At 63.9% G+C, this 228,826-nt stretch carries 207 protein-coding genes, 4 tRNA genes and 1 riboswitch (1 of these 212 only partly in view); of the genes, 135 read left to right on the forward strand and 76 right to left on the reverse strand.

Annotated features, from left to right (window positions below; all coding sequences use genetic code 11):
• The 3 genes from C163_RS05205 to C163_RS05215 form a co-directional block, all read right to left on the reverse strand.
• Positions 1-66, reverse strand: the beginning of a protein-coding gene (locus C163_RS05205) for an MFS transporter (RefSeq protein ID WP_025337910.1). 1,236 nt of this gene lie to the left of the window's left edge; 66 of the gene's 1,302 nt are visible here — the first part of the coding sequence; its start codon is at positions 64-66; its stop codon lies beyond the left edge, outside the window.
• A 275-nt stretch (positions 67-341) separates the two neighbouring features.
• Positions 342-1,547, reverse strand: coding sequence for a transporter associated domain-containing protein (locus C163_RS05210; RefSeq protein WP_025337911.1), 1,206 nt, complete (start codon positions 1,545-1,547; stop codon positions 342-344).
• A gap of 9 nt (positions 1,548-1,556) precedes the next feature.
• Positions 1,557-2,366: an inner membrane protein YpjD gene (locus C163_RS05215; protein ID WP_025337912.1), complete on the reverse strand. Its 810-nt coding sequence runs from the start codon at positions 2,364-2,366 to the stop codon at positions 1,557-1,559.
• 324 nt (positions 2,367-2,690) lie between these two features.
• Here C163_RS05215 and ffh point away from each other — a divergent pair, with 324 nt between their 5' ends.
• The 12 genes from ffh to C163_RS05275 all read left to right on the forward strand — a co-directional run bounded on the left by ffh (position 2,691) and on the right by C163_RS05275 (position 12,652).
• Positions 2,691-4,067 carry a signal recognition particle protein gene (gene ffh, locus C163_RS05220; RefSeq protein WP_013971189.1) on the forward strand — a complete coding sequence of 459 codons (1,377 nt, stop codon included), beginning with the start codon at positions 2,691-2,693 and terminating at the stop codon, positions 4,065-4,067.
• Between the two features lie 259 nt (positions 4,068-4,326).
• Positions 4,327-4,578: a 30S ribosomal protein S16 gene (gene rpsP, locus C163_RS05225; RefSeq protein WP_003259424.1), complete on the forward strand. Its 252-nt coding sequence runs from the start codon at positions 4,327-4,329 to the stop codon at positions 4,576-4,578.
• A 5-nt stretch (positions 4,579-4,583) separates the two neighbouring features.
• Positions 4,584-5,120 carry a ribosome maturation factor RimM gene (gene rimM / locus C163_RS05230; protein ID WP_025337913.1) on the forward strand — a complete coding sequence of 179 codons (537 nt, stop codon included), beginning with the start codon at positions 4,584-4,586 and terminating at the stop codon, positions 5,118-5,120.
• A 3-nt stretch (positions 5,121-5,123) separates the two neighbouring features.
• Positions 5,124-5,876, forward strand: coding sequence for a tRNA (guanosine(37)-N1)-methyltransferase TrmD (gene trmD / locus C163_RS05235; RefSeq protein WP_003252146.1), 753 nt, complete (start codon positions 5,124-5,126; stop codon positions 5,874-5,876).
• Positions 5,877-5,918: 42 nt separating this feature from the next.
• Complete coding sequence (gene rplS, locus C163_RS05240; protein ID WP_003252148.1) at positions 5,919-6,269, forward strand: 50S ribosomal protein L19; 351 nt, start codon at positions 5,919-5,921, stop codon at positions 6,267-6,269.
• 94 nt (positions 6,270-6,363) lie between these two features.
• Positions 6,364-6,771 carry an acyl-CoA thioesterase gene (locus C163_RS05245; RefSeq protein ID WP_025337914.1) on the forward strand — a complete coding sequence of 136 codons (408 nt, stop codon included), beginning with the start codon at positions 6,364-6,366 and terminating at the stop codon, positions 6,769-6,771.
• A 234-nt stretch (positions 6,772-7,005) separates the two neighbouring features.
• Entirely contained in the window at positions 7,006-7,902 is an 897-nt protein-coding gene (gene xerD, locus C163_RS05250) for a site-specific tyrosine recombinase XerD (protein WP_025337915.1), read from the forward strand.
• A gap of 153 nt (positions 7,903-8,055) precedes the next feature.
• Positions 8,056-8,799 (forward strand): thioredoxin fold domain-containing protein, encoded by a 744-nt coding sequence (locus C163_RS05255; protein WP_025337916.1) that lies wholly within the window; start codon positions 8,056-8,058, stop codon positions 8,797-8,799.
• A gap of 83 nt (positions 8,800-8,882) precedes the next feature.
• On the forward strand, positions 8,883-10,187 hold the full coding sequence (locus tag C163_RS05260; protein ID WP_025337917.1) for a homoserine dehydrogenase: 1,305 nt from the start codon (positions 8,883-8,885) through the stop codon (positions 10,185-10,187).
• Positions 10,188-10,245: 58 nt separating this feature from the next.
• Positions 10,246-11,655, forward strand: coding sequence for a threonine synthase (gene thrC / locus C163_RS05265; RefSeq protein WP_010952565.1), 1,410 nt, complete (start codon positions 10,246-10,248; stop codon positions 11,653-11,655).
• A 216-nt stretch (positions 11,656-11,871) separates the two neighbouring features.
• Complete coding sequence (locus C163_RS05270; protein ID WP_025337918.1) at positions 11,872-12,291, forward strand: response regulator; 420 nt, start codon at positions 11,872-11,874, stop codon at positions 12,289-12,291.
• 79 nt (positions 12,292-12,370) lie between these two features.
• Positions 12,371-12,652, forward strand: a complete 282-nt coding sequence (locus C163_RS05275; protein WP_025337919.1) for a DUF3509 domain-containing protein — start codon at positions 12,371-12,373, stop codon at positions 12,650-12,652.
• Positions 12,653-12,938: 286 nt separating this feature from the next.
• Here the strand turns inward: C163_RS05275 and C163_RS05280 are convergent, their stop codons facing one another.
• Both C163_RS05280 and C163_RS05285 read right to left on the reverse strand, forming a co-directional pair.
• Positions 12,939-13,814, reverse strand: coding sequence for a TIGR02285 family protein (locus tag C163_RS05280; protein ID WP_025337920.1), 876 nt, complete (start codon positions 13,812-13,814; stop codon positions 12,939-12,941).
• Between the two features lie 20 nt (positions 13,815-13,834).
• Entirely contained in the window at positions 13,835-15,034 is a 1,200-nt protein-coding gene (locus tag C163_RS05285) for a CaiB/BaiF CoA-transferase family protein (protein WP_025337921.1), read from the reverse strand.
• Positions 15,035-15,167: 133 nt separating this feature from the next.
• Here C163_RS05285 and C163_RS05290 point away from each other — a divergent pair, with 133 nt between their 5' ends.
• Both C163_RS05290 and recJ read left to right on the forward strand, forming a co-directional pair.
• A complete protein-coding gene (locus tag C163_RS05290) occupies positions 15,168-15,710 on the forward strand; it encodes a YaeQ family protein (protein WP_013971198.1) in 543 nt (180 codons plus the stop codon).
• Positions 15,711-15,718: 8 nt separating this feature from the next.
• The gene (gene recJ, locus C163_RS05295) at positions 15,719-17,428 is read left to right on the forward strand and encodes a single-stranded-DNA-specific exonuclease RecJ (RefSeq protein ID WP_025337922.1); all 1,710 of its coding nucleotides are present in this window, start codon (positions 15,719-15,721) and stop codon (positions 17,426-17,428) included.
• A gap of 329 nt (positions 17,429-17,757) precedes the next feature.
• On the opposite strand, the gene C163_RS05300 is transcribed toward recJ, so the two are convergent.
• Positions 17,758-18,021, reverse strand: a complete 264-nt coding sequence (locus tag C163_RS05300; protein ID WP_025337923.1) for a DUF3077 domain-containing protein — start codon at positions 18,019-18,021, stop codon at positions 17,758-17,760.
• 812 nt (positions 18,022-18,833) lie between these two features.
• Here C163_RS05300 and C163_RS05305 point away from each other — a divergent pair.
• A complete protein-coding gene (locus tag C163_RS05305; protein ID WP_025337924.1) occupies positions 18,834-19,940 on the forward strand; it encodes an NADH:flavin oxidoreductase/NADH oxidase in 1,107 nt (368 codons plus the stop codon).
• A 364-nt stretch (positions 19,941-20,304) separates the two neighbouring features.
• Here the strand turns inward: C163_RS05305 and C163_RS05310 are convergent, their stop codons facing one another.
• The 5 genes from C163_RS05310 to ydcS all read right to left on the reverse strand — a co-directional run bounded on the left by C163_RS05310 (position 20,305) and on the right by ydcS (position 25,789).
• A complete protein-coding gene (locus C163_RS05310) occupies positions 20,305-21,729 on the reverse strand; it encodes a gamma-aminobutyraldehyde dehydrogenase (protein WP_025337925.1) in 1,425 nt (474 codons plus the stop codon).
• Between the two features lie 17 nt (positions 21,730-21,746).
• Positions 21,747-22,553: an ABC transporter permease gene (locus C163_RS05315; RefSeq protein WP_025337926.1), complete on the reverse strand. Its 807-nt coding sequence runs from the start codon at positions 22,551-22,553 to the stop codon at positions 21,747-21,749.
• Positions 22,543-23,454 carry an ABC transporter permease gene (locus tag C163_RS05320; protein WP_025337927.1) on the reverse strand — a complete coding sequence of 304 codons (912 nt, stop codon included), beginning with the start codon at positions 23,452-23,454 and terminating at the stop codon, positions 22,543-22,545. The genes C163_RS05315 and C163_RS05320 overlap by 11 nt, the downstream gene beginning before the upstream one ends.
• Position 23,455: 1 nt before the next feature.
• A complete protein-coding gene (locus tag C163_RS05325; protein ID WP_025337928.1) occupies positions 23,456-24,487 on the reverse strand; it encodes an ABC transporter ATP-binding protein in 1,032 nt (343 codons plus the stop codon).
• A gap of 150 nt (positions 24,488-24,637) precedes the next feature.
• A complete protein-coding gene (gene ydcS, locus C163_RS05330; RefSeq protein WP_025337929.1) occupies positions 24,638-25,789 on the reverse strand; it encodes a putative ABC transporter substrate-binding protein YdcS in 1,152 nt (383 codons plus the stop codon).
• A 216-nt stretch (positions 25,790-26,005) separates the two neighbouring features.
• Here ydcS and C163_RS05335 point away from each other — a divergent pair, with 216 nt between their 5' ends.
• The 15 genes from C163_RS05335 (at position 26,006) to C163_RS05405 (ending at position 42,436) form a co-directional block, all read left to right on the forward strand.
• Positions 26,006-26,698, forward strand: coding sequence for a tellurite resistance TerB family protein (locus C163_RS05335; RefSeq protein WP_013971209.1), 693 nt, complete (start codon positions 26,006-26,008; stop codon positions 26,696-26,698).
• A 256-nt stretch (positions 26,699-26,954) separates the two neighbouring features.
• Positions 26,955-28,577 carry a methyl-accepting chemotaxis protein gene (locus C163_RS05340; RefSeq protein WP_025337930.1) on the forward strand — a complete coding sequence of 541 codons (1,623 nt, stop codon included), beginning with the start codon at positions 26,955-26,957 and terminating at the stop codon, positions 28,575-28,577.
• Between the two features lie 5 nt (positions 28,578-28,582).
• Positions 28,583-29,089 (forward strand): chemotaxis protein CheW, encoded by a 507-nt coding sequence (locus C163_RS05345; protein ID WP_025337931.1) that lies wholly within the window; start codon positions 28,583-28,585, stop codon positions 29,087-29,089.
• A complete protein-coding gene (locus C163_RS05350) occupies positions 29,086-30,363 on the forward strand; it encodes a protein-glutamate O-methyltransferase CheR (protein WP_025337932.1) in 1,278 nt (425 codons plus the stop codon). The genes C163_RS05345 and C163_RS05350 overlap by 4 nt, the downstream gene beginning before the upstream one ends.
• Positions 30,360-31,022, forward strand: a complete 663-nt coding sequence (locus tag C163_RS05355) for a chemotaxis protein CheW (RefSeq protein ID WP_025337933.1) — start codon at positions 30,360-30,362, stop codon at positions 31,020-31,022. Before C163_RS05350 ends, C163_RS05355 begins: the two co-directional genes overlap by 4 nt.
• Positions 31,019-33,322 carry a hybrid sensor histidine kinase/response regulator gene (locus tag C163_RS05360; RefSeq protein WP_025337934.1) on the forward strand — a complete coding sequence of 768 codons (2,304 nt, stop codon included), beginning with the start codon at positions 31,019-31,021 and terminating at the stop codon, positions 33,320-33,322. Before C163_RS05355 ends, C163_RS05360 begins: the two co-directional genes overlap by 4 nt.
• Positions 33,319-34,332 (forward strand): Wsp signal transduction system protein-glutamate methylesterase WspF, encoded by a 1,014-nt coding sequence (gene wspF / locus C163_RS05365; RefSeq protein ID WP_025337935.1) that lies wholly within the window; start codon positions 33,319-33,321, stop codon positions 34,330-34,332. Before C163_RS05360 ends, wspF begins: the two co-directional genes overlap by 4 nt.
• A 51-nt stretch (positions 34,333-34,383) precedes the next feature.
• On the forward strand, positions 34,384-35,388 hold the full coding sequence (wspR, locus tag C163_RS05370) for a Wsp signal transduction system regulator diguanylate cyclase WspR (protein ID WP_025337936.1): 1,005 nt from the start codon (positions 34,384-34,386) through the stop codon (positions 35,386-35,388).
• Positions 35,389-35,625: 237 nt separating this feature from the next.
• Positions 35,626-36,721 (forward strand): peptide chain release factor 2 gene (gene prfB / locus C163_RS27040; protein WP_108480361.1). Its coding sequence is split into 2 segments (ribosomal slippage): positions 35,626-35,697 and positions 35,699-36,721, totalling 1,095 coding nucleotides; the frame shifts between segments, so codons are not numbered across the junction.
• Positions 36,722-36,814: 93 nt separating this feature from the next.
• Positions 36,815-38,317: a lysine--tRNA ligase gene (lysS, locus tag C163_RS05380; protein ID WP_013971217.1), complete on the forward strand. Its 1,503-nt coding sequence runs from the start codon at positions 36,815-36,817 to the stop codon at positions 38,315-38,317.
• Between the two features lie 205 nt (positions 38,318-38,522).
• Positions 38,523-39,227, forward strand: a complete 705-nt coding sequence (locus tag C163_RS05385) for a TetR/AcrR family transcriptional regulator (protein WP_025337938.1) — start codon at positions 38,523-38,525, stop codon at positions 39,225-39,227.
• Between the two features lie 29 nt (positions 39,228-39,256).
• Positions 39,257-39,805 (forward strand): hypothetical protein, encoded by a 549-nt coding sequence (locus C163_RS05390; RefSeq protein ID WP_003258915.1) that lies wholly within the window; start codon positions 39,257-39,259, stop codon positions 39,803-39,805.
• Positions 39,806-39,940: 135 nt separating this feature from the next.
• The gene (locus C163_RS05395; RefSeq protein ID WP_025337939.1) at positions 39,941-41,218 is read left to right on the forward strand and encodes a flavohemoglobin expression-modulating QEGLA motif protein; all 1,278 of its coding nucleotides are present in this window, start codon (positions 39,941-39,943) and stop codon (positions 41,216-41,218) included.
• Complete coding sequence (locus C163_RS05400) at positions 41,190-42,113, forward strand: alpha/beta hydrolase (protein WP_025337940.1); 924 nt, start codon at positions 41,190-41,192, stop codon at positions 42,111-42,113. Before C163_RS05395 ends, C163_RS05400 begins: the two co-directional genes overlap by 29 nt.
• A complete protein-coding gene (locus C163_RS05405) occupies positions 42,110-42,436 on the forward strand; it encodes a hypothetical protein (protein ID WP_025337941.1) in 327 nt (108 codons plus the stop codon). Before C163_RS05400 ends, C163_RS05405 begins: the two co-directional genes overlap by 4 nt.
• Positions 42,437-42,518: 82 nt before the next feature.
• Here C163_RS05405 and C163_RS05410 read toward each other — a convergent pair whose 3' ends face one another.
• From C163_RS05410 to C163_RS05425, 4 genes are all read right to left on the reverse strand, one after another.
• Positions 42,519-43,481 carry an IS110 family transposase gene (locus C163_RS05410; protein ID WP_025337484.1) on the reverse strand — a complete coding sequence of 321 codons (963 nt, stop codon included), beginning with the start codon at positions 43,479-43,481 and terminating at the stop codon, positions 42,519-42,521.
• Positions 43,482-43,769: 288 nt separating this feature from the next.
• Positions 43,770-44,561 carry an OmpA family protein gene (locus tag C163_RS05415; RefSeq protein WP_025337942.1) on the reverse strand — a complete coding sequence of 264 codons (792 nt, stop codon included), beginning with the start codon at positions 44,559-44,561 and terminating at the stop codon, positions 43,770-43,772.
• 50 nt (positions 44,562-44,611) lie between these two features.
• Positions 44,612-45,025, reverse strand: coding sequence for a DUF4398 domain-containing protein (locus C163_RS05420; protein ID WP_003258911.1), 414 nt, complete (start codon positions 45,023-45,025; stop codon positions 44,612-44,614).
• A 451-nt stretch (positions 45,026-45,476) separates the two neighbouring features.
• The gene (locus tag C163_RS05425) at positions 45,477-45,818 is read right to left on the reverse strand and encodes a pilin assembly protein (protein WP_025337943.1); all 342 of its coding nucleotides are present in this window, start codon (positions 45,816-45,818) and stop codon (positions 45,477-45,479) included.
• Positions 45,819-46,100: 282 nt separating this feature from the next.
• On the opposite strand from C163_RS05425, the gene ppc reads away from it, so the two are divergent.
• The 7 genes from ppc (at position 46,101) to C163_RS05460 (ending at position 53,459) form a co-directional block, all read left to right on the forward strand.
• Positions 46,101-48,728, forward strand: a complete 2,628-nt coding sequence (ppc, locus tag C163_RS05430; RefSeq protein WP_025337944.1) for a phosphoenolpyruvate carboxylase — start codon at positions 46,101-46,103, stop codon at positions 48,726-48,728.
• Positions 48,729-48,985: 257 nt separating this feature from the next.
• Entirely contained in the window at positions 48,986-49,636 is a 651-nt protein-coding gene (adk, locus tag C163_RS05435; RefSeq protein ID WP_003259830.1) for an adenylate kinase, read from the forward strand.
• Between the two features lie 305 nt (positions 49,637-49,941).
• Positions 49,942-50,616 (forward strand): tRNA (adenosine(37)-N6)-threonylcarbamoyltransferase complex dimerization subunit type 1 TsaB, encoded by a 675-nt coding sequence (gene tsaB, locus C163_RS05440; RefSeq protein WP_025337945.1) that lies wholly within the window; start codon positions 49,942-49,944, stop codon positions 50,614-50,616.
• A 131-nt stretch (positions 50,617-50,747) separates the two neighbouring features.
• Entirely contained in the window at positions 50,748-51,038 is a 291-nt protein-coding gene (locus C163_RS05445; protein ID WP_025337946.1) for a hypothetical protein, read from the forward strand.
• Positions 51,039-51,041: 3 nt separating this feature from the next.
• Positions 51,042-51,911, forward strand: coding sequence for a DUF72 domain-containing protein (locus C163_RS05450; protein WP_025337947.1), 870 nt, complete (start codon positions 51,042-51,044; stop codon positions 51,909-51,911).
• Positions 51,912-51,939: 28 nt separating this feature from the next.
• The gene (locus tag C163_RS05455; RefSeq protein ID WP_025337948.1) at positions 51,940-52,770 is read left to right on the forward strand and encodes an oxaloacetate decarboxylase; all 831 of its coding nucleotides are present in this window, start codon (positions 51,940-51,942) and stop codon (positions 52,768-52,770) included.
• Positions 52,770-53,459 carry an extensin family protein gene (locus C163_RS05460; RefSeq protein ID WP_025337949.1) on the forward strand — a complete coding sequence of 230 codons (690 nt, stop codon included), beginning with the start codon at positions 52,770-52,772 and terminating at the stop codon, positions 53,457-53,459. Before C163_RS05455 ends, C163_RS05460 begins: the two co-directional genes overlap by 1 nt.
• 12 nt (positions 53,460-53,471) lie before the next feature.
• Here the strand turns inward: C163_RS05460 and C163_RS05465 are convergent, their stop codons facing one another.
• Complete coding sequence (locus C163_RS05465; RefSeq protein WP_025337950.1) at positions 53,472-54,092, reverse strand: hypothetical protein; 621 nt, start codon at positions 54,090-54,092, stop codon at positions 53,472-53,474.
• Between the two features lie 103 nt (positions 54,093-54,195).
• Between C163_RS05465 and C163_RS05470 the strand changes: the two genes are divergently transcribed.
• Complete coding sequence (locus C163_RS05470) at positions 54,196-54,972, forward strand: class I SAM-dependent methyltransferase (protein ID WP_025337951.1); 777 nt, start codon at positions 54,196-54,198, stop codon at positions 54,970-54,972.
• 129 nt (positions 54,973-55,101) lie between these two features.
• Here the strand turns inward: C163_RS05470 and C163_RS05475 are convergent, their stop codons facing one another.
• Positions 55,102-55,743 (reverse strand): TetR/AcrR family transcriptional regulator, encoded by a 642-nt coding sequence (locus C163_RS05475; RefSeq protein WP_025337952.1) that lies wholly within the window; start codon positions 55,741-55,743, stop codon positions 55,102-55,104.
• A gap of 428 nt (positions 55,744-56,171) precedes the next feature.
• On the opposite strand from C163_RS05475, the gene C163_RS05480 reads away from it, so the two are divergent.
• Positions 56,172-56,888: a LuxR C-terminal-related transcriptional regulator gene (locus C163_RS05480; RefSeq protein WP_025337953.1), complete on the forward strand. Its 717-nt coding sequence runs from the start codon at positions 56,172-56,174 to the stop codon at positions 56,886-56,888.
• Between the two features lie 189 nt (positions 56,889-57,077).
• Here the strand turns inward: C163_RS05480 and C163_RS05485 are convergent, their stop codons facing one another.
• A complete protein-coding gene (locus tag C163_RS05485; protein WP_025337954.1) occupies positions 57,078-63,497 on the reverse strand; it encodes a DUF5801 repeats-in-toxin domain-containing protein in 6,420 nt (2,139 codons plus the stop codon).
• 285 nt (positions 63,498-63,782) lie between these two features.
• Here C163_RS05485 and C163_RS05490 point away from each other — a divergent pair, with 285 nt between their 5' ends.
• Together C163_RS05490 and C163_RS05495 are read left to right on the forward strand one after the other, a co-directional pair.
• Entirely contained in the window at positions 63,783-64,883 is a 1,101-nt protein-coding gene (locus tag C163_RS05490; RefSeq protein WP_025337955.1) for an efflux RND transporter periplasmic adaptor subunit, read from the forward strand.
• Positions 64,884-64,889: 6 nt separating this feature from the next.
• Complete coding sequence (locus C163_RS05495) at positions 64,890-67,955, forward strand: efflux RND transporter permease subunit (RefSeq protein WP_025337956.1); 3,066 nt, start codon at positions 64,890-64,892, stop codon at positions 67,953-67,955.
• A gap of 129 nt (positions 67,956-68,084) precedes the next feature.
• On the opposite strand, the gene C163_RS05500 is transcribed toward C163_RS05495, so the two are convergent.
• The 5 genes from C163_RS05500 to plsB form a co-directional block, all read right to left on the reverse strand.
• The gene (locus tag C163_RS05500; RefSeq protein WP_025337957.1) at positions 68,085-68,774 is read right to left on the reverse strand and encodes a DUF4197 domain-containing protein; all 690 of its coding nucleotides are present in this window, start codon (positions 68,772-68,774) and stop codon (positions 68,085-68,087) included.
• A 33-nt stretch (positions 68,775-68,807) separates the two neighbouring features.
• Positions 68,808-69,206, reverse strand: coding sequence for a YbaY family lipoprotein (locus C163_RS05505; protein ID WP_025337958.1), 399 nt, complete (start codon positions 69,204-69,206; stop codon positions 68,808-68,810).
• Positions 69,207-69,327: 121 nt separating this feature from the next.
• On the reverse strand, positions 69,328-70,041 hold the full coding sequence (locus C163_RS05510) for a hypothetical protein (RefSeq protein ID WP_025337959.1): 714 nt from the start codon (positions 70,039-70,041) through the stop codon (positions 69,328-69,330).
• Positions 70,042-70,081: 40 nt separating this feature from the next.
• Positions 70,082-70,456 carry a YbaY family lipoprotein gene (locus C163_RS05515; RefSeq protein WP_025337960.1) on the reverse strand — a complete coding sequence of 125 codons (375 nt, stop codon included), beginning with the start codon at positions 70,454-70,456 and terminating at the stop codon, positions 70,082-70,084.
• Positions 70,457-70,537: 81 nt separating this feature from the next.
• Positions 70,538-73,024, reverse strand: a complete 2,487-nt coding sequence (gene plsB / locus C163_RS05520) for a glycerol-3-phosphate 1-O-acyltransferase PlsB (protein WP_025337961.1) — start codon at positions 73,022-73,024, stop codon at positions 70,538-70,540.
• Between the two features lie 231 nt (positions 73,025-73,255).
• Between plsB and C163_RS05525 the strand changes: the two genes are divergently transcribed.
• On the forward strand, positions 73,256-73,465 hold the full coding sequence (locus tag C163_RS05525) for a cold-shock protein (RefSeq protein WP_003252255.1): 210 nt from the start codon (positions 73,256-73,258) through the stop codon (positions 73,463-73,465).
• A gap of 153 nt (positions 73,466-73,618) precedes the next feature.
• Here the strand turns inward: C163_RS05525 and C163_RS05530 are convergent, their stop codons facing one another.
• The 4 genes from C163_RS05530 to C163_RS05545 form a co-directional block, all read right to left on the reverse strand.
• Positions 73,619-73,999 carry a hypothetical protein gene (locus C163_RS05530; protein ID WP_025337962.1) on the reverse strand — a complete coding sequence of 127 codons (381 nt, stop codon included), beginning with the start codon at positions 73,997-73,999 and terminating at the stop codon, positions 73,619-73,621.
• Positions 74,000-74,016: 17 nt separating this feature from the next.
• Positions 74,017-74,829 carry a putative RNA methyltransferase gene (locus C163_RS05535; RefSeq protein ID WP_025337963.1) on the reverse strand — a complete coding sequence of 271 codons (813 nt, stop codon included), beginning with the start codon at positions 74,827-74,829 and terminating at the stop codon, positions 74,017-74,019.
• Positions 74,829-75,980 (reverse strand): succinyl-diaminopimelate desuccinylase, encoded by a 1,152-nt coding sequence (dapE, locus tag C163_RS05540; RefSeq protein WP_025337964.1) that lies wholly within the window; start codon positions 75,978-75,980, stop codon positions 74,829-74,831. Before dapE ends, C163_RS05535 begins: the two co-directional genes overlap by 1 nt.
• Before the next feature lie 200 nt (positions 75,981-76,180).
• Positions 76,181-78,772: a glycosyltransferase gene (locus tag C163_RS05545; protein ID WP_025337965.1), complete on the reverse strand. Its 2,592-nt coding sequence runs from the start codon at positions 78,770-78,772 to the stop codon at positions 76,181-76,183.
• 119 nt (positions 78,773-78,891) lie between these two features.
• On the opposite strand from C163_RS05545, the gene tcdA reads away from it, so the two are divergent.
• Positions 78,892-79,701 (forward strand): tRNA cyclic N6-threonylcarbamoyladenosine(37) synthase TcdA, encoded by an 810-nt coding sequence (gene tcdA / locus C163_RS05550; RefSeq protein ID WP_167506581.1) that lies wholly within the window; start codon positions 78,892-78,894, stop codon positions 79,699-79,701.
• A gap of 212 nt (positions 79,702-79,913) precedes the next feature.
• On the opposite strand, the gene C163_RS05555 is transcribed toward tcdA, so the two are convergent.
• From C163_RS05555 to C163_RS05570, 4 genes are all read right to left on the reverse strand, one after another.
• Positions 79,914-80,324, reverse strand: a complete 411-nt coding sequence (locus C163_RS05555) for a SufE family protein (RefSeq protein WP_025337967.1) — start codon at positions 80,322-80,324, stop codon at positions 79,914-79,916.
• Entirely contained in the window at positions 80,321-81,526 is a 1,206-nt protein-coding gene (locus tag C163_RS05560) for a cysteine desulfurase (RefSeq protein ID WP_025337968.1), read from the reverse strand. The genes C163_RS05555 and C163_RS05560 overlap by 4 nt, the downstream gene beginning before the upstream one ends.
• A gap of 120 nt (positions 81,527-81,646) precedes the next feature.
• Positions 81,647-82,681, reverse strand: coding sequence for a 2,3,4,5-tetrahydropyridine-2,6-dicarboxylate N-succinyltransferase (dapD, locus tag C163_RS05565; protein WP_025337969.1), 1,035 nt, complete (start codon positions 82,679-82,681; stop codon positions 81,647-81,649).
• A 31-nt stretch (positions 82,682-82,712) separates the two neighbouring features.
• Positions 82,713-83,060 (reverse strand): ArsC family reductase, encoded by a 348-nt coding sequence (locus C163_RS05570; protein ID WP_025337970.1) that lies wholly within the window; start codon positions 83,058-83,060, stop codon positions 82,713-82,715.
• A gap of 562 nt (positions 83,061-83,622) precedes the next feature.
• Between C163_RS05570 and C163_RS05575 the strand changes: the two genes are divergently transcribed.
• A complete protein-coding gene (locus C163_RS05575) occupies positions 83,623-85,269 on the forward strand; it encodes a Na+/H+ antiporter (RefSeq protein WP_013971247.1) in 1,647 nt (548 codons plus the stop codon).
• A 118-nt stretch (positions 85,270-85,387) separates the two neighbouring features.
• Here the strand turns inward: C163_RS05575 and dapC are convergent, their stop codons facing one another.
• The 3 genes from dapC to map (C163_RS05590) are packed head-to-tail and all read right to left on the reverse strand — an operon-like array spanning position 85,388 to position 90,139.
• Complete coding sequence (dapC, locus tag C163_RS05580) at positions 85,388-86,581, reverse strand: succinyldiaminopimelate transaminase (RefSeq protein ID WP_025337971.1); 1,194 nt, start codon at positions 86,579-86,581, stop codon at positions 85,388-85,390.
• 30 nt (positions 86,582-86,611) lie between these two features.
• Positions 86,612-89,314, reverse strand: coding sequence for a [protein-PII] uridylyltransferase (locus C163_RS05585; protein WP_025337972.1), 2,703 nt, complete (start codon positions 89,312-89,314; stop codon positions 86,612-86,614).
• Between the two features lie 42 nt (positions 89,315-89,356).
• Positions 89,357-90,139, reverse strand: coding sequence for a type I methionyl aminopeptidase (map, locus tag C163_RS05590; protein ID WP_025337973.1), 783 nt, complete (start codon positions 90,137-90,139; stop codon positions 89,357-89,359).
• Positions 90,140-90,485: 346 nt separating this feature from the next.
• On the opposite strand from map (C163_RS05590), the gene rpsB reads away from it, so the two are divergent.
• From rpsB to ispD, 23 genes are all read left to right on the forward strand, one after another.
• Complete coding sequence (gene rpsB, locus C163_RS05595; protein ID WP_003252287.1) at positions 90,486-91,223, forward strand: 30S ribosomal protein S2; 738 nt, start codon at positions 90,486-90,488, stop codon at positions 91,221-91,223.
• Between the two features lie 186 nt (positions 91,224-91,409).
• Entirely contained in the window at positions 91,410-92,273 is an 864-nt protein-coding gene (tsf, locus tag C163_RS05600; RefSeq protein WP_013971250.1) for a translation elongation factor Ts, read from the forward strand.
• A gap of 180 nt (positions 92,274-92,453) precedes the next feature.
• A complete protein-coding gene (gene pyrH, locus C163_RS05605; protein ID WP_003252294.1) occupies positions 92,454-93,197 on the forward strand; it encodes a UMP kinase in 744 nt (247 codons plus the stop codon).
• Positions 93,194-93,751 carry a ribosome recycling factor gene (gene frr / locus C163_RS05610; protein WP_025337974.1) on the forward strand — a complete coding sequence of 186 codons (558 nt, stop codon included), beginning with the start codon at positions 93,194-93,196 and terminating at the stop codon, positions 93,749-93,751. The genes pyrH and frr overlap by 4 nt, the downstream gene beginning before the upstream one ends.
• Positions 93,752-93,766: 15 nt before the next feature.
• Positions 93,767-94,522 carry a polyprenyl diphosphate synthase gene (uppS, locus tag C163_RS05615; protein ID WP_015269194.1) on the forward strand — a complete coding sequence of 252 codons (756 nt, stop codon included), beginning with the start codon at positions 93,767-93,769 and terminating at the stop codon, positions 94,520-94,522.
• A complete protein-coding gene (locus C163_RS05620) occupies positions 94,522-95,337 on the forward strand; it encodes a phosphatidate cytidylyltransferase (protein ID WP_025337975.1) in 816 nt (271 codons plus the stop codon). Before uppS ends, C163_RS05620 begins: the two co-directional genes overlap by 1 nt.
• The gene (gene ispC / locus C163_RS05625; protein WP_025337976.1) at positions 95,334-96,524 is read left to right on the forward strand and encodes a 1-deoxy-D-xylulose-5-phosphate reductoisomerase; all 1,191 of its coding nucleotides are present in this window, start codon (positions 95,334-95,336) and stop codon (positions 96,522-96,524) included. Before C163_RS05620 ends, ispC begins: the two co-directional genes overlap by 4 nt.
• A 71-nt stretch (positions 96,525-96,595) precedes the next feature.
• Positions 96,596-97,948: an RIP metalloprotease RseP gene (rseP, locus tag C163_RS05630; RefSeq protein ID WP_025337977.1), complete on the forward strand. Its 1,353-nt coding sequence runs from the start codon at positions 96,596-96,598 to the stop codon at positions 97,946-97,948.
• A gap of 74 nt (positions 97,949-98,022) precedes the next feature.
• Positions 98,023-100,383 carry an outer membrane protein assembly factor BamA gene (gene bamA / locus C163_RS05635; RefSeq protein ID WP_025337978.1) on the forward strand — a complete coding sequence of 787 codons (2,361 nt, stop codon included), beginning with the start codon at positions 98,023-98,025 and terminating at the stop codon, positions 100,381-100,383.
• A 44-nt stretch (positions 100,384-100,427) separates the two neighbouring features.
• Positions 100,428-100,931 (forward strand): OmpH family outer membrane protein, encoded by a 504-nt coding sequence (locus tag C163_RS05640; RefSeq protein WP_015269197.1) that lies wholly within the window; start codon positions 100,428-100,430, stop codon positions 100,929-100,931.
• A 1-nt stretch (position 100,932) separates the two neighbouring features.
• A complete protein-coding gene (gene lpxD / locus C163_RS05645) occupies positions 100,933-101,988 on the forward strand; it encodes a UDP-3-O-(3-hydroxymyristoyl)glucosamine N-acyltransferase (RefSeq protein ID WP_025337979.1) in 1,056 nt (351 codons plus the stop codon).
• 114 nt (positions 101,989-102,102) lie between these two features.
• Positions 102,103-102,543, forward strand: coding sequence for a 3-hydroxyacyl-ACP dehydratase FabZ (fabZ, locus tag C163_RS05650; protein ID WP_004375427.1), 441 nt, complete (start codon positions 102,103-102,105; stop codon positions 102,541-102,543).
• Complete coding sequence (gene lpxA / locus C163_RS05655) at positions 102,540-103,316, forward strand: acyl-ACP--UDP-N-acetylglucosamine O-acyltransferase (protein WP_025337980.1); 777 nt, start codon at positions 102,540-102,542, stop codon at positions 103,314-103,316. Before fabZ ends, lpxA begins: the two co-directional genes overlap by 4 nt.
• A gap of 1 nt (position 103,317) precedes the next feature.
• Positions 103,318-104,445: a lipid-A-disaccharide synthase gene (gene lpxB / locus C163_RS05660; RefSeq protein ID WP_025337981.1), complete on the forward strand. Its 1,128-nt coding sequence runs from the start codon at positions 103,318-103,320 to the stop codon at positions 104,443-104,445.
• 1 nt (position 104,446) lies between these two features.
• Positions 104,447-105,070, forward strand: a complete 624-nt coding sequence (rnhB, locus tag C163_RS05665) for a ribonuclease HII (protein WP_013971261.1) — start codon at positions 104,447-104,449, stop codon at positions 105,068-105,070.
• 175 nt (positions 105,071-105,245) lie between these two features.
• On the forward strand, positions 105,246-108,770 hold the full coding sequence (gene dnaE, locus C163_RS05670) for a DNA polymerase III subunit alpha (protein ID WP_025337982.1): 3,525 nt from the start codon (positions 105,246-105,248) through the stop codon (positions 108,768-108,770).
• Between the two features lie 106 nt (positions 108,771-108,876).
• A complete protein-coding gene (accA, locus tag C163_RS05675; protein ID WP_015269200.1) occupies positions 108,877-109,824 on the forward strand; it encodes an acetyl-CoA carboxylase carboxyl transferase subunit alpha in 948 nt (315 codons plus the stop codon).
• Between the two features lie 139 nt (positions 109,825-109,963).
• Positions 109,964-111,247 carry a tRNA lysidine(34) synthetase TilS gene (gene tilS / locus C163_RS05680; RefSeq protein ID WP_025337983.1) on the forward strand — a complete coding sequence of 428 codons (1,284 nt, stop codon included), beginning with the start codon at positions 109,964-109,966 and terminating at the stop codon, positions 111,245-111,247.
• Positions 111,248-111,516: 269 nt separating this feature from the next.
• Positions 111,517-113,145 (forward strand): CTP synthase, encoded by a 1,629-nt coding sequence (locus C163_RS05685; protein WP_025337984.1) that lies wholly within the window; start codon positions 111,517-111,519, stop codon positions 113,143-113,145.
• A 3-nt stretch (positions 113,146-113,148) separates the two neighbouring features.
• Positions 113,149-113,994 (forward strand): 3-deoxy-8-phosphooctulonate synthase, encoded by an 846-nt coding sequence (gene kdsA, locus C163_RS05690; protein WP_025337985.1) that lies wholly within the window; start codon positions 113,149-113,151, stop codon positions 113,992-113,994.
• A gap of 153 nt (positions 113,995-114,147) precedes the next feature.
• Positions 114,148-115,437: a phosphopyruvate hydratase gene (gene eno, locus C163_RS05695; RefSeq protein ID WP_025337986.1), complete on the forward strand. Its 1,290-nt coding sequence runs from the start codon at positions 114,148-114,150 to the stop codon at positions 115,435-115,437.
• Positions 115,438-115,605: 168 nt separating this feature from the next.
• Positions 115,606-115,887, forward strand: coding sequence for a cell division protein FtsB (gene ftsB, locus C163_RS05700; protein WP_004375443.1), 282 nt, complete (start codon positions 115,606-115,608; stop codon positions 115,885-115,887).
• On the forward strand, positions 115,884-116,591 hold the full coding sequence (gene ispD / locus C163_RS05705; RefSeq protein ID WP_025337987.1) for a 2-C-methyl-D-erythritol 4-phosphate cytidylyltransferase: 708 nt from the start codon (positions 115,884-115,886) through the stop codon (positions 116,589-116,591). Before ftsB ends, ispD begins: the two co-directional genes overlap by 4 nt.
• A 131-nt stretch (positions 116,592-116,722) precedes the next feature.
• Here ispD and C163_RS05710 read toward each other — a convergent pair whose 3' ends face one another.
• Positions 116,723-117,619 carry a LysR substrate-binding domain-containing protein gene (locus tag C163_RS05710; protein WP_025337988.1) on the reverse strand — a complete coding sequence of 299 codons (897 nt, stop codon included), beginning with the start codon at positions 117,617-117,619 and terminating at the stop codon, positions 116,723-116,725.
• Positions 117,620-117,726: 107 nt separating this feature from the next.
• Here C163_RS05710 and C163_RS05715 point away from each other — a divergent pair, with 107 nt between their 5' ends.
• From C163_RS05715 to rpoS, 8 genes are all read left to right on the forward strand, one after another.
• Positions 117,727-118,839, forward strand: coding sequence for an S-(hydroxymethyl)glutathione dehydrogenase/class III alcohol dehydrogenase (locus C163_RS05715; protein ID WP_016712915.1), 1,113 nt, complete (start codon positions 117,727-117,729; stop codon positions 118,837-118,839).
• 8 nt (positions 118,840-118,847) lie between these two features.
• Positions 118,848-119,702 carry an S-formylglutathione hydrolase gene (fghA, locus tag C163_RS05720; RefSeq protein WP_025337989.1) on the forward strand — a complete coding sequence of 285 codons (855 nt, stop codon included), beginning with the start codon at positions 118,848-118,850 and terminating at the stop codon, positions 119,700-119,702.
• Between the two features lie 371 nt (positions 119,703-120,073).
• Positions 120,074-120,547 (forward strand): 2-C-methyl-D-erythritol 2,4-cyclodiphosphate synthase, encoded by a 474-nt coding sequence (gene ispF, locus C163_RS05725; protein ID WP_015269207.1) that lies wholly within the window; start codon positions 120,074-120,076, stop codon positions 120,545-120,547.
• On the forward strand, positions 120,544-121,602 hold the full coding sequence (truD, locus tag C163_RS05730) for a tRNA pseudouridine(13) synthase TruD (protein WP_025337990.1): 1,059 nt from the start codon (positions 120,544-120,546) through the stop codon (positions 121,600-121,602). Before ispF ends, truD begins: the two co-directional genes overlap by 4 nt.
• Positions 121,590-122,339, forward strand: a complete 750-nt coding sequence (gene surE, locus C163_RS05735; protein WP_025337991.1) for a 5'/3'-nucleotidase SurE — start codon at positions 121,590-121,592, stop codon at positions 122,337-122,339. The genes truD and surE overlap by 13 nt, the downstream gene beginning before the upstream one ends.
• A gap of 35 nt (positions 122,340-122,374) precedes the next feature.
• Positions 122,375-123,013: a protein-L-isoaspartate(D-aspartate) O-methyltransferase gene (locus C163_RS05740; RefSeq protein ID WP_015269209.1), complete on the forward strand. Its 639-nt coding sequence runs from the start codon at positions 122,375-122,377 to the stop codon at positions 123,011-123,013.
• Positions 123,014-123,233: 220 nt separating this feature from the next.
• Positions 123,234-124,091 carry a peptidoglycan DD-metalloendopeptidase family protein gene (locus tag C163_RS05745; RefSeq protein WP_025337992.1) on the forward strand — a complete coding sequence of 286 codons (858 nt, stop codon included), beginning with the start codon at positions 123,234-123,236 and terminating at the stop codon, positions 124,089-124,091.
• A gap of 108 nt (positions 124,092-124,199) precedes the next feature.
• Positions 124,200-125,207, forward strand: a complete 1,008-nt coding sequence (gene rpoS, locus C163_RS05750; RefSeq protein ID WP_013971277.1) for an RNA polymerase sigma factor RpoS — start codon at positions 124,200-124,202, stop codon at positions 125,205-125,207.
• A 585-nt stretch (positions 125,208-125,792) separates the two neighbouring features.
• Here the strand turns inward: rpoS and fdxA are convergent.
• Both fdxA and mutS read right to left on the reverse strand, forming a co-directional pair.
• Positions 125,793-126,116, reverse strand: coding sequence for a ferredoxin FdxA (fdxA, locus tag C163_RS05755; RefSeq protein WP_004375459.1), 324 nt, complete (start codon positions 126,114-126,116; stop codon positions 125,793-125,795).
• A gap of 140 nt (positions 126,117-126,256) precedes the next feature.
• Positions 126,257-128,830 (reverse strand): DNA mismatch repair protein MutS, encoded by a 2,574-nt coding sequence (gene mutS / locus C163_RS05760; RefSeq protein ID WP_025337993.1) that lies wholly within the window; start codon positions 128,828-128,830, stop codon positions 126,257-126,259.
• Between the two features lie 301 nt (positions 128,831-129,131).
• On the opposite strand from mutS, the gene C163_RS05765 reads away from it, so the two are divergent.
• The 4 genes from C163_RS05765 to recX all read left to right on the forward strand — a co-directional run bounded on the left by C163_RS05765 (position 129,132) and on the right by recX (position 132,053).
• Positions 129,132-129,785 (forward strand): hypothetical protein, encoded by a 654-nt coding sequence (locus C163_RS05765; RefSeq protein WP_025337994.1) that lies wholly within the window; start codon positions 129,132-129,134, stop codon positions 129,783-129,785.
• Positions 129,786-129,907: 122 nt separating this feature from the next.
• Positions 129,908-130,390 (forward strand): CinA family protein, encoded by a 483-nt coding sequence (locus C163_RS05770; protein WP_025337995.1) that lies wholly within the window; start codon positions 129,908-129,910, stop codon positions 130,388-130,390.
• A gap of 103 nt (positions 130,391-130,493) precedes the next feature.
• Positions 130,494-131,561, forward strand: coding sequence for a recombinase RecA (gene recA, locus C163_RS05775; RefSeq protein ID WP_015269214.1), 1,068 nt, complete (start codon positions 130,494-130,496; stop codon positions 131,559-131,561).
• Between the two features lie 21 nt (positions 131,562-131,582).
• Entirely contained in the window at positions 131,583-132,053 is a 471-nt protein-coding gene (recX, locus tag C163_RS05780) for a recombination regulator RecX (RefSeq protein ID WP_025337996.1), read from the forward strand.
• A 214-nt stretch (positions 132,054-132,267) separates the two neighbouring features.
• Here the strand turns inward: recX and C163_RS05785 are convergent, their stop codons facing one another.
• The gene (locus tag C163_RS05785) at positions 132,268-133,386 is read right to left on the reverse strand and encodes an LOG family protein (protein WP_025337997.1); all 1,119 of its coding nucleotides are present in this window, start codon (positions 133,384-133,386) and stop codon (positions 132,268-132,270) included.
• Positions 133,387-133,547: 161 nt separating this feature from the next.
• On the opposite strand from C163_RS05785, the gene C163_RS05790 reads away from it, so the two are divergent.
• Positions 133,548-133,757, forward strand: coding sequence for a hypothetical protein (locus tag C163_RS05790; RefSeq protein WP_025337998.1), 210 nt, complete (start codon positions 133,548-133,550; stop codon positions 133,755-133,757).
• 15 nt (positions 133,758-133,772) lie between these two features.
• Here the strand turns inward: C163_RS05790 and C163_RS05795 are convergent, their stop codons facing one another.
• A complete protein-coding gene (locus C163_RS05795) occupies positions 133,773-134,192 on the reverse strand; it encodes a quorum-sensing-regulated virulence factor family protein (protein ID WP_013971343.1) in 420 nt (139 codons plus the stop codon).
• Between the two features lie 222 nt (positions 134,193-134,414).
• Between C163_RS05795 and C163_RS05800 the strand changes: the two genes are divergently transcribed.
• The 3 genes from C163_RS05800 to C163_RS05810 all read left to right on the forward strand — a co-directional run bounded on the left by C163_RS05800 (position 134,415) and on the right by C163_RS05810 (position 136,293).
• Positions 134,415-135,125 carry a tRNA-uridine aminocarboxypropyltransferase gene (locus C163_RS05800; RefSeq protein WP_025337999.1) on the forward strand — a complete coding sequence of 237 codons (711 nt, stop codon included), beginning with the start codon at positions 134,415-134,417 and terminating at the stop codon, positions 135,123-135,125.
• Positions 135,126-135,203: 78 nt separating this feature from the next.
• Positions 135,204-135,854 carry a response regulator transcription factor ErdR gene (gene erdR / locus C163_RS05805; RefSeq protein ID WP_025338000.1) on the forward strand — a complete coding sequence of 217 codons (651 nt, stop codon included), beginning with the start codon at positions 135,204-135,206 and terminating at the stop codon, positions 135,852-135,854.
• Between the two features lie 73 nt (positions 135,855-135,927).
• A complete protein-coding gene (locus tag C163_RS05810) occupies positions 135,928-136,293 on the forward strand; it encodes a diacylglycerol kinase (RefSeq protein ID WP_025338001.1) in 366 nt (121 codons plus the stop codon).
• Here the strand turns inward: C163_RS05810 and finR are convergent.
• On the reverse strand, positions 136,290-137,216 hold the full coding sequence (finR, locus tag C163_RS05815) for a LysR family transcriptional regulator FinR (RefSeq protein WP_004375481.1): 927 nt from the start codon (positions 137,214-137,216) through the stop codon (positions 136,290-136,292). The genes C163_RS05810 and finR overlap by 4 nt on opposite strands.
• A gap of 121 nt (positions 137,217-137,337) precedes the next feature.
• Between finR and fpr the strand changes: the two genes are divergently transcribed.
• The gene (gene fpr / locus C163_RS05820; protein WP_004375483.1) at positions 137,338-138,117 is read left to right on the forward strand and encodes a ferredoxin-NADP reductase; all 780 of its coding nucleotides are present in this window, start codon (positions 137,338-137,340) and stop codon (positions 138,115-138,117) included.
• A 187-nt stretch (positions 138,118-138,304) separates the two neighbouring features.
• On the opposite strand, the gene C163_RS05825 is transcribed toward fpr, so the two are convergent.
• Together C163_RS05825 and C163_RS05830 are read right to left on the reverse strand one after the other, a co-directional pair.
• Entirely contained in the window at positions 138,305-138,799 is a 495-nt protein-coding gene (locus C163_RS05825; protein WP_025338002.1) for a SprT family zinc-dependent metalloprotease, read from the reverse strand.
• Positions 138,800-138,930: 131 nt separating this feature from the next.
• The gene (locus C163_RS05830; protein WP_012270925.1) at positions 138,931-139,530 is read right to left on the reverse strand and encodes a Yip1 family protein; all 600 of its coding nucleotides are present in this window, start codon (positions 139,528-139,530) and stop codon (positions 138,931-138,933) included.
• Positions 139,531-139,792: 262 nt separating this feature from the next.
• On the opposite strand from C163_RS05830, the gene ttcA reads away from it, so the two are divergent.
• Both ttcA and C163_RS05840 read left to right on the forward strand, forming a co-directional pair.
• A complete protein-coding gene (ttcA, locus tag C163_RS05835) occupies positions 139,793-140,617 on the forward strand; it encodes a tRNA 2-thiocytidine(32) synthetase TtcA (protein WP_012270926.1) in 825 nt (274 codons plus the stop codon).
• 4 nt (positions 140,618-140,621) lie between these two features.
• Positions 140,622-141,293, forward strand: a complete 672-nt coding sequence (locus tag C163_RS05840) for a DNA-3-methyladenine glycosylase I (RefSeq protein WP_025338003.1) — start codon at positions 140,622-140,624, stop codon at positions 141,291-141,293.
• A 102-nt stretch (positions 141,294-141,395) separates the two neighbouring features.
• On the opposite strand, the gene C163_RS05845 is transcribed toward C163_RS05840, so the two are convergent.
• The 3 genes from C163_RS05845 to arsC are packed head-to-tail and all read right to left on the reverse strand — an operon-like array spanning position 141,396 to position 142,757.
• Positions 141,396-141,809 carry a DUF2069 domain-containing protein gene (locus C163_RS05845; protein ID WP_025338004.1) on the reverse strand — a complete coding sequence of 138 codons (414 nt, stop codon included), beginning with the start codon at positions 141,807-141,809 and terminating at the stop codon, positions 141,396-141,398.
• Complete coding sequence (gene wrbA / locus C163_RS05850) at positions 141,802-142,407, reverse strand: NAD(P)H:quinone oxidoreductase (protein WP_025338005.1); 606 nt, start codon at positions 142,405-142,407, stop codon at positions 141,802-141,804. The genes C163_RS05845 and wrbA overlap by 8 nt, the downstream gene beginning before the upstream one ends.
• The gene (gene arsC, locus C163_RS05855) at positions 142,404-142,757 is read right to left on the reverse strand and encodes an arsenate reductase (glutaredoxin) (RefSeq protein ID WP_025338006.1); all 354 of its coding nucleotides are present in this window, start codon (positions 142,755-142,757) and stop codon (positions 142,404-142,406) included. Before arsC ends, wrbA begins: the two co-directional genes overlap by 4 nt.
• Positions 142,758-142,842: 85 nt before the next feature.
• On the opposite strand from arsC, the gene C163_RS05860 reads away from it, so the two are divergent.
• Entirely contained in the window at positions 142,843-143,307 is a 465-nt protein-coding gene (locus C163_RS05860; protein ID WP_015269224.1) for a TlpA disulfide reductase family protein, read from the forward strand.
• A gap of 118 nt (positions 143,308-143,425) precedes the next feature.
• Here C163_RS05860 and C163_RS05865 read toward each other — a convergent pair whose 3' ends face one another.
• The 4 genes from C163_RS05865 to C163_RS05880 form a co-directional block, all read right to left on the reverse strand.
• Complete coding sequence (locus C163_RS05865) at positions 143,426-143,830, reverse strand: META domain-containing protein (protein ID WP_004375489.1); 405 nt, start codon at positions 143,828-143,830, stop codon at positions 143,426-143,428.
• Positions 143,827-144,264, reverse strand: a complete 438-nt coding sequence (locus tag C163_RS05870) for a hypothetical protein (RefSeq protein WP_013971353.1) — start codon at positions 144,262-144,264, stop codon at positions 143,827-143,829. Before C163_RS05870 ends, C163_RS05865 begins: the two co-directional genes overlap by 4 nt.
• Before the next feature lie 31 nt (positions 144,265-144,295).
• Complete coding sequence (locus tag C163_RS05875; protein ID WP_025338007.1) at positions 144,296-145,285, reverse strand: 2-hydroxyacid dehydrogenase; 990 nt, start codon at positions 145,283-145,285, stop codon at positions 144,296-144,298.
• 196 nt (positions 145,286-145,481) lie between these two features.
• A complete protein-coding gene (locus C163_RS05880) occupies positions 145,482-148,238 on the reverse strand; it encodes a response regulator (RefSeq protein WP_025338008.1) in 2,757 nt (918 codons plus the stop codon).
• A gap of 193 nt (positions 148,239-148,431) precedes the next feature.
• Here C163_RS05880 and C163_RS05885 point away from each other — a divergent pair, with 193 nt between their 5' ends.
• The 7 genes from C163_RS05885 (at position 148,432) to C163_RS05915 (ending at position 156,894) form a co-directional block, all read left to right on the forward strand.
• Positions 148,432-149,151, forward strand: coding sequence for a response regulator transcription factor (locus C163_RS05885; RefSeq protein ID WP_025338009.1), 720 nt, complete (start codon positions 148,432-148,434; stop codon positions 149,149-149,151).
• 3 nt (positions 149,152-149,154) lie between these two features.
• Complete coding sequence (locus tag C163_RS05890; RefSeq protein ID WP_025338010.1) at positions 149,155-150,537, forward strand: sensor histidine kinase; 1,383 nt, start codon at positions 149,155-149,157, stop codon at positions 150,535-150,537.
• Between the two features lie 237 nt (positions 150,538-150,774).
• Positions 150,775-151,674, forward strand: a complete 900-nt coding sequence (cysM, locus tag C163_RS05895; protein ID WP_025338011.1) for a cysteine synthase CysM — start codon at positions 150,775-150,777, stop codon at positions 151,672-151,674.
• Complete coding sequence (gene rlmD / locus C163_RS05900) at positions 151,675-153,033, forward strand: 23S rRNA (uracil(1939)-C(5))-methyltransferase RlmD (RefSeq protein ID WP_025338012.1); 1,359 nt, start codon at positions 151,675-151,677, stop codon at positions 153,031-153,033.
• 96 nt (positions 153,034-153,129) lie between these two features.
• The gene (relA, locus tag C163_RS05905) at positions 153,130-155,370 is read left to right on the forward strand and encodes a GTP diphosphokinase (protein WP_015269231.1); all 2,241 of its coding nucleotides are present in this window, start codon (positions 153,130-153,132) and stop codon (positions 155,368-155,370) included.
• A gap of 124 nt (positions 155,371-155,494) precedes the next feature.
• Positions 155,495-156,328: a nucleoside triphosphate pyrophosphohydrolase gene (mazG, locus tag C163_RS05910; protein WP_025338013.1), complete on the forward strand. Its 834-nt coding sequence runs from the start codon at positions 155,495-155,497 to the stop codon at positions 156,326-156,328.
• Positions 156,329-156,354: 26 nt separating this feature from the next.
• Entirely contained in the window at positions 156,355-156,894 is a 540-nt protein-coding gene (locus C163_RS05915; RefSeq protein ID WP_025338014.1) for a DUF2058 domain-containing protein, read from the forward strand.
• A gap of 45 nt (positions 156,895-156,939) precedes the next feature.
• Here the strand turns inward: C163_RS05915 and C163_RS05920 are convergent, their stop codons facing one another.
• The 4 genes from C163_RS05920 to purM all read right to left on the reverse strand — a co-directional run bounded on the left by C163_RS05920 (position 156,940) and on the right by purM (position 159,875).
• Positions 156,940-157,122: a hypothetical protein gene (locus C163_RS05920; protein WP_003257734.1), complete on the reverse strand. Its 183-nt coding sequence runs from the start codon at positions 157,120-157,122 to the stop codon at positions 156,940-156,942.
• A gap of 322 nt (positions 157,123-157,444) precedes the next feature.
• Positions 157,445-158,155, reverse strand: a complete 711-nt coding sequence (locus tag C163_RS05925; protein ID WP_025338015.1) for a DUF3108 domain-containing protein — start codon at positions 158,153-158,155, stop codon at positions 157,445-157,447.
• An 8-nt stretch (positions 158,156-158,163) separates the two neighbouring features.
• Positions 158,164-158,817, reverse strand: a complete 654-nt coding sequence (purN, locus tag C163_RS05930) for a phosphoribosylglycinamide formyltransferase (RefSeq protein WP_025338016.1) — start codon at positions 158,815-158,817, stop codon at positions 158,164-158,166.
• The gene (gene purM / locus C163_RS05935; protein WP_025338017.1) at positions 158,817-159,875 is read right to left on the reverse strand and encodes a phosphoribosylformylglycinamidine cyclo-ligase; all 1,059 of its coding nucleotides are present in this window, start codon (positions 159,873-159,875) and stop codon (positions 158,817-158,819) included. Before purM ends, purN begins: the two co-directional genes overlap by 1 nt.
• 617 nt (positions 159,876-160,492) lie before the next feature.
• Between purM and C163_RS05940 the strand changes: the two genes are divergently transcribed.
• From C163_RS05940 to C163_RS05960, 5 genes are all read left to right on the forward strand, one after another.
• Positions 160,493-161,560: a DUF2066 domain-containing protein gene (locus tag C163_RS05940; protein WP_025338018.1), complete on the forward strand. Its 1,068-nt coding sequence runs from the start codon at positions 160,493-160,495 to the stop codon at positions 161,558-161,560.
• Between the two features lie 12 nt (positions 161,561-161,572).
• Positions 161,573-162,646 carry an AI-2E family transporter gene (locus C163_RS05945; RefSeq protein ID WP_025338019.1) on the forward strand — a complete coding sequence of 358 codons (1,074 nt, stop codon included), beginning with the start codon at positions 161,573-161,575 and terminating at the stop codon, positions 162,644-162,646.
• Between the two features lie 289 nt (positions 162,647-162,935).
• The gene (gene hda / locus C163_RS05950; RefSeq protein ID WP_013971369.1) at positions 162,936-163,643 is read left to right on the forward strand and encodes a DnaA regulatory inactivator Hda; all 708 of its coding nucleotides are present in this window, start codon (positions 162,936-162,938) and stop codon (positions 163,641-163,643) included.
• A 125-nt stretch (positions 163,644-163,768) separates the two neighbouring features.
• Positions 163,769-164,422, forward strand: a complete 654-nt coding sequence (locus tag C163_RS05955; protein WP_025338020.1) for a C40 family peptidase — start codon at positions 163,769-163,771, stop codon at positions 164,420-164,422.
• Positions 164,423-164,561: 139 nt separating this feature from the next.
• On the forward strand, positions 164,562-165,095 hold the full coding sequence (locus C163_RS05960; protein ID WP_013971371.1) for a C40 family peptidase: 534 nt from the start codon (positions 164,562-164,564) through the stop codon (positions 165,093-165,095).
• Here the strand turns inward: C163_RS05960 and C163_RS05965 are convergent.
• Together C163_RS05965 and C163_RS05970 are read right to left on the reverse strand one after the other, a co-directional pair.
• Positions 165,061-166,407, reverse strand: coding sequence for a sorbosone dehydrogenase family protein (locus C163_RS05965; RefSeq protein WP_025338021.1), 1,347 nt, complete (start codon positions 166,405-166,407; stop codon positions 165,061-165,063). The two genes, C163_RS05960 and C163_RS05965, sit on opposite strands and share 35 nt — an antisense overlap.
• Before the next feature lie 951 nt (positions 166,408-167,358).
• Complete coding sequence (locus tag C163_RS05970; RefSeq protein WP_025338022.1) at positions 167,359-167,937, reverse strand: hypothetical protein; 579 nt, start codon at positions 167,935-167,937, stop codon at positions 167,359-167,361.
• A 167-nt stretch (positions 167,938-168,104) separates the two neighbouring features.
• A riboswitch (cobalamin riboswitch) is annotated at positions 168,105-168,325 on the forward strand.
• A 119-nt stretch (positions 168,326-168,444) separates the two neighbouring features.
• On the opposite strand from C163_RS05970, the gene cobO reads away from it, so the two are divergent.
• The 15 genes from cobO to C163_RS06045 all read left to right on the forward strand — a co-directional run bounded on the left by cobO (position 168,445) and on the right by C163_RS06045 (position 181,309).
• Entirely contained in the window at positions 168,445-169,056 is a 612-nt protein-coding gene (gene cobO, locus C163_RS05975; RefSeq protein WP_013971375.1) for a cob(I)yrinic acid a,c-diamide adenosyltransferase, read from the forward strand.
• A complete protein-coding gene (locus C163_RS05980) occupies positions 169,053-170,348 on the forward strand; it encodes a cobyrinate a,c-diamide synthase (RefSeq protein WP_025338023.1) in 1,296 nt (431 codons plus the stop codon). Before cobO ends, C163_RS05980 begins: the two co-directional genes overlap by 4 nt.
• Entirely contained in the window at positions 170,345-170,995 is a 651-nt protein-coding gene (gene bluB, locus C163_RS05985) for a 5,6-dimethylbenzimidazole synthase (protein ID WP_025338024.1), read from the forward strand. Before C163_RS05980 ends, bluB begins: the two co-directional genes overlap by 4 nt.
• Positions 170,992-171,900 (forward strand): adenosylcobinamide-phosphate synthase CbiB, encoded by a 909-nt coding sequence (gene cbiB / locus C163_RS05990; RefSeq protein WP_015269245.1) that lies wholly within the window; start codon positions 170,992-170,994, stop codon positions 171,898-171,900. The genes bluB and cbiB overlap by 4 nt, the downstream gene beginning before the upstream one ends.
• Positions 171,893-172,885, forward strand: coding sequence for a threonine-phosphate decarboxylase CobD (cobD, locus tag C163_RS05995; RefSeq protein ID WP_025338025.1), 993 nt, complete (start codon positions 171,893-171,895; stop codon positions 172,883-172,885). Before cbiB ends, cobD begins: the two co-directional genes overlap by 8 nt.
• Positions 172,882-174,336: a cobyric acid synthase gene (locus tag C163_RS06000; RefSeq protein WP_025338026.1), complete on the forward strand. Its 1,455-nt coding sequence runs from the start codon at positions 172,882-172,884 to the stop codon at positions 174,334-174,336. The genes cobD and C163_RS06000 overlap by 4 nt, the downstream gene beginning before the upstream one ends.
• A gap of 1 nt (position 174,337) precedes the next feature.
• Entirely contained in the window at positions 174,338-174,859 is a 522-nt protein-coding gene (gene cobU / locus C163_RS06005; RefSeq protein ID WP_013971381.1) for a bifunctional adenosylcobinamide kinase/adenosylcobinamide-phosphate guanylyltransferase, read from the forward strand.
• Positions 174,856-175,911: a nicotinate-nucleotide--dimethylbenzimidazole phosphoribosyltransferase gene (cobT, locus tag C163_RS06010; protein ID WP_025338027.1), complete on the forward strand. Its 1,056-nt coding sequence runs from the start codon at positions 174,856-174,858 to the stop codon at positions 175,909-175,911. The genes cobU and cobT overlap by 4 nt, the downstream gene beginning before the upstream one ends.
• Entirely contained in the window at positions 175,908-176,474 is a 567-nt protein-coding gene (locus C163_RS06015; protein WP_025338028.1) for a histidine phosphatase family protein, read from the forward strand. The genes cobT and C163_RS06015 overlap by 4 nt, the downstream gene beginning before the upstream one ends.
• Position 176,475: 1 nt before the next feature.
• Positions 176,476-177,198, forward strand: a complete 723-nt coding sequence (locus C163_RS06020) for an adenosylcobinamide-GDP ribazoletransferase (RefSeq protein WP_025338029.1) — start codon at positions 176,476-176,478, stop codon at positions 177,196-177,198.
• 343 nt (positions 177,199-177,541) lie between these two features.
• Positions 177,542-178,660 (forward strand): glycoside hydrolase family 5 protein, encoded by a 1,119-nt coding sequence (locus C163_RS06030; protein WP_177325777.1) that lies wholly within the window; start codon positions 177,542-177,544, stop codon positions 178,658-178,660.
• A gap of 262 nt (positions 178,661-178,922) precedes the next feature.
• Positions 178,923-179,327 carry a MarR family winged helix-turn-helix transcriptional regulator gene (locus C163_RS06035; RefSeq protein ID WP_025338032.1) on the forward strand — a complete coding sequence of 135 codons (405 nt, stop codon included), beginning with the start codon at positions 178,923-178,925 and terminating at the stop codon, positions 179,325-179,327.
• 63 nt (positions 179,328-179,390) lie between these two features.
• Complete coding sequence (locus C163_RS06040; protein WP_025338033.1) at positions 179,391-180,593, forward strand: MFS transporter; 1,203 nt, start codon at positions 179,391-179,393, stop codon at positions 180,591-180,593.
• Positions 180,590-180,712 carry a hypothetical protein gene (locus tag C163_RS27450; RefSeq protein WP_256220389.1) on the forward strand — a complete coding sequence of 41 codons (123 nt, stop codon included), beginning with the start codon at positions 180,590-180,592 and terminating at the stop codon, positions 180,710-180,712. Before C163_RS06040 ends, C163_RS27450 begins: the two co-directional genes overlap by 4 nt.
• 45 nt (positions 180,713-180,757) lie before the next feature.
• Positions 180,758-181,309 carry a glutathione peroxidase gene (locus tag C163_RS06045; protein WP_025338034.1) on the forward strand — a complete coding sequence of 184 codons (552 nt, stop codon included), beginning with the start codon at positions 180,758-180,760 and terminating at the stop codon, positions 181,307-181,309.
• A gap of 336 nt (positions 181,310-181,645) precedes the next feature.
• Here the strand turns inward: C163_RS06045 and C163_RS06050 are convergent, their stop codons facing one another.
• A complete protein-coding gene (locus tag C163_RS06050) occupies positions 181,646-182,821 on the reverse strand; it encodes an integrase core domain-containing protein (RefSeq protein ID WP_025338036.1) in 1,176 nt (391 codons plus the stop codon).
• Between the two features lie 465 nt (positions 182,822-183,286).
• Here C163_RS06050 and C163_RS06055 point away from each other — a divergent pair, with 465 nt between their 5' ends.
• On the forward strand, positions 183,287-184,462 hold the full coding sequence (locus C163_RS06055) for an integrase core domain-containing protein (RefSeq protein WP_025338036.1): 1,176 nt from the start codon (positions 183,287-183,289) through the stop codon (positions 184,460-184,462).
• A 154-nt stretch (positions 184,463-184,616) separates the two neighbouring features.
• The gene (locus tag C163_RS06060) at positions 184,617-184,817 is read left to right on the forward strand and encodes a hypothetical protein (RefSeq protein WP_025338037.1); all 201 of its coding nucleotides are present in this window, start codon (positions 184,617-184,619) and stop codon (positions 184,815-184,817) included.
• Here the strand turns inward: C163_RS06060 and C163_RS06065 are convergent.
• A complete protein-coding gene (locus C163_RS06065; protein ID WP_025338038.1) occupies positions 184,798-185,058 on the reverse strand; it encodes a DUF2798 domain-containing protein in 261 nt (86 codons plus the stop codon). The two genes, C163_RS06060 and C163_RS06065, sit on opposite strands and share 20 nt — an antisense overlap.
• Before the next feature lie 114 nt (positions 185,059-185,172).
• Here C163_RS06065 and C163_RS06070 point away from each other — a divergent pair, with 114 nt between their 5' ends.
• Complete coding sequence (locus C163_RS06070; RefSeq protein ID WP_025338039.1) at positions 185,173-186,102, forward strand: LysR family transcriptional regulator; 930 nt, start codon at positions 185,173-185,175, stop codon at positions 186,100-186,102.
• Positions 186,103-186,144: 42 nt separating this feature from the next.
• On the opposite strand, the gene C163_RS06075 is transcribed toward C163_RS06070, so the two are convergent.
• From C163_RS06075 to C163_RS06085, 3 genes are all read right to left on the reverse strand, one after another.
• Entirely contained in the window at positions 186,145-187,410 is a 1,266-nt protein-coding gene (locus tag C163_RS06075; RefSeq protein ID WP_025338040.1) for an OmpP1/FadL family transporter, read from the reverse strand.
• Between the two features lie 147 nt (positions 187,411-187,557).
• Positions 187,558-188,040 (reverse strand): hypothetical protein, encoded by a 483-nt coding sequence (locus tag C163_RS06080; protein WP_025338041.1) that lies wholly within the window; start codon positions 188,038-188,040, stop codon positions 187,558-187,560.
• Between the two features lie 249 nt (positions 188,041-188,289).
• Positions 188,290-188,514 (reverse strand): hypothetical protein, encoded by a 225-nt coding sequence (locus C163_RS06085; protein WP_003257337.1) that lies wholly within the window; start codon positions 188,512-188,514, stop codon positions 188,290-188,292.
• Between the two features lie 951 nt (positions 188,515-189,465).
• On the opposite strand from C163_RS06085, the gene C163_RS06090 reads away from it, so the two are divergent.
• Together C163_RS06090 and rmuC are read left to right on the forward strand one after the other, a co-directional pair.
• On the forward strand, positions 189,466-189,885 hold the full coding sequence (locus C163_RS06090) for a tetratricopeptide repeat protein (RefSeq protein ID WP_025338042.1): 420 nt from the start codon (positions 189,466-189,468) through the stop codon (positions 189,883-189,885).
• A gap of 292 nt (positions 189,886-190,177) precedes the next feature.
• Positions 190,178-191,551: a DNA recombination protein RmuC gene (gene rmuC / locus C163_RS06095; RefSeq protein ID WP_162276782.1), complete on the forward strand. Its 1,374-nt coding sequence runs from the start codon at positions 190,178-190,180 to the stop codon at positions 191,549-191,551.
• Here the strand turns inward: rmuC and C163_RS06100 are convergent.
• Complete coding sequence (locus C163_RS06100; protein WP_025338044.1) at positions 191,523-194,999, reverse strand: hybrid sensor histidine kinase/response regulator; 3,477 nt, start codon at positions 194,997-194,999, stop codon at positions 191,523-191,525. The two genes, rmuC and C163_RS06100, sit on opposite strands and share 29 nt — an antisense overlap.
• 226 nt (positions 195,000-195,225) lie before the next feature.
• Positions 195,226-196,404 (reverse strand): MFS transporter, encoded by a 1,179-nt coding sequence (locus tag C163_RS06105; protein ID WP_025338045.1) that lies wholly within the window; start codon positions 196,402-196,404, stop codon positions 195,226-195,228.
• A gap of 260 nt (positions 196,405-196,664) precedes the next feature.
• Here C163_RS06105 and C163_RS06110 point away from each other — a divergent pair, with 260 nt between their 5' ends.
• Complete coding sequence (locus tag C163_RS06110) at positions 196,665-198,542, forward strand: MFS transporter (protein ID WP_025338046.1); 1,878 nt, start codon at positions 196,665-196,667, stop codon at positions 198,540-198,542.
• Positions 198,543-198,551: 9 nt separating this feature from the next.
• On the opposite strand, the gene sugE is transcribed toward C163_RS06110, so the two are convergent.
• The 3 genes from sugE to rdgC all read right to left on the reverse strand — a co-directional run bounded on the left by sugE (position 198,552) and on the right by rdgC (position 201,173).
• Complete coding sequence (sugE, locus tag C163_RS06115; protein WP_025338047.1) at positions 198,552-198,869, reverse strand: quaternary ammonium compound efflux SMR transporter SugE; 318 nt, start codon at positions 198,867-198,869, stop codon at positions 198,552-198,554.
• A gap of 230 nt (positions 198,870-199,099) precedes the next feature.
• The gene (locus tag C163_RS06120; RefSeq protein ID WP_025338048.1) at positions 199,100-200,065 is read right to left on the reverse strand and encodes a bile acid:sodium symporter family protein; all 966 of its coding nucleotides are present in this window, start codon (positions 200,063-200,065) and stop codon (positions 199,100-199,102) included.
• Positions 200,066-200,252: 187 nt separating this feature from the next.
• The gene (gene rdgC / locus C163_RS06125; protein WP_013971401.1) at positions 200,253-201,173 is read right to left on the reverse strand and encodes a recombination-associated protein RdgC; all 921 of its coding nucleotides are present in this window, start codon (positions 201,171-201,173) and stop codon (positions 200,253-200,255) included.
• A gap of 217 nt (positions 201,174-201,390) precedes the next feature.
• Between rdgC and C163_RS06130 the strand changes: the two genes are divergently transcribed.
• The 4 genes from C163_RS06130 (at position 201,391) to C163_RS06145 (ending at position 201,893) form a co-directional block, all read left to right on the forward strand.
• Positions 201,391-201,466 (forward strand) — tRNA-Val (locus C163_RS06130).
• A gap of 13 nt (positions 201,467-201,479) precedes the next feature.
• Positions 201,480-201,556, forward strand: a tRNA-Asp gene (locus C163_RS06135).
• Between the two features lie 171 nt (positions 201,557-201,727).
• A tRNA-Val gene (locus tag C163_RS06140) sits at positions 201,728-201,803 on the forward strand.
• A gap of 13 nt (positions 201,804-201,816) precedes the next feature.
• Positions 201,817-201,893: transfer RNA gene (locus C163_RS06145), tRNA-Asp, on the forward strand.
• Between the two features lie 237 nt (positions 201,894-202,130).
• Here C163_RS06145 and map (C163_RS06150) read toward each other — a convergent pair.
• Positions 202,131-202,979 carry a type I methionyl aminopeptidase gene (map, locus tag C163_RS06150; RefSeq protein ID WP_081742236.1) on the reverse strand — a complete coding sequence of 283 codons (849 nt, stop codon included), beginning with the start codon at positions 202,977-202,979 and terminating at the stop codon, positions 202,131-202,133.
• Positions 202,980-203,245: 266 nt separating this feature from the next.
• Here map (C163_RS06150) and C163_RS06155 point away from each other — a divergent pair, with 266 nt between their 5' ends.
• The 9 genes from C163_RS06155 (at position 203,246) to C163_RS06195 (ending at position 215,363) form a co-directional block, all read left to right on the forward strand.
• Positions 203,246-207,271, forward strand: a complete 4,026-nt coding sequence (locus C163_RS06155) for a bifunctional nitrate reductase/sulfite reductase flavoprotein subunit alpha (RefSeq protein WP_025338050.1) — start codon at positions 203,246-203,248, stop codon at positions 207,269-207,271.
• Between the two features lie 305 nt (positions 207,272-207,576).
• Positions 207,577-210,129, forward strand: coding sequence for a nitrite reductase large subunit NirB (gene nirB / locus C163_RS06160; RefSeq protein ID WP_025338051.1), 2,553 nt, complete (start codon positions 207,577-207,579; stop codon positions 210,127-210,129).
• Entirely contained in the window at positions 210,129-210,491 is a 363-nt protein-coding gene (nirD, locus tag C163_RS06165) for a nitrite reductase small subunit NirD (protein ID WP_025338052.1), read from the forward strand. Before nirB ends, nirD begins: the two co-directional genes overlap by 1 nt.
• Before the next feature lie 287 nt (positions 210,492-210,778).
• Entirely contained in the window at positions 210,779-211,720 is a 942-nt protein-coding gene (locus C163_RS25975) for an RHS repeat-associated core domain-containing protein (RefSeq protein WP_177325754.1), read from the forward strand.
• Between the two features lie 48 nt (positions 211,721-211,768).
• Positions 211,769-212,701, forward strand: coding sequence for a pca operon transcription factor PcaQ (gene pcaQ, locus C163_RS06175; protein WP_025338054.1), 933 nt, complete (start codon positions 211,769-211,771; stop codon positions 212,699-212,701).
• Positions 212,702-213,049: 348 nt separating this feature from the next.
• Positions 213,050-213,814 carry an FKBP-type peptidyl-prolyl cis-trans isomerase gene (locus tag C163_RS06180; RefSeq protein WP_003257347.1) on the forward strand — a complete coding sequence of 255 codons (765 nt, stop codon included), beginning with the start codon at positions 213,050-213,052 and terminating at the stop codon, positions 213,812-213,814.
• Between the two features lie 293 nt (positions 213,815-214,107).
• Entirely contained in the window at positions 214,108-214,548 is a 441-nt protein-coding gene (locus tag C163_RS06185; protein WP_015269270.1) for a YkvA family protein, read from the forward strand.
• A gap of 111 nt (positions 214,549-214,659) precedes the next feature.
• Positions 214,660-214,998: a helix-turn-helix transcriptional regulator gene (locus C163_RS06190; RefSeq protein WP_025338055.1), complete on the forward strand. Its 339-nt coding sequence runs from the start codon at positions 214,660-214,662 to the stop codon at positions 214,996-214,998.
• Positions 214,995-215,363 carry a hypothetical protein gene (locus C163_RS06195; protein ID WP_013971408.1) on the forward strand — a complete coding sequence of 123 codons (369 nt, stop codon included), beginning with the start codon at positions 214,995-214,997 and terminating at the stop codon, positions 215,361-215,363. Before C163_RS06190 ends, C163_RS06195 begins: the two co-directional genes overlap by 4 nt.
• A 150-nt stretch (positions 215,364-215,513) precedes the next feature.
• Here the strand turns inward: C163_RS06195 and C163_RS06200 are convergent, their stop codons facing one another.
• A complete protein-coding gene (locus C163_RS06200; protein ID WP_025338056.1) occupies positions 215,514-216,482 on the reverse strand; it encodes an EAL domain-containing protein in 969 nt (322 codons plus the stop codon).
• Between the two features lie 118 nt (positions 216,483-216,600).
• The gene (locus tag C163_RS06205; RefSeq protein ID WP_025338057.1) at positions 216,601-218,682 is read right to left on the reverse strand and encodes a carboxy terminal-processing peptidase; all 2,082 of its coding nucleotides are present in this window, start codon (positions 218,680-218,682) and stop codon (positions 216,601-216,603) included.
• Between the two features lie 143 nt (positions 218,683-218,825).
• Between C163_RS06205 and C163_RS06210 the strand changes: the two genes are divergently transcribed.
• Positions 218,826-219,788 (forward strand): NAD(P)H-quinone oxidoreductase, encoded by a 963-nt coding sequence (locus tag C163_RS06210; protein WP_025338058.1) that lies wholly within the window; start codon positions 218,826-218,828, stop codon positions 219,786-219,788.
• A gap of 117 nt (positions 219,789-219,905) precedes the next feature.
• Here C163_RS06210 and C163_RS06215 read toward each other — a convergent pair whose 3' ends face one another.
• The 6 genes from C163_RS06215 to C163_RS06240 form a co-directional block, all read right to left on the reverse strand.
• The gene (locus C163_RS06215) at positions 219,906-220,559 is read right to left on the reverse strand and encodes an HAD family phosphatase (protein ID WP_025338059.1); all 654 of its coding nucleotides are present in this window, start codon (positions 220,557-220,559) and stop codon (positions 219,906-219,908) included.
• A gap of 14 nt (positions 220,560-220,573) precedes the next feature.
• Positions 220,574-221,563 carry an ABC transporter ATP-binding protein gene (locus C163_RS06220; RefSeq protein WP_025338060.1) on the reverse strand — a complete coding sequence of 330 codons (990 nt, stop codon included), beginning with the start codon at positions 221,561-221,563 and terminating at the stop codon, positions 220,574-220,576.
• Between the two features lies 1 nt (position 221,564).
• On the reverse strand, positions 221,565-222,359 hold the full coding sequence (locus tag C163_RS06225) for an ABC transporter permease (protein ID WP_013971414.1): 795 nt from the start codon (positions 222,357-222,359) through the stop codon (positions 221,565-221,567).
• Positions 222,349-223,200 (reverse strand): ABC transporter permease subunit, encoded by an 852-nt coding sequence (locus tag C163_RS06230; protein ID WP_025338061.1) that lies wholly within the window; start codon positions 223,198-223,200, stop codon positions 222,349-222,351. The genes C163_RS06225 and C163_RS06230 overlap by 11 nt, the downstream gene beginning before the upstream one ends.
• Positions 223,197-224,003 carry an alkaline phosphatase family protein gene (locus C163_RS06235; protein ID WP_025338062.1) on the reverse strand — a complete coding sequence of 269 codons (807 nt, stop codon included), beginning with the start codon at positions 224,001-224,003 and terminating at the stop codon, positions 223,197-223,199. The genes C163_RS06230 and C163_RS06235 overlap by 4 nt, the downstream gene beginning before the upstream one ends.
• A 147-nt stretch (positions 224,004-224,150) precedes the next feature.
• Positions 224,151-225,215, reverse strand: a complete 1,065-nt coding sequence (locus C163_RS06240; RefSeq protein WP_025338063.1) for an ABC transporter substrate-binding protein — start codon at positions 225,213-225,215, stop codon at positions 224,151-224,153.
• Positions 225,216-225,532: 317 nt separating this feature from the next.
• Between C163_RS06240 and phnR the strand changes: the two genes are divergently transcribed.
• A complete protein-coding gene (phnR, locus tag C163_RS06245) occupies positions 225,533-226,246 on the forward strand; it encodes a phosphonate utilization transcriptional regulator PhnR (protein ID WP_025338064.1) in 714 nt (237 codons plus the stop codon).
• 111 nt (positions 226,247-226,357) lie between these two features.
• Here the strand turns inward: phnR and C163_RS06250 are convergent, their stop codons facing one another.
• Positions 226,358-228,514: a mechanosensitive ion channel family protein gene (locus C163_RS06250; protein ID WP_025338065.1), complete on the reverse strand. Its 2,157-nt coding sequence runs from the start codon at positions 228,512-228,514 to the stop codon at positions 226,358-226,360.
• A gap of 44 nt (positions 228,515-228,558) precedes the next feature.
• Positions 228,559-228,726, reverse strand: coding sequence for a hypothetical protein (locus tag C163_RS27285; protein WP_170929313.1), 168 nt, complete (start codon positions 228,724-228,726; stop codon positions 228,559-228,561).
• Between the last annotated feature and the right edge of the window lie 100 nt (positions 228,727-228,826).

Below are 228,826 nucleotides of genomic sequence, written 5' to 3' on the forward strand. Positions count from 1 at the left end.
GGCTACCCGCGCGGGCGAGTTGACCGGTGCGGCAGGCGCTTCGGCATAGGTGCTGCTGGTTGTCATTGAATAGGTCCCTGACAGTCTGGTCCGGCTCCATTGGGATAAGCCCCGCGGCGTGCAATGCAAAAGGGCAGGCACGGTGGCGCGGGCGCCGGAGCGTTTTGTTGTTGTGTGCGCCCGACTGACGATAGCCCAAGGGGGATAGGGGCGGGGGCGGGCACTGTTCGGGGTGTTGAAGCAGGACCGCAGGGCGTGTCAGTGGGGCGGACTGGCCGTGGAGCGCCGGGTGCGGGTAGCAGGCGGGACGGCGGGGCTGGGTAAGCGTGACCCGAGTATAGCTATCGGGTCACGGTCCACACCAGTACCTTGCTGGCACAATTGTCCTCTGTTTCAAGGATTTCCAGGCGATAGCGGCCGATCTTCAGGCAAACGGCGCTTTCCGGGATGCTTTCCAGCGCTTCGGTGACCAGCCCGTTGAGGGTCTTCGGCCCGCCGTCGCAGGGCAGGTGCCAGCCCAGGCTGCGGTTGATCTCGCGCAGCGAAGCGGTGCCGTCGATGACGAAGGTGCCATCGGGCTGCGGGTGCACGTGAGGGTTGTCCAGGCTGTGTTCATCCTCGAACTCGCCAACGATCTCCTCGAGGATGTCTTCCAGGGTGACGATGCCCAGCACTTCGCCGTACTCGTCCACCACCACACCCATGCGGCGCTGCTGTTTGTGGAAGTTCAGCAGCTGCATTTGCAGGGGCGTGCTCTCGGGCACGAAATAGGGCTCGTAGCAGGCGCCGAGCAGCATCTCCAAGGTCAGCTCGGCCTTGGGCAGCAGGTGGCTGATCAGCTTGGTATTGAGGATTGCTTCAACCTGGTTGATGTCGCTGTGGTACACCGGCAGGCGGGTGTGGCGGCTGACGATCAGTTGCTCGATGATGCGCTCGATCGGCTCGTCGAGGCTGATGCCGTCCACTTCGTTGCGCGGTACCAGGATGTCGTTGACGGTCATCTTGTCCAGTGACTGCAGGCCGTCGAGCAGGCCGTGGCGCGGTGCTTCGTGTTCCTCATCCTCGTCGAACTCGTCGGCTTCCTGCGGGTGCAAGGCAACGGCCGTGGGTTGTACACGGAACGGACGCAGGATCAGCTTGGCAATGCCATCCAGCAGGTAGGCCAGCGGTTGCAGCAGGGTTAGGGGTACTTTCAGCAGGCTGGTGCCGAGGCTGACGAACGCCTGCGGGTTGCGCCGGGCCAGGCGCCGCGGCAGGTATTCGGCAAACACCAGCAGGACGAGGGTGGCGGCCAACCCGGCCAGCCAGAAGCCGTGCTCGCCGCTATGGCGCTGGCCAACCAAGCAGGCCAGGCCCAGCACCAGCAGCTTGCCCAGGCTGGCGCACAGCACCAGGGCCTGGGCCGGCAGCACGGGCTGGCCATCCTCGCCGGTGCGCAGCGCGCCATTGAGTTGCAGGCGGGCGGCATCCACCGCGGTGAACAGCGCCGACCACAACAGCGCCAGTGCCAGGGTGCCGAATAGCGGTGCGTACGGCAGGGTATCCATGGGCGGCCGTCAGATATGCAGGATGAATTCGCGAACCAGCTTGCTGCCGAAATAGGCCAGCATCAGCAGGCAGAAACCGGCCAGCGTCCAGCGGATGGCCTTGTGGCCACGCCAGCCCAGGCGGGTGCGGCCCCACAGCAGCACGCTGAACACCACCCAGGCGACACAGGCCAGCAGGGTCTTGTGTGCCAGGTGCTGGGCGAACAGGTTGTCGAGGAACAGCCAGCCGGAGATCAGCGACAGCGACAGCAGGCACCAGCCGGCCCAGAGGAAGCCGAACAGCAGGCTTTCCATGGTTTGCAGCGGCGGGAAGTTGCGGATCAGCCCGGACGGGTGCTTGTTCTTCAGCTGGCGGTCCTGCAGCAGCAACAGCAGTGCCTGGAACACCGCGATGGTGAACAGCCCGTAGGCCAGGATCGACAGCAGGATATGCGCGAGGATGCCCGGCTCTTCGTTGACCAGCGGCACCGTGCCGGGGGGCGCGAACTGGGCCAGCAGCGCGGTCACCGCGCCCAGCGGGAACAGCAGCACCAGCAGGTTTTCCACGGGTATGCGCAAGCAGGCCAGCAGAGTCAGGGCGATGACCGCCACGGCGATCAGGCTGGCGGCACTGAAGAAGTCCAGGCTCAGGCCCAGCGGGGTGATCAGCTGGAAGAACAGCGCACCGGCCTGGGCGAGTACCGCGAAGGCACCCAGCAGGGCAAGCAGGCGCTTGTCGGCCTTGCGGTTCTGGGCAAGGTAAGAGCCCTGGTAGATTGCCGCAGCTATATATAGGCCGGCGGCGATCAGGTTGGGGATGAGGCTGGGTGAGGAGAACATAAGTCCTGGTTGGCGAGCCTTAAAGAGACGGAGTTTGGCATAGATCCCGCCGCTCTAGGAAGACTGCACGCTTGTGTCGGGGCATTCGCGGGCACGCCCGCTCCCACAGGGATCGCGCCGCTCTTCAGGGTGGTGGTGTACCTGTGGGAGCGGGCTTGCCCGCGAAGAGGCCGGCACAGCCACCGAATATCTACCAGGCCGCCAGCAAGGTGTGCGCCGCCGCCGCACTTCGCTATAATCGCCGCCTTGCTGTGCCCGGCGGGTATGCATTCCCCCCTGGGCGCCTGACAAACCTCGGCTTTTACTGGGCCTGAAAGGATCACCATGTTCGAAAACCTGACCGACCGCCTGTCACAGACGCTGCGCCATGTCACCGGCAAGGCCAAGCTGACCGAAGACAACATCAAGGACACGCTGCGCGAAGTGCGCATGGCCCTGCTCGAGGCCGACGTTGCCCTGCCGGTGGTCAAGGATTTCGTCAACAGCGTCAAGGACCGTGCAGTCGGCACCGAAGTGTCGCGCAGCCTGACCCCGGGCCAGGCGTTCGTGAAGATCGTCCAGGCCGAACTGGAAAGCCTGATGGGCGCGGCCAACGAAGACCTCGCGCTGAACGCCGCCCCGCCCGCCGTGGTGCTGATGGCCGGCCTGCAGGGCGCCGGTAAGACCACCACCGCCGGCAAGCTGGCGCGCTTCCTCAAGGAGCGCAAGAAGAAGAGCGTGATGGTGGTGTCCGCCGACGTCTACCGCCCGGCGGCGATCAAGCAGCTGGAAACCCTGGCCAACGACATCGGCGTCACCTTCTTCCCGTCCGACATCAGCCAGAAGCCGGTGGCCATCGCCGAAGCGGCCATCCGCGAAGCCAAGCTGAAGTTCATCGACGTGGTCATCGTCGACACCGCCGGCCGTCTGCACATCGACGCCGACATGATGGACGAGATCAAGGCGCTGCATGCCGCGGTCAAGCCGATCGAGACCCTGTTCGTGGTCGACGCCATGACCGGCCAGGACGCCGCCAACACCGCCAAGGCCTTTGGCGAGGCGCTGCCGCTGACCGGCGTGGTGCTGACCAAGGTCGACGGTGACGCCCGTGGCGGTGCCGCGCTGTCGGTGCGTGCCATCACCGGCAAGCCGATCAAGTTCATCGGTATGGGCGAGAAGACCGAAGCCCTCGAACCGTTCCACCCCGACCGCGTCGCCTCGCGCATCCTCGGCATGGGTGACGTGCTCAGCCTGATCGAGCAGGCCGAGCAGAACATCGACAAGGCCAAGGCCGACAAGCTGGCCAAGAAGCTGAAGAAGGGCAAGGGCTTCGACCTCGAAGACTTCCGCGACCAGCTGCAGCAGATGAAGAACATGGGCGGCCTCGGTGGCCTGATGGACAAGCTGCCGAGCATCGGCGGGGTCAACCTGTCGCAGATGGGCAACGCCCAGGGCGCCGCCGAGAAGCAGTTCAAGCAGATGGAAGCGATCATCAACTCCATGACCCCGGCCGAGCGCCGTGATCCGGAGCTGATCAGCGGCTCGCGCAAGCGCCGTATCGCCATCGGTTCCGGCACCCAGGTGCAGGACGTCGGCCGCCTGATCAAGCAGCACAAGCAAATGCAGAAGATGATGAAGAAATTCTCCGCCAAGGGCGGCATGGCCAAGATGATGCGCGGCCTGGGCGGGATGCTGCCGGGCGGCGGCATGCCGAAGCTGTAACCCCTATTCCGGGGGCTTGCCGTTTGTCCGGCAGGCGCCCAGAACCCCCGCCGTGGCGGGGCAATGGCCGCGGATTTCGCGGCTCAACCGGCAGATCTGGACGGCAGGGCAGGGCCTTGCCGAAAAAGTCATTTGCAAATGTCCGTGTATTCCCCGAGAATATGCGGCCTTTTGGGCACCCGTGTGCCTATTTGGCATTCAGATTTGCAGTACCAGCTGCTGTATCAACTGCAGCACCGACTATAGGAACGATGTTCACATGGTAACCATTCGTCTGGCCCGTGGCGGCTCGAAAAAGCGCCCATTCTACCACCTGACCGTGACCAACTCGCGTAACGCCCGTGACGGCCGTTTCGTTGAGCGCGTAGGTTTCTTCAACCCGATCGCTGCTGGCGCCGAAGTCAAGCTGTCGGTCAACCAAGAGCGCGTCAACTACTGGCTGAGCCAGGGTGCACAGCCGTCTGAGCGCGTTGCTCAGCTGCTGAAGGACGCTGCCAAGGCTGCTGCCTGAGTAGTATGAACGCGACGCCAGAAAAGGCTGACGACCTCATCGTCGTTGGCAAGATTTTTTCGGTTCACGGCGTTCGCGGCGAGGTGAAGGTGTATTCCTTTACCGATCCGATTGAAAACCTGTTGGATTATCCGCGCTGGACGCTTCGGCACGAAGGCAAGGTAAAGCAGGTCGAGCTGGTCAACGGTCGTGGCTCCCAGAAGGGCCTGGTCGTGAAACTGAAAGGCCTCGATGATCGTGATGAAGCCCGTCTTCTGAGCGGTTACGAAATCTGCATTCCGCGGAGCCTTTTGCCCAACCTGGCTGCTGACGAGTACTACTGGTACCAGTTGGTCGGCCTCAAGGTCATCAACCAGGACGAACAACTGTTCGGCAAGGTCGATCACCTGTTGGAGACCGGTGCGAACGATGTAATGGTGGTCAAGCCCTGCGCAGGCAGCCTGGATGATCGCGAGCGTCTGTTGCCCTATACGGCGCAATGCGTGCTCGACATCGACCTGGAAGCAGGCGTGATGCGGGTTGAATGGGACGCGGACTTCTAAACGATGGGTAACCTTCGCGTAGACGTCATCACGTTGTTCCCCGAGATGTTCTCGGCCATCACGGAGTACGGCATTACCAGCCGCGCGGTGAAACAGGGGTTGCTTCAGGTGACTTGCTGGAACCCGCGGGACTACACCACAGATCGTCACCACACGGTGGATGATCGGCCGTTTGGCGGTGGTCCGGGCATGGTGATGAAAATCAAGCCTCTGGAAGACGCCCTGGTTAGCGCCAGGCAAGCGACCGGAGCAGCGGCGAAGGTGATCTACCTTTCGCCACAAGGCCGCAAGCTGACTCAGCAGGCGGTCAAAGGCCTGGCCGAACAGGAATCGTTGATCCTGATCGCCGGTCGTTATGAAGGCATCGACGAGCGCTTTATCGAGGCTCATGTCGATGAGGAGTGGTCGATTGGCGACTATGTGCTTTCCGGTGGCGAGCTGCCGGCCATGGTACTGATCGATGCGGTTACACGGCTGCTGCCCGGAGCTTTAGGGCATGTGGACTCGGCGGAAGAAGATTCCTTCACCGACGGTCTGCTCGATTGCCCGCACTACACCCGGCCTGAGGTGTATGCGGATCAGCGTGTTCCCGACGTGTTGCTAAGTGGCAACCATGCACACATCCGGCGTTGGAGAATGAAGCAGTCCCTTGGTAGGACCTTCGAACGACGCGCCGATCTTCTGGAAAGTCGCTCGCTTTCTGGAGAAGAGAAGAAGCTGCTCGAGGAATATCTCCGCGAGCGGGACGATAGTTAAACGTATCGATGGTGGATCACGTATCCATCTTAGGAGCACAGCATGACCAACAAGATCATCCAGCAGCTCGAAGCCGAGCAGATGAGCAAGGAAATCCCGACCTTCGCACCAGGCGACACCGTTGTCGTTCAGGTTAAAGTGAAGGAAGGTGAGCGTTCCCGTCTGCAGGCGTTCGAAGGCGTCGTTATCGCCAAGCGTAACCGCGGTCTGAACAGCGCCTTCACCGTGCGCAAGATCTCCAGCGGCGTTGGCGTAGAGCGTACCTTCCAGACCTACAGCCCGCAAATCGACAGCCTGGCCGTGAAACGTCGTGGTGACGTGCGTAAAGCCAAGCTGTACTACCTGCGCGACCTGTCCGGCAAAGCCGCTCGCATCAAGGAAAAACTGTCCTGAGTGCAGTTTGCCCGGTGGCCAAGGCCGCCTAGCGAGAAAAAAGCAGCCTTCGGGCTGCTTTTTTGCGTTTTGAACCCCCGAAGATGTGATTGCCATGACTACCCGAGACCAGGAAATCCTGCGCCGCACCGAGCTGTCGGTGACCCGCGTGACCAAGGCGGTGTTTCCCAACACCACCAACCACCACAACACCCTGTTCGGCGGCACCGCCCTGGCCTGGATGGACGAAGTGTCGTTCATCGCCGCCACGCGCTTCTGCCGCCTGCCGCTGGTGACGGTGTCCACTGACCGCATCGACTTCAAGCATCCGATCCCGGCGGGCTCGATCGTCGAGTTGGTGGGGTCGGTCATCAAGGTGGGTAATACCAGCTTGCAGGTGCAGGTGGATGTGTTCGTCGAGAACATGTACCTGGACGGGCGCGAGCGAGCGATTCATGGGGTGTTCAGCTTCGTCGCCATCGACGAGGACAAGCGGCCGGTGCCGGTTTTGCCCCAGGCTTGAGCCCATTCTGGGCCTGACGCGGTCCCTGTAGGAGCGGCCTTGTGTCGCGATGGGCTGCGCAGCAGCCCCAGGATTTCAGCAGGGCTGTACCATCTTGGGGCTGCTGTGCAGCCCATCGCGACGCAAGGCCGCTCCTACAAGGCCTGCGTCAGCTGCCCAAGCCCCTGATTGGGCACGACAACTTGTCAGCTGCTGTGAAACACTAGCCCCACCTCCAACACCCAGCAGCCCCGAATGCCCGCCCTAGACCACCCCCTGATCGACCAGTTCCTCGACGCCCTGTGGCTTGAAAAGGGCCTGTCCGACAACACCCGCATGTCCTACCGCAGCGACCTGGCTCTGTTCAACGGCTGGCTGCAGGAGCACAGCGTCAGCTTGCCCGACGCCGGCCGCGACCTGATTCTCGACCACCTGGCCTGGCGCCTCGACCAGGGCTACAAGCCGCGCTCCACGGCACGCTTCCTGTCCGGCCTGCGCGGCTTCTTCCGCTACCTGTTGCGGGAAAAGCTGGTGGCCATCGACCCGACTCTGCAAGTCGACATGCCGCAATTGGGCAAGCCGCTGCCCAAGTCGTTGTCCGAAGCCGACGTCGAAGCCTTGTTGCAGGCCCCGGACCTGGGCGAAGCCATCGGCCAGCGTGACCGCGCCATGCTCGAAGTGCTTTACGCCTGTGGCCTGCGGGTCACCGAACTGGTCAGCCTGGCCCTCGACCAGGTCAACCTGCGCCAGGGCGTGCTGCGGGTGATGGGCAAGGGCAGCAAGGAGCGCCTGGTGCCCATGGGCGAAGAGGCGGTGGTGTGGCTGCAACGCTACCTGCGCGATGGCCGCGCCGAACTGCTCAATGGCCGCCCCAGCGATGTCTTGTTCCCCAGCCAGCGTGGCGAGCAGATGACCCGCCAGACCTTCTGGCATCGCATCAAGCACCATGCCCGGGTCGCCGGCATCGACAAACCGCTGTCGCCGCACACCCTGCGCCATGCCTTCGCTACTCATCTGCTCAACCATGGCGCCGACCTGCGCGTGGTGCAGATGCTGCTGGGCCACAGTGATCTGTCGACCACGCAGATCTACACCCATGTCGCCAAGGCCCGCCTGCAGCAATTGCACGCCCAGCACCACCCGCGTGGATGAATGTTTTTCATGTTCCGCCGACCGGTCCTTGCAAGGCCCTTCACCGGCGGTGTGATGTGGTAGGCTTGGGCGGTTTGCACCAAGGGCCGCACGGTCACCGCGTATTTTCCGCAGGTGGCGCCCTCCGGCCCCTGTCCGCCTTCAGGAGTTCCCATGCGCGTGACCCAGTTTTTCGCCGCCGCCGCGTTGGCGCTGGCCAGTACCTTTGCCGTTGCTGCGGCAACCGACAGCAATGCCACCGCCGAGCAGGCCATCCGTAAGTCGTTGCAGAACCTCGAGCTGGAAGTGCCCGTCGAAAGCGTGGCCAGCAGCCCGGTCAGTGGCCTGTATGAAGTCAAGCTGCAGGGCGGCCGCGTGCTGTATGCCAGCGGCGACGGCCAGTTCGTGATGCAGGGCTACCTGTTCCAGATCCAGGACGGCAAGCCGGTCAACCTCACCGAGAAGACCGAGCGCCTGGGCATTGCCAAGCTCATCAACGGCATTCCAGCCGCCGAGATGGTGGTTTATCCTGCCAAGGGCGAGACCAAGTCGCACATCACGGTATTCACCGACACCACCTGCCCGTACTGCCACAAGCTGCACGCCGAGGTGCCCGAGCTCAACCGCCGCGGTATCGAAGTGCGCTATGTCGCCTTCCCGCGTCAGGGTCTCGGTTCGCCGGGTGACCAGCAGTTGCAGGCCGTCTGGTGTTCAAGCGACCGCCGTGCGGCGATGGACAAGATGGTCGAGGGTGAGGAAATCAAGGCCGCCAAGTGCGCCAACCCGGTCAGCAAGCAGTTCCAGCTGGGCCAGTCGATCGGCGTCAACGGCACGCCGGCGATCGTCCTTGAAAGCGGCCAGGTCATTCCGGGCTACCAGCCGGCACCGCAGGTCGCCAAGCTGGCACTGGCCAAGTAATCCAATTCAGTACGCCGTCGTCATGGGGTGACGGCATGTTTCACGGTCGGCATAGGTGTCGGCCGTTCAATGGGGAGTTCACAGTGAAACCGGTCAAAGTAGGCATCTGTGGGTTGGGGACCGTCGGTGGCGGAACCTTCAATGTACTTCAGCGCAACGCCGAGGAGATCGCCCGCCGTGCCGGGCGCGGTATTGAAGTGGCACAGATTGCCATGCGCTCGCAGAACCCGAACTGCCAGATTACCGGTACCCCCATTACCGCTGATGTGTTCGAAGTTGCGAGCAACCCGGAGATCGACATTGTCATCGAGCTGATCGGTGGCTACACCGTGGCCCGCGAACTGGTGCTCAAGGCCATCGAAAACGGCAAGCACGTGGTCACCGCCAACAAGGCGCTGATTGCCGTGCACGGCAATGAAATCTTCGCCAAGGCCCGCGAGAAGGGCGTGATCGTCGCCTTCGAAGCGGCCGTGGCCGGTGGCATCCCGGTGATCAAGGCCATCCGCGAAGGCCTGTCGGCCAACCACATCAACTGGCTGGCCGGCATCATCAACGGCACCGGCAACTTCATCCTCACCGAAATGCGTGAGAAGGGCCGCGCCTTCCCGGACGTGCTGGCCGAAGCCCAGGCGCTGGGTTACGCCGAAGCGGACCCGACTTTCGACGTTGAAGGCATCGATGCCGCGCACAAGCTGACCATCCTGGCTTCGATCGCTTTCGGCATCCCGCTGCAATTCGACAAGGCCTACACCGAAGGCATCCCCCAGCTGACCACTGCTGACGTGAATTATGCCGAGGCCCTGGGCTACCGCATCAAGCACCTGGGTGTGGCCCGCCGCACTGCCGAAGGTATCGAGCTGCGCGTACACCCGACGCTGATCCCGGCCGACCGCCTGATCGCCAACGTCAACGGTGTGATGAACGCCGTCATGGTCAATGGCGACGCCGCCGGTTCCACCCTGTACTACGGTGCCGGTGCCGGCATGGAGCCTACCGCTTCGTCGGTGGTCGGCGATCTGGTCGATGTGGTCCGTGCCATGACCTCCGACCCGGAAAACCGCGTGCCGCACCTGGCCTTCCAGCCGGATTCGCTGTCGGCCCACCCGATCCTGCCGATCGAAGCCTGCGAAAGCGCCTACTACTTGCGCATCCAGGCCAAGGATCACCCGGGCGTACTGGCCCAGGTGGCCAGCATCCTCTCGGAGCGTGGCATCAACATCGAGTCGATCATGCAGAAGGAAGCCGAGGAACAGGACGGCCTGGTGCCGATGATCCTGCTGACCCATCGCGTGGTCGAGCAGCGTATCAACGACGCCATCGTCGCCCTGGAAGCCCTGCAGGACGTGGTCGGCAAGGTCGTGCGCATTCGCGTCGAGCAGCTCAACTAACAATAGTGCCGGCGGGCCGCCAGTGCGGCCCCGGCCCCAGCATCGAAGGTTTGCACCCATGCGCTATATCAGTACCCGCGGCCAGGCTCCGGCCCTCAATTTCGAAGACGTCCTGCTGGCTGGCCTGGCCAGCGACGGCGGCCTGTACGTCCCGGAAAACCTGCCACGCTTCACCCAGGAAGAAATCGCCTCGTGGGCCGGCCTGCCGTACCACGAACTTGCCTTCCGGGTGATGCGCCCGTTCGTCGAAGGCAGCATCGCCGACGCCGACTTCAAGAAGATCCTCGAAGAAACCTACGGCGAGTTCGCCCACGCCGCGGTTGCCCCGCTGCGTCAGCTGAACAGCAACGAGTGGGTGCTGGAGCTGTTCCACGGCCCGACCCTGGCGTTCAAGGACTTCGCCCTGCAACTGCTCGGCCGCCTGCTGGACCACGTGCTGGCCAAGCGCAACGAGCGCGTGGTGATCATTGGCGCCACCAGCGGTGACACCGGTTCCGCCGCCATCGAAGGTTGCCGCCGTTGCGACAACGTCGACATCTTCATCCTGCACCCGCACCAGCGCGTGTCGGAAGTGCAGCGCCGGCAGATGACCACCATCTTCGGCGACAACATCCACAACATCGCCATCGAAGGCAACTTCGACGACTGCCAGGAAATGGTCAAGGCCAGCTTCGCCGACCAGTCGTTCCTCAAGGGCACCCGCCTGGTTGCGGTCAACTCGATCAACTGGGCGCGGATCATGGCCCAGATCGTCTACTATTTCCACGCGGCCCTGCAGCTGGGTGGCCCGGCGCGTTCCGTGGCGTTCTCGGTGCCGACCGGCAACTTCGGCGACATCTTCGCCGGCTACCTGGCACGTAACATGGGCCTGCCGGTCAGCCAGCTGATCGTCGCCACCAACCGCAACGACATCCTGCACCGCTTCATGAGCGGCAACCAGTACGTCAAGGAAACCCTGCACGCGACCCTGTCGCCGTCGATGGACATCATGGTCTCGTCCAACTTCGAGCGCCTGCTGTTCGACCTGCACGGCCGCAACGGCGGCGCCATTGCCGAACTGATGGCCAACTTCAAGCAAGGTGGCGGCTTCAGCGTCGAGCAAGACCGCTGGACCGAAGCGCGCAAGCTGTTCGACTCGCTGGCAGTGAGTGACGAGCAGACCTGCGAAACCATCGCCGAAGTGTTCGCCGCTACCGGCGAAGTGCTCGACCCGCACACCGCAATCGGCGTCAAGGCCGCCCGCGAGTGCCGCCGCAGCCTGGACACGCCGATGGTGGTGCTGGGTACCGCGCACCCGGTCAAGTTCCCGGAAGCGGTGGAGAAGGCCGGTGTTGGCAAGGCGCTGGAGCTGCCGGCGCACCTCAGCGACCTGTTCAGCCGTGAAGAGCGTTGCACGGTGCTGGCCAATGACCTGAAGGCTGTGCAGGGCTTTGTCAGCCAGCATGGTAACCGCGGCAAGCCGCTGTAACGGCGTTGCTTTCCGGGGCTGCTACGCAGCCCTTTCGCGACACAAGGCCGCTCCTACAGGAGAATCGTGTTCCCCTGTAGGAGCGGCCTTGTGTCGCGATGGGCCGCAAAGCGGCCCCAAAATCTAGGCCTTTTCCCACATCTCCATCAGAAACTTCCTATTCGGCCCGCCCAGCGCAAAGCCTAAATTAGCCGGTCCTCCCATCAGGAGCGGCTCATGCACCAGCCCTACGTGTTGATCCACCAGGCTCGCCCATCCCATCAGATCCTCCTGCACCAGGCCCTCAATGCCCAAGGCATGTTCCATGTGCGCATCAGCGAAACCAGCGCAGACCTCGACGCCTGCCTGAACGCCAATCACCGCCCCGATCTGTTGATCCTTGACCACGCCATGCCAACCCGGGCCGGCCTTGCCTTGCTCGAACACCAGCACCGAACCCGCGCTTTGCTGTTCGTCGGCCAGGCTACCCCCAAGCGCCACAACCTTGCCCAAGAGGCCAGAAACCGGGGCCTGTGGGTGCTCGCCGAACTGCCCTGGCCGCTGTCGATGCCAAGCCTGCAGCGTGCCCTGCAAGCACTGCAGGCGCGCCCGTGGCGGCGTATTCAAACTGTCACGTCCGCCCCGCATGCTCACTGAAGCAGCCGCGGTGTAACGAACTTTCCGCTGCGTCTGTTGGTCAGTTCCTCTATATCCCACCACGCAGCGAGTGATCCGGATGGAAAGAATCTGCAGACTGCTCAACGAAGCCCTGACCCCCTATCAGACCCACCTCGGCGTCGCCGATGCCCAGGGTAATCGCCAATTGACCATTCACGACCGCCTCGCCGGCATCACCCTGCGGCGCACGGTGAGCGAGCGCCAGTTGCAGGAACAAAGCCTGTTGATCGACCTGGTGGATGGCCTGCACCGCGACCTGCAGATCGCCGAAGGGCGTTTGCAGCCCTGTGTGATCGCGGCATTGCAGCAGCGCCAGCAACCCCATGGAACCTTTGCCTGAGTGGTTTATCAGACACTGTAGGGGCAGCCGAGCCAGTGCTTTGCTCCGGCGCTGGCAAGGCTGTCACGGGAAGCCCCCAAGGGCTTTCGCTTGGCCCCGGGCGTGTTTCCCCAGCGCCCGGGGTTTCTTTTTTTGGGGGGACAGGCACATATCCTTGTAGGAGCGGCCTTGTGTCGCGACGGGCCGCAAAGCGGCCCCGGCAATCTTCGCGGCGAAGCTGAAAATGTGGGGCCGCTACGCGCCCCATCGCGACACAAGGCCGCTCCTACAGGGGCCGATCGGGCAGCTAGTGGTCTTCGAAGAAGCGCTTGCTCTCTTCCAGGTAGCTTTCCTGCAACGCCGGGTCCAGCCAGCGTGCATACAACCCCGGCAACACATCCCGGCGCAAGGCAGGCAGCAGTTGGTCGATGTGCGCAATCGCTTCACGCCCCAGCTCGCTGTTCGAACAACCTACATGCAGAAACTGGTAGCGGTTCACCCCTTGCACAGGATGAAACCGGTAGTCAGCCAGTGCCCCGCCTTGCTGCTCCACCAGGTAGCGCACTTCGGGCCAGTAACCGAGCACCATGCGCAGGCGCCCGAGCTGTTGCATCTGTAGCAGGTTGGCGGTGGCGTCGTTGCCGTAGTGGCGGCTGAACGCGGTGTCGGGCAACTGGCGCAGGATGGCGTCGATCTGCGTGCCATAGCTGCGCTCGGCGACAACCCCCAGCTTCAGCGGGGTCTTGCTCAGCAGGCCATGCAGGTCTACCTCCTGGCCGTCGAGGTAAGGCGCCACCAGCGCCTCGCTGTCCTTGCGCAGCACCAGGCCGCCACTGAGCACGCCCAGGGAAGGCACGGAAAACCTCACATATTCGGCGCGTTCCGGCGTCCACAGCAGGGTCGGGTCGCAGGTGAAGCTTTTCGGGTCCTGCAGCATCTGGATGCCGCGGGCGCGGTTGACCCGCACGATGCTGTGGTCGTACTCGGGCATCTGCCTGATCAGCAGGGGCAACAGCTGGTCGATCACCCCTTGGCCTTTCTCCGGCCCTTCCAGAATGGTGAACGGCGGCAGGTCGCGCACCAGCCAGAAGAGGCGCTCCTTGGCACTGGCAGGCTGCAACAGCAATGCGGGCAGCAGCCCGCACAGCAGGGCCAGGTGGCGTAGGCAACGGGCAGCGCGCATGGACCAGGGCCGCGCCAGGGTCAGACCGTGCCTGCTTCGCGCAGGCTGGCGATGGCCGCCGCGTCGTAGCCCAGGCTGCCGAGCAGTGCCTCGGTGTGTTCGCCCAGCGCCGGGCCTACCCACTCGGTGGAGCCGGGGGTCTCCGACAGCTTGGGCACGATGCCCGGCATGCGGAATGGCTTGCCGTCCGGCAGCTTGGCCTGCAGGAACATTTCGCGTGCCAGGTACTGCGGGTCGTTGAACATGTCCTCCGCCGAATAGATGCGGCTGGCCGGCACTTCGGCGGTGTTCAGCACCTGTATCAGTTGCTCCAGCGGCAGGCTGTTGGCCCAGCGGTCGATTACCCCGTACAGCTCGTCACGGCGCAGGTCGCGGCCATCGTTGGTGGCCAGGGTCGGGTCGTCGGCCAGGTCGGTGCGGCCAATGGCCTGCATGAAGCGCTTGAAGATCGCATCGCCGTTGGCGCCGATCTGCACATGCTTGCCGTCGGCGCTGGTGTGAATGGAGGAGGGCGTGATGCCGGGCATGATGTTGCCGGTGCGTTCGCGGATAAAGCCGAACACATCGAACTCCGGGACCATGCTTTCCATCATGGCGAAGATCGCTTCGTACAGGGCCACGTCCACCACCTGGCCCTGGCCGCCGTTGACTTCACGGTGTCGCAGCGCCATCAGTGCGCCGATCACCCCCCACAGGGCAGCAATCGAGTCACCGATGGAAATGCCCGTGCGCACCGGTGGGCGGTCGTCGAAGCCGGTGATGTAGCGCAGGCCGCCCATCGACTCGCCCACGGCGCCGAAGCCCGGCTGGTCCTTCATCGGCCCGGTCTGGCCGAAGCCCGACAGGCGCACCATTACCAGGCGCGGGTTGAGCGCGTGCAGCACGTCCCAGCCCAGGCCGAGTTTTTCCAGCACGCCCGGGCGGAAGTTCTCGATCAGGATGTCGGCGTCGGCCAGCAGGCGCTTGAGAATCTCGCGGCCCTCTGGGTGCTTGAGGTTGAGGGTGAGCGACTGCTTGTTGCGGGCCTGCACGAACCACCACAGCGAGGTGCCCTCGTACAGCTTGCGCCATTTGCGCAACGGGTCGCCGCCATCGGGCGATTCGACCTTGACCACCTCGGCGCCGAATTCGGCACAGATGCGCGAGGCGAACGGGCCAGCGATGAGGGTACCGAGTTCGACAACTTTGAGACCGGCGAGGGGTTTGCTGGGCGTAGTCATGGGGCATCCGTGGCAGCTGGGCAGATGCGTGGTTTTATCATAGGTCCGAAGCGGCAGATACTGCTGCGGGGCAACGAAGGGCAGTATCGGTTAGACTGTGTCACTTTTTCTCTGCGCAAGAAGCCCGTCGACCATGGCCCAGCCGTCCACCACCTACAAATTCGAACTGAACCTGACCGACCTCGACCGCGGCGTGTACGAAAACGTCCGTCAGACCATCGCCCGCCACCCTTCGGAAACCGAAGAGCGCATGGCCGTACGCCTGCTGGCCTACGCCCTGTGGTACAACGAGAACCTGTCGTTCGGCCGTGGCCTGTCCGATGTGGACGAAGCGGCGCTGTGGGAAAAGAGCCTGGACGATCGCATCCTGCACTGGATCGAAGTGGGCCAGCCGGACGCCGACCGATTGACCTGGTGCTCGCGCCGCACCGAGCGTACCAGCCTGCTGGCCTACGGCAGCCTGCGCGTATGGCAGAACAAGGTGGTGGACGCGGTCAAGGGTTTGAAGAACCTGAGCATCGCCGCGGTGCCGCAGGAGGTGCTGGAAACCCTCGCCACCGACATGCCCCGCACCATCAAGTGGGACGTGATGATCAGCGAAGGCACCTTGTTTGTCACCGACGACCGTGGCCAGCACGAAGTGCAGCTGGAGTGGCTGCTTGGTGAGCGCGGCTGAAGCACCCCATGCGTATCGAACCTCGCCCGCTGCCGCCGACCCTGCCATTCCTGGGTAACCTGCCACCCTTGCTGACCCGCCTGTACGCTGCGCGCGGCGTGCAGAGCGAGGCCGAGCTGGACAAAAGCCTCGCGCGCCTGCTGCCGTACCAGCAGCTCAAGGGCATCGAGGCCGGCGTGGACCTACTGGTCGAGGCTATCGACCAGCGCCAGCGCATCCTCATCGTCGGCGACTTCGATGCCGACGGCGCCACTGCCAGTACTGTCGGCGTGCTGGGCCTGCGCCTGCTGGGCGCGGCCCATGTCGACTACCTCGTGCCCAACCGCTTCGAATACGGTTACGGCCTGACCCCGGAAATCGTCGAGGTGGCGCTGCAACGCCAGCCGCAGCTGCTGATCACCGTGGACAACGGTATTTCCAGCGTCGACGGTGTGGCAGCCGCCAAGGCCGCCGGGCTCAAGGTGCTGGTCACCGACCACCACCTGCCCGGTGCGGAGTTGCCCGACGCCGACGCCATCATCAACCCCAACCAGCCGGGCTGCAGTTTCCCGAGCAAGGCGCTGGCCGGGGTAGGGGTGATCTTCTACGTGCTGATGGCCCTGCGTGCGCGCCTGCGCAGCCTGGGGTGCTACGAAACGCAGCCGCAGCCGAACATCGGCGAATTGCTCGACCTGGTTGCCCTGGGCAGCGTCGCCGACGTGGTGCCATTGGATGCCAACAACCGCATCCTGGTGCACCAGGGCCTCGAGCGCATTCGCGCCGGCCGCGCCCGGCCGGGGCTCAAGGCCATTCTTGAAGTGGCCCGTCGCGATCACCGGCGCATCACCTCGACCGACCTTGGCTTCATCCTTGGCCCGCGGCTGAACGCTGCCGGGCGCCTGGACGACATGAGCCTGGGCATCGAATGCCTGCTGTGTGAAGACGCGGCCCTGGCCCAGGACATGGCCCAGCAGCTGGACGACCTGAACCAGGACCGCAAGTCGATCGAACAGGGCATGCAGCGCGAGGCCCTGGCCCAGCTCAAGGACCTGCCTGTCGAGTCGATGCCATATGGCCTGTGCCTGTTCGATGCCGACTGGCACCAGGGGGTGATCGGTATTCTGGCTTCGCGCCTGAAGGAGCGTTACCACCGGCCGACCATCGCTTTCGCCGACGCTGGCGAGGGCATGCTCAAAGGGTCGGCGCGTTCGGTGCCTGGGTTCCATATTCGCGATGCGCTGGATGCCGTGGCGGCGCGCCACCCGCAACTGATCAGCAAGTTCGGCGGCCACGCGATGGCGGCGGGGTTGTCGTTGCCTGAGGCCAATTTCCCGGCATTTGCCGAGGCGTTCAACGAAGAAGTGCGACGCCAGCTGCGCGAAGAGGACCTGACCGGTCGGCTGTTGTCCGACGGCAGCCTGGCGGTGGAGGAGTTCCACCTCGACCTGGCCAAGGCCCTGCGCCATGCCGGGCCCTGGGGGCAGCACTTCCCCGAGCCGCTGTTCCATGGCGTGTTCCAGCTGGTGGAGCAGCGCGTGGTGGGCGAGCGGCACCTGAAAGTGGTGCTCAAGAGCGAGTGCGGCTCGGTGCGGCTGGACGGCATTGCCTTTGGCATTGACCGCGAAGTGTGGCCGAACCCGACGGTGCGTTGGGTCGAGTTGGCGTACAAGCTGGATGTGAACGAGTTTCGTGGCAATGAAAGTGTGCAGTTGATGATTGCCCACATGGAGCCGCGCTGACTGCAAGTACTGCGGCTTCCGCAACTCTGTAGGTATGGCACAAGGCCTTGATGCCAGGTGAAGATCCCTGTGGGAGCGGGCATGCCCGCGAACACCGGCGAAGCCGGTGCCATCCACCGAGTCGCCTTCTTCGCGGGCACGCCCGCTCCCACAGGGCCTGCGGCGGGCTTGAGACTTGCGCTGTACCTGTAGGAGCGGGCATGCCCGCGAACACCGGCAGAGCCGGTGCCAGCCACCGAGTCGCTTGCTTCGCGGGCACGCCCGCTCCCACAATGCTCTGCGGCGGGCTTGCGAATGTGCTCTAGGTACGATCGATGATCACATCAAACTCAGCGCGCCATACCTAACTCGGCATCATCCATCAGCGCCTTGGCCATTGCACTGAGATAGTGCGCAGCCCAGATCATCATGGGCTTCTCATCCATCAGCCCGACGATGGTCAACTCCCGCACATAGCCCATCAATTCCGAAGCCTGATCACGGGCGTCTCGGCACGGAATACCCGCTTCGATGCGAAATAATGGGTGGGTCTGGTTTTCACCCTGAAAGAAAGTGGTCTTGCCGACGGTGAACTGGGTGTCTTCTGTAGTCATTTTTCTAGCAATTCCTTGAAGGTTAAAGGAGTTGCCACCGCCGTTTCCACACGAAGGGCGGCAACTGTATGCAGGGTGGAAAACCGGCCTTCAAGGAACCCGGTAGGCCAAAAGGCCTCCCGCACACAGCTGCCATTACGACAGGAACTTGAAGGTTGACCGGGTTTCCACACCCGCATCGCTGGATTTCAGCGACCTGAAAAGACTAAGTGGCAGTGTTTCCAGGAACAATCAGACGCCTGTCGACAGAACATGTAGGGTATTTCCTCAGGCTAGGTATCACCAGATCCGACTCGTAGGGGATATCTGAAATGCCTGTCAGAGGGCTTGCCTGTAGCGGCGGTCAGGGCTGCCAGGTGCCTGCCTTGAGAGTGATGTCGCCTAGGAGATCGAGCGCCGCCCGCGCGGCGCTTCGCGGGGCAAGCCCGCTCCCACATTTGTTGCAACGTGCCAAACCTGTCAGGCCATGGTTGCCCGCTTTGTTGGCCTGAGGATGTCTCCCCGTTGGCGCGGCTGCCGCCCCACATGTCTTTAGTCATGCGCCAAGGCTGACGACCATGGCCTTGCAGGCATGGCCACGTTGCAACAAATGTGGGAGCGGGCTTGCCCCGCGAAGCGCCGCGCGGGCGGCGCTCGATCTCATAGGCGCCACCACTCTCGATCCACCCCCCCCTCGCACCCCACCCGAAATCCCATGGAACCTCCCCCCCAACCATTCTGGTCTAGTCTGAAGTTATGACCGGACCTGGGCCAGGGACGTGCAATTGAGTGTCCGGGCCGGATCACCATTGGAGTCCTTGGGAGGTGCCCTCATGAGCCTGCTGCTCGAGCCTTACACCCTGCGTCAGCTGACCCTGCCCAACCGCATCGCCGTTTCGCCGATGTGCCAGTATTCCGCCGTCGATGGCCTGGCCAACGATTGGCACCTCGTCCATTTAGGCAGCCGCGCCGTGGGTGGCGCTGGCCTGGTAATCACTGAAGCCGTGGCGGTGACCGCCGATGGCCGCATCACCGCTGAAGACCTCGGCCTGTGGGACGACGCTCAGATCGCCCCGCTGCAACGCATCACCCGTTTCATCACCGCCCAGGGGGGCGTGCCCGGTATCCAGCTGGCTCACGCCGGACGCAAGGCCAGCACCTATCGCCCGTGGCTGGGCAAGCAAGGCAGCGTCAAGCTCGAAGAGGGCGGCTGGCAGCCGGTGGGCCCGTCGAAAATCGCCTTCGACCCGCAGCACACCGCGCCGCGGGAATTGAACAAGGATGAAATCGAGCAGGTGATCGCCGCCTTCGTCGCCTCGACCGAGCGCGCCCTGAAGGCCGGTTTCAAGGTGGTCGAAATCCACGCCGCCCATGGCTACCTGTTGCACCAGTTCCTGTCGCCGCTGAGCAACCAGCGTCGCGACGAGTACGGCAGTTGCTTCGAAAACCGTATCCGCCTGACCCTGGAGGTGGTCGAGGCCGTGCGCAAGGTCTGGCCTGCCGAGTTACCGCTGTTCGTGCGGGTATCGGCGACCGACTGGGTCGAGGACGGCTGGAACCCGGATGAGACCGTCGAACTGGCCCGCCGCCTGCGTGGCTTGGGCGTCGACCTGATCGACGTGTCCTCCGGCGGCACCTCGGTCAACGCCGAAATCCCCACCGGCCCGGGTTACCAGACGCGCTTCGCCGAGCGTGTGCGCAAGGAATCGGAAATCGCCACCGGCACCGTGGGCATGATCACCGAACCGGCCCAGGCCGAGCACATTCTGCGCACCGGCCAGGCCGACATCATCTTCCTCGCCCGCGAACTGCTGCGCGACCCGTACTGGCCGCTGCATGCCGACGACGACTTGGGCGGCAACAAAGCTACCTGGCCTGCGCAATACCAGCGTGCCACCAGCCGGGCCAACCCGATTCACGAGTCGGACCTGCGGGATTGACCTGACCCAAGCATTACGCGGTCGTTGTAGGAGCGGCCTTGTGTCGCGAAAGGGCTGCGAAGCGGCCCCAGGTTTCCAGCTCCGCCGCTGATATTGCCGGGGCCGCTTTGCGGCCCTTTCGCGACACAAGGCCGCTCCTACACGGTATTGCACTGCCTTTGAATGCGGCGCGGTATCTGTGGGAGCGGGCATGCCCGCGAAGAAGGCGACTCGGTGTATGGCACCGGCTTTGCCGGTGTTCGCGGGTGAACCCGCTCCCACAGAGGTCGCGCAAAATCAGGCGTTGATACTTGCTCCTGTTCTATTGGCTACTTTGCAGGAAAGCTCCTGGGCTGAGGTGCCAGTCTCAACCCAGGCTTTACCCTCAATGCTTGATCATCACATGCCGCACACAGGTGTAGTCCTCCAGCCCATACATCGACATGTCCTTGCCATACCCCGAATGCTTCTGCCCGCCATGGGGCATTTCGCTGACCAGCATGAAGTGGGTGTTCACCCACGTGCAGCCATACTGCAGGCGCGCCGCCAGGCGGTGGGCGCGGCCGGTGTCGCGGGTCCAGACCGATGAGGCCAGGCCGTAGTTGGAGTCGTTGGCCCATTCCAGTGCCTGCGCTTCGTCGTTGAAGCGGGTCACCGACACTACCGGGCCGAACACTTCGTTGCGCACGATTTCGTCGTCCTGCAGGGTGTCGGCTAGCACGGTCGGTTCGAAGAAGAAACCGTCGCCATCAATCGCCTTGCCACCGGTAATCAGGCGAATGTGCGGCTGGTCGATGGCCCGTTGCACCAGCCCTGCGACCTTGTCGCGGTGCTGGGCACTGATCAGTGGCCCCAGTTCGGTGTCCTCGGCTTCCTGCAGGCCCGGCTTGAGGCTGGCCACTGCGGCCCCCAGGCGTTCGACGAAACGCTCGTAGATGCCATCCTGCACGTACAGCCGACAGGCGGCGGTGCAGTCCTGGCCGGCGTTGTAGAAGCCGAAGGTACGGATGCCGTCGATGGCGGCATCGATGTCGGCATCGTCGAACACCAGCACCGGGGCCTTGCCGCCCAGTTCCATGTGCATGCGTTTCACGCTGTCGGCGGTGGCGCTGATGATGTGAGCGCCGGTGGGGATCGAGCCGGTCAGCGACACCATGCGCACCTTGGGGTGGTTGACCAGCGGGTTGCCGACCGTCTGGCCACGGCCGAAGAGGATGTTCAGCACCCCCGGTGGCAGCAGGTCCTGGGCCAGTTCGCCGAGGCGCAGGGCGGTCAGCGGGGTCAGCTCGGAGGGCTTGATCACCACCGTGTTGCCGGCAGCCAGGGCCGGGGCGATCTTCCACGCCAGCATCATCAACGGGTAGTTCCACGGTGCGATCGAGGCCACCACGCCCAGCGGGTCGCGGCGGATCATCGAAGTATGCCCCGGCAGGTACTCGCCGGCTGCCGAGCCACCCAGGCAGCGCGCCGCACCGGCGAAGTAGCGGAACACGTCGGCAATTGCCGGGATCTCGTCATTCAGCGCGGCGCTCAGCGGCTTGCCGCAGTTCTGCGATTCCAGTCGGGCCAGTTCATCGCCATGGCCTTCGATAGCGTCGGCCAGCGCCAGCAAGGCTTGCGAGCGTTCCTTGGGGGTGGTTTGCGACCAGCTGTCGAAGGCCTGGTCGGCGGCGCGCACGGCGCTGTCCACCTGGGCCTCGCTGGCTTCGTTGATCTGCGCCAGGGCACTGCCCAGCGCCGGGTTGAGCACGGTCCAGGCCGGGCCTTCGCCAGCGACCAGCTGGCCATTGATCAGCATCTGCGTTTGCATCGGGGACTCCTCCAGGGTCATTTGCCACTGCCCGCGACGCTTTCACCGCCACGGGTCAGGTAATAGGCGCCAAGGATCGGCAGCATGGTCACCAGCATCACCAGCATGGCGACCACGTTGGTCACCGGCACGTCGCGCGGGCGGCTGAGCTGGTTGAGCAGCCAGATCGGCAGGGTGCGTTCGTGGCCGGCAGTGAAGGTGGTGACGATGATTTCGTCGAACGACAGGGCAAAGGCCAGCATGCCACCGGCCAGCAGCGCCGAGCCGAGGTTGGGCAGGATGATGTAGCGGAAGGTCTGCCAGCCGTCGGCGCCGAGGTCCATCGAGGCTTCGATCAGGCTCTGCGAAGTACGCCGCAGGCGGGCGATCACGTTGTTGTAGACGATCACCACGCAGAACGTGGCGTGGCCGACCACGATGGTGAACACCCCGGGCTCGATCCCCAGGGTCTTGAACGCCGAGAGCAGGGCGATGCCGGTGATGATGCCAGGTAGGGCAATAGGCAGTATCAGCATCAGCGAAATGCTCTCCTTGCCGAAAAAGCTGCGCCGGTACAGCGCCGCCGAGGCCAGCGTGCCGAGCACCAGGGCGATCAGCGTGGCCAGGCAGGCCACTTGCAGTGACAGCTTGATCGCTTCCAGCACATCGGGCCGGGCGAAGGCCACGGCGAACCACTTCAGGGTAAAGCCCTTGGGCGGGAAGCTGAACGCCGCGTCTTCGGTGTTGAAGGCATACAGGAAGATGATCAGGATCGGGAAGTGCAGGAACAGCAACCCGCCCCAGGCCGCCAGGCGCAGCCCGGTCGAGGCTTTTTCAGAGTGCATCGAAGGCCCCCAGTCGCTTGACGATGGACAGGTACACCGCGATCAGCACGATCGGCACCAGGGTGAACGCGGCGGCCATCGGCATGTTGCCGATCGCCCCTTGCTGGGCATAGACCATGCTGCCGATGAAGTAGCCGGGCGGGCCGATCAGCTGCGGCACGATGAAGTCGCCCAGGGTCAGCGAGAAGGTGAAGATCGAGCCGGCGGCAATGCCCGGGATCGACAGCGGCAGTATCACCTGCACGAAGGTTTGCCCGGGCCGGGCGCCGAGGTCTGCCGAGGCTTGCAGCAGCGATGGCGGCAAGCGTTCCAGCGAGGCCTGGATCGGCAGGATCATGAACGGCAGCCAGATGTATACGAACACCATGAAGCGCCCCAGGTGCGAAGTCGACAGCGTGCTGCCGCCCACGCCCGGTACCGCCAGCACCGTTTGCAGCAGGGCATCCAGGTGCAGCTGCTGGACGAACCATTGGGCCACGCCGCCCTTGGCCAGCAGCAGGGTCCAGGCGTAGGTCTTGACGATGTAGCTGGCCCACATCGGCATCATCACCGCGATATAGAAAAACGCCTTGGTCTTGCCGCTGGTATAGCGCGCCATGTAGTAGGCGATGGGGAAGGCCAGCACCGCGCTGGCCATCGACACCGCCAGCGCCATGCCCAAGGTGCGCAGGATGATGTCGAAGTTCGACGGGTTGAACAGCGCGGCGAAATTGCCCAGGGTCAGGTCTGGGGTCACCGCCATGGTGAAGTCGTCGAAGGTATAGAAGCCCTGCCACAGCAGGTTCAGCAGCGAACCCAGGTAGATCGCGCCGAACCAGGTCAGCGGTGGGACCAGCAGCAGGGCCAGGTACAGGTTGGGGCGCCGGTACAGCAGGTTGGACAGGCCGCGCAGTGTGCTCATGTCAGCGGCCCTCGGTTTCCTGCAGCACCGTCATGGCTTCGCGGGGCCAGTGCGCCTGTACCCGTTGCCCGGTTTGCCAGGCCTGTGCCTGCGCCTGCCAGCGGTCGTTGGCCTGGCTCACCGCCAGCAGCTGGCCGCTGTCCAGTTGCAGCTCGTAGCGGGTGGCACTGCCCTGATACTGGATATCGCGCAGCTGGCCGCTGACCTGGACGTGCTGGCCGGCTGTGGCCGGGTCGCCGAGGCGGATGTGTTCGGGGCGGATGGAGAAGGGCGCCGGGCTGCCATTGAGCAACGTGGCCAGTTCGCCGCGCACAACGTTGGAGGTGCCGACGAATTCGGCGACGAAGGTGGTTGCCGGTTGCATGTAAAGGTTGCGCGGGGTGTCGACCTGCTCGATGCGGCCACGGTTGAATACTGCGACGCGATCGGACATCGACAGCGCCTCGGTCTGGTCGTGGGTGACGAAGATGAAGGTGATGCCCAGCTGGCGCTGCAGCTTTTTCAGCTCGCCCTGCATCTGTTCGCGCAACTTAAGGTCCAGCGCGCCAAGCGGCTCGTCCAGCAGCAGTACCCGTGGCCGGTTGACCAGCGCGCGGGCCAGGGCCACGCGCTGGCGCTGGCCCCCGGACAACTGCGCCGGTTTGCGCGCGCCGTAGCCGGCCAGGGCCACCATCGCCAGGGCTTCTTCGGCACGGCTGTGGCGTTCGGCCTTGGCCACGCCTTTTACCTTCAGGCCGTAGGCGATGTTGTCCAGTACGTTCATGTGCGGGAACAGGGCGTAGTCCTGGAATACGGTATTGACGTCGCGCTGGTAGGGCGGTACGCCCGCAGCCTCGACACCGTGGATGCGGATCGAACCGCTGGTGGGTTGCTCGAAGCCTGCGATCAGGCGCAGGCAGGTGGTCTTGCCCGAACCAGAGGGGCCGAGCATGGAGAAGAATTCGCCATCGATGATGTCGATGCTGACCTGGTCGACGGCCTTGACCTCGCCGAAGGTGCGGGAAACCTGGGTGAACTGGACGGCTAGGGGCATGCATAGGCTCCGGACAACTGGCTTTCTCCTGTGCTGGCCTCTTCGCGGGCATGCCCGCTCCCACAGGTAAAGCACGACCCTTACAGGTGGTGATGAACCTGTGGGAGCGGGTTCACCCGCGAAGAGGCCGGCACAGGCATTCAGGCAACCTCAGCGCCCGCCCATGATCGCAATGTAATCCTGGGTCCAGCGGCTATACGGCACGAACTTGCCGCCCTGGGCCTGCGGGGTTTTCCAGAAGGCGATCTTGTCGAAGTTGTCGAAACCGTTGGTCTTGCAGCCCTCGGCCCCCAGCAGCTCGCTGCCGGTGCAGGCCGCCGGCACCGCCGGCAACGAACCGAACCAGGCCGCCACATCACCCTGTACTTTCGGCTGCAGCGACCAGTCCATCCATTTGTAGGCACAGTTGGGGTGCTTGGCCTCGCTGTGCAGCATGGTGGTGTCGGCCCAGCCGGTCGCGCCTTCCTTGGGAATGGTCGAGGCCACGGGCTGCTTCTCGGCCTTGAGGCCATTGACCATGTAGCCCCAGGAGCTGGAGGCAACCACGCCTTCGTTCTTCACGTCGCTCATCTGCACCGTGGCGTCATGCCAGTAGCGGTGGATCAGCGGTTGCTGCTGGCGCAGCAGCTCCAGCACGGCCTTGTACTGCGCTTCGCTCAGCTCGTACGGGTCCTGGATGCCCAGCTCCGGCTTGGCCGCCTTCAGGTACAACGCCGCATCGGCGATGTAGATCGGCCCATCGTAGGCCTGCACGCGGCCCTTGTTCGGCTTGCCGTCGGGAAGGTTCTGCGGCTCGAACAGCACGCCCCAGCTGGTGGGCGCCTGCTTGAATACGTCGGTGTTGTACAGCAGCACGTTCGGCCCCCATTGGTAAGGGGTGCCGTAGACCTGCTTGTCGACCACGTACCAGCCACCGTTCCGCAGCCGTGGGTCGATGTTCTTCCAGTTGGGGATCAAGGCGGTGTTGATCGGCTGTACCCGCTTGCCCGCGATCAGCCGCAGCGAGGCATCGCCCGAGGCGGTGACCAGGTCGTAGCCGCCCTTGGTCATCAGGCTGACCATCTCGTCCGAGGTGGCGGCGGTCTTGACGCTGACCTTGCAGCCGGTTTCCTTCTCGAAGCCGGTCACCCAGTCGTAGGCCTTGTCGCTTTCACCACGCTCGATGTAGCCGGGCCAGGCGACGATGTCCAGGCGGCCCTCGCCGGGCCCCAGGGCCTTGGGCGGTTCGGCAGCCTGCAGGCTGGCGCTGGCCAGCACGGCGCAGGCGGTTGCGCCGAGCAATGCGGTCTTGTGCACTGACATGGTGTTCCCTCTTCTTGGAGATTTTGGTCGGGGCAGTCATCAAGCAAGCCGTGAAGCGATCGTCATGAACGTGGTGCGGTTAGCGCGGTATTGGCGATATCGAGTCTAGTTGGCTTTTTGCCAGCCAATGCAACATCCGGAAGCAAATCCCCCCATGGCGATCGGGCGGGCAGGGCTTAACCTGACGGTTCCCTTGGCCAACGTGGAGACCGTTTGATGAATACCCGGGGATTGCTCGACCAGTTGCTCAAGTCCGGCCAGGACTTGCTCGCCAGCCAGGCCGGCAAGGGCAGCTCTGGCAAGCCAGGCGCCAGTGCCGGCGGCCTTGGCAGCCTGCTTTCCGGTGCCGGTGGCGGCGCCCTGGCGGCGGGTGCCATGGGCTTGCTGCTGGGCAACAAGAAGGCCCGCAAATATGGCGGCAAGGCCCTTACCTATGGCGGCCTGGCCGCGCTCGGTGTGCTGGCCTACAAGGCCTACGGCAACTGGCAGGCGCGCCAGCAGGTGGCCGCCACCGAGCCACAGACCGTCGACCGCCTGCCGCCGGCCCAGGCCGAGCTGCACAGCCAGGCGGTACTGCGGGCGCTGGTGGCGGCGGCCAAGTCCGATGGCCATATCGACGAACGCGAGCGTGCGCTGATCGAGGGCGAATTCACCCGCCTGGACAACGACCGCGAGTTGCAGCACTGGCTGCATGCCGAGCTGAACAAGCCGCTGGACCCGGCCGAAGTGGCCCGCGCCGCGCAAACGCCGGAAATGGCCGCCGAGATGTACCTGGCCAGCGTGATGATGGTCGACCAGGAAAACTTCATGGAGCGCGCCTACCTGGACGAACTGGCCCGCCAGCTGCGCCTGGACCCGGCCCTGCGTCAGGAACTGGAAAGCCAGGCAAGGCTTGCCGCCGGCCAGTGATGGGGGCTGCGTTGCAGCCCATCGCCGGCAAGCCGGCTCCCACAGGGATCGCACATGGCCTGAGGTCATGCGGTCGAGGTGGGAGCCTGGCTTGCCGGCGATGGGCCGCACAGCGGCCCCAATGGCGTTGGGCACAAATGACCGGTCTGTCGGCAAGGTTACCTGGTCACCCCACATTTCAGCCGCATGAGCACTGGGCGCCTGGGCTATACTTCGGCGATTTTTCCCGCTCGTTGTGAATTCCTGAGGGCTGAATGTGAAGAACTGGACCTTGCGCCAACGGATCCTGGCAAGTTTCGCCGTGATCATCGCCATCATGCTGCTGATGATCGTGGCCGCCTACTCGCGGTTGGTGACCATCGCATCCGCCGAGCAGGCAGTGGGGACCGACAGCATTCCCGGCCTCTACTACAGCTCGATGATCCGCAGTGCCTGGGTCGACAGTTACGTCACCAGCCAGCAGCTGGTGGGGCTGTCCAACCACCGCGAATTCACCTCGGCCGACGCAGAGCTGTTCAAGAGCTTCCAGGACCGCCTGAAAGAGCACATGGCCAGCTACCAAGGCACCATTCAGGATGATGACGACCAGGCGCGCTTCGACGCCTTCATCCAGATGGAAGTCGCCTACCTCAAGATCGTCGACCAGGTGCTGGAAGCCTATCGACAGCGCAACTACGCGGAAGCCCAGCGGTTGATCACCGATGTGCTCACCCCAGCCTGGCTCGAAGGCCGCAAGCACCTGAACGAAGTGATCGAGCACAACCGCGCCTCCGCCGACACCGACACCAACGAGATCGTCAGCGCCGTGAGCACCGCCAAGGGCAGCATGATGGTTTCGCTGCTGTTGGCGATCATCGCCGCCGGTATCTGCGGCCTGTTGCTGATGCGCGCCATCACCGCGCCCATGCAGCGCATTGTCCATGCCCTCGACAAACTGCGCTCCGGCGACCTGAGCATGCGCCTGAGCCTGGACCGCAAGGACGAGTTCGGCGCCATCGAAAGCGGCTTCAACGAAATGGCCGAGGCCCTGGCCAACCTGGTGGCCCAGGCCCAGCGTTCGTCGGTGCAGGTGACCACCTCGGTGACCGAAATTGCCGCAACCTCCAAGCAACAGCAGGCCACCGCCACCGAAACGGCCGCCACCACCACCGAAATCGGCGCCACCTCGCGGGAAATCGCCGCCACTTCGCGTGACCTGGTGCGCACCATGACCGAAGTCACCTCGGCCGCCGACCAGGCCTCCAGCCTGGCCGGTTCCGGCCAGCAGGGCCTGGCACGCATGGAAGAAACCATGCACCAGGTGATGGGCGCCGCCGACCTGGTCAACGCCAAGCTGGGCATCCTCAACGAAAAGGCCAGCAACATCACCCAGATGGTGGTGACCATCGTCAAGGTCGCCGACCAGACCAACCTGCTGTCGCTCAACGCTGCCATCGAAGCGGAAAAGGCCGGCGAGTACGGCCGCGGCTTTGCCGTGGTAGCCACCGAAGTGCGCCGCCTGGCCGACCAGACCGCCGTGGCCACGTACGATATCGAGCAGATGGTGCGCGAGATCCAGTCGGCGGTGTCGGCCGGGGTCATGGGCATGGACAAGTTCTCCGAAGAAGTGCGCCGCGGCATGTTCGAGGTGCAGCAGGTGGGCGAACAGCTCAGCCAGATCATCCACCAGGTGCAGGCCCTGGCCCCACGTGTGCTGATGGTCAACGAAGGCATGCAGGCCCAGGCCACCGGTGCCGAGCAGATCAACCAGGCGCTGGCCCAGCTCAGCGATGCCAGCACCCAGACGGTCGAATCGCTGCGCCAGGCCAGTTTCGCCATCGATGAGCTGAGCCAGGTGGCCGCTGGCCTGCGTGGCGGCGTGTCGCGCTTCAAAGTCTGACTGCGATGAACGACTTGCAACCGCGCGCCGCGCGGGCGGTCAACGCCAAGGGGGCGTTGTACCTGCAGTTTCGCATCCGGGAGCAACGCTTTGCCCTGAGCGTGCACGAAGTGATCGAGGTGCTGCCGCGCCAGCCGCTCAAGCCGATCGCCAAGGCGCCTGCCTGGGTCGCAGGCATCCTTGCACACCGGGGCCTGCTGGTCCCGGTGGTCGACCTGGCGGCATTGAGCTTCGGCCAGCCGGCGGCGCAGCGCACCAGTACCCGCCTGGTGCTGGTGCACTACCGAGGTGGCCTGCAGCTTGGCCTGATCCTGGAGCAGGCCACCGAAACCCTGCGTTGCCACCCCGACGAGTTCCAGCCGTATGGCGTGGACAGCGGTGAAGCCCCGTACCTGGGGCCGGTGCGTCAGGATGAGCAGGGCTTGTTGCAGCGCATCGAAGTCAACGACCTGCTGCCCGATGCCGTGCACGAGTTGCTGTACGCGGATGATCCGACAGGGATGCCGACATGAACGAACAGCATTTTTTCCGCTTCCTGCGTGAACGCATCGGCCTGGACGTGGAGTCGGTGGGCGCGCCCATGGTCGAGCGTGCGCTGCGCCAGCGCTGCGTGGCCGTGAACGCTGCGGACCTGGATGATTACTGGCTGCACCTGCAGCAGTCGATGGATGAGCAACAGGCGCTGATCGAAGCGGTCATCGTCCCGGAAACTTGGTTCTTCCGTTACCCCGAATCCTTCACCGCCTTGGCCAGCTTGGCGCACAAGCGCCTGGCCGAGCTGGCCGGGGCGCGCCCGCTGCGTTTGCTCAGCCTGCCTTGCTCGACCGGCGAGGAACCCTATTCGTTGGCCATGGCCTTGCTAGATGCCGGTATCGCGCCGGGAGCGTTCATGATCGACGGCATGGACATCAGCCCCAGTTCCGTGGCCAAGGCCGGGCAGGCCGTGTACGGGCGCAATGCCTTCCGTGGCAGCGACCTGGGCTTTCGCGAGCGTTACTTCGATGCCCTTGAAGAAGGCCACCTCCTGCATGAGCGGGTGCGCGAGCAAGTCAGCCTGCAGGTGGGCAATGTGCTCGACCCGGCGCTGGCCAGCCGCGATGGCCTGTACGACTTCGTGTTCTGCCGCAACCTGCTGATCTATTTCGACGTGCCGACCCAACAACGGGTGTTCGAAGTGCTCAAGCGCTTGTTGCACCCACAGGGTGTGCTGTTCATCGGCCCGGCCGAAGGCAGCTTGCTGGCGCGATTGGGCATGCGCCCGCTGGGGATTGCCCAGTCGTTCGCCTACGTGCGCCAGGAGGGTGGCGGCGCTGCGCTGGCTACGCCCCCGGTCCAGCCCTTGCGGCGCACATCGCCAGCACCGGCCAAATCAGGCTATCCGTTACCGAGCGCAGCGTCGTCACCGCGCCCACTGCGGGTGCTGCCCGTGGCCGCCAAACCAGCACCAGCGCGCGAGCACAAGCGCGAGGAGGCAAGCGAGTTGCTGGCCAGCATTGCCCGGCTTGCCAATGCCGGCGCCAGCGAGCAGGCCCGTGCCGAATGCCAGCGCTACCTGGGCCAGTTCGCGCCTTCGGCGCAGGTTTACTACTGGTTGGGGCTGCTCAGCGATACCGAAGGCGATGCGCAGCAGGCATTGACCCACTATCGCAAAGCCCTGTACCTGGAACCGCAGCACCCCGAGGCGTTGGTGCACCTGGCGGCCTTGTTGGCGGCCCAGGGCGACCTGGCCGGTGCCCGGCGCCTGCAGGAGCGCGCCGCACGGGTTGGCAGGGAGTCTGAACGATGAAGGAATCCGCGATGCAATTGCTCGCCGAGGATGACGCGCACATCGACGACTGCTGGAACCGCATTGGCGTGCACGGCGACAAGCAGTGCCCGCTGCTGGAACGTCACGTTCACTGCCGCAACTGCGAGGTATATGCCGCAGCGGCCACACGCCTGCTCGACCGCTACGCGCTGATGCAGGACCACCAGGCTGCCGTGGCGCCATCGGTCGAGGAAAACACCGGCCGCTCCATGCTGCTGTTCCGCCTGGGCGAAGAGTGGCTGGCGCTGGCCACCGCCTGCCTGGCCGAAATTGCCCCGCTGCAGGCGGTGCATTCGCTGCCGCACCAGCGCTCGCGGGTGTTGCAGGGGGTGGCCAACGTGCGCGGTGCGCTGGTGCCGTGCCTGTCACTGGCCGACCTGCTGGGTGTGCAGGCCAGCGCTGCCGAGCAACGTGGCGGCCGGGCGATGCCACGCATGCTGATCCTGGCCGCGGATGGCGGGCCGGTGGTGATGGCGGTCGAGGAAATCGACGGCATTCACCGGCTCGACCCGCTGCTGCTGGGCAGCGGCCAGGACGCCTCCCACTTCACCGCAGCGGTCCTGCAATGGCGTGGCCGCAGCGTGCGGGTGCTGGACGATCAACACTTACTGTCTGCCGTGCAGCGGAGCCTGTCATGACCCCAGAGCAAATGCGCGACGCATCGTTGCTCGAACTGTTCAGCCTGGAGGCCGAGGCGCAGACCCAGGTGCTCAGCGTCGGCCTGATGGCGCTGGAGCGTAATCCCACGCAGGCCGACCAGCTCGAGGCTTGCATGCGCGCGGCCCATTCGCTGAAGGGCGCGGCGCGGATTGTCGGGGTGGACGCTGGCGTCAGCGTCGCCCACGTCATGGAGGACTGCCTGGTGGCCGCCCAGGAGGGCCGCCTGCGACTGAGCGCCGAGCATATCGACGCCCTGTTGCAGGGCACCGACCTGTTGATGCGCATCGCCACGCCTGGCGATGCCGGGGCGCAGGCGACCCTGCCGGTGTTCCTTGCGCAAATGGCCAACCTGCTCGACCCGGGGGCGGCAGCCGTGCCCCCCGCGCCACCAGCCGTGCCAGCGCTGCCGGAAGCGCCGGTGCAAACCGTGCAAGCCGAACCTTTGCCGCTGCCTGTCGAACCCTTGGAGCCTGAGCCCGAGCCCGAGCAGGCCCCACGTCGCAAGGCCGGCAAGCGCACCGGCGAAGGTACGGAGCGGGTGCTGCGGGTCACCGCCGATCGCCTCAACAGCCTGCTCGACTTGTCCAGCAAGTCGCTGGTGGAAACCCAGCGGCTCAAGCCTTACCTGGCCACCCTGCAGCGCCTCAAGCGCATGCACGGCCAGGGCATGCAGGCGCTTGATGGCCTGCGCATGCAACTGGAGGACAGTGGCCAGAGCAGCGAGGTGCTCGAAGCCCTGGCACAGACCCAGCGCCTGCTGGCGGAAACCCAGCAGATCCTGCAGCAGCAGGCTGCCGATCTGGACGAGTTCGGCTGGCAGGCCAGCCAGCGCGCACAACTGCTGTACGACACCGCGCTGGCCTGCCGGATGCGGCCGTTTGCCGATGTGCTGACCGGCCAGAGCCGCATGGTGCGCGACCTTGGCCGTTCGCTGGGCAAGCCGGTGCGGCTGTTGGTGGAAGGGGACAAGACCCAGGTCGACCGTGACGTGCTGGAAAAGCTCGAAGCACCGCTGACCCACCTGTTGCGCAATGCGGTCGACCACGGCATCGAGCTGCCCGAGCGGCGCCTGCTGGCGGGCAAGGCGGAGGAGGGGGTGATCCGCCTGCGGGCCTCGCACCAGGCCGGAATGCTCAGCCTGGAACTGATCGACGACGGTGCCGGCATCGACCTCGAGCGCCTGCGCAGCAGCATTGTCGGGCGTGCCCTGTCGCCCGCCGACACGGTGGCGCGGATGAGCGAGCAAGAGTTGCTGACGTTCCTGTTCTTGCCCGGTTTCAGCCTGCGCGACAAGGTCACCGAGGTGTCCGGGCGCGGCGTGGGCCTGGATGCGGTGCAGCACATGATCCGTGAACTGCGCGGTTCTATCGAGCTGACCCAGCTGGCCGGGCAGGGCTGCCGTTTCCACCTGCAGGTGCCACTGACCCTGTCGGTGGTGCGCAGCCTGGTGGTCGAGGTGGGCGGCGAGGCCTATGCCTTCCCGCTCGCTCATATCGAACGCACGCTGGAAGTGAGCGCCGAAGAGATCGTGCAGATCGAGGGGCGCCAGCACTTCTGGCACGAAGGCCGGCACATCGGCCTGGTCGCGGCCAGCCAACTGCTCAACCGCCCGGCCGGGCAATCGCGGGAGAGCAGCCTGCGGGTAGTGGTGATCCGCGAGCGCGAGCAACTGTACGGCGTGGCCGTGGAGCGGCTGGTGGGCGAGCGGGTGCTGGTGGTGATGCCGCTTGACCCACGGCTGGGCAAGGTGCAGGACATTTCTTCCGGCGCCTTGCTCGACGATGGCTCGGTGGTGCTGATCGTCGATGTCGAGGACCTGCTGCGCTCGGTGGAGAAACTGCTCAGCACCGGCAGCCTGGAACGCATCGAACGCGGCAGCAGCGGCGCCCGTGGCGTGGCGCGCCAGCGCATCCTGGTGGTCGACGATTCGCTGACCGTGCGAGAACTGCAGCGCAAGCTGCTCGGCAACCGTGGCTATGACGTGGCCGTGGCGGTGGATGGCATGGACGGCTGGAACGCCTTGCGTGGCGAGGACTTCGACCTGCTGATCACCGACATCGACATGCCGCGCATGGACGGCATCGAGCTGGTTACCCTGGTGCGCCGCGACCAGCGCTTGCAATCTCTGCCGGTGATGGTGGTGTCCTACAAGGACCGCGAGGAAGACCGACGGCGTGGCCTGGATGCCGGCGCCGACTACTATTTGGCAAAGGCCAGTTTCCATGACGATGCGTTGCTGGATGCTGTGGTTGAGCTGATCGGAGGTGCTCAGGGATGAAGATCGCCATCGTCAACGACATGCCCATGGCCGTGGAGGCGCTGCGCCGGGCGGTCGCCCTGGAGCCGGCGCACGAGGTGGTATGGGTGGCCAGCAATGGCGCCGAGGCGGTGCAGCGCTGCACCGAGCAGCAGCCAGACCTGATCCTCATGGACCTGATCATGCCGGTCATGGATGGCGTCGAGGCCACCCGGCGGATCATGGCCGAAACCCCATGCGCCATCGTCATCGTCACGGTCGACCGCAAGCAGAACGTGCACCGGGTGTTCGAGGCCATGGGCTATGGCGCCCTCGACGTGGTAGACACGCCGGCGCTGGGCGCGGGCGATCCCCGTGAAGCGGCGGCGCCACTGCTGCGCAAAATCCTCAATATCGGCTGGCTGATCGGCCAGCAACGTTCGCCTGCCGCCCGCCCGGTGGCCACGCCGCTGCGCGAGGCTTCCCAGCGCCGCGGCCTGGTGGCGATCGGCTCGTCGGCAGGTGGCCCGGCGGCGCTGGAAGTGTTGCTACAGGGCCTGCCGGCGGCGTTTCCGGCGGCCATCGTGCTGGTCCAGCATGTGGACCAGGTGTTTGCCGCGGGCATGGCCGAATGGCTCAGCAGCGCTGCCGGGCTGCCGGTGCGCCTGGCCCGGGAAGGCGAGCCGCCGCAGCCGGGGCAGGTGTTGCTGGCAGGCACCAATCACCACATCCGCCTGCTACAGAACGGCCAACTGGCCTACACTGCCGAACCTGTCAATGAAATTTACCGGCCCTCGATCGATGTGTTTTTCGAGAGTGTGGCGCGCTATTGGACCGGCGATGCGGTGGGCGTGTTGCTTACCGGCATGGGCCGCGATGGTGCCCAGGGCCTGAAGCTGATGCGCCAGCAGGGCTTCCTGACCATTGCCCAGGACCAGGCCAGCAGTGCGGTGTACGGGATGCCCAAGGCCGCTGCGGCGATTGATGCCGCAGTGGAAATCCGCCCGCTGGAACGCATAGCCGGGCGCTTGATGGAATTTTTCGCAAAATGACGAAGTGTATTGAATCACGCCGCCAGGCCGGCAGTGATCGGGTGAACAGGTATGAATGATTTACCGATCGAAGGTTTCACGACCCCCAACGAGAACTCGGCGATGGTGCTGCTGGTCGACGACCAGGCCATGATCGGCGAGGCGGTGCGGCGTGGCCTGGCCCATGAAGAGAACATCGACTTCCACTTCTGCGCCGACCCGCACCAGGCGGTAGCCCAGGCCGTGCGCATCAAGCCCACGGTGATTCTGCAGGACCTGATCATGCCTGGCCTGGACGGGCTGACCCTGGTGCGTGAATACCGCAACAACCCGGCGACCCAGGACATCCCGATCATCGTCCTGTCGACCAAGGAAGACCCGCTGGTCAAGAGCGCGGCCTTTGCTGCCGGGGCCAACGATTACCTGGTCAAGCTGCCGGATACCATCGAGCTGGTGGCGCGCATCCGCTATCACTCGCGTTCCTACCTTACCCTGTTGCAGCGCGACGAGGCCTACCGCGCCCTGCGCGTCAGCCAGCAGCAACTGCTCGATACCAACCTGATGCTGCAGCGGCTGATGAACTCCGATGGCCTGACCGGGTTGTCCAACCGCCGCCACTTCGACGAGTACCTGGAACTGGAATGGCGCCGGGCCATGCGTGAGCAGCAGCAGTTGTCGCTGCTGATGATCGACGTGGACTACTTCAAGGCCTACAACGACAGCTTTGGCCACCTTGCCGGTGACGAGGCCTTGCGCCAGGTGGCCGAGGCGATCCGCGGCTCGTGCTCGCGGCCGACCGACCTGCCGGCGCGCTATGGTGGTGAGGAATTCGTCCTGGTATTGCCCAACACCTCGCCGGGCGGGGCTCGCCTGGTGGCCGAGAAGCTGCGCCAGACCGTGCTCGGCCTGGGCATCCCGCACACCGCGCCGGTGCCCGACTCGTATCTGACCGTCAGCATTGGCCTGGCCACCCAGACTCCGTCCATCGGCAGCCATAGCCGGCAACTGATCTCGGCTGCGGACAAAGGCCTGTACCAGGCCAAGAATGGTGGGCGCAACCAGGTTGGTATCGCCTGACAGGGCCTGCACCGTACCCTTGTAGGAGCGGCCTTGTGTCGCGATGGGGCGCGCAGCGGCCCCGGAATTCAGCTTCGCAGCAGATACTGCAAGGGGCCGCTGCGCGCCCCATCGCGACACAAGGCCGCTCCTACACGAGTAATTGCGGCCATTCGGGCGCCCGGCGGGTCTGCCGCCCTGCGGCGGACTCGGTTATACTCGCAGGCTTTTCACCGAATTCGTGCGAGTAGCCAGCCCATGGAAATCCAACCGATCCTGAACACCATCAAGGACCTCACCGAGCGTTCCCAGTCCATTCGGGGGTATCTTTGACTACGATCACAAGCATGACCGCCTGATCGAAGTCAACCGCGAGCTGGAAGACCCCAACGTCTGGAACAAGCCCGAGTACGCCCAGGCCCTGGGCCGCGAGCGTGCCATGCTGGCCCAGGTCGTCGAGACCCTGGACAAGCTGTCCGGTGGCCTGGCCGACTGCCAGGACCTGCTCGACATGGCCGTCGAGGAAAATGACGAAGGCGCTGTCGGCGACGTCGTGACCGAACTGGAAGGCCTGGAAGAAAAACTGGCCCAGCTCGAGTTCCGTCGCATGTTCAGCGGCGAGATGGACATGAACAACGCCTACCTGGACATCCAGGCCGGCTCCGGTGGTACCGAGGCGCAGGACTGGGCCAACATCCTGCTGCGCATGTACCTGCGCTGGGCCGACAAGCGTGGTTTCGATGCCACCATCATCGAGCTTTCCGAAGGTGAAGTCGCCGGCATCAAGGGCGCCACCGTGCATATCAAGGGCGAGTACGCCTTCGGCTGGCTGCGCACCGAGATCGGCGTGCACCGCCTGGTGCGCAAGAGCCCGTTCGACTCCGGTGCCCGTCGCCACACCTCGTTCTCGGCGGTGTTCGTGTCGCCCGAGATCGACGACAAGGTCGAGATCGAGATCAACCCGGCCGACCTGCGTATCGACACCTACCGTTCCTCCGGTGCCGGTGGTCAGCACGTGAACACCACCGACTCGGCGGTGCGTATTACCCACGTACCGACCAACACCGTGGTGGCCTGCCAGAACGAACGCTCCCAGCACGCCAACAAGGACACCGCCATGAAAATGCTGCGGGCCAAGTTGTACGAGCTGGAAATGCAGAAGCGCAATGCCGCCTCGCAGGCGCTGGAAGACAGCAAGTCGGACATCGGCTGGGGCCACCAGATCCGCTCCTACGTGCTGGATGACTCGCGTATCAAGGACCTGCGTACCGGTGTCGAGCGCAGCGACTGCCAGAAGGTGCTGGACGGCGACCTCGACCAGTACCTGGAAGCGAGCCTCAAGCAGGGGCTGTAAACCGCACACAACCGCCGCGGTACCTGGCCTGGGGCCGGTATCGCGTGCCCTGCCCGAAAGGGGCACCGAACACCTGATGGAAAGAATGACGAAATGAGCGACCTCAAGACCGAAGCGCAAGACCTGCAACAGGAAGAAAACGCCCTGATCGCCCTGCGCAAGGAAAAGCTTGCCGCCGAGCGCGCCAAGGGCAATGCCTTCCCCAATGACTTCCGTCGCGACAGCTACTGCAACGACCTGCAGAAGCAGTATGCGGACAAGACCAAGGAAGAACTGGAAGCTGCAGCGATTCCGGTCAAGGTTGCCGGCCGCATCATGCTCAACCGCGGCTCGTTCATGGTCATTCAAGACATGACCGGCCGTATCCAGGTCTACGTCAACCGCAAGACCCTGCCGGAAGAAACCCTGGCCGCGGTCAAGACCTGGGACCTGGGCGACATCATCAGCGCCGAAGGCACCCTGGCCCGTTCCGGCAAGGGCGACCTGTACGTCGAAATGACCAACGTGCGCCTGCTGACCAAGTCGCTGCGCCCGCTGCCCGACAAGCACCACGGCCTGACCGACACCGAGCAGCGCTACCGCCAGCGTTACGTCGACCTGATGGTCAATGAAGAAACCCGCCACACCTTCCGTGTGCGTTCGCAGGTGATCTCGCACATCCGCAAGTTCCTCATCGAGCGCGACTTCCTCGAAGTCGAGACGCCGATGCTGCAAACCATCCCGGGTGGTGCTGCGGCCAAGCCGTTCGAAACCCACCACAACGCCCTGGACATGGCCATGTTCCTGCGTATTGCGCCGGAGCTGTACCTCAAGCGCCTGGTGGTTGGTGGCTTCGAGAAGGTGTTCGAGATCAACCGCAACTTCCGTAACGAAGGCGTTTCGACTCGTCACAACCCTGAATTCACCATGCTCGAGTTCTACCAGGCCTACGCCGACTACCGCGACAACATGGACCTCACCGAGGAACTGTTCCGCGAGCTGGCGCAGCTGGTACTGGGCACTACCGACGTGCCGTACGGCGACAAGGTGTTCCACTTCGGCGAGCCGTTCGCCCGCCTGTCGGTATTCGACTCGATCCTCAAGTACAACCCGGAGCTGACCGCTGCCGACCTGCAGGACGTCGACCGCGCCCGCGACATCGCCAAAAAGGCCGGTGCCAAGGTGCTGGGCCACGAAGGCCTCGGCAAGCTGCAGGTGATGATTTTCGAAGAGCTGGTCGAGCACAAGCTGGAGCAGCCGCACTTCATCACCGAGTACCCGTTCGAAGTGTCGCCGCTGGCCCGTCGCAACGACGACAACCCGGCTGTTACCGACCGTTTCGAGCTGTTCATCGGTGGTCGCGAGATCGCCAACGCCTACTCCGAGCTCAACGATGCCGAAGACCAGGCCGAGCGCTTCCTGGCCCAGGTGGCCGAGAAGGACGCTGGTGACGACGAAGCCATGCACTACGACGCCGACTTCGTTCGCGCCCTGGAGTACGGCATGCCGCCGACTGCAGGTGAAGGCATCGGCATCGACCGCCTGGTGATGCTGCTGACCAACTCGCCGTCGATCCGCGACGTGATCCTGTTCCCGCACATGCGTCCGCAGGCCTGAGTGAATTGAATGAGCCGCCTTTCGAGGCGGCTTTTTCTTGCCCGTACACTTGAATTGCCTGTACCGGCCCTTTCGCGGCTAAAGCCGCTCCCACAGGGACACCACTACCCTCAGGCTGGTGCGGTCCCTGTGGGAGCGGCTTTAGCCGCGAAGAGGCCGGCACTGACGAAACACTGTCCATGAGGTACCCCCCGTGACACCCGCAATGCCTCACCAGGGCGCCGCCGGCATCGCCACCGCCGTCGCCGAAAGCGTGCAATACCAAGGCCGCAAGACTGCCCGCCAGGGCAGCGAGCAGCGTCGCCAACTGATCCTCGACGCCGCCATGCGCATTGTCGTGCGCGATGGCGTACGCGGTGTGCGCCATCGCGCCGTCGCCGCCGAGGCCGGTGTGCCACTGTCGGCCACTACCTACTACTTCAAGGACATCGAGGACCTGCTCACCGATACCTTCGCCCAGTACGTCGAACGCAGCGCGGCCTACATGGCCAAGCTGTGGGCCAATACCGAGGTGGTGTTGCGCCAGTTGCTGGCCGAGGGGGACGGCAGCCCGCAGGCGCGGGCACGCCTGGCTGACGAGGTAGCGCGCATGACTGCCGACTACGTGCAGCGGCAACTGTTGAACCGCCGCGACTTCCTGATGGCCGAGCAGGCCTTCCGCCAGGAGGCGCTGCTGTGCCCGCGCCTGGCTCAACTGGTGTGCGCCCATGAACAGATCCTGCTGCATGGCACCCGCCAATTGCTGCAGGTGGTGGGCTCGCAGCAACCGGAACAGGACGCCCAAATGTTGACGGCGATTATCGAGCAGATGGAATATCAGGGCCTGCTCAAGGATGCGAACGCGCAAGCCGATGGGCAGATGCTCGCTATGCTTAGCCGATACCTGCAGCTGGTGCTGGCATCGGCCTGAGCCGAGACCGACTTTTCAAGGAGAACCTGATGAAAGCCTGGCGTGTGGTGTTGTTGACTTTGTCATTCCTGCTGCTGGGCGGTTGTCTGGTGACCTTCCACGAGCCCTTGCCGAGCAACCAGGCGGCGCCCAAGGCCCTGCTCGGCAAGTGGAGCAGCAAGGACGCCTGGGGCGAGCCGCTGAAGCTGGTGATCAGCCGTAGCGGCGGCGATGCCTACAAGGCAGTGGCCACGGCCAAGGGCAAGGCCCCCGAGGAATACGTGTTCACCGTGTCGCGCCACGGTAACCGCTGGTACCTGTCGGCTGGCGTGCCGAAGCGCCTGGGTGGCAACTTCCTGATCGGCGGTTTTGATATCGTCGATGGCAAGGAACTGGTGGTCTACAACCTGGATGTCGAGCAGGTGCAGCAGGCGGTGGACAAGAAGGAGCTGACCGGGCGCAGCACCGAGGTGCCGGAGGACAACGGCGATGGCGTGCTGATCGACAGCCCGTCGGCGCGGGTGCTGGCGTACCTGGACGACCCGGCCAACTCCGACCTGTTCGTTGAAGTGGCGCGGTTCCAGCGCTCCGGCAAATGACCGTGCTGGCTTCTTCGCGGCTAAAGCCGCTCCCACAGGGACCGCATCGGTTTCGAGCCTGATGCAGTACCTGTGGGAGCGGCTTTAGCCGCGAAGAGGCCGGTACAGGTTTCCTGTACTAGAAAGGAGTCCCCGGTGGACGAATACCAGCAAACCATCCGTGCCCTGTCCGACCGCATCGTTGCGGCACAGACCCCGATCCGGGTTCTGGACGCGGTGAAGTGGGACGACAACATCCGCCAGGGTTTCCTCAAGGCCAAGGGCAAGGAGCCGCCGGCCGTCGACCGAGCCTACTACCAGTCGCGCCCGCTGGCGTTCGATTCCAGCGCGGTCAAGGCCGAGTTCCAGGGCATCGAGCGCGACATCATTCGCCAGCTCGGCCAGTTCAACCCGGTCGGGCAGATCATGAAGCGCATGTGCCGCGAATACCGCATGGTGGTGCGCATGCTCGAAGCGCGCGGCACCGAGGATTTCGGGCTGATCTCCCAGGAGCTGTACGGCGCTGCCTCGGATGCCTTCCACGCTGGTGATCCGACCCTGGCCGACCTCGGCCTGATGCTGTCGGACTACCTGAACAACATCGATGGCCGTGGCGACCTCAAGGACGAACCGAAGAACCTCACGGCCAAGGAGGCCGTGGAAATCCTCCAGCACCGGCTGAACAAGGTGTTCGGCGAGGCCGAGGAGACCATCCGTGTGTTCGAGTCCGACGGCATCGTCGCCGATGCCGCGGCCGGGGCCGACTACATCAAGGTGCGTGCCGACGCCATGTTCAACGCCCGTGACGTGCGCGCCCTGGAGGTGCACGAAGGGCTGGTGCATGTCGGCACCACGCTCAACGGCCTGAACCAGCCGATCTGTACCTTCCTGGCCAAGGGCCCGCCCTCGTCGACGGTCACCCAGGAAGGCCTGGCCATCCTCATGGAGGTGATCGCCTTCGCCTCCTACCCCAGCCGCCTGCGCAAGCTCACCAATCGCACCCGCGCCATCCACATGGTCGAGGAGGGTGCCGATTTCATGCAGATCTACAACTTCTTCCGCGAGCAGGGGTTCGAGATGGCGCAGAGCTACAGCAACGCCAGCCGGGTGTTCCGTGGGTCGGTGCCCAATGGCCTGCCATTTACCAAGGACTTGTCCTACCTCAAAGGCTTCATCATGGTTTACAACTACATTCAGTTGGCCGTGAAGAAGGGCAAGCTCGAACAGATCCCGTTGCTGTTCTGTGGCAAGACCACCCTGGAAGACATGCGTACCCTGCGACAGCTGGTCGAGGAAGGCCTGGTCGAGCCGCCCAAGTACCTGCCCGAGCAGTTCCGCGACCTCAACGCGCTGTCGGCCTGGATGTGCTTCTCCAACTTCCTCAACCACCTGAGCCTGGACCGCATTGAAGCCGATTACGCGAACATTCTCTGAGTGCTGCCGCCTGCTGGCCCTGGGTTTGATCCTGCTGGGCCTGGGCGGTTGCAGCAGCCTGCTGTTCTATCCCGAGCGCGGCCAGCCGTTCACGCCCGAGCGGGCCAAGCTCGAGTACCGCGATGTCACCTTGACCACTGCTGATGGCATCCGCCTGCACGGCTGGTGGCTGCCGGCCAAGGCCGGGGTCGAGGTCAAGGGCACGGTGCTGCACCTGCATGGCAATGGCGGCAACCTGCCTGGGCACCTGGGCGGCAGCTACTGGCTGCCGGAGCAGGGTTACCAGGTGTTGATGATCGATTACCGCGGCTATGGCCTGTCCCAGGGCGAGCCGAGCCTGCCCGAGGTGTACCAGGACATCGCCGCGGCCATGGCCTGGCTGGAGCAGGCCCCCGAGGTCAAGGGCAAGCCGCTGGTGCTGCTGGGGCAGAGCCTTGGCGGGGCCATGGCCATTCACTACCTGGCGGCCCACCCGGAGCAGCGCCAGCGTTTCAGTGCCCTGGTGTTCGACGGTGTGCCGGCCAGTTACCGTGCGGTCGGGCGCTTTGCCCTCAGTACCTCGTGGATGACCTGGCCGCTGCAGGTGCCGCTGTCGTGGCTGGTGCCGGACGGTGACAGCGCGATCCGCTCGATCGAGCAGCTGAGCAGCCCGCCCAAGCTGTTCTTCCACAGCATCGACGACACCCTGGTGCCGATGGACAACGGCATACGCCTGTACCAGCACGCGCCAGCGCCGCGGGTGCTGCAACTGACCCGTGGTGGCCACGTGCAGACCTTCGCCGACCCGACCTGGCGCCAGGTGATGCTGCGTTTCCTCGACGACCCCAGCCATTTCAACGGCCTGCGGCGGCTGGCCGAAGTACCCAATTACCCTGACGAGAAGAACAAGCAATGAGTGAAGAACGCAACGCCATCCCGCTGATCCTGACCGGTCTCGGCAGCATCATCGTGACGGTGGGGGCATTGTGGTACTACGGTTACCTGCATTTCGCCAAGCCCGAGGATGCCCTGTTGCTGCAGGATTTCACCATGCTCAAGACCATCCCCGGCGAGGACTACAAGGTCTCGCTGGACCCGGCGCCACAAGTGGCCCAGTGCGTCGATGGCGTGCTGGTGCTGTTCGACACCCAGCAGAAAGGCCTGACCGGGGTGCTGGTGGACAACCGCAAGCGCGCGGTGCGTTGCATGGGCGAGGAAACCCCGCAGCAGGTGCAGTGAGCCATTATCTCTGCTGCCTGTGCTGGCCCTTTCGCGGCTGAAGCCGCTCCTACAGGGACCGCGCCAGTCCCTGTGGGAGATTCTATGGTTGTGGGCAATGCTTTTTGCCCCCTTTGCTCATGTATTCGCCTTGAGTCTTCATCAAGGCGAATGCAATTCTGGCCAGCTTTCGGGACAGGATGACAAGGGCCTGAGTGGTTGCCTTACCTGTATTCCGATAATGTTCATACACCTCTTTCCACGCAGCTGTCTTGCTAGCCGCCATGGCTGCATTGTGCAGTAGCCGGCGCACTTCTGAGCAGCCTCGCTTGGTTAAGCATCGGCGTCCGGATTTCTGGCCTGATTCGGCAACTTTCAGATCCATGCCTAGAAAAGCGATGAATGAATCGCTGCGCTTGAAGTCGCCGCGGATGAAGGCGGTGACTAAAGCGACGGCAGTCAGAAAACCAATGCCTTCAACTGCCTGGCAGCGGGCAACCTGCTCGCTCAGCCCCGCTTCTCTAACCAGCGTCTTCAAACGCTTTTGAATCAGCAGATCAAGCGATTCAAAGTGTTTGGCGAAGCTATTGAAGGCGTCCTTGAGGGACGCTTCGTTACCCCAACTCTGGGTCAGACTGGTGCGCGCTGACACCAGTGCTGCTCGGCGTCGGAGAAGGCTCTGAAGCTTGCTGTAGACGGCTGGAGGGGGTGACCAAGGACGAAGCAAGCTGCCCTCACGATCCAGGAAACGGGCTAGCAGGCAGGCATCAGATGCATCAGTTTTGGCACGCCCGCCAATCCCTTTTCGGTAGTTGCTGAGTTGGTACCCATCAACGACATAGACTGCAAAACCCTTTTCGTAAGCCATCTCCACCAGGTCCAGGTGATAAACGTTGGTGGCTTCAACACAGATAGCCGTATTGGCTGGCTGAAGTGCCAGCCACTTGCGGATCTCAGGCTTTGTATTTTTCAACGAGTGTTGTTGAGCGGTTTCCTCGCAATAGCTGACCAGTTCGACCTTGGCGACATCGACGCCAATGATGAACTTCTCTACTCGCATTGCCATCGCCTGAACTCCCACGGTATGGTTTTTGGGCTCGGAGGGGTTTCACCAAGAGGCGCTGGCTTGCTTCTATCGTCGCTTGCAAACGATGCATTCTTTATCGGCGCTTTGGTGAAGGGGTGGGGCGAGTTCTCCCACGGTCTGTACTGCTGTGAACAGTCAGATTCGGCTTTTTCGTCCCACCACCCCTTCGAGTATCACCATACAAGCGGCTTTAGCCGCGAAAGGGTCGGAACAGGCAAAAGAAAGCCCCGCTTCGATCGCGGGGCTTGTCAGTTCAGCTAGCCAGCCTTACTGCTGTACCTGGCTCACCGAGCGTGGTGCTACCGGCTGGTTGTCGTTGGAGATGGTCACCTCCACCCGACGGTTCTGCGCACGCCCCGAATTGCTCGAGTTGTCCGCTACCGGGTACTCCTTGCCATAGCCCTGGGCGACGATGCGCGCCGGGTCGACGCCGGCACGTACCAGTGCCATGCGCACGCTGTTGGCGCGGCGCTCCGACAGGCCCTGGTTGTAGTTGGCCGAGCCGACGCTGTCGGTGTAACCCTCGACGATCACCTTGCGTTCCGGGTTTTCCTGGAGGAACTGCGCCAGTTTGGTGACGTTCGGGTAGGCGTTGCTCTTGAGTTCGGCCTTGTTGAAGTCGAACAGCACGTCACCGAAGGTGACCAGCGTGCCGCGGTCGGTCTGCTTGGCGTTGAGGCTGTCCTGCAGCTTGGCGATCTGAGCGTCGCGGGCGTCCAGCTTGGCCTGGGCGCGCTGGGCCGAGGCGTTCTTCAGTTCGCCTTCGGCAGTGCGCAGGGCGATGGTCTGCTTGGCCACCTCGACGCGCTGGTTGGTCAGGTAGGCCAACTGGTCGACCTTCTTCTCGTCTTCACGGTCCATGTAGGCCTTGTCGGCCTTGTTCAGCCAGTCCTGGGCGTCCTTGGTCTCCAGCGCGGCAACCTTGCTCGATTGCGGGTCGCTCTGCAGCGAGGAGAAGTTGGTGCGGGCCGATTCGAGGTTGGCGTTAGGGTCGTGCGAGCAGGCAGCAAGGCCGACGCTCAGGGCCAGCAGGGCGGGAATCATGACGTAGTTGCGCATAGTGTTCATCCTTTGATCGTGTGCGAAGGCCGAGGTGGGCGGGGCAGGGCTCACTGAGCGCTGCGCAGGCCTTCCTCACGTACGTCCTGAACGCCCTGGCGGGCATCCTGCACGGCCTTCTGGGCCTTGGCCGCCTGGGCCTTGCGTTCGGCGAGGCGGGCGTCCCACTCGGCCTGTTCGGCCAGGCGCCTGGCGTCGTCGTACTTCTTGTCATGCATGGCGATCTCGGCCTGCTTGAACTTGTCCTGTGCCGCTTTCATTTCCACGGCGGCGAACTCGGTGCCGCCAGCGCTGACGGCCGAGTTCACGGCGGACTGGGTGACTGCATACTGCTCGGTGGGCGGGTTGCCCGCACAGCCGGCCAGGACCAGGCTGCTGCCCAGGGCCAGCGCTGCCAGCTTGAACCCGCGCACATGAGTGGATGAGGGTTTGTAGATGCGGGTGTTCTTGGTGGTCAGTTCCATTGGATCACTCCTGTTTACGACGTTGTCCGTAGCAGTCCATCGCTCGTTCCCTGACACGTGCACGCGCTTCAGCTCAACGGTGCACAACGGCAGGTGTGCAGGGTTTTAGCGTGATGGCTATTGGCTGTGACTGGCGCGTTTTTCGGATAGTTCAGAAAAATTTGATCATGTTTGGGGTTTGTGGCGCCTGGGAGATCGAGCGCCGCCCGCGCGGCGCTTCGCAGCGCAAGGCTGCTCCTACATTTGTTTCGGGCCAATTATTCCTGTGAGGTCTGTGCGCGAACGCTTTGGCGCATGGCTCGATATTGCGTTGTACGAAAAAGGCGGTCGCGTGCACTGGCACAGGCGTTACCGGCTCGAAACAGATGTAGGAGCAGCCTTGCGCTGCGAAGCGCCGCGCGGGCGGCGCTCGATCTCCCGGGCGCTACAAAACTCATGACCTACACCTTCGCTATTCGCTATCGGCCCCAGGGTTGCTCAGGGCGTGCAAATGCTGTCGCGAAAGTGACAGAAAGCGCGGAGTAGGGCCGATGTCCTCGTACAGCGGGTCGCCTTCCTCGTCGGTGGCGATGACCTGACGGCCTTGCACATAGGGGAAGCTGGCTTCCAGTTCCTCGAGGGCTGCCGCGACCAGCTCACCGAGCAGTTCCTCGGCGGTGCGCTTGGGGTACATGTCGATCAGCGCGGCCAGGCGCGCTTCGGACTCAAGGTCCAGATGCAGGACATGGCCCGTGGGGCTGAGGGTACCGGCGGCATTCTGTTCCCAGTGCTGGGCGAGTTCACGGATTTTCATGATGACCTCTGTTGACGCCTGAAACGGCTGCAATGCATGGGAGTGTCGTGCTTTCACTTTAGTTTGCTTTGGCCGATCACGGCTTGCCATCGGCGCCTGGCTGTGGGCACTCTTGGGGCGAACACCGCGCACCCCTGTGGGAGCGGGTTCACCCGCGAACACCGGCGCAGCCGGTGCCAGGCACCGCGCTGGATGCTTCGCGGGTGAACCCGCTCCCACAGGGGCTCGCGTAAAGGCTGAAAAGGGATGCAATGCGCCAGAGCCGCGCCGGAGAGAGGGCCAATGACCGATATCGATGTGCGTTTGCGTGAAGATGTCCATGTGTTGGGTGAGCTGCTCGGCGATACCATTCGCCAGCAGCATGGCGAGGCGTTCCTGCAGAAGATCGAAGACATCCGCCACAGTGCCAAGGCCGACCGCCGCGTTGCCGGCGAGCAACTGAGCTCGACCCTGGCGGACCTGGCCGATGAAGACTTGCTGCCCGTGGCCAGGGCCTTCAACCAGTTCCTCAACCTGGCCAACATGGCTGAGCAGTACCAGTTGATCCGCCGCCGCGACGCCGACCAGCCCGAGCCGTTCGAGGCCCAGGTGCTGCCCGAGCTGCTGGCGCGCCTGAAGCAGGCCGGGCACAGCAATGATGCCCTGGCCCGGCAATTGGCCAAGCTCGACATCCAGCTGGTGCTCACTGCGCACCCCACCGAAGTGGCCCGCCGCACCCTGATCCAGAAGTACGACGCCATCGCCGGCCAACTGGCTGCCCAGGACCACCGCGACCTGACCCCGGGCGAACGCCAGCAGGTGCGCGAGCGCCTGCGCCGGCTGATCGCCGAGGCCTGGCACACCGAAGAAATCCGCCGCACCCGACCGACGCCGGTGGACGAAGCCAAGTGGGGCTTCGCGGTGATCGAGCATTCGCTGTGGCACGCCATCCCCAGCCACTTGCGCAAGGTCGACAAGGCCCTGCTGGAGGCTACCGGCCTGCGCCTGCCGCTGGAGGCGGCGCCGATCCGCTTCGCCTCGTGGATGGGCGGTGACCGTGATGGCAACCCCAACGTGACCGCAGCGGTCACCCGCGAAGTCCTGCTGCTGGCGCGCTGGATGGCCGCCGACCTGTTCCTGCGCGACATCGATGCACTGGCTTCCGAGTTGTCCATGCAGCAGGCCAACGACGCCCTGCGCGAGCGGGTCGGCGACAGCGCCGAACCCTACCGCTCCCTGCTCAAGCAACTGCGCGATCGCCTGCGGGCGACGCGTGCCTGGGCGCATTCGGCATTGACCAGCAGCCAGCCGGCCAGCGCCGAGGTGCTGGTGGACAACCGCGACCTGATCGCGCCGCTGGAGCTGTGCTACCAGTCCCTGCACGCCTGCGGCATGGGTGTGATCGCCGAAGGCCCGTTGCTCGACTGCCTGCGCCGCGCCGTGACCTTCGGCCTGTTCCTGGGCCGCCTGGACGTGCGCCAGGACGCCGCCCGCCACCGTGATGCGTTGAGCGAGATTACCGACTACCTGGGCCTGGGGCGCTATGCCGACTGGGATGAAGAGCAGCGCATCGAGTTCCTCCAGGCCGAGCTGAAAAACCGCCGGCCACTGCTGCCCGCGCACTTCAAGCCGCAGGCCGATACCGCCGAGGTACTGGCCACCTGCCGGGAAATTGCCGCTGCGCCGGCCGCCTCGCTGGGCTCTTACGTCATCTCCATGGCCGGTGCTGCCTCGGATGTGCTGGCGGTGCAGCTGCTGTTGAAGGAGGCCGGCCTGACTCGCCCCATGCGCGTGGTGCCGCTGTTCGAGACCCTGGCCGACCTCGACAATGCCGGCCCGGTGATGCAGCGCCTGCTCGGCCTGCCAGGCTACCGCGCCAACCTGCGCGGCCCGCAGGAAGTGATGATCGGCTATTCCGACTCGGCCAAGGATGCCGGTACCACGGCAGCGGCCTGGGCGCAGTACCGGGCCCAGGAAAACCTGGTGCGTATCTGCGCCGAGCACCAGGTCGAGTTGCTGCTGTTCCACGGCCGTGGCGGCACGGTAGGCCGCGGCGGTGGCCCGGCCCACGCGGCGATCCTGTCGCAGCCACCGGGTTCGGTGGCCGGGCGCTTCCGCACTACCGAGCAGGGCGAGATGATCCGCTTCAAGTTCGGCTTGCCGGGCATCGCCGAGCAGAACCTGAACCTGTACCTGGCCGCCGTGCTCGAAGCCACCTTGTTGCCACCGCCACCACCGCAGCCGGCCTGGCGCGAGGTGATGGACCAACTGGCCGCCGATGGCGTCAAGGCCTACCGCGGCGTGGTGCGGGAGCACCCCGATTTTGTCGAGTACTTCCGCCAGTCCACCCCGGAGCAGGAACTGGGGCGCCTGCCGCTGGGCAGCCGCCCGGCCAAGCGCCGCGCCGGTGGCATCGAAAGCCTGCGGGCCATTCCGTGGATCTTCGGCTGGACCCAGACCCGTCTGATGCTGCCGGCCTGGCTTGGCTGGGAAACGGCATTGAACAATGCCCTGGCCCGTGGCCAGGGTGAACTGCTGGCGCAGATGCGCGAGCAATGGCCGTTCTTCCGCACCCGCATCGACATGCTCGAGATGGTGCTGGCCAAGGCCGATGCGCAGATCGCCGAGGCCTACGACGAACGTCTAGTGCAACCGCACCTGCTGCCTTTGGGTGCGCACCTGCGCGACCTATTGTCGCAGTCGTGCCAGGTGGTACTGGGCCTTACCGGGCAGCCGGTGCTACTGGCGCACAGCCCCGAGACGCTGGAATTCATCAGCCTGCGCAATACCTACCTGGACCCGTTGCACCGCCTGCAGGCCGAGTTGCTGGCCCGCTCGCGCAGCCGCGAAGCCGCTCTGGACAGCCCGTTGGAGCAGGCCTTGCTGGTGACTGTGGCGGGTATTGCAGCCGGCCTGCGCAACACCGGCTGAGGGTAGGCCCGGGGCGCACAGGGCAGGTGCCGTGCGGGGGATGCAAGTGGGCGAAGAGGGTGGTTGCGCCGGGCGCAACCGCCTGCCAGGCCAGCCGTAGGTGGCGCATTCCTGCAACTTTGGGACGCTTGTCTGGCTGCCGGGCGCTGTGTATCTTGAGCAGCCTTCTGACCGATTTATGGTCATACCCGATTTTCCGGACTTGGCCCTGGTCGCCGAATCCATTGAATTTCATAAAAAAATTTGAGGAGCACGAGATGCGCGTAATTCTGCTGGGAGCTCCCGGGGCCGGTAAAGGTACTCAGGCAAAGTTCATCACCGAAAAGTTCGGTATCCCCCAGATTTCCACCGGTGACATGCTGCGTGCCGCCGTCAAGGCCGGTACCCCGCTGGGCCTGGAACTGAAGAAAGTCATGGATGCCGGCCAGCTGGTCTCCGACGAGTTGATCATCAGCCTGGTCAAGGAGCGCATCGCCCAGCCTGATTGCGCCAAGGGCTGCCTGTTCGACGGCTTCCCACGTACCATTCCGCAAGCCGAAGCCATGGTAGCTGCCGGTGTCGACATCGACGCCGTGGTGGAAATCGCCGTGGACGACGAGGAAATCGTCGGCCGCATGGCTGGCCGCCGCGTGCACCTGGCCTCGGGCCGCACCTACCACATTCAGTACAACCCGCCGAAAGTGGAAGGCAAGGACGACGAGACGGGTGAAGACCTGATCCAGCGTGATGACGACAAGGAAGAAACCGTTCGCCATCGCCTGTCGGTCTACCACAGCCAGACCAAGCCGCTGGTGGACTTCTACCAGAAGCTGTCCGCCGCCAATGCCGGCAAGCCGAAGTACAGCCACATCGAAGGCGTCGGCTCGGTCGAAGCCATCACCGCCAAGGTCCTGGCAGCCCTGAGCTGATCCAGCGCCCGACGCACCTCGACAACGGCCCGCTTGCGGGCCGTTGTCGTTTGTGGCCCTGTTGCCACATGCGATCCCTGTAGGAGCGGCCTTGTGTCGCGATGGGGCGCGCAGCGGCCCCAAAAACTCAGCTTCGCCGCGAAAATTGCAGGGGCCGCTTTGCGGCCCATCGCGACACAAGGCCGCTCCTACAGGGACCGCGCCAGCCGAGCGGGCAATGGCCGTACGGCTGCCCCTTCGGGACACAACGCCGCCGCTGCTCTATACTGCCGCTCTTTTCCCCCTAGTACCTGGATACCCGTTCGATGACCACCCTCCTGGCCCTGGATACCGCCACCGAAGCCTGTTCCGTCGCACTGCTGCATGACGGCAAGGTAACCAGCCATTACGAGGTGATCCCGCGCATGCATGCCCAGAAGCTGCTGCCGATGATCAAGCAGCTGCTGGCCGAGTCCGGCGTGGCGCTGAATGCGCTGGATGCCATCGCCTTTGGCCGTGGCCCGGGCGCGTTCACCGGCGTGCGCATTGCCATCGGTGTGGTCCAGGGCCTGGCCTTCGCCCTGGAGCGCCCGGTTTTGCCGGTGTCCAACCTGGCCGCACTGGCCCAGGGCGCGCTGCGCGAGCACGGCGTGCAGCAAGTGGCGGCCGCCATTGATGCGCGCATGGATGAAGTGTATTGGGGCTGCTACCAGGCCACCGAAGGCGAAATGCGCCTGGTCGGCCAAGAGGCAGTGCTGCCGCCCGAGCAGGTGGCGCTGCCGGCGGGCAGCGCTGGCGAGTGGTTCGGTGCCGGTACCGGTTGGGGCTATGCCGAGCGCCTGGCGGTGCAGGTGGCAGCCAGCAATGCCAGTGCCTTGCCCAACGCCCTGGACATTCTCAGCCTGGCCAGCTTTGCCTGGGCACGCGGCGAGGCGATCGCTGCCGAACAGGCGCAACCGGTCTACCTGCGCGATAATGTAGCGACACCCAAGAAGCGCTGAGTGTTGTTCGTCGGTTATCGCCGATGACACTAAAACCTTTTGCGCGATCTGTGGTCCAGTTATCACTCGAGCATTAGCGATGGAACCCTGATGCTGCTAAATTGCCATCATTGGTTCTGAGTGCTCATGCCATGCGTATCGACGGTTTCTCATCGCAGTCCTACCCGATCAAGCGCACCCCACGCAAGGCAGCGGTGCGTGACGAGGCCATCGATGATGCCGAGGTGATCGAGGAGGTCGAAACCGCCCCTCAGGAAGCCACCGCCCGCCGTCGCAGCGGTGGCCTGCCAGCCCGCCAGCAGGACATGATCTTCCCCCGCGCCCGTGACCGCCGCACCGCTACCGCATTGGCCAGCTACCTGAGCACCGCCGGTTTTACCGACTGGGACATGGAAGTACTGGGGCTCGACCTGTACATTTAGTGGATGAGTCCATCACCACTGCCTTATTTTCTCGGTTGCCCGTCCTGGAGCGAAAACGCCTGGCGCGACTACCTGTATCCCGCCGATGCCAACAGCAGTGAAATGCTCGGCTACTACAGCCAGGTGTTCAACGCCGTCGAGGGCAATACCACTTTCTACGCACGTCCCGCACCCGGCACCATTGCGCGCTGGGCGCAGATCATGCCCGAACACTTCCGCTTCACTGCCAAGTTCCCCCGGGACATCAGCCATGAAGGCGACCTGCGCGATCAGCTGGAACCGGCCTTTGACTTCACCCGCCTGATGGCCCCGCTGGGCCAGCGCGTAGCGCCGTACTGGCTACAGTTGCCGGCCCAGTTCAGCCCCGCACGGCTGGGCGAGCTTTGCCACTTCCTTGACGAAGTCGGAGTGCCGGTGGCCGTGGAGGTGCGCAACCAGGCCTTCTTCGCCAAGGGTGAAGAAGAGCGGTTGCTCAACCGCCTGCTGCATGAGCGTGGCGTGGAACGTATCTGCCTCGACCCGCGTGCCTTGTTCAGCTGCACCTCCCGTGACTCCGCCGTGCTGCATGCGCAGGCGAAGAAGCCCAAGGTACCGCCACGCCCGGCAGCCTTCAGCCAGCACCCGCAGGTGCGCTTCATCGGCCACCCACAGCTGGAGGCCAACGAGGCCTTTCTTACCCCCTGGGTGGACAAGGTCGCCGCCTGGATCGAGGAAGGCCGCAACCCCTACATCTTCCTGCACACCTCGGACAACCGCCTGGCAGCGGCATTGGCCCAGCGCTTTCACCAACGCCTGATGCAGCGCCTGCCGGGCCTTGCCGCGTTGCCGGAATTGCCGCGCACCCCCGAGGTCGAACAACTGGGGCTACTCTGACCTTTCCCTGACTGCCGGAGGTTGAACCATGGATGTGCAAACCCTGCGAGCCGAAGCCTTCAAGGCCCTGCACGAGCGTGACAGCGCCTTCGTCATCCCCAACCCGTGGGATGCCGGCTCGGCCAAGTTGCTGGCCAGCCTGGGCTTCGAGGCGCTGGCCACCACCAGTGCAGGCCTGGCTTTCAGCCTGGGCCGTCCGGACGCCGAAGGCGCCTTGAGCCTGGACGATACCCTCGATAATGCTGGCGAGATTGTCGACGCTACCCCCTTGCCGGTGGCCGCTGATCTGGAGAACGGCTTTGGCGACCTGCCCGAAGATTGCGCCCAGACCATTCTGCGGGCCGCCGAAGTCGGCTTGGTGGGTGGCTCTATCGAGGATGCCAGTGGTCACAGCGATACGCCGATCTATGATTTCGGGCTGGCAGTAGAGCGTGTGCGCGCAGCCGTGCAGGCCGCACGCAGTTTGCCGTTCCCGTTCACCCTGTGCGCCCGGGCAGAGAACCTGCTGCACGGGCGCATGGACCTGGACGACACCATCCTGCGCCTGCAGGCCTATGCCGAGGCCGGTGCTGATGTGCTCTACGCGCCCGGGCTGCGTACTGTCGAGGAAATCCGCGCGGTGGTGCAGGCCGTCGCGCCACGGCCGGTGAATGTGCTGATGGGCATGGCGGGCGTGCCGCTGAGCGTCAACCAGTTGCAGGACCTGGGTGTACGCCGCATCAGCGTCGGCTCGTCGCTTGCCCGTGCCGCGTTGGGGGCCTTCCACCGGGCCGCGCTGGAGATTCGCGATGAGGGCACCTTCGGCTACGGTGAGCAGGCGCTGCCGTTCGCCCAACTCAACGACCTGTTCCGCCGCTGATGAGGGCCGTGCTGGCGTTGCTGGCCGGCCTGTCGTTGCTTGCGGGGCTGGCCTGGCACCTGGGTTGGCGGCTGCCCGCCGCGTGGAACCCGTGGGCGCCGCTGGACGTGCGTCAGCCCCCCAACCTGCTGACCCCCTACAAGCTGTCCCGCCTTCGTGATGACCCGATGCTGTGTCGCCTGGCACTTCAAACCAGCCAGCTGCGCTACCGGGCACAAGCCGACAGTTCGACTGCTGCCGACTGCCCATTGCGGAACGTATGGCGTATCGACGGTGGTCAGGCGCGGCTCGGCGGCAGCTTCCTGGCCAGTTGTCCGTTGGCAGTGGCGTATGCACTGTTCGAAAACCATGGCCTGCAGCCTGTGGCGCAACGGGTGTTGGGACAGCCGGTGGCTCAGGTCGACCACCTGGGCAGTTTTGCCTGCCGCAATGTCTACCACCGCAAGCAGGGCCGGCTGAGCCAGCACGCCACGGCCGATGCCCTGGACATCAGTGGCTTTCGCCTGCGGGACGGCCAGCGCATCGTCCTTGCGCGGGACTGGCAGGCGGGCGGGCAGAAAGCGGAATTCCTTCGTCAGGTGCAGCAGGCGGCCTGTGACAGCTTCAGCACGGTACTGGGGCCGGACTACAACGCTGCACACCACAACCACTTTCATGTGGACATGGGCCGCTGGCAGATCTGTCGTTGAGCGTGGGCGCGTTCAGGCGTGGGCGCGCACGTTGTTCAGCACCACCGGGCGTGCCCAGTGGATGTCGAACTCCAGGTCGGTCTGCTGCTTGGCCAGGGTGGCGTCATCGAACGGTTCGGGCGCCGGGTCCAGCAGGTTGGTCTCGAACTCGGCGATCGGCAGGAACAGCGAGCGCGGGGTAGGGCCGGGGCCGGGTTCGGCAATCGGGTGACCTTGGCTCATCACTACCGGGCGTAGCCAGCTGTTGCTGATGTCGAGCTGGCGCTGTTGCTCGATCAACTCGACTGCGCTGAACGGCTCGGGGGCGGGCGGCAGCAGGTTGGCTTCGAGTTCTGCCTTGGGCAGGAACAGTGGCTCGGGCGGTGCCACCTCGGTGTCGTGTACCGGGCAGGCACGCTGGGCGTCGATCAGGGCCAGCGCACGGGCGCCGCCGATCGGCTCGCCGCTGCTCTGGTCGTATTGCACGAACGACTGGCTGACGCTGTCTACCGGCTCTTCCTGCTGCTCGGCCATGGCCCGGGCAAAGAAATCCTGCCACAGGTGGCTGACGCCCCCGAGTGCCTGGGTGTTGTGCTGACTGTAGTTGCCGACAGGCGACAGGTAGGTCAAGCCGATGGGAAGAGTATCTGACATGGCAGTCGCGCGCGTTGTGCTCTGGCAGAATAGCGGGATATTGCCTGTATCGGCCGAAGTAGCCGATACATTAACGGCTGGGTTCAATTTCTAGGTGTGAATGATGGAAGAGCAGGGCACAGGTATCCGGGTCGAGGCGCTGTCGGCTGAATTCGAGGCGCAAGCTGCTGCGTGGGCACAGCGCCTTGAGTTGCCGCTGCAGGACGATGCTGCCGGGTTTGCCGTGCAGGTGGGCGTTGATGGCTTGCAGATCCAGCAATTGGGCCCGCAGGCCCCGGGGCCGGTGCGGGTCGACTTCGTCGAAGGCCAGGCCGCGCACCGGCGCATGTTCGGTGGTGGCAACGGGCAGATGATCGCCAAGGCGGTGGGCATTGCCCAAGGCGTGCGTCCGCAGGTGCTGGATGCCACTGCCGGGCTGGGCAAGGACGCGTTCGTGCTGGCCAGCCTGGGCTGCCAGATGACCCTGATCGAACGCCAGCCGCTGATTGCCGCGTTGCTGGAGGATGGCCTGGCGCGGGCGCGGTCGGATGAAGAGGTGGGGCCGATCGTGGGGCGCATGCGCCTGCTGACCGGCAACGCCATCGAGCGCATGCGCGCCTGGGAAGGCGAGGCGCCACAGGTGATCTACCTCGACCCGATGTTCCCGCACCGGGACAAGAGTGCGCTGGTGAAGAAGGAAATGCGTGTGTTCCGCCCATTGGTCGGTGATGACCTGGATGCCCCGGCCCTGCTCGAAGCTGCCCTGGCGCTGGCCAGCCACCGGGTGGTGGTGAAGCGGCCGCGCAAGGCGCCGATCATCGACGGGCCGAAGCCGAGCCACAGCCTGGAGGGCAAGTCGAGCCGGTACGACATTTACCCGAAGAAGGCCCTCAAGGCCTGATTTGGCTATGCCTGTTCGGGCCTCTTCGCGGGTAAACCCGCTCCCACAGGTGCTGTACAAACTTCAAGATCACATCGACCCTGTGGGAGCGGGTTTACCCGGGAAGAGGCCCGCACAGACAGCCTGATATCAGGGCTGGAATGCCCGGAGGAACACCCCTACCACCTCGCGCACATGCGCCTCGGCCTCATCCCCCTCCAGCGGCCCCGCGCACCCAAGCAGCAACCGGTAATCCGGTGCGCCCTTGACCAAGCAGAAGAAGTGCTCCGCCGCACGCAGCGGGTTGTCGATGCGCAGCAGCCCGCGCTCGTGCGCCCCGCGCAGCAAAGCTTCCATCCCCGCCAGCACGCGCTTGGGCCCGGCTTCGTAGAAGTACTCGCCAAAGCTCGGGTCCAGGCTGCCCTGGGCCATGATCAGGCGGCTGAGCTTGACCGCTTCATCGCTGCTGATCAGCGCCTGGAAGCCACGGGCAATGGTCAGCAGCACCTCTTCCACCGGCGCCCCCTCGGGGTACTCGAACAGCAGGTCGGGTAACTGGATCTGGCAGGTTGCCATGACCGCCGAGCAGAACAGCGTCTGCTTGTCGGTGAAGTGGCTGTATACGGTGAGCTTTGAAACACCTGCCGCCGCAGCGACCGCATCCATGCTGGTGTTGGCGTAGCCAAGGCTGAGGAACAGGGCCTTGGCTGCTTCGAGAATCGCCTCGCGTTTGGCCAGATCCTTGGGCCGGCCCGGGCCGATGGGGGCGTCGTTGGACATTGTGGTCTGCATCTGGTTGAAGAAACACCATCTTAACGGGTCAGGCGCCATCCGGCTAAAGCCTGCGGGCAAAACCTGCTGTTTGTCAGCGAAAAGCTGATCGACAGTGAGGTAGGAGATCGAGTGCAACAAAAGCCCAACGCATGGCGAAAAATTGACGGGATCGTTTTAGCGTTCGTAAGTTCGCACCATTCGTCGTTTATTTGACTTTTCGTCTGGTGCAGAAATGCGCCCAGGGGAAGGGGCGACAGGTCCAAGTCCTTGATTTTCAGGCCCGGGGCGCGGTAAGTGAGGCGCCGATCCACATGCGCCTCGAGGCGCTGCCTTACGGCGCAAGGGCCTGTCAGTACGCACGCTGACCTAGACTCCGCTGAAGGGCCTGTAGGAAAAGGCTTACAAGGGGAGGACATGGACCGTTTTTCATGGGAGGCAAGAAGATGATGCCGGACCCTATAAAAATGATACGCGTGATGCTGATCGATTGTCGGCCTCTGGTGCTGCTGGGGCTTCACGATCTGATAAATGCCAGAAAGCCCCGTATGGAAGTGAGTGGCCAGGCCACCACCTATACCCATGCGCTGGATCTTGCCGACCAGTTGCGGCCCGATGTCATTTTCTTCAGCTTTTTTCCAGATGCGCTGGACCCGCTCGAGGTAGTTGCCGAGCTCGCGCGCACTGGCGGAATGAAAGTGCTGGTGCTCAAGGGGGTGTACGAGACCGTCCCTGTTGCACGGGCCATCGAGGCGGGCGCGCTTGGCATCGTGCTGGCCGAGGATTCAACGGAGTCGATTATCCAGGCCATCATCAAAGTCCACCATTGCGACATCGGCCTGGACAGAGCCTGGGTCAGTGGGCTTTCCGGTTATGCCTCGGCCAGGCATATACCGTTCAGGTGCAATCCGGCGCAGGCGAAGCATGCACGGCTGACGTTGCGCGAGCGGGAACTCGTTCGCGCCATCGTTGGTGACCCGTCTGCCAAGTACCTGTGCATTGCCGGGCGCCTGGGTATCAGCGAGCACACCGTGCACAATCACCTCAGCAGCATCTATCAGAAGCTCAACCTCACCAACCGCATCGACTTGCTCATGTATGCGGTGCGGCACGGACTCACCGGTGGCGAAGAGCCGCCTGCGTCCACATTGGGGGAGATGGACTGAATACCCAGTGGCCAGGGCCTTTGGGGGCGAAGCTTGTAAGTATCCTGCAAAAGAACACGCTACGAAGGTGATGCCAGTCAGTTAGCGTCAATGGGGCCGCAAAGCGGCCCCAAATCGCTTAACTGACTGGCATTACGCTGCGAGGGTGGTTTCCAAGCCACCCTCGCAGCTTTTCACGCACGCAATGTTTCAGGCGCTGCCATTGAAGATGTCGTTGTTGTCGATGTGGACCCCGACCAGAGTGATGGTCGTCGTCTGCCCGCCGGATTCGGCAATGGTCACGATGCTGTCTGCGCCGGTGTTGTCGATCGACTGGACGACGGCATTCGGATCGCCATTGAGCACCAGCGTGTCTCGTTGCCCCGCGCCGGCATCGAACCCGCTGACCTGATAGAGGAGCTCATCGGTCGACAGGTCGATGTTGAAGGCATCGCGCTCGCCGGTCGTGCCAACCAGGGTGAAGTCGAACGGCGCGTTGTCCGGTTCGTTGGCGAACAGGTTGGCGTCGAACGTGCTACTCGCGGAGTCGCCATCTTTGTCCGTCAGCGTCGCACTGAACTGCAATTTGACGTCGCTGGCCAGGTTCTCGGTTTCCTTGATGAACTCGATCACCGGGATCTTGATGTCGCCTCGCCCCATCGTCAGTTGAACGGCGTCGATCAGCGCCGAGCCTTCCTTCTGTACCAGGAAGGACACCTGACCACCTGCCTCTGGTGTCAGGGTATTCACCTCGGTCAGGTTCGACGTCGTCCCATCCGCGTAGTAGATCCGGTAGTACAGGTCCTCGGTCGCGGTGTTGTAGCCCGCTACGGAGTTGTCGATGAAGATCTTCATGCCCGTCAACAGGGTCTCCGGGTTGATCACGAAGCTCTCATCGGCGGCGCTGATCGCTGCCAGGTTGTCGCCCTGGAGCAGGTTGTTGGCGACGCCGATGCCGGACGTGCTGACGTTCATGGCCGCAGGGTCGATGTACGACGGCAGGGGATTGGTCTGTAGCGAAGCTTCGGTCGGGTCGGGGGCCCCGAGGCCTATGCCGGTGAAGATGTCTGCCGTCGAGGCGAGTGCTTTGGCGGAGAAGAACACGATCTCCTCGGATGCCGATGGAATGGTCGGGTCATTCGTTTTAGGGATCAGCAAGGTGCGCACAGCGTCCGGGCCGCCGGCATCGAGCGAGCCGTCGGCACTGCTGAACGTGGTGACCGAACTGAAGCCTTGCACCAGGTCCAGTGTATAGCTGCCATTGGCAAAGGCCGTCAGCGTGTAGTCGATCGTGGTGTTGGCCGTTGTGGCGTTATTGTCGAAGTCCCCGGTCAAGGTGCCGGTGAAGTGGAACGCACCATTGGCGTCGGGCGAAGGCGACGTCTCGGTGAGTGTGCCGGTGCCGGTCGTGGTGGTGTTGTCTGGCCTGACCAGGGTGAACTGGCCACCCACCAGCGAAATGTCCAGACCGGTCGTTCCCAAGCCGTCAGCGCCGATCGAACTGTTCCAGAACCCATATTGCGGCAGGATACTCCCGGTTCCGATCAGGTTGCCGAAGGCAAGTGTGGGTCCATCATCGTGGAACACCAGGTTCTGCCCGATGTTCAGGGTGGCCTGGGCGCTGTCGCCGTCCTTGTCGGTCTTGGTCGCGGTCAAGGTCACCAGGTTGTCGGCGGTCAGGGTCTTCGAATCATCGGGGTTGCTGGCGTCGGGGTGCACGATGGCGCGAAGCTGGTCGAGGGTAACGGAACCGTTGCTGGCGACGCTGACGGTGAACACCAGGTGGTTGCCGACGGCCGAACGGCCTTCCACCACAGTGCCGTTGAGCGACAGGTTGACTGCCGAGCCGGTAGCCGTGTCGGTCAGGCCGGAAGCGCCCACGGCCACGCCCAAGGCGTAGGTGAGCGTACCGGCACCATCGTTGCCGAAGGCCGAGGTGAAGTTGGCGGCGAAGCTTTGGGTAGCGTCGGTCGTCAGGTCCGTTTCATCGACGGTCAGGACGGGTTCCGTGCCGGTGGTGCTGATGCTTGGGCCGTCATCCTTGAACACCAGGTTCTGGCCGATGTTGAGGGTGGCCTGGGCGCTGTCGCCATCCCCGTCGGTCTTGGTCGCGGTCAAGGTCACCAGGTTGTCGAAGGCCAGGGTCTGCGAGTCATCGGGGTTATTGGTGTCGGGGTGCACGACGGCGCGGAGCTGGTCGAGGGTGACCTCGCCGTTGCTGGCGACGCTGACGGTGAACACCAGGTGATTGCCGACGGCCGAACGGCCTTCCACCACGGCGCCATTGAGCGACAGGTTGACTGCCGAGCCGGTGGCCGTGTCGGTCAGGCCGGAGGCGCCCACGACCACGCCCAAGGCGTAGGTGAGCGTACCGGCACCATCGTTGCCGAAGGCCGAGGTGAAGTTGGCGGCGAAACTTTGGGTGGCGTCGGTCGTCAGGTCCGTTTCATCGACGGTCAGGACTGGTTCCGTGCCGGTGGTGCTGATGCTCGGGCCGTCATCCTTGAACACCAGGTTCTGCCCGATGTTCAGGGTAGCCTGGGCGCTGTCGCCGTCCTTGTCGGTCTTGGTCGCGGTCAAGGTCACCAGGTTGTCGGAGGTCAGAGTCTTCGAGTCATCGGGGTTGTTGGTGTCGGGATGCACGATGGCGCGGAGCTGGTCGAGGGTAACGGAACCGTTGCTGGCGACGCTGACGGTGAACACCAGGAGGTTGGTAGTGGCCGTGCGGCCTTCCACCACGGTGCCGTTGAGCGACAGGTTTACCACCTCGCCGGTGGCCGTGTCGGTCAGGCCGGAAGCGCCTGCCACCACGCCCAAGGCGTAGGTGAGCGTACCGGCACCATCGGCGCCGAAGGCCGAGGTGAAGTTGGCGGCAAAGCTTTGCGTGGCGTTGGTCGTCAGGTCCGTTTCATCGACGGTGAGGACCGGTTCCGTGCCGGTGGTGCTGATGCTCGGGCCGTCATCCTTGAATACCAGGTTCTGGCCGATGTTGAGGATGGCCTGGGCGCTGTCGCCGTCCTTGTCGGTCTTGGTCGCGGTCAAGGTCACCAGGTTGTCGGCGGTCAGGGTCTTCGAGTCATCGGGGTTGTTGGTGTCGGGATGCACGATGGCGCGGAGCTGGTCGAGGGTAACGGAACCGTTGCTGGCGACGCTGACGGTGAACACCAGGAGGTTGGTAGTGGCCGTGCGGCCTTCCACCACGGTGCCGTTGAGCGACAGGTTTACCACCTCGCCGGTGGCCGTGTCGGTCAGGCCGGAAGCGCCGGCCACCACGCCCAGGGCGTAGGTGAGCGTACCGGCGCCATCGGCGCCGAAGGCCGAGGTGAAGTTGGCGGCGAAGCTTTGCGTGGCATTGGTCGTCAGGTCCGTTTCATCGACGGTCAGGACCGGTTCAGTGCCGGTGGTACTGATGCTCGGGCCGTCATCCTTGAATACCAGGTTCTGGCCGATGTTGAGTGTGGCCTGTGCGCTGTCGCCGTCCTTGTCGGTCTTGGTCGCGGTCAGGGTCACCAGGTTGTCGGCGGTCAGGGTCTTCGAGTCATCGGGGTTGTTGGTGTCGGGATGCACGATGGCGCGAAGCTGGTCGAGGGTGACTTCGCCGTTGCTGGCGACGCTGACGGTGAACACCAGTAGGTTGGTGGTGGCCGTGCGGCCTTCCACCACGGTGCCGTTGAGCGACAGGTTGACTGCCTCGCCGGTGGCCGTGTCGGTCAGGCCGGAGGCGCCTGCCACCACGCCCAGGGCGTAGGTGAGCGTACCGGCACCATCGGCGCCGAAGGCCGAGGTGAAGTTGGCGGCAAAGCTTTGCGTGGCATTGGTCGTCAGGTCCGTTTCATCGACGGTGAGGACCGGTTCCGTGCCGGTGGTGCTGATGCTCGGGCCGTCATCCTTGAATACCAGGTTCTGGCCGATGTTGAGGGTGGCTTGGGCGCTGTCGCCGTCCTTGTCGGTCTTGGTCGCGGTCAAGGTCACCAGGTTGTCGGCGGTCAGGGCCTTCGAGTCATCGGGGTTGTTGGTGTCGGGATGCACGATGGCGCGAAGCTGGTCGAGGGTAACGGAACCGTTGCTGGCGACGCTGACGGTGAACACCAGAAGGTTGGTGGTGGCCGTGCGGCCTTCCACCACGGTGCCATTGAGCGACAGGTTGACCGCCTCGCCGGTGGCCGTGTCGGTCAGGCCGGAAGCGCCTGCCACCACGCCCAGGGCGTAGGTGAGCGTACCGGCACCATCGGCGCCGAAGGCCGAGGTGAAGTTGGCGGCAAAGCTTTGCGTGGCATTGGTCGTCAGGTCCGTTTCATCGACGGTGAGGACCGGTTCCGTGCCGGTGGTGCTGATGCTCGGGCCGTCATCCTTGAATACCAGGTTCTGGCCGATGTTGAGGGTGGCCTGGGCGCTGTCGCCGTCCTTGTCGGTCTTGGTCGCGGTCAAGGTCACCAGGTTGTCGGCGGTCAGGGTCTTCGAGTCATCGGGGTTGTTGGTGTCGGGATGCACGATGGCGCGAAGCTGGTCGAGGGTAACGGAACCGTTGCTGGCGACGCTGACGGTGAACACCAGAAGGTTGGTGGTGGCCGTGCGGCCTTCCACCACGGTGCCATTGAGCGACAGGTTGACCGCCTCGCCGGTGGCCGTGTCGGTCAGGCCGGAAGCGCCGGCCACCACGCCCAGGGCGTAGGTGAGCGTACCGGCACCATCGGCGCCGAAGGCCGAGGTGAAGTTGGCGGCGAAGCTCTGCGTGGCGTCGGTCGCCAGGATTGTTTCATCGACAGTCAGGACCGGTTCCGTACCCGTGGTGCTGATACTGGGGCCGTCGTCCTCGAAGCTCATCTTGGAGCCGATTTCGGCGGTTGCGGTAGAAACCTGGCGTAGCATGAAACCGCCGATATCGAAGTCGGCATGTTCATTGCCTTTGGCGTCGACGGCGGCCCCATTCTCGACGAGTACACGGTTGTGATCCTGTGTGGTGGTGTACTCGATCTTCTGGCCGGCTTTGATGCCGGTGAGGGTGGCGACGCCGGAAGCAAAGCTGATGACGATGCTCGGGTCATTCACCGACCCGTTTGAGTTCTCGATCACCTGGCCAGTGGCGATATTGATGACGCGAACGTTGGTGATCGCCACCGTGGCATCGTTGGCGTAGCCATTGACGAAATTCACGCCAGGTTCAGCGGCGGTGCTGAAGGCGCTGAGCCTGACCACGGCGCTCTTGCCGCTTTGCAACTGCACGACATCGAACGTGGCCGACCTTGCATTGAACACTGCGGTGAAGTCGACGTTAGCTTCGATATCCGCTTCGTTCTGGTCCAGGTTGGGAATGGTCACATTCTGCCGGGCGCCGGTGACGAAGGTAAAACGGACCCCTTCCTGTTCCACGATCATCTGGTTGTTGGTGCCGAAGGTGGTCGGGCCGCCCGCCTGGCTGGTATTGATCGTATCGCCCGTGGTGATGTTGGCACCGCTCGACTGGTCGGCCGGGTCCTTGCCGGTGGCGATGATCGTCGGGTCGGTGATGCGCAGGATGCCGCCATCATTGACGACGGTCGGGTTCGCGGTGGTGAACATCAGGAACAGGTTCTGGCCGGAGGGCGCGTTGGCCAGGCTGAATGCCAGATCCTGGCTGGTGCCGATGAACACCTTGTTCAGCAGATTGAGCGTGTCGTCGGGGTTGCTCGTGTCCGGATGCTTCAGCGGCTGGTATTCCACCGTCCAGATCTTGCCGCCGCTGACGGGCGATCCGGTTTCTTCGATATAGCCCGCGAAGATGATCGCGCCTGTTGGCCCGCCAGCCCGGCCCAGCAAGATGTTGTTGTTGGTATCGGTGTAGAGCAGGATGTCGACGCCATCGAGGGTATCCAGCCCGCTGTCCAAGCCATTGAGAGGCGCGCCAGCGCTGTCGGTGAAGCTGATGTCGGTGATGCTGCCTCCCGGTACCGGGGTGATGCTGAACGCATTGCTCCCGGTGTTGCCGACGGCGCCGGTATAGCCGCTCAAGGCGGCACCTGCCGGGGTACCGGCCCCCAGTGTGGTCAAGCGGGTCGAGAAGGCGGAGGGCAGGGACGCCACCAGGATGTCGTTGTCGTCGGCATCCGAGGCCGGGGTTGTTGTGGCTATGCCGTTCTGCAACGCGGCCGTTTCGTCCAGCGTCACGCTCACACCGGTCGCGGTGATGATCGACGCGCTGTCTGTGAACGACGCCGTGGCCATCACGTCGTCAGCGCTGCCGAACACTTGGTCGGCACCCGCGGCGGTCGCGCTGAGCAGGAAGGTGGCGCCCGCCGAGTCGTCGGGGTTGACGTACCACGAGGTGGTGATGCTGCCGTTGACCTGGCCGTCGAGATCGTCAGCTCCGCCGTCGGTCACGTACCAGGGGGTGTGACCTTCGCCGGAGCTGGTGGCGAGCACATCGTCGGGGGTGCCCCACAGCTTGTCCGCACCGGCGTCCGTGACATGGTCCACCTCGAATGCGACCGTGCTGCCCGCCGCAAAGCCGCTGGCCGTGATGGTGGCAGTGCTGCCAGGGCTGTAGTCGCTCAGGTCGGTGGTAACGGTTGGTGAGGAGATGGGGGGTAGGTCGTCGCCGGAGGGGCTGCTGTGTTTGTCCGTTGGCGAGGCGTTCTTCTTGCGAATAGTCATGGCTCTCTCCCAGGCACTGCCGGTTGTCGAGGCCAGATCGCAGGCCCCAGTTACAGGCCTCAACTATGGCGAAGCGCCATGAGCCGCGCATCGGCTGATACTCCCAGGCGGGGTGGGAGTATCGGACTACATGGCACTGGCGCCGGGAGGCCGAAGACGCACGGTCCCCTGCCGTTCAGCGCGCGCCTGTCGTATTCGGCTGCAGCCTCTTCCCGGCATCCGTTGCCTGACTTAATATACTCTCCAGTACAAATATTGAATGTGCCCTCCGCGAAAGGATTCATCATGTTGCGCCATGCCTTGTCCATCGCTCTGTCCGCCACTGCCGTGCTGTTGCTGGCGGCGTGCGGCCAGGAAGCCGCCCCACCTGCTGCGCCGCGCCCTGCGCTGGTGGTGCAGCCGCAGCCGGCCGAAGCCGCTGCCGACAGTTACCCCGGCGAAGTGCGGGCGCGCTTCGAGCCGGAACTGGCTTTCCGCATTGGCGGCAAGGTCAGCAAGCGCCTGGTCGAGGAAGGGCAGCGGGTCAAGGCCGACCAGCCGCTGGCCGAGCTGGACCCGCAGGATGTGCGCCTGCAACTGGAAGCCAACCGTGCCCAGCTGGCGGCCGCCGAGGCCAACCTGTCGCTGGTGCGCGCCGAGCGCGATCGCTACCAGAAGCTGCTGGACCGGCAGATGGTCAGCCATTCCCAGTTCGATAACGCCGAAAACCTCTACCGCGCCGGCCTGGCCCGGCTGAAACAGGCCAAGGCCGAGTTCGACGTGGCTGGCAACCAGGCTGAATATGCTGTGCTGCGTGCACCCCAGGCCGGGGTGATTGCCAAGCGCCAGGTGGAAGTGGGCCAGGTGGTCGCCGCAGGGCAGACCGTGTTCACCTTGGCCGCCGATGGCGAGCGGGAAGTGGCCATCGGCCTGCCGGAGCAGCAGTTCGCCCGCTTCGCCGTGGGTCAGCCGGTGAGCGTGGAGCTGTGGTCGCACCCGCAAGAGCGCTTCCAGGGGCGTATCCGCGAGCTGTCACCGGCCGCCGACCCGCGTTCGCGCACCTTTGCTGCCCGCATCGCCTTTACCACGGCCGCCACGCCGGCGGAGCTGGGCCAGAGCGCCCGGGTGTTCATCGCCCACGAAGGGCTGATCCCGCTGGCGGTGCCGCTGTCGGCAGTCACTGCGGAAAACGGCCAGGCCTATGTCTGGCGGGTCAACAAGGACAGCCGCCTGGAGCGGGCAGTGGTGCGCCTGGGGCCCTACGGCGCTGACAGCGTGCCCGTGCTCGAAGGCCTCGCCCCCGGCGACTGGGTTGTCGCCGCGGGTGGCCATGTATTGCGCGAGGGCCAGGAGATACGCCCCGTGGACCGTACCAACCGCGTAGTGAACCTGACGGCCAAGGAGTAAGTCCCGATGGGTTTCAACCTTTCTGCCTGGGCGCTGCGCAACCGCCAGATCGTCCTGTTCCTGATGATCCTGCTGGCGGCCATTGGCGCCATGTCCTACACCAAGCTCGGCCAGAGCGAGGACCCGCCGTTCACTTTCAAAGCCATGGTCATCCGTACCCTGTGGCCCGGTGCCACTGCCGAGGAAGTGTCGCGCCAGGTCACCGAGCGCATCGAGAAGAAGCTGATGGAAACCGGCGAGTACGAGCGGATCGTGTCGTTCTCCCGCCCGGGCGAGTCGCAGGTCACCTTCATGGCCCGCGACTCGCTGCATTCCAAGGACATCCCCGAGCTGTGGTACCAGATTCGCAAGAAGGTCGCGGACATCCGCCACACCTTGCCGCCGGAAATCCAGGGCCCGTTCTTCAATGACGAGTTCGGCACCACCTTCGGCAATATCTATGCGCTGACGGGTGAGGGCTTCGATTACGCGGTGCTCAAGGACTATGCCGACCGTATCCAGATCCAGTTGCAGCGGGTCAAGGACGTGGGCAAGGTCGAGCTGATCGGCCTGCAGGACGAGAAAATCTGGATCGAGCTGTCCAACCTCAAGCTGGCCACCCTCGGCGTGCCGCTGGAGGCCGTGCAGCAGGCCCTGCAGGAGCAGAATGCGGTCAGCACCGCCGGCTTCTTCGAAACGCCCAGCGAGCGCCTGCAACTGCGGGTGAGCGGGCGCTTCGACAGCGTCGAGCAGATTCGCCAGTTCCCCATCCGCGTGGGGGACCGCACCTTCCGTATCGGCGATGTGGCCGAGGTGCACCGCGGCTTCAACGACCCGCCCGCACCGCGCATGCGCTTCATGGGCGAGGATGCCATTGGCCTGGCGGTGTCGATGAAGGACGGCGGCGACATCCTGGTGCTGGGCAAGGCGTTGGAAAGCGAGTTCGAGCGCCTGGCGCGCAGCCTGCCGGCCGGCATGGAACTGCGCAAGGTCTCGGACCAGCCGGCGGCGGTCAAGGCTGGCGTGGGCGAGTTTGTCCAGGTGCTGGTCGAGGCGCTGGTCATCGTGCTGCTGGTGAGCTTCTTCTCGCTGGGCCTGCGCACGGGGCTGGTGGTGGCGCTGGCCATCCCGCTGGTGCTGGCCATGACCTTCGCCGCCATGCACTACTTCGGCATCGGCCTGCACAAGATCTCCCTTGGCGCGCTGGTACTGGCCCTGGGCTTGCTGGTCGATGACGCGATCATTGCCGTGGAAATGATGGCGATCAAGATGGAGCAGGGCTACGACCGCCTCAAGGCGGCCAGCTACGCCTGGAGCAGCACCGCCTTCCCGATGCTCACCGGCACCCTGATCACGGCGGCGGGCTTCCTGCCCATTGCCACGGCAGCCTCCAGTACGGGCGAATACACCCGTTCGATCTTCCAGGTGGTGACCATCGCCTTGCTGACCTCCTGGGTGGCCGCAGTGGTATTCGTGCCTTACCTGGGCGAGCGCCTGCTGCCGGACCTGGCCAAGCTGCATGCCGCGCGCCATGGCAAGGATGGCCACGCGCCAGACCCTTACGCCACACCGTTCTACCAGCGTGTACGGCGTGTGGTGGAGTGGTGCGTGCGGCGGCGCAAGACGGTGATCCTGCTGACCATTGCCGCCTTTGTCGGCAGTATCCTGCTGTTCCGCTTCGTGCCCCAGCAGTTCTTCCCGGCCTCCGGGCGCCCGGAGTTGATGGTCGACCTGAAACTGGCCGAGGGTGCCTCGCTGGCCAACACCGCCGAGCGGGTCAAGCAACTGGAGGCGTTGCTCAAGCAGCAGGAGGGTATCGACAACTACGTGGCCTACGTGGGCACCGGTTCGCCGCGTTTCTACCTGCCGCTGGACCAGCAGCTGCCGGCGGCCAGCTTCGCCCAGTTCGTGGTACTGGCCAAGTCGATGGAAGACCGCGAGCGCCTGCGCAGCTGGCTGATCAGCACCATGGACCAGCAGTTCCCCGACCTGCGTGCCCGGGTCACCCGCCTGGAAAACGGCCCGCCCGTGGGTTACCCGGTGCAGTTCCGGGTGACTGGCGAGCACATCGAGAAGGCCCGTGCGCTGGCCCGCGAGGTGGCCGACAAGGTGCGCCAGAACCCGCATGTGGTGAACGTTCACCTGGACTGGGAGGAGCCGAGCAAGGCGGTGTTCCTCGAGATCGACCAGGACCGCGCCCGCGCCCTGGGCGTGAGCACCGCGCACCTGTCGAGCTTCCTGCAAAGCTCGCTGACCGGCACCACGGTCAGCCAGTACCGCGAGGACAACGAGCTGATCGAGATCCTGCTGCGCGGCACCCGCCAGGAACGCAACGAGCTGGGCAACCTCGGCAGCCTGGCATTGCCGACCGACAATGGCCAGAGCGTGGCGCTGTCGCAGGTTGCGACCCTGGAGTACGGCTTCGAGGAAGGCATCATCTGGCACCGTAACCGCTTGCCGACGGTGACCGTGCGCGCCGATATATACGACAAGGAGCAGCCGGCGACGCTGGTGAAGCAGATAGAACCGACCCTGCATGACATCCGCGCCAAGCTGCCGGATGGCTATTTGTTGGAAGTGGGCGGCACGGTGGAGGACTCAGAGCGCGGGCAGAAGTCGGTGAATGCCGGCATGCCGCTGTTCGTGGTGGTGGTGCTGAGCTTGCTGATGATCCAGCTGCGCAGCTTCTCGCGCACGGTGATGGTGTTCCTCACTGCGCCGCTGGGGCTGATTGGCGTGACCTTGTTCCTGCTGGTGTTCCGCCAGCCGTTCGGTTTTGTCGCCATGCTCGGCACCATTGCCCTGGCGGGGATGATCATGCGCAACTCGGTGATCCTGGTGGACCAGATCGAGCAGGACATCGCGGCGGGGCTGGAGCGCTGGCAGGCGATCATCGAAGCCACGGTGCGGCGCTTCCGCCCGATCGTGCTGACTGCACTGGCAGCGGTGCTGGCGATGATTCCGTTGTCGCGCAGTGTGTTCTACGGGCCGATGGCGGTGGCGATCATGGGTGGGTTGATCGTGGCCACGGTGCTGACCCTGCTGTTCTTGCCGGCGTTGTATGCGGCTTGGTTCAGGGTGAAGAAGGGCTGAAGGCCGCAGGGGAGGGCTTTGCCCTCCTATCGCGACACAAGGCCGCTCCTACATTGGTTGGCGAATGCAGGACCTTTGTAGGAGCGGCCTTGTGTCGCGATGGGCTGCAAAGCAGCCCCCAGGGGGCCCTCAGAGGGCGCCGAAGACCTTCTTGGCCAGGCTGGTAGCCGCCTCAGCCGGGTTCTGGCGAATGCTCTGCTCCTGCTTGGCAATCATCTCGAACAGGCCATCCAGTGCCTTTTCAGTCACGTAGTTCTCGATGCTGGCGCTCTTGGCATCGACCACACCCAACGCCACGGCCTGCCCGGCAAAGTTGTTGTACTGCTGAGCCAGGCCAACCTTGTCGGTAGCCTGCTTGACGATCGGCAGGAACTTGGCGCGGATCTGCTCGCGGCTGCTCTTGTTCAGGTACTGGGTAGCCGAGTCGTCACCGCCGCTGAGGATGCCCTTGGCATCGGTCACGCTCATGTTCTTCACGGCATCTACCAGAATCGCCTGGGCCTGCGGCACGGCAGCCTCGGCGGCCTTGTTCATGCTGGTTTCCAGGGCTTCGACCTGTTCACCCTTGCCGAACATCTTCATCGCCTTGGCGGCCTTGCCCAGGTTGCCTGGCAGTTCGATGCGCACGTCCGGGTTGTTGCTGAAGCCGCCCGGGGTGCTCAGCTGCTTGACGGCCAGTTGTGCGCCTTGGGTCAGGGCATCCTTCAGGCCGCCGGTGGCGTCTTTCTGGGTCAGGTCGCCCAGCGACAGGGCCAGGGCACTGGCCGACAGCAGCAGGCCGGCGCACAGGGTGGTGAAACGCAGGGAAGTGCGGATCATGAAGCTTTCCTTGTAGACAGATGAATACGGGTATCAGCGAACCGGATCGACCTTGATCCGCACGGGCTGTGGGTCACTGCCGTCGAGCATGACGCCGTGGTGTTCGGTGTTGATGAACAGCAGCTTGCCGTCCAGCTCGATGCGCGCGCTTACCGCATAGCGGTGGCCGGGCTTGACCTGGGCCGGGTCGAAGGTGAGGTGAAACGGCAGCGGTACGTTGCCTTTGACCGGGCCGGCCTGACGGGCCAGGGTCACCGCCGGGGCGTCCATCAGCGAGACGTCCTGCAGTTCCACGCTGAGGGTGGCGGCAGGTGGCAGGGCGCTGCGCTGCAGGTAGAAGACTTCGCCATCCAGGCTGGCCTGGTTGGACGGGGTGTGGCTGGAACAGGCTGCGAGCAAGGATGCGCAACACAGCATAAAGAGCTTTTTCATGGTATCTCCGAAGTCCTTGGCGTTGGCTTGTGGCCAACCCCAGGGACTTTAGCGGATTTCTTCTGGTGGGTCCTTGATGAAGATGCGACAAAGAGTGGGAGAGCAAGGCGAAGCGCAATATTCAACTACGACGCGGCGGCCGCAGGCTGATTGGCTCCAGTTCGGTAACGCTTGGAAGGGTCAGACCGCGCAGCGTTCTTCCGGCATATGGGGTCATGGTCTGTGGGTCGTAGTAGGCCACGCGCAGAAGCAAGGGTTCGTCGTCATTGACTGTGTTGCCATCCAGGTATGTGGTAAGCGTCAGGGGGGCCTGCGTCGGCCACAGGGTGGCACCGGCAATGTAGCTGGAGCTTCTGTTGCTGTAACCGTCTTCCTGGGTCCGATACAGGCCGAGTGTCATGAGCGCCTGCCGCTTTAGCAACTCTTCGGGAATCTCAATGATGTTCTTCATCTCGATGATCGCGGGCGACAGGGGCGGCTGACCTTGCTCGCCAGGCTGGGCGGGGATCCTCAGGACCATGGGAGGGTTTGGCTCAGGCTGGTCGATTTCAAGTGGCATCGACAGGTTCAAGCCATTTGGCTCTTCATTGACGCCAACGCCATAACTGGCCACCAGCGTTGGTTTGGCACCTTCCGGCAGGCTATTGCGGTCCAGCAGCAAGCTGAATGGCATTGTGGCGCCAAGTGTCTGGCAGCCCCAGGTGGCCAGGATGATCTTGTTCTCATCCGTGCCCAGCTGTACGCGTACGCCAACATGTGGTGCGCCTTCAGCTGTATGGATGCACGACGGGACCACCACGGTCCCGCAAATCTCGATGAAGTTGGCGGGGAGCATGTTGATTTTCCTCGGTTCAGTCTTGGGTACAGGTGGCCAGTCAATCAGCGAGGTCGTCGCTGAGCAGGGGACTGATTTCGGTGGCAACCAGATCGACAGTTACCCGTTGTGTACCCGATACCGTGGCTGGTTCTATCGAGTGACGGCTGGTGTTGATGTAGCGCAGCTGGCCGTTTATCTCGATGCGCGCGGCGAGGGCATAGCTGCGGCGCGGGTCGACAAGGCTGGTATCAAACGTCAGCGGCAGATTGATCGGCATCAGTCCGCCACAGCGCAGACGCAACTCGGCAAGGCTGATGGACCGCGCATCTGCCTTCGAGATATCGATCAGCCTCAATTCAACCAGTCCGGATGGCGCAAGCGTGTTATCGCCTGAGGAAACGATTTCAACGTCCAGCGTCTTCATTTGAGTCATGTTGGTGCTCCTTGAGAGGGATGGGCTTGAAGTAGCGCCGTGATCCTGATCCCTCCCAAGGGCCGAGAGCAGCCTGAAAAACTACCTTTGCATAACCTCCGCAGGCTCATCTCGGTGTAATGCCACCTGGCGGATCGACAGGCGCAGTTCCGCCGACAGCACGCGCTTGGCCACGCCTTCGGCCAGCTCGCCGAGCTTGTCGTGATAACCCAGCTTGCCCTGGGCATCTGCATGCAGCACGCCTTGCTCGATCAGGGTCTGGATGAAGTGGCGGAACAGGGTCTTGTCGAAGAACTCCGGGGCGTTCAGGCCGTGCAGGATCGACAGGCGCTGGGCCATCATCACGCACAGGTCTTCCAGTTCTTCGGCGCTGAGGCTGTTCTGGCCGCTGTTCAGCAGCAGCGAGGTGGCCATGTAGAAACGCTGCAGGGTCTGGGTGATGGTGCGGGCGAGCAGGGTCAGCAACACGAACTGCCGCGAGCTGGGCGCCGGGCGAATATAGGTGTCGTTGTCCTGGCGCAGCAGCCCTTGCTCGACCAGTGCGGTCAGCCACTGGTCGATCACCGCATCCAGTTGCTCCGGCGTCCAGCGCAGGAACAGTTCGGCCTGCAGGTAGGGGTACAGCGCGTGCACATACTGGCCCAGCAGTTCGCGGCTCATGCGCGAACTGCTGAGGAAGAAGCTGGCCAGCAGCGCCGGCAGGGCGAAGATGTGCAGCACGTTGTTGCGGTAATAGGTCATGAGTACCGCGTTGCCTTCATCCAGATACAGGATGCGGCCCATGGCGTCCTTCTGCTCGGCCACCAGGTTCATCCCGCGCACGTGTTCGATCAGCGCCTGGCCGTCGCCGTCGGGCAGGGTGGTGTGCGGCGAGTAGGGCACCTGGCGCAGCAAGGCCAGGTACAGGTCGAGCACGCGGGTCAGGGCGCGCTCGTCCAGGGCCAGGCGGCTGGTGGACAGCAGCGCCAGGGCTACCAGGTTGACCGGGTTGATCGCGGCCGCCTCGTTGAGGTGGCGGGCCACGGTTTCGCCCAGGCGGGTGGTGGTGGCGTTGAGCCAGGCCGGGCGGTACTGCGGGCCGTGGTCCTGTTCACGCCAGCCGGGCTGTTGCTGGTCGAGGAAGCCGGCCAGGCGGATCGGCTCGCCGAAGTTCACGTATACCTGGCCAAAGCGCTGCTTGAGGGCGCCGAACACCTTGAAGATATCGAAGATCGACTCTTTCTTCTTGCTGGCACCGCGCAGCTCGCCCAGGTAGGTGCGGCCTTCGAGCACGCGCTCGTAGCCGATGTACACCGGCACGAACACGATCGGCGTGCGCGACGAACGCAGGAAGCTGCGCAGGGTGATGGCCAGCATCCCGGTGCGCGGCTGCAGCATGCGCCCGGTGCGCGAGCGGCCGCCTTCGACGAAGTACTCGACCGGGAAGCCCTTGCTGTACAGGGTGTGCAGGTACTCGTTGAACACCGCGGTGTACAGCGGGTTGCCCTTGAACGTGCGGCGCATGAAGAAGGCACCGCCACGGCGCAGCAGGTTACCCACCAGCGGCATGTTGAGGTTGATGCCCGCGGCCACGTGCGGTGGTGTCAGGCCGTTGCGGAACAGCAGGTACGACAGCAGCAGGTAGTCGATATGGCTGCGGTGGCACGGCACATAGATCACTTCGTGGCCGGGGGCGATGCCTTGCACCTGCTCGATGTGGTTGACCTTGATGCCGTCGTAGATCTTGTTCCAGAACCAGCTCAGCACCACTTCGAGGAAGCGGATGGCGGTGTAGGTGTAGTCCGAGGCGATCTCGTTGCCATAGCGCAGAGCCAGGGCTTCGGCCTTGGCCTGCGGCAGGTTTTCGCGCTGCGCCTCATCGACGATGGCCTGGCGCACCTGGGGCGCGTGGATCAGGCCCTTGACCAGGTTGCGCCGGTGCGAGATGTCCGGGCCGATGACGGCGGTCTTGAGGTTGCGAAAGTGCACGCGCATCAGGCGCTGGGCCATGCGCACGGTGCGCTCGTGGCCCTTGTTGTGCTGTACCAGTTCGCGCAGGTGGATGGGCGCGGAGAACTGCACCCGGGTCTTGCGCCCGAGGATCAGCACGGTCAGCAGCCGGCGCAGGCGCCCGGTAACCGCCCAGCTGTCGGCGAACAGCAACTTCCACGGGCTGGATTCACTCGCCGGGGTCTGGCCCCAGAACACACTGACCGGAATGATCTGCGCATCCTCTTCGGCGTGCTGGCTGACGGCGGCGACCAGGCGCTCCAGGGTAGGCGGGGCGCCGCGCTTGTCATGGCGGCCGAGCCAGTCCGGGTCCGGGGTCAGGTAGAAGAACGCCGCCGGCTCCTGCAGCGGGCCAACCGCCACCGGCAGCACCGGGCGCGGCAGGCCTGCCTTGGTGCATTCATGGTCGAGCACGGCCAGGTCGGTGAGCGCGGGCGAGGGCAGGGCATAGAACACCGGGCGGCTGCGGTCGAGCTTGAGGGTGAGGGAGGACTGGTTGATGGTCTCGGAGCGCACCCACAGGTACAACAGGCGACGCAGGGCGCCGAAGATCAGGCGGCGCAGGGGGGAACGGGTCATGGGGTGTGTGCCCTGGGTGTGATTTTCAGGTGGGTATCCAGCCAATTAGTCTGCCGTATCCGTGCAAGTTCAGCAAAAATCGCCGAACGGCGCGACGGTCATCAAATTTTTTTGTTCTGTGTCATATACTCGGCCTGCCACTTGCAAGATATTTGCGCAAGCGGCGTCGACACAGGGAGGGACTCTGTGTCTGCAAGGCGATCTTCACAATAAAAATCCGGAGTAGTTCAGATGTCGTCTCGTGAGACTGGGAATGTAAAGTGGTTCAACGATGCCAAGGGTTATGGCTTCATTCAGCGCGAAGGTGGTGCGGATGTATTCGTCCACTATCGGGCGATCCGCGGTGAGGGGCATCGTACCCTGGTCGAAGGACAGCGGGTGGAATACGCCTGCGTGCAGGGCCAGAAAGGCCTGCAAGCCGAGGACGTGGTAGGCCTCTGAGCCTTTGCTGTAGTGGCCGGCTGACGCGGCCTGTGTAGGAGCGGCCTTGTGTCGCGAAAGGGCTGCGTAGCGGCCCCGACAACAGGTGCCGTGCCGCCATTGTCAGGGGGCCGCTTTGCGGCCCTTCGCGACACAAGGCCGCTCCTACAGGAATCAACCTCCGGTGCGCCAGGTGATTTCCTCTTCACCGTCGGCGCTGATGCGGACCCAGCGGTCGGCATCTTCTTCCCCATCCTCCTCCACCCAGCCACCTGGCGCGCAGCGCACTTCCACACCCAGTGCGGCAAATGCGGCGCGGGCGCAGGCAACGTCATCGGCCCACGGCGTCTGGTCGCTTTCCAGGTACAGGCTGTTCCATTTCCCTACAGCCTTGGGTAACCAGGTGACCGGAATGTTACCGGCCTGGCATTTGAAGGTATGGCCTTTCTGCTTCCATTCGCTGCATGGGCCGATTGCCTGGGCGAGCCAGTCGGCAATCTGCTTGTGGTCGACGTCGGCGTCCTTCAGGTAGATCTCGATATCAGGTTGGCGCATAAGGGCTCCGGGTGTGCTCAGTCTTGGCGCACGAAATAGTCATAACGCATGGAAACCGTGACCTCGAACGGCTCGGGCTGGTCGATCACCCGGGCACGCTTTTCGGCACTGGCGCGCCAGCCGTGCGGGGTCATGGCCAGCAGGTCGGCGCGGGCCTTGGGCGCGGCCAGGCTCAGGCGGAACTCCAGGGTTTCGCTGTGGGCATGGGCCATGCCTTCGGGGACCAGGGCCAGGTGTTTGTCGTCGGCGTAAGGGCGTACTTCATCGTAGAGCACTTCGCGCAGCTCCATCAGGTGGCCGCTGGTGGGGCCGACCCGCATCAGGCCGCCGCCGGGGCTGAGCAGGCGCTTGGCCTCGGCCCAGTCCAGCGGGCTGAACACGCTGGCGATGAACTGGCAGCTGGCGTCGGCCAGCGGCACGCGGGCCATGCTGGCGACCATCCAGGTAACCTCGGGCGCGCGGCGGCAGGCACGCTTGACCGCCTCACGGGAGATGTCCAGGGCGTAGCCGTCGGCAGCCGGCAGGGCCTGGGCGATCTGCGCGGTGTAGTAACCCTCGCCACAGCCGATGTCCAGCCAGGCACCGGGCTGGCGCTCGGCGGCCAGTTCGGCCAGGCGGCGCGCCACCGGCGCGTAGTGGCCGGCGTCGAGGAAATCGCGGCGGGCTTCGACCATGGCCTGGTTGTCACCCGGGTCGCGGCTGTTCTTGTGCTGCACCGGCAGCAGGTTCAGGTAACCCTGGCGGGCGCGGTCGAAGCGGTGGCCGGCCGGGCACACCACACCGTTGTCGAGCCGGCTCAGCGGTGCCTGGCAAAGAGGGCAGGCGAGCATCAGGCGAGCAACCGGACCAGGGTCTGGTAATAGATTTCGGTCAGCAGGTCGAGGTCGCTGGCCAGGATCCGTTCATCCACCTGGTGGATGGTGGCGTTGACCGGGCCGAGCTCGACCACCTGGGTGCCCATGGTGGCGATGAAGCGGCCATCGGAAGTACCACCGCTGGTGGACGGCTGGGTGTCGCGGCCGGTGACGCCTTTGATGCTGGCCGAGACGGCGTCCAGCAGTTCGCCCGGTTCGGTGAGGAACGGCAGACCCGACAGCGCCCAGTCGATCGACCAGTCCAGTTCATGCTTGTCGAGGATCGCCGACACCCGCGCCTGCAGGCCTTCGACGGTGGACTCGGTGGAGAAGCGGAAGTTGAACAGTGCGGTCAGCTCGCCCGGGACCACGTTGGTGGCGCCGGTGCCGGAGTTGAGATTGGAGATCTGGAAGCTGGTCGGCGGGAAGAACGCATTGCCTTCATCCCAGTGCTCGGCCACCAGTTCAGCCAAGGCCGGTGCGGCCAGGTGGATTGGGTTGCGCGCGAGGTGCGGGTAGGCCACATGGCCCTGCTTGCCGCGCACGGTCAGCTTGGCGCCCAGCGAGCCACGGCGGCCGTTCTTGACCACGTCACCCAGCAGGGTGGTGCTGGAGGGTTCGCCGACGATGCACCAGTCCAGGCGCTCGTTGCGTGCTTTCAGGCGCTCGACCACGGCCTTGGTGCCATGGTGGGCCGGGCCTTCCTCGTCGCTGGTGATCAGGAACGCGACCTTGCCGCGGTGGTCCGGGTAGTCCTGCACGAAGCGCTCGCTGGCAATCACCATGGAGGCCAGGCTGCCTTTCATGTCGGCGGCGCCACGGCCGCAGAGCATGCCGTCGGCGTCGATCAGCGCTTCGAACGGCTCATGCTGCCATTGCTGCACCGGGCCGGTCGGTACCACGTCGGTGTGGCCGGCAAAGCACAGCACCGGGCCATCCTGGCTGCCGTGGGTGGCCCAGAAATTGTCGACGTCCTCGAAGCGCATCGGCTCGAGCTGGAAGCCCACGGCGCCCAGGCGGTTCATCATCTGCGCCTGGCAGTCGGCGTCGACGGGGGTGACCGAGGGGCGGCGGATCAGGTCGCAGGCCAGTTGAAGGGTAGGCGAGAGCTCGGCAGGGGCCGTCATGGGGGACTCCGGGGCAAGGCAAGGCGGGGAAATCTGAGGGGCGTTATCTTATATCAAACCGTCAGGCCAATGGGGCCGCTTTGCGGCCCATCGCGACACAAGGCCGCTCCTACAGGCGATCTCGCCATATCTGACGGGATGCGATCCCCTGTAGGAGCGGCCTTGTGTCGCGATAGGGGCGCAAAGCGCCCCCGGCATTCTCAAGCCTGCTGCGCCTCGATGGCCTTTTCCCCAGGCTTGGGCAGCGAAGACAGGAACGCCATCACCAGCGCCGCCACATAAGGCAACGACTGCACCAGCAACATCGCCACCCAGAAGCGCATGTCCGAGCTCGGCAGCCCCTGTACCAGGTAGATGCCCAGCGCTGCGCCCCACAGCAGCAACATTATGAACAGTTCTTCCCGCGCCTCGGAAATCGCCACCAGCAGGCCGTGGCTGTCGGCGTTCTTCGGTGTGCGGAAGAACGGCATGCTGCTGGTGAAGAACCCGTACAACACCGCCTTGGCAATGGTATGCGACAGCGCCAGCCCGGCCAGCGCCGCAGCAAAGGCATCCTTCAGGTTCACCCCTACCGCGCGGCGGTAGAGGAAGATGATCTTGCCGACCTTGAAGAAGAACAGTGCCAGCGGCGGAATGGCAAAGATCATCAGCGGCGGGTCGACCCGGTGCGGCACGATGATCATCGCCGCCGACCACAGCAGCGCGCCGATGGTGAAGAAGATGTTCATGCCATCGGCGATCCATGGCAGCCAGCCGGCCAGGAAGTGGTAGCGCTGGCCGCGGGTCAGCTCGCTGCCCTTGCCGCGCAGCAGGGCGCTGGCGTGGTGCTTGATGATCTGGATGGCGCCATAGGCCCAGCGGAAGCGTTGCTTCTTGAAGTCGATGAAGGTGTCGGGCATCAGGCCTTTGCCGTAGCTGTTGTGGGCATAGGCGGCCGATAGGCCCTTCTCGAATACCCGCAAGCCCAGTTCGGCGTCCTCGCAGATGCACCACTCGGCCCAGCCCAGCTCTTCCAGCACGCTGCGCCGGGTCATGGTCATGGTGCCGTGCTGGATGATCGCGTCACGGTCGTTGCGGGTGACCATGCCGATGTGGAAGAAGCCCTTGTACTCGCTGTAGCACAGCTTCTTGAAGGCGCTTTCGTGCTGGTCTCGGTAGTCCTGCGGCGACTGCACCACGGCAATCTTCGGGTCGGCGAAGTGCGGCACCATGTGCTTGAGCCAGTTGCGGTCGACGCAGTAGTCCGAGTCGATCACCGCGATCACTTCGGCGTCCTTGGCGGTGTGCGGGATCAGGTAGTTCAGTGCGCCGCCCTTGAAACCGGCCAGGGGCGCGACGTGGAAGAACCTGAAGCGCTCGCCGAGCTTCTCGCAATGGGCCTTGAGCGGCTCCCACACGGCCGGGTCCTTGGTGTTGTTGTCGATCACCAGCACTTCGTAGTCGGGGTAGTCCAGCGCGGCCAGGGCATCGAGGGTCTGTTTGACCATCTCCGGCGGCTCGTTGTAGCACGGCACATGCACCGATACCTTGGGCCGGTAGGCGCTGTCGGCCTGCACCGGCAGGAATTCGCGCCGGCGCTTGTGTATCCATACCGCCTCGGCCAGTTCGTGGGCCTCGGTCAGCAGCACGATGAACACGCCCAGCGCGCCGAGGGCCAGCAGCACGCCCACGGTCAGGCTGAACCAGGTGCTGTATTGCTGGCTGTAGTCGTAGGCGATCCATACCAGCACCGACCCGCACAGGAAGGTGATGAAGGTCAGGAAGGTGCGGCCGCGCTGGCGCAGGGCCGAACCGTCGATGAACAGCACCATCAGGGCAATCATCGCCAGCACCACCGAGGCAACCGCCAGGGCGCGCCATTGCGGGATCGCCACCACCGGGCCGTCAAAGTTGAATTTTTGCTGGCGTTCGGCGTTGTACACGCCCCAGTAGGCGCCCACCGAGCCTTCGTCGCTGGCCTTCCACGGCTGGTCGTAGGCCTCGATGACGAAGTAATTGTAACCACGGCGGTTGAGGGTGTTGACCAGGGTACGCAGGTAGATGGCCTGGTCGGCCTGGGTGGCATCGGCGCCGCCGCGCATGCGGCCGTTGCTCGGCCAGCCGACTTCCGACAGCAGCAGGGGTTTGCGCGGGAACTGGTGCTTCAGTTCGCGGGCGCGGTCGAGCACGAACTCGACCGAATCCGTCATCGGCACGAACTCCCAGTACGGCAGGATGTGCGCGGCAATCAGGTCGACGTGCTTGGCCAGCTGCGGGTTTTCCTTCCAGATGTGCCACTGCTCACTGGTGGTCACCGGCACCTTGACCGCTGCGCGTACCCGGTCCAGGTACTTGATCAGGTTTTCCGGGGTGACTTCTTCGCGGAACAGTGCCTCGTTGCCGACCACAACCCGCACCACGCTGCGCGAGGTGTTGGCCAGCTGGATGGCTGTGGCGATTTCGCGTTCGTTGCGCTCCAGGTCCGGGCTGATCCAGATGCCCAGCGTCACCCGCAGGCCGAATTCCTCGGCCAGGCGCGGGATATCCGCCTGGGTGCCCTCCACGGTGTAGATCCGGATGCTGTCGGTCAGTTTGCTCAACTGCTCCAGGTCCTGGCGCATCTCGTCGTCACTGGGGTACTGGCCCTTCTGCGGGCTTTCGCCCAGACGGAACGGTGAATACGAGAAACCAGAGATCTGTTCTGGCCAGGCGGGGGCGGAGACCGGGCGGTTGATCAGTGCCCAGAACCCGGTGAACAACGCGGCGATGGCCAGGACCACGACCAGGTTCAGGCCGAATTTACGTGAAGACATTGTCGTCCATATGTGTCGAAGTGATAGGACATTAAAGCAGGGTTGGTAGTCTCTTTCCTAACGATGCAGGCCATGGGCCCGCTGGCATATAATGCGCGCCGGTTTTTTGGGGTATGAACATGAGCACAGAAGATCCACGCTTCGCCGGCGTTGCCCGGCTGTATGGCGACCAGGGGTTGCACCGTCTGGGCCAGGCCCATGTGGCCGTGGTCGGTATTGGCGGGGTAGGCTCGTGGGCGGCGGAAGCGCTGGCCCGCAGTGGCGTGGGCGAGATCACCCTGTTCGACCTCGACGATGTGTGCGTCAGCAACACCAACCGCCAGGCCCATGCCCTGGATGGGCAGGTGGGGCGGCCCAAGGTCGAGGTCATGGCCGAGCGCCTGCGGGCGATCAACCCGGCGTGCACGGTGCATGCAGTGGCCGACTTCGTCACCCGCGACACCATGGTCGAGTACATTACCGAGAACCTAGACTGTGTGATCGACTGCATCGACAGCGTCATGGCCAAGGCGGCGCTGATTGCCTGGTGCCGGCGGCGCAAGATCGCCATCGTCACCACGGGGGGCGCCGGTGGGCAGATCGACCCGACACAGATCCAGATCGCCGACCTGAACAAGACCTTCAACGACCCGCTGGCCTCGCGGGTGCGTTCCACCCTGCGTCGCGACTACAACTTCTCCCGCAATGTCAGCCGCAACTATGGCGTGCCATGCGTGTTCTCCAGCGAACAGCTGCGCTACCCCAAGGGCGATGGCAGCGTTTGCCTGCAGAAAAGCTTCGTGGGTGAGGGCGTGCGGTTGGACTGCGCGGGAGGCTTTGGCGCGGTGATGATGGTGACCGCGACCTTTGGCATGGTGGCGGCGAGCAAGGCGGTGGAAAAACTGGTAGCGGGGGCGCGGCGACCTTCGGAGCGGGTCAAGCCTGAATAACTGCTTCTGGCCCACTCGGTCCTTGTAGGAGCGGCCTTGTGTCGCGAAAGGGGCGCGTAGCGGCCCCAGGTTCCCAGTTTCACCACAGAGATTGACGGGGCCGCTTTGCGGCCCTTTCGCGACACAAGGCCGCTCCTACAGGTAAAGCGCCAGCCAAAACGCCACGCGATAACTGTGGGAGCGGGCGAGCCTGCGAAGAGGCCAGCACCGATTCAACGGTTGGACGCCAGCTCCGCCATCCGCTGCAACACCGCATGCAGGCCATTGCTGCGCGACGGCGAAAGCTGGCGCTCCAGGCCCAGCTGAGTGAACCACTCACGCAGATCGAGCCCGGCGAGCTCTTCACTGGCCAATCCCTGCACCCGCACCAGCAACAACGCCAGCAGCCCACGCAACAGGCGTGCATCACTGCTGGCCTTGAACCGCCACAAGCCTTCGACCTGGTCGGCCACCAGCCATACCAGGCTTTCGCAGCCATGCACCCGGTTGGCCTCGGTCTTTTCAGTGTCAGCCAGCGGTTCCAGCCGGTCGCCCCACTGCATCAGCAGCCGCGCACGCTGTTCCCAGCCCTTGCCCTGCTCGAAGGCTTCCAGCGCCTGGCGCGCCTGATCCGGCAGGGTCATCGCAACAGCTCCAGGCCTTGATCCAGCGCCGCGAAGAAACGCTGCAAGTCATCGCTGTCGTTATACAGCCCCAATGACACGCGGATTGCGCCCTCCAGGCCCAGGCCCTGCAGCAGCGGCATGGCGCAGTGGTGCCCGGCACGCACGGCAATGCCTTGCTCGGTCAGCAGGTGGGCGATGTCGGCGTTATGCACGCCGTCGATGACAAAACTGGCAAGGGCCGCCTGTGGCGTGCCCAGGATGCGCACGCCATCGCGGTCCGCCAGGCCGCGCAGCAGGTACTGGTGCAGGCTGGTTTCATGGGCTTCGAGCGCCTGGGCATCGAGGCTGGCCAGGTAGTCCAGGGTTGCACCCAGGCCGATCACCCCGGCGATCGGCGGCGTGCCTGCCTCGAACCCCAGCGGTGCCGGGCGGAAGCTGGCGCTGTAGTATTCGGCCAGTTGCACCATCTCGCCACCGAACTGCCAGTGGCGCAGCAGTTCCAGCGCCTGGCTGCGGCCGTACAGCACACCGACGCCTTCCGGGCCGTACAGCTTGTGGCTGGAGAACACATAGAAGTCGCAGCCAAGCTGCTGCACATCATGGCGGCCATGCACCACGCCCTGGGCACCGTCGACCACGGTCAGCGCGCCTTGGGAGCGGGCATGGGCCAGCAGCGCCGGCAACGGCTGCCAGGTACCCAGTACGTTGGACAGCTGACTCACCGCCAGCACCCGGGTGCGCGGGCCGATCAGTTGCAGCGCCTGGTCCAGGTCGATGCGGCCATGGGCATCCAGCGGCAGCACCACCAGGCGCAGGTTGCGCCGGCGCGCCAGCTGTTGCCAGGGCAGCAGGTTGGCATGGTGCTCCAGGGCACTGACGGCAATTTCGTCACCGGCCTCGAAGCGGTGCTCCAGGCCATAGGCCAGCAGGTTCAGCGCCGAAGTGGCGCCGTGGGTGAAGATGATCTGCCGCGAGTCTGCCGCATTGAGCCAGGCGGCAACCTTGTCGCGGCTGGTTTCGAAGGCCTGGGTCGCCAGTGCGCCGGGCAAGTGCTGGGCACGGTGCACGTTGGCTGCGCCATGGCCGTAGTAATGGCTCAGGGCATCGAGCAGGGCTTGCGGCTTCTGGGTGGTGGCGGCGTTGTCCAGGTAGGTCTGGTGCTGCCGTTGCAGGGCGGCGATGGCGGGAAAATCGGCACGCCAGGGGGAGGGCTGAAACATGGTCGCGGGGCCTGGAATGAAAATCGGGTCTGGCGTGGTGCCAGACCCGATCTTAACATTTCAAACGCTGAGAATCCGCTGTTCGCGAGCAAGCTCGCTCCGGCAGCGGTTGAAGGGTTCTCAGTTGTGCGCGTGCAGCGCCTCGTTCAGCTCGATGGCCGACTTGTGGGTCTTGCACTCCACCGCGCCGTTCAGCGAGTTGCGGCGGAACAGCAGGTCGGTCTGGCCGGCCAGGTCGCGGGCCTTGACCACCTTGACCAGCTGGTTGTTCTCGTCCAGCAGGTTCACCTTGGTACCGGCGGTGATGTACAGGCCGGCTTCGACGGTGTTGCGGTCGCCCAGCGGAATGCCGATACCGGCGTTGGCGCCGATCAGGCAGCCTTCGCCAACCTTGATGACGATGTTGCCGCCACCGGACAGGGTGCCCATGGTCGAGCAGCCGCCGCCCAGGTCCGAGCCCTTGCCGACGAATACGCCAGCGGAAACGCGGCCTTCGATCATGCCCGGGCCTTCGGTGCCAGCGTTAAAGTTGACGAAGCCTTCGTGCATGATGGTGGTGCCTTCGCCGATGTAGGCGCCCAGGCGCACGCGGGCGGTGTCGGCGATACGCACGCCGGCCGGGACCACGTAGTCGGTCATTTTCGGGAACTTGTCCACCGAGAACACTTCCAGCAGCTCGCCCTTCAGGCGCGCTTCCAGTTGCAGTTCGGCGAGTTCGGCCAGGTCGACCGCGCCCTGGTTGGTCCAGGCCACGTTCGGCAGCAGCGGGAAGATGCCGGCCAGGCTCACGCCGTGCGGCTTGACCAGGCGGTGCGACAGCAGGTGCAGCTTGAGGTAGGCCTCTGGGGTCGAGGTCAGTGCGGCGTCTTCGGCCAGCAGGGTGGCGACCAGCGGCTTGTGGCTTTCGGCCAGGCGGGTCAGCAGGGCGGCCTGGGCGGCATCCACGCCTTTCACGGCTTCGGCCAGTTGCGCGGCCTGGGCGTTGCTGAAGGCGATGGCCTGGTTGCCACCTTGGTAACCGAGAACAGGGGCTACTGCAGCGACCAGTTCGGCGCTCGGGTTGAGCAGCGGTTGTGCGTAGAACACTTCCAGCCAGGCGCCCTGGCGGTTCTGGGAGCCGACACCGAAGGCCAGGCTGAACAGGGTATTGGACATGTGATTACCTCGTGCGAAATAGGGTAGGGGCTCAGGCCAGGGCAGCGGCGTACAGGTCGGGCTTGAAGCCGACCAGGGTGCGCGCGCCAAGGTCGAGCACCGGGCGCTTGATCATCGACGGCTGGGCCAGCATCAGCTCGACGGCCTTGGCCTGGTCGAGGTCGGCCTTGCTGGCGTCGTCCAGCTTGCGGAAGGTGGTGCCGGCACGGTTGAGGATGACTTCCCAGCCGTGTTCGTCGCACCAGCGGTTCAGGCTGTCACGGTCGATGCCTTGGGCCTTGTAGTCGTGGAATTCGTAGGCGATGGCCTGGTCTTCGAGCCAGGTACGTGCCTTTTTCATGGTGTCACAGGCTTTAATGCCGTAGAGCGTGTAGGTCATTGTGTGCATTGGGGATCACAGGCTGCCCCAATCTCTCCGTTTTCCGATTTCAGTCGCGGGATTATGCGGGAACGATCCTGTGAGCGCCACGGGTGTGCATGTCTTGGGTCTTGCAGTGTGTCGGAGACCGAGCGCCGCCCGCGCGGCGCATCGCAGCACAAGGCTGCTCCTACATCTGTTTCGGGCCAGTAACGCCTGTGCCAGTGCACGCGACCGCCTTGTTCGTACAACGCGATATCGAGCCATGCGCCAAAGCGTTCGCGCACAAAACTCACAGGAAAAATTGGCCCGAAACAGATGTAGGAGCAGCCTTGTGCTGCGAAGCGCCGCGCGGGCGGCGCTCGATCTCACAGGCACTGCAAGACTCAGGCATGCATCTGCCGGGCGATAAGGGGTCGAGCCTGCGCCACCGACAAACCGCAGTATCATCATGTTACATATTCAACCGCCACCTGCGACTATCGTGCAGCGGCCCCGAATCCCCCATCGCCGCTAACATATTGTTTCAATGGCGATGTTTCGCCCTGTTGTCGTTTCTGGTTCACAAAGGAAGCTTTCCCGGATGCAGTCCGCCTACACCGTCCTCATCCTGCTGACGCTGGTCAGCGTGTCGAAGCTGGTCGGCCGCATGATTCCGCTGCCCTTGCCGCTGGTACAGATCGCCGCCGGCGCCTTGCTTGCGTGGCCGACACTGGGCCTGCATGTGGCACTGGACCCCGAGCTGTTCCTGTTCCTGTTCCTGCCGCCGTTGCTGTTCGCCGACGGCTGGCGCATTCCCAAGCGCGAGTTGTGGCGCATTCGTGGGCCGGTGGTGGCGCTGGCCGTGGGTCTGGTGCTGTTTACCGTGGTCGGGGCCGGTTACTTCATTCACTGGCTGCTGCCGAGCATCCCGCTGCCCGTGGCCTTCGCCCTGGCCGCAGTGTTGTCGCCAACCGACGCCGTGGCGGTTTCGGCCATTACCCAGGACCGCCTGCCCACCCCGCTGATGCACATGCTCCAGGGCGAGGCCCTGATGAACGATGCCTCGGGCCTGGTGACCTTCAAGTTCGCCCTGGCGGCGGCGATCACCGGGGTTTTCTCGCTGACCGACGCAAGCTTCAGCTTCGTACTGGTCGCCCTGGGCGGCCTGGCGGTGGGCGTGGCCCTCAGCTGGCTGATCGGCCGCCTGCGTGCCTGGATGATCGCTCGCGGCTGGGACGACCCGGCCACCCACGTGGTGTTCATGTTGCTGCTGCCGTTCGCTGCCTACGTGCTGGCCGAGCGCCTGGGCGTGTCGGGCATCCTTTCGGCGGTAGCGGCCGGCATGATGCAGAGCTGGCTCGACCTGCTGCCACGGCAGACCAGCACGCGCCTGCTCAACCGCAGCGTGTGGTCGCTGCTGGAGTTCGCTTTCAACGGCCTGATCTTCCTGCTGCTGGGCCTGCAGTTACCGGACATCATCAAGGCCGTGGTCAGCCATGAACCCACCGTCTGGCCGACCCTGGCCTGGCGCTGCCTGGACGTGGTGGCGATCTTTGTGGCGCTGATCTTGCTGCGGTTCATCTGGGTCCAGAGCATCTGGCGCTCTATCGGTGTGGTACGCCGCTGGCGCGGCAAGCCGGCGCTGGTGCTGATGCCCACGGCGCGCTCCTGCTGGTTGCTGACCCTGGGTGGTGTTCGCGGTGCGGTCACCCTGGCCGGCGTGATGTCGATTCCGTTGCTGATGGGAGCAGGCAAGGCCTTCCCGGAGCGTGACCTGCTGATCTTCATTGCGGCCGGGGTGATCCTGCTGTCGTTGATCAGTGCCTGTATCGCGTTGCCGCTGTTGCTGCGCGGTGTGACCAAGAGCCCGGACGAGCGCTTGCACCAGGAGGTGCAGGAGGCCTGGCGACGCACGGCCGAGGCGGCGATCCATGCACTGGAGGCAGAGGAAGTGATCGACAGCAATGCGCCGCAGGATGCCGCGCAGGCGACCCTGGCGACCGAGTTGAAGGCGCGCTTGATGGCGGAATACCGCGATGAGCTGGACAGCTACAACGACAGTGCCGAAGCCAAGGCGCTGGCCGAGCAGATGGACCTGCTGGAGCGGCGTTTGCGCTTGCGGGCGCTGCGGGCGCAGCGGCTGGAGCTGTATGAGCTGCATCGCCAGCATCTGGTGGGGGATGAAGTGGTGCGGCAGGTGCTGGGTGAGCTGGATATGAGTGAAGCGAACCTAGGGTCAGTCAGGTAGACCGCAGGGGGCCGCTTTGCGCCCCTTTCGCGACACAAGGCCGCTCCTACAGGAATATGCATTCCCCTGTAGGAGCGGCCTTGTGTCGCGAAAGGGGCGCAAAGCGCCCCCAATCCAATTAGCGGGTCAGGAACTCGCGAATCCGCTCCGCCGCCTCGATGCACTCGGCCAGCGGTGCAACCAGTGCCATGCGCACACGCCCGGCGCCGGGGTTCACGCCATCCACTTCGCGCGACAGGTACGACCCCGGCACCACCGTCACATGCTGGGCCTCGAACAGGTCGCGAGTGAACTCGGCATCGTCACCGGGCACCTTGGCCCACAGGTAGAAGCTGCCATCCGGGCGCTGCACGTCCAGCACCGGCTGCAGGATATCCAGCACGGCATCGTACTTGGCGCGATACTGGTCGCGGTTCTCGCGCACATGCGCCTCGTCCTGCCAGGCAGCGATGCTGGCCAGCTGGGTTTGTACCGGCATGGCGCAGCCGTGGTAGGTACGGTACAGCAGGAACGGCTTGATGATCTCGGCGTCACCGGCGACGAAGCCCGAGCGCAGGCCCGGCAGGTTGGAGCGCTTGGACAGGCTGTGGAATACCACGCAGCGCTTGAAGTCGCTGCGGCCCAGTTCCGCACAGGCGGTCAGCAGGCCTGGTGGCGGGGCATCCTCGTCGAAGTACAGCTCGCTGTAGCACTCGTCGGCGGCAATCACGAAGTCGTGCTCGTCGGCCAGGGCAATCAGCTTCTTCAGGGTGTCCATCGGCACCAGTGCGCCGGTGGGGTTGCCCGGCGAGCACAGGAACAGGATCTGGCAACGCTTCCACACTTCAGCCGGCACGGCGTCGAAGTCGGGGTTGAAACCGTTGCTTTCCAGGCACGGCAGGTAGTGCGGGGTGGCACCGGCCAGCAGCGCTGCGCCTTCGTAGATCTGGTAGAACGGGTTGGGGCTGACCACCAGGCCGTCATCGGCGCGGTTGACCACGGCCTGGGTGAAGGCGAACAGCGCTTCACGGGTACCGTTGACCGGCAGGATGTGGCGGTCGGCATCCAGCCAGCCGGCCGGTATGCCGAAGCGCCGCTCGCACCACTGGCCGATGGCCTGGCGCAGGGCGGGCAGGCCGATGGTGCTCGGGTACACCGCCAGCTTGTCGAGGTTGTCGGCCATGGCCTGGGCGACGAACGCCGGCGATTCGTGCTTCGGCTCACCGATCGACAGGGCGATGGCGCGCTTGTCCGCCGCAGGTGCAACGCTGCCCAGCAGGGCGCGGAGTTTCTCGAACGGGTAGGGCTGAAGCTGGGTCAAGGCATGGTTCATCGGCGCAAGGTCTCGTCAATCGTCTAGTCGTTAAAAGGTCACGCGGGTGGGGCTGGCATCGCTGGCCTGGCCGGCCTGCAGCTGCTGGACGATGGCCTCCTGCAGTCGGCTGCACAGCTGTGGGTCGGACAGCGGCTGGTTGTCGGCATCGGTGATGAAGAACACGTCTTCCACCCGCTCGCCAAGGGTGGCGATCTTGGCGTTCTGCAGCGACAGGTCGAACTCCAGAAAGATTCGCCCCAGCCGGGCCAGCAGGCCTGGGCGGTCGGGCGCGGTGATTTCGAGGATGGTCACCGGCCGCTGGGCATCGTTGAGGATGGTCACCTGTGGCGGGAAGTCGAAGTGCTTGAGCTGGCGCGGTACCCGGCGCTGGATGATGGTCGGGTAGTCCTCGGGGTTACGCAGCGCTTCGGTCAGACCGTCGCGAATCTGCTTGACCCGCTGCGGGTTGTCGCCGATCGAGCCGCCGTCGTTGTCCAGCACGATGTAGGTGTCGAGGGTGAACTGGCTGCTCGAGGTGATGATCCGCGCGTCATGAATGTTCAGGTTCAGCTGCGACATGGCCGCCACCGTCACGGCGAAGAAGTCGTGCTGGTCGGGGGCATAGATGAAGATCTGCGTGCCACCCTCGAACTCGCGCTGGGTGGTTTCCTTGATCAGCACCAGCGGCCCGCCATCGGCCGGCTGCTGGAGGATCGCGTCACTGTGCCACGCCACGTCGGCAGCGGTGTGCTTGAGGAAGTAGTCATCGCCCAGCTGCGACCACAGCTGCTCGACGTCGTCCGGGTCGGTGCCTTCGCGCACCAGGATATCCAGCGCCGCCGATTGGGTCTGGCGAATCTGCTCCTCGCGGTCCAGCGGGTTTTCCAGGCCACGGCGCAGGGCGCGCTTGGTCTCGGTGTACAGCTGGCGCAGCAGGCTGGCGCGCCACGAGTTCCACAGGCTGGGGTTGGTGGCGTTGATATCGGCCACGGTCAGCACGTACAGGTAGTCCAGGCGCGTCTCGTCGCCCACGTGCAGGGCAAAATCGTTGATCACCTGAGGGTCGGACAGGTCCTTGCGCTGGGCGGTGGTCGACATCACCAGGTGGTTCTGCACCAGCCAGACAATCAGCCGGCTGTCCCAGGCCGGCAACTGGTGGCGCTCGCAGAACTTCTGCGCATCCACGGCGCCCAGCTCGGAATGGTCGCCCTGGCGGCCCTTGCCGATGTCGTGGTACAGGCCGGCCAGGTAGATCAGCTCGGGCTTGGGCAGGCGGCCCATGAGCTTGCTGGCCAGCGGGAATTTCTCGGACACCGGCGTGTATTGCAACTTGCGCAGGTGCTTGATGAGGTTGAGGGTGTGCGCATCGACCGTATAGATGTGGAACAGGTCGTGCTGCATCTGCCCGACGATCAGGCCGAACTCCGGCAGGTAGCGGCCGAGGATGCCGTAGCGGTTCATCCGCCGCAGGTTGCGGTGGATGCCGATTTCGCACTTGAACAGCTCGATGAACAGGCTGGTGTTGCGGATATCGGTGCGGAAGGTATCGTCGATCAGGTGCCGGTGCTCGCGCAGCAGCCGCACGGTATCGGCGCGTACGCCCTTGATCTCGGGGTGCTGGGCCATCAGCACGAAGATTTCCAGCATGGCGAACGGCGTGCGCTTGAACACGTTCGGCCTGGCCGCTTCTATGTAGCCGTCATGCAGGCGGAAGCGCGCGTTCAGCGGCTGGGTGGTGCCGCTGTCGTCATCGGCGAGGATGACCTCCTCGAAGTGCTGGATAATCAGGTCGCACAGCTGGCTGATGCTCATCACCACCCGGTAGTACTGCTGCATGAACTGCTCGATCGCCCGCTTGGGGTTGTCGTCGCTGTAGCCCAGCAGCGCGGCGATGCTGCGCTGGTGGTCGAACAGCAGGCGGTCCTCGGCGCGCCCGGCCAGCATGTGCAAGGCGTAGCGCACCCTCCACAGGAAGTCCTGGGACGAGGCCAGCAGTTCGTTCTCGCTTTCCAGCAGGAAACCTTCGCCGGCCAATGCGTGCAGGTTGAGGGTGCCGTACTGGCGGCGGGCCACCCACAGCACTGTCTGGATGTCGCGCAGGCCGCCGGGCGAACCTTTCACATTGGGTTCGAGGTTGTACTCGGTGTCGTTGTACTTGTGGTGGCGGGCCTTGAGTTCGGCCCGCTTGGCCAGGAAGAAGTCCTTGCTCGGCCACATGTGCGCAGTGCTAGTCACCTCCAGCATGCGCTGGCGCAGGGCCTCGGGGCCGGCAACGGTGCGGCTTTCCATCAGGTTGGTGATGACCGTCAGGTCGGCACGGGCCTGCTCGGCGCACTCGTCGACGGTGCGCACGCTCTGGCCCACTTCCAGGCCGATGTCCCACAGCAGGGTGAGAAACCGCTCGATGGCATCGCGATACTGCTCGTGTTCGGCAGCATCCAGCAGGATCAGCAGGTCGATGTCCGAATGCGGGTGCAGCTCGCCGCGCCCGTAGCCACCCACCGCGACCAAGGCGATGCCGCTCTGGTCGCCCCAGTCGAACTGGTTCCAGGCCTGTTGCAGGATGTTGTCGACGAGCCAGGCACGGGCCTCGATCAGTGGGCGGATTTCGCTGCCACTGCGGAAACGCTTGTCAAGCACCTCGCCGGCCTGGCGGATGGCTTTCTTGAAGGCGGCGATGGGGCTCGCCTTGAGGGCCAGTTCCGCCTGGAACTGGCCGCGGTCGAACAGCTCGGGGTCCACCTGGGGCATCGCGTCACGTTCCTGTCGTGGGGGTGGCCTGTGGGAGTGCGGTCAGGCCGAGGTGCGCGGGATGGTGTCGTCCTTGCGCAGGGTGAAGATCTCGTAGCCGGTCGCGGTCACCACCAGGGTGTGTTCCCACTGGGCCGAGAGCTTGCGGTCCTTGGTGATGGCGGTCCAGCCGTCGCCCAGCACCTTGGTGTCGGCCTTGCCCTGGTTGATCATCGGCTCGATGGTGAAGGTCATGCCTTCCTTCAGCTCCATGCCGGTGCCGGCGCGGCCGTAGTGCAGGATCTGCGGCTCTTCGTGGAACACCTTGCCGATGCCATGGCCGCAGAACTCGCGCACCACCGAGAAGCCGTTCTTTTCAGCGTGCTTCTGGATCACTTCGCCGATGTCGCCCAGGCGGCAGCCCGGCTTGACCAGTTCGATGGCCTTGTACATGCACTCCTGGGTGACCTTGGACAGGCGCTCGGCCCATACCGGCACGGTGCCGACGTGGAACATGCGGCTGGTGTCGCCGTGGTAGCCGTCCTTGATCACGGTGACGTCGATGTTCAGCGTGTCACCGTCCTTGAGCGGCTTGTCGTTGGGGATGCCGTGGCAGACCACATGGTTGATCGAGGTGCAGATCGACTTCGGGTAGCCCTTGTAGTTGAGCGGTGCCGGGATGGCCTGCTGGACGTTGACGATGTAGTCGTGGCACAGGCGGTCCAGCTCTTCGGTGGTGACACCGGGCTTGACGTGTTCCTCGATCATTTCCAGCACGTCTGCGGCCAGGCGGCCAGCGATGCGCATCTTCTCGATGTCTTCTGCGGTCTTGATGGTGACGGTCATTACAGGCTCTCTACAGCGCCGCATGCGGCGCGAACAAACGGGAAAGGCCGGATTCTAGCAGAGCAGGGCGCCGATCGGTCGGGATAAAGGCGGCCATGCTGCTGTCTACAGCTGGCATTCTGGCGGGAAAGCCGGGGTGCTGCAAAAACCGCTGACGGACGCAACAGTATCCGGGTTCCGTTCGGCCGCGGTCTGTGGTATAAAATGCGCCGCTTTCGGGGACGACCCCGTCAGCACTTAACCCACACACGTGTCGACACGATGACCTGGGTGCCCCGAGTTGCAGAATTCGCGGGTTGGTCATTGGGATACGTGGAGGCCCAACCCGACTTATCAAGGAACTATCATGTCCCAAGTCAACATGCGCGATATGCTGAAGGCCGGTGTGCACTTCGGCCACCAGACCCGTTACTGGAACCCGAAAATGGGCAAGTACATTTTCGGCGCGCGTAACAAGATCCATATCGTCAACCTGGAAAAAACCCTGCCAATGTTCAACGACGCTCTGTCGTTCGTAGAGCGCCTGGCCCAGGGCAAGAACAAGATCCTGTTCGTCGGCACCAAGCGTTCCGCCGGCAAGATCGTCGCCGAGCAAGCTGCTCGTTGCGGTTCGCCGTACGTTGACCACCGTTGGTTGGGCGGCATGCTGACCAACTACAAGACCATCCGCGCTTCGATCAAGCGTCTGCGCGACCTGGAAACCCAGGCCGAAGACGGCACTTTCGCCAAGCTGACCAAGAAAGAAGCCCTGATGCGCTCCCGCGACCTGGAAAAACTGGATCGCAGCCTGGGCGGCATCAAGGACATGGGCGGTCTGCCAGACGCTCTGTTCGTTATTGACGTTGATCACGAGCGCATCGCGATCACCGAAGCCAACAAGCTGGGCATCCCGGTTATCGGCGTTGTCGATACCAACAGCAGCCCGGAAGGTGTTGACTACATCATCCCAGGTAACGATGACGCCATCCGCGCTATCGAGCTGTACATGACTTCGATGGCTGACGCAGTCATCCGCGGCCGTAACAACGTTGCCGGCGGCACCGAAGTTTACGCTGAAGAAGCGGCTGCACCTGCTGCCGAGTAATTAGACGCTAGCGTCGACTTGGCACGCAAAAAGGGGGCTCTGCCCCCTTTTTGCCACCTTGAAATCCTGCTGTCAGCATCGGCCCCGCATCATGGGCTCGCTGAGATAAACACAGCGGATTTGCAGAATTGAACGCCCGTGACGAACGGGTGGAATGGTTGAAAAACTTTCCAAGAGGATTTTGAAATGGCAGCAATTACTGCAGCGCTGGTCAAAGAACTGCGCGAGCGTACCGGCGAAGGCATGATGGATTGCAAGAAGGCCCTGGAAAAGGCCGGCGGCGACATCGAAAAAGCCATTGACGACATGCGTGCCTCGGGCGCCATCAAGGCCGCCAAAAAGGCTGGCAACGTCGCTGCTGAAGGCGCTATCGCCGTCAAGACCGACGGTAAATCCGCCGTCCTGCTGGAAGTGAACTCGCAGACCGACTTCCTGGCCCTGCAAGACGACTTCAAGAACTTCGTTGCCGACAGCATCGAAGAAGCCTTCGCCCAGAAGCTGACCGACGCTGCTCCGCTGATCGCCTCGCGTGAAGCTGCTCGTGAAGCCCTGGTTGCCAAGTGCGGCGAGAACGTCAACATCCGTCGCCTGGTGCGCGTTGAAGGTGACGTTGTCGGTGCCTACCTGCACGGCAACAAGATCGGCGCTGCCGTTGTCCTGAAAGGCGGCGACGTCGATCTGGCCAAGAACATCGCCATGCACGTTGCAGCTTCGAACCCTGAGTTCCTGCTGCCGTCGGAAGTATCGGCCGAAGCCATCGAGCGCGAGAAGGGCGTCTTCCTGCAGCTGAACGCTGACAAGATCGCCGGCAAGCCGGAAAACATCGTCGAGAACATGATCAAAGGTCGTATCTCGAAGTTCCTGGCCGAAGCCTCGCTGGTCGAGCAAGCCTTCGTCATGAACCCGGAAGTCAAGGTTGGCGAGCTGGCCAAGAAAGCCGGTGCTGAAATCGTTTCCTTCACCTACTTCAAAGTAGGCGAAGGCATCGAGAAGCCAGTCGACGACTTCGCTGCTGAAGTTGCCGCTCAGGTAGCTGCTGCCAAGCAGTAAGACAGCCCCGTCTGTCGCCCCGAAGAGGCTGCCCGCTCACGCGCGCAGCCTCTTTGTCAAAACGGCGAAGGGTTTATAAAACCTGCCGCCGCTGGCACCAAAACGGTGCCACGCTACAGTTAGCAGGCTGCAAACAGCCCGCACGAATTTTCTAAAAGTACGCCGCAGGAGAGACTCGCAATGGCTCAGCAGGTGAGTGGTCGCCAACCTCGCTATAAACGCATTTTGCTCAAACTTAGCGGCGAGGCCCTGATGGGCTCGGAAGACTTCGGGATCGACCCGAAAGTGCTGGATCGCATGGCCCTCGAAGTTGGCCAGCTGGTAGGGATCGGTGTCCAGGTCGGCCTGGTGATCGGTGGTGGCAACCTGTTCCGCGGCGCCGCGCTCAGCGCAGCCGGCATGGACCGCGTCACCGGTGACCACATGGGCATGCTGGCCACCGTGATGAACGGCCTGGCCATGCGCGACGCGCTGGAGCGCTCGAACATCCCGGCCCTGGTCATGTCGGCCATTTCCATGGTCGGTGTCACCGATCATTACGATCGTCGCAAAGCTATTCGCCACCTCAACTCCGGGGATGTGGTAATTTTCTCCGCCGGTACCGGCAACCCGTTCTTCACCACCGACTCCGCAGCCTGCCTGCGCGCCATCGAAATCGATGCCGACGTGGTGCTGAAGGCGACCAAGGTCGATGGTGTGTACACTGCCGATCCATTCAAGGACCCGCATGCCGAGAAGTTCGATCACCTGACCTACGACGAGGTCCTGGATCGCAAGCTGGGTGTGATGGACCTGACCGCAATCTGCCTGTGCCGTGACCACAAGATGCCATTGCGGGTATTCAACATGAACAAGCCTGGCGCCCTGCTGAACATCGTGGTGGGTGGCGCTGAAGGTACTCTGATCGAGGAAGGCCAAGCATGATCAACGACATCAAGAAAGACGCGCAGGAGCGCATGACCAAGTCCCTCGAGGCCCTGGCCCGCAACCTGGCGGCAATCCGCACCGGTCGCGCCCACCCGAGCATCCTGGACAGCGTCAAGGTCCCGGCCTGGGGTAGCGAGATGCCGCTGAACCAGGTGGCCGCGATCACCGTCGAAGATGCCCGCACCCTGAAGATCGTCGCCCACGACAAGAACCTCAGCGCCGCCATCGAGAAGGCCATCCTCACCTCCGACCTGGGCCTGAACCCGTCCAGCGCCGGCACCACCATCCGTGTGCCGATGCCGGCCCTGACCGAGGAAACCCGCAAGGGCTACACCAAGCAGGCCAGCGGCGTTGCCGAGGATGCCAAGGTAGCCGTGCGCAACGTGCGCCGTGACGCCCTGGCCGACCTGAAGAAGCTGACCAAGGACAAGGAAATCAGCGAAGACGAAGAGCGTCGTGCCGCTGACGAAATCCAGAAACTGACCGACAAGTACGTTGCCGAAGTCGATGCCGCCTTCAAAGCCAAGGAAAAGGACCTGATGGCCGTCTAAGGCCGGGGTTTTTTAATGGAAAAGACCAAGCCAGCGGCGCCGTCCTCGGTGCCGCGTCATGTCGCGATCATCATGGATGGCAACAACCGCTGGGCGAAAAAGCGCCTGTTGCCCGGCGTTGCCGGGCACAAGGCGGGTGTCGACGCCGTTCGCGCGGTCATCGAAGTCTGTGCCGAGTCCGGGGTCGAGGTGCTGACCCTGTTCGCCTTCTCCAGTGAGAACTGGCAGCGTCCCGCCGAAGAGGTCGGTGCGCTGATGGAGCTGTTCTTCTCGGCCCTGCGCCGCGAGGCCAAGCGCCTCAACGAGAACAACATCAGCCTGCGTATCATCGGTGACCGTTCGCGTTTCCATCCCGAGCTGCAAGCCGCCATGCGCGAGGCCGAGGCGCTGACCGCCGGCAACAACCGCTTCATCCTGCAGATCGCGGCCAACTACGGTGGCCAGTGGGACATCGCCCAGGCCGCCCAGCGGCTGGCGCGGGAAGTGCAAGCCGGGCACCTGCGCCCGGAAGACATCACCCCTGGCCTGCTGCAGACCTGCCTGGCAACCGGCGAGCTGCCGCTGCCGGACCTGTGCATCCGCACTGGTGGCGAGCACCGCATCAGCAACTTCCTGTTGTGGCAGCTGGCCTACGCCGAGCTGTATTTCTCCGACCTGTACTGGCCGGACTTCAAACACGAGGCCATGCGCAACGCCCTGGCCGATTTCGCTTCGCGCCAGCGCCGCTTCGGTAAGACCAGCGAGCAGGTCGAGGCTGGAGCTCGTGCTTAATGCTTAAACAACGCATCATTACCGCGCTGATCCTGCTGCCGATCGCGCTGGGTGGCTTCTTCCTGCTCAATGGTGGGGATTTCGCCCTGTTCATCGGCTTCGTGGTGACCCTCGGCGCCTGGGAGTGGGCGCGCCTGGCCGGGCTCATGGCCCAGCCACTGCGCATCACCTATGCCGTGGTCGTCGCCGGAGCGCTGATGTTGCTGTACATCCTTCCGGAGCTGGCGCCTTGGGTGCTGGGCGCTGCGGTGATCTGGTGGGGGTTGGCCACCTGGCTGGTGCTTACCTACCCGCGCAGCAGCGAGCTGTGGGCCAGTGCCGCCTGCCGGTTGCTGATCGGCCTGCTGGTATTGCTGCCGGCCTGGCAGGGGTTGGTGCTGCTCAAGCACTGGCCGCTGGGTAACTGGCTGATCCTGTCGGTCATGGTGTTGGTGTGGGCTGCCGATATTGGCGCGTACTTCTCCGGCCGTGCCTTCGGCAAGCGCAAGCTGGCGCCTCAGGTCAGCCCTGGCAAGAGCTGGGAAGGCGTGTATGGCGGCCTGGCAGTCAGCCTGGTGATCACCCTGGTGGTCGGTATCAGCCGCGACTGGGGCTTCGGCCAGATCCTGCTGGGCCTTCTGAGTGCCGCGCTGGTGGTCATGTCTTCGGTGGTCGGTGACCTGACCGAAAGCATGTTCAAGCGCCGTTCCGGCATCAAGGACAGCAGCAACCTGTTGCCTGGCCATGGCGGGGTGCTCGACCGCATCGACAGCCTGACCGCGGCGATCCCGATTTTCGCCGTGCTGCTGTGGGCCGCCGAATGGGGTGTGATGTGAGCCGTCCGCAGCGTATTACCGTGCTCGGGGCCACCGGCTCCATCGGCCTGAGCACGCTGGATGTCATCGCGCGCCATCCCGACCGCTATCAGGTGTTCGCCCTGAGTGGCTATTCGCGTATCGACGAATTGCAGGCCCTGTGCGTGCGCCATCGCCCGGCATTCGCCGTGGTGCCGAGCGCCGAGGCGGCCGCGCGACTGCGCGAAAGCCTGGTAACGGCGGGCTGCGCCACCGAGGTGCTGGAAGGCGAGGCCGGGCTGTGCCAGGTGGCTTCTGCGTCGGAAGTGGACGCAGTGATGGCGGCCATCGTCGGCGCCGCCGGCCTGCGCCCCACCCTGGCGGCGGTCGAGGCGGGCAAGAAGGTGTTGCTGGCCAACAAGGAGGCGCTGGTGATGTCCGGCGCGCTGTTCATGGAGGCGGTGCGGCGCAGTGGCGCCGTGCTGCTGCCGATCGACAGCGAGCACAATGCGATCTTCCAGTGCATGCCCGGCGACTACGCGCGCGGCCTGAGTGCCGTCGGCGTACGCCGGATCCTGCTCACCGCCTCCGGTGGCCCGTTCCGCGAGACCCCCGTCGAGGCGCTGCTGGATGTCACCCCGGAACAGGCCTGCGCGCACCCCAACTGGTCCATGGGGCGCAAGATTTCCGTGGATTCGGCCAGCATGATGAACAAGGGCCTGGAGCTGATCGAGGCCTGCTGGTTGTTCGATGCCGCACCGGCCAAGGTCGAGGTGGTGGTGCACCCGCAGAGCGTGATCCACTCCCTGGTGGATTATGTCGACGGTTCGGTGCTGGCGCAGCTGGGTAACCCGGACATGCGCACACCCATTGCCAACGCCCTGGCCTGGCCCGAGCGGATCGATTCCGGGGTGGCACCGCTGGACCTGTTCGCCATCGCCCGTCTGGATTTCCAGGCGCCCGACGAACAGCGCTTCCCTTGCCTGCGCCTGGCGCGGCAGGCTGCCGAGGCCGGCAACAGCGCACCGGCCGTGCTCAATGCGGCCAACGAGGTTGCGGTCGAGGCATTTCTCCAGCGGCGTATCCGCTTTCCGGAGATCGCGGGTATGATCGAACAGGTGCTCGATCAGGAGCCCGTCGTACCGCTGCCGTCGCTGGACGCGGTGTTCGCCGCCGACCAGCGTGCCCGGGAGCTTTCCCGTGAGTGGCTGAGGCGTCACGGTCGCTGATGCAGGCCCGCCACGGTTCACGAGGGGGCTGGGCATGATGCCAGCCCGCTGAACATCATTCGGAGATGGATATGACAGCGCTCTACATGATTATCGGCACCCTCGTAGCCTTGGGTGTACTGGTCACTTTCCATGAATTCGGCCACTTCTGGGTGGCGCGCCGCTGCGGTGTCAAGGTGCTGCGCTTCTCGGTGGGCTTCGGCACGCCGCTGCTGCGCTGGCACGACCGCCATGGCACCGAGTTCGTGGTCGCTGCGATCCCGCTGGGTGGTTACGTCAAGATGCTCGACGAGCGCGAGGGTGACGTGCCGCCGGCGCTGATCGAGCAATCGTTCAATCGCAAGTCCGTGCGCCAGCGCATCGCGATCGTCGCGGCGGGTCCGGTTGCCAACTTCCTGCTGGCTATCCTGTTTTTCTGGGTGCTGGCGATGCTGGGTACCCAGCAGATCCGCCCGGTGATCGGTGCGGTCGATGCCGGCAGCCTGGCAGCATCGGCAGGCCTGACCGCAGGTCAGGAAATCGTCTCCATCGACGGCAAGCCGACCAATGGTTGGTCTGCGGTCAACCTGCAACTGGTTCGCCGCCTGGGCGAGAGCGGCACCCTGCAGGTTGGCGTGCGTGAAGAGGGGGCCAGCGCCGAACGCCAGCTGCAGGTGAAGCTGGACAGCTGGCTCAAGGGCGCCGACGAGCCGGACCCGATCCAGTCCCTTGGGCTGCACCCTTGGCGCCCGGCGATCGTGCCGGTGTTGGCCGAGATCGATCCGAAGGGGCCGGCTGCCGCTGCGGGCCTTAAAACCGGTGACAAGCTGCTGGCCCTCGATGGCGTGGCAGTGAGCGAATGGCAGCAGGTGGTCGATGCCGTGCGGGCCCGCCCGCAAGCCAAGGTTGTGGTGCGTGTCGAGCGCGATGGTGCTGCGCTGGACGTCCCGGTCACCCTGGCGCGCAAGGGCGAGGGCAAGGCGGCCGGCGGCTATCTTGGCGCCGGGGTAAAAGGTGGCGAATGGCCTGCCAGCATGCTCCGCGAAGTCAGCTACGGCCCGCTGGATGCGGTGGGTGAGGGCTTGTCACGCACCTGGAACATGAGCGTCCTGACCCTTGAATCGCTGAAGAAAATGCTGTTCGGGGAGCTCTCGGTAAAAAACTTGAGCGGACCGATAACCATTGCTAAAGTGGCGGGCGCTTCAGCCCAGTCCGGCGTGGGGGATTTCCTGAATTTCCTGGCCTACCTGAGCATAAGCCTGGGGGTTCTTAACCTGCTGCCCATCCCGGTTCTGGATGGGGGGCATTTGCTGTTTTACCTGGTCGAGTGGGCGCGCGGTCGTCCGCTGTCGGATCGGGTGCAAGGTTGGGGGGTCCAGATCGGTATCAGTTTGGTCATAGGGGTGATGTTGCTCGCCCTGATCAACGATCTGGGTCGACTATAAAGCTTCGCTCAATTGCGAAACCTGCCGTCTTGTTGCGGCGGGCTGTTTATTGCCAGTTGGAATAAAAGGACTTCATGAAACGTCTGCTGCTAACTGCGGTCATGTCCGCACTGATGATCGCTGAAGTTCACGCCGAGTCCTTCACCATCTCCGATATCCGCGTCAACGGCCTGCAGCGGGTTTCCGCCGGCAGTGTCTTCGGTGCCTTGCCGCTGAACGTCGGCGACCAGGCCGATGACCGCCGACTGGTGGAGTCGACCCGTTCCCTGTTCAAGACCGGCTTCTTCCAGGACATCCAGCTGAACCGCGATGGCAATGTCCTGATCATCAACGTGGTCGAGCGCCCGTCGGTGTCGAGCATCGAGATCGAAGGCAACAAGGCCATCAGCACCGAAGACCTGATGAAGGGCCTGAAGCAATCCGGCCTGGCCGAAGGCGAGATCTTCCAGCGTGCCACCCTCGAAGGTGTGCGTAACGAGCTGCAGCGCCAGTACGTGGCCCAGGGCCGCTACTCGGCCGAGGTCGACGCCGAGGTGGTGCCGCAGCCGCGCAACCGCGTGGCGCTGAAGATCAAGATCAACGAAGGCACCGTCGCCGCCATCCAGCACATCAACATCGTTGGCAACAACGTGTTCGACGACGAGACCCTGGCGCAGCTGTTCGAGCTGAAGACCACCAACTGGCTGTCGTTCTTCAAGAACGACGACAAGTACGCCCGCGAAAAGCTCTCCGGTGACCTGGAACGCCTGCGTTCCTACTACCTGGACCGCGGCTACATCAACATGGACATCGCCTCCACCCAGGTGTCCATCACGCCGGACAAGAAACACGTCTACATCACCGTCAACATCAACGAAGGCGAGAAGTACACCGTTCGCGACGTGAAGCTGTCCGGTGACCTGAAAGTGCCGGAAGACCAGGTCAAGTCGCTGCTGCTGGTGCAGCCAGGCCAGGTGTTCTCGCGCAAGGTGATGACCAGCACTTCCGAGCTGATCACCCGCCGCCTGGGTAACGAAGGCTACACCTTCGCCAACGTCAACGGCGTGCCGCAGCCGAACGATGAAGACCACACCGTCGACATCATGTTCGTGGTCGACCCGGGCAAGCGTGCCTACGTCAACCGCATCAACTACCGCGGCAACACCAAGACCGAAGACGAAGTGCTGCGTCGCGAAATGCGCCAGATGGAAGGCGGCTGGGCCTCGACCTACCTGATCGACCAGTCCAAGACCCGTCTGGAGCGCCTGGGCTTCTTCAAGGAAGTGAACGTCGAGACCCCGCCGGTGCCGGGCACCGACGACCAGGTCGACGTCAACTACAGCGTCGAGGAGCAGGCTTCCGGCTCGATCACCGCCAGCGTCGGTTTCGCCCAGAGCGCCGGCCTGATCCTCGGTGGTTCGATCAGCCAGAGCAACTTCCTCGGTACCGGTAACAAGGTGTCCATCGGCCTGACCCGTTCGGAATACCAGACCCGCTACAACTTCGGCTTCGTTGACCCCTACTTCACTGCCGATGGCGTGAGCCTGGGCTACAACGCCTTCTACCGCAGCACCGACTACGACGACCTCGACGTCGACGTGGCCAGCTACGCGGTGGACAGCTACGGTGCGGGCGTCAGCCTCGGTTACCCGATCAGCGAGACATCGCGCCTGACCTATGGCCTGAGCGTGCAGCAGGACAAGATCAAGACCGGCAAGTACACCGTTGACGAGATCTTCGATTTCCTCGAAGAGGAAGGCGACAACTTCCTGAACTTCAAGGCCTCGATCGGCTGGTCCGAGTCGACCCTGAACAAAGGTGTGCTGGCAACCCGTGGTCACTCCCAGAGCCTGACCCTGGAATCCACCATTCCGGGCAGCGACCTGTCGTTCTTCAAGCTCGACTACCGCGGCCAGCTGTTCAAGCCGATCACCAACGACTACACCCTGCGCCTGCACACCGAGCTGGGTTATGGTGACGGTTATGGCAGCACCTCTGGCCTGCCGTTCTACGAGAACTACTTCGCGGGTGGCTTCAACTCCGTCCGTGGCTTCAAGGACAGCAGCCTGGGCCCACGCAGTACCCCAAGCCGCGGCGAGGCCAACGGTGGCAAGCCAGGTACCATCGCCGACCCGGACCAGGATCCGTTGCCGTTTGGTGGCAACGTACTGGTACAAGGTGGTGTCGAGCTGCTGTTCCCGCTGCCGTTCGTCAAGGACCAGCGTTCGCTGCGCACTTCCGTGTTCTGGGACGTGGGTAACGTGTTCGACACCAATTGCGGCAACCAGCCGGATTGCGAGAAGGTCGGTTTCTCGGGCATGGCCAGTTCGGTCGGCCTGGGCGTGACCTGGATCACCGCACTGGGCCCGCTGAGCTTCAGCCTGGCAATGCCGGTCAAGAAGCCGGACGATGCCGACACCCAGGTGTTCCAATTCTCTCTGGGCCAGACCTTCTGAGGTCGGCCCTCGCTTAATGACAACGGTTTATCCAGGAGTGCATCGTGCGTAAGTTGACCCAACTGGCCGTAGTGGCCGCGGCGCTGGTCGCCACCCCGGCTTTCGCCGAAATGAAGGTTGCCGTCCTGAACTATCAGATGGCCCTGCTGGAGTCGGATGCCGCCAAGAAATACGCGGTGGATGCCGAGAAGAAGTTCGGTCCGCAACTGACCAAGCTGAAAAGCCTGGAAAGCAGCGCCAAGGGCATCCAGGACCGTCTGATCAAGGGCGGCGACAAGATGCAGCAGCAGGAGCGCGAGCGCCTGGAGCTCGAGTTCAAGCAGAAGGCCCGTGACTTCCAGTTCCAGTCCAAGGAACTGAACGAAGCCAAGGCCGTTGCCGACCGCGACATGCTCAAGCAGCTGAAGCCGAAGCTGGATGGCGCTGTCGAGGAAGTGATCAAGAAAGGCGGTTACGACCTGGTCCTCGAGCGTGGCGCGGTCATCGATGTCAAGCCTCAGTACGACATCACCCGCCAGGTCATCGAGCGCATGAACCAAGCCCGTTGATATGACCGTGACCATGACGCTAGGCCAGTTGGCCGAGGCCCTCGGCGCCACCCTCAAGGGGCCCGAGGCGCTGCAGATTACCGGGCTGGCCACCTTGCAGGAGGCTGGCCCAGGTCAGTTGAGCTTCCTCGCCAACCCGCAGTACCGCAAATTCCTGGATAGCAGCCAGGCGGCCGCGGTGCTGCTGAAGGCGGCGGACGCCGAAGGCTTTGCCGGCAATGCGCTGATCGTCGCCGATCCGTACCTGGCCTACGCGCGCATTTCCCACCTGTTCGACCCCAAACCCAAGGCTGTGGCGGGTATTCATCCCAGCGCCGTGGTGGCCGAGGACGCGCAGGTGGACGCCAGTGCCAGCATCGGGCCGTTCGCGGTCATCGAAAGCGGTGCGCGCATCGCGGCCAATGTCAGCGTGGGTGCACACAGCGTGGTCGGTGCCCGTTGCGTGATCGGTGAAGGTGGCTGGCTGGCCCCACGGGTCACCCTGTACCATGATGTGACCATCGGCAAGCGTGTGGTCATCCAGTCGGGTGCGGTGATCGGCGGTGAAGGCTTCGGCTTTGCCAACGAGAAGGGCGTGTGGCGCAAGATCGCCCAGATCGGTGGTGTAACCATCGGCGACGACGTGGAAATCGGTGTCAACACCGCGGTCGATCGTGGCGCGCTGTCGGATACGCGGATCGCTGATGGGGTCAAGCTCGACAACCAGATCCAGATCGCCCACAACGTGCAGATCGGTGAGCACACGGCCATGGCCGCCTGCGTCGGAATTTCCGGCAGCACGCGCATCGGCAAGCATTGCACCATTGCCGGAGGTGTCGGCATGGTGGGTCATATCGATGTCTGTGATAACGTTTTCGTGTCCGGGATGACCATGGTGACCCGTTCGATCACCGAACCGGGTGCCTATTCTTCCGGCACTGCCATGCAGCCACTGGCTGAATGGCGCAAGAGCGCCGCGCGTATCCGCCACCTGGACGACATGGCCAAGCGTCTCCAGCAGCTGGAAAAACGCGTCGATACCGTGACCTCAGGTGGCCAGCCGACATCAGAAGGCTGATACCATTCCCTGAGCAAGAGTGAACAGTCGCTAGCTGGCTCCTCTTTGGACTGCAAAAGGAGCGTGTGGTCAGCACCTGCGCTCCCTATTCTTATTACAGGCTTCCCCCCCGAAATGATGGACATCAACGAGATTCGCGAATACCTGCCTCACCGTTACCCGTTCCTGCTGGTGGACCGCGTGACGGAGCTGGACTACGAGGCCCAGAGCATTCGTGCCTACAAGAATGTCAGCATCAACGAGCCGTTCTTCAACGGCCATTTCCCGGCTCACCCGATCATGCCGGGCGTCCTGATCATCGAAGCCATGGCACAGGCCGCGGGTATCCTCGGTTTCAAGATGCTCGACGCCAAGCCGGCCGATGGCACCCTGTACTACTTCGTCGGCTCCGACAAGCTGCGTTTCCGTCAGCCGGTACTGCCGGGTGACCAGTTGGTGCTGGAAGCCAAGTTCCTCAGCCGCAAGAGCATGATCTGGAAATTCGAGTGCCGCGCCCTGGTCGACGGCAAGCCGGTTTGCTCGGCAGAAATCACCTGCGCGGAACGCTCCCTATGAATTCGATTGATCCTCGGGCCATTATCGACCCGTCGGCCAAGCTGGCCGATGGTGTCGAGGTCGGCCCCTGGTCGATCGTTGGCCCCGATGTGGAAATCGGGGAGGGCACCGTTATCGGCCCGCATGTTGTGCTCAAAGGGCCGACCCGCATCGGCAAGCACAACCGTATCTTTCAGTTTTCCTCGATCGGCGAAGACACCCCGGACCTCAAGTACAAGGGTGAGCCGACGCGCCTGGTGATCGGCGATCACAATGTGATCCGCGAAGGGGTGACCATTCACCGCGGCACCGTCCAGGACCGTGCAGAAACCACCGTGGGCGACCACAACCTGATCATGGCCTATGCCCACATCGGCCACGACAGCGTCATCGGCAACCACTGCATCCTGGTCAACAACACGGCCCTGGCCGGCCATGTGCACGTGGGGGACTGGGCGATCCTGTCCGGCTACACCCTGGTGCACCAGTACTGCCATATCGGTGCCCACGCGTTTTCCGGCATGGGCACGGCGATCGGCAAGGATGTCCCGGCCTTCGTCACCGTGTTCGGCAGCCCGGCCGAAGCCCGCAGCATGAACTTCGAAGGCATGCGCCGCCGGGGTTTCAGCGACGAGGTGATCCATGTGCTGCGCCGTTGCTACAAGATCGTCTATCGCCAGGGCCTGACCGTCGAAGACGCGCTCAAGGAGCTGGACGAACTGGCTGCGAAGCACCCTGAGGTCGATCTGTTCCGTCAGTCGATCGTGAACTCCGCCCGCGGCATCACCCGCTGACATGGCCCAGCTTTGCGTAGCCTTGGTCGCAGGTGAGGCCAGCGGCGACATTCTCGGTTCCGGCTTGATGCGTGCCATCAAGGCACGCCACCCCGACGTACGGTTCATCGGCGTTGGCGGCCCCTTGATGGAAGCCGAAGGCCTGCAATCCTATTTCCCCATGGAACGCCTGGCCGTCATGGGTCTGGTCGAAGTGCTGGGGCGCCTGCGCGAGCTGCTCAAGCGCCGCAAGCTGCTGATCGAGACCCTGATCGGCGAAAAGCCCGATGTGTTCATCGGCATCGATGCCCCCGACTTCACCCTCAACATCGAACTGAAACTGCGTCAGGCCGGGATCAAGACCGTGCACTACGTCAGCCCGTCGGTCTGGGCCTGGCGGCAGAAGCGTGTGCTGAAGATTCGCGAAGGCTGCGACCTGATGCTGACGCTGTTGCCATTCGAGGCGCGGTTCTATGAAGAGCAGGGCGTACCGGTGCGCTTCGTCGGCCACCCGTTGGCCGACACCATCCCGCTCGAAGCCGACCGCCCTGCCGCACGTGCCGCGCTGGGCCTGGGCGAAGGGCCGGTAGTCGCGTTGATGCCGGGCAGCCGGGGCGGCGAAGTAGGGCGGCTGGGCGCACTGTTCCTGGATGCTGCCGAACGGCTGCGCCAGCAGGTACCGGGCGTGCGTTTCGTGCTGCCCTGCGCCAATGCCGCACGTCGCGCCCAGGTCGAGCAGATGCTCGAAGGGCGCCAGCTGCCGCTGACCCTGCTCGATGGCCAGTCGCACCAGGCCCTGGCGGCCTGTGACGCGGTGCTGATCGCCTCGGGTACCGCCACCCTCGAAGCGCTGCTGTACAAACGGCCGATGGTGGTGGCCTATCGCCTCGCGCCCCTGACCTACTGGATCCTCAAGCGCCTGGTAAAGAGCCCCTACGTGTCGTTGCCGAACCTGCTGGCCCGGCGCGTGCTGGTACCCGAGTTGCTGCAGGACGACGCCACCAGCGAAGCCCTGGCCAATACCCTGGCGCCGCTGGTGGCCGATGGCAGCCAGCAGACCGAAAGTTTCGACGAAATTCACCGCACCCTGCGCCGTGACGCCTCCAACCAGGCGGCCGAGGCGGTACTGGCCTTGCTCAAGGACCGCTGACATGCAAATTGGACTGGACTTCAACCTGGTCGAAGACCTGGTCGCCGGCGTCGACGAAGTGGGCCGTGGCCCGCTGTGCGGCGCGGTGGTGACCGCGGCGGTGATCCTCGACCCGGCGCGCCCGATCCTCGGCCTGAACGATTCGAAGAAACTCACCGAAGCCAAGCGCGAGGCGCTGTTCGACGAGATCTGCGAAAAGGCCCTGAGCTTCTGCATCGCCCGCGCCGAGGTCGAGGAAATCGACCGCCTGAACATCCTGCATGCGACCATGCTGGCCATGCAGCGCGCCGTGGAAGGCCTGCACATTACACCGAAGCTGGCCCTGATCGACGGCAACCGCTGCCCGAAACTCGCCGTACCGGCGTCGCCGGTAGTCAAGGGCGATAGCCAGGTGCCGGCCATCGCGGCGGCGTCGATCCTGGCCAAGGTGACCCGTGACCGGGAGATGAGCGCATTCGAGCTGATCTACCCGGGTTATGGCATTGGCGGACACAAGGGCTACCCAACCCCAGTGCACCTCGAGGCGCTGGCACGCTTGGGGCCTACGCCCATTCATCGGCGTTCCTTTGCCCCTGTGCGGGCCGCGTGGGATGCACGTGAAGGCGTCACCGACTCCCTTATCTGAGCTCTGGGGCCGCCTTGCGGCCCGATCGCGACACAAGGCCGCTCCTACAGGCGATCGCGTAACTTCTGTAGGAGCGGCCTTGTGTCGCGACAGGGCTGCGAAGCAGCCCCAAAAAAACATCCCCATTTAAGCTACAATCCCGCCCTTGTCGTTCAGCACTGCTACAGGATCTTCCATGTCGGTTCCCTTCGTTCACCTGCGCGTCCACTCCGAATTCTCGCTGGTCGACGGCCTGGTGCGGATCAAGCCGCTGGCCAAGGCGCTGGCCGGGATGAACATGCCGGCGGTGGCGATCACCGACCAGAGCAACATGTGCTCGCTGGTCAAGTTCTACAAGACCGCCATGGGCGCCGGCATCAAGCCGATCTGTGGCGCCGACCTGTGGCTGGCCGCTGCCGACCCGGAAGCACCGCTGTCGCGTATCTGCTTCCTGGCCATGAACCCCAAGGGCTACCGCAACCTCACCGAGCTGATCTCGCGCGGCTGGACCGAGGGCCAGCGCAACGGCCTGGTCATCCTCCAGCGTGAATGGATCGCCCCCGCCAGCGAGGGCCTGATCGCCCTTTCCGCAGGCAAGGAAGGCGATATCGGCATGGCCTTGCTGGCCGGCAAGGACGATGAAGCCGAGGCCCTGCTGCAAGACTGGATGGGCATGTTCCCCGAGCGCTTCTACGTCGAAGTGCAGCGCACCAACCGCGCCCGCGACGAGGAGTACGTGCACGCCGCCGTGGCGTTGGCCGACAAGTTCGGCGCTCCGCTGGTGGCAACCAACGATGTGCGCTTCATCAAGCAGTCCGACTTCGACGCCCACGAAACCCGAGTATGCATCGGTGAGGGGTGGACCCTCGACGACCCGCGTCGGCCAAGGATGTACAGCGACCAGCAGTACCTGAAGTCGGCCGAGGAAATGGCCGAGCTGTTCAGCGACCTGCCCGATGCCATCGCCAACACTGTCGAGATCGCCAAGCGCTGCAACATCCAGGTGCAGCTGGGCAAGTACTTCCTGCCCGACTTCCCAACGCCCAACGGCATGGGCATCGATGACTACCTGCGGCATGTGTCCCACGAAGGCCTGGAAGAGCGCCTGGCGGTGCTGTGGCCGAAAGAGACCACGCCCAATTACGAAGAGAAGCGCCAGGTCTACCTGGACCGCCTGAAGTTCGAACTGGACATCATCATCCAGATGGGCTTCCCCGGTTACTTCCTGATCGTCATGGACTTCATCAAGTGGGCCAAGAACAACGACGTACCGGTTGGCCCGGGCCGAGGATCGGGTGCCGGCTCGCTGGTGGCGTACGTGCTGAAGATCACCGACCTCGACCCGCTGGCCTACGACCTGCTGTTCGAGCGCTTCCTCAACCCTGAACGTATTTCCATGCCCGACTTCGACGTCGACTTCTGCATGGATGGCCGTGACCGGGTGATCGACTACGTAGCCGAAGCCTATGGCCGCAACGCGGTCAGCCAGATCATCACCTTCGGTACCATGGCGGCGAAGGCGGTGGTGCGAGACGTGGCGCGGGTACAGGGCAAGTCCTACGGCCTGGCCGACCGCCTGTCGAAGATGATCCCCTTCGAAGTGGGCATGACCCTGGAGAAGGCCTACGAGCAGGAAGAGATCCTGCGTGACTTCCTCAAGGGCGACGAAGACGCCCGCGAGATCTGGGACATGGCCCTGAAGCTCGAGGGCGTGACGCGCGGTACCGGCAAGCACGCCGGTGGTGTGGTCATCGCCCCGACCAAGCTCACCGACTTCTCGCCGATCGCCTGTGACGAAGAGGGCGGCGGCCTGGTAACCCAGTTCGACAAGGATGACGTCGAGGCTGCCGGCCTGGTGAAGTTCGACTTCCTCGGCCTGCGGACCCTGACCATCATCAAGTGGGCGATGGAGATCATCAACCGCGAGCAGGCCAAGAAGAACCTGCCCGACGTCAACATCGACTTCATCCCGCTGGACGACCGCAAGACCTACGAGCTGTTGCAGAAGGCCGAAACCACGGCGGTGTTCCAGCTTGAATCGCGTGGCATGAAGGAGCTGATCAAGAAGCTCAAGCCCGACTGTCTGGAAGACCTGATCGCACTGGTGGCACTGTTCCGCCCGGGCCCGCTGCAATCGGGCATGGTGGACGACTTCATCAACCGCAAGCACGGTCGCGCCGAGCTGGCTTACCCGCACTCCGACTACCAGTACGAGGGCCTGAAACCGGTACTGGCACCGACCTACGGCATCATCCTGTACCAGGAGCAGGTGATGCAGATCGCCCAGGTCATGGCTGGCTATACCCTCGGCGGCGCCGACATGCTGCGCCGTGCGATGGGTAAGAAAAAGCCCGAGGAAATGGCCAAGCAGCGCGGTGGTTTCATCGAAGGCTGCGTGGCCAACAATATCGATGCGGATCTTGCGGGTAACATTTTCGACCTGGTAGAGAAGTTCGCCGGCTACGGCTTCAACAAATCCCACTCCGCCGCCTATGGCCTGGTGTCGTACCAGACCGCCTGGCTGAAAACCCACTACCCGGCGCCATTCATGGCTGCGGTGTTGTCGGCGGATATGCACAACACCGACAAGGTGGTGGTGCTGGTCGAGGAAGTGCGCAGCATGAAGCTGCGCCTCGACGCGCCGGACGTGAACTTCTCCGACTTCAAGTTCACCGTCAACAATGACGGGCGCATCGTCTACGGCCTGGGCGCCATCAAGGGCGTCGGCGAAGGCCCGGTGGAGGCGATCGTCGAGGCCCGCGCCCAGGGTGGCCCGTTCAAGGACCTGTTCGATTTCTGTGAGCGCATCGACCTCAAGCGGGTGAACAAGCGTACCCTCGACGCGCTGATCCGCAGTGGCGCGCTGGACCGCCTGGGCCCGCACTTCCATGACGAGATCAAGGCCTACCACGCCAACATCGACATCAACCGTGCAACCTTGCTCTCGGCGCTGGGCGAGGCCATCAAGGCTGCCGAGCAGGCCGCCCACACCGCCGACAGTGGCCACGTCGACCTGTTCGGCGGCATGTTCGAAGAGGCGGATGCCGACGTCTACGCCAACCACCGCAAGGTGCGCGAACTGACCCTCAAGGAACGCCTGAAGGGCGAGAAGGACACCCTCGGCCTGTACCTCACCGGCCACCCGATCGACGAGTACGAGACCGAGATCCGCCGCTTCGCCCGCCAGCGCATCATCGATCTCAAGCCGTCACGCGAAACCCAGACCATCGCCGGCATGATCATTGCCCTGCGGGTGATGAAGAACAAGAAGGGCGACAAGATGGGCTTCGTCACCCTGGACGACCGCTCCGGGCGCATCGAGGCGTCGCTGTTTGCCGACGCCTTCATGGCGGCACAGTCCTTGCTGCAGACCGATGCCATGGTGGTGGTCGAAGGCGAGGTCAGCAACGACGATTTCTCCGGTGGCCTGCGCCTGCGGGTGAAGCAGGTGATGACCATGGAGGATGCGCGCACCAAGCTGGCCGAGAGCCTGCGCCTGAAGGTGGCACACGAAGCGCTAAAGGGCGACCGGCTGAAGTGGCTGGGCGAGCTGATTACCCGCCATCGCGGCGCTTGCCCGATCACCCTCGAGTACACCGGCAGCGACGCCAAGGCCATGCTGCAGTTCGGCGAGCAGTGGGCGATCGACCCGGCCGATGGGCTGATTCAGGCGCTGCGTGACCAGTTCGGGCGTGAGAACGTCTTCCTGCAATATCGTTGAACCGACAAAAATTTAATCTCGACCTGAATGCGCCTGATCCCTTAAGGTAGGGCGCCAAACGGATCAACCGGCCGGCCGCCTGGCCGTAGACCCAAGACGGATGACTATGAACCCGAATTTTCTCGATTTCGAACAGCCGATTGCCGACCTGCAAGCCAAGATCGAAGGCCTGCGCCTGGTAGGCAACGACAACTCGCTGAACATCAGCGATGAAATTGCCCGTCTGCAAGACAAGAGCAACACCCTGACCGAAAGCATCTTCGGCAACCTGACCAGCTGGCAGATCGCCCGCCTGGCCCGTCATCCGCGTCGTCCTTACACCCTGGACTACCTGGAGCACATCTTCACCGAGTTCGAAGAGCTGCACGGCGACCGCCACTTCTCCGACGACGCTGCCATCGTCGGTGGTACCGCGCGCCTGGACGGCAAGCCGGTCATGGTCATCGGGCACCAGAAGGGCCGTGAAGTGCGCGAGAAGGTACGCCGCAACTTCGGCATGCCGCGCCCTGAAGGCTACCGCAAGGCCTGCCGCCTGATGGAAATGGCCGAGCGCTTCAAGATGCCGATCCTGACCTTCATCGACACCCCGGGCGCCTACCCGGGCATCGACGCCGAAGAGCGCAACCAGAGCGAGGCCATCGCCTGGAACCTGCGCGTGATGGCGCGCCTGAAAACCCCGATCATCGCCACCGTGATCGGTGAGGGTGGCTCCGGCGGTGCGCTGGCCATCGGCGTGTGCGACCAGTTGAACATGCTGCAGTACTCCACCTACTCGGTGATCTCGCCGGAAGGCTGTGCCTCGATCCTGTGGAAGACTGCCGACAAGGCAGCCGACGCAGCTGAGGCCATGGGCATCACTGCCGAGCGCCTGAAGAGCCTGAACATCGTCGACAAGGTCATCCAGGAGCCGCTGGGCGGCGCCCACCGTGACCCGGCGAAGATGTCGGAAAGCATCCGTGCCGACCTGGTACAGCAGCTGGACATGCTCGGCAAGCTCGACCATGACGCGCTGCTGGCCCGCCGTTACGATCGCCTGATGAGCTACGGTCTCTGAGACACCCTGGGGCCGCTATGCGGCCCTTTCGCGACACAAGGCCGCTCCTACAGGGGATTGCGTAATCCTGTAGGAGCGGCCTTGTGTCGCGAAAGGGGTGCGCAGCGCCCCCGGCAATCTCAAGCCATGTGAGGCCCCAATGATCAACCTCACCCCCTGGCTCAACGCCCCCACCTGGTACATCGCCTTCTCCGGCGGCCTCGATTCCACCGTCCTCTTGCACCTGCTGGCCGACTACGCCCGCAATCACGCATCCCCTCCACTGCGCGCCATCCACGTCCACCACGGCCTGCAACCCGCCGCCGATGCCTGGCCCGCTCACTGCCAAACCGTCTGCGACAATCTCGGCATCGAACTCCAGGTCATCCACGTCCAGGTCACCCCCGGCGCCAGCCTCGAGCAAGCCGCCCGCGACGCCCGCTATGCTGCCTTCAGGCAAGCCCTCGGCCCGGGTGACATCCTGTTCACCGGCCAGCACCGCGACGACCAGGCCGAAACCCTGCTGTTCCGCCTGCTGCGCGGCGCAGGCCTGCGTGGCCTGGCTGCAATGCCGGGGCAGCGGGCGCTAGGGCAGGGCAGCCTGGTCAGGCCATTGCTGGGCTGTTCCCGCCAGCAACTGCAGGACCATGCTCAGGCCAATGGGCTGGCCTGGATCGAAGATCCGTCAAACGCTGACACACAATTTGCCCGCAACTACCTGCGCAGCGAAGTGTTTCCGCTGCTTCAGCAACGTTGGCCGCAGGCCAGCCAGAACCTGGCCCGCGCCGCCGAGCACCTGGGCGAAGCCCAAGGGCTGCTGGACGAACTGGCCCAGGACGACCTGGCGCTCGCCGGGGAGGGCGCGCCGGTGGCTTGGCCGGGGCTGGACTCCCTTGACCTGGCTACCCTGGTGGCGCTGTCGCCGGCCCGTCAGCGCAATGCCCTGCAATACTGGCTGAGCCGCCGTACCCGCCTGCCCGACACCCGGCACTGGGCCGGCTGGGCGGACCTGCGCGATGCCGCCGCCGATGCCCAGCCCGCCTGGCAGCTTGCCGATGGGCAACTGTTGCGCAGTCATGGGCGCATCTGGTGGTTGAGCGGTGACTGGCTGCAGCTGCCCGTCGGCGAACTGGCCTGGGCCGATCCCGCCAAGCCTTTGCTGTTGCCGGGTAACGGCAGGGTGCGTCTTGTTGGCGCAGCGCCGCTGGACGGCTTGCGCATTGCCTACCGCCAGGGCGGTGAAGTGCTGGATGTCCCCGGCCGCGGCCGACGCGACCTCAAGCGCCTGTTAAACGAACTGCAGGTGCCGCTTTTCCTGCGCCCGCGCCTGCCACTGCTGTACCAGGGCGAACGCTTGCTGGCGGTGGCCAACCTGCCCGGGCTGGTGCAGGCTGATTGCCAGCTGTCCTGGCAGTTGCCGACGAACGCGCAAGGTTTGAGCTGAAGGGTACATTCGGGTAGACTACCCTCCCTTCTTGATACAGCTTCTGTGGGTTCCGCGAAAACACAGGAGTTGCCGATTACCAAGCAGTTTTTTGCTGGGCTGATTCTGGAAATGACGAGCGAGCTCCATGCCGGGGATACCCCTGGTCTGTACAGACGCGGCAGTTTTTCGAGATGCACTGTGATTGACGCAGGTGATCGGGGGCTTCGGCCTTCCTTCGCTTTCTCCGGCGGCGCTGGCCGCCTTAACGCAGACTTCTAGGGTTTTTCATGACGCGCTACATATTCGTCACGGGCGGTGTTGTTTCTTCATTGGGGAAAGGCATTGCCTCGGCTTCCCTGGCGGCCATCCTGGAAGCGCGGGGCCTGAAGGTCACCATGCTCAAGCTGGATCCGTACATCAACGTCGATCCGGGCACCATGAGCCCGTTCCAGCACGGTGAAGTATTCGTCACCCACGATGGCGCCGAGACCGACCTCGACCTGGGCCACTACGAGCGGTTCATCCGCACCACCATGACCCAGAACAACAACTTCACCACCGGCCGCATTTACGAGCACGTACTGCGCAAGGAGCGTCGTGGTGACTACCTGGGCGCGACCATCCAGGTCATCCCGCACATCACCGACGAAATCAAGCGTCGCATCATCAAGGGCGCCGGCGATGCCGACGTGGCCCTGGTGGAAATCGGCGGTACCGTGGGTGACATCGAGTCGCAGCCGTTCCTCGAGGCCATCCGCCAGCTGCGCGTCGAAGTGGGCTCCAAGCGCGCCATGCTGATGCACCTGACCCTGGTCCCGTACATCGCCACCGCTGGCGAGACCAAGACCAAGCCGACCCAGCACTCGGTCAAGGAGCTGCGCTCCATCGGCCTGCAGCCTGACGTGCTGATCTGCCGCTCCGACCACCCGGTCGATGCTTCGTCGCGTCGCAAGATCGCGCTGTTCACCAACGTTGAAGAGCGTGCGGTGATTTCGCTGGAAGACGTCGACACCATCTACAAGATCCCGGGCGTGCTGCACGCACAGGGCCTGGACGACTTCGTCGTCGAGCGTTTCGGCCTGCAGTGCAATGGCGCCGACCTGTCCGAGTGGGACAAGGTGGTCGATGCCAAGCTCAACCCCGAGCACGAAGTGACCATCGCCATGGTCGGCAAGTACATGGAGCTGCTGGATGCGTACAAGTCGCTGATCGAAGCGATGAGCCACGCTGGCATTACCAACCGCACCAAGGTCAACCTGCGCTACATCGACTCGGAAGACATCGAGAACCAGGGCACCAGCCTGCTCGAAGGCGCCGATGCCATTCTGGTACCGGGCGGTTTCGGCCTGCGCGGCGTGGAAGGCAAGATCACCGCGGTGCAATACGCCCGTGAAAACAAGGTGCCGTACCTGGGTATCTGCCTGGGCATGCAGGTGGCCGTGATCGAATTCGCCCGTAACGTGATGGGCTGGAAAGACGCCAACTCCACCGAGTTCGACCGCAACAGCGGCCACCCGGTAGTCGGCCTGATCACCGAGTGGGCCGATGCCACCGGTGCCGTCGAAACCCGCAGCGAAGCCTCCGACCTGGGTGGCACCATGCGCCTGGGCGCACAGGACTGCCAGCTGGCCGCCGGTTCCAAGGTGCACGACTGCTACGGCAAGGACGTGATCACCGAGCGTCACCGTCACCGCTACGAAGTGAACAACAACCTGCTGCCGCAACTGGTCGACGCCGGCCTGGTGGTTTCCGGCCGTTCCGAAGATGGTGCGCTGGTGGAAGTGGTCGAGTCCAAGGACCACCCATGGTTCGTCGCCTGCCAGTTCCACCCGGAATTCACCTCGACCCCGCGTGACGGCCACCCGCTGTTCAGCGGCTTCGTCAAGGCAGCCCTGGCTCAGAAGAACAAGGCCTGATCAATGACCCAGAAGATCATTCGCGTCGGTAACATCGAGATCGCCAACGACAAGCCGTTCGTCCTGTTCGGCGGCATGAACGTCCTGGAGTCCCGTGACCTGGCAATGAAGGTCTGCGAGGAGTACGTGCGGGTGACCGAGAAGCTCGGTATCCCGTACGTGTTCAAGGCCAGTTTCGACAAGGCCAACCGTTCGTCGGTAACCTCGTACCGTGGCCCGGGCATGGAAGAGGGGCTGAAGATCTTCGAAGAGATCAAGCGCACCTTCAACGTGCCGGTCATCACCGACGTGCACGAGCCTTACCAGGCCGAGCCTGTAGCCAAGGTGTGCGACATCATCCAGCTGCCGGCCTTCCTGTCGCGGCAGACCGACCTGGTGGTGGCCATGGCCAAGACCGGCGCAGTGATCAACATCAAAAAGGCCCAGTTCCTCGCACCTCAGGAAATGAAGCACATCCTGACCAAGTGCGAGGAGGCCGGTAACGACCAGTTGATCCTCTGCGAGCGTGGTTCGAGCTTCGGCTACAACAACCTGGTGGTGGACATGCTCGGCTTCGGCATCATGAAGCAGTTCGAGTACCCGGTGTTCTTCGATGTGACCCACGCCCTGCAGATGCCGGGTGGTCGCGCCGATTCCGCCGGTGGTCGCCGCGCCCAGGTCACCGACCTGGCCAAGGCCGGCATGAGCCAGGGCCTGGCCGGGCTGTTCCTCGAAGCCCACCCCGATCCGGACAACGCCAAGTGCGATGGCCCATGCGCCCTGCGCCTGGACAAACTGGAGCCGTTCCTGGCCCAGCTCAAGCAACTGGACGACCTGGTGAAAAGTTTTCCGACGGTAGAAACCGCGTAAAGCTCGATTCTCGGGTAAAGTACCGTCCGATCCACCCCTGACCAGTCGGTCAGGGGTTCCCTTCACCCGGCCTGCCCACTGCAAGTCCGCCCGGTGAACGGCAAGAATTTCCTAAGCTAAGTTGTTTTCGTCAATTCTGGAGTGCTTACAACAATGGCAAAAATCGTCGACATCAAAGGTCGTGAAGTTCTCGATTCGCGTGGCAACCCCACCGTGGAAGCCGATGTACTGCTCGACAACGGCATCATCGGCAGCGCCTGCGCGCCGTCCGGTGCTTCCACTGGCTCGCGCGAAGCGCTGGAGCTGCGTGATGGCGACAAGAGCCGTTACCTGGGCAAGGGCGTGCTGAAGGCCGTCGCCAACATCAACGGCCCGATCCGTGACCTGCTGCTGGGCAAGGACCCTGCCGACCAGAAGGGCCTGGACCGCGCCATGATCGAACTGGACGGTACCGAGAACAAGGCCAAGCTGGGCGCCAACGCCATCCTGGCCGTTTCCCTGGCTGCCGCCAAGGCCGCTGCCCAGGACCAGGACCTGCCGCTGTACGCGCACATCGCCAACCTGAACGGCACCCCGGGCCAGTACTCGATGCCGGTACCGATGATGAACATCATCAACGGTGGCGAGCACGCCGACAACAACGTCGACATCCAGGAGTTCATGGTTCAGCCGGTTGGCGCCAAGACCTTCTCCGACGGCCTGCGCATGGGTACCGAAATCTTCCACCACCTCAAAGCCGTGCTGAAGGCCCGTGGCCTGAACACCGCCGTTGGTGACGAGGGTGGTTTCGCCCCTAACCTGGCTTCCAACGAAGACGCCCTGGGCGCCATCGCCGAAGCCGTCGAGAAAGCCGGCTACAAGCTGGGCACCGACGTGACCCTGGCCCTGGATTGCGCGGCTTCCGAGTTCTACGAAGACGGCAAGTACAACCTGTCCGGCGAAGGCAAGTCGTTCGACGCCGAAGGCTTTGCCGAGTACCTGAAAGGCCTGACCGAGCGCTTCCCGATCATCTCGATCGAAGACGGCCTGGACGAGTCCGACTGGGCTGGCTGGAAGATCCTCACCGACAAGATCGGCACCAAGGTGCAGCTGGTTGGCGACGACCTGTTCGTGACCAACACCAAGATCCTCAAGGAAGGCATCGAGAAGGGCATCGGTAACTCGATCCTGATCAAGTTCAACCAGATCGGCTCGCTGACCGAAACCCTGGAAGCCATCCAGATGGCCAAGGCTGCTGGCTACACCGCGGTGATTTCGCACCGTTCCGGTGAAACCGAAGACTCGACCATTGCCGACTTGGCCGTGGGTACCGCTGCTGGCCAGATCAAGACTGGCTCGCTGTGCCGTTCCGACCGCGTTTCCAAGTACAACCAGCTGCTGCGCATCGAAGAGCAACTGGGTGCCAAAGCGGTTTACCGCGGTCGTGCCGAGTTTCGCGGCTAAGCAAGAGATGGTAAAAAGACAGCAGCCGGAGTTGTAGGAACGTTCGTACTGTTCTTTTCTACATTCCAACGGGTTTCTGTCGACGAAGCCTGGCCTCGGCCAGGCTTCGTGCTATTCGAGGCCCCGAAGTAAAAAGTACCCGGCAGCCTTTTTAACCTGGATAACGTGATGCGCAGTCCCTATTGGTTGTTCCTCGTCCTGCTCCTGCTGCTGGGTGGCCTGCAGTACCGCCTGTGGGTGGGTAATGGCAGCCTGGCGCAAGTGACCGAGCTGAAGCAGCAGATTGCCGAGCAGCATGCCGAAAACGAGCGCTTGCTCGAGCGCAACCGCGTGCTCGATGCCGAAGTGCTGGAGCTGAAAAAAGGCATGGAGACCGTTGAAGAGCGGGCTCGCCACGAATTGGGGATGGTCAAAGAGGGCGAAACCCTCTTCCAGTTGCCACAGAAATGATCGAAACCTTACCGGCCTTCTGGGCCGTGATTCCTGCTGCGGGCGTAGGTGCCCGCATGGCTGCCGACCGCCCCAAGCAGTACCTGGAGCTGGCCGGGCAGACCATTCTCGAGCACAGCCTCGACTGTTTTCTTGGCCACCCGATGCTCAAGGGCGTGGTGGTCAGCATTGCCGAAGATGACCCGTACTGGCCTCGCCTGCGCTGCGCCAGCGACCCGCGCATCCAGCGCGCCACGGGTGGCCGCGAGCGTGCCGACTCGGTGCTCAATGCCTTGCTGATGCTGCATGCCCAAGGGGCGGCGGACAGCGACTGGGTGCTGGTGCATGATGCCGCGCGACCGAACCTGGCGCGCAGCGATCTGGACAAGCTGTTGGCGGAGCTGGCGGGCGACCCGGTGGGTGGCCTGCTGGCGGTGCCGGCGCGCGATACCCTCAAGCGGGCCGATGCCGATGGCCGGGTGGGCGCTACCGTCGACCGCAGCACCATCTGGCAGGCCTATACGCCGCAGATGTTCCGCCTGGGGGCGTTGCATCGGGCGCTGGCCGAGTGCCTGGTGTCAGATGTGCTGGTAACCGACGAGTCCTCCGCCATCGAGTGGTCCGGCCAGGCGCCGCGGCTGGTTGAAGGGCGCAGCGACAACATCAAGGTGACCCGGCCGGAAGACCTGGAGTGGTTGCGCCAGCGTTGGGCAGGGCGTCGCTGAGGCTTCAGGCCTGTGCTTGCTTCTTCGCGGGCATGCCCGCTCCCACAGGTACCGCGCCAACCTGAAGGTATGCGCGGTACCTGTGGGAGCGGGCGAGCCCGCGAAGAGGCCGGCACAGCCAACACACCCCTTCAGCCTTGCCGATACTCCGGCAACCCCGCCAACCCTTCCTTCAGGTAATCCACCAACCGCCGCACCTTCGGCGAAAGGTGCCGCTGCTGCGGATACAGCGCCCACACCGCCGTGTTCGGCGGCTGGTGCGCCTCCAGCAACGACACCAGCGCGCCACTGTTCAAGTGCTCCAGCACGTAGTAATCCGGCAACTGGCACAACCCCATCCCCTGCAGCGCCGCGTCCAGCACCGCCTGCCCGCTGTTGCAACGCCAGTTGCCCTGCACTCGTTGGCTGATCTCGCGGCCGTCCTGCTGCAGCGCCCACAAATCCGAGCTGCCCACCAGGCAATTGTGCCGCGCCAGTTCCGACAGGCTGTGTGGCCGACCGTAACGTTCCAGGTAGGCCGGCGAAGCGCACAGGTACATGCGCCGGGGCGCCAGGCGGGTTGCCACCAGTCGTGAGTCGGCCAGCCGGCCCAGGCGGATGGCCAGGTCCATGCCTTCGTGCACCAGGTCGAGGGTATGGTTGCTCAGTTCCACATCCACCCGCAGCTGCGGGTACAGCGCCATGAACCGTGTCACCAGCGGCACGATGAAGCGCTCGCCATAGGCCACCGCGCAGGTCATGCGCAGCAACCCCTTGGGCTCGCTGGCCAGGTCACCCATGGCGCGCAGGGCTTCCTCGCGGCCATCCTGCAGGCGCTGGCAGTGCTGCAGGAATGTCTGCCCGGCCTCGCTCAGGGTCACTCGCCGGGTACTGCGGTACAGCAGGCGCGTCTGCAGCCGTTCCTCCAGCCGGGCGATCTGCCGGCTGATGTGCGATGAGGAAACCCCCAGGCGCTCGGCGGCCGCGGTGAACTGGCCCGACTCGGCCACGGCGACGAACTCGTCGATGCCTTCCCAGCGGCTGCTCATTGATTATCCCTGTATGGCAATAATGTTTTGTCTTTGGCCGGATTATTCATCAAAAGACGGTGAATTACACTGCCAGACTGAATCGACCCTCTGTCTGGAGACCTTTGATGATCAAGTCCCGTGCTGCCGTAGCCTTCGAAGCCAAGAAACCCCTGGAAATCGTCGAAGTCGACGTGGCCATGCCCAAGGCCGGTGAAGTGCTGCTGCGCGTGGTCGCCAGCGGTGTCTGCCACACCGATGCCTACACCCTGTCCGGTGCCGACCCGGAGGGCATCTTCCCGTCGATCCTCGGCCACGAAGGTGGCGCGATCGTCGAGGCGGTAGGCGAGGGCGTCACCTCGGTCGCCGTCGGTGATCACGTCATCCCGCTGTACACCCCGGAATGCGGCAAGTGCAAGTTCTGCCTCTCGGGCAAGACCAACCTGTGCCAGGCCATCCGCGCCACCCAGGGCAAGGGCCTGATGCCGGACGGCACCACGCGCTTCTCCTACAAAGGCCAGCAGCTGTTCCACTACATGGGTACCTCGACCTTCTCCGAGTACACCGTGCTGCCGGAAATCTCCGTGGCCAAGATCCAGAAAGAAGCGCCGCTGGAAAAGGTCTGCCTGCTGGGTTGTGGCGTCACCACCGGTATCGGCGCGGTGCTCAACACCGCCAAGGTCAAGCCGGGTGACACCGTGGCCATCTTCGGCCTGGGCGGCATCGGCCTGTCGGCAGTGATCGGTGCGGTCAAGGCCAAGGCGTCGCGCATCATTGCCATCGACATCAACCCGGCCAAGTTCGAAATCGCCCGCCAGCTGGGTGCCACCGACTGCATCAACCCGAAAGACTACGACCGCCCGATCCAGGAAGTGATCGTCGACCTCACCGACGGCGGGGTGGACTTCTCCTTCGAGTGCATCGGCAACGTGCAGCTGATGCGTGCTGCGCTGGAATGCTGCCACAAGGGCTGGGGTGAGTCGGTGATCATCGGCGTGGCCGGTGCCGGCCAGGAAATCGCCACTCGTCCGTTCCAGCTGGTCACCGGCCGCGTATGGCGTGGTTCGGCGTTCGGTGGCGTACGTGGCCGCAGCGAGCTGCCAAGCTACGTGGAAATGTCCGAGAAGGGCGAGATCCCGCTGGATACCTTCATCACCCACACCATGGGCCTGGAAGACATCAACAAGGCCTTCGACCTGATGCACGAAGGCAAGAGCATTCGCAGCGTGATCCACTTCTGAGGTTTGCCATGAGCCTGGATAACATCTCCTGCCAGAAGAGCTTCGGCGGCTGGCACAAGCGTTACCGGCATCACTCCAAGGTGCTGGGCTGCGACATGGTGTTCGCCGTCTACCTGCCGCCGCAGGCCGAACAGGGCGAGAAGCTGCCGGTGCTGTACTGGCTCAGCGGCCTCACCTGCACCGACGAGAACTTCATGCAGAAGGCCGGCGCCCAGCGTCTGGCCGCGGAGCTTGGGTTGATCATCGTCGCCCCCGACACCAGCCCGCGTGGCGAGCAGGTGCCGGGCGACCCGGACGGTGCCTGGGACTTCGGCCTGGGTGCCGGCTTCTACCTCAATGCCACTCAGCAGCCCTGGGCCCAGCACTACCGCATGCACGACTATGTGGTGGAGGAGTTGCCCGCGTTGATCGAGGCGCACTTCCCGGCTTCGGGCGAGCGCAGCATCAGTGGCCACTCCATGGGTGGGCATGGGGCGCTGGTGTGCGCCTTGCGCAACCCGGGGCGCTACCGCTCGGTGTCGGCGTTCTCGCCGATCAGCAACCCGATGGATTGCCCGTGGGGCGAGAAAGCCTTCAGCCGCTACCTGGGTGAAGACCGTGCGCGCTGGCGCGAGTGGGATGCCAGCGTGCTGCTGGCCGAGACCCCGGCCGGCGAATGCCCGCCGTTGCTGGTGGACCAGGGCGACCGCGACGACTTCCTCGAGAAGCAGCTCAAGCCTGAAGCCCTGGAGCAGGCGGCACGCAAAGGTGGGCATGAACTGACCCTGCGCCTGCAACCTGGCTATGACCACAGCTACTACTTCATCGCCAGCTTCATCGAGGAGCACCTGCGTCATCATGCGGTGGCGCTGGGGCGGGTGTAGGGCGTAGCACTTTGGGTGCCTGTGAGATCGAGCGCCGCCCGCGCGGCGCTTCGCGGGGCAAGCCCGCTCCCACATTTGTTGCAACGTGCCGAACCTGGCAGGCCATGGTTGCCAGCCTGGTTGCCCTGATCCGATTTCTCGCCTGGCGCTGCCGCCGCCCCATCTGTCTCAAGTCATGCACTAAGGCGGACAACGCCTTTCCCACAGGCATGGCCACGTTGCAACAAATGTGGGAGCGGGCTTGCCCCGCGAAGCGCCGCGCGGGCGGCGCTCGATCTTGCAGGCGCAGATAATCCTGTGGCGATCACCTCCAGCCCTAATACCTCAAAAGCAGGTAGAATCACGCCCTGACTCATTCAGGGCGTTTTTCTATGCGTATTGGCCACGGCTACGATGTGCACCGTTTCTGCGACGGTGATTTCATTACCCTGGGCGGGGTGCGTATCCCCCACAAATACGGCCTCCTGGCCCACTCCGATGGCGACGTGCTGCTGCACGCCCTGAGCGATGCCTTGCTTGGCGCGGCGGCGCTGGGTGACATCGGCAAACACTTCCCCGACACCGATCCGCAGTTCAAGGGCGCCGACAGCCGGGTGCTGCTGCGCCATGTAGTCGGCATCGTCCAGGCCAAGGGCTGGAAGGTCGGCAACATCGACGCCACCATCGTCGCCCAGGCGCCGAAGATGGCCCCGCACATCGAGACCATGCGCAAGCTGATCGCCGAAGACCTGCAGGTCGAACTCGACCAGGTCAACGTCAAGGCTACCACCACCGAGAAGCTCGGCTTCACCGGCCGCGAGGAGGGCATCGCCGTGCATTCGGTAGCCCTGCTGCTGCCAGCATGACCGAACTGGAACTGCTGGGCCCGCGCGCATCGGGCGAACCACTGGGTACCGCCGTCCTCAAGGCGGTGGCCGAGGATTTCCAGGTCGACGAAGTACTGGACATCCCCCTGTCGGGCCACGGCGAGCACCTGTGGCTGTGGGTCGAGAAGCGTGACCTGAACACCGAGGAGGCGGCCCGCCGCCTGGCCCGTGCTGCTGGGGTGCCGGTGCGCACGATCAGCTACGCCGGCCTCAAGGACCGCCAGGCCCTGACTCGCCAGTGGTTCAGCCTGCACCTGCCAGGCAAGGCCGACCCGGACCTGTCGCGTGCCGAGGATGCCAGCCTGCGTGTGCTCAAGCAGGTGCGCCACCAGCGCAAGCTGCAGCGCGGTGCGCATTCGGCCAACGGCTTCACGCTGCGCCTGACTGCCCTGGCTGCCGATCACCAGGCGGTGGATGCACGCCTGGAACAGCTCAAGCAGCACGGTGTGCCGAATTATTTCGGCACCCAGCGCTTCGGCCACGGTGGCGGCAACGTTCACGACGCTCTCGATTGGGCCGCACGCAAGGCCCTGCCCGAACAGCGCAACGTGCGTTCGCGGTTGCTCTCGGCCGGGCGCAGCTACCTGTTCAACCAGGTGCTGGCAGCCCGTGTTGCCGACGGCAGCTGGGCGCAGGCCCAGGTGGGCGACCTGCTGGCGTTCACCGACAGCCGCAGCTTCTTCCCGGCGGGTGAGGCGGAATGTGCCGACCCGCGCCTGGCGATTCTCGACCTGCACCCGACCGGCCCGATGTGGGGCGCGGGCGATTCGCCGGCCGCCGGTGTCACCGCACAGCTGGAAAACACCGTCGGCGCGCGTCAGCCAGCACTTTGCCAGTGGCTGGCCTTGGCGGGCATGGATCACGAACGACGCATTCTGCGGCTCCCTATTGGCGGTCTTACGTGGCATTATCCGGAGCCTGATATCCTGCAACTGGAATTCGTCCTTCCGGCCGGATGCTTCGCCACCGTGGTGGTGCGCGAAGTCGTGGATCTGGTGTCGGCGGGGCAGACGGACAGCTCATGCGTATTCTGATTTCGAACGACGACGGTGTTACCGCACCCGGCATCGCCGCGCTGCACGCTGCGCTGGCGGATTACGCCGAGTGCGTGGTTATTGCCCCGGATCAAGACAAGAGCGGCGCCAGCAGTTCGCTGACGCTGGACCGGCCACTGCATCCGCAGACCCTGGCCAATGGCTTCATCAGCCTCAACGGCACGCCGACCGACTGCGTGCACCTGGGGCTCAATGGGCTGTTGCCACAGGCGCCGGACATGGTCGTGTCGGGGATCAACCTCGGTGCCAACCTGGGCGACGACGTGCTCTATTCGGGCACGGTCGCGGCCGCGTTGGAAGGTCGTTTCCTTGGCGGTACCTCGCTGGCGTTTTCGCTGTTGTCGCGCCAGCCGGACAACCTGCCAACCGCGGCCCATATCGCCCGCCGCCTGGTCGAGGCGCAGTCGCGCCTGGCCTTGCCGCCGCGCACCGTGCTCAACGTCAACATCCCCAACCTGCCGCTGGAGCACATTCGTGGCATCCAGCTCACCCGCCTCGGTCACCGGGCGCGGGCGGCGGCGCCGACCAAGGTGGTCAACCCGCGCGGCAAGGAAGGCTACTGGATCGCCGTGGCCGGGGATGCCGAGGACGGTGGCCCGGGTACCGACTTCCACGCGGTGATGCAAGGCTATGTATCGATCACTCCGCTGCAGCTCGACCGCACCTTCAGTGATGCCTTCGAGCAGCTCGACGGTTGGCTGGAGGGCCTGCTCTGATGCGCGAGGACGATATGCTGCGGCGTGGCATCGGCATGACCTCCCAGCGTACCCGGGAGCGGCTGATCCAGCGCCTGTGCGAGGAGGGCGTTTCGAACACCAAGGTGCTCGATGTGATCCGTCGTACCCCGCGCCACCTGTTCGTCGACGAGGCGCTGGCGCATCGCGCCTACGAAGACACCGCGCTGCCGATCGGCCACAACCAGACCATCTCGCAACCGTTCATGGTTGCCCACATGAGCGAGCTGCTGCTCGAGGCCGGGCCGCTGGACAAGGTGCTGGAGATCGGCACTGGCTCGGGTTACCAGACGGCAATCCTGGCCCAGTTGGTCGAGCGGGTGTTCTCGGTGGAGCGCATCAAGGTGTTGCAGGACCGGGCCAAGGAGCGCCTGGTGGAACTGAACCTGCGCAACGTGGTGTTCCGCTGGGGCGACGGTTGCGAAGGCTGGCCGGCGCTGGCGCCGTACAACGGCATCATCGTCACCGCCGTGGCGCCGGAAGTGCCGCAGGCATTGCTCGACCAGCTGGCGCCCGGTGGCCGTATGGTGATCCCGGTGGGGCCAGCCGGCGAAACCCAGCAGCTGATGCTGATCGTGCGCGAGGAGCATGGATTCTCCCGCCGCGTGCTGGGGGCAGTGCGCTTCGTACCGCTGCTCAACGGCCCGCTGGCCTGAACACTGCTGGTTCGAGCCGCGCGATATTTTTGCGCCAGCACCGAATTCTTGCAGCAACGCCCTGTCTATCTGGCGGGGTGAAGCGCTAGCGCACAGCGTGTGCCATGGCTTTGCAGCAGTCTTTCACCAACCCTGCCAATGCGGGCGGGCTTGGTTATAATTGCAATAATATTGCATTTCTTGTCTTCATATCGTTTTCGGCACCATGAGGGGAGCGCGGGTGGGTCACACAGTCATTCGGCAGCGCAAGGACGGGTCGGGTTTCACGCTTCTGGTGATTGCACTGGCCATGGGCACGCTACTGGTGGGTTGCTCGAGCACCAGCAGCAACAGCGCGCGGGTGGTCGACCGCAATAACACCGTGCCCAAGCGCCCGGCGGTAACCACCGGGCAGTACATCGTCAAACCTGGCGATACGCTGTTCTCCATTGCCTTCCGTTATGGCTGGGACTACAAGGAACTGGCTGCGCGCAACGGCATCGCGGCGCCTTACACCATTCGCCCGGGGCAAGCGATTCGTTTCAGCAGCGGCTCTGCGGGCAGCACCACGGTGGTGTCCAGCCCGTCGTCGTCGAGCAAGACCACGGTCATCCGGCGGCCTGTAGGAAGCACCAGCACACCCCCTGCCAGCACCAGCAAACCGGCCACGCCGGCAGCCTCCAGCAGCGCCCCGGTGGTCGCCACGGTGCCTGCCGCGGAGCGCGCGGTAGGCGGCTGGACCTGGCCTGCCAATGGCGTGCTGATTGGAAAATTCGCTTCAAACGGTAGTTTGAATAAAGGCATTGATATCGCCGGTGATTTGGGACAGCCTGTTTTTGCTGCGTCTGATGGTGCAGTGGTGTACGCCGGGAGTGGCTTGAGGGGCTACGGCGAACTGATCATCATCAAGCACAGCGATACCTACGTCAGTGCCTACGGCCATAACCGCAGGCTGTTGGTTCGGGAGGGGCAGCAGGTCAAGGCAGGGCAGTCGATTGCTGAAATGGGGTCCACGGGCACAGATCGGGTGAAGCTGCATTTCGAGATTCGCCGCCAGGGCAAACCCGTCGATCCGCTCCAGTTCCTGCCACGTCGTTGACCGTTGTACCCGGCCTGTTCCTGTGATGTAGAGGGGACAGGCTCCAGCGCTGCCAGGGAGATAGGTGCCGCTCGAGTCTGAGTTCGAACTCAGCAAAGGACTATAACAATGGCTCTCAGTAAAGAAGTGCCGGAGTTTGACATCGACGATGACCTGCTTCTGATGGAGACGGGTATCGTTTTGGAAACGGATGTGGTGTCAGACGAACCTGCTGTATCTTCGGTTCGGACGAGGGCCAAGTCGGGCTCTTCGCTCAAGCAACACAAGTATATCGATTACAGCCGGGCGCTCGATGCCACCCAGTTGTATCTCAACGAGATCGGATTCTCGCCTCTGCTTTCGCCGGAAGAGGAAGTGCACTTTGCGCGCCTGTCGCAAAAGGGCGACCCTGCCGGCCGCAAGCGCATGATCGAAAGCAACCTGCGCCTGGTTGTAAAAATTGCCCGTCGTTACGTGAACCGCGGCCTGTCGCTGCTCGACCTGATCGAGGAGGGCAACCTGGGGCTGATCCGTGCCGTTGAGAAGTTCGACCCGGAGCGTGGTTTCCGGTTCTCGACCTATGCGACCTGGTGGATTCGCCAGACCATCGAGCGGGCGATCATGAACCAGACCCGCACCATTCGCCTGCCGATCCACGTGGTCAAGGAACTGAACGTCTACCTGCGCGCTGCGCGCGAGCTGACCCAGAAACTGGACCACGAACCCTCGCCAGAAGAAATCGCCACGCTGCTGGAGAAACCGGTCGCCGAGGTCAAGCGCATGCTGGGCCTGAACGAGCGGGTGTCTTCGGTGGATGTGTCGCTCGGCCCGGACTCGGACAAGACCCTGCTCGATACCCTGACCGACGATCGCCCGACCGACCCGTGCGAACTGCTGCAGGATGATGACCTGTCGCAGAGCATCGACCAATGGCTGGGCGAGTTGACCGACAAGCAGCGTGAAGTGGTGGTGCGCCGCTTTGGCCTGCGCGGGCATGAAAGCAGTACCCTGGAAGATGTCGGCCTGGAGATTGGCCTGACCCGTGAGCGGGTGCGGCAGATCCAGGTCGAGGGGCTCAAGCGTTTGCGTGAGATCCTCGAGAAGAACGGCCTGTCCAGTGAGTCGTTGTTCCAGTAGCGAAAGCCTGCAACACAAAGCGCCCCGATGATTTCGGGGCGTTTTTGTATGCCTGTTTGAGATTGCTGGGGGCGCTGCGCGCCCCTATCGCGACACAAGGTGCTCCTACAGAAGATCGCGTTTTGCCTGTAGGAGCGGCCTTGTGTCGCGAAAGGGCTGCAAAGCAGCCCCAAGACATTATGTACTGCGCTACCCCAGTAACATCGCGTGTAAGCCTTTGCTTACTTGTTTTGTAAGCCTTCTATGTACGCTTCAGTAAATCATTGTCGTATCCAGCTCCTGCGTTTTCCCAACTCATTGAAAAACCTGGCTTATTCAGCTGTGAGGAAATGTGTCACCTGCAACACCCTGTGAGGTTTAGCGGTTGCTCGCCCGGCTCAAGTCGCTAGTATTCGAACTGTGCACAGGGACATGCACAGGCTTTCAGGAGGAAAGCCAGGGACGTCGCAAGAGGCGATTTCATCAGGATGATGTTTGGGACAAGCAGGGACTACGGAAAAAATGTGGGCGGGTCAAACCGCCCCTTTTTTTTGCCCGCAGAAAACAAAAAAGGCCCCAAGGGGCCTTTTTCGTGTCCGGACGCTATCAGCGCTCCAGGTCTGCAATCTTGCCAGTCTTGCCATCCCACTCTTCAGCGTCCGGCAGGGCGTCCTTACGCTCGGTGATGTTCGGCCAGATTTCCGCCAGTTCGGCGTTCAGCTCGATGAAGTTCTCCATGCCCGCAGGCACTTCGTCTTCCGAGAAGATGGCTTGCGCTGGGCATTCCGGCTCGCACAGGGCGCAGTCGATGCACTCATCCGGGTGGATGACCAGGAAGTTCGGGCCTTCGTAGAAGCAGTCCACCGGGCAGACTTCCACGCAGTCGGTGTATTTGCATTTGATGCAGTTGTCGGTGACGACGAAGGTCATTTCTAATTCTCTCCTCAGGCGACGGCGGCGGCCCTTCCTCTCAGGGCCGCGCGGTTTGCGGGCATGTGGCTGCAGGCCAGGCTAATAACCTGCAGCACCAGCAAACCGCGGCGGATTCTACCAGCTTGTAGTGGGCGCCGTTATAACAGGTTCTTTAGTTGATATAGCATTTCGATAGCTTGACGCGGGGTCATGTCGTCCAACTGCAGCTTGCCCAGCTTCTCGATGGCCGGGTGTGGCAGGCTGGCGAACAGGTCGCTCTGGTGCGGGACCTGTGGCACGTCCTTGGCCTTTTGGGCCGGAGGCTGTTCATGCGGCAGGCTGGTGGTCTCCAGCCTTGCCAGGTGTTCACGGGCACGCTGGATGACGACCGTCGGCACGCCGGCCAGCTGCGCCACGGCCAGGCCGTAGCTCTGGCTGGCAGGGCCAGGCAGCACGTGGTGCAGGAACACGATGCGTTCGTTGTGCTCGGTGGCGTTCAGGTGCACGTTGGCCACCAGCGGCTCGCTTTCCGGCAGCACGGTGAGCTCGAAGTAGTGCGTGGCGAACAGCGTGTAGGCACGCAGCTGGGCCAGGCGCTCGGCGGCGGCCCAGGCCAGCGACAGGCCGTCGAAGGTACTGGTGCCACGGCCCACTTCGTCCATCAGCACCAGGCTGCGGTCGGTGGCGTTGTGCAGGATGTTGGCGGTTTCGCTCATCTCGACCATGAAGGTCGAGCGGCCGCCGGCCAGGTCGTCGCTGGAGCCGATGCGGGTGAAGATGCGGTCGACCAGCGACAGCTCACAGTTGGCAGCCGGCACGAAGCTACCGATATGCGCCAGCAGCACGATCAGGGCGGTCTGGCGCATGTAGGTGGACTTACCGCCCATGTTCGGGCCGGTGATGATCAGCATGCGTGTGCTGTTGTCCAGGCCCAGGTCGTTGGCCACGAACGGCGTGGTCAATACCTGTTCCACCACAGGGTGGCGGCCCTGCTCGATGCGCAGGCACGGCTCGTCGACGAAGCGCGGGCAGTTCAGGTCCAGGTTCAGTGCACGTTCGGCCAGGTTGCTGAGCACGTCCAGTTCGGCCAGGGCGGCGGCGCTGTCCTGCAGCGGTGCCAGGTGGCTGATCAAGGTTTCCAGCAGGGCGTCGTAGAGCATCTTTTCGCGGGCCAGGGCGCGGCTCTTGGCCGACAGGGCCTTGTCCTCGAACGCCTTCAGCTCCGGGGTGATGAAGCGCTCGGCGCCTTTCAGGGTCTGGCGGCGGATGTAGTCGCCCGGGGCCTGCTCGGCCTGCTTGGTCGGCAGCTCGATGAAGTAGCCATGCACCCGGTTGTAGCCGACCTTGAGGTTGGCCAGGCCGGTGCGGGCCTTTTCCCGGGCTTCCAGGTCGATCAGGAACTGGCCGGCGTTCTCGCTGATCGCCAGCAGCTCGTCCAGTTCGTTGTCATAACCGGCCTTGAGCACGCCGCCATCGCGGATCACCGCCGGCGGGTTGTCGATGATCGCCCGCTCCAGCAGGCTGGCCAGTTCGGGGTAGGTGCCGGTAATGGCGGCCAGGCGTGCCAGGTGCGGCGCCTCCAGCTCGGCCATGGCGTTCTGCAGCTCGGGCAGCGCGCCCAGGGCATCGCGCAGGCGAGCCAGGTCGCGTGGGCGGGCGTTGCGCAGGCCGATACGGGCGAGAATCCGCTCGATATCGCCAATTTCCTTGAGTTGCGGCTGCAGCTTCTCGAAGCGGTAGCCGTCGAGCAGGCAGCGGATCGAGTCCTGGCGTGCCTGCAGCACCTTGAGGTCGCGCAACGGGCGGTTCAACCAGCGGCTCAGCAATCGGCTGGCCATGGCGGTCTGGCAGCGGTCGATCACAGACTGCAGGGTGTTGTCACGGCCGCCGGCCAGGTTGATGTCCAGCTCCAGGTTGCGGCGGCTGGCGCCGTCGAGGATGACCGTGTCGTCCAGGCGTTCGTGGCGCAGGCTGCGCAGGTGCGGCAGGGCAGTGCGCTGGGTTTCCTTGGCGTAGATCAGCAGGCAACCGGCGGCGCCGATGGCCAGGGTCAGCTTGTCGCAGCCAAAGCCCTTGAGGTCCTTGGTCGCGAACTGCTGGCACAGGGCCTTGCGCGCCGAGTCGCGGTCGAAGTCCCAGGGCGCACGGCGACGGGCGCCCGGGCGTTTCTCGGCAGGCAGGTCGCGCGGCCAGTCGTCGGGGATCAGCAGCTCGACCGGGTTCAGGCGCTCGAGCTCGGCCAGCAGGTTTTCCCAGCCCTTGATCTCCTGCACGCTGAAGTTGCCACTGGTGATGTCCAGTACGGCCAGGCCGAACAGGCGCTCGTCACCGAGCAGCGCGGCAATCAGGTTGTCGCGACGCTCGTCGAGCAGGGCCTCGTCACTGACCGTACCCGGGGTGATGATGCGCACCACCTGGCGTTCCACCGGGCCCTTGCTGGTGGCGGGGTCACCAATCTGCTCGCAGATCACCACCGATTCGCCGAGCTTGACCAGCTTGGCCAGGTAGCCTTCCAGCGAATGGAACGGAATCCCGCACATGGGGATGGACTGGCCGGCCGACTGACCGCGCGCGGTCAGGGTGATGTCCAGCAGCTTTGCGGCTTTTTTCGCATCTTCGTAGAAGATCTCGTAGAAGTCGCCCATGCGGTAGAACATCAGCTGGTCCGGGTGCTGGTTCTTCAGCTTCCAGTACTGCTGCATCATCGGGGTGTGTGCGGAGAAGTCGGAAATTGCTTTATTCATCAAGGGCTTAGAAATTAGGTCTCAATATTGTGGGGCAAATTGGGGCGTTCTGTGTTGCATGCGCGACGCCGAGACCCACCGGATTTTCAAGCCGCATAGGTTAACACGGCTACCCGGCAGGCTGTACCTGCAAGTCCGGCGAGTGCACAGGGATGCGCTGAAGGCGGGTTGACATCATGGTGCCTCCATGGAGAATTGCCTGCCTTCGCCCATCAGGGATGGCTTGCCTGACGCATTCGCGGTGGCCCGCGACCCGGTAAAAAGATATTGCAACAGGTTGATTAGTGCAGTGAGCGCAATTCGTTTTGATGTAGATGCGGTTTTTTGTATTTCCCTCGACACCCGCGCTGACCGGCGCACGCTGTTCAGCGAAACCATCGGGCGACAGCTCGACAACGAAGTGCACTTTCATGTCGTCGAGAAAAACAGCGACCCCAAGCGCGGTTGCTACGAGTCCCATCAGCAACTGGCCCGTCATGCGCTGGACAATGGCCTCGATCGAATCCTGATCTTCGAAGACGATGCCAAGGCCTATGAGTTCGAACCTTCGCGGGTGCGCTGGGTAAACCGCTTCATGCAGAAACGGCCCTTCGAGGCCTTGCACCTGGGCTATTCCATGGGGCGAACCTGGCTGACCTGGTTCCCGTTCATCGCCCGCGGGCGGGTGGTGGCGCTGCATGCCTATGTGCTGTCGCGCGAGGGCTGCCGGATCCTGGCAGAGACGCCGTACGATGGCACCCCGGTGGATGTGGTGGTCAAGCACCGGATCCGCCAGCACTGCGTGTTCCCCATGATGTTCCGCCAGCACGCCGCCGCCGTGGCCGGTAGCGACCTGGAACAGGTGGTGCGCAATGAGGACGAGTGGTGGGAGCGCAACTGGGCCAAGCATCGTCGTTCACCGATGAAGAACATCTGGCGGACCGTGCTTCGGCTGAATTTCTGATTGGTGTGGGTCTCAGGCGCCAAAAATCCAGAAGCGAACATCCTCATGTCCGGCACGCCGCCAGACGCCCATTCCCCATCTCTGAAATGCTAGGGTAGAGGGCAGCCTTCAAGGAGCCCGACATGGACCCGATCACCACGCTTGCCACCCGCCTGGGTGAACACCTGCGCCGCTTCAACGCGCAGGTGACCACCGCCGAATCCTGCACCGGTGGCGGCATCGCCGAAGCCATCACCCGCGTGCCCGGCAGCTCGGCCTGGTTCGAGGCTGGGTACGTGACCTATTCCAACACCCAGAAAACCCGTCAGTTGGGAGTGCCCGCGGCGTTGTTCGGCCAGGTTGGCGCGGTCAGCCAGGAAGTGGTCGAAGCCATGGTCCGCGGCGCCCAGGCCGCCAGCGGCGCGCGCTTTGCCGTGGCGGTGAGCGGCGTGGCCGGGCCGGACGGTGGTTCGCCGGCCAAACCGGTGGGCACCGTGTGGCTGGCCTGGGGCGACGGCAACCATGTGTTCAGCGAGCGGCGCCAGTTCGACGGCGACCGCGAGGCGGTGCGCCGACAGACGGTGATCGCCGCGTTAGACGGCTTGTTACAGCTTGGTGCCGAGTAAATCGACGACAGGGGTTTGCGCGGGCGCTTGCCTGTGGAATAATACTGGCTACTTATACAGGTATTCCGGCCGTCAGGGCCAAGTCGAACACGTGAGGATTTCAATGGACGACAACAAGAAGCGCGCCTTGGCTGCGGCCCTGGGTCAGATCGAACGCCAATTCGGCAAGGGCGCCGTCATGCGCATGGGCGACCACGAGCGCCAGGCTATCCCTGCCATCTCCACCGGCTCGCTGGGCCTGGACATCGCCCTGGGCATTGGCGGCCTGCCAAAAGGCCGTATCGTCGAGATCTACGGCCCGGAATCGTCGGGTAAGACCACGCTGACCCTGTCGGTCATCGCCGAAGCCCAGAAAAACGGCGCCACCTGCGCCTTCGTCGACGCCGAACACGCCCTCGACCCCGAGTACGCCGGCAAGCTGGGCGTCAACGTCGACGACCTGCTGGTATCGCAGCCGGACACCGGCGAACAGGCCCTGGAAATCACCGACATGCTGGTGCGTTCCAACGCTGTTGACGTGATCATCGTCGACTCCGTGGCTGCTCTGGTACCGAAGGCCGAGATCGAAGGCGAGATGGGTGACATGCACGTGGGCCTGCAGGCGCGCCTGATGTCCCAGGCGCTGCGCAAGATCACCGGTAACATCAAGAACGCCAACTGCCTGGTCATCTTCATCAACCAGATCCGTATGAAGATTGGCGTGATGTTCGGCAGCCCGGAAACCACCACCGGTGGTAACGCCCTGAAGTTCTACGCCTCGGTGCGTCTGGATATCCGCCGTACTGGCGCGGTCAAGGAAGGCGACGAGGTGGTCGGTAGCGAAACCCGCGTCAAGATCGTCAAGAACAAGGTTTCGCCGCCATTCCGTCAGGCCGAGTTCCAGATCCTCTACGGCAAGGGTATCTACCGTAACGGCGAGATCATTGACCTGGGTGTTTCCCAAGGCCTGGTCGAGAAGTCCGGTGCCTGGTACGCCTACCAGGGCAACAAGATCGGTCAAGGTAAGGCAAACGCTGCCAAGTACCTGGCTGAGAACCCGGCTATTGGTGCCGAGATCGAGAAGCAGATTCGCGAGAAGCTGCTGACCTCTGGTGCTGTTGCGGCTGCTGGTAAGGCTGCTGCTGCCGAAGCCGATGCCGATGACATGGCCGACGCTGACGCCGGTTATTGATTGCGCGGTAGATAGCCGAACATGTCCGCCGTACTCGACACCCCCGTCGCCATTCGGCGGACAGCCATGGACCTGCTCGCGCGACGTGAGCACGGTCGCGTCGAGCTGACGCGCAAGTTGCGTCAGCGGGGCGCTTCGGACGAGCTGATCGAGCCTGAACTCGACCGGCTCGCCGAAGAAGGGCTGCTTAGCGAAGCCCGTTATCTCGAAAGTTTCATCCGATACCGTTCCAGCTCCGGCTACGGCCCTGCGCGTATTCGCGAAGAGCTAGGCCAGCGCGGTTTGGCGCGTGCTGATATCGAGCAGGCGCTACGCGAAAGCGAGGTGGATTGGGGCGAGCGCATGCGTGACGTTTGGCAGCGCAAGTTTGCTGGTCAGCGCCCGCAAGATCCCCGCAGCCGTGCCCAGCAGACCCGGTTTCTGGCTTACCGGGGTTTCCCCATGGACATGATGAGCCGCCTGCTCAGTGGGCGTGATATCGACGACTACTGAAAGCTGAGGCTGCTTCGCAGCCCTGTCGCGACACAAGGCCGCTCTCACAAAACTGCAAACTCATTGGTCTGGCACGGAACCTGTGGGAGCGGGTTTACCCGCGAACACCGGCGTAGCCGGTGCCATGTACCGCGTTGGATTCTTCGCGGCGGTTCGACGCCTCGATAAACCCGCTCCCACAGGGTGAATTGCGCCCCTGACGTTGGACACGGTATCAACTGACCTTCAACGCCTCCCTGGCCCGCTGTGTGGTATGCATGGGCTGCGGCTTGGCCCAGTTTTCCGGCAGGTTGATGAAGTCCACCAGCTCGCGCAGCCTGCCCTGGTCCCGGCCATTGAAGGCAAATGACAAACGGGTCAGGTGGCTGAAGTTGCCCACTTCGTGCTCGGCACTGCTGTCAGGTTGCTGGTGATACTTGCCACTCAGGCGCAAGTCGGCAAAGCCTTCCTGGATGTCATACAGCGCCGCCTCGCTGAGCGGGTGATGCATACGGATCACGAACTGGCTCTTCAGCCAGCGGCTGGAGTGGTAGTTGCTGTAGAACTGGTTGATTTCTTCCACTGCCTCGTCAGCGCTGTGCACCAGGCGCAGCAGTTTCAGGTCGCTGGGCAGGATGTAGCGGTTTTCCTCCAGTTGGCGGCTGATGAAGTCCAGGCAGTCGCGCCAGAAGCTGCCACCTGGCGAATCCAGCAGCACCACCGGTACCAGCGGGCTCTTGCCGGTCTGGATCAGGGTCAGCACCTCCAGCGCTTCATCCAGAGTGCCGAAACCACCCGGGCACAGCACCAGGGCATCGGCCTCCTTGACGAAGAACAGCTTGCGGATGAAGAAGAAATGGAACGGCAGCAGCTTGTCGGTGCCGTCCACCGTGGGGTTGGCGTGTTGTTCGAAGGGCAGGGTGATGTTGAACCCCAGGCTGTGGTCGCTGCCGGCGCCTTCGTGGGCAGCTGCCATGATGCCGCCGCCAGCACCGGTGATGACCATCAGGTCGGAGCGCGCCAAGGTTGCGCCCAGTTCGCGGGCCAGAGCGTACATCGGGTGCTCCAGCGGAGTGCGCGCCGAGCCGAACACGGTCACCTTGCGCCGGCCCTTGTAGCGTTCCAGGGTGCGGAACGAATGGTCCAGTTCGCGCAGGGCCTGCAGGGTGATCTTGGCGCTCCAGCGGTCGGTGTCGTCATGGGCCATGCGCAGGATGGTCAGCATCATGTCGCGGTACAGCGGCAGGTTGGGGCTGTTCGGTGCCACCAGTTGCAGTTGTGCGTCGATGTTGCTCAGGTCGATGTTGTTGTCGCGGAAGTGGCTGAACAGCAGTTCACTCGATTGGTAAGGCATGCAACGTCTCCTTCTGCACCAATACCTCTGACCTCAATCTAGACCCTTGCGCTCAATTGTGCCGGAGGGTTCGGCACAGCCGCCCGTCGGCATGCAGCCACGGGGGATGTGGGTTTGGTTAACTGGGTAAAGCGAAACGTGTCGATGCAGGAGGTGGCGGTATGCATCGCTTGATCATCGAAGTGGACCGGCAGCTTTACCAGCAGCTGGAGAATGCGGCCCAGGTGCATCACCTGAGCCTGGAAGCCGAGTGCCGGCGCAGGCTGTCGGGGCTGGAATGCCAGTCGCGCTACCTGCAGGCGCTGCTGGCAGAGATGCGCGCCGATGCCGCCGAAGGGCGCTGGCGCGCCCGTGAAGACGAGAAGGCGTAGCGATCGAAGTGTTGGTTACTTCTTCTTGTTGCCGGCCACGCAGCTGGCATTGTCGAACGCCTGGTCCATGATCGGCTGGTTGGTCTTGTAGACCGTGAAGCGGTAGACCATGACCGCGCCTTTGGACATCAGGTTGCGGAAACCGCTGTTACGGCAGACGCTGTCACCCAGCTGGCTGCGTACCTGTTCGGGGTTGGCCTGCATGCGCGCGGCATGGTCCTGGCGCACGCTCAGGTGGTTGACCAGTGCCTTGCCTTCCACGGTGTAACCCTGGTCGAGGATGTCCTCGTTGATGGCTCGCGGGGTGCCGACACTGCTCTCTTTGGCCACCTTCTGCAGCATGTTGTTCAGGTCGTATTCCTGCTTGGAAGCCGCCTGGGCTGCCAGGGGCAGGGCGAGCAGCAGGCTCAGGGCGGGGACGATACGGCGCAGCATGAATCTCTCCTGGTTCGATGACTGGCGCTTTGACATGCGCGGGTCGACGGCGTTCCCTGAAAATCGCGCAGGCGCGAGGCTGGGGTACGGTAAAAAACAGCGATTATAAGGACCGCGCCGCCACCTGCACAGCAATTGCCCCCTGTTCTGGTAGACTGGCGCCCTTAGTTTTTTCCGAGTCATCCTTGTGTCCATTCCCAACCTGTTCAGAGGCCTGCCGGCATGAGCCATGCGGTAGCGCGCCTGCGCGCCGAACGCCTGGCCCGCAGCAACAAGCCCTTCATCGCCCGTGGTTCGCGTGCCGAGCGCTGCCCCGATTGCCGGGTCATCGCCACTCATTGCCTGTGCGCCTGGAAGCCGCGGGTGCAGGCCGAATCCGGCGTGTGCCTGTTGATGCATGACACCGAGCCGCTGAAGCCCACCAATACCGGCTGGCTGATCGCCGACCTGATCGAGGACACCTCGGCCTTCGGCTGGCTGCGTACTTCGGTCGACGAACGCTTGCTGGCGTTGCTGGGCGATCCGCGTTGGCAGCCCTACATCGTTTTCCCTGGCGAATTCGTTGCCCAGGAGCGGGTGGTCAGCGAGGTAGTGCGCGAGCCGGGCAAGCGCCCGCTGTTCATCCTGCTGGATGCCACCTGGACCGAAGCGCGCAAGATGTTCCGCAAAAGCCCGTACCTTGACCGCTTCCCGGTGTTGAGCCTGCAGGCCGAGCAGATGTCTCGCTATCGCCTGCGCCGCTCCAAGCGCGACGATCACTTCTGCACCGCGGAAGTCGCCGCCATGTGCCTGGACCTGGCCGGCGATACCCAGGCCTCGCAGGCGCTGGACGCCTACCTGGATGTGTTCAGCCTGCATTACCTGAGCGGCAAGCGGCGCCTGCCGCTGGACGAGCAGGACGACACCCACCAGCGTTTGCATACCTTCCTATAGTCCAAGGGGCACAACCCCTGCTTTGGTTCATAATGACCCTTACCCGAGTGCCCGACACAGAACAGGATCCCCAGATCGATGGCCACTTACGAAATCCTGATTGCCGATGACCACCCGCTGTTCCGTGGCGCCTTGCGCCAGGCCGTTACCCTCGGCCTGGGCCCGGATGTACGCCTGGTTGAAGTCGCCAGCATTGCCGAACTGGAAACCCGTCTGAGCGAAAAAGCCGACTGGGACCTGGTATTGCTGGACTTGAACATGCCGGGTGCCTACGGTTTTTCCGGGCTGGTGCTGCTGCGCGGGCAATACCCGCAGATCCCCGTGGTGATGGTATCGGCGCAGGAAGAGGCCGCAGTGGTGGTCAAGTCCCGCGAGTTTGGCGCCAGTGGCTTCATTCCCAAGTCCAGCACCCTGGAAGTGATCCAGGATGCGGTGCGCAAGGTGCTCGACGGCGAGGTCTGGTGGCCGCCGCAGGCGTTCGAAAAGGTCGATGTCTCGGCCGAGGCCAAGGCCGCCAGCGAAGGCCTTGCCAGCCTCACGCCGCAGCAGTTCCGCGTGCTGACCATGGTCTGCGAAGGCTTGCTGAACAAGCAGATCGCCTATGAGCTGAACGTGTCGGAAGCGACCATCAAGGCCCACGTGACCGCGATCTTCCGCAAGCTGGGTGTGCGTACCCGCACCCAGGCGGCGTTGTTGCTGCAACAACTTGAATCGGTTGCCAGCAGCTGAGTGCGCGTGGCTTCACGCTTTTTTGACCCGTGCCGGTCTAGTCTGCTGGCCTTTCCGTTGTGAAGTGACTCACATGACATCGCCATTCAAGGGCCAGACCGGCCTCAAACGTATCCTCAACGCCGCCGGCTATTCGCTGGACGGCCTGCGCGCCGCCTTCAAGGGCGAGGCCGCGTTCCGCCAGCTGGTGCTGCTCAACGTGCTGTTGGTCCCGGTCGCCTTCTGGCTGCCGGTCAGCCGTGCGGAGCGGGCGATCATGATCGCCGTGTGCCTGTTGGGCCTGATCGTCGAACTCTTCAATTCGGCGGTGGAAGCAGCCATCGACCGCATTTCGCTGGAGCGCCACCCGCTGTCGAAAAACGCCAAGGACATGGGCAGCGCCGCGCAACTGGTGGCACTGACCATGGTGGCGCTGGTGTGGGGTGTGATCCTGCTTTAAGCGATTGGTGGCAATACGATCTCGTCACTGCGGGTGAAGCCCGCAGTGAAGTTGCGGCACAGTTCGAGAAATTCGCGCATGGCCGAGGTCTGGTACTTCTGTTTGTGCCAGATGAAGTAGAACTGGCGCATCAGGTCCAGCTCCGGGGTTTCTACCGCTACCAAGCTGCCGCGGCGGAAGGCGTCACGCAGGGCCAGGCGCGAGATGCAGCCGATGCCCAGGCCCGACTCCACCGCGCGCTTGATCGCTTCGGTGTGTTCCAGCTCCAGGCGGATGTTGAGGTTGGTGCGGTGGTGGCGCATGGCCTGGTCGAAGGTCAGGCGCGTGCCCGAGCCCTGTTCGCGCAGGATCCACGCTTCCTGGGACAAGGTCTGTACATCGGCGCGGCCCAGCTTGGCCAGCGGGTGCTGCGGCGCGCAGAACACCACCAGCTCGTCCTCGACCCAGGGCTGCACTTCCAGGTCCGGGTGGTTGCAATCGCCTTCGATCAGACCCAGATCAATTTCGTAATGCGCCACCTGTTGCACGATATGCGCAGTGTTCTGCACATGCAGCTTCACCTGGCTTTCCGGGTGCACCTGCATGAAGCTGCCGATCAGCAGGGTGGCCAGGTAGTTGCCGATGGTCAGCGTGGCGCCGACCGCCAGCGAGCCGAAACCGGACTTGCCGTTGAGCAGGTCTTCGATTTCCTTGGCCTGGTCGAGCAGGGCCACGGCCTGCGGCAACAGTTGCTGGCCCAGGGCGTTGAGGCTCAGGCGCTTGCCGGCGCGGTCGAACAGCTGGCAGCTGGACTGGCGCTCAAGCTCGGTGATCGAGGTGCTGGCGGCCGACTGCGACAGGGCCAGCACACTGGCGGCGCGCGAAACGCTCTGGTGCTGGGCCACGGCAACGAAGACTTGCAGCTGACGAAGTGTAAATCGCATATCGATATAACCGATAACACATATCTTGATAATCCAGTTAACAGATATTGTCGCTGCCCCTAAACTATCGCGCAACTGCGCGTCTTGCGCGCGCCGCGTCTTTCTTCAGGAGCCCCATTAAATGAGCAACATGAACCACGAACGTGTCCTCAGTGTGCACCACTGGAACGACACCCTGTTCAGCTTCAAGTGCACTCGCGACCCGGGCCTGCGCTTCGAGAACGGTCAGTTCGTGATGATCGGCCTGCAACAAGAAAGCGGCCGTCCGCTCATGCGCGCCTATTCCATCGCTTCGCCGAACTGGGAAGAGCACCTGGAGTTCTTCAGCATCAAGGTGCCGGACGGTCCGCTGACCTCGCAGCTGCAGCACCTGAAGGAAGGCGACGAGATCATCATCAGCAAGAAGCCTACCGGTACCCTGGTACTCGACGACCTGAACCCGGGCAAGCACCTGTACCTGCTGAGCACCGGCACTGGCCTGGCACCGTTCATGAGTGTCATCCAGGACCCGGAAACCTACGAGCGCTTCGAGAAAGTGATTCTGGTGCACGGCGTGCGCTACGTGAACGAAGTGGCCTACCGCGAGTTCATCACCGAGCACCTGCCGCAGAACGAATTCTTCGGTGAGTCGGTTCGCGACAAGCTGATCTACTACCCGACCGTGACCCGTGAACCGTTCGAGAATCAGGGCCGCCTGACCGACCTGATGCGCAGCGGCAAGCTGTTCAGCGACATCGGCCTGCCACCGATCAACCCGCAGGACGACCGCGCGATGATCTGCGGCAGCCCGAGCATGCTCGACGAGACCAGCGAAGTACTGGACAGCTTCGGCCTGAAGATCTCCCCGCGCATGCGCGAGCCGGGTGATTACCTGATCGAGCGTGCCTTCGTCGAGAAGTAAGGCGCAGGCTGATGCAAAGAGGGCGACCCTTGGGTCGCCTTTCTTGTGCCTGTGATCCATGTATCGCCTGTACCGGCCCTTTCGCGGGCTTGCCCGCTCCCACAGGGATATCACAAGGCCTGAGGTCAGTGGTACCCCTGTGGGAGCGGGCAAGCCCGCGAAAGGGCCGGCACAGGCAATACACAATCTATTCGACGCGCGTCTCGCCGCTATACACCAATATCTCCCGACACCGCTTGCACAGGTAGCGCCGCCCTTGGCGCACCAGCTTGTGGCGCTGCGCGGTAAACGGGAAGTCGCTTTGCGGGCACGGGCAGCGGTAGATGTAGCGGGTCACCACGCGCCGTTGCACTTCGTAGTTGTGGCAACGGTTGGGCGGCAGTTCATACACCCCGCGCATGATCAGCTGCCACTCCTCGCCATGGGCCTGGATGCGGTCGCCGAACAGCTGGTGGGCCACCAGGTGCGCCACTTCATGGGCCACGGTCTGGCGCAGGAAGTCTTCCTGGTTTTCGCGGTAAAGCTGCAGGTTGAAGCGCAGCAGGTTCTCGTGCAGGTGGGCGACACCGGCTTTTTGCCCGCGCAGCTTGAAGCTGACTTCCGGGCGCGGGAAGGGGCGTTTGAAGAAGGTTTCAGCTTGCTGGTAACAGGTTTCGACGCGTTGTCTGAGCAGCTCGGGCATGGCGGGGTGGTTCTCCTGACCGGGCATTATGCCGCAACCCCGGGCAGCCTGCCGAGCCACCGGTCAGCGCACAGCCAGGGGCCGCCTTGCGGCGGCCCCAGGTTGATGCCCCAGTGTTGGTCGAGTCTGTTCTAGTTGGTGTAGACGGGCCCCACGCCCAGTCCCCAGATGATCACCGTGGCAGCCATGATCGCCACCAGTACCACAAGGCCCACTGCCAGCACCGAGCTGGAGAACAGGAAGCCTTCGTCGGACGGTATGTTCATGAACGTCGGCAAGCCGACGTACAGCAGGTACACCGTGTAGCAGATGGCGGCGGTGCCGATCAGCATGCCCAGCCACAGGTGCGGGTACAGTGCCGCCAGGCCGCCGATGAACAACGGGGTGGCGGTGTAGGTGGCAAAGGCGATGCACTGTGCCATGGACGGGTTGGCATCGTAGGTGCGAGCCATCCAGTGGATGAACGCCCCCATTACCGCTACCCCGGCAAGCATCGCCAGGTACGACATGATGCTCATCCAGATGGCGCTTTCCATGGTCAGCATCACCGCTGGCCGGTCGCCGATCACCCAGCCGACCTGGGTGGTACCGATGAACGCCGAAATGGCGGGGATCGCAGCCAGGATCAGGGTGTGCGTCAGGTACATGTGGCTGATGGTTTCTTCTTCGCCACGAATTTCCCGCCATTCCTGGTCGGGATGGGTAAACAGCCCCACAACGTGATGAATCATGCCGATCACTCCTCTCAATGTTGCCAAACGCCCCCCAGATGGAGCGCAAGCGGCCCGAGGCCCGAACACCGAAGCAAGCGGTAATGTGGCCTTATGTCGCAGTATAGGAAGCCGTTACCCGCATAAACCGAGCTTTTTAGAGCAAATTGCGCTGTAAGGCGCGCTGTTGATTACAATGAAGTCTTTATCGGAATGCCTACAGCGCCGCCGCGTTTGTGCGTAAAATAGCCGGCTTTTGTCACACCTCGCGGATCCAAGCGCTATGGGCACCCTCTCGGTCAACCAGAACAAACTGCAAAAACGCCTGCGTCGTCTCGCCGGCGAAGCCATCACCGACTACAACATGATCGAGGATGGCGACAAGGTCATGGTCTGCCTGTCCGGCGGCAAGGACAGCTACACCATGCTCGACGTTCTGTTGCACCTGCAGAAGGTGGCACCGATCAAGTTCGAGATCGTCGCGGTGAACATGGACCAGAAGCAGCCGGGGTTCCCCGAGCATGTGCTGCCGGCCTACCTCAAGGAGCTGGGCGTCGAGTACCACATCGTCGAGAAGGACACCTACTCGGTGGTCAAGGAGCTGGTCCCCGAGGGCAAGACCACCTGCTCGCTGTGCTCGCGCCTGCGCCGTGGCACCCTGTACACCTTCGCCGACGAAATCGGCGCGACCAAGATGGCGCTGGGGCACCACCGCGACGATATCGTCGAAACCTTCTTCCTCAACATGTTCTTCAACGGCGCGCTCAAGGGCATGCCGCCGAAGCTGCGCGCCGACGATGGCCGCAACGTGGTGATCCGCCCGCTGGCCTACTGCAGCGAGAAGGATATCCAGGCCTACTCGGACATGAAGGAATTCCCGATCATCCCGTGCAACCTGTGCGGTTCGCAGGAAAACCTGCAGCGCCAGGTGGTCAAGGACATGCTGGTGGAGTGGGAGCGCAAGCACCCGGGGCGTACCGAGAGCATCTTCCGCGCCCTGCAGAACGTGGCGCCGTCGCAGCTGGCTGACCGCAACCTGTTCGACTTCACCAGCCTGAAGATCGACGAAAACGCTACCCCGCGTTTCCTTGACGTGCTGAACATCTGAGCCCATGCGCGATTACCAGTGGTTGCACGAGTACTGCCTGAACCGCTTCGGCTCGGCCCAGGCCCTGGAGGCCTTCCTGCCGCAGCCGCGCACACCGGTGCAACTGCGTGATATCAGCGACGACCGCTACCTGTCGACCTTGGCCCTGCGCGTGTTCCGCGCCGGGCTCAAGCACAGCCTGGTGGATGCCAAGTGGCCGGCGTTCGAGCAGGTGTTCTTCGGCTTCGACCCGGAGAAGGTGGTATTGATGGGCGCCGAGCACCTCGAGCGGCTGATGCACGACGAGCGCATCATCCGCCACCTGGGCAAGCTCAAGAGCGTGCCGCGCAATGCGCAGATGGTTCTTGACGTGGCCAAGGAGAAGGGCAGTTTCGGCGCCTTCATCGCCGACTGGCCGGTGACCGACATCGTCGGTTTGTGGAAGTACCTGGCCAAGCACGGCAACCAGCTGGGCGGGTTGTCGGCACCGCGCTTCTTGCGCATGGTCGGCAAGGACACGTTCATCCCTACCGATGACATGGCTGCGGCGTTGATTGCGCAGAAGGTGATCGACAAGCCGCCGACCAGCCAGCGGGACCTGGCCTTGGTGCAGCAGGCGTTCAACCAGTGGCATGCCGAGAGTGGGCGGCCGCTGTGCCAGTTGTCGGTGATGCTGGCGCATACCGTCAACCATTGAGATTTGTGTTGGCCCCTTCGCGGGCATGCCCGCTCCCACAGGTACAGCGCCGACCTCAAGTGTGGCGCGAACCCTGTGGGAGCGGGCAAGCCCGCGAAGAATCTAACGCCCTTCGCCGGCCATGCGCCGCTCGTGCTGGAACTTCCAGCGCACATACAGCAGCCCGGCAATGAACAGCCCCAGGCTCACCAGCACTTCAACCCAGCCAAATACCGCCCGCGCCGGGTCGAACGCCGCCAGCACGCCCTTGATGAAATAGATATTCACCACGAAGCAGGTCCAGGCATGTGCTCGGGCGCTGCCCGTCAGCACGCCCGGCAGCAACAGCAGCAACGGCACCAGTTCGATCGCCAGGATCACCTCGACCCGCGCCCCGTGCAGGTTGGCGAACCACAGGTTGTTCACCAGCAGCAGGGCGATCAGGCCGAAGAAGAACGCCAGGCTCAACGCTCGCGTCAGGCGCAGGCGCGGTGCCAGCCATTCCAGCGCCGGCAATACCTTGGGCTTCTTAGCCACGTGCGGCCTCCAGGGCCTTGGCGGTGGTCGCCAGGCGTTGGCCAAGGGCGCGGCACAGGGCTATCTCGTGCTGGTCGAGCTCGCGCTTGCCATCGGCGCCAGCATGATGGCTGGCGCCATACGGGGTGCCGCCGCCGCGGGTCTCGAGCAGTGCCGATTCGCTGTACGGCAGGCCCATTACCAGCATGCCGTGGTGCATCAGTGGCAGCATCATCGACAGCAGGGTGGTTTCCTGCCCGCCATGCAAGCTGGCGGTTGAGGTGAACACGCCCGCCGGCTTGCCGACCAGTTCACCGCCCAGCCACAGGCTGCTGGTGCCATCCAGGAAGTACTTGAGCGGCGCTGCCATGTTGCCGAAGCGGGTCGGGCTGCCCAGTACCAGGCCGGCGCAGTGGCGCAGGTCGTCCAGGGTGGCGTACAGCGCGCCACTGGCCGGGATGTCCGGGGCCACTGCTTCGCACTCTGTGGAAATCGCCGGCACCGTGCGCAGGCGGGCTTCCATGCCGGCCAGCTCGATGCCGCGGGCGATGTGCCGGGCCATCTCGCTGGTCGAACCGTGGCGGCTGTAATACAGCACCAGGATGTAGGGCTGGCTCACGGCAGGATCTCCAGTACTTTCTCGGGCGGTCGGCCGACCACGGCCTTGTCACCGACGACCAGGATCGGCCGCTCGATCAGCTTGGGGTGCCGGGCCATGGCCTCGATCAGTTGTGCGTCGGTCAGTGCCGGGTCGGCCAGGTTCAGCTCCTTGTACTCGTCCTCGCCGGTACGCAGCAGCTGGCGCGCGGCGATGCCCAGCTTGCCGAGCAGGGCCTTCAGGGTGGCAGCGTCGGGCGGGGTCTCGAGGTAGCGCACGATGGTCGGCGCCAGGCCGCGAGCTTCGAGCAGTTCCAGGGCGCCGCGGGATTTCGAGCAGCGCGGGTTATGATAGAGCGTGAGGTCGGTCATGTCGGGTCGCATCCAGCAGGGTGTGGCGGCTATTCTAACCGCAGCGACTGACCAATTTGCTTTAAAACTCGAGAAGGATTGACCCATGGCAAGGCGTCTGGCAGCAGTACTGGCCATCACCGCGAGCCTGTTGCTCGGTGGTTGCGGTGCCGATTATGGCGTGGACCAACACGGTAATACGGTTAAGGCCGAACAGATCGACGGGCACTGGCTGGTGCTCAACTACTGGGCCGAATGGTGCGGGCCGTGCCGTACCGAAATCCCTGAACTGAACGCGGCAGCCAAGCAGTGGGCGGCCGACGGTATCAAGGTGGTGGGGGTGAACTTCGATGGCTTGCAGGGGCAGGAGCTGAAGCAGGCTGCCGAAACCCTGGGCATCGCTTTCACCGTATTGGCGCAGGACCCGGCCGAGCGCTATGACCTGCCACGAAGCGAGGCATTGCCGGTGACCTACATCATCGATGACAAGGGCAAGGTGCGGGAACAGTTAATGGGTGAGCAGACCCTGGAAGGGCTGCAGGCCAAGATCAAGGCACTGAAGGGCGCCTGATGCATTTTGGGGCTGCTTTGCAGCCCATCGCGACACAAGGCCGCTCCTACAGGAGATCGCATTCCCCTGTAGGAGCGGCCTTGTGTCGCGATGGGCCGCAAAGCGGCCCCGGCAATATTCAGCCTTCCTCAGGCCAGAAGCGCAGCGGCTTGCCTTCGGCCGGCCAGAAACGCATCTGCTCGATAGGCGACACATCCCAGCGCTGCACTGTTTCCAGCGCCTGCAGGAAGCGCTTTTCCTGCTCCATCAACGCCGGTGCGCAGAGCTTGCGGGTCTTGCCGACCTTGCCGAAGCTCAGGTGCTCGCCGTCCAGTGTGTACGGCGCGAACCAGTGGTTGCAGCCGCCATTGCCATAGGCACGGCCATCGCTGGCCAAGGTCAGGGTCAGGTGGCTGTAGTCGATCAGCGGCCGTTCGCCAATCCACTCCAGCACGTAGCTGCGCTCCTGCTGCAGCTTGGAAGGTTCCGCGGCGCAGCCGAGCAGGCCGGTGGCAATCAGCACGCCGGTCAGCAGATTCTTCACTCGGCGCTCTCCTGGCAACGCGGGCACAGGTGTTTTTCGCCACGGCTGGCCCAGCCCAGCTCGGCAATGCGCGCGCTGGCGGCAGGCTGACGGGCTTTCTTGCCCAGCTTGGCGTCCACCGCGAACTCGAAGTCCAGCACGGCGTCGCAGCTGTCGCACGCAACCTGCCAGGTGAGGATTTCGAGCTCGTTGAACACCGGGCCGCTGGCCACGGCAACCCACTGGCCGCGTGGGTTGATCAGGTGGCGCACGCTCTCCACTGTCAGTCGCATGGACAAGTCCTTGCTGCCCTTGAGGGTGACCAGCAGGGTGTCGCCTTTGTGCATCGAACCGCCGTTGCCGGTGACCTGATAGCGGCCCGGCACCAGGGCGCGGCACTCGATCAGGGTGTGTTGCGGGTTGAAAAGGGTGTAGCGGAAATCGTGCTCGACCATGGGTCCTCCAGAAATGCCGCGTATCCTAGCACTAACCCATCACCAGATTCTGTGGATTGCCTGCCGCCCAGCGGTTGATGTTGTCCAGCGTGGTCGCGGCGATGGCATCCAGTGCCTCGCGGGTAAGGAACGCCTGGTGGGCAGTGATGATCACGTTGGGGAAGGTCAGCAGGCGGGCCAGTACGTCGTCCTGCAGCGGCAGGTCGGAGCGGTCTTCGAAGAACAGCTGGGCTTCTTCTTCGTAGACGTCCAGGCCCAGGTAGCCGAGCTGGCCGCTCTTCAGCGCGTCGATCAGCGCCGGGGTGTCGACCAGCGCGCCGCGGCCGGTGTTGATCAGCATGGCGCCGGGCTGCAGCTGGGCCAGGCTTTGTGCATTGATAAGGTGCCGGGTGTGCTCGGTCAGCGGGCAGTGCAGGCTGATGACGCGGGCTTCGCGCAGCAGTTCGGGCAATGGCAGGTAGCGCGCGCCCAAGGCCAACAGGTCTGGGTTGGGGTAAGGGTCATAGGCCAGCAACTGGCAGCCGAAACCGGCCATGATGCGGGCAAAGGCGGTGCCTATCTGGCCGGTACCGACCACGCCGACGGTCTTGCCGTGCAGGTCGAAGCCGGTCAGCCCGTGCAGGGTGAAGTCACCCTCGCGGGTGCGGTTGTAGGCCCGGTGCAGGCGCCGGTTCAGGGCCAGGATCAGCGCCACGGCGTGTTCGGCCACGGCGTGCGGCGAGTAGGCCGGCACCCGCACTACGGTCAGGCCCAGGCGCTGGGCGGCGGCCAGGTCGACATGGTTGTAGCCGGCCGAACGCAGGGCGACCAGGCGCGTGCCGCCTGCGGCCAGGCGTTGCAGCACCTGGGCGTCGAGCTCGTCATTGATGAAGGCGCAGACCACCTCGTAGCCATCGGCCAGGGCAGCGGTGTCGAGGGTCAGGCGGGCAGGCTGGAAGTGCAGGTCCAGGGTGGTGCCGCTGGCGGCACGGGTGAAGCTTTCCTGGTCGTAGTGCTGGCTGCTGAACAACAGGGCGCGCATGGTGGGGCTTCCTTTGCAGTGGTCTGGAGATTGTAGTCAGCGACGTTTGCCCGCTATTGACCCATGCCGGCCAGGCACATTCTTTGTAGGAGCAGCCTTGTGCTGCGAAGAGGCCAGCACAGGCGATACATTAATGGCCGCCTGCACCGGCCTCTTCGCAGCACAAGGCTGCTCCTACAAAGAATGTGCTCGGGCTTCAGGCGCTCAATCTGGCCTGCGCCGCCAAGCGGTTGATTGCCGCATCCAGTTCGTCCAGTGCCTGCTGTGCCAGCGGGTTTTCCTGCTTGAGCAAGGTCTCGCTGCGCTGGCACGCGGCCCGCAACTGCGGCACGCCGCAATAACGCGAGGCGCCGTTCAGGCGGTGCACCTGTTCGATCAGGCCGTTGCGGTCGTCGGCCTCGCGGGCAGCGCGTATGGCTTCGCGGTCGGCTTCCAGCGAGGTCAGCAGCATGCTCAGCATATCGGCCGCCAGGTCCGCCTTACCGGCGGCCAGGCGCAGGCCTTCCTCGGGGTCCAGCACCTTCAGGTCATCACCGTTGGCCAGTTGCTCGGCCAGGCGTTCCTGCTGTGGCGCGCCCAGGCTAAGGCCGGTCCATTTCATCACCACCTGGGCCAGCTGCCGTTCGCTGATCGGCTTGGTCAGGTAGTCGTCCATGCCACCGTGCAGCAACGCGCGTTTCTCGTTGGCCATGGCGTGGGCGGTGAGGGCGACGATCGGCAGCGGGTTGCCGCTTTGGGTGTTTTCCCACAAGCGAATCTGCTCGGTGCAGGCGCGGCCGTCCATGCCGGGCATCTGCACGTCCATCAGCACCAGGTCGAACGGCTCGTCCTGCACCGCCTGCACCGCCGCATAGCCGTTGTCGACGGCCAGCACCTCGGCGCCCAGGTCTTCGAGCAGGGTCTGCACCAGCAGCAGGTTAGCGGGGTTGTCGTCGACGCAGAGGATCTTCGGCTGGCGCTGGCCGTTGACGCTGTTCACCTCGCCCTGCGGGCGGCGCGGTTGCACCAGTTCCAGCAACAGGCGGCGCAGTTTGCGTGTGCAGGTCGGCTTGGACAGCAACTGGCCATGGCCGTTGGGCAGGTACGGATGGTACAGCGCCTGCTCGGTGGTCGGGCACAGCACCACGCACTGGCAATGGTAGCGCTCGAGCTGCTGGTGGTAATGGCCCAGCTGCTCGGGCGACAGGTTGCCAAGGTTGGCCCCGAGCACGGCGAAATCGAACGGCAGGCCAGCCTGGCTGGCGGCCTGCACGCCCTGCAGCAGCTGGTCGTAGGAGGCGAACAGGCTGACGCTGAGGCCGCAGTCTTCCAACTGGTGTTCCAACGCCTGGCGCGCCAGTTCGTGGCCGTCGACGATGGCCGCGCGGCGGCCCAGCAGCGGTTGCAGCGGCAACTCCTCGACACCATCGTGGGCCTTGGGCAGGTTGAGGCTGATCCAGAACTGCGAACCCTCGCCCGGGGTGCTGTCGACGCCGATCTCGCCGCCCATCTGCTCGATCAGGCGCTTGGAAATCACCAGCCCCAGGCCGGTGCCGCCGGGCTGGCGGGCCAGCGAGTTGTCGGCCTGGCTGAAGGCCTGGAACAGCGTACGTACATCCTGCGGCGACAGCCCGATGCCGGTGTCCTGTACGCTGATGCGCAGCTGCGCACTGTCTTCGTGTTCGTCTTCGAGCATGGCGCGCACGACGATGGTGCCTTCGCGGGTGAACTTGATGGCGTTGCTGACCAGGTTGGTAAGGATCTGCTTGAGCCGCAACGGGTCGCCGATCAGCGACGACGGGGTATCGCGGTAGATCAGGCTGAGCAGCTCCAGCTGCTTGGCGTGGGCGGCCGGGGCGAGGATGGTCAGGGTGTCCTGAATCAGGTCGCGCAGGTTGAAGGGGATGCTGTCGAGCACCAGCTTGCCGGCCTCGATCTTGGAGAAGTCGAGGATCTCGTTGATGATCCCCAGCAGGTTGTCGGCGGACTTCTCGATGGTGCTCAGGTAGTCCAGCTGGCGCGGTGTCAGCTCGCTTTTCTGCAGCAGGTGAGTGAAACCGAGGATACCGTTGAGCGGGGTGCGGATTTCGTGGCTCATGTTGGCCAGGAATTCCGACTTGATGCGGCTGGCTTCCAGGGCTTCCTTGCGCGCCATGTCCAGCTCGATGTTCTGGATCTCGATGGTTTCCAAGTTCTGGCGCACGTCCTCGGTGGCCTGGTCGATGCTGTGCTGCAGCTCTTCGTGGGCGTTGTGCAGGGTTTCGGCCATGCGGTTGATGCCGCGCGCCAGCTCGTCCAACTCATGGCTGCCCATGGCCGGCAGGCGTTCCTCGAGGTGGCCGTCCTTGAGCTGGTTGACCGCGTGCTTGATGCGCTTGATCGGGTCGTTGATGGTGCGGCTCATGCGCAGTGCCAGCAGGCCGCTGAGCACCAGGCAGGCGAGGATCAGCAGCAGGCTGGTGAACAGGTTGCGGTAGCCGCGCAGCAGGGTGCCGTCGTGGGACAGCTCGATCTCGACCCAGCCCAGCAGGCGTTCGGATTCGGCCGGCACGGCATCGGTGGCCAGGTCGCGATGGTGGCCGAACACCGGCATCAGGTAGCGTGTGGCGTCATTGCCGCTGCGCTGCAGCAGCTGGGTGCCGGTGCCGCCGCTGGGTGGCTGGTTGAGCATGCTCGGGCCGGCGTGGGCCAGGCGCGTGCGGTCCGGGGCCAGGAAGGCGACCGCACGCACATCGGCCTGCTCCAGGGTTTGTGCGGCAATGCGCTCAAGTTGCGCCGGTGCCAGCTTGGCCATGGCGGGTGCGGCCAGTGGCGCCAGTTGCTCGGCGATCATCTTGCCGCGTTGCAGCAGCTGGGTGCGCAGGTCGTTCTGTTGCAGCCAGGTGAAGTAACTACCCAGCACCAGGGCCATCAGGCCTGCCGGCAGCAGGGCCAGCAGCAGGACCCGGCTGCGAATTCCCAAGCGATCGAGCACACTCGCCTCCTGTCATGTGCCTGGACGCCGTCAAGCGATGACGGCCAAGCCGGGAAGTTACTCCGCCTGCCGCGCTATTGCACCTCTTTAGTACGTGTTTTGCGCCCTTGCAGGGGCATTGGTCGCAGGGCGGTTGCCTGGCAGGCGCTGGATACTCAATAATTGCGCAATTGAGAATGCATGGCAGTTGCCAATGAATCCTGTAGCTATTCACAACTCCAATATCCTCGCCATCGAGGATGACCCGGTCCTCGGTGCCTACCTGCACGAAGAGCTGCAGCGCGGCGGCTTCCAGGTGACCTGGTGCCGCAATGGCCTGGAGGGCCTGGAAACGGCGGGGCGCCAGGCTTTCGACGTGGTGCTCATGGACATCCTGCTGCCCGGGCTCAACGGCCTGGATGCCCTTGCGCAGTTGCGCAAGCGCAGCGCCACGCCGGTGATCCTGATGTCGGCGCTGGGCGCCGAGGCCGACCGCATCAGCGGTTTCCAGCGCGGTGCCGACGACTACCTGCCCAAGCCGTTCAGCATGGCCGAGCTGCAGGTACGCATCGAGGCCATCCTGCGCCGCGTCGCCCTCGAGCGGCGCCATCAAGCCCCGCAGGCGCGTGCCGGCAGCGGCGAACTGCAATACGACGAGGCGCTGTGCGACGTGCGCCTGGAGGGTCGCCTGGCCGGCCTGACTCCCAGCGAATACCGCCTGCTCGACATCCTCAACCGCAACCTCGACGAAGTGCTGAGCAAGCCGTTCCTCTACCAGCAAGTGCTGCAGCGGGGCTATTCGCGGCATGACCGCAGCCTGGACATGCACGTCAGCCAGATCCGTCGCAAGCTCAAGGGCATCGGCTATCACGAACGGCAGATCCGCACCGTGTGGGGCAAGGGCTACGTACTCAGCGCCAGCGAGGCGGAGTGACCCATGCTCGACCGCCACTCGCTGTTCTGGAAGCTGGCGATCCTGCTGGTGGGCTTCTGCCTGCTGATGATCGGCCTCAGCTACACCTGGGGCCGGCACATGGAAACCCAGAACGCCTTCCTCTCGGAACCGGCGAGGCAGGCCTTGCGTGGCTACGCTGCCGAGGCCGAGCAGGCCTGGCGCAGTGGTGGGCGGGCAGGGCTGGACCGTTGGGTGGCGGCGATGCACCAGCGCGAACGCGGCTGGGTTGGCGTGCTCGACCTCAACCTGCGGCCGCTGGACAGCGCCAGCCTCGACCCGCAGATCATGCAGCGGCTGACCCGCCTGCGCGGTGTCGACTGGCCGATGAGCCGGCGCAGCGTCGAGCAGCCGTGGCTGCGCATACCGTTCCCGGGTGCTCCGGAGCAGGGCCTGCTGGTGATCGAACTGCCGCAGCGCTTCAACCCCGGGCAGTATCGGATGCTGTGGCGCATCGTCACCAACGGCATCATCCCCGGGCTGTTCACCCTGCTGTTGTGCGTGGGCCTTTACCGCATGCTGATCGTGCCGTTGAACCAGTTGCGCGAGCAGGCCAATGCCTGGCGCGCCGACCAGTTGTCGGCTCGCCTCGACCCACGCACCATCGCCCGGCATGACGAGTTGGGCGAACTGGCCCGGGCCTTCGACCAGATGGCCGAGCGGCTGCAGGGTACGGTAGCCATGCAGCAGCAGTTGCTGCGTGACCTGTCCCACGAAATGCGTACGCCACTCAGCCGGCTGCGGGTGGCCTGCGATGGCGAAACCGACCTGCAGCGCCTGCGTGAACGCCTGACGCGGGAGGTGGACTGCATGCAGCAGCTGGTCGAGGACACCCTGCAACTGGCCTGGCAGGACGCCGAACGTGCGCCGATGAACCTGGAGCCGATCGAGGTGCAGGCGCTGTGGGAGCTGCTGGCCGAGAATGCCAGCTATGAAAGCGGCTGGTCGCTGGCGCGGCTGCGCTGTGAAGTGCCGGCCGACTGCTGGGTGCAGGGCAACCTGAACCACCTGGCCCAGGCGCTGGAGAACCTGTTGCGCAATGCCATTCGTCATTCGCCGGCCGATGGTGTGGTGCGCCTCGGCGGGCAGCGTGAAGGCGGGTATTGGTGGTTGTGGCTGGAAGACGAAGGCGGTGGCGTGGCTGAAGAAGACCTGGAGCGGATCTTTGCACCGTTCTCGCGGCTGGACGGTTCGCGGCCCGGGGATGGCGGTTTCGGCCTGGGGCTGAGCATTGCCCGCAGTGCCATCCAGCGCCAGGGTGGCACCTTGTGGGCGCAGAATGGCAAACGCGGGCTGCGGTTGTGGATGAGATTGCCGTTACATGTGCCGGCCTCACCACAGCGCTTGAATTTAACGCGGTCCCTGTAGGAGCGGCCTTGTGTCGCGATGGGGCGCGCAGCGGTCCCTAGGTTTCAGCTTCGCCGCATATATTGCCGGGGCCGCTGCGCGCCCCATCGCGACACAAGGCCGCTCCTACAAAGGCCGTGCACGCAATACACGCCGATATATAGCTTGTAGCTATATTCACCACAGATTGCGTGATATGGCCGGGAAGGGTTTGCCGGTATGATAGGCACCCCTGCCGTCCGGATTGTGAAATACGCCATGACCTTGCAGTACCCAACCATCGCCGATTGCGTCGGCAATACGCCCCTGGTTCGCCTGCAGCGTATCGCTGGCGAAACCAGCAACACCCTCCTGCTCAAGCTCGAAGGTAACAATCCCGCCGGCTCGGTGAAGGACCGCCCGGCACTGTCGATGATCACCCGCGCCGAACTGCGCGGCCAGATCAAACCCGGCGACACCCTGATCGAAGCCACCTCCGGCAACACCGGCATCGCCCTGGCGATGGCTGCGGCGATCAAGGGCTACAAGATGATCCTGATCATGCCCGACAACTCCACCGCCGAGCGCAAGGCCGCCATGACCGCCTACGGCGCCGAGCTGATCCTGGTGACCAAGGAGGAGGGCATGGAAGGCGCCCGTGACCTGGCCGAGAAGCTGCAGGCCGAAGGCCGCGGCCTGGTGCTGGACCAGTTCGCCAACGGCGACAACCCCATCGCCCACTACAACAGCACCGGCCCCGAGATCTGGCAGCAGACCCAGGGCACCATCACTCATTTCATCAGCTCCATGGGTACAACCGGTACCATCATGGGCTGCTCGCAGTACCTCAAGGAACAGAACCCGGCGGTACAGATCGTCGGCCTGCAACCAATGGAAGGTTCGGCCATTCCGGGCATCCGCCGCTGGCCCGAGGAATACCTGCCGAAAATCTTTGACGCCAGCCGCGTCGACCGCGTGGTCGACATGTCGCAGCAGGAAGCCGAGGAAACCACCCGCCGCCTTGCCCGTGAAGAGGGCATTTTCTGCGGCGTGTCTTCCGGTGGTGCAGTCGCGGCCATGCTGCGCCTGTCCCGCGAGGTGGAAAATGCCACGATGGTCGCGATCATCTGCGACCGTGGCGACCGTTACCTGTCTACCGGCCTGTTCGACCCGAGCTAAATGTCCAAGAAGAAAAGCAACAGCGGCCTGCGCTTCCAGCCGGTCGGCGGCAACCGCAGCCCCCAGGTCCCGGTGGGCAAGAAGCAGCGCCTGGAAATCGAGCGCCTGGCCGGTGACGGCCGGGGCATTGCCTTCCACGAAGGGCGCACCTGGTTCGTCAGTGGCGCCCTGGCCGGCGAGGCCGTGGAGGCGCGGGTGCTCAATGCCCGTGGCAAAGTGGTCGAGGCCCGCCTTGAGCGCCTGCTGCAGGCCAGCCCCGAGCGCCGTCAGGCACCATGCCGGTATTACGAGCGCTGCGGTGGCTGCAACCTGCAGCACCTGCCGCACGAAGCGCAGCTGGCGCTCAAGCAGCGCACCCTGGCCGAGCAGCTGCAGCGGGTGGCCGGCGTGCAGCCCGAGGAATGGGCCGCACCGCTGAGCGGGCCGGAGTTCGGTTACCGGCGCCGCGCCCGCGTGGCAGTGCGCTGGGACGCCAAGGCGCGCCAGCTGGAGGTCGGCTTCCGCGCCGAAGCCAGCCAGGACATCATCGCCATCGACGATTGCGCGGTGCTGGTACAGCCCTTGCAATCGATTCTGCGCCACTTGCCGACCGTGCTGCGCTCGCTAAGCAAGCCGCAGGCGCTGGGCCATGTGGAACTGTTCAGCGGCACTGCCGAGGCGCTGCTGGTGCGCCATGTCGCGCCGTTGCCGGCTGAAGACCTGGCCAGGCTGCAGGCGTTCTGCGAGCAGGCCAATGCCCAGTTGTGGCTGCAGGGCGAAGGTGAGCCGGCGCCAGTGAACCCGGCCGCGCAACTGGGCTTTACCCTGGCGCCCTGGCAGCTGGAACTGGCCTGGCGCCCAGGTGACTTCGTGCAGGTGAATGCCCAGGTCAACACGGCGATGATCGAGCAGGCCCTGGCCTGGCTGGCACCCCAGGCCGACGAGCGCGTGCTGGACCTGTTCTGCGGCCTGGGCAACTTCGCCCTGCCGCTGGCCCGCCAGGCGCGCGAGGTGGTAGCTGTGGAAGGTGTGCAGGCCATGGTCGATCGGGCCGCGGCCAATGCCCGGAACAACAATGTGCATAACGCACGGTTTTTTCAGGCCGATTTATCGCAGCCTTTGGCGGGCGCCGGATGGGCCGCCGAGGGCTTTTCTGCGGTACTCTTGGATCCACCGCGCGACGGTGCTTTCGAGGTGGTGCAAGGCATCGCCCGCCTCAAGGCCAGAAGGCTGGTCTATGTATCGTGCAACCCGGCCACGCTGGCGCGAGACGCCCAGGTGCTGGTCGGCCAGGGGTACCGGTTAAAAAGGGCCGGGATTCTCGACATGTTTCCTCAGACGGCGCATGTCGAGGCCATGGCGTTATTCGAAGCGGGCTAGCTGACTGGCCCCTTGGTGCGGCTTTCACGGAACGGTGGCCGCACGGTGATTGCCAGCGCACCCGCGTGGTGCGCTGTATGGAAAGGTAAAACAAAGATGGTACAGGTGAGAGTGCACCAGCCGGTCAACACCGACGGCAGTATCAATCTCGAAGCATGGTTGGACCATGTGGTAAGCGTCGATTCGGCACTGGATCGCGCAGCGCTGAAAGAGGCCTGCGAGTTTGCCCATGAAGTCGAGAAAAAGGGCAACCCGGCCAAGCATTCCTGGGCGGACGGTACGTCCAGCTTCCAGGCGGGCCTGGAGATCGCCGAAATCCTCGCCGACCTCAAGCTCGACCAGGATTCCCTGGTGGCGGCGGTCATCTACCGCTCGGTGCGCGAGGGCAAGGTGACTCTGGCCGAGGTCAGCCAGCGCTTTGGCCCGGTGGTGTCCAAGCTGATCGACGGTGTGCTGCGCATGGCCGCCATCAGCGCCAGCCTCAGCCCGCGCCAATCGCTGGTACTGGGTTCGCAGGCGCAGGTCGAGAACCTGCGCAAGATGCTCGTGGCCATGGTCGACGACGTGCGCGTGGCGCTGATCAAGCTGGCCGAGCGTACCTGCGCGATCCGTGCGGTCAAGGCCGCCGACGACGAGAAGCGCCTGCGTGTCGCGCGCGAGGTGTTCGACATCTATGCGCCGCTGGCGCACCGCCTGGGTATCGGCCACATCAAGTGGGAGTTGGAAGACCTGTCCTTCCGCTACCTCGAACCCGACCAGTACAAACAGATTGCCAAGCTGCTGCACGAGCGCCGGCTGGACCGCGAGCGCTTCATCAGCGAGGTGATGAACCAGCTGCAGAACGAGCTGCTGGCCACTGGCGTCAAGGCCGACATCAGCGGCCGGGCGAAACATATCTATTCGATCTGGCGCAAGATGCAGCGCAAAGGCCTGGAATTCAGCCAGATCTACGACGTGCGCGCGGTCCGCGTGCTGGTGCCGGAAATCCGCGACTGCTACACCGCGCTGGGCATCGTGCACACCCTGTGGCGGCACATCCCCAAGGAGTTCGACGACTACATCGCCAACCCCAAGGAGAACGGCTATCGCTCGCTGCACACCGCGGTGATCGGCCCCGAGGGCAAGGTGCTGGAAGTGCAGATCCGTACCCACGGCATGCACGAGGAAGCCGAGCTTGGGGTTTGCGCCCACTGGCGTTACAAGGGCACCGACGTCAAGTCCAGCTCCAACCATTACGAAGAGAAGATCTCCTGGCTGCGCCAGGTGCTGGAGTGGCACGAAGAGCTGGGCGACATCGGTGGCCTGGCCGAGCAGCTGCGGGTCGACATCGAGCCGGACCGGGTCTACGTGTTCACCCCGGACGGCCACGCCATCGACTTGCCAAAGGGTGCCACGCCGCTGGACTTCGCCTACCGCGTGCACACCGAAATCGGCCACAACTGCCGCGGCGCCAAGATCAACGGGCGCATCGTGCCGCTCAACTACAGCCTGCAGACCGGCGAGCAGGTCGAGATCATCACCAGCAAGCATGGCAACCCCAGCCGTGACTGGTTGAACTCCAACCTGGGCTACGTCACCACCTCGCGGGCGCGGGCCAAGATCGTGCACTGGTTCAAGCTGCAGGCGCGCGACCAGAACGTCGCTGCCGGCAAGACCTTGCTCGAACGCGAGCTCAGCCGCCTGGGCCTGCCGCAGGTGGATTTCGAGCGCCTGGCCGAGAAGACCAACGTCAAGACCGCCGAGGACATGTTCGCCTCGCTCGGTGCTGGCGACCTGCGCCTGGCGCACCTGGTCAACGCCGCCCAGCAGTTGCTGGAGCCCGAGCGCATCGAGCAGATCGAACTGGTACCGCGCAAGCCTACCGGGCCGCGTACCGGCAAGCGTGGCGACATCCAGATCCAGGGCGTCGGCAACCTGCTGACGCAGATGGCTGGCTGCTGCCAGCCGCTGCCAGGTGACGCCATCGTCGGCTACATCACCCAGGGCCGCGGCGTGAGCATCCACCGCCAGGACTGCGCCTCGGTGCTGCAGCTGGCAGGCAAGGAACCGGAGCGCATGATCCAGGTCAGCTGGGGGCCGATCCCGGTGCAGACCTACCCGGTCGACATCGTCATCCGTGCCTACGACCGCCCGGGTTTGCTGCGCGATGTGTCGCAAGTGCTGCTGAACGAAAAGATCAACGTGCTGGCGGTGAACACCCGCTCGAACAAGGAAGACAACACCGCGCTGATGTCGCTGACCATCGAGATTCCAGGCCTGGATGCGCTGGGGCGCCTGCTGGGGCGGATCTCGCAGTTGCCGAACATCATCGAGACGCGGCGTAATCGTACCCCTTGAGACCGCGGTGCCTGCTTCGCGGGCTTGCCCGCTCCCACAGGCAAGATGCAGATTTCGAAACCTGCATGCATCCTGTGGGAGCGGGCAAGCCCGCGAAGAAGCCACCACCGAAGGACCTGCCTGAATGACCTACACCCTCGAAGACCTGCTGCACCTCATGGCCCGCCTGCGCGACCCGCAGTACGGCTGCCCGTGGGACCTGAAGCAGAACTACGCGAGCATCGTCCCGCACACCATCGAAGAGGCCTACGAGGTTGCCGACACCATCGAGCGTGGCGACTTCGAGCACCTGCAAGGTGAGCTGGGCGACCTGCTGTTCCAGGTGGTCTACTACAGCCAGCTGGCCCGCGAGGAAGGGCGTTTCGAGTTCGACGGCGTGGTCGACAGCATCACCCGCAAGCTCATTCGCCGTCACCCGCATGTATTCCCCACCGGCGAGCTGTACGCGCCGGTGGACACCCCCAGCCTGAGCGAGGCCCAGGTCAAGTCACGCTGGGAAGAAATCAAGGCTGAAGAGCGGGCGGAAAAGAGCCAGCCCGAACAGCTGTCGCTGCTCGACGACGTACCAGCGGCATTGCCGGCGTTGTCGCGGGCAGCCAAACTGCAAAAGCGCGCGGCCACGGTCGGTTTCGACTGGCCTGCGGCATTGCCGGTGCTGGACAAGGTCCGCGAAGAGCTGGACGAAGTGCTGCAGGCCATGGCCGACGGTGATGCCGATGCGCTCGAGGATGAAATCGGCGACCTGCTGTTTGCTGCCGTCAACCTGGCCCGCCACCTCAAGCATGACCCGGAACACGCCCTGCGCCGTGCCAATCGCAAGTTCGAGCGGCGTTTCCGCTTCATCGAACAGGCATTGCGCGACAGTGGCCGACCCATCGAAGATTGTAACCTTGACGAACTGGATGCCCTTTGGGGTGAAGCCAAACGTCAGGAAAAGAACCTGCCCAGCTGCGGCTGAGCTGTTGCATAAGTGAGTGAACATTCATGAGCCTTTCCCTTCGCGACCAACTGCTCAAAGCCGGTCTGGTCAACCAGAAACAGGTTTCCCAGGCCAACAAGGCCGAGAAGAAACAGAAACGCCTGGAGCACAAAGGCCAGGTCGAGGTGGACGACAGCCAGCAGCGCTTGGCCAAGGAAGCCATGGCCGAGAAAGCCAAGCGTGACCAGGAGCTGAACCGCCAGCAGCAGGAAAAAGCCGAGCAGAAGGCCCGCGCCGCGCAGATCAAGCAGTTGATCGAAGCGACTCGCCTGCCGAAGCTGAGCACCGAGGACTACTACAACTTCGTCGACGACAAGAAGGTCAAGCGCATTGCCGTCAATGCCCTGATGCGGACCAAGCTGAGCAATGGCGCGCTGGCCGTGGTGTCGTTTGCCGGCGGTTACGAGGTGATCCCTCGTGAGGCGGCGGTGAAGATCCAGGAGCGCGACCCCAACCGTATCCTGTTGCTGAATACCCATGTCGAGGAAGCGGACGAGGACGACCCGTACGCGGCCTACAAGATCCCTGATGATCTGATGTGGTAACCACGAAAAACCCCGCCTTGGCGGGGTTTTTCATTTGAAGATGGGTCATTGCGTCGCGCGCTGGTTTTCCAGGTTTTCCAGCTCTGTACGGTACTGGTGTGCTTCATGTTCGTTGTGGAACATCCCCACCAGCTGGCCCTGTTGGTGCACATCCCAGATCCGCACACCAGCGGCCAGGCCTTCGTGGGACATTTTCGATTCGTCGCGTTCGGTTACTTGGACTGTCATCGTTAAACTCCACTGCTTCAGTTGGCTGCGACACTGTGTCGCACAACCTCTTTATAGAGTTTGTTAGCAGGCTAAGTAAATAAAACCGGCATGAAACAAGTTTCATGATCAGCCTTTTGGCCGGCAGGTGCGCTTTTGTAGGAGCGGCCTTGTGTCGCGATGGGGCGCGCAGCGGCCCCAGGATCTTTGCCTCAACGCAAGATTGCCGGGGCCGCTGCGCGCCCCATCGCGACACAAGGCCGCTCCTACAGGCGTCGGTGCAAGGCAGGCAGAAAAAAGCCCCGCACAAGGCGGGGCTTCGGGTACTGCTGGCAGCGCTGGCTCAGTTGCCCTTTACCGGCTTGCCATCGACCGTGCCATCCTGCAGCACGATCACGTATTCCTTGCCATCGGTCTCGACCTGGCGCAGTTGCACCAGCAGGTAGTCCCAGTTCTTGGCGAACCAAAGCTCGGTGATGCGCTTGCTCTGGCTTGGGTCGCGCACGCGCTCGACCTTCACCGCATCGACCTGGCCGGTCTTGGTAGTGACCTTTTCGGTGCCCAGCACGCGGAAGTCGTAGGTGTCGATCTCGTCACCGTCGACTACCTGGTAGGTCATGCTCTTCTTGCCGGCGGCCACGTCATGCTGCAGGGCCAGCTGGTAGGACGACTTGTCCAGCACGCCACGGTTCAGCGGCAGGCTGATGGCATCGCCACGGTCGCTGCCGGTGACCTTCTTGCTGTTCCAGTCGAAGGTCAGGTCGACCTTCTTGGCCTTGCCCAGGCCGCCACGCTCGAAGTGGTACTTCTGCGGCAGCAGGGTGTCGTTGTCCAGGCGCAGGGTGCTTTGCTCGGTCAGGCTGGCGATCATCATGGAAGCCTTGAAGTTAAGGTCCCAGGTACCGTTGGCATTCTTGACCAGGCTGCGCTCGGCGGTGCCGCTCATGGGCAGTTGCTTCCAGTCTGCGGTGTAGCTGGCCGAGAAAGGCTTCAGATCAGCTGCCTGGAGGGGCAGGGCGAGCACGGCGAGAGCCAAGAGCAGGGCGCGACGCATAAATTCTCCTAGGATCGAATCAAGTGACCGCTGGCCGCCAGGGGCTGGCCATCCAGTAATGCACCCTGTTCGCCAAGGCGCAAGCGCCCTTCGGCGAACCAGCGCACCGCCAGCGGGTAGATCAGGTGTTCCTGGCGGTGTACCCGCTGGGCCAGGCTTTCGACGGTGTCGTCAGACGCCACCGGTACCACAGCCTGTACGACCAGTGGGCCGCCATCGAGTTCCTCAGTCACGAAGTGTACGCTGCAGCCATGCTCGGCGTCGCCTGCCTCCAGCGCCCGGCGGTGGGTATGCAGGCCCTTGTACTTGGGCAGCAGCGACGGGTGGATGTTGAGCAGGCGGCCCTGGTAGTGGCGCACGAAGTCGCCACTGAGGATACGCATGAAACCGGCCAGCACCACCAGGTCCGGGGCGAAAGCATCGATGCGCGCCATCAGCGCGGCATCGAAGGCTTCACGGCCGTCGAACTGGGTGTGCTCGAGCACGACGCTGTCGATGCCGGCCGCCGCGGCGCGTTGCAGGCCGTAGGCATCGGCGCGGTTGGAAACCACCGCACGGATGCGCACCGGGCTGTCCTGGCCTTGGCAGCTGTCGATCAGGGCTTGCAGGTTGCTGCCGGAGCCCGACAGCAGTACCACTACATTGCAGGTCTTGCTTGGCATCAGTGTGCCTTGAGGTTCTGCAGCTCGACCTGGGCAGCGCCCTCGGCGGCTTCGGCGATGTGGCCGATCACCCATGGCTGCTCGCCAGCGGCGCGCAGTTCGTTCAAGGCAGCTTCTACCTGATCCTGGGCAACGCAGATGACCATGCCGACGCCGCAGTTCAGCACGCGGTGCATTTCATGCTCGTCGACGTTGCCTTTTGCCTGCAGGAAGTCGAACACCGCCGGGCGCTGCCAGCTGGCCACGTCGATGACCGCCTGGGCGTTGGCCGGCAGTACGCGCGGGATGTTGTCCAGCAGGCCGCCACCGGTGATGTGGGCCATGGCCTTGACCGCGCCGGTGTTCTTGATCAGTTGCAGCAGCGGCTTGACGTAGATGCGGGTCGGCGCCATCAGCAGGTCGGTCAGTGGCTTGCCGTCGAGCTGGGTGTTCTCGATGTCGGTGGCGGACACTTCGAGGATCTTGCGGATCAGCGAGTAGCCGTTGGAGTGCGGGCCCGAGGACGGCAGGGCGATCAGTGCGTCGCCGGTGGCAACCTTGGAGCCGTCGATGATCTCGGCCTTTTCCACCACGCCGACGCAGAAGCCGGCCAGGTCGTAGTCTTCGCCTTCGTACATGCCAGGCATTTCGGCGGTTTCACCACCGACCAGCGAGCAGCCGGCCAGTTCGCAACCGGCACCGATGCTGGTGACCACGGTGGCGGCCACGTCGACGTTCAGTTTGCCGGTGGCATAGTAGTCGAGGAAGAACAGCGGCTCGGCGCCGCACACTACCAGGTCGTTGACGCACATGGCGACCAGGTCCTGGCCGATGCTGTCGTGCTTGTTCAGGTTCAGTGCCAGGCGCAGCTTGGTGCCGACGCCGTCGGTGCCGGAGACCAGCACCGGCTGCTTGTAGCCGGCCGGGATCTCGCAGAGGGCGCCGAAGCCGCCCAGGCCACCCATGACTTCAGGGCGTGCGGTGCGTTTTGCCACGCCCTTGATGCGTTCGACCAGTGCTTCGCCGGCGTCGATGTCTACACCGGCGTCCTTGTAGCTCAGGGAGGGTTGCTTGCTCATTGATCCAGGCCTTTAGGAGGGAGGGATTCTTAAAAACGACCATGACGGCCAAGGCCGGCTGGTAAGCGGCGGCTGCCTGAAACGTCAGTGGTCTGTGAAGGCGCGCGATTTTATCAGGGTTGCCGGGCAGCGGCCATCCTCAGGCCGACGGGCAGGGCATGAAAATAGGTAAAAAGTGGGGGGTGTTCGCCACGAGAGGTGTGGCGCCTGTGAGATCGAGCGCCGCCCGCGCGGCGCTTCGCGGGACAAGCCCGCTCCCACATTTGTTTCGGGCCAATTATTTCTGAGGCAGAGGCGCGCGGCCCCTTGGCGTCCACCTCGACATTGCGTCGGGCAAACAAGGCGGTCGTGTGCAATGGCACAGGCGTTACTGGCCCGAAACAGATGTGGGAGCGGGCTTGTCCCGCGAAGCGCCGCGCGGGCGGCGCTCGATCTCCCAGGCGCCACAAGGGTTGCGTCATGCACACGCAGGCGCTGAACCTGTTGCGGCGAACACCTGTCAGACCCATCACATCTCCCAGGCAATCTCCGCAACCAATCTTTCATCCTCGCGACTGGTTACCTTGCGCCCCCATGTATAAGGTATAGGCATTGCGGTAAATGGACAGGAATCCTCCATGCGTCTTTTCAATATTCTGGCAGTCGGTTGCCTGGCCCTGATCTCGGCCACTGCCCAGGCTGAAAGTGTCTCCGGCCTGTACCAGGTGCGCGAACCGGTATCCGGGCAGGGCGCCGAAGCCCGTGCCGCGGCTACCGCCCAGGCCCTCGATACCCTGGTAACGCGCCTGACCGGCGACCCCAAGGCAGCGCAAAGCCCGGCATTGGCAGGGCTGCGCAAGGACCCGCAGCAAATCATCAACCAGGTCGCCAGCGAAGCCGGGCCACCCGAGTCGGTGCTGGTCGAGTTCGACCCTGGCAGTACCGAACGGGCCTTGCGCAAGGCCGGCCTGGCCTTGTGGGGCAGCAACCGCCCCTCGATCCTGGGCTGGTGGCTGAACGACAGTGCCGAAGGCAGCAACCTGGTCGGTGACGGCCAGGCCAGCGCCCAACCCCTGCGCCGCGCCGCGCAGCACCGTGGCCTGCCGTTGCGCCTGCCGCTGGCCGACCTGCAGGAGCAACTGGTGGCCAATGCCGAGCAGATCGAAGGCAGTGACCCTGCGGCGCTGCGCGAAGCCTCAGGGCGCTACGGCGCCGATGCCTTGCTGGCGGTGCATGCCCGGGAAGCCGACGGCAAGTGGCAGGGCAAATGGCAGCTGTGGCTGGGCGACCAGCGTGAACAAGGCACTGCCGAAGGTGCCGACCCGGCAGCACTGGCCGACGCCGTGATGCTGGCGCTCAGCAGCCGCCTGGCGCCGCGCTACGTCACCCGCCCGGGCGCCAGCAGCCAGTTGCAGGTGCAAGTGCAGGGGATGAACCTGCAGCGCTACGCCGAGTTGGCCCGCGTGCTCGAACCCTTTGGCCCGCGCCTGCAGATGGCCGAAGGCAGCACCCTGACCTACGGCGTGACCGCCAACCGCGAACAGCTGCGCGCCCAGCTTGGCCTGGCCAAGCTGCAGGAAGTACCGGTAGAGCAGGCGCCTGCTGTGCAGCCCCCTCCAGCTCCGGCAGACGCTGCCGGCGCTGGGCAAGCAGTGCCGGCCCAGCCAGCACCCAAGCCGTTCGACGGTTTGCGTTTTCGCTGGTAAGGGGAGCACACCGTGACCGACGTACGTCGTTGGATCTGGCTGGGCGTTGCCCTGCTGGTCGCCGTGCTGCTTTACAGCCTGCACAACATTCTTACCCCGTTCCTGGTCGGCATCCTGCTGGCCTACCTGGCCGACCCGCTGGTCGACCGCCTGGAGCGCCTGGGGCTGTCGCGCACCTGGGGCGTGGTGGTGGTTTTCGGCCTGTTTACCTTGCTGTTGCTGGCCTTGCTGCTGGTATTGGTGCCGCTGCTGGCCAAGCAGCTGGTGCGCCTGTACGAACTGGCGCCGCAGATGCTCGACTGGCTCGAGCACGTGGCGCTGCCCTGGGTGCAGAGCCGCCTGGGCCTGGCTGACGGCTTCTGGAAGTTCGACAAGATCAAGGCCGCCATCGGCACGCACATGGGCCAGACCACCGATATCGTCGGCGTGCTGCTGTCCCATGCCACTGCATCGAGCCTGGCGCTGATGGCCTGGCTGGCCAACATGGTGCTGATCCCGGTGGTGGGCTTCTATCTGCTACGCGACTGGGACCTGATGATGGCCAAGCTGCGTGGCCTGTTGCCGCGCCATCGTGAGCCGCAAGTGATGGGCCTGGCGGGCGAATGCCATGAAGTGCTGGGGGCGTTCGTGCGCGGGCAATTGATGGTGATGGTGGCCCTGGGCATCATCTATTCGGCCGGGCTGATGCTGGTGGGGCTGGAGCTGGGGCTGCTGATCGGCATGCTCGCCGGGCTGGCTGCCATCGTGCCGTACATGGGCTTCATCATCGGCATCGGCGCGGCCTTGGTGGCTGGCCTGTTCCAGTTCGGCGGCGACCTGTACCCGATGCTGGGCATCGTCGCGGTGTTCATGGTCGGGCAGGCGCTGGAAGGCATGGTGCTGACCCCGCTGCTGGTCGGTGACCGTATCGGCCTGCACCCGGTGGCGGTGATTTTCGCGATCCTGGCCGGCGGTGAGCTGTTCGGCTTTACCGGGGTGTTGCTGGCGCTGCCGGTGGCGGCGGTGATCATGGTGCTGCTGCGGCATGTACATGACCTGTACAAGGAATCGGACATGTATGCCGGGGATATCGACCCGGAGTTGTGATCCCGGGGCCGTTTGGCTGCACTGCCCTTTGTAGGAGCGGCCTTGTGTCGCGACGGGGCGCGCAGCGGCCCCAGGATATCTGCCCTGGCTCAGGATTGCCGGGGCCGCCTTGCGGCCCATCGCGACACAAGGCCGCTCCTACAGGGCACGTATTGCAGGCTTTTGGCGCGCAACTCGTTGATTTTACTTGTGCTATCCGCTGCCGCGATTGTGCGCCCCGCGCTGCGGGTATAGACTTTGCACATTGTTCACCAAAGGCCCCCTGCGGTCCTGTCGACCGCCCGCGAGCATGAAACCACCGATCCAGTTGCCCCTGGGTGTGCGCCTGCGCGATGACGCCACCTTCATCAACTACTATCCGGGCGCCAATGCCGCGGCATTGGGCTACGTCGAGCGGCTATGCGAAGCCGACGCCGGCTGGACCGAGAGCCTTATCTACCTGTGGGGCAAGCAAGGTGTTGGCCGTACCCACCTGCTACAGGCCGCCACCCACCGCTTCCAGCAACGCGGCGAGCCAGCCGTCTACCTGCCGCTGGCGCAATTGCTCGATCGTGGCGTAGGGCTGCTCGACTACCTGGCCCAGTACGAACTGGTGTGCATCGACGACCTGCACGTGATCGCCGGCAAGGCTGATTGGGAAGAGGCCATGTTCCACCTGTTCAACCGCCTGCGTGACAGCGGCCGGCGCCTGCTGCTGGCTGCCTCGGCATCGCCGCGCGAACTGCCGATCAAGCTGCCCGACCTGAAGTCGCGGCTGACCCTGGCCCTGGTGTTCCAGATGCGTGGCCTGTCCGACGAAGACAAGCTGCGTGCCCTGCAACTGCGTGCTTCGCGCCGTGGCCTGCACCTTACCGACGAAGTCGGTCACTTCATCCTCACCCGCGGCGCACGCAGCATGAGTGCGTTGTTCGACCTGCTCGAACGTCTCGACCAGGCCTCGTTGCAGGCACAACGCAAGCTCACCATCCCTTTCCTCAAGGAAACCCTGGGTTGGTAACCCCGAAAACGCTGGGCCAGAGCGGCAAAACAAAAAAGTCACATCTTTTTCGATAAAATTTGCAAATGGCCATGATAGAGGGCATAGTTTCACCCTTCTAAAGGATTACAGACACGGTCGTGCCCATGCTGAAGCGCTTCGCACCCCTCGTGCCACTCGCACTCGTGACCCTGCTTTTTGGCTGCGCGGCCCAAGGCCCAGCTTCTCATTCAGAGTTGCAGCCCCAGGATCACTCCCCGATCGCCGCACAATCGGCGTTCAAGGCCAAAGCCTCGTCCTCGTCGGTATTCGGCGAGCCGGAAGAGCTGGCCACCGAAGATGACCTGGAGGCTTTCTCCAGCAGCAAGCCTTACCAGTTGCCAGTTCTGGCTGACAGCATTCTCGAGCGCGGCATGTCGCTGATCGGCACCCGCTACCGCTTCGGTGGTACCTCGGAGAAGTCCGGCTTCGACTGCAGTGGTTTCATCGGCTACCTGTTCCGCGAAGAGGCGGGCGTTACCCTGCCGCGTTCCACGCGTGAAATGATCAACGTCGATGCCCCGAAAGTGGCCCGCAACAAGCTCAAGCCAGGTGACCTGCTGTTCTTCAGCACCAATGGTCGCGGCCGCGTGAGCCATGCCGGCATCTACCTGGGTGACAACCAGTTCATCCACTCCAGCAGCCGCCGCAGTGGTGGCGTGCGCATCGACAGCCTCGGTGACCGCTACTGGAGCAAGACCTTCATCGAAGCCAAGCGTGCCTTGGCCATGGCGCCGACCACCAATATCGCGCGCAACTGATAGCAAAATGATATATCCTGCCGCGGCGGCGATGCTTTGAAAAAAGCTCGCCGCCGTGCGCATTTATAGAAAGCGTCTAATCTAAATTCTCAATTCTTTTCGGCTGCGGCCCAGCGGACTCAGACAGGATGTTCTGGCCATGGTAAAGATGGCGCGCTTCGCATTTCTCTCCTTGGCAGCCTTGCTGGCTGCCTGCTCCAGCCGTGCGCCTGCGCCGGCCCCTGTGGTACAGCCGCAGGTAACCTATAGCCAGCCCAGCCCTTCGCCGATTGCCGATGACGTGCTGATGCGTGCTATCGGCCTGGTGGGCACGCCTTATCGCTGGGGCGGCAACACGCCGGACTCCGGTTTCGATTGCAGTGGCCTGATCAAGTACGTCTACCGTGATGCGGCTGGCATAAGCCTGCCGCGTTCGACGCGTGAGATGATCGTCATGCGCGCGCCAACCGTGGATGCCAAGTCGCTGCAGTCCGGTGACCTGGTGTTCTTCGCCACCAGTGGCGGCTCGCAGGTCAGCCATGCTGGCATTTATGTCGGGGAAGGGCGCTTCGTGCATGCACCTTCCAGCGGTGGCACGGTGCGCCTGGACTACCTGTCCAACAGCTACTGGGCCAAGGCTTACCTGCAGGCCAAGCGCGTCATTCCGCAAGGGCATCTGGCGCAGAACCCCTGAGGACAGGCGGGGCTTTGCTCACCCGCCAGACCACATTGCCGACATCATCGGCTACCAGCACGCCGCCACGCTCGTCGGTGATTACGCCGACCGGGCGCCCTTGGGCATTGCCATGCTCATCCAGAAAACCGGTAAGCAGGTCCACTGGCCTGCCCGAGGGTTTTCCTGACGGGTCGAACGGCACGAAAATCACCTTGTAGCCACTGTGTGGCTTGCGGTTCCACGACCCGTGCTGGCCCACGAATGCCCCTTGTTCGAAGGGCGGTGGTAGCCCATTCGGCTCGGCGAATGCCAGCCCCAGCGATGCCGTGTGTGGGCCCACGGCGTAGTCGGGCGCCAGCGCCTGGGCTACTTTTTCAGGCGCTGGCGGTTGCACGCGCTCGTCCACGTGGTGGCCGTAGTAGCTGTAGGGCCAACCATAGAAACCGCCGTCCTTCACGGAAGTGATGTAGTCCGGTACCAGATCGCTGCCGATCTCGTCACGCTCGTTGACTGCCGTCCACAACGCGCCGCTGTGCGGCTCCCAGGCCAAGCCGTTAGGGTTGCGCAGGCCGGTGGCGAACAGGCGGTGCTGGCCGCTGGCGGGGTCCACTTCCCAGATCGCGGCGCGCCCCTGTTCCTTGTCCATACCGTTTTCGCCTACGTTGCTGTTGGAGCCGACCGTCACGAAAAGTTTCTTGCCATCGGGGCTGGCGATGACGTTCTTGGTCCAGTGGTGGTTGAGCGGCCCGCCTGGCAACTCGACTACCGGCTGGCCTTCATTGCGAATTTGCATGGCACCGGGCTCGTAGTGAAAGCGCAGCAGCCTGTCGGTGTTGGCGACGTAGAGGTCCTTGCCGACCAGGGCCATGCCGAACGGTGAGTTGAGCTCTTCGATGAAGGTCGTACGGATTTCAGCCACGCCGTCGTGGTCGGCATCCCGTAGCAGGGTAATGCGGTTGGCGCTGGGCACGCCTGCACCTGCCCGCTTCATCACCTTCTTCATGACCCAACCGCGCAGGCCCTTGCCATCTTCGGGTTTGGGCGGGGCATTGGTTTCAGCCACCAGCACGTCTCCGTTGGGCAGCAGGTATAGCCAGCGAGGGTGGTCGAGCCCGCTGGCGAACGCTTTCACCTGAGTGCCTGGTGCTGCTTCGGGCGTGACGTCCTTGGGCCAGCCCACTGCCGGGGCGATATTCACAGTGGGGAGGGCGGTCTTGACCGGAGCAGGCAGCTGGGGGGTTGGGCCGCTGCCGTCGAGTACATTCAGCAGGGCGGTTTCGCCGCAGGCAGTCAGGCTGGCGGCCAATAGCCAAGGCATCAGGTGTTTCATGGGCGGCATCCTCCTAAGAAGGCCTATGGAACTGAGAGGTCGGCGACGTTCGCCGGGTTCCCGGGAACCATCCAACTGCCGTTGCCGTTGCCGTTGCCGTTGCCGTTGCCGTTGCCGTTGCCGTTGCCGTTGCCGTTGCTTTTGCTTTTGCTTCTAAGCGCGCGATAGTTCAGGCGCCGCCGATTGCGACTTCAGGAGGCCGAGCGAAGGGACTGCGTAGGGAGGTGACGGGCATCCATGCCCGTCACCTCCCTCCGCAAGACCTCTGCTCGGCCTCCTGAAGTCGCGAAGATCAAGATCAAGATCAAGATCAAGATCAAGATCAAGATCAAGATCAAGAGCATGCAGGTCTGGTGATGGCTCAATGTGCCAGTGAGATGCGCCGCTGCTGTTGCAAAGGTGGCGTGGGGCGAGCCCAAGAATCAGATTTAACACCTTTCTTGTAGGCCGTTTCCCAAAGAAACTCCCAACGCCTATTCTCCGTTGCGCGCGCCAAATGCGGGCTCTAGTCTCGGCATGTCGTTGAACTTCAATGACCGGGTTAGCCGCCCGAAATCGTCAGGCACCGCAGTCGTGCAATACCGAGTAATCGGCATTGGCGCCTTATGGCGGCTGTGCGTGGGGCACCTGCGGGTGCGCCGGGTGCCTGACGTCCCGGTCGGCTAACCCACGTACAGCTGCCACCATACTGTTTAGCCGCGGTTGGTGGTCGCTTCACTACGACAGGAGCCTTGAATGACCACCGAGGAATCGAAATACACAGACGGCAAAACCGGAGCCGCATATAACTGAAAGGTTTAGCAGGGGCTCTGTGGGAGCGGGCGCGCCCGCGAACACCGGCGCAGCCGGTGCCAGCCACAGCGTTGGATTCTTCGCGGGCACGCCCGCTCCCACAAAAGCCAGGTCGCGCTTGCGAAACGAGTTCCGGCCCCGGCCCGAGCCGAAGTTGCTTCAAGCCTGCTTGAGCAACAACGCTACCCCCGGGAAATACTGCCCCAGCTCGTTGTGCAACTTGCGGTATGCATACGGGAAGTACCAGGCGATGGCACAGGCGGTATGTTTCTGCAGATCGTCGACCAGGTCCTGCAGTTCCTCGGGGCTGGCATGCTGGCCAGCCTTCCACGGGCTGATGAACAGCGCCCCTGCTTTCAACTGGCTGGGGTAGGCCACCTGGCGCGCCAGGGCAGCGGTCTGCTGCAGGGCGTCGGCCATGTCCAGCCGAGCGATTCTTGGCCAGCGCTGGCTGACACTGAGGTACAGCGCTTCATCGGCACTGCTGATCGACAGGTCGCAGCGCCCTTCGTGTTCGCCTTCGTCGCGCTGCTTCTTGCCGGCAAACTGCTGCAGCGCCGCCAGTTCGGCCTGCCACGCCGCTGCGGCAAGCAGCCCGGTATTGGCGGCGGCGCCATGCCAGTAAGGTGCTTCGGCATCGCCGGCAAACTGGTTGAAGCGGTCGATACAGTCGCCCCAGCGCTCCAGCACCGGGGCGAGAAACTCCAGGCGCGGGTTGTTGATGATCTGGCCTCGCATGCTGCGCTCTCCTGTTATCGTTGTGATCGCGTTCAGCTGAAAGTGATGGCTATGTGATATCACTGTATTCAGTGTGGCACAACCAGGTGAATTGGCCATTACCCGGGCGGTGCCTGTTCGACTGCAAAGCGGCCCGCTTCGATTGACGCTCCCGGTGCAACCCTCTAACCTTCGCGCGTGTTTCAGGTGCCCTGCCAGCCCCGACTGGGCAGGGTGAAACTGGGAAGCCGGTGGGTGCCAGCATGGCGCGATTCCGGCGCTGCCCCCGCAACGGTAGGTGAGTCGCGGCCGCGCAGGGCCACTGGGTGCCAGCACCCGGGAAGGCGCGCAGGCCTGGGCCAAGGCCCGCTCACAAGCCCGGAGACCGGCCTGATACTGCCAACGGCATCACGGAGGGTGATGCGCGGTGCACCGTGGCGTACGGCCACGGCCCCTGCGCGTTCTCCGTCTGCCCGCCTTTTACCTGTCGCCGCGCGTTGCCGTGGTGCCAGCCAGCGGAGAACCCTGATGAGCGAATCCACCGAACGCGACGAACGCCACCTGGCGCGCATGCAGCGCAAGAAGGCGATCATCGACGAACGCATCGCCAATTCCCCCAACGAATGCGGCCTGCTGCTGGTGCTGACCGGCAATGGCAAAGGCAAGAGCAGCTCGGCCTTCGGTATGCTCGCGCGCGCACTGGGTCATGGCATGCAATGCGGTGTGGTGCAGTTCATCAAAGGCCGCAACAGCACCGGCGAAGAGCTGTTCTTCCGCCGCTTCCCCGAGCAGGTGCGCTACCACGTGATGGGCGAGGGCTTTACCTGGGAAACCCAGGATCGCCAGCGCGACATCGCCGCCGCCGAAGCGGCCTGGGCCGTGTCGCGCCAGTTGCTGCAAGACCCGAGCGTGCAGTTCGTGGTGCTCGATGAACTGAACATCGCCCTCAAGCACGGATACCTCGACCTTGACCAGGTGCTGTCCGACATCCAGGCCCGCCCGCCGATGCAGCATGTGATCGTCACTGGCCGTGCCGCGAAACCCGAGATGATCGAGCTGGCCGACACCGTGACCGAGATGGGCATGCTCAAGCACGCCTTCCAGGCCGGCATCCGTGCACAGAAGGGCGTGGAACTGTGAGCCAGCCGCGCCATTGCCCCGCCGTGCTGATCGCGGCACCGGCCTCTGGCCAGGGCAAGACCACCGTCACCGCCGCCCTGGCCCGCCTGCACCGCAACCTCGGGCGCAAGGTGCGGGTGTTCAAGTGCGGGCCCGACTTTCTCGACCCGATGATCCTCGAGCGAGCCAGCGGCGCGCCGGTGTACCAGCTCGACCTGTGGATGATCGGCGCCGAGGAAAGCCGCCGCCTGCTGTGGGAAGCCGCCGGCGAGGCCGACCTGATCCTGATCGAAGGGGTGATGGGGCTGTTCGACGGCACGCCGTCCAGCGCCGACCTGGCGCGCCACTTTGGCGTGCCGGTGCTGGCGGTGATCGACGGCACGGCCATGGCCCAGACCTTCGGCGCCCTGGCCCTGGGCCTGGCACGCTACCAGGCGGACCTGCCGTTTGCCGGTGTGTTAGCCAACCGGGTCGGCAGCCTGCGCCACGCGCAACTGCTGGAAGGTAGCCTGACCGAGGGCCTGCGCTGGTATGGCGGCTTGTCCCGCGAGCGCGGTATCGAGCTGCCCAGCCGCCACCTGGGGCTGGTCCAGGCCAGCGAGCTGAACGACCTGGACGCGCGCCTGGATGCCGCTGCCGAGGCGCTTGGCGCCAGTTGCGATGCTGCCTTGCCGCCGCCAGTTACCTTTGCCGAACCCGAGCCGCAAGCCAGTGCTGCCTCGTTGGCCGGTGTGCGCATTGGCGTGGCGCGGGACGAGGCCTTTGCCTTCACCTATGGCGCCAACCTCGACCTGCTGCGCAACCTTGGCGCAGAGCTGGAGTTCTTCTCGCCGCTGCATGACCGCGAACTGCCGGCAGTGGACAGCCTGTATCTGCCGGGTGGTTATCCCGAGCTGCACCACCACGCTCTCGCCGCCAACGCGCCGATGAGCGAGGCGATCCGTGCCCATCACGTCCAGGGCAAACCGTTGCTGGCCGAGTGCGGCGGCATGCTGTATCTGCTCGATGCCCTGACCGACGTGGCCGGCGAGCGTGCCGAGCTGCTCGGACTGCTGCCGGGCGAAGCGATCATGCAGAAGCGCCTGGCTGCCTTGGCTTTGCAGGCGGTGGAACTGCCTGAGGGCACCCTGCGCGGTCACACCTATCACCATTCGCTGACCAGTACCGCACTGGAGCCGATCGCACGTGGCCTGAGCCCCAATGGCGGGCGTGGCAACGAAGCGGTGTACCGCCTGGGTCGGCTGACGGCTTCCTACGTGCACTTCTACTTTCCCTCCAACCCGGATGCGGCGGCGGCGCTGTTGCGACCATGAGCGAACACGCCTACAGCGACGCCGAGCGCGCCGCGATCTACCGGGCTATCGGCGAGCGCCGTGACATGCGCCATTTCGCCGGTGGCGAGGTGGCCCCGGAACTGCTGGGCCGCCTGTTGGCTGCCGCGCACCAGGCGCCCAGCGTCGGGCTGATGCAGCCCTGGCGTTTCATCCGCATCACCCGGCGCGACCTGCGTGCGCGCATCCAGGCCTTGGTGGAAGCAGAGCGGGTGCGTACCGCCGAAGCGTTGGGCGAACGCTCCGACGCCTTCATGAAACTGAAGGTGGAGGGCATCAATGACTGCGCCGAGTTGCTGGTGGCCGCCCTGATGGACAATCGCGAGCCGCATATCTTCGGCCGCCGCACCCTGCCGGAAATGGACCTGGCCTCGCTGGCCTGCGCCATCCAGAACCTGTGGCTGGCAGCCCGTGGCGAAGGCCTGGGCATGGGCTGGGTGTCGCTGTTCGACCCGCAGGCGCTGGCGGCGCTGCTGGGCATGCCGGCCGGGGCCAAGCCGGTCGCGGTGCTGTGCCTGGGGCCGGTGACCGAGTTCTACCCGGCACCGATGCTGGTGCTGGAAAACTGGGCCGAGGAACGGCCCTTGAGTGAAATGCTCTTTGAGAACCAATGGGGAGAGCGCCAATGAGCGTGGCCTTGCTGACTGTGGCCGGGGTGGCCCTGGATGCCTTGCTGGGCGAACCGCAGCGGCGCCATCCGCTGGTAGCCTTCGGCAATATGGCCAGTAACCTCGAACGCCGCCTGAATGCCGGTGGGCGCGGCTGGCGCAGCCACGGGGTGAGCGCATGGTTCCTGGCCGTGGTGCCGCTTACCCTGGTGGCACTGATCCTCTCCTGGCTGCCGTACATCGGCTGGCTGGTCGACGTGCTGGCGCTGTACTGCGCCGTCGGGCTGCGCAGCCTGGGCGAACACGTGTTGCCGGTGGCCAGTGCCTTGCGCCAGGGTGACCTGCAAGAAGCGCGGCGCCGTGTGGGCTACCTGGTCAGCCGCGAAACCCGCGAACTGGACGAACCTGCGGTGGCCCGGGCGGCCACCGAGTCGGTGCTGGAGAATGGCAGCGATGCGGTATTCGCCGCGCTGTTCTGGTTCGTGGTCGCCGGCGCGCCGGGCGTGGTGCTGTACCGCCTGAGCAACACCCTGGACGCCATGTGGGGCTACCGCAACGAGCGCTTCGAACGCTTCGGCTGGTGTGCGGCGCGTGTCGATGATGTGCTCAACTATATTCCCGCCAGGCTGGTGGCGTTGACCTACGCGCTGCTGGGCAAGACCCGCCTGGCCCTGGCCTGCTGGCGCAAGCAGGGCCCGCTGTGGGACAGCCCCAATGCCGGGCCGGTGATGGCCGCCGGTGCTGGTGCGTTGGGGGTGGAACTCGGTGGCCCGGCGGTGTACCACGGTGAGCTGCATGAGCGGCCACGCCTGGGTGACGGGCCAATGGCCGACGCCGACGCCATCGAGCGCGGCTGGGGCCTGGTGCAGCGCGGCGTATGGCTGTGGCTGCTGGTGATCTGCCTGGGGGCCTATATCAATGCTTGAACACGGAGGCCGCCTGCTGCGGGCGGTACGGCAATACGGCATCGCCCGCGAGCAGTGGCTCGACCTGTCCAGCGGCATTGCGCCATGGCCTTTCCCGATTCCACCGATTCCCGTGGAGGCCTGGGCCCGCCTGCCGGAGACCGAGGACGGCCTGGAGGACGCCGCGCGTGCGTATTACGGCGCCCGCCAATTGCTGGCGGTGGCCGGTTCCCAGGCCGCGATCCAGGCCTTGCCGCTGTTGCGCGCAGCCGGCCGGGTAGGGGTGTTGACGCCATGCTATGCGGAGCACCCATACGCCTGGCAACGGGCGGGGCACCAGTTGCTGGAGCTGGACGAAGCGCAGGTCGAGGCGACGCTCGACAGCCTCGACGTACTGGTGCTGGTCAACCCCAACAACCCCACCGGCCGCCGGCTGCCGCGTGAACGCCTGCTGGATTGGCATGCGCGCCTGGCCGCCCGCGGTGGCTGGCTGCTGGTCGACGAAGCGTTCATGGACAACACCCCGGCGCAAAGCGTGGTCGATTGTGCCGAGCGCCCGGGGCTGATCGTGCTGCGCTCGTTCGGCAAGTTCTTCGGCCTGGCCGGCGTGCGCCTGGGGTTCGTTGCCGCCGAACGCAGCCTGCTGCTGCGCCTGGCCGAGTTGCTTGGGCCGTGGACCGTCAATGGCCCGACCCGGGTGCTGGCCCAGGCCAGCCTGGCCGACCACGCCGCCCAGCGTGTGCAGGTCGAACGCTGCGCTGCCGCCAGCCAGCGGCTGGCTATGCTGTTGCGCAGCGCCGGCCTGGCACCCAGCGGTGGTTGCGACCTGTTCCAGTACGTACGCAGCGAGCACGCTGCGCAACTGCATGACTTTCTTGCCTGCCGCGGCATCCTGGTGCGGCTGTTCGAGCAGCCGTCGGCGGTACGCCTTGGGCTGCCTGCCCATGCGGCGGACGAACAGCGCCTGGCCCAGGCCCTGGCGGCCTATCAGAAGGAAACGGCATGACCACCCTCATGGTGCAAGGCACCACCTCCGACGCCGGCAAGAGCACGCTGGTGACCGCACTGTGCCGTTGGCTGTTGCGCCAGGGCGTCGGCGTGGTGCCGTTCAAGCCACAGAACATGGCGCTGAACAGCGCGGTGACCGCCGACGGCGGTGAAATCGGCCGGGCCCAGGCGGTGCAGGCCCAGGCCTGCCGGCTGCAACCGCACACCGACATGAACCCGGTGCTGCTCAAGCCCAACAGCGACACTGGCGCCCAGGTGATCATCCATGGCCGTGCCGTCACCAGCATGAACGCGGTGGCCTATCACGACTACAAGGCTATCGCCATGCAGGCGGTGCTGGCTTCGCACCAGCGCCTGAGTGCTGCCTGGCCGGTGGTCATGGTCGAAGGCGCGGGGTCGCCGGCGGAGATCAACCTGCGTGCCGGTGACATTGCCAACATGGGCTTTGCCGAAGCGGTGGACTGCCCGGTGATCCTGGTTGCCGACATCAATCGTGGTGGTGTGTTCGCCCATCTGGTCGGCACCCTGGAACTGCTCTCGCCCAGTGAGCAGGCGCGGGTAAAGGGCTTTGTCATCAACCGCTTCCGCGGCGACATCGCCTTGCTGCAGCCGGGGCTGGACTGGCTGGAGCAGCGCACCGGCAAGCCGGTGCTGGGCGTGCTGCCGTATGTCACCGATCTGCATCTGGAAGCCGAAGACGGCATCGACGCACGCCAGGGGGCAAAGGCCGAGCGCGTGCTCAAGGTGATCGTCCCGGTGCTGCCGCGTATCAGCAACCACACCGACTTCGACCCACTGCGCCTGCACCCCCAGGTTGACCTGCAGTTCATCGGCCCGGGCCAGCCGATCCCGGCCGCCGACCTGATCATCCTGCCGGGTTCCAAGAGTGTGCGCGGCGACCTGGCGCAACTGCGTGAGCGCGGTTGGGACAAGGCCATCGACCGGCACCTGCGCTATGGCGGCAAGCTGATCGGGATCTGCGGTGGCCTGCAGATGCTGGGCCGCGAAGTGCATGACCCGCTTGGTCTCGAAGGGGCCGCCGGCTCCAGCCCGGGGCTTGGCCTGCTCGATTACGCCACGGTGCTCGAAGCTGAGAAACAACTGCGCAACGTTGCCGGCACGCTGAACCTGGAAGCAGTCCCGGTTGCCGGTTATGAAATTCATGCCGGCGTCACCACGGGGCCTGCCCTGGAGCAGCCAGCCGTGCAACTTGCCGATGGGCGTTGCGATGGTGCTGTCAGCGCTGATGGCCAGATACTTGCCACCTACCTGCACGGCCTGTTCGAAGGCAACCAGTCGTGCGCGGCGCTGCTGCGCTGGGCTGGGCTGGATGATGTGCAGGCCGTCGATTACCAGGCCCTGCGCGAACGCGATATCGAGCGCCTGGCCGACCTGGTGGAAAAGCACCTGGACACCGCGCGCCTGCGCCAGCTCTGTGGGGTGGCCTGACATGCTCAACCTGATCCTCGGTGGCGCCCGCTCGGGCAAGAGCCGCTTGGCCGAACAGCTGGCCAGCGCCAGTGGCCTGCCGGTGACCTATATCGCCACCAGCCAGCCGCTGGATGGTGAAATGAACGAACGCGTGCTGCTGCATCGCCAGCGTCGCCCCGATGACTGGGGGTTGATCGAAGAGCCCCTGGCCCTGGCCGCGGTACTGCGCGCCGAAGCGGCCGAAGGGCGCTGCCTGCTGGTGGATTGCCTGACCCTGTGGCTGACCAACCTGCTGATGCTCGAAGACGACCAGCGCCTGGCCGAGGAGCGTGATGCGCTGCTGGCCTGCCTGGAACAGTTGCCGGGCACGGTCATCCTGGTCAGTAACGAAACCGGCCTGGGCGTCGTGCCCATGGGCGAGCTGACCCGGCGCTATGTCGACCTGGCCGGCTGGCTGCACCAGGCCGTGGCCGAACGCTGTCAGCGCGTGGTGCTGACCGTGGCCGGCCTGCCCCTAATGCTCAAAGGACCTGCACTATGACCCAAGCCTGGTGGCGTGACGCCTGCCAATCCCTCGACAACGCCGCCATGGACCAGGCCCGCGCCCGTCAGCAGCAGCTGACCAAACCTGCCGGTTCGCTGGGCCAACTGGAAGGATTGGCCATTCAGCTGGCCGGCCTGCAGGGGTGTGAACGGCCGACCTTGGATCACGCCGCAATCAGCATTTTTGCCGGTGACCACGGTGTGGTCGAGGAAGGCATCTCGGCCTACCCGCAAGCGGTGACCGGGCAGATGCTGCGCAACTTCGTCGGCGGTGGCGCGGCAATCAGCGTGCTGGCGCGCCAGCTGCAGGCGAGTCTGGAAGTGGTCGACCTGGGCACCATCGACCCGCACCTGGAACTGCCTGGCGTGCGCCATCTGCGCCTGGGCGCCGGTACCGCCAACTTCGCCCGCCAGCCAGCAATGACCGAGAGCCAGCTGCAGGCCGCCCTGCAGGCTGGCCGCGATAGTGCCCTGCGCGCCGCCGAACAGGGCGCGCAGCTGTTCATCGGTGGCGAGATGGGTATTGGCAACACCACGGCTGCCGCTGCCCTGGCCAGCGTCTTGCTGGGTTGCCCGCCGGCTGAGTTGAGTGGCCCGGGTACCGGCCTGGACCACGCCGGGGTGCGGCACAAGGCCGAGGTCATCGAACGGGCGCTGAGCCTGCATGGCCTGAGCGCCAACGATCCATTGCAGGCACTGGGTTGTGTCGGTGGTTTCGAGATCGCGGCCCTGGCCGGTGCCTACATCGGCTGTGCGCAGGCGGGTATCGCGGTGCTGGTAGACGGCTTCATCTGCAGTGTCGCCGCGCTGCTGGCGGTGCGCCTCAACCCGCAGTGCCGGGCCTGGTTGCTGTTCGCCCACCAAGGCGCAGAACCCGGGCACAAAGCCTTGCTCGACGCGTTGCAGGCCGAGCCGTTGCTGGCCCTGGGCCTGCGTCTGGGCGAGGGCAGTGGGGCTGCCCTGGCAGTGCCGCTGTTGCGCCTGGCCTGTGCGCTGCACGGGCAGATGGCGACCTTCGCCGAGGCTGCGGTGGCGGACCGCCCGGCATGATCCTCGACCTGCTGCGCCATGGCGAAACGGAACAGGGCGGCCTGCGTGGCAGCCTTGATGATGCCTTGACCGACAAGGGCTGGGCGCAGATGCGTGGCGCCGTGGCCGAAGCCGGCCCGTGGGAGGTGCTGGTCAGTTCGCCGCTGCAGCGCTGTGCGCGTTTTGCCGAGGAACTGGGCGAGCGGCTGAACCTGCCGGTACAGCGCGAAGCGGCGTTGCAGGAGCTGCATTTTGGCGACTGGGAAGGCCGTAGTGCGGCGCAGATCATGGAAGACCAGGCGGACGCGCTGGGGCGCTTCTGGGCGGACCCTTACGCGTTTACACCGCCCAATGGCGAGCCGGTCGAGGCGTTCGCCGAGCGTGTGCTGGCGGCTGTCGAGCGCCTGAGCCATCAGCATGCTGGCAAGCGTGTGCTGCTGGTCACCCATGGCGGCGTGATGCGGTTGCTGCTGGCCCGTGCCCGTGGTTTGCCGAGGGCGCAGTTGCTGCAGGTCGAAGTCGGCCACGCTGCGCTGATGCGATTGGTGCCGGGTGACGACGGCCAGTTGGTCGAGGGACGCTGAAATGTTGCCGTTGTGGATTGCCTTGCAGTTTCTCAGCAGCCTGCCGGTGAGTCTGCCGGGCATGCCGGCGCCGCGCGAGGTGGGGCGCTCGCTGCTCTGCTACCCGCTGGTCGGGTTGCTGTTCGGCCTGTTGCTGTGGCTGGCCAGCCACCTGCTGGAGGGCACGCCGACACCGCTTCACGCGGCCCTGCTGCTGACGTTGTGGGTGTTGCTCAGTGGCGCCTTGCATCTGGATGGCCTGGCGGACAGCGCCGACGCTTGGCTGGGTGGTTTCGGTGACCGCGAACGCACCCTGCTGATCATGAAAGACCCGCGTAGCGGGCCGATTGCCGTGGTTACGCTGGTGCTGGTGCTGTTGTTGAAGTTCTGCGCGTTGTGGGTGCTGGTCGAGCAGGGCATTGGCGTGCAATTGCTACTGGCACCGTTGATCGGGCGGGCGGCGATGCTCGGATTGTTCCTGAGTACGCCTTATGTACGGCAGGGTGGTTTGGGGCAAGCGCTGGCCGAGCACCTGCCCCGGCATGCGGCCGGCTGGGTGCTGCTGGGCTGTGTGCTTTTTTGCCTGGTCCTGGGCGGGTGGGTCGTGGTACTGGCGTTGGCGGTGTTTGCCTGGTTGCGACAACTGATGTGCCGGCGCCTGGGCGGGACTACCGGCGATACCGCTGGTGCAATGCTCGAGTTGCTCGAACTGGCCGTGGTGCTGGGGTTGGCGTTGGGCCTCTGAGCCTTGCTCTGGACCCTGTAGGAGCGGCCTTGTGTCGCGAAAGGGCTGCAAAGCAGCCCCACGATTTCAGCGTTAATCCATAAATTGCCGGGGCTGCTTTGCAGCCCTTTCGCGACACAAGGCCGCTCCTACAAGTGACCGCGCAAGCAGGATGTTTCTGTAGGGTGTTTCTGAGCCAAACGTGTCGGTAAATTCCTGAAAAAACTCGGCAAGAACCGGCATCTTTTCACTGGCGTATGCTTGCCCCTCCCGCAAACTGTCGAGGAGTGTCGGCACCATGCGTCATGTCATTCTCGCTGCGTTTTTGTTGGCCATGGGGCCTGCTGCCATGGCCGCCGATCTCATGGTTTTCTGGAACAACCCCCGCCACGGTGGCAACAGCTTCAACCGGCTGCCGCCTGATCAAGCCTACTTCGACGCCTTGAGCGGTTATGGCGCGACCTGGGTGCGGCTGTCCTACGACAAATGGCAGCCGGCGGAACGCGACTTCCTCCTCGGCGATGCCGATGCCTACCAAGGCCTGCCTGCGGCCGACCTGGCCACGCTGCGAGCCACCCTCGACCGCGCCCATAAGGCCGGCCTCAAGGTGGTCATCGCACCGCTTTCGCTACCCGGCATGCGCTGGTCGCAGAACAACCAGGGTCAGTTCGACGACCGCCTCTGGCAGGACAAACGCTACTGGTTGCAGGCTGCGGCCTTCTGGCGGGATCTGGCCCGTGAGCTGAAAGGTCACCCGGCTATCGCCGCCTACAACCTGGTCAACGAGCCCGCCCCGGAGAAGCAAGGTGGCCTGGCCGAGCATGCCGACCCTGGGCAAATGCAGCAGTGGTATGCACGGCAGCAGGGCAATGCGCGTGATCTGCCGGCCCTGTATCGGCAGTTGATAGCGGCCATTCGCGAGGAGGACGCGGACACGCCGGTCATGCTCGATGCCGGCTGGTTCGCCGCCGCCGACGCCTTCGGTTACTGGCCGGCACCTCTGGAAGACCAGCGGGTGCTGTACAGCGTGCACATGTACGAGCCCTATCTGGTGACCAGTGCACCGAACATGACGCGCAAGCAACCCATCGCCTATCCCGGCCCGGCACCGTTCGCGGGGCAGACGCAGCAGTGGGATGGCCAGCGTGTGGCGCAATACCTGCGCCAGCCGCTGGACTGGGCCGCGGCCATGAACGTGCCCCGCTCTCGGTTGGTGGTGGGCGAGTTCGGCTGCATGCGCAGGCTGCCGGGCTGCCGGCAATACCTGGAAGACGTGCTCAGCGTGCTGGATCGCCACCGGTTGCACTGGGCCTTCTACAGCTTCCGTGAAGATAACTGGGACGGCATGGACTACGAACTGGGCTCGGCCAAGGTGCCGTGGCGCTATTGGCAGGCAATCGAGCAGGGCGCTCCAGACCCGCTGGTGCGCAAGGCTACAGTAGAGTTCGAGCCGATTCGCCGGCGCTTGAACCTGGTTAAGTAATTGGGGCCGCTTTGCGGCCCATCGCCGGCAAGCCAGCTCCCACAGAACAACACATAAGTCATTGATTTAGCAGGGCTCTGTGGGAGCGGGCGTGCCCGCGAAGCAGGCGACGTGGTGTATGGCACCGGCTTCGCCGGTGTTCGCGGGCACGCCCGCTCCCACAGAGTCCCATTAACGCTATCTGACAGGCATTAGGGCTGAGGGGCGTCGGTAATCGTGAAATCTCTTGCAACACACATGACGCGGGTATATACACGTATCCATGTTGACCAGTGAATGCATCTGCACCCATCTGCGTCGTGCCGCCCGTGGGGTGAGCCGGCATTACGACGAGGCCCTTGCCGGCTTCGGGGTCAATGTCGCCCAGTTTTCCCTGTTGCGTCATCTGCAGCGCCTCGATCGCCCCAGTATCACCACCCTGGCAGAGGCCATGGGCCTGGAGCGTAGTACCCTGGGCCGCAACCTGCGGGTGCTGGAGGCTGAAGGGCTGGTGGCCTTGGCTGATGGTGACGATCAGCGCAACCGCGTGGTGCTGCTGACCGAGGCCGGTACCCAACTGCTGCGCGCTGCCCATCCGGCCTGGGAACAGGCACAGGCCGAACTGGTGGAGCGGCTGGGGGCAGGGCAGCGGGATGAACTGGTGCGTTTGCTGAACCAGCTGGCTTGAATTGATACGACTATAAGCGGGTATATACCCGTAAAACCTTGCGATGTGCTGGAGATAACGACAATGACTTCGGTGTGGCGAACCAGCGGGTGGGTATTGGTGGGGGCAGCGCTGATCCTGGCGCTATCCCTGGGTGTACGGCACGGCTTCGGCCTGTTCCTGGCGCCGATGAGCGCGGACTTCGGCTGGGGGCGTGAGGTATTCGCCTTCGCCATTGCCTTGCAGAACCTGATCTGGGGGCTGGCGCAACCGTTCGCCGGCGCCCTGGCCGACCGCATGGGCGCGGCGCGGGTGGTGATCATTGGCGGTATTCTCTACGCTGCCGGGTTGGTGCTGATGGGCATGGCCGACTCGGCCTGGTCGTTGTCGCTGAGTGCCGGCTTGCTGATCGGTATCGGCCTGTCCGGCACCTCCTTCTCGGTCATCCTCGGCGTGGTCGGGCGTGCCGTGCCGGCGGAAAAGCGTAGCATGGCCATGGGCATTGCCAGCGCTGCCGGTTCTTTCGGCCAGTTCGCCATGTTGCCGGGCACCCTCGGCCTGATCCAGTGGCTGGGCTGGTCCGCAGCGTTGCTGGTACTGGGCCTGATGGTGGCGCTGATCGTGCCCTTCGTCGGCCTGCTGCGCGACCGGCCGCTGCCCACTCATGGTGCCGAACAAACCCTGGGCCAGGCCCTGCGCGAGGCGTGCTCGCACTCTGGCTTCTGGTTGCTGGCGCTGGGCTTTTTCGTTTGTGGTTTCCAGGTGGTGTTCATTGGTGTGCACCTGCCGGCCTACCTGGTCGACCAGCACCTGGCCGCGACCACCGGCACAACGGTGCTGGCGCTGGTAGGCCTGTTCAATATCGTCGGTACCTTCACCGCGGGCTGGCTGGGCGGGCGCATGTCCAAGCCGCGCCTGCTGACCGGGTTGTACCTGCTGCGTGCGGTAGTGATCGTGCTGTTCCTCTGGGCGCCGGTGACTGAAGTCAGCGCTTACCTGTTCGGCATCGCCATGGGCCTGCTGTGGTTGTCCACGGTGCCGTTGACCAACGGCACGGTGGCCACTGTGTTCGGCGTGCGCAACCTGTCGATGCTTGGCGGTATCGTCTTCCTGTTCCACCAGCTGGGCGCCTTCCTGGGCGGCTGGTTGGGCGGGGTGGTGTATGACCGCACTGGCAGCTACGACCTGGTCTGGCAGATTTCCATCCTGCTCAGTCTGCTGGCTGCCGCCCTCAACTGGCCCGTGCGCGAACGCCCGGTCGCCCGCCTGCAGGCCCAGGCCGCATGAGCCGCTACCTGGCTCGAGGGCTACTGGCCGTCGCCGCCCTGTTGCTGCTGGCGCTGGTGTGGTGGGGCTGGCACAAGGGCGGGATGGCGCTGATGCAGCTGGGCATGAGTGTTTGTTAGGCGCTACCCTGCAAGTTCAGGGATTGTCTTGCGGGAGAACGAGTCATGCGTGCACATTGGTTGATGGTGCCGGTGCTGGCCCTGTTTGCCGGCGCATCGAGCTGGGCTGCTGATTGCCCGGCGTTGTTGCAGGGTAGCCTGCCAGAGTTGCGGGGCAAGGGGCAGGTGGATCTGTGCCAGCGCTTTGCCGGCAAGCCGCTGGTGGTGGTCAACACGGCCAGTTACTGCGGTTTTGCGCCGCAGTTCGAGGGGCTTGAGGCGACATACAAGGAATATCACGAGCAAGGCCTGGAAATGCTTGGTGTGCCTTCCAATGACTTCAAGCAGGAGGACGCCGACAGCGAGAAGACAGCCAAGGTTTGTTATGCCAACTATGGCGTCACCTTTACCATGACCAAGACACAGGCGGTTCGGGGCGCGGATGCGATACCGCTGTTCGCGGAGCTGGCCAGCCAGAGCAGTGCGCCGAAGTGGAATTTCTACAAGTACGTGGTAGACCGCAAGGGCAAGGTGATTGGTAACTTTTCCAGCCTGACCAAGCCGGATGATCCAGCGTTCCGGGCAGCCATCGAAAAGGCCATTGCCTCCCAGCCATAACCTGGCTGCTCTTGCTCTTGCTCTTGCTCTTGCTCTTGCTCTTGCTCTTGCTCTTGCTCTTGCTCTTGCTCTTGCTCTTGCTCTTGCTTCGGCTTTTGCTTCTAAGCGCGCGATAGTTCAGGCGCCGCCGATTGCGACTTCAGGAGGCCGAGCGAAGGGACTGCGGAGGGAGGTGACGGGCATGGATGCCCGTCAAGCGCTGAGGCCCCATGGATGGGGCCTGCAGCGCGTACTCCCGGGAGCAGGCCCGTAGCGAGGGGACCCCGGAGCGCAGCGTAGGGGCCGGATGATAGGAGCCATGTACGGGTCACCCACATGGGTTACATAAAAGTTCACTCACATAGGTGACACCTTGAGCGTCACATAGCCCTCAATGGCATCACGCACATCGATCCTACCGAGGACGATTGGACCGAAAATAACATCCCAGAGCCCGTCTCCAACTTGCTCCAGCCCAATGGTCTGGTGCTTCAGTACGTAACCTACGTAGATCCTCAAACCTCGGCGGCTGACGATGCCGCAACCGTCAATTGGCAAGCTCTCGATATGGCTGGGATAAATCATTTCAGGCAGCTTTTCAGGGAATGGGCGCGGCGAAGGTTGATAACAGGACGCCGGCGTTCTTTGTTCCAAGGCTTCGTGCAACCGTTCGTAATTGTAATGCTGCCGAAACCGATCAAAGTGCCGTTGTTGAGCCTCCCATGCCATTGCCGGTGGCGATGGGAGCGTGCTCTTGAGTGTCCGATGCATGCGTTCATGCCGGCCATTCTGCTCAGGTCTGCCAGGTGCGATGCGCTCGGGAATGATGCCCAGACGCAGCCACCAGATCGACAGTTGGGAAAGACCTGCGCGTCCTTTGCTGGCGAACGGTACGCCGTTGTCGGTTCGGATACGCTCAGGCAGCCCATTTTCACGGAATACATCAGTGAATACCGCCTGCGTTTCCAAAAAGTTCGTGTTTGCCATGCTGTGGCAGGCAAGCAAGAAGCGACTGGCGTGATCCATGATCGTCAACGGATAGCACCAGACGCCGGCCCCTGTGAGGAACTGGCCCTTGTAGTCTGCACTGAACAGCTGATTGGGCGACTCCGCTTTTTCCAGTGGCTTGGGATAGATGGCCACACGCTGACGTAGACGCCGCGGCTTGATCAGTTCGGCCTTCTTGAGGATGTTGTAGATCGCGGTCTTTGAGGGTGGCGCCTGATCAGGAAAGCGCTCCTGCAACGCTGCCTGGATTTTTTTGGGCCCAGGCACCGTTTCCCCCTGACCGCGCAGTTCCACAATGGCCTCGCGGACCGCGACAGGTACAACCCAGTCCTGGGTCAACCGGCGTCGGCTGCGCTCCTCCAAGCCTGCCGGGCCCTCTTTCTCGTATCGCTCGACCCATTTGTAGCCGGTCTTTCGACTGATCTCGTAGGCCTCACACAGGGCGCTGAAGCTAGGCGGCCCCTGCAGGTAGTCCGCGATGAAAAGCATTTTCAGGTCCATAGGTGTTAGCTCTCGCCACGGCATGGTCAGATCCTCGAAAACCGACCTTGCCAGTTAAAGACTGTTACCTATGTGCGTGAACTGATTTGTAACCCATCTGGGTGAGTCATACCGCCAGCGTTTTTTGGTTACTTTTTGTCGCGTTTGACAAAAAGTGACCCGCCGTAAGGGCGGAAAGGTGAATAAGCGCCACCTTCGAAAATGAATGTTGACCTTGTTGTTGATGCCCACGCTTGAAAGCGAAGAGCGAAGAGCGAAGAGCGAAGAGCGAAGAGCGGAAAAGTACTGGTCTTGATCTCGCGCATAGTCCATTTACGATGGCGACGCATACTCACCTTTTCGCCCTTACGGCGAGTCACTTTTTGCCAAACGCGGCAAAAAGTAACCAAAAAACGCTGCGGGTATGACTCACCCAGATGGGTTACAAATCAGTTCACGCACATAGGTAACAGTCTTTAACTGGCAAGGTCGGTTTTCGAGGATCTGACCATGCCGTGGCGAGAGCTAACACCTATGGACCTGAAAATGCTTTTCATCGCGGACTACCTGCAGGGGCCGCCTAGCTTCAGCGCCCTGTGTGAGGCCTACGAGATCAGTCGAAAGACCGGCTACAAATGGGTCGAGCGATACGAGAAAGAGGGCCCGGCAGGCTTGGAGGAGCGCAGCCGACGCCGGTTGACCCAGGACTGGGTTGTACCTGTCGCGGTCCGCGAGGCCATTGTGGAACTGCGCGGTCAGGGGGAAACGGTGCCTGGGCCCAAAAAAATCCAGGCAGCGTTGCAGGAGCGCTTTCCTGATCAGGCGCCACCCTCAAAGACTGCGATCTACAACATCCTCAAGAAGGCCGAACTGATCAAGCCGCGGCGTCTACGTCAGCGTGTGGCCATCTATCCCAAGCCACTGGAAAAAGCGGAGTCGCCCAATCAGCTGTTCAGTGCAGACTACAAGGGCCAGTTCCTCACAGGGGCCGGCGTCTGGTGCTATCCGTTGACGATCATGGATCACGCCAGTCGCTTCTTGCTTGCCTGCCACAGCATGGCAAACACGAACTTTTTGGAAACGCAGGCGGTGTTCACTGATGTATTCCGTGAAAATGGGCTGCCTGAGCGTATCCGAACCGACAACGGCGTACCGTTCGCCAGCAAAGGACGCGCAGGTCTTTCCCAACTGTCGATCTGGTGGCTGCGTCTGGGCATCATTCCCGAGCGCATCGCACCTGGCAGACCTGAGCAGAATGGCCGGCATGAACGCATGCATCGGACACTCAAGAGCACGCTCCCATCGCCACCGGCAATGGCATGGGAGGCTCAACAACGGCACTTCGATCGGTTTCGGCAGCATTACAATTACGAACGGTTGCACGAAGCCTTGGAACAAAGAACGCCGGCGTCCTGTTATCAACCTTCGCCGCGCCCATTCCCTGAAAAGCTGCCTGAAATGATTTATCCCAGCCATATCGAGAGCTTGCCAATTGACGGTTGCGGCATCGTCAGCCGCCGAGGTTTGAGGATCTACGTAGGTTACGTACTGAAGCACCAGACCATTGGGCTGGAGCAAGTTGGAGACGGGCTCTGGGATGTTATTTTCGGTCCAATCGTCCTCGGTAGGATCGATGTGCGTGATGCCATTGAGGGCTATGTGACGCTCAAGGTGTCACCTATGTGAGTGAACTTTTATGTAACCCATGTGGGTGACCCGTACATGCGCTCCCATCATCCGGCCCCTCCGCTACGCTACGGGGTTCCCTCGCGCCGGTCTTGCTCCCGGGAGTACGCGCTGCAGGCCCCATCCATGGGGCCTCAGCGCTTGACGGGCATCCATGCCCGTCACCTCCCTCCGCAAGACCTCTGCTCGGCCTCCTGAAGTCGCGAAGATCAAGATCAAGATCAAGAGCAAGAGCAAGAGCAAGAGCAAGAGCAAGAGCAAGAGCAAGAGCAAGATCAAGATCAAGATCAAGATCAAGATCAAGAGCAGGGGACTTGCCTGGGTTTTGGGTTACTTCACTTTGCATGCACCGTAATCGCCACCAACCGCACAACCACCGGCCTGACCATCAATACACAAACGAACGCCACAGGCATCGCCAACTGGTAAGCCTTCAGCACGTTGCCAAGGTATTCAGGGTTAATCCCCCCATTCGCTGCCGTGATCACGAAACACATCAATAGCGCCATGATCGACGACATGTAGAAGGCAAAAACGTAGGGCGTGGCGCCCGGGTGCAATTTGCGTCGGCTGCGTGCCTGGGACAGGTTGCTCATGCGAACTCCTGAAAAGTAAGTAGAGGCGCAGGTTAGCAACGCATCCGGCAGCAGCTGTAGACCAGCCGCATTGAGTTCTTTATAAAGAGTTTCTTACGAATCCAAGGGCTCAGCATGGACCTGCTCAACGCCATTCGCAGCTTCATCAAGGTGGTCGAAGCCGGCAGCATCGCCGCCGGTGCCCGCAACCTGGGCCTGAGCCCGGCCGCGGTCAGCCAGAACTTGGCACGCCTGGAGGGCCACTTGCAGGTTCGCCTGCTCAGCCGCACCACTCGCAGTATGGCGCTGACACCCGCCGGTACCCAGTACTACGAGCGCGTCAGGCACATCGAGCGCGACCTGGCCTTGGCCGAACAGGCCGTCACCACCCCCGACAGTGAGCCCCAAGGGCGGCTATGCATTGCCTCGACGTCCGCCTTCGGTCGCCACGTGCTGGCGCCATTGATACCCGCGTTCAGTGCCCGCTACCCACTGCTTTCGATAGAGTTGGTAACGACTGATCGCCGGGTCAACCACGCGCGGGAAGATGTGGACGTGAGCCTGCGCATTGCCCCGCAACTCGAAGACCAGTTGCTGGCCCGGCATATCGCCCGTATACCGTTCATTTGCTGTGCCTCGCCCGGTTACCTGCAAAGCGCCGGCGTGCCGGCCGCGCCCGAGGCCTTGCGTGACCACCGCTGCCTGGTGTTCCGCTACCCGGTGGATGGGCGCTTCCTGCGTTGGGGGTTCATGCGCGACGGGCTGCGGTTCGAGGCAGAGTTCGGCAGCGTATTGATCAGCGACGACATAGACGCCCTGACCCAGATGGCACTGCACGATGGCGGCATTACCCGCCTGGCCGAGTTCATCGTAAGGCCGCATCTGGCCGCCGGGGCGCTGGTGCCGTTGTTCGAATACAGCGATAGCGGCCAGGCCTATGCCCAGACCGAACCGATGGATATTTACCTGTGCCTGGCCGACCGCTTTGCCATGACCGCAAAAGTGCGTGTGTTCATGGACTACCTGCGCGAATGCCTGGGTGACAGCTGGCAGGTGCAGGCCTGAAAAAACCGCCACGAGGGCGGTTTTTCATGTAACGCGTACTGATCAGAAGCGGTAGGTAAGGGATGCACCGATACCGTGAGCGCTGTTCTCGTACTTGGCTTGGTAGCTGCCTTTGGTGGCACTGACCTGATTGACCTTGACGTCTTCTTCCCACAGGTAGGAATAGGCAACGTCGATGGTCATGTCGTCGTTCGGGCTCCAGCCAGCACCCAGGCTGAATACCTTACGATCACCAGTCGGAATGCGCGGCGAGCGGTCGTGGTTGTTGGTAGGCGACTGGTCGACGGTAAAGCCGGTGCGCAGTACCCACTCCTTGTTGATTTTGTATGACGCGCCAATGGCATGAGCCCAGGTGTCGTGCCAGTTCTGGTCTTCCTTGATGGTCTCGAACGGCGAACCTACAAGTTGCGCTGGGACATCGTTTTGCACGGTGATGTCTTTCAGGCGGCTCCAGCGAGTCCAAGTGCTACCTGCGTACAGGGTCCACTGGTCATCGAGTTCGTGGGTAACCGAAAAATCGACCGATTCCGGTGTCTTGATCTTCAGTGTCGCATCGAACTTGTCGCCGTTGAACGGCCCGATCAGCGGGGTGCTGACGCGAGTTTTGCCTTCCAGCTTGTAGTCGACCATCGAGTGGTAGGTCAGGCCAAGACGGGTGCGGTCGGTGGCCTGGACCAGGATGCCGATGTTGTAACCCACGGCGGTATCATCACCCTTGATCTTTACCTCTCCGTCTTGACCGCCCAGGAGCGCCGGGGTAGGCAAATTCGAGCCCAGTTCACCCTTGATGCGGTTGAAGGTCGGGCCAAAACCGATCGAGACCTTGTCGTTGAAGGCATAGCTGACGGTTGGCTGGAAGGTGATTACCTCGACATGGCTTTTCTTGCCCCAGTAACGTGCGGCGTCACCGTCGCCGTAGTCGGTCACCAGGCCAAACGGTACGTAGACACCGAAGCCTACGCTCCAGTGGTCGTCGATTGGTTTGACGTAGTAACCCATGGGCACACCAACGACCGGCACCATGTCACCATCGGTTTCCCCCCCGAAGTTGCTGCCCGGGCCCGAGATGTCGGACTTGGCGATGACGGCTGCGCCGCCCACGGTTACTTGTTCGCGCTTGAGGCGCGACATGCCAGCAGGGTTGCCAAATACGGTGCTGGCATCTTCGGCAGAAGACGAACGTCCCGCAAAACCGGTTCCCATGCCGCTGATGCTTTGCTCGTTCAGCGCGAAACCTGCGGCAAGCAGTTGGCTGGAAGCAAGAGCAACGGCAATGCCGAGGGAGGTTTTGAGCATTACTTTTTTCATTATTAGAAAACTCCTTGGGATCTCCGGGGCGAAAAGCTACCAACAAATCACGCGCCGCGCTATAGCCTCAATCGCAGGAGATAGAGCGGTTTTGTAGGACAATCCGACCAAAATTCCCTTTTTTCCGGGTGCGTTGTAGGACGCGTCTTAAGATGCCTGCGGCAATCTCTGATCTATGCAGGTATGCCAGGCATGGGTGAAGTCGCGCAGGCGACCTTGTGGGTTGAAAATCTGTCGCCAGATCCGCGCCAGGGCGAGAAGGTCATCGGCGGCAGGCAGTGGCGTGGCCTGCTCTTCGACGAGCATCCAGGCAATGGCGGTGGAATAGCGCAGGTTGACGGTGAGTTCCAGGTGCGGGCCGCCGAGGAAGGCGTGCTGGCTGGCCAGGCCGCGGACCAGGCTGGCCAGGTCGGGGTCACGGGCAAGGTAGTCGTCCCAGATCGCCTGGTGACGGTGTTCGCCGATACGGTACAGGCCATGCCCACGACGGTCGTGCAAGGCCGACCCCAGGGCCGACTGGCTGGCGGCGATGCCCAGCAACAAGGCTTCGGCGCTGGCGCAGTGACGGTTCAGGTAGACCAGGGTGGGTCGGATCACATACTGACACAATTCATTCGCCGCGATACCCATGATGCCCTCGAGCAGTTAAGGGCCGGACGGGCGCTGGAGCTTGGCAGCTGGTGAGTGATCAGGCCCGCCGGAAGCGGCAAGCACCGCTCGAGTTGAAGTGTAGTGTGATAATCGTGGTGTAAAGGGCTGTTTTTAAATCGATTGCTGCCTGACGTACCGGGCTATATGCCTTAAGGCAATTACGCCACGAACATTCAGGCAGGCTTGCGATGGGATGATTCAGCGCTTGAATACCGCAGTATTCGCCGCTCACGCGGTGAGCGACTGGCGGGTTCGGGCGATGACCGCCTGCAGCGGTTCACTGCGGCTGTACTGTTCTGGGTACAGGCGCTCGGTGTGGCAGGCGACGCCGTGTTCGTCTACCAGGGTGAAGCTGAAGCTGCCCTTGCGAGGGGCAACGATGAGGCACTTCAACGGCGAGAAGGCCTGGGAGAGGGTGCCAATGGCAGCCTGAATCTGATGATGAGTTTGCATATTGTTGGAGGTTCCTGCTTTAAACACGGGGTTATGATCCGTGCATGATAGAAACGTTCCAGTGACGCCTTTATTAAGGGACGAACGAACCTGACTGGAACAGGGCAGCCAGAGGGAGCGCAATCAAAGGTGGGCGCATGGGCTGACTGGTAGGTACTTCAGAAGGCAGGCAGCACGCCGGGGCCAAGGTTCTAGGCCGTCGGGGTGGGATCCTGATCAATCTGTCACGTGATTCGTGCTTGAACAGCGCGTGGCTGGCGAGTGAATCATCGAATGGGCCGGTCCTGGTTTCAGCAGCGCCACCCTTGGGAGGAGCGGGTCTGCAAGGACGCTTGAGGCCAGAATTGACTTTCAGCTTGGTACTAACGAGGCGCACCTTAGCGGAAATACAGGCGCTTGGCAAGCATTTCATGTTTGTTCAGGTGAGCCGAGCAGTATGGCGCGTATTTGCCCTGCTGGGAAGAGGGGGCAAAAGGCCCGCATCCGGGCTGATGTACCGATTTCGTGCACTCAAATGAAGGTTTATGGTGCACTTGTTCACATTCGGAGCAGCGCTTGCAACTGCCTCGCAGCACGCCGCGACAGCCTCGCCAATGCCTTGACTGGGCGGTTAAGTCAATGAAAAAAAACACTATTTTTAGCTGGTGAAAAAATCGTCAGTTTGAGCGAAAGCCCCAATTCATGGGGGTTTGCGGGGGATGGGAGGGGGTTGTCCACCGAGTTATCCACAGGAACTGTGGATTGTCCCGAGCGCTTGCTCTAGGACGGGCGTGCCAGCAATACATTGAACTGTCCGACAATCGACATGCTCCGGGAGACCTGTTGGTCATCCACTTGAAAACGTCAAGAAAAGATCATTGAAAATTTTTTCAATCCTCCGGAAATCGAAAGGCCAAGGCGCAAGAAAAAGGGTAGAGTGGCGCGCCTTTCGAGTTGCCAAACCTGTTGCTCATGAAGTTTCGCGGTAAACCCCTCGCCAGCCCCGCTGCATCGACGCCTGCGCCTCCCCCCAAACGTTTCTCTCTCAAAGTGGCCTTGTGGCTGCTCGACAACCCGCGCCTGGGTGACAAGCCGCAGGTCAAGCACCTGGCCGGGCGCCTGTTGAAACAGCCGGCGCGCCAGGGCGTGGTCGTGGCGCAAAGCCGCCTGGGGCAGATGTTGTGCCGCGATTGCGGCAATGCCCGTGACCGGCGTATTGGCCATGAACTGCTGCGCCAGGCCGCCCGCGCCGGTGATCGGCGGGCGCAGCTGGAGTATGCGCGGCTGTGCCAGCACAGCGAGCCGGAGCAGGCGCGGTACTGGCTGGAGCTGGCGGCGGGGCAGGGGTCGCAGGAGGCACGGCGGCTTTTGAGGCAGTGGTTCCATGCCTGAGGTGTGTTGCCAGCACTGGCCCTATCGCCGGCAAGCCAGCTCCCACAGGATCACCACAGGTTCGAACACTGTGAGCACCTTGTAGGAGCTGGCTTGCCGGCGATAGGGCCGGAACAGGCAACACACCTGCCAGGCTGATAAGCTGCACTCAATTTGCAACAGAGCGATCGGGGTAAGCATGACAGTGGATCTGGCCAGCATTCTGCTGGGCTTGGTGGCAGGTGCATTACCTTGCCTGGGTTGGGTCATGCAGGTGCAGCGCCGCCAGGGCGCGCGCCAAGGCGAGCAGGCCTTGCTCGAAGAGCGCCTCAATGCTGCCCAGCTGGCCCTGGCCGGCCTGCAGGCGCAACTGGACGCCAGTCGCGACGAGGTCAGCGACCTCAGCGAAGCCAACACCGTCAAGCAGACCCAGCTGGCCGCCCAGGGCCGTGAGCTGGAACTGCTGCAGATCGACCGCGACAACGCCCGTGACGCCGCCCACGCCTGGAACCTCGAGCGCGCCAACCGCGAAGCCGAACTGCGCCGCCTGGAGGCCCAGACCGCACGCCTGGACGCCGAACTGCGCGAGCAGCAGGAAAGCCACCAGCAGCGCCTGGAAGACCTGCAGGAAGCCCGCGACACCCTGCGCGCCCAGTTCGCCGATATGGCTACCAAGATCTTCGACGAGCGCGAGCAGCGCTTCGCCCAGACCAGCCAGCAGCATCTCGGTCAGTTGCTCGACCCGCTCAAGGAACGCATCCAGGCTTTCGAAAAACGCGTGGAGGAGAGCTATCAGCAGGAAGCCCGCGAGCGCTTCTCGCTGGGCAAGGAGCTGGAGCGCCTCCAGCAACTCAACCTGCGCCTGTCCGACGAAGCCACCAACCTGACCCAGGCGCTGAAGGGCCAGAAAACCCAGGGCAACTGGGGTGAGCTGATCCTCGAACGGGTACTGGAGCATGCCGGCCTGGAAAAGGGTCGCGAATACCAGACCCAGGTCAGCCTCAAGAGCGCCGATGGCGAGCGCTTCCAGCCTGATGTGCTGATCATGCTGCCCGGCGACAAGCAGGTAGTGGTGGATGCCAAGGTCAGCCTCACTGCCTACCAGCAGTTCGTCGCTGGCAACGACGAGGCTGCGCTCAAGCAGCATGTGCAGTCGCTGCGCAGCCACGTCAAAGGCCTGTCGAGCAAGGACTACAACCGCCTCGAAGGCCTGCACAGCCTGGACTTCGTGCTGCTGTTCGTGCCGATCGAGGCCGCCTTCTCGGCAGCCCTGCAGGCCGAGCCTAACCTGTTCCAGGAAGCCTTCGACCGGCAGATCGTGATCGTCAGCCCGACCACATTGCTGGCCACCTTGCGGGTGATCGACAGCCTGTGGAAGCAGGAACGCCAGGGCCAGAACGCCCGCGAGATCGCCGAACGCGCCGGCTGGCTGTACGACAAGTTCGTGCTGTTCATCCAGGACCTGGACGAGTTGGGCAGCCGCCTGCAGCAGGTGGACAAGGCCTATGCTGCCGCGCGTAACAAGCTATGCGAAGGGCGCGGCAACCTGGTCAGCCGCAGCGAACAGCTGAAGCTGCTGGGCGCCCGCGCCAGCAAGAGCCTGCCGGCCGACCTGCTGGAGCGGGCGCTGTCCGATGAGGCGTTGCCGGACGAAGCGCTTACTGAACCAGGCTCAGATGGCGATTGAGCATGGCGCGCAGGGCCGCCGGCTTGACCGGCTTGGCCAGGTAGTCCAGGCCAGAGGCATGCACCATGGCGATGGTTTCCTTGCTGCCGTCGGCGCTGATCACCACGCCCGGCACCGGCTCACCCAGGCGCGCGCGTAGCCAGCCCATCAGCCCGGTACCAGTCTCGCCGTCGTCCAGGTGGTAGTCCACCAGCGCCAGGTGCGGGCGCATGCCCTTGGCCAGCAGGGCTTCGCATTCGGCGCGGTTGCGCGCGGTCCACACCTGGCAACCCCAGCGGCTGAGCAGGCTGTTCATGCCGATCAGGATGCTGTCTTCGTTGTCCACGCACAGTACCTGCAGCCCGGCCAGTGGCTGGCCACCCTGTTCCACCGGGGCGGTGGGCGCCGGGGCGGCTTGGCGGGCAATCGGTACGCTGACGCGGAACACCGTGCCCTTGCCCGGCCATGAGCGCACCTCCAGTTTGTGCCCCAGCACCCGGCACAGGCCGTCGGCGATCGCCAGGCCCAGGCCCAGGCCCTTCTCGGCGCGGGTCTGGTGGCTGTCCAGGCGCTTGAACTCCTGGAAAATCACCTGCAGCTTGTCGTCGGCGATGCCCGGGCCGCGGTCCCACACCTCAAGCCACAACTGTTCACCCTGGCGCCGTGCGCCCAGCAGGATCGGGCTCTTGCCATAGCGCAGGGCGTTAGTCAGGAAGTTCTGCAGCACCCGGCGCAGCAGCTTCATGTCGCTGTCCACCCGCAGGCGGCTGCCGCGCAGGCGGAACTCCAGGCCCTTCTCGGCGGCCAGTACCTTGAATTCGGCGCCCAGGGTGTCGAACAGCTCGTTGAGGGCAAAGGGCTTGGCATCCGGAGTGATCTTGCCGTTTTCCAGGCGCGAGATGTCCAGCAGGTCGCTGATCAGCTCTTCGGCCGAGCGCAGCGAGCTGTCCATGTGCTGCACCAGTTGCCGGGCCTCTTCATTCATGCCCTCGGCCTGCTGCGACAAGGCGGCGGAGAACAGCCGGGCGGCGTTCAGCGGCTGCATCAGGTCATGGCTGACTGCAGCCAGGAAACGGGTCTTGGACTGGCTCACCGCTTCGGCACGGCTCTTGGCTTCGGACAACGCCTGGTTCAGTTGCGACAGCTCTTGGGTGCGTTCCGCCACCCGTTGTTCAAGGCCTTCGTTGGCATCGCGCAGGGCCTGCTCGGCCTCGCGGAACGGGGTGATGTCGGTGAAGCTCATGACGAAACCGCCACCCGGCATCGGGTTGCCGATCAGTTCGATCACTCGGCCATTGGGGAACAGGCGCTCGGAGGAGTGCGCACGGCCCTGGCGCATCCAGTGCAGGCGCCGCGCCACGTGCACCTGCGCCTCGCCCGGGCCGCACAGGCCACGCTCGGCGTTGTAGCGGATGATGTCGGCGATCGGCCGGCCCACGCTGATCAGCCCGTCGGGGTAGTTGAACAGTTCCAGGTAACGGCGGTTCCAGGCCACCAGGTGCAGGTTCTGGTCGACCACGCTGATGCCCTGGTTGATGTTCTCGATGGCCCCTTGCAGCAGGGCGCGGTTGAACTGCAGCACCTCGCTGGCTTCGTCGGCGATACGCACCACGTCTTCCAGCTGCATGTCGCGGCCTTCGATAGCGGCCTTGACCACGGCGCGGGTCGACGAGGTGCCGAGCACGCCGGCCAGCAGGCGTTCGGTGTGTTCGATCCAGTCGCCGTCGGCGTTCTGGTTGGGGTTGAAGCCCTTGCCCTGGCGGTAGGCGAAGCGGATGAAGCTCTGCCGGGCGCGTTCTTCGCCGACAAAGCGCGAGGCCAGGGTCAGCAGGTCGTCGATCTGCACCGCCAGCAGCGGCTTGCTGCTGGGCCTGGCGCTGGTCTGCTGGCCGATGAAGCGGCCGGCCTGCCAATGCTCGGAAACCCGCGTGCGCGACAGCACCGAGACCCAGGCGAACAGGGTGAAGTTGCCCGCCAGCGACAGCACCACGCCCTGGGTCAGCGGGCTGATCGGCAGGTTCAGCGGGTTGCCGTGCAGCCACGCCAACCCTGGGAACAGCTGCAGCGACCAGCCCACGCTGTGCGCGGCAATCGGCAGCACCAGGGTGTAGAACCACAGGAAAATACCTGCGGCCAGGCCAGCGAACACACCGCGGCGGTTGGCCTGCTTCCAGTACAGCGCACCGAGCATGGCCGGGGTCAGCTGGGTCACGGCGGCGAAGGCGATCTGGCCGATGGTCGCCAGGCTGGCGGTGGAACCCAGCAGGCGGTAGCTGACATACGCCAGCAGCAGGATCACCACGATGGTCACCCGGCGTACCGAGAGCATCCAGTGGCGGAACGCCTCGAACGGCCGCTCGGCGTTGGTACGGCGCAGCAGCCAGGGCAGCAGCATGTCGTTGGAGACCATGGTCGACAGCGCCACGGCCTCGACGATGACCATGCCGGTGGCCGCCGAGGCACCGCCGATGAATGCCAGCAGGGCCAGGCTCGGGTGTGCCTCGGCCAGCGGCAGGCTGATGACGAACGAATCGGAGATCACCGTGCCCGGCAGCAGCATCTGCCCGGCCAGGGCGATCGGCACCACGAACAGCGCGGCCAGCGCCAGGTACATCGGGAATACCCAGCGCGCCAGGCGCATGTCCTGGGGTTCGATGTTCTCCACCACGGTGACGTGGAACTGCCGTGGCAGGCAGATGATCGCCATCATCGCCACGGCGGTCTGCACCACCATCGACGGCCAGTTGATGGTTTCCTGCCAATAATCCTGCAGGTGGATCGACTGGCGGGCCTGGCTGAACAGGTCGTCGAAGCCGTCATACAGGTTGAAGACGATGAAGATGCCCACGGCGAGGAAGGCCAGCAGCTTGATCAGCGATTCGAAGGCAATCGCCAGGACCATGCCACGGTGGTGTTCGGTCACGTCCAGGCTGCGGGTACCGAAGACGATGGCGAACAGCGCCAGTACCAGCGACACCACCAGCGCGGTGTCCTGCACGCGGGTGCCGGTGGCGTCGGCATTGGCGCCGATCAGCAGGTTCACGCCCAGCACGATGCCCTTGAGCTGCAAGGCGATGTACGGCAGCACGCCGACCAGGCAGATCAGCGCCACGACCACCGCCAGGGACTGCGACTTGCCGTAGCGCGCGGCGATGAAGTCGGCGATCGAGGTGATGTTCTGTTGCTTGCTGATCAGCACCATCTTCTGCAGCACCCAGGGCGCGAAGATCAGCAGCAGCACCGGGCCCAGGTAGATCGGCAGGAATGCCCAGAGCTGTTCGGCGGCCTGGCCGACCGCGCCGAAGAAGGTCCAGCTGGTGCAGTACACGGCCAGCGACAGGCTGTACACCCAGGCACGCAGCTTCGGCGGCAACGGCGTGCTGCGGCGGTCGCCGTAGAAGGCGATGGCGAACATGATGGCCATATAGGCCAGGGCGACCACGGCGATCAGCCCGCTGGACAACGACATGAAGACTCCGAAGCAAAAAGATAACGCGGTCCCGATCAATCAGTCTGGCACGCAGGTGCCGCTTCGTCAGCGCAGACGATGGTCGCAGTGGCAGGTGGTCGCAGGTGGCATCCTGTACCGGCCTCTTCGCGGGCATGCCCGCTCCCACAGGTACGGCGCTGCCCTCAAGGCATGTGATATCCCTGTGGGAGCGGGCACGCCCGCGAAGAGGCCAGTACAGCCAACATCAACTACTGCGGGTACCCAGCCAATAAAACACCCCCGCCAGTATCACCGACAACACCAGCAGGTAGAAGATCGCCCCCGGCCACAGATGCACCAGGGCAAACCCCACCATCACCGGCCCCAGCGCCGCACCGAGGTTGGACAGGTTCTGCGCACCGTAATACACCCCACGCAATTGCTCCGGTGCGATCAGGTCGATGAACATGTACTCGGCCGGGATCACGATGATCTCGCCCAGGGTGAACACCAGCATCGCCAGGCACCACGCCAGCGCCGAACCGGCCAGGGCAAAGCCCAGCAGCCCTGCGATGAACAGGCCCATGCCGGCCAGCAGCCAGGGCATCAGGCGCTGGCGGCTGATGTGGCGGCCGATCAGGTACTGCAGGGCAATCACCGTCACCGCGTTGGTGGTCACCAGGTAACCGATCAGGCGCGCCGCCTCGGCCGGGCTGCTGGTCACCACCAGGTACTGCGACAGGTAGGCGGTGAACTGGCCGAATACCACCGCGCTCAGCACCCCGCCCAGGGTGAAGCATACCAGCCGCCGGTCACGGGCCAGCCCCAGCGCCACCTGGCCAAAGCCGACCCCGGGCTTGTCCGGCGCACTGGCCTGCAGACCGCGGTCCCCCAGGCGCCAGTAAGCCAGGCACATACCCAGGCCGAGCAGGGCGGAGGCGATGAACGGCATATGGTCGTTCAGCTCCAGCATGGCCACGCCCAGCAGCGGGCCGGCGGCGTAGCCGACGTTGCTGAGGGTGTACTTGATGGCGAACACTTCGGCCCGTTCCTCCACCGGCAGCAAGGCGCAGAAGCCCGCCTTGGCGGCGATGTCGACCACTGCCAGGGCCAGGTTGATCATTACCAGGCAGAGAAAGAACAGCAGCGCCGAGTTGCTGGCGACCGCGCCGACGAAGGCCAGGGCAAACAGCAGGGTGCTGGCGCTGACCAGTGTGTGGTTGCGCAAGGTATCCACCAGATGGCCGCCATACAGGCTCAGCAGCGAGGCGATGATCAGCGCGCCACCGATCAGCAGGCCTATCTGGCTGATCGGCAGGTGGAAGTTGTCGGCCAGGTACACCACCAGGTAGGGCAGGGTAAGGGCACGGGCGACGGTGAGGGTGAAGGTGGTGCCGAGCAGCAGGCGCACAGTGTGCGGGTAGCGTTTGATGGCGGCGAGCATTACACATCCTTGTTGTTCTGTTTTGCCGGGGGCCAGAATATGCCAACAGAGGCCTGCTGCGCAGGCCTTTCGCGGGCACGCCCGCTCCCACATGCCCTCAAGGCATGTGATATCCCTGTGGGAGCGGGCGTGCCCGCGAAAGGGCCGGTACAGCCCTCCAAAATCCTTGAGCGCTTGCCAGTCAGTGCATTTCCCATGCAGATTTGTGGCTTGTCGCGCCCGGCGCGCCTCCAATTGAAAAGCCCTCAGGACCAAGGACGATGAGTCACTCCTCGCAATTCACCTTGCTCGGCAAGCGGCGTTTCCTGCCGTTTTTCATCACCCAGTCGCTGGGTGCCTTCAACGACAACCTGTTCAAGCAGTCGCTGATCCTGGCGATCCTGTTCAAGCTCAGCCTGGGCGACGGTGACCGTTCGATCTGGGTCAACCTGTGCGCCCTGCTGTTCATCCTGCCGTTCTTCCTGTTTTCGGCGCTGGGTGGGCAGTTTGGCGAGAAGTTCGCCAAGGATGCGCTGATCCGGGCCATCAAGCTGGCCGAGATCGCGATCATGGCGGTAGGCGCGCTCGGCTTCATCACCAACCACCTGGCGCTGATGCTGGTGGCGCTGTTCGGCATGGGGACCCACTCGGCGCTGTTCGGCCCGGTGAAGTACTCGATCCTGCCGCAGGCCCTGCGCGAAGAAGAACTGGTCGGCGGCAACGGGCTGGTGGAAACCGGTACCTTCCTGGCCATCCTCGCCGGCACCATCGGCGCTGGGGTGATGATGTCGGCCGACAGCTATGCCACCGTGGTGGCTGGTGGCGTGGTCGGCACCGCCGTGCTCGGTTACCTGTCCAGCCGCTGGATCCCGCGGGCCGCTGCCGCTTCGCCGCAAATGCCGCTGGACTGGAACATCTTCAGGCAGTCGTGGGCGATCCTGCGCATGGGCCTGGGGCAGCCGCCGGCGGTGTCGCGCTCGATCGTCGGCAACTCGTGGTTCTGGTTCGTCGGTGCCATCTACCTCACGCAGATCCCGGCCTACGCCAAGGACTGGCTGCACGGTGATGGCACGGTGGTGACACTGGTACTGACCCTGTTCTCGGTGGGGATCGCCCTGGGTTCGCTGCTGTGCGAGCGGCTGAGCGGGCGCAAGGTGGAAATCGGCCTGGTGCCGTTCGGCTCGTTCGGGCTGAGCCTGTTCGGCCTGCTGTGGTGGTGGCACTCCGGCGATGTGCCGGCTGCGGCGGCACCGCACGACTGGCTGGCGCTGTTGGGCATGGGCCAGGCCTGGTGGATCCTGCTGTCGATCGTCGGCCTTGGGGTGTTCGGCGGCTTCTACATCGTACCGCTGTATGCACTGATCCAGGCCCGCACCGCCGAAGACCAGCGCGCCCGGGTGATCGCTGCCAACAACATCCTCAATGCCCTGTTCATGGTGGTGTCGGCAGTGCTCACCATCATCCTGCTGGGCCTGGCCGAGCTGACCATCCCGCAACTGTTCCTGGTGGTGTCGCTGCTCAACATCGCGGTCAACGCCTATATCTTCAGGATCGTGCCCGAGTTCACCATGCGCTTCCTGATCTGGCTGCTCAGCCATTCGATGTACCGCGTGCAACACCGCGACCTCGAGCGCATCCCCGACGAAGGCGCGGCGCTGCTGGTGTGCAACCACGTGTCGTTCGTCGATGCGCTGCTGCTGGGCGGGGCGATCCGCCGGCCGATCCGCTTCGTCATGTACTACAAGATCTACAACCTGCCGGTACTCAACTTCGTGTTCCGCACCGCAGGCGCCATCCCGATTGCCGGGCGCAACGAAGACCAGGCCATCTACGAACGTGCTTTCGCGCGCATTGCCGAGTACCTGGCCGATGGCGAGCTGGTATGCATCTTCCCTGAAGGCAAGCTGACCGGGGACGGCGAAATCGATGTGTTCAAGGGCGGCGTCAACCGCATCCTCGAAGAAACCCCGGTGCCGGTCATTCCGTTGGCCTTGCAGGGGCTGTGGGGCAGCTTCTTCAGCCGTGACCCGGCCAAGGGCTTTTTCAAGCGCCTGTGGTCGCGGGTGACCATCGTGGCAGGCGCCGCCATCCCGGTGGAGGCGGCGCAGCCAGAAGCCTTGCGTGAGCAGGTCAGCCGCCTGCGCGGCAACCTGCGCTAGGGGAGGGCGTCAGCTGGCGCTGACTTTCAGGCCGACCAGGCCGGTAACGATCAGCGCCACGCTGACCAGGCGTACCAGGGCCATGGACTCGCCGAACAGGATGATGCCGGCGATCACCGTGCCGACGGCGCCGACGCCAGTCCAGATGGCATAGGCGGTACCCAGCGGCAGCTCTTTCATGGCCAGGCCCAGCAGGCCCAGGCTGATGGCCATGGCGGCGACGGTGAGGACGGTGGGCAGAGGCTTGCTGAAGCCGTCGGTGTATTTCAGGCCGACGGCCCAGCCGACCTCGAACAGGCCGGCGAAGAACAGGATGATCCAGGACATGGTGCGTCTCCATCGTTGTGAATGATGGGGCCGTCCCCGGAATGGTCACGCGGTGCGTCGTGAGGTCGTCCTCACAGTGGGTGCCATGGTGCACATATGCAGCCCTCTGGGCAAGCCTGTACCGGCCCTTTCGCGGGCACGCCCGCTCCCACAGGTACTGCACAGGTCTGAAGATTGTAGAGATCTCTGTGGGAGCGGGCGTGCCCGCGAAAGGGCCAGTGCAGGCAACATCAATGCCTGGCCGGCTCCCCACCTTCAGCTTCTGCCACAGGTTCCCCCATGCGCCGGAACCAGGTCGACAGCAGCGCCCCGGAAATATTGTGCCAAACGCTGAACAACGCACTCGGCACCGCAGCCAGCGGCGAAAAATGCGCCGCCGCCAGTGCCGCGCCCAGCCCGGAGTTCTGCATGCCCACCTCCAGCGCCAGCGACTTGCGCTGTGCCAGTGGCAGCTTGCACAGCCTGCCGGTCAGGTACCCCAGCAAGTAGCCGAAGCTGTTGTGCAATATCACCACCGCCATGATCAGCAGCCCCGACTCGGCGATCTTCGCCTGGCTGGCCGCCACCACCGCGCACACGATCATCACGATACTCACCACCGACACCAGCGGCAGCACCTGCACCGCCGCCTGCACCCGCGCGCCAAGCAGCCGCTGGGCCAGCACGCCGAGCACGATCGGCAGCATCACCAGCTGCAGGATCGACCAGAACATGTCCATGAAGGACACCGGCAGCCAGGCCGAGGCCAGGAACCAGATCAGCGCCGGGGTCAGCAGCGGGGCGAGCAGGGTGGTCACCGCAGCGATCGCCACCGCCAGCGCCAGGTCGCCGCGGGACAACCAGACCATCACGTTCGACGCCGTGCCGCTCGGGCAGCAGCCAACCAGGATCACGCCCACGGCGATTTCCGGCGGCAGGTGGAACAGCTGGCACAGCAGCCAGGCCATGCCCGGCATGATCACGAAGTGCGCGACCACACCCAGCATCACCCGCCAGGGCTGGCGGGCGAGGGCGGCGAAGTCATCGAGCTTGAGGGTGAGGCCCATGCCGAACATCACCAGACCCAGCAGCGGCACGATGGCCACCTTCAGGGCGATGAACCATTGCGGTTGCAGGAAGGCCAGTACGGCGAACACCAGCACCCACAGGGCGAAGGTATTGCCGACGAAGCGGCTGAGGGCGGCGAGGGCACGCATGGGGGCAATTCCTTTTCTGTTTTATGGCTTCAAGAATTTCACTGGCCCTTTCGCGGGCTTGCCCGCTCCCACAGGTACACCACAGTACTCAGAAACTGTGGTGTACCTGTGGGAGCGGGCAAGCCCGCGAAGAGGCCAGTACTGTCTGAGGATATCTCCCAGGCCAGTACCGGCATTTCAAAACCAGTCAGACCCCTTGCGGAATCTCTTCCCCACCCAGCGCCTCGAACAGCACCGGCAGGAATTCGGCAAAGGTCATCATCATCAGCTGGAAGCTGGCATCGAACTGCTGCGCAGCCTCATCGCCACCATCCTGTTCGGCCTGCTCCTGCAGCAGCTCTTCGAATTTCAGGCGCTTGATCACCATCTTGTCATCCAGAATGAACGACAGCTTGTCCTGCCAGGCCAGGGCCAGTTGGGTGACCACCTTGCCAGTGCTCAGGTGCAGCTGGATTTCCTCGCCGGTCAGGTCCTGGCGCTTGCAGCGCACGATACCGCCATCTTCGGCGGTGTCGCGCAGTTCGCACTCGTCCAGCACATAGAAGCCTTCGGCAGCTTCCTGCGACTTGACCCACTCGGTCATGGTGGCAACCGGTGCGATTTTCACGGTGGCCGGGCGCACCGGCAGCGAGCCCATCACTTCACGCAGGGTCGACAGCAGGTCTTCGGCACGCTTGGCGCTGGCCGAGTTGACCAGGATCACGCCCAGGCGCGGGGCAATGGCAGCGAAGATCATCGAGCGGCGGATGAACGCGCGCGGCAGGAAGGCCTGGATGATCTCGTCCTTGATCTGGTCGCGTTCCTTTTTATAGACCTTGCGCATCTGCTCGGTCTCGATCTCTTCGACCTTTTCCTTCACCGCGTCGTTGACCACGCTGCTGGGCAGGATGCGTTCTTCCTTGCGCGCGGCAATCAGCAGGTACTCGCCGCTGACATGCACCAGGGGAGCGTCTTCGCCCTTGCCGAATGGCGCGACGAAACCATAGGTGGTCAGCTCCTGGCTGGCGCAGGGGCGGGCCGGCTTGCTGGCCAGGGCCGCTTCCAGCGCTTCAGGCTCGAACGGGACTTCCTGGGTCAGGCGGTAGGTCAGCAGGTTCTTGAACCACATGAGGGGCAATCTCTCCTTAATGCATAAGGCGGGCATTATTCTCCGAGCGGTGCTCTCAGGCCAACCCTGTCGGAGTGCCAGTAGCTGTAGCTGGATGTAAAGATGCACATCGCAACGCTAGGTCTTTGAAAGGCCTGAGGTTTTTTTTGAAAAAAGTTAAAAAAGTGCTTGCCAGGGTACGGGGCCGTCCGTAGAATGCGCGCCACACCGAGACGAAGGGTGATTAGCTCAGCCGGGAGAGCATCTGCCTTACAAGCAGAGGGTCGGCGGTTCGATCCCGTCATCACCCACCACTCGATGTTTAGCGCAGCGGTAGTTCAGTCGGTTAGAATACCGGCCTGTCACGCCGGGGGTCGCGGGTTCGAGTCCCGTCCGCTGCGCCATATTTCACTTCCAGGGCCTACTGAACACCCGGAAGTAACAGAGAAAGCGACCTCAGGGTCGCTTTTTTTTGTGCCTGAGATTTGGTGTTTTCGCGAATTTTGCAAAAAGTTCGATAAGTGCTTGCCAGAGCGCCAAGTCGCCCGTAGAATGCGCGCCACACCGAGAGACATGGGTGATTAGCTCAGCCGGGAGAGCATCTGCCTTACAAGCAGAGGGTCGGCGGTTCGATCCCGTCATCACCCACCACTCGATGTTTAGCGCAGCGGTAGTTCAGTCGGTTAGAATACCGGCCTGTCACGCCGGGGGTCGCGGGTTCGAGTCCCGTCCGCTGCGCCATATTCCACTTCCAGGGCCTACTGAACACCCGGAAGTAACAAAAAAAGCGACCTTAGGGTCGCTTTTTTTGTTTCTGCATCCTGAGCGATTTTATCGTTCATGAAATCCTGGGGCCGCTTTGCGGCCCATCGCGACACAAGGCCGCTCCTACAGGGGTATGCGCAGTCAGCGAGTGACGCGATCTCCTGTAGGAGCGGCCTTGTGTCGCGAAAGGGGCGCAAAGCGCCCCCGGCAATTTCAGCTACGACGCTCTTCTTCCCGCAAAGTCAGCACTTCAAACCCATCCTCGGTCACCGCCACGGTATGCTCCCACTGCGCCGACAAGCTGTGGTCGCGGGTAATCACCGTCCAGCCATCCTTCAGCGTGCGCGTCCCGCGTCCGCCCTGGTTGATCATCGGTTCGATGGTAAACACCATCCCCGGCTTCAACTTCAGGCCCATCCCGCGCTGGCCAATGTGCAGCACCTCCGGCCCTTCATGCATCTGTTGGCCGATGCCATGCCCGCAATACTCACGTACGACGCTGTAGCCCGCCGCTTCGGCATGGGTCTGGATGGCATGGCCGATATCACCCAGCGTAGCCCCGGGGCGTACCTGTTCGATGCCTTTCCATAGCGCGTCATAGGTGGTGTCGACCAGGCGCTGCGCCTCATCGCTGATCGGCCCGATGCTGTACATCTTTGACGAGTCGGCGATATAGCCGCCTTGTTCCAGGGTGATGTCGACGTTGATGATCGAGCCTTCCTTCAGCACTTCATCGACCTTGGGCATGCCATGGCACACCACATGGTCCACCGAGGTGTTGAGCGAATAGGGGAATCCATACTGGCCCTTGCTCGCCGGGCGGGCCTTGAGCGTGCCGACGATGAACGCCTCGGCGCGGTCGTTGATCTGCATGGTGGTCACGCCGGGGCGGATGAAGGTGTCGAGGTCGGCGAACACCTGGGCAAGCAGCTGGCCGGCGCGGCGCATCAGGTCGAGTTGGGCGGGGGTCTTGATAATCACCTGGGACATGGGGGGAGTGCAGTGGCTCGTGCTGGAATGTGCCCCAGCATAGCGCCATGGGGTATGGGGTTGCCATCGCATGGTGCACAGCCTGTACCGGCCTCTTCGCGGGCACGCCCGCTCCCACAGGTGCAGCACCGCCCTCAGGCATTGTGATATCCCTGTGGGAGCGGGCATGCCCGCGAAAGGGTCGACACAGCTGGCCCATAAATTGCTGTTTCACCTCCATCCAGGGCTATCAACGTCGACAGCCCACAAAACTTCACGACAAAGGCGCCGTGTTGCCCCGCTTGCCCAGCAAGCAGGGGCAGCCGGCGCCTTTTTGCGTTCCCTACAGGAGCCCGCCCATGGCCAACAGCGAAGTGCGCAGCGTCTGCCCCTACTGCGGCGTCGGTTGCGGCATCGTCATGAGCGTCGCCGATGGCAAGGTCGGCAAGATCAGCGGCGACAAGCAGCACCCCAGCAACTTCGGCCGCCTGTGCACCAAAGGCCTCACCGCACACCTGCCGCTGACCGCCGCCGGGCGCATGGAGGATGCCTATGTGCGCCAGCAGCGCAGCCAGCAGCCAGCGCGTACCGGCATCGACCAGGCCATCGCCGCCGCCGCCGGGCGTTTGCGCGGCATCATCGACCAGCACGGCCCCGACGCCGTGGCGCTGTACGTGTCCGGGCAGATATCGCTGGAGGCCCAGTACCTGGCCAACAAGCTGGCCAAGGGCTTTATCCGCACCCGCCACATCGAGTCCAACTCGCGCCTGTGCATGGCCAGTGCCGGCAGCGGCTACAAGCTGTCGCTCGGTGCCGATGGCCCGCCCGGCAGCTACCAGGACTTCGAGCACGCCGACGTATTCCTGGTGATCGGCGCCAACATGGCCGACTGTCACCCGATCCTGTTCCTGCGCCTGCTCGACCGGGTCAAGGCGGGTGCCAAGCTGATCGTCGTCGACCCACGGCGCAGCGCCACCGCCGACAAGGCCGACCTGTTTCTGCAGGTGCGCCCCGGCAGCGACATGGCCTTGCTCAATGGCCTGCTGCACCTGCTCCTGCGCAACGGCCACACCGACCCCGGCTTCATCGCCCGCCACACCGAAGGCTGGGACGAACTGCCGGCCTTTCTCGATGACTACACCCCTGACCGGGTGGCCGCCATCACCGGGCTGGCCGAGGCCGACATCATCAAGGCCGCCGAATGGATCGGCGGCGCCAGCAACTGGATGAGCTGCTGGACCATGGGCCTGAACCAGAGCATCCACGGCACCTGGCACACCAATGCGATCTGCAACCTGCACCTGGCCACGGGCGCCATCTGCCGTCCCGGCAGCGGGCCGTTCTCGCTGACCGGCCAACCCAATGCCATGGGCGGCCGCGAGATGGGCTACATGGGCCCCGGCCTGCCAGGCCAGCGCTCGGCGCTGGTAGCGCAAGACCGCGCCTTCGTCGAGCAGCAGTGGCAACTGGCCCCGGGCAGCCTGCGCAGCGAAGGCGGCGAGGGCACGGTGGCGCTGTTCGAGCAGATAAAAAGCGGCGTGGTAAAAGCCTGCTGGGTCATCTGCAGCAACCCGGTGGCCAGTGTCGCCAACCGCCAGCAGGTGATCGACGGCCTGCGCCAGGCCGAACTGGTGATTACCCAGGATGCCTTCCTCGACACCGAGACCAACCGCTACGCCGACATCCTGCTACCGGCTGCGCTGTGGGCCGAAGGCGAGGGCGTGATGATCAACAGCGAGCGCAACCTCACCCTTATGCCACGTGCCGTCGAACCGCCCGGGCAGAGCCTGCCGGACTGGCAGATCATCGCCCGGGTCGCCTGCGCCATGGGCTATGCCGACGCCTTCGACTACCCCGATGCCGAGGCGGTGTACGAGGAGATCCGCCGCTTTCACAACCCAACCACCGGCTACGACCTGCGGGGCATCGGCTATGCCGAACTGCGCGAACAGCCGCACCAGTGGCCCTGCGCCCCAGGCCGTGACAACCCGCGCAGCCCACTGCGCTATCGCAACGACGGCAGCAGCCAGATGCTGTTGCGCGATGCCCAGGGCGAGTGCCCGGTGTTGGCCTTCCCGACCGCCAGCGGCAAGGCCCGCTTCTTCGCCCGGCCCTGGTTGCCGGCGGCGGAGCTGCCGGATGCCGATTACCCCATGGTGCTGAATACCGGCCGCGTGCAGCACCAGTGGCACACCCTGACCAAGACCGGCAAGGTACCGGCGCTGAACAAGCTGGAGCCCGGCCCCTTCGTGGAAATCCACTGCGACGATGCTGCCCGGCTGGGCATCGCCGAAAAGGACCTGGTGGCCATTCGCTCGCGCCGCGGGCAGGCCGTGCTACCCGCGCGAATCAGCGACCGGGTCATGCCTGGCAACTGCTTTGCCCCGTTTCACTGGAATGACCTGATCGGCGAGCAACTGGCGATCAACGCCGTGACGTGTGATGCGGTCGACCCGCTGTCGCTGCAGCCGGCGTTCAAGCATTGTGCCGTGACCCTGGAGCGGGTTGCCGGTGAGCGCATCGAAGCCCTTGATCTGAACACTGCCAATCCGGAGCCTGCCCGCATGCCGACCGCCACCCTGTCCCGTCTGCTTGGCCTGGACACCCTGCCAGCTCCGGTGCTGGCCGAGGAAGAGCGCCATTATCTGCAAGGCTTCCTGCTGGGCCTGGACCAGGCCCGCGCCGAGGGCGTGCCCTGCCTGCCGGCCAGTGCGCCGCTGGCCGCCAACCGCCGGTTGTTCGTCGATGGCTTGCTGGCCGGGCTGTTCGCCCAGCCGGCGGTGCTGCCCGATGCAGCGTTGATAGCACCCCGGCACCAGGTGCTGTGGGCTTCGCAAACCGGCAACGGCGAGCTCTTGGCCGAACGCTGTGCCGAGCGCCTGCGCGGTGCCGGCCTCGACGTGCAGCTCAGTTGCATGGAAGCGGTCAGCCCGCGCCAGCTGCAGGGCGCCGCCAGCGTGGTGCTGATCGCCAGCACCTTTGGCGATGGTGACGCACCCGACAGTGCAGCGGCATTCTGGCAAGCCTTGCAAGGCGAGGAGGGCGCCCACTGCGCCGAACTGCCTTTTGCCGTGCTGGCCCTGGGCGACTCCAGTTACGACCAGTTCTGCGGCTTTGGCCGCAAGCTCGACCAACGCCTGGCCGAGCTGGGTGGGCGGCGCCTGCTGCAGCGGGTGGACTGCGAGCCGGACTTCGACGACGCCTTCGCCGCCTGGCTGGATGCGCTGCTGCCAACGCTAGGCAACGCTGCTGCACCGCAACCGGTCACCGAGCCTGCGCCCGTGGCGGCCTATGGCAAGCAGCAACCCTGGGCTGCCACCTTGCTGGAAAACCGCCTGCTCAACGGCCCGGGTGCCAGCAAGGAAACCCGTCAACTGGTGTTCGACCTGAGCGGCAGCGGTTTCACCTATGCCGCCGGTGATGCCTTGGGCGTGTGGCCGCGCAACTGTCCGGCCCTGGTCGACGAGCTGCTGGCGCTGATGCAGCTCGATGGCCAGACCATGGTTCAGCTGAAAGGCCATCCCGCCATGCCGCTGACCGAAGCCTTGCAAGCGCACCTGGAGATCGCCAAGGTCACCATGCAGCAGCTGCAGGCCTTCGCCGGCAATGCCCCGGACCTGCAGCGCCTGCTGCAGCCCGAGTGCAAGGCCGAGCTGCAGGACTGGTTGTGGGGGCGGCAACTGGTCGATGTGCTGCGCGCCTTCCCCCAGCAGCTGCCGCTGGCCAGCTGGCTGGAGCTGCTCAAACCGTTGCAGCCGCGCCTGTATTCGATCAGCTCCAGCCCGCTGGCGCACCCGCAGCAGGTGCACCTGACCGTTTCCACGGTGCGCTATGGCGCGCGCAAAGGGGTGTGTTCAAGCTTCCTTGCCGACCGTGCGCAGGCACTGAAGGTAGCCATCTTCCCGCAAGTGTCGAAGCACTTTCGCCTGCCCGAGGACGACAGCGTGCCGGTGATCATGGTCGGCCCCGGCACCGGCATTGCGCCGTTCAGGGCCTTCCTCGAAGAGCGAGAGGCACGTGGGGCGAAAGGGGCCAACTGGCTGTTCTTCGGCGAGCAGTACGCGGCCACCGATTTCTATTACCAGAAGCAGCTGCAGGCCTGGCAGGCTGCAGGGCACCTGCGTCTGGACACGGCGTTTTCACGCGACCAGGCCGAGAAGGTCTACGTGCAGCAACGCATGCTCGAACAGGGCGCGCAGTTGTGGCAGTGGCTGGAGGCGGGGGCGTACTTCTATGTGTGTGGTGATGCGCAGCGCATGGCCAAGGATGTGGATGCGGCGTTGCGGGCGATCGTGGCCGAGCATGGCGGCATGGATGCAGCGGCGGCTGCGGCTTATGTCGAAGCGCTGGGCAGGGCCAAGCGGTATCGGCGGGATGTGTATTGATGTGCTCCAAGATGGGGAGTGATGCACTTGGAATGTGCATTTGCTGTACTGGCTTCTTCGCGGGCACGCCCGCTCCCACAGGTACTGCACAGGTCTGAATAAACGTGGAGAACCCTGTGGGAGCGGGCGTGCCCGCGAAGAGGCCGGTACAGGAAACAGGGTTGGCACACTCCCTGCTTTATCCCAGTTACAACAAAGCCCACTGATCAACGGCGATCAACCCGGGCCCCCTACCGTGATGAATACAGGCAAAGGCGCCTGGAGCTTCGGCTCCAGGCGCTTTTTTTTTGATCGAGGATCGGCTTATGAAGGCAACAGCGAGCAGCGGGCAACGAGAGCGACTGGTCATCGTCGGCAACGGCATGGTCGGCCACCATTGCGTCGAACAACTGGTCAGCCGCGGCGCCCTGCAGCGCTTCGAGGTGCATGTGTTCGGCGAAGAGCGCCAACGCGCCTACGACCGCGTGCACCTGTCCGAGTACTTCGGCGGCAGCTGTGCCGAAACCCTGGCCCTGTGCGAGCAGGACTTCTACGGTACCAACGGTGTGCACCTGCACCTCGGCGAAGCGGTGCTGGAAATCGACCGTGAGCGCGGCGAAGTGGTCACCGCCGAGGGCCGTTATGGCTACGACCAGCTGGTGCTGGCCACAGGTTCCTACCCCTTCGTGCCGCCGATCGAAGGTTCCAGCGGCAATGCCCGCCTGGTCTACCGCACCCTTGACGACCTCGACGGCATCCGCGCTGCCGCAGCCAGTGCCCGCCGTGGCGTGGTAGTGGGTGGTGGCCTGCTTGGCCTGGAAGCAGCCAACGCCCTCAAGTCGCTGGGCCTGGAAGCCCACGTGGTGGAGTTCGCCCCACGGCTGATGCCGGTGCAGCTGGACGGCGAGGGCGGTGCCGCGCTCAAGGCACAGATCGAAGCGCTGGGCGTTGGCGTGCATCTGTCGCGCGCCACCCAGTCGATCAGTGCGGGTGAAGACTACCGCTACCGCATGAACTTCGATGGCGGCGAGCATCTGGAAACCGACCTGATCGTGTTCTCTGCGGGTATCCGCCCGCAGGATGCCCTGGGCCGTGCCTGTGGCCTGGACATCGCCGCGCGTGGCGGCGTGGTCATCGACAACCATTGCCGCAGCAGCGACCCACGCATCTTTGCCATCGGCGAGTGCGCCTCGTGGAACGGCAGCGTGTTCGGCCTGGTCGCCCCGGGCTACAGCATGGCGCGCAACCTGGCGGCATTGCTGATGGGTGAAGCCGCTGGCGAATTCACCGGTGCCGACATGTCTACCAAGCTCAAGTTGCTGGGCGTGGATGTCGGTTCCATCGGCGATGCCCATGGCGCCACCCCGGGCGCACGCAGCTACCGCTTCATCGACGAAGCCAACAGCGCCTACCGCCGGCTGGTGGTGGATGCCAGCGGCAAGCACGTGCTCGGTGCGGTGCTGGTGGGCGACAACAGCTACTACGACACCCTGCTGCAATACGCCCAGAACGGCATCGCCTTGCCAGCCGACCCTGCGGCACTGATCCTGCCGCAAGGCGGCGGCGCACCGGCCCTGGGCGCCGATGCGCTGCCCGACAGCGCGACCATCTGCTCCTGCCACAACGTCAGCAAGGGCGCGGTCTGCGCCGCCATCGACAGCGGCTGCGGCGACCTTGCCGCAGTCAAGGGCTGCACCAAGGCCGCCACCGGTTGTGGTGGTTGCGCGGCACTGCTCAAGCAGGTGTTCGAGCACGAGTTGACCGCCCGTGGCGTGGCGGTGGACAAGAGCCTGTGCGAGCACTTCGCCTACACCCGTCAGGAGCTGTACGGGCTGGTGCGGGTAGAGGGTATCCGCACCTTCAACGAACTGCTCGAACGCCACGGCAAGGGCCACGTTGGCTGCGACATCTGCAAGCCGGCGGTGGGCAGTATCCTCGCCTCGTGCTGGAACCAGCCGATCATGGACCCGGCGCTGGTGCCGCTGCAGGACACCAACGACACCTTCATGGCCAACATGCAGAAGAACGGCACCTACTCGGTGGTGCCGCGCATCCCCGGTGGTGAAATTACCCCCGACAAGCTCATCGTGATCGGCCAGGTGGCGAAAAAGTACGACCTGTACACCAAGATCACTGGCGGCCAGCGCATCGACCTGTTCGGCGCCCAGTTGCACGAGCTGCCGCTAATCTGGGGCGAGCTGATCGAGGCCGGCTTCGAAACCGGCCATGCCTACGGCAAGTCGACCCGCACGGTGAAATCGTGCGTTGGCAGCACCTGGTGCCGTTACGGCGTGCAGGACAGCGTCGGCATGGCCCTGCGCCTGGAAGACCGCTACAAAGGCCTGCGCAGCCCGCACAAGCTCAAGTTCGCGGTGTCCGGCTGCACTCGCGAATGCGCCGAGGCGCAGAGCAAGGACATCGGCGTGATTGCCACCGACAAGGGCTGGAACCTGTACGTGTGCGGCAATGGCGGCATGCGCCCGCGGCATGCCGAACTGTTTGCCACCGACCTCGACGACGAAACCCTGGTGCGCCTGATCGACCGCGTGCTGATGTTCTACATCCGCACCGCCGACAAGCTGCAGCGCACCTCGGTGTGGCGCGAGAATCTGGAAGGTGGGCTGGACTACCTGAAGCAGGTGATCATCGACGACAGCCTGGGCCTGGCCAGCGAGCTGGAGGCGCAGATGCAGCATGTGGTCGACCAGTATGAATGCGAATGGGCCAACGCCCTCAACGACCCCGAGAAGCTCAAGCGCTTCCGCACTTTCGTCAACGACCGCCGCGCCGACCCGGACGTGCACTTCGTGCGCGAACGCGAACAGCGCCGGCCTGCTGCGCCACTGCACCTGATCCCAACCGTCGAGGAGGCTGTCTGATGAACTTGTCCAATGCTGCTGTGAAAACCCACGAGAACTGGCAGGCGGTGTGCCAGGCGGATGACCTGGTGGCCGATTCCGGGGTGGTGGTCTGGCTCGACGGGGCCCAGGTGGCGTTGTTCTACCTGCCGGGGCAGGCGCAGCCGCTGTACGCGGTGGACAACCGCGACCCGCGGTCCGGCGCCAACATCATCGGCCGCGGGCTGGTGGGCAGTGTGCAGGGCGAGCTGGTGGTGGCGGCGCCGTTGTACAAGCAGCACTTCAGCCTGCAAAGCGGGGAGTGCCTGGAAGATGGCGGGCAGCGCCTGCGGGTGTGGCCGGTGCGCTTGAATGGGGAGGCGGTGGAGTTGGCTGTGGTCTGATCCCCCATCCGCTGCCTTCGCCAACAAACCCGCTCTCAAGGCGTGCACAGGACCTGTGGGAGAAGCCTTGTGTAGCGAAAGGTCTGCACAGCAGCCCCGGCAACTGTTGCCATGATGCTGATATCCCAGGGCCGCTTCGCGGCCCATCGCAGGCAAGTCAGCTCCTGCAGGTTGCAGGCCTTATCGCAACTGGTATATCTGCCAGTACATTTGTCTTGATGGTGCGTTCATGATAGCCGGTAGCGCAGGGGATAGAGGTAACTGGCACTATGTCCATAATGAGGTCCATGATCCGAAAGTATTTCTATGGGCGCAATGGTGTTTCAACGCTTGTCGGCGGGGATGAGTTTCTCTCCTGCATGCGCTTTGATGTGGGGCTATCAGCCATTCGCTCATCAGTTGGTTTAACTAGAATTATCGGCAGCGATTCACAAGGTTCGGTGCTATCTGAAATTGAAAGTGCGGCGTGCGCTCATCGATGTTTCGCTGTTCATGGTGTCGCTGCACATCGGCCGGTAAAGGATATCGGCTTCAAAGGTGAACGCTGCGATATGCTGACGCAGTGCTACCCTCTGGGAAATGGCTACCGTACCTACAGCCCAGTGTTGATGCGCTTTCAAAGCGCCGATAACCAATCACCGTTTGGCAAGGGTGGGTTGAATGCATATGCCTTTGTAAAAGGGGACCCTGTCAACTTGAGCGACCCCAGCGGTCATTCACCAATAAATGCAGAGGTTTTTTACTACAGGGGCCCCATCAAAGTGATTGATGGGATGCGGGTTTTCTACTCGCAGAATGTTTCTGGAGTGCAGGTTCTGAATATCGGGGCTCATGGTGTGGCCGGCAGAATTGGAACTCAGCGGGTCAACCATCCCGCACGTGCAGTTGTGCAGACTTTGCAAAAACATGGTTACTCTATGAACGGGCAAGAGACGCATATCCTGGCATGCAATTCCGCTAACGGCCAATCCTCATTTATCCAGGACATGGCGAACATTACTCAGGCGCCTTCGACAGGCTATCAGGGCAGTTTGTGGACGGATGATAATCGGCCGGCCATGATCAATGGCAGCATGGACAATTACTGGGTCAAGCTGATCAAAACGATGGCTTCCGACGACCCCGATTTTGCGCGGTTCGCCTATGCACCTGTCACGGTAAAGCCGGCAATTGCACCACGTGAAGTATCGAACGAACCGAAAGACTTGGCTCTCAAGTTGAGGCAATGACCACCTGAAGGCGTAAAGTGGTAGCTCGTTTTTACAGATCGCCCCGCCATGAACCTCGACACCCGCATCAAGTACCGCCACCTGCTGTGCTTCCTGGAGATTGCCCGGCAGGGCAGCCTGGCCAGGGCTGCCGACATCCTGGCAATCAGCCAGCCAGCCATCTCCAAGACCCTCAAGGAACTCGAAGACCTGCTGGAAACGCGCCTGTTCGCGCGCAGCCGCCAGGGCGTCGAGCTGACCCCGGCCGGCACGCGTTTCATGCGCTACGCCGGGCCCAGCGTGCAGGCCCTGCGCGATGGCGTCAGCAGCCTGCGTGGCGAGGCGCGGGCGCCGTCGCAGGTGCGCATCGGCGTGTTGTCCACGGTCGAAGGCCTGCTCATGCCCGAAGTGCTGTGCCGCCTGCACCAGCGCCATGAGGCGCTGGTGATCAGTGTGGTCACAGGGGTCAGCGCGCAGCTGCTCGGCCAGTTGCGCCTGGGCGAACTGGAACTGGTGGTCGGGCGCATGACCGACAGCCCACAGATCCAGGGCCTGTCGTTCGAGCACCTGTACAGCGAGTCGATGAGCCTGGTGGTGCGGCCTGGCCACCCGTTGCTGGCCGGCACTCCGGTGGAGCGGGCGCAGGTGGGGCGTTACCCGTTGGTATTGCCGCCCGCAGGCACCACCATCCGCCAACATGCCGACAGCCTGTTCGTGCAATGTGGCATCCAGATGCCCACCCAGCGCCTGGAAACCCTGTCGCTGGCACTGAGCCGGCGCTACCTGCTGGGCAGCGATGCCGTGTGGGTGGCGCCGCGCGATGCGGTGCTGCTCGACCTGCGCCGGGGCGAGCTGGTCGAGCTCGACCTGGGTGTGCGCGAGCCTGGCGGCTCGGTCGGCATCTGTCGCAATGCCGCCTTGCCGCAGAGCCTGCCTGGGCAGTGGGTATGCGAGGTGTTGCGCGAGGTAGCGGGGCAGTACCGAGAGGGCAGCTACCCCTGAACGCAGGTGGTTTTTGTAGGAGCGGCCTTGTGTCGCGATGGGCCGCAAAGCGGCCCCGGCAATCTGTGCAGCGGTGCTGAAATCTGGGACCGCTTTGCGCTCCATCGCGACACAAGGCCGCTCCTACATCGACCGTGCAAGCCGTGATTCAGTGAAAGAAAACTGCGCAAAAGCGCCGCAACCGGTCGATACTGGCCAGTGGCTGCACATCCTTTGATGAATAAGCGTTTAACTACTGAACTTCCTTACCAAAACCCGCTCCTATGCCGGTAGCCATTGGTCATGGCCGCCTGCTAAGCTCGCGGCTTTACCCTGATTGCCCTTTTGGCGCATGAACAAGGAAATAGCATGAAACAGCATCGTTTGGCGGCTGCGGTTGCCCTGGTAGGCCTGGTACTGGCTGGCTGTGATCAACAGACCAGCAGCCCCGAGCTGAAGACTCCGGCACAGAAAGCCTCCTACGGTATCGGCCTGAACATGGGCAAGAGCCTGGCTCAGGAAGGCATGGAAGACCTTGATTCGAAAGCAGTCGCCCTCGGCATCGAAGACGCCGTTGGCAAGAAGGAACAGCGCATCAAGGACGAAGAGCTGGTAGAGGCCTTCACCGCGCTGCAGAAGCGTGCCGAAGAGCGCCTGGCCAAGGCCAGCGAAGAAGCCGCCTCCGCCGGCAAGAAGTTCCTCGAGGAAAACGCCAAGAAGCCAGGCGTGGTCACCACTGCCTCGGGCCTGCAGTACGAAGTGGTCAAGAAGGCCGACGGCCCGCAGCCCAAGGCGACCGACGTGGTCACCGTCCACTACGAAGGCAAGCTGATCGATGGCAAGGTGTTCGACAGCTCCGTCGAGCGCGGCAGCCCGATCGACCTGCCGGTCAGCGGCGTGATCCCGGGTTGGGTCGAAGGCTTGCAGCTGATGCACGTCGGCGAGAAGTACAAGCTGTTCATCCCGGCTGAACTGGCCTACGGTGCGCAGAGCCCAAGCCCGCTGATCCCGGCCAACTCGGTACTGGTATTCGACCTGGAACTGATCGCCATCAAGGACCCGGCCCAGCTGCAAGGCGCCGAGCCGGAAGCGGAAGCTCCTGCCGAGGCCCCGGCCGAAGCGCCTGCCAAGTAACACTGGCTGGCCCATGTAAAACGCCCCGTCCTGACGGGGCGTTTTCGTTTGTGCCGGGTAGTTGGACGAACCTGCAACTGCTGATACTGTCCGAGGAAATGCAGCGTGAAGAAGCAGAATGCTTCTGACGCAAACCGTTTGCGGCGTACGCACCCAAGGTATGAAACGACTGTGTAAAAAACGCCCGATCTGACCGGGGCCCTTGCCTGGCAGGCACCTGGGGTCGGAAACGTCGCCCTGTTCACAAGGTTATCCACAATAAATGTGGATAACCTTTTCCTCTTGGAGGCTCCATGAGCGCACCCTGGAATTTCGCCCGTTTCCTGCCCTTGGCCGAGCGCCTGCTCAGCCGTGGCCGGTTGCCGGCCTTGCTGTTTGCGGTAGCCCGCAAAGGCCCGCGCATCGGCCAGTTGCGTGAAGACGTGAAGCTGCTGCAGTCGCTGTGCCTGGCCTGGTGGCGCGGCGAGTATCGCGCCATCAGCCCCAAGGCGCTGGTCACCATCGTCGCCGGGCTGCTGTATTTCGTCAGCCCCATCGACGCCATCCCCGACTGGCTGCTGGGCGTGGGTTTCCTCGACGACATCGCGGTACTGGGTTGGGTGCTGAAGACCGTGGCCGACGAACTGGCGCGCTTCAAGGCCTGGCGTGACAGCCAGGCGCCCGAGCGGCTGCGCGTGGTCGAGCGCCTGCCGGCCACCCCTGAAGCGCTGCGGTTGGAACGCAACACGCAGTGAAACTGGCCGCAACCGCAGCGCAACTGCACAGACCCCAGAGTTGGTAATATAATTGGCATAAGGGTTATGCCTACGGATTACATGCTGTAATCCTTTTTAAAGGGGTTTGTAATGGGTATTCAGGTCATCAGCCGGGACGGTCAACCCGAGTACGCCGTCGTTCCCTGGGAACAGTACCAGGCACTGCTCAAGGCCGCAGGGCAGGCACCTGCCGAGGTGGTTGCCAGTGAAGCGCAGGGCGATGCAGCCAGTGCGCCATTGCCGACCTTCAGCGAAGTGGCACAGATTCGCCAGGCCAAGGGCATTGCCCCTGAGCAACTGGCGCGCAATGTCGGGGTAAGCCCGGCTTACCTGGCCATGATCGAATCGGGCGAACGCCAGCCGGATGCTGCCATCCGCCGAGCCCTGGCCTGGCATCTGGGGGTGGCTGGCTGGAGCGAGCCATCATGAGCCAGGTCAGGATCAGCCGTCAGCACTGGGATAACCTGCTGGGCGAGCTTGACCTGGCCCGTCGTCAACGTCACTTGCTGACGTATCGAGCGCTCATCGAGCGCTTGCAGTTGCCCAGCCCGGCCATGCAGACGCTGACAGCCGCGCTTGAGTACCTGGCGGTGCTGGATGCCCGCGCCGAGCAGCCATTGCGCAGCTCGCTGGTGATCAGCCAGGGTGCCAGCCGTTTGCCGCGTACCGGCTTCTTTGAATGCGTGGAGCGCCTGGGGCGTTTCTCCGGGCCGGTGGATGGCATGGAGGCGGCGTCGTGGCATGCCTCCGAGGTAGTTCGGGTGTTCGAGTACAGCTACCCCGAAACAGCCTGATTCGTTGCCTGTTCCGGCCTCTTCGCGGGTAAACCCGCTCCCACAGGGATAGCGCCGACCTGTAGGAGCAGCCTTGTGCTGCGAAAGGGCCGGTATGTGTAATGCCCTCTTCGCAGCACAAGGCTGCTCCTACAAGGTACTGCACAAGGTTCAAGATGTGTGGTGAACCTGTGGGAGCGGGTTTACCCGCGAAGAGGCCGGAACAGGCAAAGCATCTCTGTGGATCAGCCCACAAGCCCTGCCATCGGCATCCACCACCTCCAATACCTCCAGGTGCCGGTGCCGGCCAAACAACTCCAGCAACTGCCCAATCGTCGCATTGAGCCGCACCGTCGGCTGTTCGGCCTGCGGAACGTTCATCAGCGCTGGTAGCGGCCTGCTTTCGCGCGCCCCCAGCTCCTGCGGCCGCCCCAGCAGGTAGCCCTGCACCAGGTCCACGCCCATCTCCACCAGCACTGCCAGCTCTTCCGCCAGCTCGATGCCTTCGGCAATTACCTGCGCCTTCGACGCCCGGGCAATCTGCAATATCGAACCGACGAATTCACGCTTGAGCGGGTCGCGGTGGATGCCGTCGATGAAATGGCGGTCGATCTTCACGTATTCGGGGCGCAGCTCCGACCACAGGCGCAGGCTCGAATAACCCGCCCCCAGATCGTCGATGGCAATCGAGAAGCCCATGTCCCGGTAGTGGTGCAGGGCATTGGACAGCAGCTGAAAGTCGTCGGTCGGGGTGTGTTCGGTCAGTTCGATCACCACCCGGCTGGGTGGCAGGCCGACCTGTTCGAGCAGTTTCAGGGTCTGGCCGGACGGGTAGTGCGGCTCCAGCAGCGATTCCGGCGAGATGTTGAGAAACAGCTTGCCCTGCAGCTGCTGTTCGCTGAAACGCCGGCAGGCGCTTTCCCGGCAGGCAGCCTCCAGCTCGGTCAGGCGGCCGGCCTGGCGGGCGATGGTAAACAGGTTCAGCGGCGCGTGCAGCGGGCTGTTGGACGGCCCTCGGCTCAATGCTTCATGGCCGAAAACCCGTTGCTCGCTCAGGCACATGATCGGCTGGAACAGACTGTGGATGCTGCGTTGAGCCAGGATGGCACTCAAGGCACTGAGCTGTTCGGCGACGGTCATGACGTATTCCTGAAAATGAAAGGGCCGGGCGTTTCCACGCCCGGCCCCTCTATTTCACGACAGCGCGATGACTGTTTGATGACAAGTGAAACTAATTTGCCATCATTGCCGCAGTGCCTTACTTCTTGGCCACCTTGGTGCTCGCACTCAGGTAGTCGATCAGGATGCGACCGGTTTCCGACAGATAGGCATCGTCTTCCGGCTTGGTGTTTTCATCCTCGGTCGGCAGCGCGTCCTCGTCCTCTTTCTTCAGCTCCTTCAGCGGCTCTTCACCCTTGGCCTTGCGGCGGATGTTTTCCAGCGCCAGCTGCTTGGCCTCGATTTCGTCGTGGCGTGCCCGGCGGTCCTGCTCGTTGAGGCTGACGGTCTTCTCGTTCATCAGCTTCTGGGTCAGGGCCAGGCGGTCGCGGATGTAGGTGAACTCCGCGTCCTTGTCGCTGCGCGCTTCATGCTGCGCCTTGAGCTGGGCCAGGAACGGCTTGAACGGGTCGGCCGCCGGCTTGACCACCGGGCGAATGGTGTCCCATGGCATGGCCTCGGGCAGGGCGCTCTCGCCGATTTCCTTGGTGTCGATGATCGACGGGTAGTCGATGTCCGGCAGCACGCCCTGGTGCTGGGTGCTCTGCCCTGAAACACGGTAGAACTTGGCCAAGGTAAGCTTCAGCTCGCCATGGTTGAGTGGCTGGATGGTCTGCACGGTGCCCTTGCCGAAGGTCTGGCCACCGATGATCAGCGCACGGTGGTAGTCCTGCATGGCACCGGCGAAGATCTCCGAAGCCGAGGCCGACAGGCGGTTGACCAGCAGCGCCAGCGGGCCCTTGTAGAAGGCACCGGGGTTTTCGTCTTCCAGCACGTCGACACGGCCGTCGCTGTTGCGCACCAGCACGGTCGGGCCTTTCTCGATGAACAGGCTGGTCAGCTCGGTGGCTTCCTGCAGCGAGCCGCCGCCGTTGTTGCGCAGGTCGATGACCACGCCGTCGACTTTTTCTTTCTGCAGTTCGGTGAGCAGCTTCTTCACGTCCCGCGTGGTGCTCTTGTACTCCGGGTCACCGGCGCGGTAGGCCTTGAAGTCGAGGTAGAAGGCCGGGATCTCGATGATGCCCAGCTTGTAGTCACGCCCGTCCTGCTTGAGCTTGAGCACCGACTTCTTCGCTGCCTGCTCTTCGAGCTTCACCGCCTCGCGGGTGATCGACACGATCTTGCTGGTCTGGTCGCTAGGCGCGTTGCTGGCCGGGATGATCTCCAGGCGCACCACCGAGCCTTTCGGGCCGCGGATCAGCTTGACCACTTCGTCCAGGCGCCAGCCGACCACGTCGACCATTTCCTTGTTGCCCTGGGCCACGCCGATGATCTTGTCGGCCGGTGCCACCTGCTTGGTCTTGGCCGCCGGGCCTGCCGGCACCAGGCGCACGATCTTGACCTGGTCGTTGTCGCTTTGCAGTACTGCGCCGATGCCTTCCAGCGACAGGCTCATGTTGATGTCGAAGTTTTCTGCGTTGTCCGGCGACAGGTAGTTGGTGTGCGGGTCGTAGGACTGGGCGAAGGTATTGATGTAGGCCTGGAAGATGTCCTCGGCACGGGTCTGGTCCAGGCGCGACAGTTGGTTCTTGTAGCGCTTGGTCAGGGTTTCCTGGATCTGCTTGGGTTCCTTGCCAGCGATCTTCTGGCGCAGCACTTCGTCCTTGACGCGTTTGCGCCACAAATCGTCGAGCTCGGCCTGGTCCTTCATCCACGGGGCGTCCTTGCGGTCGATCAGCAAGGTTTCCTTGGCGTTGAAGTCGATCTTGTCCACGCCCTTGTTCAGCTCGGCCAGGGCGAAGTCCAGACGTTGCTTGACGCGGTCCAGATAGCGTTTGTAGATGGTGAAGCCCGGGTCCAGGTTACCGCTCTTGAGGAAATCGTCGAATTGCGTTTTCCATTTGTCGAATTCGGCGATGTCGGCAGCGGTGAAGTAGCTGCGCGCCGGGTCCAGCAGCTTGATGTAGCTGTCATAGATGATGGCCGAACGGGCGTCGTCCAGTGGCGGCTTGCTGTAGTGGTGGCGCTTGAGCAATTCCACCACGTTGAGGCTGGCGACGATCTCGTCGCGGTCCGGCTGCAGGCTGTCCCATTTGTTGGCGGCCGCCGCATTGCCGCCGAGCGTGAGGCTGCCCAGGCCGATCATCAGGGCCAGGGCGGTGCTTGGGAGGAAATGCTTCATGCTGATTCGACGTGGAGGCAATTGATCACGCATAGTAGGCCGTCTTTTCCGTTCGCCGGTTCCATGGGAGCCGGGCGCATACTGCAAAAAGCCTGGGACATGCTCACCCAGGCTCGGTCATATGATTCAACTATGGAGGCACTGTGAAGGCATTGCAAGGCGTTGACGGACATGTGGCTTGGGTCGAGGCGCAGCGCCCGACCTGTGACGCTGGCCAGGTGCGTATTCGCGTGGCCGCAGCGGGGCTGAACCGCGCCGATCTGCTGCAGATGAAAGGTTTGTATCCACCACCGCCAGGCGCCAGCCCCTACATGGGCCTGGAGTGCGCCGGGGTGATCGAGGAAGTGGGTGCCGGTGCCGACTGGCGGGTGGGTGACCGGGTGTGCGCGCTGCTGGCCAGCGGCGCCATGGCCGAGGAAGTGGTGGTGGATGCCCGCCACGTGCTGCCGGTGCCCGAAGGCCTGAGCCTGCACGAGGCGGCGGCGTTGCCGGAGGTGTATGCCACTGCCTGGCTGAACATCTTCCAGCTGGGTGGCGTCAAAGCTGGCGAGAAAGTGCTGGTGCACGCTGGCGCCAGCGGCGTTGGCTCGGCCGCCATCCAGCTGTGCAAGGCATTCGGCAGCCCGGTGTGGGTCAGCGTCGGTTCGCAGGACCGCCTGGCCTACTGCGAGGCGCTGGGCGCCGCCGGCGGTGTGGTACGCAACGAGAACCTGGATGCGCTGGAAGGTTTCGGCCCGTTCGATGTGATTCTCGACCCGGTGGGCGCCAGCTACGGCGAGCTCAACCTCAAGTTGCTGGCACGTGACGGGCGCTGGGTGATCATCGGCCTGATGGGCGGGCGCAAGTTCGAGCTGGACCTGGCACAGGTACTGGGCAAGCGCCTGGAGATTACCGGCTCCACGCTGCGCAACCGCGATGACGGCTTCAAGGCCGAGTTGCTGCGCGATTTGCAGCAGCAGGTTTGGCCGCTGTTTGCCGAAGGGCGCCTGTCGCCGCAGCTGGTGGATACCTACCCGGTGGAGTTTGCCCAGGCGGCGTATGCCGAGCTTGAGACCAACCAGGTGTCGGGCAAGCTGGTGATGGTGATCGACCCAGGCCTGGCTTGAGATTGCCGGGGCTGCTTTGCAGCCCATCGCGACACAAGGCCGCTCCTACAAGGGAATGCAATCTCCTGTAGGAGCGGCCTTGTGTCGCGAAAGGGGCGCAAAGCGCCCCCATGGCCCTCAAGTCCAGCTTAGAACCGGCCAGCCATTGACCTCGGCATGCTCCCGCAACACCGCATCCGGGTTCACCACATGCGGATGATCCACCTTCAACAACAACGGCAAATCGTTCCGCGAGTCGGAATAGAAACTCGCCCCCTCCAGGTTCTCCTGCTCCTGGTCCAGCCATTCCAGCAACCGCGTGATCTTCCCTTCGCGATAGGTCAGCACCCCATGGGTCTTGCCGGTATAAACCCCGTTCACCGCCTCCAGTTCGATCGCCAGGTACTCGTCCACCCCCAGCCGCGCCGCAATCGGCCCGACCAGGTGCGTACCCGACGCCGAAATGATCAGGATGCGGTCCCCGCGCTTGCGGTGCTCGGCAATGCAGCGGCAGGCGTCGCCGTAGATGATCGGCTCGATCACCTCTTCGACCCACGGCGCCACCAGGTGCTCGACCTCTTCCAGGGTGCGCCCGGCAATCGGCTCCAGGCTGAAGGCCATGTACTCCTCCATCCGCAGGTGGCCCCTGCCATAGGCCTCCATCAACTCATGGTCGCGGCGCAGGAATTCCTTGCCGTCGACCCAGCCCAGCCGGGCCATCTGCTCGCTCCACAGCGACGCGCAGTCGCCGTGGATCAGGGTTTCGTCCAGATCGAAAATTGCCAGTGCCATGGTGTTGATTCTCCTTAGGCCACTTCTCGTAGCGCCGTGGGGTCGATCGACAAGCTTACCCGTTGCCCGTCCGCGTGCAGGTCGGACGGTGAGCGGTTGAGCACGTCGACCACCAGTTCCACCTCGCGTACCCGCACCCGGTAGCGGATCACGTTGCCCAGCAGGCTGTGGCTGCGCACTTCGGCGTCCAGTTCGCCGTTGATGCCCAGGGTGATCGACTCGGGGCGGATCGCCAGGCGGCTGGCCACCGGGCGCTGCAGCAGGCGGCTGGCGCTGTCGGCGTCGAGCAGGTTGTAGTTGCCGATGAAGCCGGCGGCAAACAGGTCCACCGGCGCGGTGTAGAGGGTTTCGGCATCGCCGCTCTGGACGATGCGGCCCTGGTTCATCAGGAAGATGCGGTCGGACATGGTCAGCGCTTCTTCCTGGTCGTGGGTGACGAAAATGGTGGTCAGCCCCAGCTCGCGCTGGATGGCGCGGATCTGCTCGCGCAGGTGCTTGCGGATGCGCGCATCCAGCGCCGACAGCGGCTCGTCGAGCAGCAGCAGGCGCGGGCGGGTGACCAGCGAACGGGCCAGGGCCACGCGCTGGCACTGGCCGCCGGACAACTGGTGCGGGTAGCGCCCGGCGAAGTTGCCCAGCTCCACCAGCTCCAGCGCCTCGCGTACCCGGGCCTGGCTTTCTTCGGCCTTGACCTTCTGCATGCGCAGGCCGAAGGCGACGTTCTGCTCCACGGTCATGTTGGGGAACAGCGCATAGCTCTGGAACACCATGCCAATGCCACGCTTTTGCGGGCTCAGCGGCACGATGTCATGGCCGTCGAGCAGGATCTGCCCGCTGTCCACCGGGGTGAGCCCGGCGATGCAGCGCAGCAGCGTGGACTTGCCGCAACCGGACGGGCCAAGCAGGGTAACGAACTCGCCGCGTTCGATACGGCAGTCGATGTTCTCGAACACCGGGCTGCCGGCGTAGCTTTTTTGCAGTTTCTGTACGCTGACGAAGCTCATGTCAGGTCTTGTCCTTGTTCAGGCGGTTGGCGACCCAGGTCAGTACCAGCACGAAGGCGAAGTACGAAATCACCAACGCGCTGTTGAAGTGGCCGCTGCTGTTGCGCATGTTGTTCAGGTAAACCTGCAGGGTCTCGTAGCGGGTGCCGACCAGCAGGTTGGCGAACACGAACTCGCCGAACAGGAACGAGAACGACAGCAGCAGAGCCACCATCAGGCCCTTGCGCAGGTTCGGCAGCACCACCAGCAGCGCCGCCTGCCAGGTGCTGGCGCCCAGCAGCTGGGCGGCGTCCATCAGGTCGCGCAGGTTGATCGCCTGCAGGTTGTTGGTAATGGCGCGGTACATGAACGGCAGGGCAATGGTGAAGTAGCAGCCGATCAGGATCCACGGCGTGCCGACCATGGCCATGGGCCCGCTGCCATACAGCTGCAGCAGCCCCACCGACGACACCACCGGCGGCACCGCGAACGGCAGCAGGATGAGGATGTTCATCAGCGCGTCGAGCCTGGGGAAGTGGTAGTGCACCACGAACAGCAGCGGCAGGATCAGCACCACCGACAGCAGCAGCGCGCCCACGCACACCAGCAGCGACTGGCCGAAGGCAGCCAGGAAGCGCGGCTCGCTCCACAGCGCGATGTACCACTTGAAGGTCAGGCCGCTGGGCAGCAGGCTGGCCGACCAGCTGGTGGCCAGCGAGTAGAGCAGGGTGCCGGCCAGCGGCAGCAGCAGGATGAGGAACAGCAGGTAGACCACGGCGCGGTGGTACCAGCCGCCGGAACGGGCGTCAGCGCGCATGGTAGCTCCTTTTCAGCAGCCATTGATGCACCACCGTGACCAGCGTCATCAGCCCCACCAGGACCATCGCCAGGGCGCTGGCCAGGTTGGGATCGAGGCTGATGTCACCGGCCACCAGGCCGGCGATGCGGATCGGCAGTACGTTGAAGTTGCCGGTGGTCAGCGCGTACACGGTGGCATAGGCACCGAGGGCGTTGGCCAGCAGGATGACGAAGGTGCCCAGCAGTGCCGGGGTCAGCACCGGCAGGCCGATGTGCCGCCAGAATTGCCAATGGTTGGCGCCCAGCAGCGCGGCCGACTCGCGCCAGTCTTCACGCAGGGCGTCGAACGCGGGGTACAGCAGCAACACGCCAAGCGGGATCTGGAAGTAGGTGTACACCAGGATCAGCCCGCTCTTGGAATAGATGCTGAAGTCCTCCAGCAGGCCGACCTGCTTCAGCAGCAGGGTCAGCGCGCCGTTGAAACCGAGCAGGATGATGAAGGCGAAGGCCAGCGGCACCCCGGCGAAGTTGCTGGTCATGTTGGCGAAGGCGCTGACGAAGTCGCGCAGCTTCGAGTCCACCTGGCGCAGCGAATAGGCGCCGAGGGTGGCGATGACGATGCCGAAAAGGCTCGACCAGAAGCTGATCTCCAGGCTGCGCTGCAGGGCCTGCAGGTAGAACTTCGAGGCGAATACCTTGCTGAAGTTGTCCACGCCCCAACCTGCTTCCGATTGCAGGCTGTTGATCGCCACCCAGGCCAGCGGGGCGATCTGGAAGATGACGAAGAACACGGCGAACGGTACCAGGCAGAGCAGGGCCAGGTAGCGGCCACGGGCGCTGCTGCTCTTGGGTGTGGTCACTTCAGCAGCTCCCGGCAGACGCTCTTGTCATGCGGTGCGCCGAGCAGCTCGCAGATGGTCCCGCACAGTTCGGTCTGCAGCGGTTTGGCCGCAGGGTCGAGGCTGAAGGCATCGCCGAAGACGAACAGCGGCACTTCGCGCTCCTCGGTCAGCAGGCCATTGTGCGAGCGATCGTTGTTCATGCCGTGGTCGGCGGTGACCAGTACCTGGTAACCCTCTTCGAGCCAGCCCGGCAGGTAGTCGGCCAGCAGGATGTCGGCGCTGCGCGCGGCGTTGCGGTACTGGCTGCTGTCCAGGCCGTGATGGTGGCCGACATCGTCGATGCTCATCGGGTGCACCAGCAGGAAGTTGGGGGCGTGGCGGCGGCGCAGGTATTCGCCATCGGCCAGCAGGTGCGAATCGGGGTAACGGTCGTCCCAGTAGAACAGCCCGTGCTGGATCGGCAGTTTCGGTGCGTGGGTATGGCGGTCACGCTGCGGGTCGAAGGGCGAGCGGTTGTACAGTTCGCTCATCCAGTGATAGGCCGCCGCCGCAGTGCCCAGATTGGCCTCGCGGGCGTAGTGGAACACGCTGCGCTGGTTGGACAGGCGGTTGACGTTGTTGTGCACGATGCCGCTGTCGATCGGCGGCACACCGGTGAGGATGCACTCGTACAGCGGCCGCGACAGCGACGGCAGTTCGCATTCCACGCGGTACAGCGCGGCACGGTCGGCCTCGACATAGGCGTGCAGGTGGCCCATGGCGTGGTGGGCGACCTGATAGTTGAGGCCGTCGAGCAGGACCAGGATGACGTTGTGTTGCATGGTGGCTCCAGTCATAAACCGCGTTGGCTTCTTCGCGGGTAATCCCGCTCCTACAGGGGCATGCGCCGGCCTTGAGGTGTGCGCTGTACCTGTGGGAGCGGGTTTACCCGCGAAAGGGCCCGTCCAGGCGCTAGAGAAACTAGCCCCTTACTCCATCTCGATGATCACCTGCTCCTGCCACATCTGCGGCAGTTTCTTCGAGGTCGCTTCCCAGGCCTCGGCATTCTTGATCGGCTGCGCGGCCTTGTACTGTTCGTTGGGCAGCAGCTTGGCCTGTACATCGTCCGGCAGCTTCAGGTGCTCGGCACGGATCGGCCGCGCATGCCCCTTGGCCAGGTTGATCTGCCCGGCGTCGCTGAAGATGTATTCACGCGTCAGCTTGGCCGCGTTCGGGTGCTTGGCGTACTTGTTGATGATGGTGGTATAGCCGGAGATCACCGAGCCATCCGACGGGATCAGCACTTCGAAACGCTTGGGGTCGATCTGTTCACGGTAGCTCAGGCCGTTGAAGTCCCACACCACGCCCACTTCCACCTCGCCCTTCTCCAGGGTCTGGATGGTCGGGTTGGCCAGCGACAGGCGCTTCTGCTGGGCCAGCTTGGTGAACAGTTGCAGGCCCGGTGCCAGGTTGGTCTCGTCACCCTTGTAGGCGATAGCCGCTGCCAGCACGCCGTTGGCGGCCTGGGCTGCGGTGCCGACGTCACCGATGGCAACCTTGTATTTGCCTTTTTCCAGGTCGTGCCAGGTCGTTGGCCGCTCGCCTTCCTTGACCAGGTCCTTGTTGATGATGAAAGCGATGGTGCCGGTATAGGCCAACGCCCAGTGGCCGTCCTTGTCCTTGGCCCAGGTCGGCACCTGGTCCCAGGTGCTCGGCTTGTACGCCTGGCTCACGCCCTTGCTCACGGCGATCGGGCCGAAGGCGGCACCCACGTCGCCGATGTCGGCGCTGGCGTTGTCCTTCTCGGCTTCGAACTTGGCGATTTCCTGGGCCGAGCTCATGTCGGTGTCGCTGTGCTTGAGGCCGTACTTGCTGGCCAGGTCTTCCCAGGTGCCTTTCCAGTTGGCCCAGGCATCGGGCATGCCCACGCTGTTGACGTTGCCTTCCTTGCGGGCGGCGTCTTCCAGGGCCTTGAGGTCGGTATCGGCGGCCATGGCCGTGGTACACAGGGCGATGGCCGAACCGAGCAGTGACGCCATGAACAACTTTTTCATCCGAAGCTCCTTGGGTGGGTGCCTTTAGCGATGGTTGTTATGAGTGAAGCCGTTGTCTGGTGACCGTTGGTCTAGGTCAGCAAACCTTGAGCCAAGGTAGGCTGCTTGCGTGACAGTTTGATGTAGGGAAGGGCCGGTGAAGGCCCTGAAGCTACAGCGTAGACCACGGAACCGCCCCGGTTCTGCTGGGTTGGCGCGTTTCTGGCAGTGTCTGGCCAAAGCCTTTGTCACAGGATGTTCATCAGCCCTGCCTAGGCTTGCACTATTCTCCAAGTGCCCTGTTCTGGGGCTGGACTAGTCCAGATAGGTAACCTTTGATGCAGTCGATGCCACCGCGTGCGGTAACAGCCATCTGTCACGCCCTGCAGGAGCAGATCGAGCACGGCCTGCTGGCGCCGGGCGGCAAGCTGCCGGCCGAGCGCAAGCTCAGCGAGGTGTTCGATACCACGCGCATTACCCTGCGTGAGGCGCTGGTGCAGCTGGAAGCCCAGGGGCTGATCTACCGCGAAGAGCGCCGCGGCTGGTTCGTCGCGCCCGAACGGCTGACCTACGACCTTATCGAGCGCAGCCACTTCCATGCCATGGTCCGCGACCAGGGGCGGGTGCCCAGTACCGAACTGTTGTCGGCGCGGCTGCAGCCGGCCTCGGCGGCCATCTGTGCGCGCTTGCAGCTGCCGGCGTTGTCCAGTGTGGTGCGTATCTGCCGGTTACGGCGGATCGATGGGCGGGCGGTGCTGTATGCCGAGCACTACCTCAACCCCCGGTACTTCCCGGAGATTCTCGAACAGGACCTGGCCCAGTCGCTGACCGAGATTTATGGGCGGGTGTATGGCATCCAGTATGGGCAGGTGTGCTTCGAGATCTTGCCGACGGCGTTGCCGGTGGAGGCGGCCAGTGCCTTGAAGGTGTCGGCGGGAAGCCCAGGGTTGCATATCACCCGGGTCAACAGTGACCAGCATGGGCACCTGATCGACTGTGACCTGGAGTATTGGCGGCATGATGCCATCCGCATCCGCGCCCAGGCGGGTTGACCATGGTTTTTGGGGCTGCTTTGCAGCCCATCGCGACACAAGGCCGCTCCTACAGGCGAGCGCGTACTCCTGTAGGAGCGGCCTTGTGTCGCGATGGGGCGCGAAGCGGCCCTAGTTCGATACGGCGTTGCCATCTGCCATCGTGCCACCAGCCGCCGTCACCACCTGCACCGACAACCGCGGCGTAGCCAAATCCAGCCCGGCCTCATCCAGCTGCCGCTTCAACGCCAGGTTGAACGCCCGCGAAACCTCCCACTGCTTGATAGGCGCAGTCTTGAACCGCGCCCGCAAGATCGCCGACCCCGACTCGAAGCTCTCCACCCCCTGCAGCTCCAGCGGCGACCAGATGTTGCGGCGCATCAGCGGGTCGTTGCGCAGCTTCTGCCCCACTTCGCGAATCAGCGTGATCGCCTGGTCGATGTTCATGCTGTGCGGGATCGCCACGCGGAAGATCGCGTAGCCGAACTCGCGCGAGTAGTTCTTGATGCTCTTGATCTCGCTGAACGGGATGGTATGCACGATGCCGTCGATGTCACGCAGGCGCACGGTACGGATGGTCAGCCCCTCCACCGTGCCCAGGTGCCCGCCCACATCGACGTAGTCGTCGATGGCCAGCGAGTCCTCGATGATGATGAACAGCCCGGTGATCAGGTCGGCCACCAGCGACTGCGCACCAAAGCCGATGGCCAGGCCGATCACACCGGCACCCGCCAGCAGCGGGGTGACGTTCATGCCCATGTTGGCCAGGGCGACGATCACCGCGATGATGAAGATGACCACGAACATCACGTTGCGGATCAACGGCATCATGGTTTGCGCGCGGGCGTTGGCCAGGCCTCGGCGCGAGCGCACCAGGGCGTGGTGCACGGCGGTGTCGGCAAGGATCCACACCAGCCAGGCGACGATCAGCGTGCCGGCCAGGCCCAGCAGGCGCACGCTTATGTCGTGGCCGTCGCCCTCGGCGAAGCTGATCATCGACAGGCCCCACACGCGCAGCCCCAGCTCGATGAACACCAGCCAGATGAACAGGTGCACCAGCAGGTAACCGAAGTTGCGCAGGCGCTCGGCGTACACCGCCTGGCGTTTGTTGGCGCGCTTGGGGTTGGCAGCGTGGCGGCGCACCAGGCCGTTGAGCACCATGCACACCACCACCAGCACCGTGCACATCAGCGACTGGCGCAGGGCGGTGCTGGTGTCGCCGGCCGAGATGAAGGTAGCGAACAGCGAAATCGCCACCAGGATCAGTGCCGGCACGAACCAGAAGCTGCCGAGGATCTCGATGGTGTCGCTGAGGGTGCGTCGGGTCAGGCGCCGTGACAGTGGCTGGTTGCGAATCAGGTGGGCGATCGGGCGGCGGAAGCGCAGGATGAACAGCCCGGTGCACAGCGCCGCAATCACGTTGGCCAGGGTGGCCAGGGCGTGGGCCAGGTGGGTGCCGAGGGCGACCATCAGGCGCGGGTCGCTCATCGCTTCGCCAAACGCGGCGAAGCTGCCGATCAGCCACAGCGGGCGGAACGCCTGGTGGCGCAGGATGTGCAGGGCGCGGTGGCGGTGGGGGCCGTCGAGCAGCGAGAAGGCGATCACGCAGATGGCCGAGAAGCAGGTGCCGACCACCAGTGCGTAGGCCAGCACCATGGCCAGCGACTTGCCCAGCGACGGCGGCAGCACGAAGCTCAGGTACACGGTGAACAACAGCGCAACCAGCCACGGGCCCAGCTTGCGCAGGGCGAAGCGCACCAGGTCCCAGGTGCGCGGGTGCTGTGGCAGTTCCTCGCTCAGGCCAAAACGCAGGCGTACCCGATGCCCGACCCAGTTGAAGGCGTAGGCCAGCACGCTCCAGACGGCAATGACGGCGGCAAAGCCGAACAGGATGGCCGGCCACTGGTGCACTGGCACCATCAACTCGGTCAGTTCGGCCTGGGCCTGTTCGATTTCCGCGGCCCAGCGATGGAACGGGCTGGCATCGCCGCTGAATTGCTTTTCGAAGTCATGCAGGGCGCCGCCGATCAGGCCGAGCACGCCCTGTTCGACGGTGGGTTGCGATTGCCTGGTGGCGTCGCGCAGCTTTTTCAGGTCGGCCAGCAACTTGGCCCGCTGCTGGTCGTTTTCCAGGTTCTTGATCACCTCGTCCAGCGACTTGCCCAGCGGTTCGCTGGCCTCTGGCTGCGCGGGCGCGCTGCCACCCAGCAGGCCTGGCAGGCCCGCAGCCTGTAACGGGGTGACAAACAGGAACAGCAGCAGGAACAGGCAACGCAGGAGGGCAGGCACTGGCAAAACTACCTCAGGTCAAACGATTGGCCGAGTGTAGAGGTTTATGACGGCAGTTTCTCGAGGATCTTCCAGCAGGTGAGTCCGAAGATGCCCAAGGTACCGATCCACATCATCAGTACGCCGATGTTGCGCTCGCGCAGACTGAAACCGATGGTCAGCAACATCAGGAACAGAAACACCGGCACGAACAGGGACAGGAACGGGGACATGGACAGCAATCCTTTTGCAGTGGGGCCATGTAACAAGCATAGCGGGTAGCGGGCGAAGCGGGATTGACCTTGAGCAGGTGCAAGCAGGCCCGGCCTCTTC

It is taken from the genome of Pseudomonas sp. FGI182 (assembly GCF_000511325.1).
Taxonomy (GTDB): domain Bacteria; phylum Pseudomonadota; class Gammaproteobacteria; order Pseudomonadales; family Pseudomonadaceae; genus Aquipseudomonas; species Aquipseudomonas putida_Z.

Bases quoted from the DNA above. Each gene is read 5' to 3' on its own strand.
- C163_RS05210 (WP_025337911.1), bottom strand. From the start codon at position 1,547: ATGGATACCCTGCCGTACGCACCGCTATTCGGCACCCTGGCACTGGCG.
- C163_RS05215 (WP_025337912.1), bottom strand. From the start codon at position 2,366: ATGTTCTCCTCACCCAGCCTCATCCCCAACCTGATCGCCGCCGGCCTA.
- ffh (WP_013971189.1), top strand. From the start codon at position 2,691: ATGTTCGAAAACCTGACCGACCGCCTGTCACAGACGCTGCGCCATGTC.
- rpsP (WP_003259424.1), top strand. From the start codon at position 4,327: ATGGTAACCATTCGTCTGGCCCGTGGCGGCTCGAAAAAGCGCCCATTC.
- rimM (WP_025337913.1), top strand. From the start codon at position 4,584: ATGAACGCGACGCCAGAAAAGGCTGACGACCTCATCGTCGTTGGCAAG.
- trmD (WP_003252146.1), top strand. From the start codon at position 5,124: ATGGGTAACCTTCGCGTAGACGTCATCACGTTGTTCCCCGAGATGTTC.
- rplS (WP_003252148.1), top strand. From the start codon at position 5,919: ATGACCAACAAGATCATCCAGCAGCTCGAAGCCGAGCAGATGAGCAAG.
- C163_RS05245 (WP_025337914.1), top strand. From the start codon at position 6,364: ATGACTACCCGAGACCAGGAAATCCTGCGCCGCACCGAGCTGTCGGTG.
- xerD (WP_025337915.1), top strand. From the start codon at position 7,006: ATGCCCGCCCTAGACCACCCCCTGATCGACCAGTTCCTCGACGCCCTG.
- C163_RS05255 (WP_025337916.1), top strand. From the start codon at position 8,056: ATGCGCGTGACCCAGTTTTTCGCCGCCGCCGCGTTGGCGCTGGCCAGT.
- thrC (WP_010952565.1), top strand. From the start codon at position 10,246: ATGCGCTATATCAGTACCCGCGGCCAGGCTCCGGCCCTCAATTTCGAA.
- C163_RS05270 (WP_025337918.1), top strand. From the start codon at position 11,872: ATGCACCAGCCCTACGTGTTGATCCACCAGGCTCGCCCATCCCATCAG.
- C163_RS05275 (WP_025337919.1), top strand. From the start codon at position 12,371: ATGGAAAGAATCTGCAGACTGCTCAACGAAGCCCTGACCCCCTATCAG.
- C163_RS05280 (WP_025337920.1), bottom strand. From the start codon at position 13,814: ATGCGCGCTGCCCGTTGCCTACGCCACCTGGCCCTGCTGTGCGGGCTG.
- C163_RS05285 (WP_025337921.1), bottom strand. From the start codon at position 15,034: ATGACTACGCCCAGCAAACCCCTCGCCGGTCTCAAAGTTGTCGAACTC.
- C163_RS05290 (WP_013971198.1), top strand. From the start codon at position 15,168: ATGGCCCAGCCGTCCACCACCTACAAATTCGAACTGAACCTGACCGAC.
- recJ (WP_025337922.1), top strand. From the start codon at position 15,719: ATGCGTATCGAACCTCGCCCGCTGCCGCCGACCCTGCCATTCCTGGGT.
- C163_RS05300 (WP_025337923.1), bottom strand. From the start codon at position 18,021: ATGACTACAGAAGACACCCAGTTCACCGTCGGCAAGACCACTTTCTTT.
- C163_RS05305 (WP_025337924.1), top strand. From the start codon at position 18,834: ATGAGCCTGCTGCTCGAGCCTTACACCCTGCGTCAGCTGACCCTGCCC.
- C163_RS05310 (WP_025337925.1), bottom strand. From the start codon at position 21,729: ATGCAAACGCAGATGCTGATCAATGGCCAGCTGGTCGCTGGCGAAGGC.
- C163_RS05315 (WP_025337926.1), bottom strand. From the start codon at position 22,553: ATGCACTCTGAAAAAGCCTCGACCGGGCTGCGCCTGGCGGCCTGGGGC.
- C163_RS05320 (WP_025337927.1), bottom strand. From the start codon at position 23,454: ATGAGCACACTGCGCGGCCTGTCCAACCTGCTGTACCGGCGCCCCAAC.
- C163_RS05325 (WP_025337928.1), bottom strand. From the start codon at position 24,487: ATGCCCCTAGCCGTCCAGTTCACCCAGGTTTCCCGCACCTTCGGCGAG.
- ydcS (WP_025337929.1), bottom strand. From the start codon at position 25,789: ATGTCAGTGCACAAGACCGCATTGCTCGGCGCAACCGCCTGCGCCGTG.
- C163_RS05335 (WP_013971209.1), top strand. From the start codon at position 26,006: ATGAATACCCGGGGATTGCTCGACCAGTTGCTCAAGTCCGGCCAGGAC.
- C163_RS05345 (WP_025337931.1), top strand. From the start codon at position 28,583: ATGAACGACTTGCAACCGCGCGCCGCGCGGGCGGTCAACGCCAAGGGG.
- C163_RS05350 (WP_025337932.1), top strand. From the start codon at position 29,086: ATGAACGAACAGCATTTTTTCCGCTTCCTGCGTGAACGCATCGGCCTG.
- C163_RS05355 (WP_025337933.1), top strand. From the start codon at position 30,360: ATGAAGGAATCCGCGATGCAATTGCTCGCCGAGGATGACGCGCACATC.
- C163_RS05360 (WP_025337934.1), top strand. From the start codon at position 31,019: ATGACCCCAGAGCAAATGCGCGACGCATCGTTGCTCGAACTGTTCAGC.
- wspF (WP_025337935.1), top strand. From the start codon at position 33,319: ATGAAGATCGCCATCGTCAACGACATGCCCATGGCCGTGGAGGCGCTG.
- wspR (WP_025337936.1), top strand. From the start codon at position 34,384: ATGAATGATTTACCGATCGAAGGTTTCACGACCCCCAACGAGAACTCG.
- lysS (WP_013971217.1), top strand. From the start codon at position 36,815: ATGAGCGACCTCAAGACCGAAGCGCAAGACCTGCAACAGGAAGAAAAC.
- C163_RS05385 (WP_025337938.1), top strand. From the start codon at position 38,523: ATGCCTCACCAGGGCGCCGCCGGCATCGCCACCGCCGTCGCCGAAAGC.
- C163_RS05390 (WP_003258915.1), top strand. From the start codon at position 39,257: ATGAAAGCCTGGCGTGTGGTGTTGTTGACTTTGTCATTCCTGCTGCTG.
- C163_RS05405 (WP_025337941.1), top strand. From the start codon at position 42,110: ATGAGTGAAGAACGCAACGCCATCCCGCTGATCCTGACCGGTCTCGGC.
- C163_RS05410 (WP_025337484.1), bottom strand. From the start codon at position 43,481: ATGGCAATGCGAGTAGAGAAGTTCATCATTGGCGTCGATGTCGCCAAG.
- C163_RS05415 (WP_025337942.1), bottom strand. From the start codon at position 44,561: ATGCGCAACTACGTCATGATTCCCGCCCTGCTGGCCCTGAGCGTCGGC.
- C163_RS05420 (WP_003258911.1), bottom strand. From the start codon at position 45,025: ATGGAACTGACCACCAAGAACACCCGCATCTACAAACCCTCATCCACT.
- C163_RS05425 (WP_025337943.1), bottom strand. From the start codon at position 45,818: ATGAAAATCCGTGAACTCGCCCAGCACTGGGAACAGAATGCCGCCGGT.
- ppc (WP_025337944.1), top strand. From the start codon at position 46,101: ATGACCGATATCGATGTGCGTTTGCGTGAAGATGTCCATGTGTTGGGT.
- adk (WP_003259830.1), top strand. From the start codon at position 48,986: ATGCGCGTAATTCTGCTGGGAGCTCCCGGGGCCGGTAAAGGTACTCAG.
- tsaB (WP_025337945.1), top strand. From the start codon at position 49,942: ATGACCACCCTCCTGGCCCTGGATACCGCCACCGAAGCCTGTTCCGTC.
- C163_RS05445 (WP_025337946.1), top strand. From the start codon at position 50,748: ATGCGTATCGACGGTTTCTCATCGCAGTCCTACCCGATCAAGCGCACC.
- C163_RS05450 (WP_025337947.1), top strand. From the start codon at position 51,042: ATGAGTCCATCACCACTGCCTTATTTTCTCGGTTGCCCGTCCTGGAGC.
- C163_RS05455 (WP_025337948.1), top strand. From the start codon at position 51,940: ATGGATGTGCAAACCCTGCGAGCCGAAGCCTTCAAGGCCCTGCACGAG.
- C163_RS05460 (WP_025337949.1), top strand. From the start codon at position 52,770: ATGAGGGCCGTGCTGGCGTTGCTGGCCGGCCTGTCGTTGCTTGCGGGG.
- C163_RS05465 (WP_025337950.1), bottom strand. From the start codon at position 54,092: ATGTCAGATACTCTTCCCATCGGCTTGACCTACCTGTCGCCTGTCGGC.
- C163_RS05470 (WP_025337951.1), top strand. From the start codon at position 54,196: ATGGAAGAGCAGGGCACAGGTATCCGGGTCGAGGCGCTGTCGGCTGAA.
- C163_RS05475 (WP_025337952.1), bottom strand. From the start codon at position 55,743: ATGCAGACCACAATGTCCAACGACGCCCCCATCGGCCCGGGCCGGCCC.
- C163_RS05480 (WP_025337953.1), top strand. From the start codon at position 56,172: ATGCCGGACCCTATAAAAATGATACGCGTGATGCTGATCGATTGTCGG.
- C163_RS05485 (WP_025337954.1), bottom strand. From the start codon at position 63,497: ATGACTATTCGCAAGAAGAACGCCTCGCCAACGGACAAACACAGCAGC.
- C163_RS05490 (WP_025337955.1), top strand. From the start codon at position 63,783: ATGTTGCGCCATGCCTTGTCCATCGCTCTGTCCGCCACTGCCGTGCTG.
- C163_RS05495 (WP_025337956.1), top strand. From the start codon at position 64,890: ATGGGTTTCAACCTTTCTGCCTGGGCGCTGCGCAACCGCCAGATCGTC.
- C163_RS05500 (WP_025337957.1), bottom strand. From the start codon at position 68,774: ATGATCCGCACTTCCCTGCGTTTCACCACCCTGTGCGCCGGCCTGCTG.
- C163_RS05505 (WP_025337958.1), bottom strand. From the start codon at position 69,206: ATGAAAAAGCTCTTTATGCTGTGTTGCGCATCCTTGCTCGCAGCCTGT.
- C163_RS05510 (WP_025337959.1), bottom strand. From the start codon at position 70,041: ATGCTCCCCGCCAACTTCATCGAGATTTGCGGGACCGTGGTGGTCCCG.
- C163_RS05515 (WP_025337960.1), bottom strand. From the start codon at position 70,456: ATGACTCAAATGAAGACGCTGGACGTTGAAATCGTTTCCTCAGGCGAT.
- plsB (WP_025337961.1), bottom strand. From the start codon at position 73,024: ATGACCCGTTCCCCCCTGCGCCGCCTGATCTTCGGCGCCCTGCGTCGC.
- C163_RS05525 (WP_003252255.1), top strand. From the start codon at position 73,256: ATGTCGTCTCGTGAGACTGGGAATGTAAAGTGGTTCAACGATGCCAAG.
- C163_RS05530 (WP_025337962.1), bottom strand. From the start codon at position 73,999: ATGCGCCAACCTGATATCGAGATCTACCTGAAGGACGCCGACGTCGAC.
- C163_RS05535 (WP_025337963.1), bottom strand. From the start codon at position 74,829: ATGCTCGCCTGCCCTCTTTGCCAGGCACCGCTGAGCCGGCTCGACAAC.
- dapE (WP_025337964.1), bottom strand. From the start codon at position 75,980: ATGACGGCCCCTGCCGAGCTCTCGCCTACCCTTCAACTGGCCTGCGAC.
- C163_RS05545 (WP_025337965.1), bottom strand. From the start codon at position 78,772: ATGTCTTCACGTAAATTCGGCCTGAACCTGGTCGTGGTCCTGGCCATC.
- tcdA (WP_167506581.1), top strand. From the start codon at position 78,892: ATGAGCACAGAAGATCCACGCTTCGCCGGCGTTGCCCGGCTGTATGGC.
- C163_RS05555 (WP_025337967.1), bottom strand. From the start codon at position 80,324: ATGACCCTGCCGGATCAGGCGCGCCAGGCGCTGGAAGCCTTCGAGCAG.
- C163_RS05560 (WP_025337968.1), bottom strand. From the start codon at position 81,526: ATGTTTCAGCCCTCCCCCTGGCGTGCCGATTTTCCCGCCATCGCCGCC.
- dapD (WP_025337969.1), bottom strand. From the start codon at position 82,681: ATGTCCAATACCCTGTTCAGCCTGGCCTTCGGTGTCGGCTCCCAGAAC.
- C163_RS05570 (WP_025337970.1), bottom strand. From the start codon at position 83,060: ATGACCTACACGCTCTACGGCATTAAAGCCTGTGACACCATGAAAAAG.
- C163_RS05575 (WP_013971247.1), top strand. From the start codon at position 83,623: ATGCAGTCCGCCTACACCGTCCTCATCCTGCTGACGCTGGTCAGCGTG.
- dapC (WP_025337971.1), bottom strand. From the start codon at position 86,581: ATGAACCATGCCTTGACCCAGCTTCAGCCCTACCCGTTCGAGAAACTC.
- C163_RS05585 (WP_025337972.1), bottom strand. From the start codon at position 89,314: ATGCCCCAGGTGGACCCCGAGCTGTTCGACCGCGGCCAGTTCCAGGCG.
- map (WP_025337973.1), bottom strand. From the start codon at position 90,139: ATGACCGTCACCATCAAGACCGCAGAAGACATCGAGAAGATGCGCATC.
- rpsB (WP_003252287.1), top strand. From the start codon at position 90,486: ATGTCCCAAGTCAACATGCGCGATATGCTGAAGGCCGGTGTGCACTTC.
- tsf (WP_013971250.1), top strand. From the start codon at position 91,410: ATGGCAGCAATTACTGCAGCGCTGGTCAAAGAACTGCGCGAGCGTACC.
- pyrH (WP_003252294.1), top strand. From the start codon at position 92,454: ATGGCTCAGCAGGTGAGTGGTCGCCAACCTCGCTATAAACGCATTTTG.
- frr (WP_025337974.1), top strand. From the start codon at position 93,194: ATGATCAACGACATCAAGAAAGACGCGCAGGAGCGCATGACCAAGTCC.
- uppS (WP_015269194.1), top strand. From the start codon at position 93,767: ATGGAAAAGACCAAGCCAGCGGCGCCGTCCTCGGTGCCGCGTCATGTC.
- C163_RS05620 (WP_025337975.1), top strand. From the start codon at position 94,522: ATGCTTAAACAACGCATCATTACCGCGCTGATCCTGCTGCCGATCGCG.
- rseP (WP_025337977.1), top strand. From the start codon at position 96,596: ATGACAGCGCTCTACATGATTATCGGCACCCTCGTAGCCTTGGGTGTA.
- bamA (WP_025337978.1), top strand. From the start codon at position 98,023: ATGAAACGTCTGCTGCTAACTGCGGTCATGTCCGCACTGATGATCGCT.
- lpxD (WP_025337979.1), top strand. From the start codon at position 100,933: ATGACCGTGACCATGACGCTAGGCCAGTTGGCCGAGGCCCTCGGCGCC.
- fabZ (WP_004375427.1), top strand. From the start codon at position 102,103: ATGATGGACATCAACGAGATTCGCGAATACCTGCCTCACCGTTACCCG.
- lpxA (WP_025337980.1), top strand. From the start codon at position 102,540: ATGAATTCGATTGATCCTCGGGCCATTATCGACCCGTCGGCCAAGCTG.
- lpxB (WP_025337981.1), top strand. From the start codon at position 103,318: ATGGCCCAGCTTTGCGTAGCCTTGGTCGCAGGTGAGGCCAGCGGCGAC.
- rnhB (WP_013971261.1), top strand. From the start codon at position 104,447: ATGCAAATTGGACTGGACTTCAACCTGGTCGAAGACCTGGTCGCCGGC.
- dnaE (WP_025337982.1), top strand. From the start codon at position 105,246: ATGTCGGTTCCCTTCGTTCACCTGCGCGTCCACTCCGAATTCTCGCTG.
- accA (WP_015269200.1), top strand. From the start codon at position 108,877: ATGAACCCGAATTTTCTCGATTTCGAACAGCCGATTGCCGACCTGCAA.
- tilS (WP_025337983.1), top strand. From the start codon at position 109,964: ATGATCAACCTCACCCCCTGGCTCAACGCCCCCACCTGGTACATCGCC.
- C163_RS05685 (WP_025337984.1), top strand. From the start codon at position 111,517: ATGACGCGCTACATATTCGTCACGGGCGGTGTTGTTTCTTCATTGGGG.
- kdsA (WP_025337985.1), top strand. From the start codon at position 113,149: ATGACCCAGAAGATCATTCGCGTCGGTAACATCGAGATCGCCAACGAC.
- eno (WP_025337986.1), top strand. From the start codon at position 114,148: ATGGCAAAAATCGTCGACATCAAAGGTCGTGAAGTTCTCGATTCGCGT.
- ftsB (WP_004375443.1), top strand. From the start codon at position 115,606: ATGCGCAGTCCCTATTGGTTGTTCCTCGTCCTGCTCCTGCTGCTGGGT.
- ispD (WP_025337987.1), top strand. From the start codon at position 115,884: ATGATCGAAACCTTACCGGCCTTCTGGGCCGTGATTCCTGCTGCGGGC.
- C163_RS05710 (WP_025337988.1), bottom strand. From the start codon at position 117,619: ATGAGCAGCCGCTGGGAAGGCATCGACGAGTTCGTCGCCGTGGCCGAG.
- C163_RS05715 (WP_016712915.1), top strand. From the start codon at position 117,727: ATGATCAAGTCCCGTGCTGCCGTAGCCTTCGAAGCCAAGAAACCCCTG.
- fghA (WP_025337989.1), top strand. From the start codon at position 118,848: ATGAGCCTGGATAACATCTCCTGCCAGAAGAGCTTCGGCGGCTGGCAC.
- ispF (WP_015269207.1), top strand. From the start codon at position 120,074: ATGCGTATTGGCCACGGCTACGATGTGCACCGTTTCTGCGACGGTGAT.
- truD (WP_025337990.1), top strand. From the start codon at position 120,544: ATGACCGAACTGGAACTGCTGGGCCCGCGCGCATCGGGCGAACCACTG.
- surE (WP_025337991.1), top strand. From the start codon at position 121,590: ATGCGTATTCTGATTTCGAACGACGACGGTGTTACCGCACCCGGCATC.
- C163_RS05740 (WP_015269209.1), top strand. From the start codon at position 122,375: ATGACCTCCCAGCGTACCCGGGAGCGGCTGATCCAGCGCCTGTGCGAG.
- rpoS (WP_013971277.1), top strand. From the start codon at position 124,200: ATGGCTCTCAGTAAAGAAGTGCCGGAGTTTGACATCGACGATGACCTG.
- fdxA (WP_004375459.1), bottom strand. From the start codon at position 126,116: ATGACCTTCGTCGTCACCGACAACTGCATCAAATGCAAATACACCGAC.
- C163_RS05770 (WP_025337995.1), top strand. From the start codon at position 129,908: ATGGACCCGATCACCACGCTTGCCACCCGCCTGGGTGAACACCTGCGC.
- recA (WP_015269214.1), top strand. From the start codon at position 130,494: ATGGACGACAACAAGAAGCGCGCCTTGGCTGCGGCCCTGGGTCAGATC.
- recX (WP_025337996.1), top strand. From the start codon at position 131,583: ATGTCCGCCGTACTCGACACCCCCGTCGCCATTCGGCGGACAGCCATG.
- C163_RS05785 (WP_025337997.1), bottom strand. From the start codon at position 133,386: ATGCCTTACCAATCGAGTGAACTGCTGTTCAGCCACTTCCGCGACAAC.
- C163_RS05790 (WP_025337998.1), top strand. From the start codon at position 133,548: ATGCATCGCTTGATCATCGAAGTGGACCGGCAGCTTTACCAGCAGCTG.
- C163_RS05795 (WP_013971343.1), bottom strand. From the start codon at position 134,192: ATGCTGCGCCGTATCGTCCCCGCCCTGAGCCTGCTGCTCGCCCTGCCC.
- C163_RS05800 (WP_025337999.1), top strand. From the start codon at position 134,415: ATGAGCCATGCGGTAGCGCGCCTGCGCGCCGAACGCCTGGCCCGCAGC.
- erdR (WP_025338000.1), top strand. From the start codon at position 135,204: ATGGCCACTTACGAAATCCTGATTGCCGATGACCACCCGCTGTTCCGT.
- C163_RS05810 (WP_025338001.1), top strand. From the start codon at position 135,928: ATGACATCGCCATTCAAGGGCCAGACCGGCCTCAAACGTATCCTCAAC.
- finR (WP_004375481.1), bottom strand. From the start codon at position 137,216: ATGCGATTTACACTTCGTCAGCTGCAAGTCTTCGTTGCCGTGGCCCAG.
- fpr (WP_004375483.1), top strand. From the start codon at position 137,338: ATGAGCAACATGAACCACGAACGTGTCCTCAGTGTGCACCACTGGAAC.
- C163_RS05825 (WP_025338002.1), bottom strand. From the start codon at position 138,799: ATGCCCGAGCTGCTCAGACAACGCGTCGAAACCTGTTACCAGCAAGCT.
- C163_RS05830 (WP_012270925.1), bottom strand. From the start codon at position 139,530: ATGATTCATCACGTTGTGGGGCTGTTTACCCATCCCGACCAGGAATGG.
- ttcA (WP_012270926.1), top strand. From the start codon at position 139,793: ATGGGCACCCTCTCGGTCAACCAGAACAAACTGCAAAAACGCCTGCGT.
- C163_RS05840 (WP_025338003.1), top strand. From the start codon at position 140,622: ATGCGCGATTACCAGTGGTTGCACGAGTACTGCCTGAACCGCTTCGGC.
- arsC (WP_025338006.1), bottom strand. From the start codon at position 142,757: ATGACCGACCTCACGCTCTATCATAACCCGCGCTGCTCGAAATCCCGC.
- C163_RS05860 (WP_015269224.1), top strand. From the start codon at position 142,843: ATGGCAAGGCGTCTGGCAGCAGTACTGGCCATCACCGCGAGCCTGTTG.
- C163_RS05870 (WP_013971353.1), bottom strand. From the start codon at position 144,264: ATGGTCGAGCACGATTTCCGCTACACCCTTTTCAACCCGCAACACACC.
- C163_RS05875 (WP_025338007.1), bottom strand. From the start codon at position 145,285: ATGCGCGCCCTGTTGTTCAGCAGCCAGCACTACGACCAGGAAAGCTTC.
- C163_RS05885 (WP_025338009.1), top strand. From the start codon at position 148,432: ATGAATCCTGTAGCTATTCACAACTCCAATATCCTCGCCATCGAGGAT.
- C163_RS05890 (WP_025338010.1), top strand. From the start codon at position 149,155: ATGCTCGACCGCCACTCGCTGTTCTGGAAGCTGGCGATCCTGCTGGTG.
- cysM (WP_025338011.1), top strand. From the start codon at position 150,775: ATGACCTTGCAGTACCCAACCATCGCCGATTGCGTCGGCAATACGCCC.
- rlmD (WP_025338012.1), top strand. From the start codon at position 151,675: ATGTCCAAGAAGAAAAGCAACAGCGGCCTGCGCTTCCAGCCGGTCGGC.
- relA (WP_015269231.1), top strand. From the start codon at position 153,130: ATGGTACAGGTGAGAGTGCACCAGCCGGTCAACACCGACGGCAGTATC.
- mazG (WP_025338013.1), top strand. From the start codon at position 155,495: ATGACCTACACCCTCGAAGACCTGCTGCACCTCATGGCCCGCCTGCGC.
- C163_RS05915 (WP_025338014.1), top strand. From the start codon at position 156,355: ATGAGCCTTTCCCTTCGCGACCAACTGCTCAAAGCCGGTCTGGTCAAC.
- C163_RS05920 (WP_003257734.1), bottom strand. From the start codon at position 157,122: ATGACAGTCCAAGTAACCGAACGCGACGAATCGAAAATGTCCCACGAA.
- C163_RS05925 (WP_025338015.1), bottom strand. From the start codon at position 158,155: ATGCGTCGCGCCCTGCTCTTGGCTCTCGCCGTGCTCGCCCTGCCCCTC.
- purN (WP_025338016.1), bottom strand. From the start codon at position 158,817: ATGCCAAGCAAGACCTGCAATGTAGTGGTACTGCTGTCGGGCTCCGGC.
- purM (WP_025338017.1), bottom strand. From the start codon at position 159,875: ATGAGCAAGCAACCCTCCCTGAGCTACAAGGACGCCGGTGTAGACATC.
- C163_RS05940 (WP_025338018.1), top strand. From the start codon at position 160,493: ATGCGTCTTTTCAATATTCTGGCAGTCGGTTGCCTGGCCCTGATCTCG.
- hda (WP_013971369.1), top strand. From the start codon at position 162,936: ATGAAACCACCGATCCAGTTGCCCCTGGGTGTGCGCCTGCGCGATGAC.
- C163_RS05955 (WP_025338020.1), top strand. From the start codon at position 163,769: ATGCTGAAGCGCTTCGCACCCCTCGTGCCACTCGCACTCGTGACCCTG.
- C163_RS05960 (WP_013971371.1), top strand. From the start codon at position 164,562: ATGGTAAAGATGGCGCGCTTCGCATTTCTCTCCTTGGCAGCCTTGCTG.
- C163_RS05965 (WP_025338021.1), bottom strand. From the start codon at position 166,407: ATGAAACACCTGATGCCTTGGCTATTGGCCGCCAGCCTGACTGCCTGC.
- C163_RS05970 (WP_025338022.1), bottom strand. From the start codon at position 167,937: ATGCGAGGCCAGATCATCAACAACCCGCGCCTGGAGTTTCTCGCCCCG.
- cobO (WP_013971375.1), top strand. From the start codon at position 168,445: ATGAGCGAATCCACCGAACGCGACGAACGCCACCTGGCGCGCATGCAG.
- bluB (WP_025338024.1), top strand. From the start codon at position 170,345: ATGAGCGAACACGCCTACAGCGACGCCGAGCGCGCCGCGATCTACCGG.
- cbiB (WP_015269245.1), top strand. From the start codon at position 170,992: ATGAGCGTGGCCTTGCTGACTGTGGCCGGGGTGGCCCTGGATGCCTTG.
- cobD (WP_025338025.1), top strand. From the start codon at position 171,893: ATGCTTGAACACGGAGGCCGCCTGCTGCGGGCGGTACGGCAATACGGC.
- C163_RS06000 (WP_025338026.1), top strand. From the start codon at position 172,882: ATGACCACCCTCATGGTGCAAGGCACCACCTCCGACGCCGGCAAGAGC.
- cobU (WP_013971381.1), top strand. From the start codon at position 174,338: ATGCTCAACCTGATCCTCGGTGGCGCCCGCTCGGGCAAGAGCCGCTTG.
- cobT (WP_025338027.1), top strand. From the start codon at position 174,856: ATGACCCAAGCCTGGTGGCGTGACGCCTGCCAATCCCTCGACAACGCC.
- C163_RS06015 (WP_025338028.1), top strand. From the start codon at position 175,908: ATGATCCTCGACCTGCTGCGCCATGGCGAAACGGAACAGGGCGGCCTG.
- C163_RS06020 (WP_025338029.1), top strand. From the start codon at position 176,476: ATGTTGCCGTTGTGGATTGCCTTGCAGTTTCTCAGCAGCCTGCCGGTG.
- C163_RS06030 (WP_177325777.1), top strand. From the start codon at position 177,542: ATGGTTTTCTGGAACAACCCCCGCCACGGTGGCAACAGCTTCAACCGG.
- C163_RS06035 (WP_025338032.1), top strand. From the start codon at position 178,923: ATGTTGACCAGTGAATGCATCTGCACCCATCTGCGTCGTGCCGCCCGT.
- C163_RS06040 (WP_025338033.1), top strand. From the start codon at position 179,391: ATGACTTCGGTGTGGCGAACCAGCGGGTGGGTATTGGTGGGGGCAGCG.
- C163_RS27450 (WP_256220389.1), top strand. From the start codon at position 180,590: ATGAGCCGCTACCTGGCTCGAGGGCTACTGGCCGTCGCCGCCCTGTTG.
- C163_RS06045 (WP_025338034.1), top strand. From the start codon at position 180,758: ATGCGTGCACATTGGTTGATGGTGCCGGTGCTGGCCCTGTTTGCCGGC.
- C163_RS06050 (WP_025338036.1), bottom strand. From the start codon at position 182,821: ATGCCGTGGCGAGAGCTAACACCTATGGACCTGAAAATGCTTTTCATC.
- C163_RS06055 (WP_025338036.1), top strand. From the start codon at position 183,287: ATGCCGTGGCGAGAGCTAACACCTATGGACCTGAAAATGCTTTTCATC.
- C163_RS06060 (WP_025338037.1), top strand. From the start codon at position 184,617: ATGCCCGTCACCTCCCTCCGCAAGACCTCTGCTCGGCCTCCTGAAGTC.
- C163_RS06065 (WP_025338038.1), bottom strand. From the start codon at position 185,058: ATGAGCAACCTGTCCCAGGCACGCAGCCGACGCAAATTGCACCCGGGC.
- C163_RS06070 (WP_025338039.1), top strand. From the start codon at position 185,173: ATGGACCTGCTCAACGCCATTCGCAGCTTCATCAAGGTGGTCGAAGCC.
- C163_RS06075 (WP_025338040.1), bottom strand. From the start codon at position 187,410: ATGAAAAAAGTAATGCTCAAAACCTCCCTCGGCATTGCCGTTGCTCTT.
- C163_RS06080 (WP_025338041.1), bottom strand. From the start codon at position 188,040: ATGGGTATCGCGGCGAATGAATTGTGTCAGTATGTGATCCGACCCACC.
- C163_RS06085 (WP_003257337.1), bottom strand. From the start codon at position 188,514: ATGCAAACTCATCATCAGATTCAGGCTGCCATTGGCACCCTCTCCCAG.
- C163_RS06090 (WP_025338042.1), top strand. From the start codon at position 189,466: ATGAAGTTTCGCGGTAAACCCCTCGCCAGCCCCGCTGCATCGACGCCT.
- C163_RS06100 (WP_025338044.1), bottom strand. From the start codon at position 194,999: ATGTCGTTGTCCAGCGGGCTGATCGCCGTGGTCGCCCTGGCCTATATG.
- C163_RS06105 (WP_025338045.1), bottom strand. From the start codon at position 196,404: ATGCTCGCCGCCATCAAACGCTACCCGCACACTGTGCGCCTGCTGCTC.
- C163_RS06110 (WP_025338046.1), top strand. From the start codon at position 196,665: ATGAGTCACTCCTCGCAATTCACCTTGCTCGGCAAGCGGCGTTTCCTG.
- sugE (WP_025338047.1), bottom strand. From the start codon at position 198,869: ATGTCCTGGATCATCCTGTTCTTCGCCGGCCTGTTCGAGGTCGGCTGG.
- C163_RS06120 (WP_025338048.1), bottom strand. From the start codon at position 200,065: ATGCGTGCCCTCGCCGCCCTCAGCCGCTTCGTCGGCAATACCTTCGCC.
- rdgC (WP_013971401.1), bottom strand. From the start codon at position 201,173: ATGTGGTTCAAGAACCTGCTGACCTACCGCCTGACCCAGGAAGTCCCG.
- map (WP_081742236.1), bottom strand. From the start codon at position 202,979: ATGCGATGGCAACCCCATACCCCATGGCGCTATGCTGGGGCACATTCC.
- C163_RS06155 (WP_025338050.1), top strand. From the start codon at position 203,246: ATGGCCAACAGCGAAGTGCGCAGCGTCTGCCCCTACTGCGGCGTCGGT.
- nirB (WP_025338051.1), top strand. From the start codon at position 207,577: ATGAAGGCAACAGCGAGCAGCGGGCAACGAGAGCGACTGGTCATCGTC.
- nirD (WP_025338052.1), top strand. From the start codon at position 210,129: ATGAACTTGTCCAATGCTGCTGTGAAAACCCACGAGAACTGGCAGGCG.
- C163_RS25975 (WP_177325754.1), top strand. From the start codon at position 210,779: ATGATCCGAAAGTATTTCTATGGGCGCAATGGTGTTTCAACGCTTGTC.
- pcaQ (WP_025338054.1), top strand. From the start codon at position 211,769: ATGAACCTCGACACCCGCATCAAGTACCGCCACCTGCTGTGCTTCCTG.
- C163_RS06180 (WP_003257347.1), top strand. From the start codon at position 213,050: ATGAAACAGCATCGTTTGGCGGCTGCGGTTGCCCTGGTAGGCCTGGTA.
- C163_RS06185 (WP_015269270.1), top strand. From the start codon at position 214,108: ATGAGCGCACCCTGGAATTTCGCCCGTTTCCTGCCCTTGGCCGAGCGC.
- C163_RS06190 (WP_025338055.1), top strand. From the start codon at position 214,660: ATGGGTATTCAGGTCATCAGCCGGGACGGTCAACCCGAGTACGCCGTC.
- C163_RS06195 (WP_013971408.1), top strand. From the start codon at position 214,995: ATGAGCCAGGTCAGGATCAGCCGTCAGCACTGGGATAACCTGCTGGGC.
- C163_RS06200 (WP_025338056.1), bottom strand. From the start codon at position 216,482: ATGACCGTCGCCGAACAGCTCAGTGCCTTGAGTGCCATCCTGGCTCAA.
- C163_RS06205 (WP_025338057.1), bottom strand. From the start codon at position 218,682: ATGAAGCATTTCCTCCCAAGCACCGCCCTGGCCCTGATGATCGGCCTG.
- C163_RS06215 (WP_025338059.1), bottom strand. From the start codon at position 220,559: ATGGCACTGGCAATTTTCGATCTGGACGAAACCCTGATCCACGGCGAC.
- C163_RS06220 (WP_025338060.1), bottom strand. From the start codon at position 221,563: ATGAGCTTCGTCAGCGTACAGAAACTGCAAAAAAGCTACGCCGGCAGC.
- C163_RS06225 (WP_013971414.1), bottom strand. From the start codon at position 222,359: ATGCGCGCTGACGCCCGTTCCGGCGGCTGGTACCACCGCGCCGTGGTC.
- C163_RS06235 (WP_025338062.1), bottom strand. From the start codon at position 224,003: ATGCAACACAACGTCATCCTGGTCCTGCTCGACGGCCTCAACTATCAG.
- C163_RS06240 (WP_025338063.1), bottom strand. From the start codon at position 225,215: ATGAAAAAGTTGTTCATGGCGTCACTGCTCGGTTCGGCCATCGCCCTG.
- phnR (WP_025338064.1), top strand. From the start codon at position 225,533: ATGCAGTCGATGCCACCGCGTGCGGTAACAGCCATCTGTCACGCCCTG.
- C163_RS27285 (WP_170929313.1), bottom strand. From the start codon at position 228,726: ATGTCCCCGTTCCTGTCCCTGTTCGTGCCGGTGTTTCTGTTCCTGATG.